Below are 230,686 nucleotides of genomic sequence, written 5' to 3'. Positions count from 1 at the left end.
ATAAACTCATCATAGTTACGAATATAGTCATCTTCATCATAATGCTCACTGGCCAGTACTAAGAGCACACAATCGTCACTAAAATCATGCATTTCTCGCCATACTAAGCCATCAATCAATAAACCTTTAGTGGGCGAATCTAACCAAGCTTCTTCACGAGTTTTGCCATCATTAAGAACCATACGGCACTTACCGGTGACACAGACAGCCACTTGCTTAAGATTGCGATGCGCATGAAAGCCACGCGCTACACCTTGCTGCGTACCGAAAATGTAGTACACTCGCTTAATTAAAAAAGGCACTGTTTTTTCTGCTTCTAAAGCGACTAATGAGCCGCGATCATCGCCTAACGGTGGGAAGTGGGTCCATTTTATTAAACTCATTATTATCCATCCACTAAAGATAATAGATACTGACCATAGCTGTTTTTGCTGAGCTGTTGACCGATACGCTGCAAGTCTTCTGCTAATAACCAACCATGATTAAAAGCAATTTCTTCTAAACAAGCAATTTTAAAACCCTGACGCTTTTCAATTGTTTCTACAAACATGCCAGCCTCTAATAGACTTTCATGGGTACCAGTATCTAACCAAGCAAAGCCCCGACCAAGTAACTCAACTTTTAAGTCACCACGCTCAAGATATTGTTGATTTATAGTGGTAATCTCTAGCTCTCCGCGCTCAGAAGGTTTAACCTGTTTGGCGATCTCTATAACATCGTTATCATAAAAATATAGACCGGTTACCGCATAATGAGATTTAGGTTTATTAGGTTTCTCTTCTATTGAAATAGCGCGCTTATTTTCATCAAATGCCACCACGCCGAAACGCTCTGGATCTTTCACTTGATAACCAAAGACGGTTGCGCCTTTTTGGCGATTGACCGCTTGACGGAGTAATGGCGTAAATCCTTGACCATAAAAAATATTATCACCGAGCACCAAGCAGACGTTACTATCACCAATGAATGCTTCACCAATAATAAATGCTTGAGCCAACCCATCTGGACTAGGCTGAACGGCATAACTGATATTGATACCAAGCTCACTACCGTCACCAAGTAAGCGTTTAAAACCATCAATATCATCAGGAGTACTAATGATAAGCACTTCACGGATACCTGCAAGCATCAATACAGATAACGGATAATAAATCATCGGTTTATCGTAGATAGGTAGCAGCTGCTTAGAGACGCCTTTAGTGATGGGATAAAGACGCGTACCTGAACCACCTGCTAAAATAATACCTTTTGTCGTCATTACTCACCTGCTCCTAGTCTTTCACGTTGGTAGCTGCCATCTTGGACGCGACTACACCATTCCATATTATTCAAATACCATTCCACTGTTTTTCTGATACCACTATCAAACGTCTCTGTCGGTGTCCAATTTAATTCATTGGCAATTTTGCTAGCATCGATTGCATAGCGCAAATCATGCCCTGGACGATCTTTTACAAACGTAATTAACGATTCGTATTGAATACCATCGGCGCGAGGTTGCAATTCATCCAATATTTGGCAGATTGTTTTGACTACTTCAATATTTTGCTTCTCGTTATGTCCACCGATATTATAAGTTTCACCAACTTCTCCTTCAGTGACCACTTTATATAGAGCACGCGCATGATCTTCGACATACAACCAATCGCGTATTTGATTGCCTTTGCCGTAAATAGGCAACGCTTTGCCATCCAATGCATTTAAGATGACTAGCGGAATAAGCTTTTCAGGAAAATGGTAAGGACCATAATTATTAGAGCAGTTGGTGACTAAGATAGGGAGGCCATAGGTACGATGCCAAGCTCGCACTAGATGGTCTGAGCTAGCCTTAGAAGCTGAATAAGGTGAGCTTGGCGCATAAGGGGTAGTTTCAGTAAATAAATCAGTCGTTCCTTCTAGATCGCCGTAAACCTCATCAGTAGAGATATGATGAAATTTAAATTTAGGTCTGTCTATATCATCAAGAGACTGCCAATATTGACGAGCTATCTCTAATAAATGGTAAGTGCCGACGATATTGGTATTAATAAATTCTGCAGGTCCATCGATGGAACGATCCACATGTGACTCTGCTGCTAAATGCATGACAAGATTAGGCTGAAAACTATCAAATGCTTGCTCTAACGCCTCTTTGTCACATATATCAATCTGTTGAAACTCATATCTCGGACTTTGATCAATTTCTTTGAGTGATTCTAAATTACCAGCATAGGTTAACTTATCAATATTTAATACTTCGTGATCAGTATGATGGATAATATGGCGAATAACAGCAGAACCAATAAAACCTGCGCCGCCAGTAACTACTATTTTCATAAAAAAACCTATACCAGATTGAACTATATTGTTATATCAACATTAATACATGCATGTTAACTTTTTACTACACATCTAATTTTTACTTTTCAAATTAATAATAATATTACGCATATATTTTCGCAATTATACCTATAATTATCTACAATGCGCATGAATCATTTAATAGGAATGATATATAAACAACCTTATAATATAATAACCCTAATATATTTAAGAGCTTATCCATACCTGCGTCTATTAAACCACAAAATATTATAAAAAAATGGCGACCATTTTTTGTATTTCTATGCTTGTATTTTATAGCTTGGAGTATATTGCCTGCATTTATTTCTAGTAGCGTACCTTTGGATGTGAGTGAAGGTATCAGTTGAGGCAGCGAATGGCAATGGGGGTATTATAAACACCCCCCACTATCGTCATGGATATTATACAGCTTTTACCAGCTATTTGGACATGTAGGCTCTTACTTGCTTAGCCAATTGCATGTGCTACTCACGTTATTTTTGGTTTATCAATTGGGTAAAAAGGTTTGGTCACAAGAAACTGCCTTACTCGGCAGTGTGCTGACTCTTACGATTCTTTACTACACCTATCCTAGTCTTGAATTTAATCATAATATTGCTCAGCTTCCTATCTGGGCAGGATTATATTTAGCGTTTTATCAATCACTGACTAAAAACCGTTTAAGAGATTGGGTCTTGCTCGGTGTGCTCAGTGGACTTGGTATGCTGACTAAGTACACGGTGATATTCTTACTGATACCAATGGCGTTATATTTAGCACTCCCAAGACAATGGCCACTTTTAAAACAGCCAAAACCGTGGATAGTGGCTTTTGTGATGCTCGCAATCTTTGTACCACATTTATATTGGTTAATAACGCATGATTGGCTACCGCTCAGTTATGCAAATGGGCGCTCACATGAGTTTGATGATGGCGTGTATAGCATCAAACGCCACTTTAGTTGGATAGGGTTTATTATCGCCCAGCTTGTCGCTCATATACTATTAATAGTGATGTTTATATTCAATCGTAAACGTTTAATAGCATACCAATCACAAAAGTCGTTATCGCGCGATCGCTGGCTTGGGTCTTTGGTAGCGATGAATAGCGGCTTTCATATCAGGAACTGCAAGTCATTCGCCCTGGATGACTATCGGGCGTCTTCAAGAGAATGGTACGTTAGTGATATGGCAAGAGGGTGAAGAAAATATCGTGCTGCCTTTACTTAACAAGGTCAATGGCAGGTTGATTGGCGTGACGACAAGGTAGAGAAGCCATTATTAATAAACTGGATGGCTTATGTTCCAAGCCGCTGCTTCCAGCATTCCAAATAATGCATTGTCTATAAATGGCTATTTAACGATCATTTATATTGAATAAAATAATTGGATTTTTTATGTCACATCATCTGTCACAATCTCGCCCTTATTTATCTATTATCATACCCGCGTATAATGATGCTGGTGCTTTACAGGCTTTTTTACCAGAAGTCTTTGCATTTACGAAGACACTACGCGCTCCTGTAATAGATACATCGTCGACAGAACAAAATAGTGAAACAACAATAGCAAATTGTGAGATTATTATTGTCGATGATGGCAGCTGCGCTCACTCCGTTGATGTGGTTACAGATTTGATGACTACTCGCCTATTAAATACAGAGCTTGCGATTGCGGCTCTGGTACATTTCTTAGTACTCGTGAGCATCGTCAATTTCACAACAATCACACCAGCGTGGGCAAACGTGGGTGCTTTCTTAATCGCTTTTGTAGTAAGTTTTTTTGGACACTTCTATCTCACTTTCAAGCAAGCAGATCACTCAACTGAGAACCCCCAACACCATAATGGTAAGAAAAATAGCAATAAATACTTATCTGCATTAGTAAAATGGTTTAGCAGCTCAGCAGCAGGTTTCATAGCCAACCAAGCTTTATTTGTTTTAGGTCTAAGTTGGTTCGGTGAACGATACTATATTTTGATTTGGTTAATCGTGACTGGCGTCGTTACAATTATGACCTTTGCATTAGGTAAGTTCTGGGCATTTAAATCATGAGTAATCCTAACTCTCAAAACTCAGCTTCTCAGCTGTCTAATGAGGCACGTGCCGTTATTATTAATGTTGATGACCTAGGGCTGTCTGGGGCGGTAAATGATGCGGTCATCCACCTTGCTGAGCTTGGGCGCATTGGTGCCAGTAGTTATATGGTAGGCGGCACAATTACGGATAGCGATATAAATCAATTAAAAAAACTCAATGTCGATGTCGGCTTGCATTTGGATTTTACAGGAATATTCCCCTCTGCTCTACGTGGTTCATTAAAATCAATTATAATCGCCTGCTACCTACGCCGTTTTAACCCTATGCAAGTAACTAAGGTGATTAAGCAACAATTGGATGCTTTTGAAGATCGCTTTGGACGTGCGCCCGTATTTATTGACGGGCATCAGCATATTCACCAATTTCCTGTTATTCGTCAATGTTTAATCAACGAGCTGAGCGCCCGCTATAGTGTTGAGATATCAAAAGGCATGCTTAGCGCACGCGTTACGACGCCATTAGTTAACGATCTAAAGTCTTGGATAATATATGGCTTGGGCGGTTACGCTTGGCGCAAATCATGTGAGTATAATCGTATTCCAACCAATGATAGATTTGGTGGTGTATATGGTTTTGATGCTGATAGTCAGCAACTAGCTACCTTGTGGGAGCAATGGTTACAGAATGCGCCGCCTAGTGCTGATTTATCATCAGGGCTGCTAACTCTAGATACGGCGCTACCTATATCATCTGCCAACTTATTGCCTACTCTAATTATGTGTCACCCTGCTTTACCTGACAATGGTAGCAATGACTGGTAAGATGAAATCAAAGCAGCTCGAGAGCTTGAGTATGAATGGTTAATAAGTACTGAGTTTGAATATTTATTGCATAAGTATCAAGTTAGATTATTGCGGTGATCAGATATAATGGCAGCTAAATAAATTTTTAATGATAGCGACTCTTATTTTAGATAGAAAAAAAGCTAAGACTATTTAAAGTCTTAGCTTTTTTATAAAATAAATTTTAACGTTTCAAAAATTAATCAATAAAGCTTAACCAATCCATATACTGTTCATTGCGACCATGTACCACATCAAAGTACAAAGTTTGTAATTTTTCAGTCAAAGGTCCACGTCCACCATTACCGATAGTACGATCATCGTATTCACGAATAGGCGTCACTTCAGCAGCCGTGCCGGTCATAAATATTTCATCCGCCAAATAAAATTCATCACGAGTAATGCGACGCTCAACGACTTTGATGCCCAAATCATCTGCGAATTGGATGATAGTACGACGAGTAATACCATCAAGCGCCCCACCACCTAGATCTGGTGTATGCAGTACACCATCTTTAACTAAAAACAGGTTCTCACCAGCACCTTGGCAAACATAGCCTTGTGGGTCCATCAAGATAGCTTCGTCATAGCCATTACGGGTCACTTCTTGATTAGCCATGATTGACACTGGATAATTGCTTGATGCCTTTGCTTTACACATGGTCACATTGGTCATGTGATGAGTGAAGGAAGATGTTTTGACACGAATGCCGTTTTTGATACCCTCTTCACCAAGGTACGCGCCCCAATGCCAAGCCGCAACCATGGCATTAATGCTATTGTCGCGTGACGACAGACCCAGTTTTTCTGCACCTACCCAAATAAGAGGACGAATATAAGCTTCTGCGAAGTTGTTTTGCTTAACCACGTCTTTGTGCGCTTGCTCAAGCGTTGCAGCATCAAAAGGCACATCCATCTGAAAAATCTTTGCTGAACCCAACAGACGCTCTGTATGTTCTTTTAGGCGAAAAATTGCCGTACGATTGTCAGCCGTTTGGTAAGCACGTACACCTTCAAAAACCGCCATACCGTAATGCAAGCTATGTGTAAGCACATGAACCTTAGCATCCGGCTGTTCAATCATCGTGCCATTCATCCAAAGCTTGCCTTCCTGTGTTGCCATATTCATCTAATAGTCCTTATGCTAGCGCTGACGTCTAACTTTTTTGTTGAGTGTTAAGTGGATACTTTAATTAAAATTGCATGCTGACACTGGGTGTCTATTTTTCAGGTGCAAATTTTTTCATGTACAAATTTAATGCGCAAATGATTATATCACCGGCACGCCACGCAAATGAAATATTTTAGTTTGTCACTGCATGGCTTTTATTTATATGCCGTTGAATACAAGCGGTATGGTTATACTCATATCGTTATTCTGCTGATTCCACACCCATAAGATGCTGCCACTGCGCTTGTACCAGTGCTCGTGTTTCTGTCCAAAGCGACTCGTCAACCAACAACGACTGCTCGGACAATGCCAATTGATGTGTTGCGGCGCGTATGCGTAAATAAGCATCGGTCAAATCTTGACAGACTGCTGATTCCCAAATCCCTAGTGCCGCGACTTCTTCAAAGATACGGACGTTGTCACTCCATTTGGTCAAAGTAGGATGTTCATGTGAATAAGCTAATACTGCAAATTGCGCCAAAAACTCAATATCTACAATACCGCCTGCATCTTGTTTTAGATGAAACTTGCCAGCTTGTTGTTGCCACTGACTGGTTCCTAGATGTTTTTGCATTTTAATACGCATACTCGTCACTTCGATACGGACTTGCTCAATCGTACGCGGTAATGCCAAAACGCTTCGGCGAATATCACAAAAACGTGCCGTGACGCGTTTATCGCCGCAGATTGCTCTTGCTCGTACTAGCGCTTGATGCTCCCACGACCAAGCTTTCTCAAGCTGATAGGTTTCAAAAGCGTGGCAAGAAACCACCATCATACCGGCATTGCCAGAGGGACGCAGACGCATGTCTACTTCATAGGCACGGCCGTCACGAGTTTGGGTATTGAGATACGTCATGAGCTTTTGCGCAAGGCGCGCTGCAAATTTCATACCACTGACTGATTTCTCACCCGTAGTCATACCCTGCTCTTTTATTTTATGCAAAAACACCAAGTCTAAATCGGATGAATAGGATAATTCAAGACCGCCAAGCTTGCCATAGCCAATAATCGCAAAGCCGCAATCGGCTTCAGTAACCGGATCACCATCTTGACTAATAGGATAACCGTAGCGCTTAACAATTTCTGCAAAAGCACGCTCTAATGCCGCCTCCAATACCACTGCTGCAATATAAGTCAGTGAATCTGATACCTTCATTATCGGGCGCTCAGCCAGCACATCACTGGCAGCGACCGCTAGGACTTGGTTCTTTTTGAACAATCGTAATACGCTCAGCAGCTCCTCTTCATCATTGGGCTCCACCCGTAATAGCTGCTGGCGCAAAATATCACGCAGCTCAGGCTTGTCTGGCAAATGCCGATAGCGCTGCTGTAAAAAAGTATCCAATAATACTGGATAATGAGCCAGCTCTTTAGCAATCCAAGGGCTGGCTGATAGCATCGGGATCAGCTCAACCGTGGCGTTGGGATTCTCAGCAATCATAACCAGATAAATAGAGCGACGGCAGATAGCTTCAAGCAAGGCAATTAAACGTGGCAATGCTATGTTGGCAAGTTGCTGCTGTTCTTGATGCGCAAGTAGCGCATGCACTATCACCGGATAAGCGTCATCCAAGCGTTCACGAGCCTCATTACTCAAATTAGCGACCATTTTTGACTGCCAAAAATCTTGTAGTTGAGCACGATTTTCTTCAGTCAACACTTGATTTAAACGGGCAATTTGTTCATCAAGTTGCGCAGGTTCAAGCTCATTATCGTCTTGAGCGGGAACTTGACGCTCAGTGACCATACGCTCAAACGGCACATTGACATTGTATCGATGATGATTGAGGGTATTGAGCAACCCTTCCCAATTGTCAAACCCAAGCGTCACAGCCAGATTGTGCTGCCAGTTTGTATCATGAGGTAAGCGCTGGGTTTGTTGATCGTTAATCGCCTGAATACCGTGCTCAAGTCGACGCAAAAAGCGATAAGCGGCTTGCAGTTCTTGATAGGTATCATGCTCTAAATACTCAAGCTCACACAGTACTTGCATTGCCTTTAAGCAAGACTTGACCTGTAGCTGCGGATGCCGACCGCCATAAATTAATTGAAACGCTTGTACGATAAACTCAATATCTCGAATACCGCCCGCGCCAAGTTTTATATTATCCAAGTCTTCGCGCTGTGCAACTTGATTTTGAATAAGAGATTTCATCTCTCTAAGTGCCGAAAAAGCACTATAATCAACGTAATAACGAAAGACAAATGGCTTAGTAAGCGCTTGTATTTCATCGTAAAACGGTGGCGCTATGTGCCCAACCACGCGCGCTTTTAGCCAAGCAAAGCGCTCCCATGCGCGCGCGTTTTGAGCAAAGTACTTTTGTAATGCCGATAAATGAATGGCCAAATCACTGCCATCACCCCACGGCCGTAGCCGCATATCGACCCGAAATACAAAACCATCAGCCGTATTGTTATCGAGCAGCTTGATAATACCCTGACCAAGCCGCGTCATAAAACGCTTATTATCAATACTGCGGGTGCCTTTTTCTTTGTCACCGTCAGTTTCACCGCGCGCCTGATGGACAAAGATAAGGTCAATATCACTCGATAAGTTCAGCTCATGCGCGCCAAGTTTACCCATCGCCATAATGGCCATATCATCAACTTGCACATTACCTTTGTCATTAATAAAGGTTGGCTGCCCGTACTGGGTAACGAGATGCTGATAGGTATAATCCTTCGCAAATAAAATACAACCATCGGCAAATTCGGACAACTCATCCGTTAATTGCTCAAGTTCAATGACTGCCAATGCATCTTGCCAAACCCAGCGCATCATCAATAGCATACGTAGATGCCGTAGACCGCTCATCACTTTGGTTTCATTCGCGAGTTGATAGTTTTCATCCAAGGTATAATCTTGAATAAGATCATCGATTTGCTGGCGAGTTAAGGTACTCTCTAAGGGATAACTACGCAAAAACGTCTGACATGCACCCGTTCGACTCTGCCAAACTTGATAAGCAAACTCACTTGCTGTTTGTAGCGCTTCTAGCTGCTCTGATGTGGGTTGATAACCTTTATCATTAAATACGGTAGATAGCATAACGATGACAACTCCTTGCAGCAGGGAACTATGAAACTACATAAACTTAGGATTTAACATGAATCTAGAGCATAGTCTTAAAGTTTTTCTGACTAAATACCTATGACAAATGATGAACATACTGAGCATAAAATAACTATTAACCATGTCGATTCCATTCGATTTGAGCGGTTTTATGGTAGCATAAATAACTTAACTATAAATGATGACTGCATTTGTGCGCAGCAAGATGCAATAAATTATTGTAGATATGGTTATTAGTAATAAAATGTGTTCATGATAGTATGTTCCGTCTATCTTAAAGCCTTAAAAAGTTTAAAATAGCCTTAAGACTTTTAAAGGTAACAAATAGGTAATCAAAAATGAAAAATACAAATACAAAAGAACAAAACCAAGAAATTGTACTGGCTAACCACCCTTCAGGTATACCGACGACAGACACGTTTAAAATTAATGACATCGATATGCCGACACTCAAAGAAGGCGAAGTGCTGCTTAAAAGTATTTACGTATCCGTTGATCCTGGCATGCGTGGCTTTATGAATAAAGGCACGGATGATGCAGCTGGCAGCAAATTTCAGCTAAATAAACCTATTACCAGTCGAACGGTCGCCCAAGTTATCGAAAGCAGTGATGATAATTTTATGGTCGGTGATATCGTGCATGGTCGATTTGCTTGGCAGAAATATCAAACGGTTAACATTGCAGATATTGAAAAAGTAGATCCGACACTTGCGCCTATCTCTACTGCAGTCAGTATGCTTGGCATTCCTGGTCTCTCTGCCTACTTTGGTATGCTAAATATTGGTCAGCCTAAAAAAGGTGAAACGGTCGTCGTCTCCGGTGCAGCTGGCTCTGTGGGTAGTATCGCTGCTCAAATTGCCAAAATAAAAGACTGTAAAGTTATTGGTATTGCCGGCTCGGCCCAAAAAATCGCGTTCTTGGAAAACGATCTGGGTTTAGATAAAGGTATTAACTATAAACAAGTCGATGATATGGAAGCAGCAATAAAAGACGCTTGCCCCAATGGTGTTGATGTCTTCTTTGATAATGTGGGTGGGGAATTGTTCGATGCCGTGTTTGCCAATATCAACGAGCATGCCCGCATTGCTGTTTGCGGTCAAATCGCAGATTACAACGAAGAAAACCCACCACAAGGACCAAGACCGATGCATACCTTAATCAAGAAAAGTGCTCGCATGGAAGGTTTTGTGGTCTATGACTTTAAAGACAACTTTGCAGAAGCTAAGCAACAGCTTGCAGACTGGTATAATAATGGCAATCTAATCTATAAAGAAAACCTCATTGAAGGCTTTGAAAATATTCCTGATGCCTTCATTGGGCTATTTTCTGGAGAAAATATAGGTAAGCAAATGGTTAAAGTTGGCGATATAGTAGATTCATTTTAAAAACGATACAGTGCTATTGACTATAAATTTTTTGCAGCCTCTGTCACGCCTGCGAACAGCAAGCAAGAAAAAATATAGTCAATAGCACGTTATTACAATCGTATCGCTTTTATTTTGAACTGACTATACCATTAACCATTAACCATTAACCATTAACCATTAACCATTAACCATTAACCATTAACCATTAACCATTAAGTGTGGCTGGTTTTTATATTGTTATAACCAATCATTAATGAGCACTATTAATACTAGATAAGCTACGATACTATAATTTGTGATACTAGGCCTATGACCATGACCACCGCTCCTACTCCCTTACTCTTGATCACCGCTGACCCCAGTCATCCGCTTGCCCATATAGCGCTACGCTATGCTCGTAGTTATCTGCAAATAGCAGTAATGAATGATAAAAGTGATAACAGTAACCGACCTGAAAACCATCAAGCACTACTGAATATTTTTTTCTATGCAGATGCAGCAAATATTGCCAATCGGTTACGCTGGCAGTCAGCTGATCAGATGAACATAACCCAAGAATGGCAAAATCTCGCTGAGCAATATCAGATATCACTGCCTGTCTGTGTCAGCACAGCGCTCAGTCGCGGTATCTCGGATAGCGACAATAGTGCGCGCCATCATTTAGATAGCGAAAATCTGGCGACAGGTTTTACATTAGCAGGACTGAGTGAGCTTGCCATGATGATGCAAGGCGACTGTCGCGTGATACAGTTCTGATAATAGCAAGCTCAATAACAGCTAGCTTAATAACAGCGGTTAGCGATAAATAAGATTAGGAATAAACCATGAAATTACTCATTCGCTTGCAGACACCTACTGAAATGGCAAGCTATGAAGGCTGCGCGCTCGCTTTGACCTTAGCCACCTTTGGGCATGATGTACAACTGTATTTGGATGCACCGGTATTTGGGTTTTTGATGCAGTCTGACGCACGTCTACATGGCATGATTCAATCGCTTGAACTATATGATATGCCGCCAGCTTGGCTACCTGATGATGTATTTAGCGGCTGGATTACTGGTATGCTGCCGACCGATGTCGCGACCCAATTAACCTTGATTCCAGAAGTTATTAACTCCCAAAACTTTGATCAAATTCTCAATTTTTAATATGAAGGCTTTAAATGTGAAAGCTTTGAATAACAGATACTAGCCAAAATTTTTACTATTAAAACAAATACAGTAAGCAATCGGACACGACTATGGCAACTTTATATCAATTACATAGCACTATGGATACGCTCAGACGCAGCACAGAACAAATGGCGTTGACGTGGCGTGCTGGTGACAGCATCCTCTTATTAGGCACAACCGTCGCTTTTATTGATTGGCTTAATGCTTATTTAGATGATATTGAGGAAATCGAAATGGAAGATATAGCTGGTATCTACGCCCTCGCTGAGGATGTGGCGCAGCTCAATCAGAATACAACAGCAAAACTCAATCTCAGCGCCAAATTAACTGGTATTTTGAGCGATAATGAATGGGTTGCGATGACGCAAGATACTAACTTAGATGATGCTAAGTTTGATAAAGTGATAACGATTGCCTTATGAGTACTTCTAGCACCTCTACCATTCCCTCTGCTACAGCAATCAACGTAGCCTTAGACCAAGATGGTCATTTATGCGACCACACTGTTTGGACGCCTGCTATTGCACAGCAGCTAGCCAATACATTGGCTCTAGATTTAGATACTGAGCATTTAGCGGTGTTGCAACAAGTACGCGCGTTTTTTGTCAAGTTTAATCACGCCCCAGCCACACGCCCGCTGATTAAGTGGCTCCAAAAAACCTTACCTGAGGACGACATCAGCAATCAAAAACTACAGCAGCTATTTAATACTGGCTTGGTCGCCCGTCACGTCAACCGTCTCGCTGGGCTGCCGAAACCCCCTAATTGTTTATAGTAAAGCAAGTTAAGACAAAGCAAGCTAAATTTTTATAGTGAACGGCTTTCTTATATCGTTTAAACATCTGATTACTAAAGCTTTAGTGCTAATAGAGCGGCTACTTTGGGTCGTAGACCGCCAGCGTCTCATAACCAATACTGCGACCTTCATCACCAGTAAAACCTTGCTGCCGCCATACCTCATACAAGCATATTGCCACGCTATTAGACAAATTCAAACTGCGCGAATCAGCCAGCATTGGCAGTCGCAACCAATTATCCGCACCAATATTCTCACGTATATCCTCTGCCAACCCGGCCGTCTCAGAACCAAAAACCAGCGCAATATTAGCTGCCGATTCCAAAACCGTATCTGAGCTGTCAGCTACTTGCCCACTAAAATCATAATCATAGAATGGTGTGCTCAATTTGGTCGTTAGCGCTGTAATGATATGACAACCAGCAGCTTGCAATGCCTGTTTGGCCATCGCCCAATCGTCGTGTACTTGCAAATGGGCGTACTCATGATAATCCAATCCTGCGCGGCGCAGCTTCTTATCGTCCAGCTCAAACCCTAATGGCCTGACTAAATGCAGTTGTGCCCCACTATTAGCGCATAAACGAATAATATTACCGGTATTGCTGGGCATCTTTGGCGCTACCAGCACGATATGAATGGTCATACTGACTCCGTAAGTGGTTAAAGTTTTATTATTTAGGCTTATATATCAAGCGTAATCAAAAGTTACAGTTTACTGCCGATAATTACATTTTGATACTGTGCACCGATTTTAACTTTGATTATGATGGCTGTAATGGATAACGAGATAATTTAAACACATTGTTATCGTATCCTATAACCCTTCAGTGAGGCTTAAGTAAACTGCTTAGCATCACTGTTGTTATTTATAATCAACCATTTATTTTTGAGGAAATTGTTATGAAAAAGCTAATCATTGCATCTTTAACGGCTATGTTTGTATTAACTGGTTGCAACACTTTTAAAGGTCTAGGTCAAGACGTATCTAGCGCTGGCGATGCTGTAACTGGCGGTGCACAAGACGTACAAAATAAAATCTAAGTACTAACTTTGTTAGACTTATTTTTAAGAGGCTTATCATTCGGTAAGCCTCTTTTTTTGTTTTAATGTTCGCTTGCTGAATTATTTTAGTCTATTCGAAGAAATCAAAGCTTTCAGTATAATATTACAAAATGATATTACAAAAACTCTCTTAAAATCTGATTGAGGTATCTTCTGCCCAATGCGGTCGGCTGTAACTGTTCAGCATCATCCATCAGTAAGCCTTGTTTTATTAATTTATTAACTTGTATCGCAATGCTGTCATAGCTAAGCCCTGTGTGAGCCTCAAATAACGACCATGCCACACCAGCATGCAAACGCAACGCATTCAGCATAAACTCACTAACCAGTTCATCACTGGCAATCGTCTGCCAGCCCACCATTTTTGGTGACTCTTCAGTTGTTTCATTGTGGTGAGGCGCGTCTTGATAGTCCATATAATCTTTCGGCATTCGTGATTTGCTAAAGCGATAAATACCCGCCTCTGCCAACTTTTCACTAGCCACTTCGCTAATGGTTATTTTTTCAGCAGCGGCGTTATTCACAGTTACTTTACCATGCGCGCCTGCACCAATCGCTAAATAGTCACCAAACTGCCAATAGTTGACGTTATGACGGCACGGCTTATCTGACGCGCCAGCCCACGCCGACACCTCATAATTGTGGTAGCCTAAATTTTGTAGTAAGGTCTGACCCGCCTGTTCAATATCAGCTAAGCTATCCTCATCGGGTAAGATTGGCTGACTGCGATAAAAGACCGTATTAGGCTCAATGGTCAGCTGATACCAAGATATATGGGTTGCTCCGGCATCATGTGCTGTCTGGATATCGTTTATTGCTTCATTCAAGGTTTGCTGCGGTAGACCATGCATCAAATCAACATTGACGCGCTCAAACCCAGCCGCACGAGCTACTTTAATCGCTGATAATGCTTGTTTGGGATCGTGAATACGCCCCAATGTTGTTAGCTGCTCGGCAGAAAAGCTTTGTACACCGATAGACAGACGATTGATGCCCACATCTAAATATTCAGCAAAGGGTGCATGCTCAAGCGTACCTGGATTGGCTTCCATGGTGATTTCAATATCATTGGCAAAATTAAAACATGCTCGCAATCCAGAAAATAAGCGCCGATACTGCGCCATAGGAAGTAGCGACGGTGTGCCACCACCGATAAATATCGAGCTGATTTCTCGCCCTTGGGTTAATGACTGCTGCGCTGCGGCATCGAGTAATAGCGCATCGACGTACTCGTCATACATGGACAACTGACTATCAATCGGTAGCTCATGCGAATTAAAATCACAGTAAGGACATTTTTTCACACACCACGGGATGTGGATATACAGCGCCAATGGAATGTCGCTTACTTCTATCGCACTCGCAGTAGAATGATTAAAAGCGCTCAGATTATTGGAAAAGTGAACAGATTTGATATTTGACATAATCGGTCTATCTATAAATGATTAACAGCTATCAGTAGCAGAAAGTATTGCTAGGATAACGGCTAAGCGTCCGAAAAAAAAGGGTATCTTAAATAAAAGCGTATCAATAACAAAACCAGTAACAAATACTCATGTTAACGGCGTTCTATTACAGGCAAAATATCTAACAACCACTATTACTACATAAAACGATAATGAATGATAAGCAATCATTAAAAGGATAAAGACAATGGCCTATTGGCTGATAAAATCCAATCCAAAATGTTTTAATATAAAAGACCTACAACACGTAGGAACAGAGATGTGGGATGGCGTACGTAACTACCGCGCCCGTAACTTTATGCGTGATGATATGAAAGCAGGCGATAAGGCCTTTTTTTATCATTCAAGTGCTAGACCTTCTGGTGTCGCTGGTATCGTGATCATCAGCAAAGCAGGCTACGCTGACACGACCCAGTTTCATCCTGAACATCGGCACTATGATCCCAAAGCGACTGAAGATGAGCCTCGCTGGTATATGGTAGATGTGACTTTTGAGCAGGCGTTTACCGATATACTGCCACTATCAGAGCTTAAATTTTTGCCTGCGCTTGAGGATTCTTTATTACTCAGAAAAGGCTGTGAGCAATTAACCATCCTTCCGCTTGAACCCAAGCATTGGCACGCGATTATGGATATGGCTGAAACGCTTGATCTGATAGCGGATGAGGTGGATTCCATTTAACTGCTAATGCGTCGATCATAAACATTAAAATGTTAGGAAAAACCATAAATGAAATCCATCAAACGCCTCTAAAACATTGACATCATACTCTTGCTTCTTTACCATTATCTCTACTTATGACCTGTTAATTCATTATTTGAATTGACGGGTTATTTTTATTTTAGCGTCATCGATTTTATTTACATACTCTGCCTGCATATTCTTGTTAAGAAGGGGCTTGCTCATATTATTTATCGGAGTATTATCGTCGGCACGACTCCTACCTTACTGTCTCGCTATTGATTTATTGATGGCAGTATTTGCTCATCAATAATAATTACCGCAAAGAATAAAAAGTTGCTCATTATGTTTTTCCCATTATCTTTTAGAGATTTTAAAAGCTACAGCTTACGCCTAGGCGTGCTCGCGCTCCCCATCTTAATTACCCAATTTTGCCAAGCTGCGCTTGGTGTCGTCGATGCCATTATGGCCGGTCAAGTCTCCGCGCTCGACTTGGCTGCTGTGGCCGTTGGCTCTGGTATTTGGCTGCCTCTGTTTTTATTAGCCACCGGTATTTTAATTGCCACCACGCCTCTTATTGGTGAGGCAATTGGTCAAAACAAACATAACCAAGTACCCCATATCACCCAGCAATCTTTATGGGCGGCTAGCGTAATTGGTATTCTTGGCTTTATTATCGTTAATTTAGCACCAAATATCCTTGGCATAATGGGCGTCCCTGAAAATATCCAACCGATAGCGACGCAGTATTTACATGGCGTATCATTTGGTTTTCCTGCTATGGCCATATATGCCGTGCTACGCAGTTATTGCGAAGCGCTTGGGCGTCCTGAACCAGTAACTGTTATTAGCATCATTGGTCTGCTCGCAGATATTCCGCTTAACTATATCTTTATCCATGGCTTGTTTGGAATGCCTGAGATGGGCGGTGCCGGCTGCGGGGTCGCAACTGCAATTGTATTGTGGATAAACGTCCTATTGCTTGCTGCTTATACCAGCTTCACTAAACGTCAGCAATTTGCCAGCACTCGCTTTTTTTATGGTTTTGCCAGCCCCAATCGTGCACAAATAAAGAAACTACTGAAACTTGGTATTCCTATTGGTATCTCTATCTTTTTTGAAGCAAGCTTATTTAGCTTAGGTGCGCTGGTTATTAGTCCATTAGGTGCGCTGGCAACAGCGTCGCATCAAGTGGCATTATCAGTGACCTCGCAGCTGTTTATGATACCCATATCGGTCGCTATGGCACTGACAATCATGATATCCAATCGCTTCGGTGAAAAAAACCTCTTGGCATTACGTCAAGTGCAAGCCACTGGTCTGATATGGACAGTAGTGATTGCCTTCGCTTGTATGCTCGGTGTCTGGTTGTTTAGACCACAATTGGCAGCAGCTTTCACCGACAATCCAATCGTAAGAGCACAAGCCATGCACTTACTGATTTTTGCACTGGCTTATCAGTTATTTGATGGCTGGCAAGTTAATGTGGCTGGTATATTGCGCGGTATGCAAGACACGACTGTACCAATGTGGGTCACGCTATTTTGTTATTGGATAGTTGCTCTGCCGCTTGGCGTTTACTTAGTACGCTTCACGGATCTTGGCCCGCAGGGTTTTTGGATGGCATTAATTACTGGGCTATTTTTATCCTCTATTTTGCTTACATTGCGTCTGCTCTATCAACAAAAGCGCTTGACGGCGATGTGGGGTTGATCATTAGATATTATTTATCCAAACCTATTATACAAACCTAGTATCTGTTAATCATGACTAGCGCTACTTAACCACATAGACTATGATAAATCATTAAGCATTTCTTACTCGAAAGAGTGCTTACGTCATAATATGTAAAAAAATTCAGTTAACAACTGTACATCGATTGCTCATTGCCGTGAATATAGGTATCATTAGCAATTATCTACACAATATTTAGTTACACTATTTTCTCGAATTTAGTACAAGGCAAAATTAAAATTATGGATATTGAAAAAATACGCACCCTAATCGCCCTCATGGAAGAAAGTGAACTGGTGAATTTAGAAATCAGCTCAGATGATGAACACATCAGTTTAACTCGTCACTATGATGCGCCAGCACCAACGATGATGGCCGCTCCTACTGCCGGCGCTGCCCCTATTGCAACTGAAGCAAAAGCAGCCGTCAAAGCTGGTAGCGTTGAGACGTCGCCGATGGTTGGTGTTTATTATTCAGCCCCTAGCCCTAACGATCCGCCATTTATCAAGGTGGGACAAAAAGTACAAGCTGGTGATACGCTTGGCATTATTGAAGCGATGAAAATCATGAATCCTCTTGAAGCGACTCAAAGTGGTGTCATTGACGAAATCTTAGTCAATAACTCTGACGTTGTGCAGTTTGGCCAACCTATCGTCCGCTATAAAGCGTAACGATATTCGCCACACTTTACTTCGTTATGATTGAGACTCGTTATCATTCATATGGCAACGTAACTTGAGTTTACTTAATTTATCGTAGCTAAATTCTATGATGCCAAAGATAGCGACTCTATCAATAAACGCCGCTTCGACAAGGATGACCCCATGATAAAAAAACTGCTCATCGCCAATAGAGGTGAGATTGCCCTACGTATCGTTCGAGCTTGCAAAGCCCTTGGTATTGAAACCGTAGGCGTTTACTCTACGGCTGATGCAAACTTGATGCACTTGCGCTTTGTTGATGAAGCCATCTGTATTGGTAAACCTAACGCCAATCAAAGCTATCTTGATATTAATACTATCTTGACGGCGGCTGAGATTTCAGGTGCGGACGCTATCCATCCAGGTTATGGGTTTTTGGCTGAAAATGCTGAATTCGCTGAGCGCGTCGAAGAAGCAGGGTTAACCTTCGTTGGACCTAACGCTGATCATATTCGTTTAATGGGTAATAAAGTCTCTGCTATTAATGCCATGAAAAAAGCAGGTGTACCAACCGTACCCGGCTCTGTAGGTGCTGTCACGCTTCATAATGCCGAAGAGCAAGCGCGCAATATTGGTTTTCCGTTATTAATTAAAGCAGCTTCTGGTGGCGGTGGTCGCGGTATGCGTGTCGTTGAGCGCTTTGAAGAAGTTATCGGTCAAGTACAAGCGGCAAAACAAGAAGCTGAGCTGTGGTTTGGCGACGATACTGTGTATATGGAACGTTATCTACAAAATCCGCGCCACGTTGAAGTGCAAGTACTTGGCGACGGTAACGGTAACGCCATTCATCTTTATGATCGCGATTGTTCATTACAACGTCGCCATCAAAAGGTATTAGAAGAAGCGCCAGCCCCTGATATCCCTGACGATGTTCGTCAGCCAATCTTGGAAGCCTGCGTCAAAGCATGTCAGCTAGTCAAGTATCGCGGTGCTGGAACGTTTGAGTTTTTATTTGAGAATAATGAATACTTCTTCATTGAGATGAATACTCGTGTTCAGGTTGAGCATCCTGTTACCGAAATGATTACGGGTATCGACGTAGTAGTCGAGCAATTAAAAATTGCTGCAGGTTACGGTCTGTCCTATCGTCAAAGTGAGATTGAGATTCAAGGTCATGCTATCGAATGCCGTATTAATGCTGAAGATCCGACCACATTTATGCCTTCACCAGGTACGGTCACGCAATTGTTTGCACCAAGTGGCGCCGGCGTGCGTTTTGACTCTCATCTTTACCCTGGTTATGAGATTCCAAGCTATTATGATTCATTGATTGGTAAGCTCATCTGTCATGGTCAGACACGCCAGCAAGCGATCTCTAAAACGCTACATGCACTTGATGAGTTGGTTATTGAAGGTATCAAAACCAATATCCCCATGCATCGTGATGTGATTTTGGCAGATAAAAACTTTATTGAAGAAGCACAAAATATTCATTATCTTGAAAGAGAAATGCTAACTGCCAATAAAGCAAAAGCAGACTCATAACTTGCTGAAATGTCTTGATTGATAAAAAACCGCTATCTGACAGATAGCGGTTTTTTAATGCGGACCAATTAAGATTGTTATAAATAGTGCCATTTAACGAAAACAATTTATTAGGGCAAAATTCTTTTGAAGTTCATAAAGCATTTTGTACCATCAGGGTCAGCACACCACTGCATCTGATTACCATCATGGTTTAAAAATGCAATCAGGGCCTCATCAGTCTGGTCTACCTGATTGCCTGAGCAATCTACCTCATTGTTATCATATACCGTCTTGATAGCAATAATGGGTAACCCTTCTTCACGGTGCGTGACTAAGTAGCGACCGTACGTACGCTCTTTGCCACTTACCGACCACATCTCATTGTCAGCAGCAAAATTATATAGCTCACGGCATTGATTTGATTTCGCTGCAGAGGCCATAAGTTTTTTACTGGTATTCGGCTGAATATTAATGATACGCTTTTCATTTTGTGTCAGTAGTCCCTCACCTGCACTTATTTTAGGCTCGTCACTTTCTATATTTTTTACGTCTTTTAATGCCGCTTGTCTAGCTTCAGCTTCTTTAGTCATCGTGATATTATTATTTAGATCGATTTCCCACTGTCCAGCAATCGCAGGACTGATATGGGTGGTAATAGTCGGCTTACTAACTACTTCGCCATTTACTGGCAGTGACGCTAAAATAGCTGCTAATGAAAATGAAGCAAATGAGATAGGTTCCATAATTAACCTTTTTATTTATAGTATTATAATAATGAGATATATGTACATTAGCGTAAGTCTTAGTCACTAAAAACACAAGTAACATTATGCTATTAAAGCTTTAACGCCTATCTGATAAGCGTCACAGTAGCACATAAATTAATGAGTCTTAAAAAATTAAACAAATAACGCCATGGCTCTGATTTGCTAATCGCAACGAGTCATGACGTTATGGAATACACTATTAAACTTTGATGCTTAAATGCTTAAATATTTAAATGTTAAGCGGCGGATGTACTGACTGCTTGAGCAAAGGCTGATAATGCCCCTTTAAGCATCGCTGATACGGTGCTGCTGCAAGTACCGATACCTGAATAAACCTCACCATCAACATTTAGCTGAATATAAGCCGCAGCGTTGGCATTGGTTTTGTTATCGCTGTTGGTATCATCATCGATGCCATCAACGCTATTGTGCTGCGGATTAATCGCGTGCTCAGCGTAGTTAATGACATGTATTGACTTACCGGTATGCTGAGCAAGTCCATCAATAAATGAAGATAGTGGACCGTTACCTGTTCCATCAATAGTAATAGCCTCTCCATTCATCTGTACTTGGCCGTTAAAGTAAACTTCACCACCTTTATTATTGACGCTGTAATCTAATAACTCAAAGCTACCTTGCTGTAAGTAAGTGTTTTCAAAGGTTTGTAAGATTTCATCATTTTGTAGTTCACGGGCAGCCGTTTCAGCTTGATGCTGTACCACACGGCTAAAGTCAATTTGCATCCAGCGCGGTAGGTTGAAACCATAATTGCGTTGAAGAATATAAGCAACACCGCCCTTGCCAGATTGGCTATTAATACGTACCACATCCTGATAACTGCGACCAATATGCGCTGGATCAATCGGTAAATAAGCAACATCCCAAACATTTTCGGTCTGCTCGATATGTTTCTCATTATAATCAAGGCATTTTTTGATAGCGTCTTGATGCGAGCCACTAAAGGCAGTAAATACCAATTCACCAACATACGGATGGCGTGGGTGTACCGGTAAGTTATTGCACTCGCTAACCACCTGCACAATCTCACTCATGTTACTAAAATCAAGCTCAGGATCGATACCTTGGCTAAACAAGTTCATCGCCATGACCATGATATCCATGTTGCCGGTACGCTCACCATTGCCTAAAAGCGTGCCTTCGATACGATCAGCGCCAGCAAGCACCCCTAGCTCAGCAGCAGCCACTGCACAGCCACGGTCATTATGAGTATGCAAACTGATCGTCACATGCTCACGCTTGGCAAGGTTACGGCAAAAATATTCAACTTGGTCAGCAAATACGTTAGGCGTTGACGCTTCAACAGTCGCTGGCAAGTTTAAAATCACCTCTTGACCATATTCAGGCTTCCAAACATCACAAACGGCATCACAGACCTCGACGGCATATTCAGTCTCAGTTTGGCTAAAGCTCTCAGGTGAATACTGGAATACCCACTCTGTTTCCGGATATTTGGCAGCATATTCAACCAATAATTTAGCACCAGTAATGGCAATCTCTTTAATCTCAGCTTTATCCTTACCGTATACTTTTTCACGTTGGATGCGGCATGTTGAGTTATAAACGTGAACGATGGCACGCTTGGCACCTTTCAATGATTCAAAAGTACGGGCAATCAAATGCTCACGAGCTTGCACCAACACTTGCAAGGTCACATCATCTGGCACATGATTTTCTTCAATCAATTTACGGGCAAAATCAAACTCAACTTGCGCAGCCGATGGAAAACCAATCTCAATTTCTTTAAAGCCTACGCCAACCAGAGTCTTAAAAAAGCGCATTTTTTGTTCAATAGTCATCGGATCAATTAAGGCTTGGTTACCGTCACGCAGATCTACACTTGCCCATATTGGCGACTTCTCAAGCGTTTTACTCGGCCATGTACGATCTGGTAGCGAAGGCGCAAACGCAAAAGGACGATACTTTTTATAATCGAACGCGGCATGTTTTGGCGTTACTGTCGCAGGTGCGGCAGGCGCAGCTTGTGTGGTGCGTGTGGCTTGTTCAGACATGATCAATCCTTAGATGAGATGGCAGTTTATACTTCTAACAAATTATATTTTTGGTAAATAAGTTTAGCAAATGAGCTAATAAATCAGATTTTATGATACGAGATAATATGAGTTTATGCCATTATAATAACAAAGTTAATAAAGTGAAAAGCTGTTTTATTTTACATATATTGCTATTATTTTAGTGATAAACGCTATCATTATGGATACAATTGTATTAATCCACTAATTATTGAATAATTTATGCTAAATAGCCATCCCAACAGCCAGTTGCCGACTGATATCGATGAAACGGACAGACAGCTATTACGCTTATTACAGACCCAAGCACGCATGAGTATTACTGAGCTTGCTGAGCGCGTTAATCTATCTGCGACACCCTGTGCGCGCCGTATTAAACGTTTGGAAGATGGCGGTGTTATTACCGGCTATCATACTCAAACCGATGCACAAAAACTGGGCTATCCCTTAGCCGTATTCATCGCCATCAGTATGGATCGACATACCGCTGATCGGTTTGAGCAGTTTGAGCGTAAAGTTCAAAGCTTCGATGAAGTGATGAGCTGTAGCATCGTCACCGGTCGTACAGAAGATTACTTAATTAAAGTACGCGTACGCGATATGGCTCATTATGAGGAGTTTTTATTACATCGGCTGAATCGTATCGAAGGCGTGGCTCAAGTGCATACCAGTTTTGAGCTACGTGAAGTGTTTAACCGCAGCGTGGTTTAAGCAGTCGTTCTTTGCTCTGGTTGGGATTGACGACGAAAGAAGCACACTAAAACCAATCCTATCAATAGTCCTATAGCAGCGACCAATAATCCAGCATTAAAATTATCATTTTTCCCAGCCAGTGCCACCGTTACCAGCGGTCCTATGAATTGCCCGAGCGCATAGGCCAAAGTCGCCAGTCCCATCAATAAGTTAGAATAAGCAGGATTGATATTTTTAATTAAAATGAGCGTCATTGACACCATACCAACAAAGGTTAATCCTAAAATAACGGCATTACCATATAAGCCAATAGCCCCATCAAACCATATAGGTAAATACATGCCAAACGCTTGTAGTAACGTTAAGCCCATTAAAGTTTTGGTCTCGCCAATTCGCTTGGCAAGTGCGCCCCAAATAGGGTTTGATAGCATTGCAAAAACACCAACAACCAGCCAAATTAGTAGTCCAGCATAGGTTTGTGTCGTCAAGCGCTGAGCTGCCATCACCGGCAAAAAAGTGGCAGAAGTAATATAACCAAAGCCTGCAAGCACATAGCTTGCCGACAATAATATAATAGGCTTGGTATGGCCAGCCGCTGCCTCGTATAGAGAGCGCTTAAAATTAAGATAGGTTTGGCGAATTGAGGATATTTGATTATTATTTGGCTGAGAAGCACTAAGACTGGTTGGACGTATGGCGTAAAGCAACCATAATAGCGGTAGACTAATAATACCTGCCACCAGCCAAATCACATCGAAATGGTAGCCAAGCGTTAATAACCACCACGTCAGTATGGCAGAAGCGCTAATACCGACGCCAATACCGGCATAATGTAAGGCTGAAAGTACGGAGCGGCGCTCGTTACTAAAGCTCTGAATCACTAACGATGAGCTCAAAATCATCGCCACACCGCTTGCGATACCAGAAAACAGCCGAATGACATACCATAGCTTTAATGACATATTCGGTACAACCAATAGCATTGTCGTGATGACACTGACTATCGTCCACACCATCAGCATTTGCCATGTCAAACGATGCGGCACAAACATCGCAATGAGCGCGCCAATAAAATAACCACTATAATTGACCGATGCCATCCAACCTGCAATAGTCGTTGATAGCGATAATTGAATCATAATATCAGGTAAGGTGGCGGTAAATAAAAACCGTCCAAACCCCATCACTACTGCTAAACAATACAGACCTATCCAAGCGATGGCCGTTTCATTAGTGATGATAATAAAAACACGACTTTTGAGAGCAGTCATCATGACGGAGCCATTTTGTGGCAATGAGCACACAATCCTTTGTGTTAAAAGCAATCAAAAGCAGTGATAAACCGCTAATTTGAAAAAGTATTAAATACGGTATTGAATCCTACGAGACATCCAGCGTTGGAGGATTTGCTTGATCAAATGTCTCTGCTTGTCCTAACATCTGTACGCGCTGATCGCTAAACATATCCATATCAGGCGCAAGCGTACGCATAAAACGATCAAAATATAACATCTGCTTGGTCAATAAGGCAAAGTCACGCGGGAAATGAATGCCATGGCGCTTGCCGACGTCGACAATCTCAAGCATCATTGTATTGAGCTCGTCAGCCTGCTCTTTGGTATTAAAAGGGATACCGCTGGTAAAGGCCTTGTCTTCTGCCATGATACTTTTCATCATACGCTGCAAATCGTTACCCAATGCCACCACATCAACCTGATTACCACCATGGGTCATTTCCATGTCAATCATATGATGCGCCATTGCTTGGTAGTTATTGTCCTGCATTGCTTGCATCATACCCATGCACGCACGCCAGCTCTCAGCCTTTAGCTTACCGACGATACCGAAATCTAAAAATCCAATGCGTCCATCGGTCAATAGCATCAAGTTACCCGCGTGCAAATCGGCATGGAAGCTATTACACAACATGAGGCTTGCAAACCAGGTATTTAGCGTATCCGCCATCACTTGTGCTGGATCAGTACAATACTGACGCATCAAAGTTTCATCCACCATTGAGACACCGTATAAGCGACTCATGGTTAGTACACGCTTGGTAGTGTGCGCTTCATATACTTTTGGCGCCACTACACGTGTATTACCTGATACTGCCAAAAACTGCTGAAAGTCGCGAATATTTTGTGCCTCAGCGACAAAGTCTGTCTCAGCAAGCATACGTAGACGAATCTCATCAATAATTGGTGCAATACTGGCAAATCTCATCGACGGCATCAGCAGTTCAACTAACTTAGTCACGCCATGCAATACGCCTAAATCCGTCTGCATGATGGTTTCAACGCCAGGCTTCTGCACCTTTAAGACAACTTCATCACCATTATGCAAACGCGCAGCATGGACTTGAGCAATAGAAGCTGACGCTAGCGGCTTTGAGTCGATATGCGCAAACGTATCTTCAAGCGTTAACCCATTAACGGCTAGCTCTTCCTTTAATACTTGTTCAATATAAGCATAGGATAGCGGCGTTGTTTGATCCAAACAGCTCTGGAACGCTTGCACGTAATCACGGGGAAATAATGACGGTGTACTGGCAATAAACTGGCCTATCTTGATATAAGTCGTGCCCAATTGCTCAAAGGTTTCTTTTAGTAGCATAGCATCAGGTTTTTCGCCCTTTGCTACTCTGAGCGCTGACAAACCGGCGACACTTGCCGTTTGACGAACACGGTTAACGACATTAAAGGTATGCTTTAATAAATGCGGACGATGAATTTTCATAAAAAACAACTATGGTCATAAAAAGGATGTTTGAGAATGGATAATAATAAGCGATAAAAGCTAAACCGTTACCAATCAATGCTGGCCGTTACAGACGGGACATTCTGCATCTTTCCGATAGCCCATCAGCCGTTGCTGCATCTGGCTACCATCCCATATTAACAGCTTATTTGTCAGTGGATTTTTGGTTAAGCCTAAATATTGCAAAGCGGCATTGGCTTGCAAATTGCCCATGATAGCAGTGGTACTGGCGAGCACCCCTGAATTGGCACAAGTACGCTCATCAGCCTCGGCATCAAGCACCACTGAACCAAACACGCAATGATAGCACCCCGTATTTAGATGCGGCTCAAACAATGCCAACTGCCCTTGCATGGCTATTGCGGATGCAGACAACAGTGGAATCTGATAACGAACGCTGATACGATTGATGACATCGCGGGTGGCAAAATTATCGGTACAATCTAACAGCAAATCTGGCTTACCAGACGCCATATCTAGAAGATCATAAGCATTATCTTCACTCAAACGAGCAACCGTACCGCGAGCAGTAATAAGTGGATTGATTTGTTGCAACATTTGCGCAGCGGTTAGTGCTTTTGGCTTGCCAATATCGTCGGGTAAGAATAGCGTTTGCCGCTGTAAATTACTCGCTTCAATCACATCATCATCAATCAGATGAACCTGCCCAAGTCCTGCTCGAACTAAAGTCTCAGAAGCAGGACAGCCTAGACCGCCTGCGCCTATCATAACAATGCGAGATGACTTCAATCGTAGTTGAGCGTCAATATCCCAGCCATCAAGTAATACCTGACGGGCATAACGCAGTAGCTCTTCATCTAATAATTGCCCTGCCTGTAACGACTGCGCCATATTCATCACCAAAACTTATTATTGAAAAACATCTTATTAGGGCGTATATATATAATCGATTCAATTTAAAAAGAATACAGTGCTGCTGGGATAGATTTTCCTAAGCCTCTGGAGTGCGAAGCGCACAGCAAGCGAGGAAAGTTTATCCCAGCATAACGCTATTTTTAACGTACCTCTTTTATATTGAACTGACTATAACATTGGGTCATCATAAGAACCAATCTCTAGATTTGACCAAGCGTCACCCTATCGTTACCACCAAAATCTTTAATTGTTTGTATGTCATCGAAGTGATAGTCAGCAAATAATTGGCGAACAGCAAGCCCTTGATCAAAACCATGCTCAATCGCTAATAAGCCGCCTGCTCGTAGATATTGCGGTGCTTCATGCACGATATGTTCGATATCAGCCAAACCATGATTGGGCGCACTCAAAGCGCTGATAGGCTCTGCTAGCAAACCTGCCAAATGCTCATCCGCTTCATCAATATATGGCGGATTTGAGACAATCACATCGAATAATTTATCATTATCAATAGGCAGCTCCTGATACCAGCTGCCGCGCACAAATTCAATATTAGCAACATCATTGATGACTGCATTATGCTGGGCAACTTTTAACGCTTCTAGCGAAAAGTCGACCGCGACCACTTGCCAGCTTGCTTTTTTTAATTCATGAGCAAGGCTAATCGCAATGCAACCAGAGCCAGTGCCCAAATCTAATAGTCGCTTAGAGGTATTACTAATCGGCTGATTTTTTATCCAAAGCAGCACTTGTTCAACCAACATCTCTGTATCCGGTCTAGGTATCAAGGTATGTTCATTAACGGTAAAATCAAGCGACCAAAACGCCTGTGTACCCGTTAAATAAGCCAATGGCGTACCCTGTTGCATCTTGATCACGCCGCTATTAAATCGCTTAACCTCACTATTACTTAGCTGATAGCCATCATCAGTTATTAAAAATAGCGCTGGCTTATCGATGACATGTAACAGCCAATCGGTTATCCAAAATTGCGGAATAGAAGCATCCGTAGATATTTTTTCGGCTTGCTGTGTGATTTGCTGTATTGTTATGTCTTGTGCTTTAGGCGCTGTCATAAATGATTCTTAATAATTATATACATTTTCTTTATTATAACGCGCACCCTATTCTGCCGCGCGCGGTGGCTCATTAGTGCTGGCTAAATTAGGATTGGCTTTGGTTAACTCAACACCTTTATTACCACCACTATTATCGTCGTCACCGTCACCATAAATATCATCGTTGTCACCAATCACGATATATTTATCAACATAATAAATCAGCGCTAAAATGGGAATACCAATTAAAAAGGTAAACATAAAAAAGAATTGATAATTGGTATTATCAACGATAGTGCCGGAATAACCGCCTAAAACCTTGGGTAACAAAGTCATCAATGAAGAAAAAATTGCATACTGGACGGCGGTAAAGCGAATCGAAGTCAGTGCTGATAAAAAGGCAATAAACACCGCACTGGCAAGACCAGCGGCCAAATTATCAAGACTCACTGCCAAATACATATAAGGCAAACTACCTGGATGATAAGTCAATAGCACAAATAGTAGGTTGGTCACGCAGGCGAGGATTGCTCCAACCATCATGGCACGCATGATGCGCATTCTTTGTGCCAATAACCCACCTAAAAAGCCACCGGCAATGGCCATAATGACCCCAAATAACTTCACCGCATTGGCAATCTCAATCTTTGTAAAGCCCATATCTAAGTAAAAAACGTTAGAGATAACCCCAGCGACAATATCAGAGACACGGTAGAGTCCAACTAACGCCAACAATAGCAGTGCTTTTTTACCATAACGCCGGAAGAAATCAGCAATGGGCTCAATCCACATCTGCATCGCCATTTGTTTTTTTACCACACCCGCTTTTACTAAACCATAACCAATAATCAAAGCAGCGGCTAAGCTCAAGGCCAGATGTACGACCTCTAATAAGAATCCAAATACTGCGCTGTCAATTTCTGGCAGTAGCGACCCAGCTGTAATGAATGCCCATACAAAACCAGAAACAGATAACACAAATACTAAAAATAAACGCGCGTAGTCTGACGTTTTGCGAGGCATTTGAAGCTGATCGCCGTCTGATGTATTGGCAGTGAGCACCTGACTAATAGCAGGCTCACGAATAATCAAGGTGGTTACCACCCCCGCTCCCATGACTGCTGCCATGACCCAATAGGTGTTACGCCACGCCTCATAGCTATATAAAGCTTCGGTGGAACCAAAATAGTCAGCCAAATACAATGCACCAGCACCTGCCACAATCATGCCGATACGATAGCCGGCGACATACATGGCAGACAGCACAGCCTGTAGACTAGGCGGTGCTAGCTCAATACGGTAAGCATCAACCACGATATCTTGCGTCGCTGATGAGAACCCAAGCAGTACCGCACCAACTGCCATCAGCGTTAAGCTATCCTCAGTAATCGGGTTAACACTCGCCATGATACAAATCGCCAAAATAATCATTAACTGTGCGACCAATATCCAAGCACGCCGACGACCCAGTAGTTTGGTCAATATCGGCAACGGCACCGCATCGACCAAAGGCGCCCAAATAAACTTAAACGAGTAGCCGAGTGCTGCCCAACTAAACATCGTCACTACGCCACGGTCAATCCCTGCTTCGCGCAGCCACAATGACAGACTGGAGAAAATCAGCATAATAGGAATGCCGGCGAAAAATCCCAAGAACAACATGATCATCGCGCGGCGGTCAAGATAGGCTTTAGCCGCCTCACCCCATGGTTTTTTGGCGACTGGAGGATTAGGCGGTATAGATTGGACAGCAGACATAATAACTCACCAAAAATTTTAGAAAAAATACGACAGTGGGCTACTTTTTAGCCAAAAATTATATCGAGTGCACTTATGATATCAATACAATTGGGATAAAAATTGCCTAAATCTGTACAAAGAAAATGACATTTGCTGCAAAATTGAATTATGGTACTTGAGAACGTCTACCTTGACTAGATATTTTTGCATTAACTTTTTGATGGTAGCGCTGATCTGTATCCTATATTTCATGATAGTAACGGCGTGTATCATAACCTTGCATTATCACCAATTCGATTAATAGTCTTTAGCCTAATGATTTTTATCACCCTAAATGATATCAAAATATCTTTCTATATTCCTAATTACTATAAATTCATAGCTATTTATTATATACAAGAATAATAGCTTTGATTTACACTAGCTGCTTATTGAATATTTGTACGTTTTTATTTTTATATACAGACAAGCTTTGTATATTTATACAATAGGGTCAAGTGATGGCAATCGACGTAGTGGTTAATCAGCGGCATCTGCAAATTCAACTCAAGCAGTTGGAGACGGTGTGGCATACAGTAATCAATGGCTATAACTTAAGTCAAGCAGCAACGGTGCTGCATACCAGTCAATCAAGTCTATCAAAGCATATTGCTGCGCTTGAAAATCAGCTCAAAACCGAAGTATTTGTTCGACAAGGCAAACGATTAACCGGACTTACGACGATGGGCACCGCGCTCATGCCACATATTGAGTCTATCTTTGCTGAAATTCGTACGATTGAAAATTTAAGCCTCGATTTTAACAATCCAAATGTTGGTACATTGACGATTGCCACGACTCATACTCAGGCACGTTATGTATTACCAGAAGTCGTTAAAGCGTTTAAAGAGCGCTTTCCTAAGGTTAATCTAATCCTACAACAGGCAGATCCTGAAACCATCGCACAGATGGTGATACGTGGACAAGCCGATATTGGTATTGCAACCGAGTCTTTGCTGCACAATAACTATCTGCGCTGCTATCGCTATTACGACTGGACACATCGGGTCATCGTACCAAGCGATCATGAGCTTGCAGGGCTAACATCTATCGACTTGCCAACCCTTGCCAGCTATCCAATCGTGACTTACCACGGCGGCTTTACAGGGCGCGGCGCTATTGACAAAACCTTTAGCGACGCAGGTCTTGAGCCTGATATTGTACTGGCCGCACTTGATGCCGATGTCATTAGCACTTATGTTGGCTTGGGTTTAGGTATTGGTATTATCGCGGAGATGGCTTTTGAGCCAAGCCATTATCAGAATCTAACGGCCATTCCAGTCGATCATTTTGGGCGCTTTACCAGTTGGATGGCGGTACGTGATGATGCAGAAATTCGTCAATATGGACGTGCCTTTATGGAGCTGTGTCAAAAGCAGTTTAGCCAATAAGACATATAACATGTAAATTTTAAGAAAGCTAAAAAGTGAGTCAAAAAAGCACCCAAGACTAAAACCTTGAGTGCTTTTTTATAGCTGTTTTCAAATACTGATAAGCTATTGTACTTGCTGAGTTATTCTTTACCAACCATGATACTACTGGCTTTGATAATAGCGACCACTTCATCTCCGATACTAAGATTCAAACTATCTGAAGATCCTGTCGTGATACTAGAAACAACTTCTACACCATTTACGTCTATAACCACTTCTGTAGACACAGGTCCCGTTTTAATTTCTTTTACCGTACCTTTAAGCTGGTTTCTTGCTGAAATATTCATGTAGTTACCTTTCACAATGAGTCATTATAATTTTTAAAAATCTAATATCAATCGTGCATTCGAAGCAAAAATTAATCAGTCTTTAATTCGAATGGATATGACTATACTCGTAGTCGTTACCTTCTGTCAAAAATAGGCAGCGTCTCAGTGCTTTTAAAATATTTAGGCGTTATTAAATGGTGAGATTTGTTACCAATATAAATATGCGCTTTATATCTCGTTCAATCACCCCATTATAGGAGATGTGAATCATTCAGCACCTGTTTCATTCTTAGTAGATTGCAAAAAAGCTCCTAACAACGAAACAGATTTCAAAATAAAAATATCCGCTAAATATTATAACCGCATGATTCTATAATAAATAATACTACCATTAACCATATGGTATCTAAAAATAGGTGATTTATGAGTAACCACATTCCCTTATCCTTCTTGGACTTAGCCCCCGTTCCTACTGGCAAAACCATCGCTGAAGGTATTGCCCAAACGGTTGAGATAGCGCAGCAGGCTGAAAAATCTGGCTTAAACCGCTATTGGATGGCAGAGCATCATAATATGCCGGGCATTGCTAGCGCAGCGACCTCGGTATTGCTGTCGCATATTGGTGCTAAGACCAAGCATATACGCATTGGCGCAGGCGGCGTGATGTTGCCAAACCATGCACCGCTTGTTATTGCTGAGCAGTTTGGTACTTTGCAAGCTTTATATGGCGACCGTGTAGATTTAGGCTTGGGACGCGCGCCTGGTACAGATGGTGCTACTTTTCAGGCTTTACGTCGGCAGATGCAAGATGCTGACCGCTTTCCACAAGATGTTCAAGAATTGATGTACTTTTTGGGGAATGGCACAGATGATAGCCCTGTACAGGCATTTCCGGGTGCAAAATCTAATATCCCAATTTGGATATTGGGTTCTTCATTATTTGGTGCGACCTTAGCGGCGCATTTGGGATTACCGTATGTGTTTGCCTCGCACTTTGCGCCGCAAATGCTTGGACAAGCCATCACAGCTTATCGCGAACGATTCAGACCATCAGCTTATTTAGAGAAGCCTTACGTCATGCTAGCGGCAAATTTATTGCTTGCGGACGATGATGCCACCGCACATTATCACTTTACTTCAGCACAGCAGAGTTTTGTGCGCTTGCGCCGTGGTGAAATGGGTCAAATGCCAAAGCCAACCCATGATATGGATAGTATCTGGAGCCCTGCTGAGAAAATGATGGTCGATAGCGCTTTGTCGGTGTCGTTTATCGGCTCTGTTGAAACCGTCAAGCCAAAGCTTGCGGCGTTTCTTGCTACCTATCAACCAGATGAGCTGATTGTCACTGCTAACGTCTATGATCAGGCAGCACGCTTGCGCTCACTTGAACTTACAGCTCAGCTAAATTTGTTTACTTTACAATAGATCATTACGCTCGCATAATTATAGATAAACTTTAATGGGATTACGGTCATGGAACCCTCTGCTGCTATTGGTTCATCAATATTTTTATATATCTTGGCTTTTATTGCAGTTATGATTATTGCCGGCTATTTTACTTATAGTATTAGTCCTCGCGGCAAAAAACGCCGTGAAGAGAAACGTGATAATCGTCGTTAGTCAATATATTATCGTTCATGTAATTTTTTATATAGTCGTAAAAGCCTCCTATTTATATAAGAATAGGAGGCTTTTTTAAAGCTGACTTTTGATAACTATCTAATGAAAGTGACTATTTATTACCAGCGCATGTTAAACATTTAGGAGAGCCAAACCTTTAAGAGAGCTCCGTATCTAAAATAGAACAGTACCAAGATTTTTCTGCTGAGCCAGTTGCGTAATGTATATGGCCACTGCGGCATCAAAGCTTGCTGCACCAACCGATTTAAATAAGGTCATTCCTTTATCAGACTTCATTGTTTGTTGTTTTAACGCGCCTGTCACCAGCGCTTGTAAATCACCGCTCAGATCATCCCATGTCCATGTACAATCAACAGCTTCATGTGCTTGGATTAGATCCCCTGCTTCATGACGACAACCTACTAAATCATCAACGACGATCATGCTGCTATTCTCAATAACATCATTACTGACTTCTTTCATCGATGGCAGATATGCTCCTACCGCATTGATATGCATATTCGGTTTGATTTGCGCGGCGCTAAACAAACCTGTATCAGAACGAGTCGCAAGATTAATAATATCCGCGTCTTTAATAGCCTCTTCAAGCTGTTCGCAAACCTTTAAATCCACATCCCATTGGTGATAATCACAAGCAAATTGAGCTTTAAAACTCTCTGCCCCTTGCATGCTTCTATTCCAAAGATAAACTGTTCTAATCTCAGGGCGCACAGTAAGCACAGCGTGTAGTTGCTCATAGGCCATGCCCCCACAACCAACCACTGCCACGCTTTGACAGTCATCGGGTGCCATATATTTGGTCGCAATGCCCGATAGTGCTGCCGTACGTACCTGCGTGATATAGATACCATCCATCACCGCTAGAATCTCGCCATTCGCATTATCCGATACCGTAATAATCGCCGTCGTGGTTGGCAGATTACGACTGGGATTGTCAGGGCAAATAGTGACCAATTTCACCGCCGTATATTCTTGCGTGCCATCATAAATAGTTGCAGGCATCGATAAATGCGAGCCTGTGCTATTTTTATCATTATCACTAAAAGTCTCAATAACCAAACGTTCTGGTGCTTTGACCCAATTAGGATGCTCAGCTTGCAAATGTAACAGCTTTTCAATCGTATCAATCGTCGCTTGCATCGTTAAGTGTTTGGTGACGGTTTCTTTATTTAACCATTGCATGATAATGACTCCATTGATTGATTGATTAATTAATTGATTTATTGTTATAAGGTTTACTTGTTGTCTAAACCACCCTACTACATCAGCCCCATTCCGCGTAGTATACCGGCTCCAATTGCCATACCAAACATTCCCACTACGGTAGTGAACCCTAAAATATTGGCCGCTAAAATATCGTTGCCACCCATTGCTTTTGCCATGACATAGCTTGCAGCGGCGGTCGGTGCGGCTGCCATTAAAAACAGTACGCCCATGTGCATACCTGTTAGTCCAAAACTAAGCCCTACCGCGATGGCTATCAGTGGCGCGATGACGATGCGACCTATACTCGCCTGCATCGATATCCCTGAAGGGCTGAGCATAGATTTCAGATCAATGCTCGCACCTGCGCAAATGAGCGCTAAGGGTAAGGCAACTGCCGCGAGCAAATCACCAGTAATATGAAGAACGCCCGTTATTGGCGGTAAGGAAAAAGCTTTATAAGCAAAAGCGGCGATCAGTGCCACCATAAGCGGATTAGTAGCCAATTTTTTGACAATTAAGACAATGCGACTAATCCAAGTATCGTTTGCATTTTTGGACACACGACTAAGGGTAATAACGGCTAAGATATTAAATAATATCGTCACAATGCCCATGTATACCGCGCCGATACTTAGCCCTATTTCCCCATAAGCATTGGCAACGGTTGCAAGACCAATAATGGCCATATTGCTGCGAAATACCCCTTGTACAAAGACGCCTTGATCCGCAGGCGCACTGATAAAGCGACTAGCATATAGCTCAGAGCCAATATATAAAATAAAAGTAACAACAATGCCAGCGGCTATCAATACGACTTGCTTAGCATAATCAACATCACTATCGACCACGCTAAAAAATAATAGACAAGGTAAACAGTAATTAAATACAAAATTTGACGCTTGATTAATAAACGCTTGGCTGGCTTCGCCGCGTCTTTGCATAAAAAAACCCAACCCCATTAAAAAAAGGTTGGGCATAACAATCGTAATCGCGAATAAAATAGCTTCGATCATGAATAGACTCAAGTCAGCAAAATGGCTAAGGCGATATTGCAAGCATCATTCTTAAGAACATGAATGATTATGAAGGCTATAACCATGAATAATATGAGTATAGCGCGTAATTATATAAGCCTTTTATGCTTCTCTATACATAGCGAGCCCTTAGCTGATTGATCTAATCAAAGATGATCAAGGCTCGCTTTTCACTGTACTTATAAGCCTAATGCTACTTGCGCTTTCTTCTGTTTTTTAACCGTCATTGCCAATAGCTGAATGGCAGCAGGCGTCACACCGCTAATACGTCCGGCCTGAGCTAAAGTTGCAGGGCGTACTTGGGTCAGTTTCTGTACAATCTCATTGGATAATCCTGATACCACACTATAATCAAAATCTATCGGTAGCGCCGTATTTTCTAGACGCTTCATCTGATCGATGTCTTCTTGCTGACGGTCAATATAGCCAGCATATTTGACCGATATTTCTATTTGCTCGCCTACTTGCGCGTCAACTTGTGACCCAGTAATAGCAGCAATATCAGTGAAATGTATTTGTGGACGTTTTAGCAAATCATAAGCAGTTGATTCTTTCGAAAGCACCTCACCGGTTTGCGCGGTTAGTTGTGCCCCTAGCGCATTAGCAGGTGTTGCCCACATATCTTTTAAGCGCGACGTTTCTTTACTGATCGCATCCATTTTTTCTTCATAGGCCTGCCAGCGCACATCATCAACCAAACCGAGCTTGCGACCTGTCTCTGTTAAGCGTTGATCAGCATTGTCTTCACGTAGTAGCAAACGGTATTCAGCGCGACTGGTAAACATCCGATAAGGTTCAGTAGTGCCATGAGTAATCAAATCATCGACCAGTACACCAAGATAGGCTTCATCGCGGCGCGGTGTCCAGATATCGAACTCACTATTATTAGTGGTCACTAATGCCGCATTCGTACCTGCTAGCAAACCTTGTACGCCTGCTTCTTCATAACCCGTCGTACCGTTGATTTGACCAGCAAAATACAAGCGGTCAATAGATTTGGTTTCAAGCGTCGGTTTTAGGTTTTGTGGGTCAAAATAATCATATTCAATGGCATAGCCGGGACGAGTAATATGCGCGTTTTCTAGTCCTTTCATACTATGAATAAATTCTAACTGCACATCAAACGGCAAGCTAGTTGAGATGCCATTTGGATATAGCTCATGCGTAGTCAGACCTTCAGGTTCGATAAATATCTGATGACTGTCTTTATCGGCAAAGCGGTGAATCTTATCCTCAATGGAAGGACAATATCGTGGACCAATACCTTCAATTTTTCCCGAGAACATCGGTGAGCGGTCTAAATTTTCACGGATGATATCATGGGTACGTGCATTGGTATGAGTGATATAGCAGTTGACTTGTTCAGGATGCATCGAAACATCACCCATATAACTCATTACTGGCAATGGCGTATCACCCGGCTGTACAGTCATCACACTAAAATCAACACTGCGTGCATCGATACGTGCTGGCGTGCCAGTTTTTAATCTTCCTACTGGAAGCTTGAGCTCACGCAAGCGATCAGCAAGTTTAATAGACGGCGGATCCCCTGCTCGTCCACCTTTTGAGTTTTCAAGACCAATATGAATGACGCCGCCTAGGAAAGTCCCTGAGGTTAAAATAACTGTCTCAGTCTTAAAGACAATGCCGGTAGCCGTCACCACCGCAGTGGCACGACCGTTTTCGACCAAAATATCATCAGCCGCTTGTTGGAATATATCAAGGTTCGGCTGATTTTCTAATGTATGGCGAATGGCCGCTTTATAAAGGATACGATCCGCTTGTGCACGTGTAGCACGAACAGCAGCGCCTTTACGGCTATTTAATACCCGAAACTGAATACCCGATTTATCCGTAGCCAATGCCATTGCACCGCCTAGCGCATCAATCTCACGTACCAGATGCGACTTACCGATACCACCAATCGCTGGATTACAGCTCATCTGTCCCAGTGTCTCGATATTATGGGTCAATAGCAAAGTCTGCGCGCCCATACGTGCAGCAGCTAAAGCTGCTTCTGTACCGGCATGACCACCACCGATGACTACCACGTCGTAATTTTTTGGGTATTGCATGTATGCCTCGCTTGACGGATTGCGACTGTGCCACTACAAGTAATTGATTTATTAGCAATAACTTGTAGCAGGGTAAATCAGCATCGGTCGTGTTTAGAAAATTAATAGCCGGTAATTATAGCAATTTTTGAGCACTTTTTCCCGATGCTTTTAAAATAATTGCATTAGAAGCTTTGCACTAGAACTATTGAAACCTATTTTTAATGATAAGTATTTCATTTGGCTTAACTTAACTGCTTTGATTTAACTGAACTGAGTTAACTAAGAGGAACGATATGATCTGACTGACCACTTGAGAGCATATGGTGGCTGCCATAACCTTCTGGATTAATCTGCAAATACGCATTCATCTGGCCAATGGCATCACCATCATTACTGGCCAAAATCTGCTCTTTAATCAACTCAACCGGTGGCAGTAGCAAGTTTTTTAGCAAGGCTAAACGCTGATCGTTATCGCCTTTATTGACGACCAGCTCGATGAGCTGACGCGCATCAATAGGTAAGTCTGGGGTGTTTTGTGCCAGTAATGCCAAATGATAAGCACCGGCCGCATCTTGATCGGCAACGATGCGCTGCTCAATGGCAATATAAGTCGCTTCAGTTGCACCGCCTGCTACGCTTAATTGATGGATACATTTGAGTGCTGAATGTGGCTCGTTACCTGCAATATCAATTAGACGTATCGATTCATTTTTTAGGTGCTCACGGCGCTTTTCGATAGCCGCTTGCTCGGCAGCTTCTGCTGCATTAACTTGTTGCTCTATTGGTTGATTAGTCATAATAATACTCTCTTATCATTAATATTTTGATCATACTGAATCTTGAGTCATATATGGGGTCAAAACTGACAAAAACAATAAAAGCCCGAGCAACCACTTAAGGACTTGCTCGGGCTTTTAGGGATAATACTCATCAGCTTAATGATAAAAAAGCTTAAGGAGTTGTTTCTATCGATTATGCCGCTGGGCTATTTTCTTCGACCAAAGGCTTTAATTCGCCTGATTGATACATTTGTAAAATAATGTCTGATCCGCCCATCAACTCGCCATCAATCCATAACTGTGGAAAGGTTGGCCAATTGGCAATTTTTGGTAACGTCGCACGGATTTCTGGGTTTTCTAAAATATTTACAAAGGCAAACGGACGACCGATTTGGGTAAGAACCTCTATCGATTTAGCAGAAAAACCACACTGCGGAAACTGCGGTGTGCCTTTCATATAAAGAATCACTTTATTGTCTTTGATTTGATCACGAATCAGCTGTTCAACATCGTTTGCAGCAGTATTGGGGGTTTGCTCAGTCATAAAAGCTCCTATTGATAAAGCAGTGTATTGAAAATAGTTATTTAATTTGCCAAATCATTAACGATAGATCATTAACTTCAGCATGTAAGGTGTTTGGTACATGGGGCGATTATTGCCAAATTACAAGCATGTTTAACATATGGCATTTCTACCAACCATGATTAATCGTTTAACGATTAAAGGTTTAACGATTAAGCATCAAACATTAGGTACCAATAATACCACGGCATTGGCCATAATGCCCTCTTGCCGACCAGTAAAGCCCAGTTTTTCAGTGGTCGTCGCCTTCACGCTAATATTACTCACATCAGTTTGCAAGTCGCTGGCAATATTATCACGCATGGCTTGATTATACGGCGCCAGTTTTGGACGCTCGCACATCACGGTGATATCCGCATTGCCCAAAGTATAACCGGCAGCTAAAACTTTGCCATACACATAACGGAGTAGTACCCGCGAATCAAGCCCTGCATGCGCCATATCGGTATCTGGAAAATGCTGACCGATATCACCAAGCGCCAGCGCACCGAGCAGCGCATCAGCAAGCGCGTGTAATACCACATCGCCATCAGAATGCGCTAGCAAACTATGGGTATGCTCTATCGGTACGCCTGCCAATATCACATATTGCTGCTGTTGACCATTATTATGAAACGCATGGACGTCAATACCTTGACCAATTTTTATCATTATTTTCCCAAATAAGTTAAGGATGATTAGAATAATTTAAAATCATTATCTGAATTTTTAAAGCTATTTTACTAGCAGTAAGATGCCATAGGTCGCCACCAGTTTCAATTAGCTGGTATAATATGACGCTTATTTTATCATAATACCAAATCCAAAAGATAAACCGACACTGTCAACTTGCCAAGCTGACCAATCATAGTCATTGCCGTAGTCTTCAGTGCCATTATAAACTTTGGACAAAGTATAAATAGTTGAGCCGCTCTATGTCAGCCATGCCAAATACCTCAAACATACCAGTTTCCGATTCTTTTAGCGTCCATCGCCCTTTAACGCTTGCCGATATTGACCATCCTAGCACTAAGCATGTGATTGTTGGTATGTCAGGCGGTGTCGATTCTTCTGTGTCTGCTGTCTTACTTCAGCAAGCGGGCTTTAAGGTAGAAGGTCTGTTTATGAAGAACTGGGAAGAAGATGACGGCACTGAATACTGTACGGCGATGGATGATTTGGCGGACGCGCAAGCGGTCTGTGACAAAATCGGCATTAAGCTGCATACGGCTAACTTTGCGATGGAATATTGGGATCGCGTTTTTGAGCATTTTTTAGCCGAATATAAAGCCGGTCGTACGCCCAATCCAGATATTTTATGCAATAAAGAGATCAAGTTCAAAGCATTTTTAGATTATGCCTTGACCCTTGGCGCTGACTATATTGCAACTGGTCATTATACCCGCCGCAGTGTTAATTATACGAATGCTAATGGCGAAACAGTGGCACAGCTCTTACGTGGACTGGATAGTAACAAAGACCAAAGTTACTTCTTGCATGCGGTTGGTGGCGACAAACTTGCTAAAACACTATTTCCTGTGGGCGAGCTTGAAAAACCAGTGGTTCGTCAAATCGCTGAAGAATATGACCTAATTACCGCCAATAAAAAAGACTCCACTGGTATTTGCTTTATTGGTGAGCGCCGCTTTAAAGACTTCTTACAACAGTACTTGCCGGCGCAAAAAGGTGACATTGTCACTGACGATGGCTTCACTATCGGTACTCACGACGGCCTGATGTATTACACCTTAGGTCAGCGCGGCGGTATCGGGATTGGCGGTGTTAAAGACCGTGTTGAGGCGCCGTGGTTTGTCTTGGCAAAAGACTTAGATAAAAACCGTCTAATCGTCGGCCAAGGTCACGAGCATCCGATGATGCTGAGCAATGAGCTGCAAGCTTACAAGCTTGACTGGGTCGATGGTTTGCCGCCTGCGGATATTTTTAGCTCAGATGGCTTACGCTGTATGGCAAAATCTCGCTATCGTCAACCAGACCAAGCCTGTCGAGTGTTTGCGATAAATGCTGATGGTAGTGAGCTGCGTGTGGTGTTTGATGAACCACAGCGTGCGGTCACTCCCGGTCAATCAGCGGTATTTTATATTGACGAGGTTTGTTTAGGCGGCGGCGTGATTGCTTCTATTGATGCGCCTTGTGGGTTTTAGTACTATTGCTTATTTTTAAAAATTGTTCTATTTCTTATTTTTTTCACTTCTGAATGTCTTTTCGTTCTTATTATTATTTAAGGTATTACTATGAATCTACTTACCGCGCTCTCCCCGATTGACGGCCGCTACGCATCTAAAGCCGATAGCTTACGCCCTTATTTATCTGAATTTGGTCTAATTAAAGCCCGTGTCACCGTTGAAATTCGCTGGTTACAATCATTGGCTGATAACAATGCGATTGGTGAGTTAGCAGCATTTGATACGGATACCAATGCTTTTTTAAATGCGATCGTTGATAATTTTAGCGAAGCCGATGCGCAAGCGATTAAAGATATCGAAGCGACCACTAACCACGATGTCAAAGCGGTTGAATACTTTATCAAAGACAAATTCCGTGGTCAGGCAGCACTTGAAGATTCGTTAGAATTCATTCATTTTGCGTGTACCAGTGAAGATATTAATAACTTATCTTATGCCTTAATGCTCAAAGACAGCCGCGAAATCGTCGTTGCTAAAATGCAGCAAGTGACCGATAGCATCGTTGATTTGGCGATTACTCATGCTGACCAGCCAATGCTGTCACGCACGCACGGTCAGACAGCAAGCCCAACGACCCTTGGTAAAGAGATGGCAAACGTCGCTTATCGCCTAGCTCGCCAAATTAAGCAAATCGGTCAAGTAGAGCTATTGGGTAAAATCAATGGCGCGGTCGGTAACTATAACGCTCACTATGCCTCGTATCCTGACGTTGATTGGCAAACCCATGCTGAGAAATTTATCGATGAAAGCCTTGAGCTAACTTTCAACCCTTATACCACGCAGATTGAGCCGCATGATTATATTGCTGAGCTGTTTGATGTGGTTAAACGTTTCAATACTATCTTAATCGATTTTAACCGTGATATTTGGCAATATATTAGCTTAGGCTATTTTAAACAACGCCTAAAAGATGGCGAAGTGGGTTCTTCTACCATGCCGCATAAAGTCAACCCGATTGATTTTGAAAACTCTGAAGGTAACTTAGGCGTTGCTAATGCCATGCTTGCTCATTTGGGTGAAAAGCTACCTATTTCACGTATGCAGCGCGATTTGTCGGACTCTACTGTTTTGCGTAATATCGGTGTTGGTCTGGCACAAAGTATGATTGCTTATGATGCTTGCTTAAAAGGTGTCGGTAAGCTTGAATTAAATGCTAAGCGTTTAAATGATGACTTAGATAATGCCCAAGAAGTATTAGCTGAGCCGATTCAAACCGTCATGCGCCGCTACCGTGTTGAAAACCCTTATGAGAAACTTAAAGCCTTGACCCGTGGAAACGCCATGACTCGTGAAGCGATGCTGACATTCGTCGAAAGTGATGAATTATCTGCCGTTAGCGATGCTGATAAAGCGCGTCTGCGTGAGATGACACCTGCAACTTATGTGGGTAATGCAGCTGAGCAAGCACGCACTATTAAAGAGTGGATTGCTAAGATTTAATCATTAGCTATTAATAACAGCTAACAAAAAAGACAAGCGCGCAACATGCTGCGAAACTTTAAATCGGTAGTTGTCAGTACTATGGCGGTGTTAATCGTTATGGTGCTGGCAAGTATTGAGCCGCTAGAATGGTCAAGCTACCTGCTACATCAATTTGGTACACTGCTTTTTCTAGCATTAATGCTGGGCGCTTATCGTTACGGGTATATTAGCTCGCGCTCCTACGCACTGGCTTCAATCTTTCTCTTTATTCACATTATAGGGGCACGTTATTTATACTCGTATGTACCTTATGATGCTTGGACGCAACAGCTATTTGGTATAAGCCTAAACGAGTTATTTGGTTGGCAGCGGAATATGTATGACAGGCTCGTTCATTTTAGCTACGGGCTTTTGCTGTTTTTTGCGATGGTTGAGAGTTCAAAATCTATATTTAACGTTCAATCAACGAAGCTATTAATAGCGATTGCACTTATGGTTAATATGTCGTCAAGCCTACTTTATGAGCTACTAGAATGGGGTATTGCGACAACTTTATCACCAGAAGCCGCGGAAGCTTATAACGGTCAACAAGGGGATGTTTGGGATGCCCACAAAGATATGGCTTTAGCACTACTCGGTGGGCTGATTGCAGCAGCTATTACTCTATTTCAAACTCGTAAACGACCTATAATCAAGTTATAAATTAATCATCTTTTTTATCACCATCACTGTCGCCCGGTATGATGGCTTTGGTAACAGCGACAGTGCCTTTGACCACGCCTTTGGTGGTTTTATAGGCAACTTTTACAGGTACGGTAACAATTTTATGTACGCAAGCTTGTAGCAAAAACACGCTGGCGATAATGACGATAAAATGCAGTTTTTTCATAAGTTTCCTAGGATTAACGAGATATTCTGACGATAAGCATCAGTTAAGCGATGGTCATCAGTTAGGTGATAATCATAAACCAATAAACTCTGCCTATAAAGCAATCCTTATTATTAATCACCTGCCCCTTTCAAAATACGGAACTATCAATGACCTCTATACCTCTTTGTTTACCCGATTCTATTACTCCAGAGCAATTTTTAGCAGAATATTGGCAAAAAAAACCACTTTTAATTAAGCAAGGTTTACCACAATTAATTGGTATGTTTGAGCCGGATGATATGCTTGGTTTGGCGTTAGAAGAAGATGCCACAGCGCGTCTGCTTACTCAAGCCACTGTTAAGCAAACAAATCAGCCGCAATGGCAACTTAAAAAAAGTCCATTGACGGAAGCAGATTTTGATAATCTGCCAGAACAATGGACAGTATTGGTACAAAATCTTGAGCAATGGTCACCTGAGCTTGGCCAATTGTGGCAAGCATTTGACTTTATACCACAATGGCAGCGCGATGATATTATGGTTTCCTATGCGCCAAAAGGCGGCTCAGTTGGCAAACACTATGATGATTACGATGTTTTTTTAGCGCAAGGTTATGGTCAGCGCCGTTGGCAACTGGGCAAGTTTTGCGATAAAGATACTGAGTTTGTCGCTGATGAGCCCATTCGATTGTTTGATGATATGGGCGAGATTATTTTTGATGAGATATTGGAGGCCGGTGATGTACTTTATGTGCCACCAAAGCTGTCACATTTTGGTGTTGCCCAAGAGGATTGTCTAACCTTCTCATTTGGCTGTCGCCGTCCGAATTTAATGCAAATTATCGATAGCTTAGCCGATATCGCCACCAACGACAGCGCTTTATTTATACCGATGTTATTGCCACAAGCTGTGCAAGCGTCAGGTGAATTAAAGACTGATAGTATTGATGCTATCAAAGCTCAGTTATTGCAAATGCTACAATCTGAGCGCGGTGATCATATTATTCGCCAAGCAGTATCTGAAGTGGTCAGTAAACGTCAATATGATGCGCTAGTACCTGAAGAAACCATGAATACTGACGAGATGATAGCTGCATTGGCAACCGGTGCTACATTACAAGCCGATTATAGCAATCGCTTGTTATATACCCAAGTGCATAATGACATCGTTTTATATGCCAATGGGCAGCGCCTAGATGATTTGCATGTAAACTCAATAGCACTACTCGTACGCTTATCTAATGGCGAGTATTTAACGCTTGATGATATGGAAGGGATTGACCCTGATGAAGTGATGGAGTGGTTAGAAAACGGTTGGGTGTGGCTGAATTACCCAGAATAATACGATAGCTATAATTACTAACTCATTCTTAATGAGTTTTATAATAGAAAAGACGATCAGCATTTATATCATTAAGACTTAAAAATCTTAGTAAATAAATGCTGATCGCTATCTGATGCTTTCTGTTCGTTGATAAAAAATCAAACTATCGCTCAAAATCTCTTATACAGTAGCCGTTTTTTTATAACGACTCACGCCAGCGATAATCGTTTCTTCAATCACCCTATCATCACCCAACATCATCAGCACAAATAACTGCTCATCAAGCGACTTAGTTTGTGTCATACGGCGCTCCATTAAATCAGTGCCACTCATATCTATCACCACAAAATCTGCTTCTTTATTAGGCATAAAGTTACCGATTTTATTGTCTAATAATAGCGACTGGGCGTTGCCTAAGGTAATCTGATACAACCCTTGATGCGCTGATAACGGATTTTTTTGTAATTGCTGCACTTTATAAGCTTCTGATAACGTGGTCAGCATCGATAGACTGGTTCCTGCGCCTACATCGGTGGCAATACTCACACCGGTATAACTCAAAGTTTTTGACAAATCAAACAAGCCACTACCTAAAAATAAATTGGACGTTGGGCAATGGGCGATTTGGGTACCAGTATCACGCAGCACTTCATACTCTGGCGTTTCAAGGTAGATACCATGCGCCAAGGTGGTACGCCGACCCAATAATCCCAAATCGTGATAAACGTCCAAATAGCCTTTATGATTGGGATAAAGCTCACGTACAAAGGCAATCTCATCGAGGTTTTCGGCCAGATGCGTTTGTAAATAAACACTGTCATAACTGCGATAGAGCTCGCCTGTCATTTGTAATTGCTTAGGGGTTGAAGTAATGGCAAATCTTGGCGTAATCGCCACATGTTGACGTCCGCGCTCATGCCATTTATCGATAATATTTTGCGTATCGCGGATACCTTGTTCGGTCGGCACACACAAATGCTCTGGCGCATTTTGGTCCATCAATACATTACCGGTAATCATACGCGTATTCAGGCGAGTGCTTTCGTTAAAGAAAGATTCTACTGACTGCGGATGACTGGTTGAGAATACCAAGGCACTGGTTGTACCGTTGGCGAGTAGCTGGTTTAAAAAGAATTTTGCCGTGTCATCAGCAATCTTTGCATCGCCAAAATTGGCTTCAGTCACAAAAGTATAGTTATTGAGCCAATCAAGTAGTTGCTCGCCAAAGGCAGCAATCATATCTATCTGCGGATAGTGTACATGGGTATCAATAAAGCCTGGCATGATGAGCTTATCTTGGTAATCATGAATTTGTACTGGCGCTTTGTTTTCTTGTCTACTGGCTTTGCCGTACTGCGACATAATTGATGTACAGTTGCCATAATCTACTACGCGACCAGTCACATCATCGACCACAAGCGCACCATTAGCAATATATTCAGGATAAACTTTCACGCCTGCAATAACAGGTAACAAGGTGATATTTTTATTAACCACTGTAAGGTCTCGGCGCTCAGCATTTGTTAAATCAGTCGTGTCCGAATTAGTGCACTGCATTCTTTCAGCCAAATTCTCTTCAGTCAGATAATGCAGCAACTGCGCTTGATAAATATGTATGGTCATAAAAAATCTCACAATAATGGATAAGTATTTCGGTTAAAAATTAATCCCTATTATCTATTCACCCTAATACGAGCACAAAGTTACTGAACGCAGCCCATAGAATATTATGGCTGACGAATCTGATAACAATGTTATAAAGGTAGGTAGACAGATAAATAGATAATTAAAAAATCTGTCGATTAGGTTTAATATTCGTTATAAATCATTATAAAGCTGCAAAACTTGCGCAGCGATAGAGACAGCGACTGCCATTGGCTCTTTGCCGCCCGTATTAAGTCCGATTGGCATGGTCAATTTATCAACTATTTGCCCATTATAATCACGCTGTAGTAGACGATCTCTAAAACGCTTGGCTTTGGTCGCTGAGCTGATACAACCAAGATAAGGTAATGAATCTAGCTTGCTGTCATCGATGCTGAGGTCATTATCAGTATCGCTATCTATGCCGATTTTTACATAGGCATCAAGCGTCGCACGCACCAAATCAAAATCAAGGCTGTGATCATGAGTCATCACTAGAATAAAATACTGGGTGTCTTTTTTCGCTGAATCACCTCTCATACTATTAGCGACAAACGGTTGGATAAAATCAACCGGATCTTCATTAATATGCGGGCGAATATGGGTAGGCAATTGATAAGTCACTTGTCCATCTGCCGTGCCAGCATCAGCGTTCAAATAACTCTTGAACATCTCAGCACGGCTATCAACCCAATCTACCTGACAAGGCAATTCAGCAAGGATAGTCATTAATGCGGCTGCTACGTGTCCCGCGCCAAAAACCAGCAATGACATAGGCGGTATCACGTTAAAACATTCAAACATAACGGTGACACTGCCGCCGCAGCATTGGGCTAATTTAGCGCCCAATGGATAGTGTTTGGTGTAGACTGCTTCACGACGTACTGCTTGTGCCTTTTCAGACTTACCTTCTTTTAATGGTTTAAAGCCTCTCGATTCGTTTGGTTCAAGCTCACCATTGAGCAGTTGCCGCGCTGTTATCGTCACATCATGCTCAAGACTACCGCCGCCCAAGGTGTCACAGCACGCATCAAGCGTGACAATCATTTTAGATTGTAGCTCTCGAGGTGCTGAGCCATTGACAGCAACGACAGTAGCCAAAACGTGCGCCATACCTTGCTGCTGATATCGCGCAAGTCCGTCATACCATTTTGTTGGTGCCATCGGCATCGGTGCGATAAGTGACTTATTCACTATGTGCCGGTCCACGAGCCGTTGAAACATTAGGATTTTCTATGGCTTCAGGTTGCTCGTCAAACAACTGACCTTCAGACTCTGGCGGATTTACATCTTTACCATGAGGCACTTGCTGCGGCTTGACTCGATCATCATCGATACCACAATCGTCATCAGTCGGCGTTAAACTTTCAACAGTTTCTGCCTCTGCTTTAGAAGCGATTTCCCATTCTTGACCTTGCAGACGCATCACTGCTTTGAGTACTGCTTCTGGCGTAGCAGGCATGGTCAAATCTGGATTTTTCTTATAATCACCCAAGCTCGCTACTGCATTATTAATCGCGCACCAAACGCTGGCTGCTAGCATAAATGGCGGCTCACCAACGGCTTTAGAGTTATAAATGGTCTGCTCTTCATTTTTACGATCGAACAGTTTGACGCTCCACTGCTTAGGCAAATCATGAGCTGTCGGAATCTTATAATTAGCCGCGCTGTTAGAAGCTAAGTTACCCTTCTTATCCCAAATCAGCTCTTCAGCGGTCAGCCAGCCCATGCCTTGTACAAAAGCACCTTCAATCTGACCAATATCCACAGCAGGGTTAATCGATTGCCCGACATCATGCAAGATATCGCAGCGCAATACCTTATATTCACCCGTTAAAGTATCAATCTCAACCTCAGAACAGGCGGCACCCAAGGCAAAATAAAAGAAAGGTCGACCCCACGCTTTTGAGCGGTCATAAAATATCTTTGGTGTTTTATAATAACCAGTCGAAGACAAACTAATACGGTGCTGATAAGCCAATAAAACAAAATCGGCAAAGGTGAGCACTTCTTTGTCGCCTATATGCACGTGATTACACTCAAACCGGATATCTTCTGCGGCTACTGTGAAATGCTCAGCAGCAAACTCAACCATACGGTCTCTGATAGTGATACAAGCATTTTGCGCCGCTTTACCGTTCATATCAGTACCCGACGAGGCAGCAGTCGGTGACGTGTTCGGTACTTTGTCCGTGCGGGTCGCTGTTGCTTTTACGGTATCTAAATCGACATCAAATTCATTGGCGACGATTTGGGCAATTTTAATATACAGCCCTTGCCCCATCTCAGTACCGCCGTGATTGACTTGAATGGTACCATCGGTATAGATAAGTACTAAAGCTCCAGCTTGATTCAACGTCTGTACGGTAAATGAAATACCGAATTTCACAGGTGTTAAGGCAAGACCCAAACGTTTATCACTACCTTCGGCTTCGGCTTTTTGATTGGCCGCTGTAATTTGCTGACGACGCTTATCGTAATCATTGTCATCTGCTAGCGTCTGCATAATAGTAGCCAAATCAAAATGCTCAATCGGTTGACCATAATGGGTGCTTTGACCGTTTTGATATAAATTTGCCAGACGCACTTGCAAAGGATCTTTTCCTAAAGTATAGGCGATATGATCCATCATATACTCAGCCGTCAGCAGACCTTGTGGACCACCAAAACCTCGATAAGCAGTATTAGATACGGTATGAGTCTTGCAGCGGTGACCGGCTATCTGCGCGGCTGGATAATAATAGGCATTATCGCAGTGGAACATCGCGCGATCGACGATAGCATCAGACAAATCGGGCGAATAACCACACAATCCTGACAGCTGCATATCGACGCCAAGCACTTGACCGGCATCATTGACACCGACATCATATCGATTAGAGAACTCATGACGCTTACCAGTCACGACCATATCATCCTGACGATCTAAGCGCATACTTACTGGCACATTTTGGCGCTTGGCAACAATACCGCACAAGCACGCCCATGCGGCTGCTTGCGTTTCTTTACCGCCAAAACCGCCACCCATTCGGCGCACAATCGTCGTAACGGCATGAAAAGGTAAATCAACCACTTCGGCGACCAGCTGCTGCACTTCACTTGGATGCTGGGATGAGGTATAAACTTCAAGACCACCATCATCACAAGGCACGACATAAGATACCTGCCCTTCAAGATAAAAATGCTCTTGCCCAAGCATATGAATATGTCCTGCAATGCGCGTCGGTGCTGCCTTCAACTCAGCTTGCGCATCTCCGCGCTCCATAAAATGACTGGGACGCACAAACTGCTCTTGCTTTAGCGCCTCATCAATCGTGAGAATCGCCGGTAATAGCTCATACTCTACAATAGCGTGAAGGGTGGCTTTCTTAGCTGCACGATGGCTAGTTGCTACAACAGCAAATAAGGTTTGACCGACATATTCTGTGATCTCATCTACCATCAATGGATCACCATCAAAAACCGGTCCGATATCAGTCTTGGCTGGCAAATCGTTAAAAGTAATGACATCAACTACCCCAGCGGCTGCCCTTACTGCACTCAAATCCATACTCAATACGCGTGCATGAGCATGAGCGCTCTTACCAATTGCTAAATGCAGGGTGCTTTCTGGCTTTAGCATGTCATCCACATAGGTGGCTGTGCCCATTACATGACTAATAGCACTGTCATGCTTGGCTCCGGTACCGATTTTATTTTTGGGTGGACGTACTCGGCGAATACTATAGCTGTCAAATAATGAAGAATGATGACTCATGGTGGCTCTCTCTTATATTTTTAGCAAAACCCATAATGTCTGCTTATAGCGTTTTGACTGTATTGTGAAAGCTATGTTGCAACTGCTTTTTAGTAAAATATTTAAAAAGCTGCGTCGCAAAATCATAACTACCATCAATAATGTTTTATGATAAATAGCAGTATTTATAGCAAATATCGGTTTTTGACTTGCCTGTACATGAAAGCGGACTTAGATGTTAAAAAACTCTATATAACGTTCATAAACGTTAAACGCTTTCAGCTTTTATATCTGCTACCAATTGCTTACCGCATTTAATAATTAGCCGCTGCACCACATGCATACGATATTCACGACTGGCTCTAACGTCAGTCATTGGCGACACATCCATCGCTAACATTTTTGATGCCGTCTCAAAACTGGCAACGTCAACAGCTTGCCCGATCAGTGCTTGCTGACATTTTGCAGCCAATAAAGGAATCGCTGCCATACCGCCAAGACCAAGTCTTACATTTTCAATCGTCAAGCCATCTGCTGACAGATCAATTCTCGCTGCCAATAAGCAGGCCGAAATATCATCTTCGTAACGCTTACTAATCTTATGAATATAGAGATGCTGATTGTCTTGCATCAGCGGAATATGCAGGGCAACCACATAACTACCAGCGCGCAGTTTGGTCTTTTTATAATCTAAGAAAAATTCTTGTAAAGGTATGATCTCGTCATTACAAGGCATTTGATTTGAAAGGGAATTATTGTCATTGGTATTGTCAGCAGCACAATCAATATCTGAACTATCAACAGCAGCGCAATGACGTATATGAATATGAGCATCTAATGCCAATAGAATGGGAGGTAAGTCACCAATTGGTGAAGCGTTAGCGACGTTACCACCAATAGTGCCCATATTACGAATTTGCGGCGAGGCGATTCGTTCAAATAAATTGGCAAAGTTGGGAAAGTATTGCTCAAGGACAGGCAGCATTTGCTTATAGCTCATGCCAGCACCCAATACTAAAGATTGTATTTCTATTTGCTCTGAAGCTTGCTTGCCTTTTAATTCTGTATCTTTTGATTGTTTGCCATTGAGAGATTTAGAATCCGTAAGCGACCAAGATTTTAGCTCATCAATCGCTGACAGTTGTACGATAACATCGTGATCAACCAAGTGTTGCGTCACACTCAAACCTAAGTCGGTCCCACCCGCCCAAATAGTCGCCTTTGGATGTGCGGCTAACACTTGATTGAGCTCATCAATGGACTGCGGAATGAACAGCTTACGCGACTCTTGAATAAGAGCAGGCGCGATAGTGTTGGTGGTATTTGAAGCGGCTGGTTTGCTACTTGCCATCGCATCTGTCGCTAGACTGATGGTTAAGTCTTTAGCTATTATCTGATCAGCATCACGTTGTCTGCCAATCTCACTCATAGCTAAGCCAGCATCAATAATAGGACGATAACCTGTACAGCGGCATAGATTTCCCGATATTGAAGCGACAATGTCATCATAACTAAGATCGTCAGTCGTCGTCCCTTCTGCTACTTGCAGACGATGATTTTCATAGGTACTTGCCAGCGTCATGACAAATCCAGGCGTACAAAAGCCGCACTGCGAGCCATGACAATCTACCATGGCTTGCTGCGCTGGATGCAATAAAGCACGATCTGGATGATTGGCAGGATTGTCCGCGATAAAAGCGGCCGTCATCAGATGATGACCATCCATCAAGGACAGTAACGTGATACAAGAGTTGAGGGTATAAAAAGGGGCATGATTAGAGTGGTCTGCATCCTGAGTAGGTAGCTTTTGTCCCATAATGGTACAAGCGCCGCAGTCACCACTACCGCAGCCTTCTTTGGTATCAGTTTGCTTTTCGTGCAAGCGCAGATACTCAAGTACCGTGGTATTCGGATTGAGGTCAGTTAACTGCTTATATTTACCGTTCAAATAAAAATGAATCATAGCAATGCTCAGCTGTCAGAATAAAAGGAAGATAAAATAATACTTTTATCTCTAATCGAATAATAAAATTTTAACAATCAGTATCTTAAAGGATAGTCGCGCACAAACGCTCTGTCCTTAAGTTAGTACTTAATTACCATGTTAATAAAATTTATACGATGACGATCATCATACCTACATCAATACTGAAAGTTATACGGGTATTGAATAAGCTGACTGCCTATCTGACTACTGACTTGCTCAGGCTTAATCTGTTTGCGGTTTGAAATTTTCAATTTACCAATCATGTATGAGCATTATTAGTAAATCTGAAAGCGGTAATAAGGGTTCGGGTATAGGCTTAACTACCCTATCGGAAAATCGGAGAATATAAGCATAAACAAATCCTTTTTCTATGGCTTAAGGTACATCAACATTCCGTGTTGAAGGCGTTCAGCAGCCATTTAGCGAATAATTGCTGACTAAACGGTTAATTTATATTATCACTATCTTTATTTAACTTACAACTTAAAAAAACATGTCATTTCGTTTAAAAACCAAAAAAACTCATAAAATAGTCGTTATCGGTTAAAAACCTTAACTATCCTTAGTCAAAAGCCACACCTTAGTCAAAAGCCATAAAATTAAATTGAGATATAAAAAAACGGTCAGCAATCATTCACCAAATCTTTAGGAATAATTACTAACCGTCATTCTTGTGATTCTATCTTTTTTTATAGCAGTTACTCTGTGCCAAGCTCCAATAAGCTAGCATTACCACCGATTGCTGTGGTATTGATCGTTCTTACGCGCTCAGTGACAAAGCGATAGAGATAATCAGGCGTCAGCATCTCTGACAAGCCTTCCATGTCAGTGACCGCAATTACTTGCGTTAAAATACCATCGGTATTGGCAAGCTCTTGGCTGATTACTTGCACTTCGCTCTGATTACCAGCGACAGCCACTTGCGCTAGACGGTCTATATACAATAGCGTAATCGTTTGCGAATCATTAGCAACGCTCAGCACATCATCACTGATACCAGACTCATAGAGGATTTTTTCTGCTTCATTACACATCTCATCTTGGCTTGGGCAATGCAATATTACTTCGTTACCGGTTAATAGCGCTGCTACCAATTGCCCAAGCACTGCCATTGCGCGGGCAGACTCGCCACCGATGACCATTGTCTTACCACGGGCGGTCACATACAAATCATTTGTTTCACCAGTAGCCCCAGTCATACGATGTACTTCATCCAGCATAGGCGCAGCACTCAATAAATGAGCAAACAAACGCTTTGCTTTATTGGCATCACCGGTAAGCAATGCCAATTTTGGAATGGCCGCTTGTATATAAATGGCACGATCTAATGCGCTAAGTAATCGCCAAGCTTCACAAACCTGGGCATGATTTTTTTTGAATTCAGTCGCCATGTTGCTACTCCTTATGCAAGTTCTGTTTGAGTGATTGATTCGGTCGTATTGTTTTTAATACCTACTTGTTCGACAGCTGCTTGCTCTGTACTTAATTGCATAAGACGGGCGACATAATGTGGACCACCCGCTTTAGGACCAGTACCGGACAGACCACAGCCACCAAATGGTTGGACGTTTACGACCGCACCGATTTGGTTGCGATTGATGTAGGTATTGCCCACAAAAGCACGGCGTTCAATATGTTCAACATTGTTTTCAATACGGCTATGAATACCCAAGGTTAAACCAAAACCTGTGCCATTGATTGCGTCAATCAACTTATTCAAGTCAGGGGCTTTATAGCGCAGCACATGCAGGATAGGGCCAAAGTGCTCACCACCAATCACATCAATGCTTTTTACTTCAATCGCAGTTGGCAATACAAAGGTCGATTGCTTTTGACTGACGACCACACTGTCGCTCATCGGTGTCTGCGCCAAAATAGTGGCGGTTGGCTCAGCGCGCATGCGCTCAATATGTGCTTCAAGTCCTCGCTTGGCATCGTTATCGATCACTGGGCCCACATCTGTGGTCGCATATAAAGGATTGCCTACGACCAATTCAGCCATATTTCCTTGGAGCAGCTCAATCAAATCATCAGCCATCTCTTCTTGCACGCACAATATACGGCAAGCAGAACAACGCTGACCTGCTGAGCCAAAAGCAGATAACACCGCATCTCTAACCACTTGTTCTGGCAGTGCTGTCGAATCAACAATCATGGCGTTCTGTCCGCCAGTCTCTGCGATAAATACGGGCAACTCGCCACTAGCTTGAGCATGACTGTTCAGGCTTTGGTTAATCCGCTGAGCCGTTTGGGTCGAGCCAGTAAATATAACACCTGCTATATTATCAGCTGCGGTCAATGCAGCACCAACGTCGCCAGCACCAATCACTAATTGCAACGCTTCTGCTGGTACGCCCGCTTGATACATCAGTTGTGCACCAAAATGAGCAATCAAGCTGGTTTGCTCAGCAGGTTTCGCGACAACCGTATTACCTGCTGCTAATGCCGCTACAATTTGACCGGTATAAATCGCCAATGGAAAGTTCCAAGGGCTAATACAAACAAAGGTGCCACGTGCTTTATAAACTTGACGAGATAGCTTGCCTGCCAAATCAGTAAACTCGTGTACTTTTGCGTCTAAACGCTCTGCTTCATCGGCATAAAAACGGCAAAAATCAACGGCTTCTTTGATTTCATCGATGCCGTCTTGCATCGTTTTACCCGCTTCAATTTGGCATAATGCCATCAATTCAGCATAGTTTTCTTCATATAAATCAGCCACTTTACGTAATATCATAGCGCGCTTAGCAGCGGGGACTTTCTGCCATGCGCATTGCCCTGCTACTGCCGCATCGATCGCTTGGCGCGCCACCTCTGCATTAGCATAGGCTACGTTACCTGCGATGACCTCATGATTCCAAGGAGCGCGTACTGTTTGAGTATTGAGCTGATGGGTTTCGCCATCCGCTTCATAGTCATTAACTGCCTTGCCATTGACAATAGAAGTCGCTGACCAAGTTTTATGCAGATGACTATCAATAGCCGCTTTGAACGGTAGCCATTGTGACTCTACAAATATATTTGGACCAAAGCTGGCACGGCGCGCCCCATAGATATCTAGTGGTAATGGAATATCTGGATTGTGCAAAGTAGCATTGGTCAGTAGCTTGTCATACGGATGCACTATCAGCTTCTCAATCGGATAAGATTTGTCTAATAGCTGATGGACAAACGAGCTGTTGGCACCGTTTTCAAGCAAGCGGCGTACCAAATACGGCAGTAAGTCTTTATGTGCGCCAACGGGAGCATAGATACGTACTGGGATTTGATAAGCTTGTAAAATGTGATCATAAAGCGCGTCGCCCATACCATGTAGACGCTGGAATTCAAAGTCTCTATGCGCACTCATGGTCATAATCGAGGCAAGCGTATGGGCATTGTGAGTAGCAAACTGTGGCCAGATGAGTCCGCGTAAATGCTCTGATAGCAAGAAGCGCGCACACGCAAGATAGGCGGTATCCGTACCTTCTTTACGCGTCCAGACAGGATAGCCTGACAAACCTTTTTGCTGCGCCAATTTAATTTCTGTATCCCAATATGCGCCTTTTACCAGACGTACTGGAATACGGTCACCTACTTCAGTTGCCAAGCGCGCTAGCCATACTAAAATAGCAATAGCACGTTTAGAGTAACCCTGTACCACGATACCTAAACCATCCCAGTCAGCCGTCAAGTTGTCCCGGTATAGAGATTCAAATAACTTTAAAGAAATCTCAAGTCGATCGGCTTCTTCCGCATCGATACTAAGATCAACGTTGACCTCACGTGCCGCTTCAATCAGTAACAAGCAGCGTTGACGTAATAACCCCATCACTTGTGCTTCTTGGGTGGCTTCATAGCGAGGATGCAATGCAGATAGCTTGATAGATACCGACGGCTTTGGCATGCCCTCTTTGACTTTAATACTGGCAGTGGCTTTAATGGCATGCAGATAATCGTTGAAGTATTTTTCGGCATCTTTATGCGTAATCGCTGCTTCGCCTAGCATATCAAATGAATAGGTATAGCCTTTATTGCGATAAGGTTGGCTGTTTTTATTAGCGCCTTCAATGGTTTCACCCAATACAAATTGATGCCCCATGATACGCATGGCTTTTTGCATCGCACTGCGAATGACCGGCTCACCCATCTTTTTGGTCATACGATCCAAAAACCCTGATGCAGTCGTATTACTATCGATACTCACGACACGGCCAGTCATCATCATGCCCCACGTCGAGGCATTGACCATAAAACCATTGTCATTTTTTATGTGCTTTTTCCAGTCAGCCACACTCATTTTGTCATGAATCAACGCATCAGCAGTGTAATTATCTGGTACTCGAATCAAAGCCTCTGCCAAGCTCATCAGCAGAATACCTTCTTGAGTATCCAAACTGTACTCAAGCAATAGTGAGTCGACCATTTTTACGGCTTTGCCATCATTGCGCACGTGCTCGACCAACTGACGAGTCTGCGTGGCAGCAGCTTCACGTTCTGCGTCACTGGGTTTGGCTAATGGCAATAAGTCCGTTAACCAGCGCTCTTCATCGACGCTATATAACGGTGAGATACGTGCATGTAGCTCCTCTGACGACTGGGTAATATATTCTGGTGATAGCAAATCGATAGGATTAAATAAAATCGGCTCTTGCGGGGTAAACTGCTCTACTGGGTTCATAACAACTCCATAACTATCGTTTAAAAACCATCATAAATGGTGCTTTCGGAAATTTGATTATCTATAACCATTATTATCTTTTAACCACTACGACTTTTAATAGCAGGTCATCAATAGTAGATAATGAATAATATTCACAGCAATAATCAAAAGACCAAACGGCGCCATTACAAAACGAGAAAATCCAGCATAGGCTGGAAGGGGTCAAGTAGGTCGTTCTAATGTTAAACGGACTACGTTAACAATATAAAGGCAACAACGTACAGTTAAGCGGCATTAGTGCCTTCTTCTTGTTAGTAGTGAAAGGAGTGCGATTGCAATATTAGCCATCAAACTTAAACGCTACTGGCTCAAATTGCAGTCTTATATGATACTAATTCACTGGTAAGAAAAACCTCTACGGCGTTGATTGAGGTGATGCGCTTAACGTTGTCATATTAACATGAAAAAAAACTTCCAACTAACGATATTACTTAATTCCAACCAATCAAAATATTGTTTAAAAACAAATATTTATTAACACCTCCATAAAAGTGACGCTTTGGTTATAAATTATTGTTTACTAAAAATATTTAATTGGTTTACGAATCAAATACTTGTATACATTTTTGATAAAATAACTTATTTTTAAGCATAAAAAACCCTTGTTATCATTCAATGATAACAAGGGTTCAGAGAATAAAACGGTCGCTTATTTAAGTTTAAGTTTAAGTTTAAGTTTAAGTTTCAGCTAAACTTAAACCTATCTTAAAATGCTATATAAATACAATTTTGGCAAGTAATACGGCGGTTAATATCCAAACTGGGATACTAATATCAGAGAACTTACCTGCTACGACTTTGATGGCAGTAAAGGTAATAAATCCAAGCGCAATACCGTCAGCGACAGAATAGCTCAAAGGTGTAAATAACAGTACTACTACCACTGGCGCTGCTTCTGTTAAATCATTCCATTTAACATCTTTTAAGGTTTCCATCATGAGTACAGCGACATAAAAGATAGCGCCAGCTGTCGCATATCCTGGAATCATACCAGCGAGCGGTGAAAAGAATATACTGAGTAAAAACAAGACCCCCACCGTCACTGCCATAAGCCCAGTACGACCACCTGCAGCAATACCAGAAACACTTTCAATATAACTGGTTGTTGATGATGTTCCCAGTAATGTACCTGCCACAGTCGCGGTTGAATCTGCTAATAGCGCTTTGCCCATATTAGGAATTTTACCGTCTTTACCAATTAAGCCTGCTTGACTGGTGGTCGCAATCAAGGTGCCTGCGGTATCGAATAAATCGACGAATAAGAAGGCAAAGATAACACTGATCATCGCCACATCGAATGCACCAGCAATATCAAGCTGCATAAGCGTTGGGGCAATAGATGGCGGCGCAGATATAATACCAGTGAACTGCGTATTACCCGTAATCAGACTGATAAGCGCCACCAGTAAAATACCAATGGTGACCGCGCCTGGTATTTTTTTATGGGACAGACCAACGATGACAATAAAACCTAATGCCGCCATCGCAGGTGCAAACGTGGTCATATCGCCAAGTCCCACCAGCGTCGCGTCATTATTGACGATAACGCCTGCGGTTTGTAGCGAGATAAAGGCCAAAAACGCACCGATACCAGCGACGACACCTTGTTTAATACTATCCGGAATAGAATTAATAATGATTTCACGGATTTTGAACAAACTTAACAGGACAAAAATACAACCGGACAAAAATACTGCGCCCAGTGCGGTTTGCCAAGCGTAGCCCATCCCTAAAACCACACCATAAGTAAAGAAGGCGTTGAGTCCCATACCTGGTGCTTGTGCAACTGGCAGGCGGGCATAAATCCCCATAATAAAACAACCAATCGCGGCAGCAAGACAAGTAGCGACGAATACCGCGCCTTTATCCATACCAGCGTCAGCAAGGACGTTAGGGTTAACAAAAATAATGTAAGCCATCGTTAAAAACGTGGTTACACCCGCTAAAATCTCCGTTTTGATCGTGGTGTTTTCACCATTGATCCCAAAATAGCGTTCGATTGCGTTCATAAGAGTCGCTTCCAAATTGCAGTAAGTAAATTATCATTATCCAACGGTATTGATAACTGTCGCTTCCAAGTTGCAACAATCAATGCTGCGTTTAAATCAAACATATAAAAATACATCCAAATTGCGACGATAAATGACGCTTCCAAATTGCGACTGTAAATGACGCTTATAAACTAAGGTTAGAGATGATGCTTTTAGTCCTTTAGCCACACATAATTTGGCAAATACAAAACTATCATGAAAAATGATAGCAACAAACGATAACATTCTAGTGAAATTATCTTACAATTTCAATGAATCTGGTCACCTTCTAGCTGCAAGAGTGCAAATTAGTTGACCATATGGACAATATGATAAAATCTATACGCTGTCATCATGTTTTTTAGAAAAAAACCATCATTGTGTAATTAGCACATTATTAGTGATATTTATCTAGTTTAACAGTACACTAGTGGGTTGAGATAAAAGCGCCACTTAGATTGACTATTATCAATTATCCATGAGTTCAATACATGCCTGAATCATTAAATATTATCGACCTTATCACCCAAGCCAGTCTACTGGTACAGATCGTGATGGCATTATTATTATTAGCCTCTTTGCTCAGTTGGGTCATTATTTTTCGAATGAGTGCGCGGCTCGGTACCGCCAAAAACTTTGACCAACAGTTTGAAACTTGGTTTTGGTCAGGTGAAGATTTAGCCAAACTATATCAAGGGATTCAGGGGTCACCTGAGCGCCAAGGGCTTGAGCAGATTTTTTATGTTGGGTTTTCTGAATACTTAAGAATGCATAAGAAACGCCAACCTAAAGACGACATCATTGATGGTGTCGAGCGCAAGCTAAGAGTTGGCTTAGGACGTCAACAACAACTCTTAGAGTCAGGACTAACGACGCTCGCAAGCATTGGTTCGGTTGCGCCATATGTTGGCTTATTTGGTACCGTTTGGGGCATCATGAATGCATTTTTGGGGCTATCACAAACTGAGCAAGCTACCTTAGCCACTGTCGCCCCTGGTATCGCTGAAGCATTGATTGCAACTGCTATGGGTTTGTTTGCCGCTATTCCTGCTGTACTGGCTTATAACCATTTTACGGCCAAATCCAGTCGCCTATATGATTCACGCGCGTTATTTTGCGATGAGATGACCGGTATGCTACAACGCGAAACCAGTATTGAAAATCCGCAACCTAGCACTCAAGTAAACCAAGTCAATCAAAGTACTCAGGTAGCTGGTCTATGAAACAAAGTCCCTATCGCCGTGAGAAAAAAGCGCTGAATGCGGAGATGAACGTTGTTCCTTATATCGACGTGATGTTGGTGCTGCTAGTGATATTTATGGTTACAGCGCCGATGCTGATTACCGGTGTCGATGTTGATTTACCAAAAGAGCAAACCAATACCATGAGTCAAAGCCAGCTGCCAGTGATTGTTTCTTTAACTGGCAATGGCGAGATTTTTATCAGTTATGAAAGCAAGGTTGATGTACCTGTTAGTGAGCCGGAGCTGATTGATACCCTAACTACTTTGCAAAGCCAAAGCAGTGATGCAGGCGCTCAGCCGGTACAAGTGATGATTAATGCCGACCAAAACAATCAATATGGCGCCATCATGACGCTAATGGCGACTTTACAACAAGCCGGTATCCAAAAGGTCGGGCTATTGACTGGCGCTCCCCTGCCTACCCCTTCATTGTAATAAATTGCATGTTTAATTTAGCTGGTTATAATAAAGTAGATAATCTGATGAAATCCTCTATTGAGTTTCGCCTTCTTGATTGCCACGTTCTTGAGTATCATTTTTTTGAGTATAGATGTCATGCATAATGCTCCTGTCGTTTATGTACCGACTGAACCCGAAGGCAATGGGCTGACCTTGCCCACGCTACTCAGTTTGCTTGCCCATAGTCTCGTGATTGGAATACTTATCTATACCTATCAAAATATGGAAGTAGAAACTGCTGGCAGCATCGAAACGGTCATGGTTTCACCTGAGCAATTGGCTGAGATGCAAGGTCAAATCCTTGCCAATCGTGCAGCGGCAGCCAGTGCAATGCAGTCTGAAAGCAGTGCAAGCGGCGCATCAAGTGCCATGCAAACAGAATCCTTTGACGGTAGCGTTAGCACTCCAAATCCTACTCAACAAAGCTCCCAGCGCGTGCCCGTTTTTACGCGCTCTGATGATCCTGCTAGTCGCCCCATGCTTATGAGTGAGGAGCAGCATCAACGCTTGCTTGAGCAAAATCAAGAGTATGAACGCGGAATGGCTGAGTGGGCAGCACAGTTAGATGAATCAGTGCTAGAAGAACATGACCAAGTTGAAAAAGAAAAAAGACAGCAACTTATCGAAGAACAAAAAAAACTTGGGGATTTTCGTAATAAACAAAACAATCCTCCTAAGATTAAACGTCCCACTGCCAACGACCGAAACATAGAAATTAATACGGGTGGCTCTGGTAGTGCAGGTCAAAAATTTAGCTTATCAGATGACGGGCAATCGACTCTATCTGGTGATACAACGACATCAAGTACCTCAAAAGGAAGTAGTCGTTCAGCATCAAGCGGTGCTCGCGGCGCAAGTAACAGCGAAATCATTAACCTAATCAAGCGTAATTACAATCCACCGATAGCAGCGAAGGGCTCAACTCAACGTGCCACGCTAACGATTACCGTCAATGCTAGCGGTAATATCGTCAACGTCACCGCTTCTGGACCTGATAGCGCCGTTAATGAAGCGGCCAAACAAGCCGTTCTGGACACGGGTAGCTTACCAATTGATGCCGATGATCCTAAATACCCCACTTTTACCATACAGTTTAAGGGTAGCAATTAATCGGTTGCTCAATCCTTATATTATTGATAACGTTACCTTAAGCGACTTGCGCGGCCAGACATATTGCCTTACTTTAATACCCAACTTAGCACTTATAAAAACAATGATTACCCTAATTTAGGAGTTCGACTTGGTCATGCGTACCCACAAAAAACTATTCCTCTCTTTACTTTCTTGCACCTCAAGCCTACTTGTTGCTCCCAGTGTATTTGCGGCACCGGTCGTTTTAGAATTGGATTATGAGATTCCAGTCCAACAAAGCCAAGTTGCGTTTGTGCCGTTTGCTGGCGACTCCGTTTTATCACCTATTATTTTCAATGATTTGAGCAAAACTGAACTAAAAGTCACCAACCAAAATCTACCACAACAACCGCGCAGTAGTAGCGAGCTGGCAGGTACATTGCCCGTATGGCAAAGTATGGGTATTCCTTATCTCGTGGTTGGTAGCACTCGTAGTAATCGCGGTAAGGTCGTGACTGATTATGAAGTGATTGAGGTTAAAACTGGTCGTGTGATAGAAGGTAAGCAAACCTTAACCGCTGAAAACAATAAAGAAAGCATGCGTTACGCCGGTCACGTCATCGCTGACAAAGTCTATGAGCTGATTACGGGTATTCCAGGTGACTTCTCAGGGCGTATTGCCTATATCGAAGAGGTTGGTGCAGGAAAAGAGAAAGTATCGCGCTTAAAGGTAATGGATGCTGACGGTGAAAACGCCAAAACTATTACTGAAGTGGCAGGCTCTATCTTCTCGCCGACATGGTCGCCAGATGGCAACCGTATCGCTTATTCGGTACAACGCGATAAATCGTATCCTGTTATCTACGTACAAAGCGTGAGCGGTGGTAGTGCGACACCATTAACGCCCTTCCCTGGTAGTAATTTAAGTCCATCATTTTCACCAGATGGCAGCAAAATACTATTTTCAAGCAGCTTTGAAGGCAGCGCTGATATTTACGAGATGAGCGCCAGTGGCGGTCAACCTAGAAGAATTACCAATTGGCCAAGCAGTGAAGTGCAACCAAGCTATGCGCCTGATGGTAAATCTTTTGTGTTCGTTAGTGATCGAGCAGGATTTAATAAACCACAGATTTATCGTTATGAGTTTGGCTCAGGACGTACGACCAAGGTGTCAAATAGTGGTTATGCCACCAGCCCACAATTCAGTAGCGATGGTTCACAAATTGCTTTTTTAAGTGGTCGCTCAGCCGCTATCATGAATAGCGGCGGTGCCGTCACTACTAATTTGGGAAATACGGGTATCGACGAAGCACCGAGCTTTTCGCCTAACGGTAAGCGCGTTGTTTATGCTTCAAAGCAAGGTGGAAAAGGTGTATTGACCATTAAATCACTGAACGGTGGTGAATCGTTTGGTAAATCTGGGCAAGGCGTCATTCGCTCACCTGTATGGTCAGCCAGTCCCAGATAAAGCTAGAACTTTACAACGTCTTAATCACAAAAAAGCGCCCAAACTATCGGGCGCTTTTTTATGGTTAAAAAAATAGTAGTTATTTAGAGTGATTCAAAACACTTACATTTATTCGCTTGGGTCACTCACTTGGATCATAGCCCGGCGGATTAGCATGTCTAAGCTTTGCCACATCTTCGGCAGTAACTGTATCGGTGAAACCATTTAAATCACTCACAACGTACTGAGTAACCGCAGCCATCTGCTCATCATTCATCATCATGTGAAATGACGGCATACCACGAAAGCCATTAATCAAAATATCAATGATGTAGTATTTTGACTGCATCTTGCTATTGTTTGCTAGTGGTGGATAATAGCCCGCTCCCTGCGCTCCTTCGCCTTTATGCATGTGACAGCCAGCACATGAGTCATGATAAAGCTTTTTGCCATCCGTAGTCACAAAAGCATTGGTGCCTTCAAACTTCGCTTCCCACTCGCTGATACTTGGATCGTTTTCCATACTAGGTAGTGAGCTGTCATCAACAACATTGATAACCGGCGCTTTTAGCTCCTCACGACTCATATAGACACCGCCCCAACTACCCGTGTTTCGACTTGCTTGGTAGTCAGGAGCTTGTGCTGCATCGTGTTTACTAGCCACAGTCTCTACGTCATCTGCTTGTTGACTACAACCTACTAGTGCAGTACTACCTATCATACTCAGCACTATAACCGTCAGCAGTTTAGGTGTCATGATTGCTTTTTTCACGATTGGATTGTCCATGATAGCCTCTGAATTTATTATCGTTATCCATATTACTTAAGCATTATTAACCTAGCATTTTTGCTTTTTTATGCAGGCGCTTAGCCGCATCCATGCCAGATAAAATAGCCCCTTCCTGCCACGCTGGAATATGCGAGCAATGCTCACCGGTCAGCACAATACGGTTATCTATACTGCATAAGGTATCGTAGTGTTGTTCGCGACTTGACTCGCTCCAAATACCGTAGCAGCCAAGCGTCCACGGGATACGATGCCAAACGACTGAGGTTCCGGCGCGGAATTCTTTTGGATACTGTGGGTGGATATATTTTCCGTAAGCAAGTGCCACATTGATACGCTCTTGCGGGGTCAAGGTATTAAACTTATATGACGTTGCACCAAAGCCATAAGCGCCTAGCAATACTCCAGAGCCATCTTTAAACATATCTTCTGAAGGATAAGAAATTTGGGTAATAGGCATATTGGTATAGGTTAAGCCGCCGTAAATCCACTCATCCTCTTCCCAAAAGCGGCGATTAAATTCTAAACCGATTTTATAAGACGTATCATAAGGTACGGCTGCCATCGCTTGTTTCATCGGTTTTGAAACGTTGATATCAAGCTGCGTCAGTACAGTTAATGGAATATTACAGATACACCAATCAGCACGAATGGTTTTGGTTGCGCCGTCTGGACTATTACTGTCTACATAGTCGACGGTTACGCCGCTTTCGTCTTGATGAATCTTGGTGACTTTGGCATTGAATTCAATCATATCGCGGCACTCACGCGTGAATGCATCACCGATTTTACCCATTCCACCGACTGGCTGGAACATCGTTGGTTGATGGACATAGACGTTGTGGTTGCTATAAATATCTGCCCACATGCCTGAATCTAATAATTCATTCATCGGTAGAACTTTTGAGGGCTTTTCATTAGGCATTAACCCGCCACCCGGTAGCACACTATAGCCACGATGTTTACTGGTTTCGTGGCTGGTTCTATAACGATAGTCTTTATCCAGCACACCCCAGCCTTTTAAGCCTTCGAGTAGCTTTTCTTTGTCTTCAGTGTTTACTGAGCGATCAAGACTGCCAACATTTACTGCCTTTGATAATAACTCTGATACATGACCTTGGATATCGTTCTTTACATCACCCAAACGCTGCGGTACACCACCAAAGTGATCGGTGCGATGCAGATAAGCCCGATCATTGGTTTGTATAAATGGCTGCATCTCAACGCCGAACTGTTTACAGTAATGAAATACAGCGTAGTGATGGCTTGGTAAACGCCATGGTCCACCATTAAAATAATTGCCTTCCTCAAAATCACAAGTGACCTCTTCGCCACCAAGCTCGGTATATTTATCACCACTATTCAGCGTCCAGCTACGACCGCCACCACGGTTTTGAAACTCAAGTACTTTGACATCATAACCCGCTTTGCGCAGCTCATACGCCGCAGTCAATCCGCCAAGACCGGCGCCAAGAATGACAATAGTAGCACCAGCAGGCGCGCCCTTTAAATCCATGGTTTCTTTGAAGCTCGATTCTGAGGCAAACCCTAAGGTAGTCATTGCCTGATACATCGCGGTTGCACCTGCTGTTTTACCAATCATCGAGAGCAGTTGACGCCGCGTGGGTGATTGAAGCATGTCTTTCATAATAATGTCCTTAAAGTAGACGTTGGTACATGACAGTAGGCGCTCTTTTTATTAATAACGACTTATTCTATTAATCTGCTTGGTTTAATTTTGCGTCTATTTACCAAGTTATAGCGCTCTACCTTGCTGCCCTTAAATCTTGTCTGATAATAAGCATGTAAAATGCGTTTATAATATCCATTGCTGTGCCGTCTTATTGAATATAAACATTCAAATTAACGACGGCGCCTATTACGTATGATGGCTCGAACAATAAATATAATGACCGCAATAGCCACAATAATGCCTAATATCGCAAGCAAGCCAGCATACTTAATTAAAAAAGGCTTATCAGCACCAGTGGTTGCGATACGATCGACATCCGCCGCACTTACGGCACTGCTAGCAAGACCACCAAAGTTCACACGTACGTAGTTGGCGATACTGGCAATCTGCTCATTATCTAGTTGATCAGAAAATGCAGGCATAATAGGTGAGGTATTGGTGCTACCTACCACTCCATGAAGAATGATGTTTACTAGCGCATCAGGTTTATCACGGCGGATACTACTTAAACCTACGATAGGAGAATATTGAGCATCGGGTTGACCATAGCCATCTACACCGTGACAGCTACCACAAGTCGCTAAATATAAAGATTTTGGTGAATTACTGCCGTTGCTTACTTCTGTTTTTGCTTGCGCCAAATAATCTTTTTGAGCAAGTAAGTCATGGGTGATAGACTCGCTAACGCGGGTTGGCAAACGTGAGACATCGACAGCAGACACCTTATCATCCGTTTGGATGGCAGGTACTGCTTTTAGATAAGAGGCAATCGCACTCAAATCTTCATTTTTTAGATACTGCGTACTGTGCGCGACCGCTTCACCCATCGGACCACCAGCATAAGCACGCTGGTCAAGCTCACCGGTACGTAGATAAGTGATAATGTCTTGCTCACTCCAGCTACCAATACCACTCGACTCGTCAGGTGTAATATTTGGTGCATGCCAATTACCAAGCTGAGCGCCCGACAAATACATTTTTTTATCAAAACCCATCGTGCTATTACGCGGTGTATGGCAAGTACCGCAATGTTCTAGATTGTTGACAATATATTCACCACGTTGCTGCGTTTCATTGAGACCGTCACGCTTTTCGGTAGAAGGGACGTTTAAAAAGTTCCAACCAAGCATGAGCGCACGAATATTAAACGGAAATGGCAAGTCGGTTTTTTGCTTGGGCGCTTCGTCGACGACTGGCACCGTTTGCAGATAGGCAAATAACGCACTGATATCTTCCTCTTTCATGCCGTTATAGGAAGGATATGGCATAGCAGGATATAGCATATGGTTCGGCGCGCGGCCTTTTTGCAAAGCGTTTTTTAAATCGGTCTCAGTATAGTTACCGATACCGTAACGCTTAGATGGGGTAATATTGGTTGAGTAGATCTCTCCCATCGGCGTTTCAATCGCCGTACCGCCCGTATAACTTTCACCATGGCATGCCATACAGTCAGCAGCACGCGCGATATAGGCACCTCGATTGACAAGCTCGCTATTGGCTGGACTTATATTAGGTAAGCTAGCATTGGGTAAGCTAGCATTAACAAGGTCAGCACCTTCAGCCATCGCGGCGCTGGAGGTAATACCAATGACAAGCATCGATAACATCACAGAAAGTGGCTTCATAATATCCTCATATAGCTGGCACCTAGGGTGTTTTAATAATTGATGGCGCATGACATTTAATATTGATCTAAATTTTTATGATTATCTGTTTTACTACTCTGTTTACCGCTCACTAAAAAATTGTATAGCTCACTAAAAGATCTAGTAAATAGTAATCAAAAACCAAATAGTTACTAAATACTGTCTGCCCACCTCACTAATGTAAGACTATTTCGCCTCTATTACTTAAATATTAACTCATTGCCCTCATTTTTTTACAAAACTTAAAGAACCTATTTATCGGTACCAATCTCTACTAAATTAATATGTTTTTATATATTATAATTATTAATAATTTAACGAATCCCTTGAAAAACAATAACTAAGGAAATATAGAATGGCGATTTTTCTTTCTATGAGAGACACATAGTTATGGATAAATCTCAAAAATTCAGCTTATTACCTCTAATTAATAGTTTTGACCGTACATAATAGATACATAGGCTCAAGTCATCATATCTTCTACATTCAACATTATCTTTCCATTGCTATGAAACAAGCGCTTGCACAACGCTCTATTTTGTTTATGATAGGCGCTATTTTAGCGTCGCCGATTCCCTGTTGAGATACCACTATGAAGTTGTTAACCCTGAGCTATTTATTTACAGCTGTCCTATTGATGACAGGTTGCCAATCATTTCAATTTGTCGAAAGTCCAATTCCTGTCAAAAATGCTCCTATCAAAAACATTTTGGTTAAAACTGTTCCAGCTGCACCTATTACCCTCCAAAATAACGCTCAATAAAATAATGCTCAATAAAATGAGCACAGCAAAAAAAAGCAGATATCGGTTTGATATCTGCTTTCTGATGTTTAATAAATAACTATGAATGATTTAGTGGCAGCTTATGCTAGCTTTCTGAAGATGTTGGCTCATGCTTGGGTTGATGCTTAATAATGGTTTTGGCCAAATGATCACCAAACCAAATAGCGGTATCAATATCGCCCACTCCTGGTGTTTCTTCAGGTGGCCCATCAAGCGACTGGGTCATCAAACCCAAAAAACTCGATAAACGGTTTAAATCATGTGCTTCATGACCTGTTGGCATCAGCGGCATACCGATCCAATTCATCCCATGCTGCATAGTGTAAAGACAAATCTGTTGGAGTACGGCAAGCTTATCACCGCTAAGTCCGCCTGAGTTGGCGAAACCGGCCGCCCACTTGCCTTCCCATTTACGATGATACCAACGCTTTGATGTTTCATCCATAAAGATCTTAAAGCCTGCCGTCACGCTACCCATATATACTGCACTACCAAACACCAATAGATCGGCCTGATCCAAAAATTCCCAATCGACATCATGCACATCGACTGCTTTGGCTTGCGCTGCTGGTAATTGCTGACGAGCGCCAGTGACTATTGCTTCGGCAACACGCTTGGTATGACCATAGTTACTATGATAAATGACGGCCATTGATACACTGGGAGGGTTATCATCATGAGGTGATACTATAGACGGTGTGACAGATGTATTCATACAAACTCTAATAATGGTGGTAAATAATGAAATAAAAAATAAGAAGATTCATCAGGCTCGTGATTCTTAATGATAAAATGATGTATTTATTATGATGCAGTCATTATGATTAAGTTACTATAATTAAGTTACTATGTTTCAATTACTGTATTTTAGCTGCCATGCTTCAGTTATTATATGGAAGCACTACGTGTAATAATCAATGCCATACGTCCTGTGGCAGGCTGCTGCAAATGAGTCTGACGCCGATAAGAATAGTAACGATCATCAGCATAGCTACAAGGTATCGATGACGAATTGCATACTGTGATACCTGCTGCTTGCAATTGATCGGCGGCAAGCCTTGGTAAGTTTATCTTAATTTTTTCTTCGTCGACTTTAGCATAACTTGATAGTTTATCAACTGTCTTATGTAATCTTTGAACATCTAGATCAGCATCAGCATCAGCATTGATCACAGCAGTCATAACGTAGCGTTCATCAAAATGATTAATACCATCTATAGTCAATGACTGATTTTTGATGCAACCTGCCAGTAGCTTATCCCGAACATCGCTACCAACTTCGTAATTATCTTGACTGATACAAACCCCTATCCAAGCCAGAATCTGCCCGCTGTCACTAAAACGCTCGGCTGTCACCTTAATAACGCCACACGCCAGCCCTTGCCAGCCAGCATGAATAGCTGCAATTTGCCCTGTTGTTGGCTGGTATAAGACAATCGGTACACAATCGGCAGTCATTATCGCCAGTCCTAAAGCAACTTGCTGACTAAGCATCACATCAGCGGCCATTGGCTCCATGCTCAGCGCTGTCGCGTCGATATCATGAATCTTCTTGCCATGGATTTGATTAACCCAGTGCAAGCTTTTAATAGGCAGGCTATTAGTAGATGAGTTTTGTTGTGGCGCTGCTAATTGCTCATTGATAGCCGTGAGCAAACGCATCCGATTGGTTAATACTTGAGCTGCATCGTCATTGACATGCAAGCCTAAATTCAGCTCGCCATAACTTGCTTGCTTTCGCTGTTGCGTCTGCTGATGTTTTTTCGATATAGCATCAGCAGCAATGCTTGAGAAAGCAGCCGTTTGAAAAACAGCCACGTCATCCAGTTGCGCGAGTAATGTTATAGGAAGCTTATTAGTCATGGCTTATTCATCATAGCTTAGTCATCCCTTATCGTTCATCGCGGCTTATTTAATAACCTTTTTAATAACCTTTGTACGATAATTTTTCTTCAGGGTCATAGCCGTCGTTTAACACGGCAATCAATTGTTCCATATCTTCAGGCATTGGCGTCATAACCTCAACATCCTCACCGGTCGTTGGATGGACAAAACCCAGCGTATAAGCATGCAATGCTTGGCGAGGAAAATTACTAATCGCTTGACGTTGCGCTTCGGTCAGACCTGAGCGCAGTTGACGACGACCACCGTAGACCCGATCACCCACTATCGGATAGGTAATATGACTCAAATGCACTCGAATTTGGTGAGTACGCCCAGTCTCAAGACCTACGTCTAATAAACAGTAATTGCCATTGAGCGCGGTCACATTTAATAAATGCGTGACTGCTTCGCGCCCTGCCGTCATCACCGTCATTTTGGTACGCTGATTACGATGGCGACCAATCGGTGCATCGATAAGGCGATGACGCAATAAGCTCGCTTGATCGCCTGCCACCACACACTGATAATGGCGATAGACAGACTTGTCTTTTAGCTGCTCCATCAATGCCAGTTGCGCAGGCTTAGTCTTGCCAATCAGCAATAGCCCCGAAGTATCTTTATCAATCCGGTGTACCAACCCTGCACGCGGTAGATGGTGCTGCTGCGGATAGTGATAGAGTAGCGCATTGACCAAGGTGCCGGTTTGATTGCCCGCGCCAGGATGTACCACCATACCCACAGGTTTATTGATGACCAATACATCGTCATCTTCATAGACCACGTCGATGTCGATATTTTCTGGCTGATCTTCACTATGCTGCTGTAATGTCGTTGATAAATGCAAGACATCGCCTGCTTTGACACGGATTTTTGGTTTTTGCACACTACCGTTATAAAGCAAGCTGCCGTCAATAACCCACCCTTGCAGCTGGGCACGCGAAAAATCGGTAAATATTTTTGATGCCAATTTATCAATACGTAAACCGGCTTCATCTTCTATCACCGTATGCGTGACATCAATAATAACGGGTATTGCCTGCCCCGCTATTGACGCTTCATCATCGCCGTGCTCATCTTCATCTAGTTCTTCATCGATATTACCATCTAGTTCTTCATCCAGCTCTTTGTCAAGGTCGCCATCTAGCACTTCGTCATCGGATAAGCTATCGTCGTACATATGCTCATCAAAAGCTGTCTGATTATCGTCAGGTAAATCACTATTATTCAAAACGTTATTTGGCATTGGTAACTCTTGTGCTGATGAATCAGTATCTGGCGATTGATTCGGTGGTAAATGGGTAGTCATAGCATCATTATTCATGGCGGATTCATATATGGCAAAGTCCCTGACGTTGTTCTGTAAGGAGACTTCATAAGAAAACTGGGTGGTGCTTACTGACTATTAAAAACTGACCATTAAAAATAGGCATGGTCAAAAAATCGGAAGTAATATCGCCATAGTGTAACATGCTGAGCGTTCAAGCCCTATAAAAGCTGAGCGTTATCTAACATTTTATAATGCTCAATTGAGCTTTTATCATCCGCCGTTAACTCTCTAAAATATAACATTGCTGTAATTTACTGTATATTTGTCGATGTCAGCGATATTGGATATCGCTCGTTACAGCGGCTCATGCTAAACTATCGAGCGCAAGAGAAATGCGTAAAGTGCTTCAAGCTCGTAGCAGATGTAAAGTGCCACTTAGTAAAATTAGTAAAAATTGTCGCTTGGTAAAAAAGTACTGCTTAATAAAAATAAGCAACGGTTGGAGCACCTAACTACAAAATAGATAACGAAAAAATAGACGAAGCAAATGTTATTCTATAAAGTAAGCCATGTTTTGCTGTATGCTATGGCACTGTATTATTATCGGACTATATTTATTGCAAGCATTGTATGAACGCTTCTGGTTTGATTGATTTAATACATACCCTATCTCATTCAGCTGTTGTAATAACGATAACAGGTATGCTCGATAATTGGCATACTTAATAACAGACCACTATTGATGCCCTGTGCATCGTTTTTTATCATCAATCTTAATATATAGTATGATAGCGTTACTGCTATTATACGTCTTGTGTCGGAGAAGAAGTATGCAAGCTGTTGGCAATACGTTTATCAAACTTTCCTCAATCACCTTACTGGCCCTAAGTGTCAACTTGGTGGGTTGTCAAACGTTTAAAAACCTGACCGGCGGCAAAGACGTGGATGCGGTTGAAACTGCTGAGAAGTCAGAGCAAGGTTACTATAACAACGCCATTGCCCAGATTGATAAAGGTCGCTATACCCAAGCCGTCGAAGATTTGACCAACTTACGTACCTTTTATCCGACTGGACAATATGCTGAACAAGCATTGCTCGATATGATGTATGCACAATATGCAAGTGGTAAATACGAAACCGCAGCTGCCAGTGCAGATCAGTTTATCCGTCTATACCCTTCTAATCCGCAGGTCAGCTATGCCTACTATGTGCGCGGTGTGGCTAACATGCAAGGCTCGTCTGAAGGCCTAAAACTATTTAAGCTCAATCAAGCTGAACGTGATACCGCATATTTGCGTATTGCCTTTGCAAATTTCCAAGAGCTTATCAATAAGTATCCGAACAGTCCTTATACGCCAGATGCTGCTCAGCGCATGACCTTTATCTATAACCAGTTTGCTGAAAGTGAGATGAGCGCTGCCAATTGGTATATTGAGCGCGAAGCTTATGTCGCGGCTGTCAATCGTGCAAAATGGGTCTTTCAATACTATCCACTCAGTGAATCCGTACCAGAAGCGATCGCTGTACTTGCTTATAGTCATGAAAAATTGGGTCTAAATGATTTGGCAAAAGAGTATAAAACACTATTGCAAATTAATTATCCAAATTTACTAACTGCTGATGGACGCGTCAAGCTCGACACCAAACGTGACCGTAATTTGTTCAATAAATTGACCTTTGGGCAGCTGAGCCGTTTTAACAAGGACACCTCAGTTGCTGAAGGCAATTACAACGGGGCGACCAAAACCCAAGTCATTCGTAATGCCAATCAATTAAGATTGCCGAGCGACAACGCTGCTGCCAATACAGCTGCGCCAACAAGCAATACTTCTCCGCTGCGTCTGACTGATGAAAATCGCCGTGTGCGCCTAGGTGCAGTTGAAAATGAAAGCATCGATATGACAGAGGGTAATTAATCCTATTTCAGCATAAGTATGCTGACAGACATCAACTAAAATAAGGTCAACGACATAGTTGGCCTTATTTTTTCTGTTTTGGTTTTTGCCTCATTGTTTTTATTCTATATTGCCTGCGTGCAATATTGGTTCTGCCTTAAAATAACGCACACCTATGGTAAACTGTTTTTCGTATGAGTATCCCAAATCATATTCTTGAACAATTAAATAGCCAAGCTGACTTAATCAGTATCATTGGGCGTCATACCACGCTTAAACGTGCTGGTGCTGAGTATAAAGGCTGCTGCCCTTTTCATGGTGAAAAGTCGCCGTCTTTTTATGTCAATCCACAAAAAAACATCTATCACTGCTTTGGTTGTAGTGTCGGTGGCAACGCCATCAGTTTTTTGCGTGATTATGAAAACTTAACGTTTATTGAAGCGGTCAATGAGCTATCAAAGCAAACGGGCATTGAGGTGCCAAAAGAAGAGCAACAAAACGTCAGTTATCAGCGTATTGCGCCTAAACCTATCGCACCACCATCAGTGCCTAGTCCAGTTGTCAGCGTAAAAAATCCAGCCCAAACCATTCACGCCCCTTCTGTCAGCTCTACTTCGACTATTCAGAATCAGCATAGCTATAACGAGCAATCGACTTATACTGGCAGCAATAGCTACGAAGAATATCCACCGCCAGACGCTTACGATTCAGTGCCTTATCCAACGGATGCTTATGGTTCAGATTATCAAGGTGATGACAGCTATCCGCCTGCATGGTTGACAGCCGGAGATGATATTGTAGGCTTGCACGGTAGTGACGCAGGTAATAGCAGTGACTTAAGTAATAACAGCGACAATGAAGACGGCAATCTGTACGAGCTTTTAGAGAAAATTCAGCAGTTTTATCAGCATAATCTCAGCATCCACCCTCATGCCAAGCATTATTTTTTATCGCGTGGTATTAGCGACGAAATCTTTGAAACCTTTGGTTTGGGCTATGCCCCCTTTGGTTGGCAGCATCTTGAGCATCAGTTTCCGCAAGATATTCAAGGTTTAAAAGCGCTCGGCCTAGTACGTCGCTCAGAGTCCGGACGTGATTATGATTTGCTCCGTGATCGGGTCATTTTTCCCATTCGAGACAATCAAGGACGCACCATTGGCTTCGGCGGTCGTGCGCTTGATGATGAAGCGAAGCCCAAGTATATCAACTCGTCCGACTCGCCGGTCTTTCATAAGCAGCATGTGTTATACGGCTATTATGAATCACGCCAGCAGCGCGCCGATAGTTGGCTGGTGGTCGAAGGCTATATGGATGTCATTGCTCTTTATCAAGCAGGTATTTATGGAGCGATTGCTTCCATGGGCACGGCGATTAATGAGAGTCAGATATCACGGCTTTTAACGCTCAACCCTACCCTAACTTTGAGTTTTGATGGTGATAGTGCTGGACAAAAAGCGGCTTGGCGCACCCTTGAAGTTGCGCTACCTGTGCTGGCGGACGATAAAGAATTAAGGTTTTTGACACTGCCCAACAATCATGATCCTGATACCTTTATAAAAAGTCAGGGCGGCGATGCCATGCGTGAACAAATCGCTAACGCCATGCCGCTGTCACAATATATTTTTGCTTATTTAAGTGAGCGTTACGACTTAACCTTGGTAGAAGGTAAAGCCAAGCTCATGTCGCAAGTACGCTCCTTGACCACTGCATTACCGAAAGGCAGTAGCTTTCGTTATCTGCTCAATAATGATATTTATCAAAAGCTTGGCGGTAAGCGTAGTCAAAATATCGAGGCCAAAGACGCGCTGCTAGATTTTGATGGCGAGATGACTATCAGTCAGCAATTGCAGCTGTGCTTTTTATTCCAGCCGCGCGCCTTGATTGATGATCCTATCGAGTCTATTTGGCAGCAAGCCGGTATTCATGAGTTGCACTTGCCTGCCCATATCAAACAAAAAGCGTCTGCCGATACATTGCGCCCACTCGCGTGGGAGGACTTACAAGATAATGCTTTGCTCGATATCGTCAGCACGATTAAGCGCTGTCTGAATTATTTACCTAAAGATGCCAACGCGGCGGCACATTTTATCTTATCAAATGTCAAACCACTGACCCAAGAGATGCTTAGCCGCGATTGGGGCAGTTTTTATAAAGCCTTGACCACACGTAATATCTTAAGTCTTGATGGTTTAGTCGAAGGATTGGTCAGTCAGCTTATCGAACGCCATATGAAGAAAAAGATACAGGATTTGGTCAAGAACCCCGATAATATAAAACTGGCGATTGTCCGTAAACAATCACAGTTATTAAATGACTGGTTACGCGCGCAGCAAGCGGAGCAATCAGCACAAATGGCGACGGTTAAATCTTAATATTTACCCTTGGTTTTTATTTATCAAGAAGCAACCCTTTAAAAGCATAGCGGTTGCCCCCACTATTAATCAATATACCCAGTAGTCAAAGCCGACCTTAAAAGAGTGTCAAACACTCAACTGATGGTAAATAATCAGTAAAAAACAGTCGGTAGATATCACTACCTCGTGCTTGATTACTACGGTCTGTGTTAAACTGTGTCGCTATATATTTATAGCACTGCTTGATGAATGACGACAAGCCCGCATTATTGAGCACAATTTTAGGTATAAGTTTTTTAACCAGCATTTTTTAATGATGAGTTTTTAGGTATTACTATTTTGAAGTCTTTTTAGCGTTACTAATTTTTTGCCGTTTTTTGGCACTGTGATTGTAGTATTTTGAGCCTTTATTCATATCCACTCATTTTTGTTATTATTGACAACCTTTACGCCATATTTTGATGAATCGATTGATTACATCAACGCACCGAGCGAGCGATAGCAAGTCACAATATAAAAATGTCCGATGCAAGTAAGCGAGTATTTATGAACGATAAGTCAGTTTCTAAGTCCACATCTCAACTGGCCACCTTAATCCAAATGGGTAAAGAGCAAGGGTACTTAACCTATGCTGAGGTGAATGACCAACTCCCCGACTCTATCACTGAAAGTGATCAGATCGAAGATATCGTACAAATGCTAACGGACGTTGGCATTAAAATTTTTGAATCTGCGCCCGACGCCGATGACATCTTGATGAACGATGAGTCAAGCGATGATGAGTCAGCAGCAGACGAGGCAGCAGCGGTATTAGCAGCGGTTGAGACCGATCCTGGTCGTACGACTGACCCTGTGCGTATGTATATGCGTGAAATGGGTACCGTTGATCTACTAACTCGTGAAGGCGAGATTGTTATTGCCAAACGTATCGAAGAAGGTATTCGTGATGTACAGCATGCGATGTCTTACTGGCCAGGTACGGTACAGTTCGTCCTTGACGAGTATCAAAAAGTACAAGATGGCGACAAGAAGCTCTCTGACGTCATCACCGGTTTCTTAGACCCTGAAACCGAAGCAGACAAAATCGCTGCCCAAGAGGCAAAAGAGGCTGCGAAAGAAGAAAGAGAACGCATCAAAGAAGAAAAAGAAAATCCGCCTGTTATCAAAGCAAAAGCCAAAGCGGCGCGCGATGATGATGACGAGGACGAAGACGAAACTGAAGAAGAAGCCGAAGAAGAAACCAGCGGTATCGATCCAGAAGAAGTACGCTTACGTCTAGAAGAAATCGAAAATCTATTTATCAAAGCCAAGCAAGCCTTACTTGATTATGGTCGTGGTAGCACAGAAGCTGATGAAGCCTACGAGCAACTTGCTGTACGCTTTATGATGCTAAAACTGAACAATCGCCTGTCAGATCAAGTAATGGCGATTATGCATGATGTCTATGATGATGTGCGTAAGCAAGAGCGTCAAATCATGCGTTTGGTCATTCGCCGTGGTCGTATGCCGCGTGAAGAGTTCCGTAAAACCTTCCCTAGTAATGAAACCAACGTCGATTGGTTGATTGAACGTATCAAAGGCAAGCCTGCATTTGCTGGCACGTTAGAAAAAGTCACCGACGACGTTATTTTATTACAGCGTAAGATTCTTGATTACGAGCAGCAGCTCGATATGAAAATCCACGACATGAAAGATGTGGCGCGCCGTATGGCTATCGGTGAAGCAAAGGCTCGCCGTGCCAAAAAAGAGATGGTCGAAGCTAACCTACGTCTGGTTATCTCTATTGCGAAAAAATATACCAACCGTGGTCTACAGTTCTTGGATCTCATTCAAGAAGGTAATATTGGTCTGATGAAAGCGGTTGATAAATTTGAATATCGCCGTGGTTACAAGTTCTCAACCTATGCCACATGGTGGATTCGTCAGGCAATTACCCGCTCTATCGCTGACCAAGCACGCACCATTCGTATTCCTGTGCATATGATTGAGACAATTAACAAAATCAACCGTGTCTCACGCCAATTGCTACAAGAAATGGGACGCGAGCCGACGCCTGAGGAATTAGGCGAACGCTTAGAGATGGACGAAGTTAAAGTCCGTAAAGTGCTAAAAATTGCCAAAGAGCCTATCTCAATGGAGACGCCAATCGGTGATGATGAAGACTCGCACCTAGGTGATTTCATCGAAGATGGTACTATCTCAAGCCCTGTTGACGATGCGACAGCTGCAGGTCTGCGTGAAGCCACTCGTGATGTGCTTAGCAACTTAACTGAACGTGAAGCGCGCGTGCTAAAAATGCGCTTCGGTATCGATATGCCAACCGATCATACTCTAGAGGAAGTCGGTAAGCAGTTTGATGTAACGCGTGAGCGTATTCGTCAGATTGAAGCAAAAGCGCTACGCAAATTACGTCATCCTTCACGTTCTGAGCATTTACGCTCTTTCCTTGAAAATGACTAATTTTAGAAATCTACTTTATAAAAACCAGCTTCTTGAAAATAGCTGACTTAGACCATATAAAGTAGACAGGACGTTATTAAGCAAAATATTATCAAAAAGCTGAGCGAGTCTCAGCTTTTTTGTGCTTTATTTAAGCGCCAATATTTGACCCTATTCAATAAAAAATAAGGACAACATCATGAGCGATGACCCAAAAGACACTACCAATCAAAACTTCAGCAATCAAAATTCAAGCAAGAAAAATAACAACCAACAAGAGCAAGTGACTAAAAAAGAGGTCAACATCGGCGAGTTGGTCAATGATACCGATAACATCAAAGGCAAAAAAACCGACGTGCAAAATCCTGAGCTTTGGGAGTTCCCAATGAACTATCCCTTGAGTATCATTGGTCATGAAGGCGAGCACGACAGCTTATTGAATGAGGTGAAGCTCATCCTTGGTAGCCAATTTCCAGAATTTGATTTGGCATCTACAGAAGTCAGGCCTTCAAAAACTGGTCGCTTTCATTCGGTTCGTGTCAACTTGTATTTGACCCATGTTGAGCAAGTAAATATCTTATATGCCGCACTTGATAGCGCAAAAACGGTACGTATGGTCGTATAATCACGCTGATATTCATTTAGAAAAAACCAGCACCTTTTTCGTCCAAATCGTCACTCATATGGGTGGCGATTTTTTGTTGTCTAGGGTACAATCATCACCCGAAATATGCATCACATGACGGCGACTCTTGCTGGTCAATTGACCAAACCATAAAAAGCAAATTCACGCCTTTTTTTACAAAACTTTTATTATTTTTATCATTGCCGTCTAACCCTTATCCCATCGTCCTTTGCCAAAATTTGAACACGTTGCAACCTCTGAGCAACATAGTTTGATACTAAAATCAATATAGCATTTTCAAAATTTTCCCGCTATATTGTGTCCACCTACTAACAAATACGCTATATGTAGTGCTCAGTGATTTAATGTATCACTCTGAGCAGAGGCAGCTTTTTGCCTAAAAAAACACTCTGCCATGACAGAGTGTTATAGCGTCATAAAGAATGCCTGCCGGTTATACGCCGTGCAGCATCACTATAAATCATTAAATAATTAACAAGCAATCAACTTACGAGGTCAGCATGACACATATCGATAAAATCCAAGTAACCAAACGTGATGGACGTTTAGAGCCTATCGAGTTAGATAAAATTCATAAGGTTATCGAGTGGGCAGCTCACGGTTTAGATAATGTGTCGGTGTCACAAGTTGAGCTAAAGTCGCATATTCAGTTTTATGAAGGTATCAAGACTCGTGATATTCACGAAACCATCATCAAGTCTGCCGCTGATCTTATCTCTGAAACCACCCCTGACTATCAGTATCTGGCTGCACGTTTGGCTATCTTCCATTTGCGTAAGATTGCTTACAATAAATTTACCCCGCCGCATCTGTTTGATCATGTGCAAAAGCTTACCGATGCGGGCAAATACGATCAGCATATCCTAGCCGATTATAGCCGTGCGGAATTTGATGAATTAGAAGAATATCTTGACCACTGGCGCGACATGAATCTTGCTTATGCTGCTGTTGAGCAAATGGCTGGTAAATACCTCGTACAAGATCGCGTCTCTAAGACTGTCTTTGAGAGCCCACAGTTCTTATACATGTTAGTTGGCATGTGTCTGTTTGCCAGCTATGACAAATCAGAACGTCTCGACTATGTGAAACGCTTTTATGATGCGACGTCACAATTCAAAATCTCGCTACCAACGCCAATCATGTCGGGCGTACGTACCCCATCACGTCAGTTCAGTTCATGCGTCCTGATTGAATGCGGTGACAACCTTGACTCTATCAACGCTACCACCAGCGCCATCGTACGTTATGTCTCTCAGCGTGCCGGTATCGGCATCAATGCGGGTCGTATTCGTGCCCTTGGTAGCCCTATCCGTGGCGGTGAAGCGCAACATACTGGCTGTGTACCGTTTTATAAATTGTTTCAGACAGCTGTTAAATGCTGCTCACAAGGTGGCGTCCGTGGCGGTGCAGCGACGTTATTTTACCCATTATGGCATTTAGAAGTTGAGTCATTATTGGTTCTGAAAAATAACCGCGGTGTCGAAGACAACCGTGTCCGTCATATGGATTATGGCGTACAGATTAACAAGACTTTATATAGCCGCCTGATTAAAGGTCAAGATATCAGCTTGTTCTCACCTTCTGATGTGCCGGGCTTATACGATGCCTTCTTTGAAGATCAAGATAAGTTTGAAGAGCTATATACTAAGTACGAGCAAGATAAATCAATCCGTAGCCGTCAAATTCCAGCCACGGAATTGTTTAGCTTAATGATGCAAGAGCGTGCCAGCACCGGTCGTATCTATATCCAAAACGTCGACCATTGCAATACCCATAGCCCATTTGACCCAAGCGTTGCGCCAATTCGCCAGTCAAATCTATGCATGGAAATTGCCCTGCCGACTAAGCCACTTGATAACATCAATGACGAAGCAGGCGAGATTGCCCTTTGTACGCTATCTGCGGTCAACTTAGGTAAAGTCGAAAACGTTGGCGATATCGAAGAGCCAGCCGAGCTTATCGTCCGTGCGCTTGATGCCCTGCTCGATTATCAAGACTATCCAGTTAAAGCCGCTGAAAATGGCAGTATGCGTCGCCGTACGCTAGGTGTTGGCGTGATTAACTACGCGTATTACTTAGCGAAAAATGGCGTACGCTATTCAGACGATAGCGCGCTTGGTCTAACTCATCAAACCTTTGAAGCGTTGCAATTCTATCTCTTAAAAGCCTCAAATAAATTGGCAAAAGAACAAGGCGCGTGCCCTGCCTTTAATGAGACTACTTATTCGCAAGGTATCTTGCCGATTGATACTTATAAAAAAGACTTGGATAAAATCTGCCAAGAGCCGCTACATCTCGATTGGGAAACGCTACGCACTGAAATCACCACTCACGGTCTGCGCAACTCTACCCTAACTGCCTTGATGCCGTCTGAAACCTCTAGTCAGATTGCCAATGCGACCAACGGTATCGAGCCACCACGCGGTCTGGTGTCTATCAAAGCGTCAAAAGATGGCATCTTAAAGCAAGTCGTGCCTGAGATTGATAAGCTCAGAAACCAATACGAGCTACTATGGCAAATGCCGAACAATGACGGTTACCTAAAGCTGGTCGCTATCATGCAGAAGTTCGTCGATCAAAGTATCTCTGCCAATACCAACTACGATCCGGTTCGTTATGAAGGCGGCCGTGTACCGATGAAGATATTACTAAAAGATCTGCTAAACGCGTATAAGCTGGGCGTGAAGACGTTGTACTACCATAACACGCGTGATGGTGCGAACGATGCGCAAGCGGATATGGAAGATGATTGTGCTGGCGGTGCTTGTAAGATCTAGGTTGATGGATAGTGGGTTTAGCTTTTGGGTTAAGCCTGCCATTCGCTAATATAGAACTCTGGTTTAACTTGGATTTAATGGAATAAGATCCAAGTTAAACCAGCTAATTTAAAATGTAAAAAGGACTTTCTATGTTGATTTCAGAGTATACAGGTACAATCAAAATTGCTGATGTCGAGCTAGAATGTGCTGTCCTTAATGATGGTAGACGCATAATAAAACATTCAGATGTTTTTAAGGCTCTGGGTAGAGAAGTAAGAGGTAATGCACGTTTACCTGACACCCCTTCTTTTATGGATGCTAAAAATTTACAGCCATTTATTTCCGATGAACTGAATGACGTAAAAGAAAAAATCTTATATCAGGATGAAAACGGTAAAAGCTTTCAAGGCTTTGATGCCATAATTATTCCATTAGTTTGTGAGCTATATATATTAGCCGATGAAGCAGGCGCAGTAACATATAAAAATCAGAAAGATACCGCTATGCAGGCATCAATCATCATCAGATCCTTAGCTAAGGTTGGTATCGTTGCATTGGTAGATGAGGCCACTGGATATCAGAACATTCGTAAAGCAGAAGCCTTACAAGAAATTCTCAATTTTTACATTACTAAAGACCTTCTTGCATGGACTAAGACATTTCCCGATGAGTTTTATGAACAAATATTTAGATTAAAAGACTGGAAATGGAGCACATTTAATAGACCTGGTGTTGTTGGAACCTATACTAACGATATAGTTTACGATCGAATGGCAGTTGGTTTAGTTAATGAGCTAAAAGCACTCAATCCAAGAGATGAAAAAGGTCTTGCTAAACATAGAGATCATCAACATTTATCAGAAAACCAAGGAAGAAAAGCACTTGAAATGCATTTACATGCTGTGATTGGCTTAATGAGAGCATCTGATAACTGGGAAGAATTCATGTATTCTGTCAACAAAGCTTACCCAAAGAAAGGCTCTATCAGTGATTTATTTCCTGAGACTTTAAATCCAAGAAAAATTCACTAGCGTAACAGACAAAGCAATCTAAACATTGAAAGTAGTGGGTTGATTTTCATCTTTATTCTATACGAGAATTTGGCACAACTAATCCTTCATAAGCTTAACTTTAGAGTCTTTTAATATGCAAAGTAATTATAATTATCCAAATATGCTTAAGCAAGCGATTGAGTTATCTGAAGAGCTCAAAATGCCTAATATTGAGTGGAATTCGAAGAAATTCAATTCTCAAGAGTCTTATGCATTTAAGGAAATTGAGAAGATAATTAAAAATGAACTACATCATATAATCGATGCAAGGTTCGGTTTAAAAAATTATCTAGGTAATAGTTGCCTTAATATTGCAGCAACATCCTTCGCTTACCTAAAAGCATTAGATTTAGATGTCGAGATGATTTATGGAGATGTAAATGTCAATGATTTTCCAGATGACGAGTTCGAAACCTCTCCTGATTTGTTAAAGTATGAATACGAAAATAGAGTTAGTGAAGGTGTACAGGATATTCATGCATGGGTGGGAATAGGAAAAAACATAATCATAGATTTTGCTCTTCCTTATAGATTATTGAAAAATAATAACTTCCCGCAGCACTACTTGTTCGAGGTTGGCACAGCTGAACATTATGAAAAACACTTAGTGAAGTATAAACCTATGATAATAGGTACTGATTTTTTTAAACAAACTAACTCTTATGATCCTTTAGTTGATACAGACAATTTTAGAAGGATTTTTGATGATGAATAGTTCTAATAAAGGGTATTTATAAGATGCCTTCTATTCACTACTTTTATAACAACCTAATTGTTACAAGTGATGAAGATACCCTGTACCTAAACTCTACGGTTAATAAAAAATCAGTAACACCCTCACAAGGTCATTTAGCCTCGACTATAGCGGCATCGGCTAGGCAGATACAAGCGGCAGGCGGGATTGGCTACTTAATATAATGACTATTAAATAAAAACACTTTGGCTTTACCGCTATAACTGAAACACATAGATAAAATAAAAATGACGGAGGTCATAGACGTGCAATATACCGCAATCATCAAAGACGGTGGTTTGTTTATCCCTAACGTATTTTCAGACCTAAACGATGGTCAATCATACATCGTACAAGTCACAGTAGACATCGAAGACGCTCGGCAGCAGTTAAGCTTGCACGAAGCACCAAAGAAAGAATCACTTAAACAAGCAGCAAAAGAACCAAAAAAACCAGTAAAGAAACCAACGAAAAAAGAAGCAATAGACGTTGATTTGGAGACACTGCGCAAGAGTGCCGTCGATGAATTAGAGGGCTTAGATGATGTCGAGCTTAGCGAGATATTTAAAGCTTATATGAATGATGGACAAGTACCAATACAAATATCTTTAGAGAACTTATAATAGAGAGCCTATAACGTATTTTTGCTGATGTTTTAAAAGCCGCATTTTTCAAACCAACATATCAAACTTTTAGATTAATAAACTGTATCACTTATAAAGGTAGAACGATGACTTACTCAATTTTTTGCCAAACACCAAACAACGCTTTAAAAGAGCCGATGTTTTTCGGTCAGCCAGTCAATGTGGCGCGCTATGACCAGCAAAAGCACCCTATCTTTGAGCAGCTGATTGAAAAACAGCTATCATTCTTTTGGCGTCCAGAAGAAGTCGATGTCTCACGCGACCGCATTGACTACGGCAATCTATCGTCACATGAGCAGCATATTTTTATTAGTAACCTGAAATATCAGACGCTACTCGACTCTATCCAAGGTCGTAGCCCAAACGTTGTCTTATTACCATTGGTGTCTATTCCTGAGCTTGAAACATGGATTGAGACGTGGACGTTCTCTGAGACCATTCACTCACGCAGCTACACCCATATCATTCGTAATATCGTCAATGATCCCGGTATTGTGTTTGATGACATCATGCAAAACGAGCACATTTTAGAGCGTGCGTCTGATATCGCTAAGTACTACGATGACTTGTACTATGATTCACAGCTTTACAATATGCACGGTGCTGGCACGCATACCATTAATGGCAAAGAAGTGACCGTTAGTTTAAAATCACTGAAAAAACAGCTGTATTTGTGCTTGATGGCGGTCAACGTGCTAGAAGCTATCCGCTTTTATGTGTCGTTTGCTTGCTCGTTTGCCTTTGCTGAACGCAAGCTGATGGAAGGTAATGCCAAGATCATTAAGCTAATTGCTCGTGATGAGGCGCTACATTTAACCGGTACCCAGCATATTCTTAACCTGATGCGTAACGGTCGCGACGATCCCGAGATGGTAGAGATTGCCAATGAGTGCTATGAGCAAAGTATCGAGATTTTCCGTAAGGCCGCCGAGCAAGAAAAAGAATGGGCAGGCTATTTATTCAAAGATGGCTCAATGATTGGTCTCAATAAAGACATCCTTTGCCAATATATCGAATATATCACCAACTTACGTATGGAAGCGGTTGGCTTACCAGTCGCCTTCCCAAATTCTAAATCAAATCCTATTCCGTGGATTAATACGTGGTTGTCTTCTGATAACGTGCAGGTTGCACCGCAAGAAACTGAAATCAGCTCGTACTTGGTCGGTCAAATTGACTCAGACTTATCAGACAGCGACTTTGATGACTTTGAACTTTAAAGCTTTACAGCTTTACAGCTTTAGAGCTTTAGAGCTTTAGAGAATGATTTTTGAAAGAACGGCGTTTAGACAGTAAAAAATGATAGGGAAATGGATAGGGTAAAAACTATGACTTGGGTAATGACGAGTAAGAAGCAATTTTACTTGCATGATGATGAAAGTCTGCTTGATGGACTGCTGCGCACCGGACACGATGTCAATTATCAATGTAAGGAAGGCTATTGTGGCAGTTGCCGGATAAAGCGTATCGCCAGCTCCCATGTCATTGATTATCCGTTTGAACCATTAGCCATGATTGAAGAAGATGAAATCCTGCCCTGCTGCTGTAGAGTACAAGGGGTGATTTATATTAGCCATGACTCTATTGAAAAGTAGTCTTTAAACCAATTAAAAATCAATAAAAAAAGCGCGCTGTCTTAAAGATAGCGCGCTTTTTTATATAGTCGATTCGATTTAAAAAGAATACGGTACTGCTGGGATAAATTTTTCGAAGCCTCTGGAGTGCGAAGCGCACAGCAAGCGAGGAAAACTTAACCCAGCATAATGCTATTTTTAACGTACCTCTTTTATATTTAACTGACTATATCGGTATTAAATATCAGATAGTAGGCAATAGACTTGCTCTATAAAGGCGCACCATCTCTTTCAAATAACTCTAAAAGCTCTTCACGCATACGGTCACGCTCTGCTTCTGACATCATCGGGACATCCTGTTCTGGACCTTGTAAGCTTGGCTGCTGAGTACCACCAAGTATCTCATCTTGGATGACAACGGGAACTGTTGTAGGTTCCTCTACTGGACGCTCCTCTAACAATATCTTCACTTGCGCATTTTTACCTTGACGTAAGATTTGAGCAAAGAGCGTGGTATTAGGTGCTTTGCGAGCGACATACTGAATTAAAGTATTGGCATCAGTCATCTCAACGCCATCAATCGTAAGGATAATATCACCAACGCGCAGACCACTCTTAGCCGCTGGACTCTTAGGAACAACGTTGAGAACCTCTACACCTGTGGAAGTTTCAAGCTGCGTAGGATCTCGCAGTTGTGACTGTATCTCGATACCGAGCCAACCACGACTGACCTTACCATCTTTAATAAGTGCATTCATCACTTGTTCAACGATAGCAGTAGGAATGGCAAAACCAATACCCATAGAGCCACCAGAGCGTGAATAAATAGCCGTATTGATACCAACCAGCTCACCGTGAGCATCAACCAGCGCTCCACCTGAGTTACCGGGATTGATAGCCGCATCGGTTTGAATAAAGTCTTCAAACTTATTCACACCGAGCCCTGTACGTCCAGTTGCTGAAATAATACCTTGAGTGACCGTTTGACCCACACCGAACGGATTACCAATCGCTAAGGCCACATCCCCAACACGAATAGGTTCTTTACGGAATCCCAATGGCGTTAGTCCTTTCATATCCACTTTAATCACCGCCAAATCACTGTCTGGATCCGTACCAATCAGTTGAGCACGGCTCTTGCGACCATCATTAAAAGCAACGGTAATCTCATCTGCCTTTTCAAGTACATGCGCATTGGTCACGATATAACCGTCTTCTGAGACAATTACGCCAGAGCCTAAGTTGGTATTGCCCTGTTCTTCTGATGGTCCACCATGGAACTCAAAAAACCGACGCAAAACCGGATCATTCATATAAGGATGTTCTGCCATCGTTTGGGTGGTATAGATGTTGACGACTGATTGCGATGCACGAGCAACACCATTATGATAAGAAGAGATAGCTGTTGCTGTATCTCCCACAGGTGCAGAGGCTTGCTGCTCAGCAGGTGTGGTCCTCGGCGGTTCCCACTCTGCCTCTGATGCCATCTTCATACTCGCAAACAACCAGACAAATGCTGCAATCATTATTAGCAACAAAATCCAAGGTAACCACTTTGACAGACCAGCCTTGTTGTTGGCATTCCGAGATGACGACATATAAAAACCTCTATAAATTTTTGTAAAAACAGTTAATGATAAACAAAGTCAAACAGCTCTTACCAATCATGTGCTATTAGCAAGATAAGATGCGTTAAACGCTATCAATCATACAGGCTCAGGTATGCGAATTATAACTGGCAAAACAGCCGAATAGTAACGCATCGTGTACCGTTTCAGTTATTGAGCTTATCTACTCTTTTATCGCATCATGTTAAAATAGCTATTATGAAAAATTATCTATGTTTTATAAATACTTGAGCTACTGAAACCGTTATAAGGGAATGCCATGAGCGCGCACGATATCTTAACCAAATCATCAAATACAACGATTACCGCACAATCCTTAAGCAAATTTTGTGACGATTACTTATCAGCAGATGCTTTTAAAGATTATGCACCCAATGGCTTACAAGTAGATGGCGGGCAACCCATTCAGCGCATCATCACTGGTGTGACTGCATGTGAAGCATTGATTGATGCCGCTATTGCCGATAATGCCAATGCCATTATGGTACATCACGGTTATTTTTGGAAAGGCGAATCTGCGCCCCTCACTGGCATGAAAGGTCAACGTATCCGTAAACTGATGCAACATGGCATCTCTTTGATTGGCTATCACTTACCGCTCGATGCCCACCCTGTCATTGGCAACAACGCTAAACTGGCTGAGTCATTAGACATGACCATCATCGGGGCACTTTATCCTGCTGAAACACACCCCGTTGGCAATATTGCCATTTGCACACCGCAGAATGCTCAAAGTCTTATCGCTCAGATTACCCAAGCATTGGGGCGTATGCCATTACATATTTCTGCGGATTATAAAATCTCGACGAACACTAAGGACGATGGGGAAAATAATAGACTGATTGAACGGGTGGGCATCTGTACGGGCGGCGCACAAGATATGATTGAGCAAGCAGCATTGATGGGCTGTGATGCATTTATTTCTGGTGAAATATCAGAGCGTACCACCCATATTGCTCGTGAGCTTGGGATTGACTATTTTGCCTGTGGACATCATGCGACAGAATGCGGTGGCATTGAAGCATTAGGCAATATCATTGCTCAGCAGTTTGGACTGCCTGTGACTTTTGTGGATATTGATAACCCTGCTTAATTACACAGATATTTATTTTATTCTGACTTGAAGGTATCAGCGCTCATGTAAATAACACCTAGAATTGTGCTGTTTTTAACCGTCTGTAGCTTGATTGTTAAGTTTTATCGCTATTCTATTAACTCCACTTGAATAATATAATAAATATCCGCATATTAGCACCTGAAGAAAGAACGTCTTGTCATGAGACTTCCCATTTATTATAGCTTCCGGTTATGGCGCTGAAATAATAGTGACTATCTAAAAACTCATTATTCTGTTGAATTGATGAGATTTTAGATGGCTGCCATTGCGAATACTATGTCTGCACAATATATTTTTAGCAGTACGGTATTCCTTTTTTAGTGTTGCAATACGCTAAAGCACCACTGATTTGATAGTGTGTTTCTAATAACTATTAAATACGGTGATTTGCTTAGCCTTATTGCTGGACAAGCGATATTGGGCGCTATTTACTCTACTACAAATTATTTAAAGAGTAGATAGTTCTTAATATCAGCGTAGCACAGGTTGATAACATTAGCACACCAACCACTTAACTACGTTTTTGTCTTAATGACTTATTCATGACCTTATCTATGTTTACTATAGTCGTTTAATACTTAGTCAACTCTATCATCGGTGAAGGAATCATCTGATTTATATCCTTCATGGTATTGTGCGTTCTGGTTTTTGAAAGCTATTTTTTAAAATGAAAGTTTTAAGAGAAATGTCTAAAAACCAGATTGATAGCACGTTAATAGATGACTGAGAGATAAAATTTACCGCTACCTTTATAAGATTTAGGTTAGCGGCGCTATATTTAAACAAGGTGATATAGCACTTATGCGTTTAATAAGGGCCTTAGCATCTAAAGTACACATACATTTATACTCAATAGATCAGCATAGAGCGACTATAAATGTATGTGCATTTTTACGATAAGCAGGATGGCTAAAATTAGGAGACATCCATGCAGCGTATTACTTATCGTGTGAAAGTATCTGCGCGAGGGGCCAAACGCCGTATCTCATATATACTGCGTCCATCTAAACGCTTACTGAGCACCAAAAGTAACATCGTTCCATTTGTTACACCTATTAAAGTAACTCGTTTTACCAAAACCAAAAAATTGGCGCAAATATCTAGTATTGCCCTTCTCTCTCTCCCTGCTGAGAGTTTGACGACGATACATACGCAGGTACCAGCCTATGATCATGTCATGCTGGAGAATACCTTAACCATTGCTGCAGTTCCAGGTGACAGCACGTATTTTGCGACTGACGGCTTCCAACATGGCTTCGGTTACGACTTAGTGCGTAACTATGCTGATCAGCTCGGAGTAAAAGTTACCCTCAAAGCTTATGCTGATGAAGAAGCGGCGCTCAGAGCATTACAATCAGGCGATGCCGATATGGCACTGACCACTGCCAGTACGCAATTAAAAAGCCAGCTTAATTTATCCTCTGTCAATGTCAGCTGTGGTTATGACGCCAGTTTGACCAAAAATGGCTTACACCCTAAAGTGAGCTGGACCTTCAATTCAGCCAACGACCCATTATCACAAAAAGCCAGTTATTTTTTATGTGATAGCATCAAGCTCGAAAATACGCAGAAGCTAGCTGCTTTTTATAATCAAGACTTGCTAAAAGATGCCTATAGTCAAGACCACTTTAAAAAGACCCTGACAGAAAAGCTGCCAGATTATCAGTCTTCATTTGAAGAACAAGCACGTACCTACAATCATGATTGGGAGTTGCTGGTGGCGATGGGCTATCAAGAATCGCATTTAAATGCCAATGCCGTCTCGCCAACAGGCGTACGCGGTATTATGATGTTGACCAATAATACGGCTAAAGCAATGGGCGTCTCAGACCGCGTTGACCCTTACCAAAGTATCGGTGGCGGCGCTCGTTACTTGGAGCAGATGAAGACTGATTTTGCTGATGTACCAAAAACAGACCGGCTTTGGTTTGCGCTAGCCGCGTATAACATGGGTCCAAATGCCGTAAAAGGCATCCAGCGTAAGTTGAGTGCTAATGGTATCAATGATAAAAGTTGGGCAAATATATATGCCTATTTATCTGAAAACAAAGCTTCGAACAGCCGCTATGGTCAAGCGATGCATTATGTGACTAATATCAGAAGTTATCTTGAGACGATTAAGACCGCCACTGTCTAATGACCGCTTTTACTTTTAGTTGAATAATTTTACTTAAAAGCAGTTAACTAAAAATCTCTAAATATAGATAGCCAAATAAAAAGCTGCTCTTTGACAAGGGCAGCTTTTTTAATGCATAACGTTTATAAAAATATAGCTAGCTTAGCGATTAGGTACCGTGAGGCGTTGACCGCGTTGCAGCATCGTATCCACTGCAATATTATTCATATCAGCAAGCTCTTTAGTTGACACGCCATATTTACGTGCCAGTCCAATCAAGCTATCTCCTGACCCAACGGTATAGCTGACCGTTACTTTCGGTACTTTAATGGTCTGCCCACGCTGTAACTGTGCACCAGTTGCCATGTTATTGGTGGCAGCTAAATCCTCTACTGAAACACCAAAACGACGGGCTAGCGCAATGAGTCCATCACCAGACTGAACTTTGTAACTCTCTGTGTTGCCAAGCTTTTTGCCGCTACTGCTATTGGCTGTCGACGTATTGGTACTGCTTTTCGTCTCTGCACTAGCAGCACTGTTACTCTTGCTGTTGTTACTGGTAGCAGCACTGCTGTTACTAGAACTACTGACGCTACCTTTAGCAGGAATAGTAATCGTACGACCAAGTATCAAATTAGAATTGGTTTTCAAATTATTCGCTGTTGCCAAATCACTCAAACCAATATTGTAGCGTTGGGCGACAGCCGTTAAGGTATCGCCTGATTTAACCTTGTAGCTGACCGCTTCATCATTGAGCTGACGATCCACCAACTCTTTAGATACTGGCACTTTAATCGTTTGTCCACGTTGCAAGCGCGCCTTTGCATCAAAGTTACTGTTTACGGCAGCAATTTCTTCGGCACTAACGCCAATGCTATTAGCAATGCCAATTAAAGTATCCCCTGATTTGACTTTATAATTGGTCGTTGGCACTGAGCTTGAACCACTGGCTTTACTGCTATTGCTAGTATTATTCGTTGTACTACTAGGCGTACTACTCACAGATGTAAAGTCAACACTGGCAGGCACTTTCAATGTTTGACCGACATACAATGAATCCGTCGTACCAATGTTATTTAAGCTGGCCAACGTCTCGGTTGATACATTAAATTGGCGGGCGAGCGCAATCAAACCATCGCCTGCTTTTACTTTATAGTTTTTGGTCGCAGTCGATGTCTTACTTGGTTTAGTCGATGGTGCAGCCGGTGTGCTGACTGGTGCGGTTACTTTACCAGGGACAAGCCATAATTTTTGACCGCGTAGCAAGTCAGCTCTACTGCTCAAGTTATTATAGGTTGCAAGCTGGGTCACTGATAAATCAAAGCGATTGGCAGTGCCTATTAAGGTATCACCGCCTTGTACCACATAGCTTTCAGGCTGGCTTGCTATGGTGCTTTTAGCCGTGCTTAACGGCTCGATAGTTTTGGCATTATATAAATATAAGGTACTGCCAGACAGCAGCTTGGCACTGGCATCCATCTGGTTCCATTCAGCAATATCGCGCCAGCTTACACCAGAGCGACTGGCAATATTAGCTAAAGTATCACCACGTTTGACCGTATAAGTGGTACGTGTGCCTTGAGGTTTTGGTTTACTGACTGAGGTTTTTGGAAAGCTCAGTTTCTTCTCTTGTCCCGTGGCTTCTAAGACAGACTGTTGCGTCTGTACTGCCGATAGATTGATATTACCATCCGCGTTAATGACATTGGTTTCAGGCGTATTAATCCGAATTTGACTGGCAATAAAATCACGCTCTGCTTTACTTAACGGCGGCTCTTGAGTGATGGTATTGTTCTGGGTAATTTGCGCCGATGTGGTCGGTAAGCTGTTACTGCTTTTTAGCTCAGCATTGATTTTATTCGTTTCTGCTGATGTTAGCGGTGGCTCAGTACGAACTGATGCATTGCCGCTATAAACAGAGCTACTCGTCGGTGATGCAGTTGGTGAGATATAGCTTGTGGTCTGCTGCGGTACACTGGCGCTGGCAGCATAATCAGCAAGGGCACTACCGGTAGAGGGTAATGATACGCCGCCATTATAAGGCTTATTGTTATAGCTTGGCGTCGTAGTTCCTGAATAGCTTGGCGTTGTGTTGCTGCTAGCGTTACTAGAAGCAATGACATTACTACTGCCATTCCCTCTTAGCGCGCTCAACTTAGCGTCAGTAGAGAGACTGATATCATTAGGAATAATAATACGCTGCGGACCTGATGAATCGATACGTGCTGAGGTCAGCGCCGTATTTAGTCTTTCTAATTCGTCGTAGCTAACACCGGTCACTTGTGATACTTCAGCCAAGCTCACGCCATAATTAACTGGCACACTACGGAAATGTTGGCGGTTAGCGATAGCCGGCAGGTAGACACCATATTGCTCAGGTTTGGCGACGATTTCGGCAACTGCCAAAAAGCGCGGCACATAGTTCATGGTCTCAGTTGGCAATCTTAGTGACCAGTAGTCGGTTGGTAAGCCTTGAGCTCTATTGGCATCAATGGCCTTTTGCACACGACCGGGCCCCGCATTATAAGCGGCCAATGCCAATTCCCAACTACCAAACTGATTGTGCAATGCCGTCAAAAAGTCATAAGCGGCGCGCGTTGATTCGATCACATCACGGCGACCATCGTAAGTACTACTTTGATTTAGACCATAAATACGTCCAGTACTGGGAATAAACTGCCATAAGCCTGCCGCTGCTGCACTACTTGTACCACTTGGATCGTAGGAGCTTTCAATAACAGGTAGCAAAGCCAGTTCAGTTGGGATATTACGGCGTTCAGCTTCTCGTACGGTGTGATAAATATAGCGACTGGCACGCGCCGTTAAACGGTTTAGATAGTCTTGTCTACTGGTAAACCAGCCTTTTTGTGCTTCAATACGCTGATTATAAACCGGTTGCCCACCGTTCATGCGATAGCCCGCACGGAGGCGATTCCACAAGTCACCATATTGTTGAATCGCAAGTTTATTGCCTTCAACCATCGTCATGTCGGTGGCTTCTAATAAATCAGCCAGCTCATCTAAGCTTTCGGCATCTAAGAACGCCGTTGAATAGTCAGCGTTAGTCGTTGGCTTAGCAGCTTGATTGGTAGGACGCTTCGTAATCACAGCTGAGCTGCCGGTCGCACCTGTATTTTTCACCGCTGTTGTATTACTACAAGCACTGATAAGTAAAGTCGACACCGCAAGCGTCAGTGGTAAAGCAATGAATGAGCGATAGTTTGATGACACAGTAGACATGATAGTGGAAGTTTCCTAACAACAAGAAGTGATAAAATAAAGTTGATTGACAGTATAGTACGCAATATCAAACAAAGACCAGCCCAATATAAAAGATAATGCACAAAATCCAATCTGCCGTATCTTTTGATGGCGAAAGCTCTTTGTTATTAACCTACTTTATTCAGTAATGATGTTTAAGCAATGATACTTAAGCAACGCGGTTCATGGTGGCCAATCAACCGTGAGTTAATAGCCATTAGTTAGTATCTATTAAGGTAATTAGTTAATAGCCACTTGTGAGACGGCGCGTAAAAGTACCGCGTTACCAGTAGATAAAGTCAATGTCACTCTCGAGGTGGTGACAAACGAGACTCTTTGACCATCTTTTACCCAGCTCTCATTGGTCGTCACATTGGCTTTTGCTTGTGAACCCGTAATTACAATATTATCAACACTGATATCGTAGCGATAATTCGAGGTATTGCTCCAACTATTCTGGAGTAATTTTAGATAAGCATCTTTATCTAAGCTAGTAGATTTGCCTTTTCTTGACATTGAAATCAATGCATCATCAGACACTAAGCGCGCTATCTGATTGATGTTTTGGCTATTGGCTGATGCTTTCATAGCGGCGGCGTAATTTTGTACTAAAGATTCCGTCATGTCTGCGGCTTGCGCACTAATACTCATCGTGCTGGCAGCGGCAACGACTGCAGCCACGCTAGCGCTTTTTATCAATAGAGGCAACAGCCCTTTCCCCAATAGTCTTTTCATGATATTCCTTAGTAGTAGTATCTTGGTTATGCTCAGGTATGGATCATTAATTTTTATTTACGATTTAATTATAGAGTGCTGTTTATATTCATCAGCACAGATAATTTATGTCCATCTGTTTATGACCATTTATTGCTTGGTAATTTTAACAATTACTTTTATTTGATATTTTTCACAGCTTATTGTTAAGATAGTTTTAGCCTATCATTCAATTCTCACAGCCATGTGACACCCTGTGTAATTATTGCGAACCGTAAAGCAAAACTATCTGTTAAAGCAAGTTTGCCCAATGACTGCCGCCATTTCTTGAGTTTTCATAGCTTGAGCGGACATGTCCTTTGAAGCTTTTTATTGCTTATTCTCAGCACTATTATCTTCATAGTGCTCATCATCACTCAGCTTCAGACCCAAGCGCTCGACGCGTCTGTCCATCATTTGCCGTGCCAATGCTTGCATATCCTCGACACGATCTATCTCATCGACAATCTCAAGACCCAACAATGTCTCAAACACATCTTCTAAGGTGACTAAGCCTTTGACTTCACCATATTCACCGACCGTAATCGCAATATGAATACGGTTTTTTAGCATCAACTCCAACACATCAAACAACTTCATCTTTGAAAATACAAAGGTGATGTCTCGTTTGAACTGTGTTAATGGTTTGTCTACCGCATTATTGACCTTTGCCAATAACATGTCTGTTTTTAATACAAAGCCAGTAATATTGTCTAAATCGCCATCATAAATCGGCAGTCGCGAAAAGGTGAGTTTTGGTCGATCAACCAATAATTCGGCGACCGTCTTATTTTCTTCAAAAGATAACATCACCGAACGCGGGGTCATAATATCTTCAACTTTAATGGCACCGAATGCCAGCAGGTTTCGAATAATGCGTGACTCTAATGGATCGATTTGTCCTGACTCTTCACCAATGCTGGCAAGCGCGGCAAACTCACGGCGACTGAACGCTTGCGGTTCTTTGCCACGCACAAGTAGCTTGGTCAATTTTTCTGAGACTAAAATCAAAGGGTACAGCAGCAATACAATCCCTCGTACAAAATAGGCGACCATGCCACCTAATTGACGCCAGTATACAGTGCCGAGTGTTTTTGGCATGATTTCGGATAAAAACAAAATAGCCAATGTCATGACTGCAGAGAATAATCCAAACCAGGCACTACCGAATACAATCGTTGCCTGCGCACCAGCGCCAATCGAGCCTAAGGTATGTGCCACTGTATTTAGTGTCAAGATAGCAGCTAAAGACTGATCGATATTATCAATCTTTAGGCGTCTTAGCATACTTGCTTTTTTTGGATTGGTTTCTTGAAGGTCAGCAATATAGGACGGTGTCATCGTCAATAGTGCTGCCTCTGCCAGTGAACAGATAAATGAGATGCCAATGGCGATTACTACAAATAGTATGAGTAGTAATACGCTGCTAGCGCTTGGGTTCGCTAAGCCATCAGCAGCCCAAACAGAGTGCGGCAATATCAAGATTATCAATAGTGATAACGTAGAAAATGGCTTGAGATTAAACCAAGTCTTGTCACCCATCGTCGGGGGAGGTTTAGCAGATGCGTCTTTACGACAAGCGCGCGGACGGTATAAACGAGGTACAGACATAAAAGAGGTGGACAAGTTAGATAACCTAGACAAATAAGAAAAAGGAAGTACCAATATATCACGACCATATCATGAGCAGATAGAAAATAATATCTGATAACATCTAATCCTGATTTGGTTTTGACAGTCATTTGCTAAAAGCCCGTCTAATACAGGCTATGGTCGATTCACTTTAAAAAAAATACAATGTTGCTGGTATGAATTTTGCGAAGCCTCTGTCTGTCGAAGCGCACAGCAAGCGAGAGAAATTCATACCAGCAGAATATTGTGATAATCGTACGTATTTTATTTTAAACTTGCTAATATTGAGCAGCACTTTTAACACTGATGACTTCTCCTTTGATAGTAGCATTGATGCTGATATTTCACAATAAATCACTGTTTGTCTCAAGGACTTCAAAGGACGTCAAAGGTTCGATAATCCTCATTATTAAAGCAGGACTTGCTTTATACTAATTTGGGTTTTTCTAGGTATTCATTGCCTTTATATACTACCCTTTTAATAGCGTAAAGCGATTGTCGCAGCAAATATTGACTGCTAGTATGCCAGTACGTTAACAAAAACGTACCCAGCTTATGATTAACAGTTACCAAGTCTGGGATTTTTTGTTACTATGCATTTAATTTTATTACTATCTATAATTTATTGAGAGAGATATGGAACAGTTCGGTCAAATCTTATTACCAGTTGCTTTTTTTGCGATTTTTTACTTTTTAGTTATTCGCCCACAATCTAAACGTACTAAAGAGCATCGTGCGATGGTCAATGCGTTGACGGTTGGTAGTGAAATCATATTTGCTGGTGGCTTGATGGGTCGCATCAAAGGCTTGGAAGGCGATTACGCCGTTGTTAGCTTAAACAACAATACCGACGTTAAGGTACAACGTGCCTCTGTTATTTCAGTATTGCCAGCTGGCACAATCGAAAGCGTTTAATCATCACCAATGACTTAGATGGTTATTAATGACTGACTATTAATGATTCGTTATCAATTAATAGTTGTAATGACTACAAAATGACCGTACATTATTTACGGTCATTTTTCGCTTTATCGTTTTATGCTTTACTATCATCGCGGATGATCACAGTGGTGCACTATCATGACTGCTATGGCTGCTCAATATAGTACCTCACCATTGTTGTCGCTAACTTCCCATCTGCTAACTTGTGGCCTGCGTCGCCAGTAGTTTATCAACTTAAAGAAGTGATTATGCAATATCCCGCTTGGAAATACTTACTCATCACCGTCGTGCTAATCATTGCCGGTCTGTATGCTGCTCCTAACCTATATCCTGATGAACCTGCCGTACAGATTACGAGTGCCGCAGCAGGCACGCAGTTGTCTGAAGGTATCTTGACTCAGTCTGAAAGCTTACTGAAAGAAGCGGGTTTGAACTACCATGACGGTACGTTTCAAGGCAACAGTGCGCTGGTACGTCTTGACACCCCAGTCGATCAGCTTAAGGCTCAGGAAGTATTGAGACGGAATTTAGGCGAAGATTATGTAGTCGCGCTTAACTTAGCCCAAACGACGCCGCAGTGGTTACGTGATATCGGCGCAAAACCAATGAAACTTGGTCTTGATTTGCGCGGTGGTGTTCGTTTTGTGCTAGAAGTTGATATGGACAAAGCGCTCGAACAACGTTTGACCAGTGCCAGTCGTGATATTCGACGTGACCTAAGAGCTGAAAGCATTGCGGTTAAAGGCATCAAAAACGATAAGCGTAGCGTGGTGTTACATTTTGCGGATACGGACGCTCGCAACCGTGCACAAAATGTTTTGCAAAGCTCGATGGGTAATACATTTACTTTACAATCCTCTATTGATGAACAAGGCCCGGCGCTGATTTTGGCGTATAACGATGCAACATTAGATGAAATCAATAGCTATGCGGTCAACCAGAACCTGACTACCCTACGCAATCGTATTGCTGAGCTTGGGGTAACAGAAGCATTAGTACAATCACAAGGTGCTAGCCGTATCGTCGTTGAGCTACCAGGTGTGCAAGATACCGCTGAGGCAAAACGTGTCCTTGGTCGTACTGCCAACCTTGAGTTCCGTATGGTCGCTGAAGGTGCCGAAAACTATACAGGCGGTATTCCACCTGCCGGTACTGAAGCGTTTCCATTTAACACCCTTGATGGTCCGCCGGTATTGCTAGAGCGCCAAGCGATTGTCACGGGTGAAAAAGTCACTAATGCTCAGACAGGTATCGATGAAAGTGGTTCGCCTGAAGTGAGTATTACCCTAGATAGTGCTGGTGGTAAGCTAATGCAAAACGCTACCCGCACCGCTGTCGGTAAACAAATGGCTGTTCTGTTTATTGAAAACAAGCAACGAATCACTTATGAAGAAGATCCAGCCACTGGCGAGACTGTAGAAGTCCGCACACCTTATGCTGAAACGAAAGTTATTAACCGCGCCAATATCCAAGCGGTGCTAGGCTCATCTTTCCGTATTACGGGGCTTGATAGTAGTGCTGAAGCGGCTGAGCTGGCGCTCTTGCTACGTTCAGGTGCATTAGCAGCGCCGATGTATTTCGTGGAAGAACGCACTATCGGTCCATCACTGGGTCAAGAAAATATCGATAAAGGGTTATTCTCTACGCAGGTTGGTTATTTGTTAGTCTTTGCGTTTATGATAATTTTCTATCGTTTATTTGGTGTGATTGCCAACGTTGCGCTGGCGGTTAACGTTATTATTATCATCTCTATCATGTCAATTTTAGGCTCATCACTGACGCTACCTGGTATTGCTGGTATCGTTTTGACCATTGGTATGGCAGTCGATGCCAACGTCCTGATTTTTGAGCGTATCCGTGAGGAGCTAGCGAACGGCGTCAGGCCAAAATCTGCTATCGTGGCAGGTTTTGATCGTGCTTATAGTAGTATTTTCGATGCCAACATCACAACATTACTGGTCGCGTTTATTCTATTTGCGATTGGTACTGGTCCGATTAAAGGATTTGCGATTACTTTAGCGATCGGTATTGTCAGCTCGCTGTTTACTGCCATTTTGGTAACGCGTGCGCTGATACAAATTGCTTACGGTAAACGTAAATCTATCAAACGTCTGAGCATCGGTTAGGAGAACACTATGGCAATCGATAAGAATAACCCTCTAGAACAACAGAATAATCCTGAACCGAACGGCTCAAGCAGTGAAGCAAGTGCGCGTGGTCGTAAAAAACCGCGCCGTGATGGCAAAGGTAGTAATACCCAAACCAATAACGCTACAGCCAAAAAAATAGCTAGTAAAACTCGCTCTAGTGCCAAAGGCGCTGATAAAGGCAGCCAAGCGCTCGCGACTACCGCTATTGATCCTAACTTAGCAGTGGGTGACGCTGCCGACGATGCCGCCGCATATGCAGAAGGCGGTATCAAAGCTATTGGCGACCAACGTATCATTCCTTTTATGAAGATAGAAAAGCCAATGGCGATTTTGTCTATTATTTTGGTGATTGGTAGTATTATTGCGATTGCGGTCAATGGTCTAAACCTAGGTCTTGACTTTACCGGCGGCGTTTCAGCAGATGTGCGTTATGAGCAGTCTGTTGAGCAAACCGATGTGGTCAACGCCTTGGCTGATAATGGCTTTGATGATGCTGTCGTACAGTATCTAGGAACGTCTCAAGAGCTACTGGTACGCCTACCACCTCAATCTGATAACGTTGATGGGCTTAGCGCTAGTCTCAGTGAAGCATTAAAACTTCCTAATAATGACGTTGAAATCAGTAATGTTAATATCATTGGTAGCCAAGTTGGTAACGAGATCTATTTAAGCTCAGTCCTGTCGATTGTATTGGCATTGGCATGTATGCTTGGATATGTCGCCCTACGCTTTCAGTTTAAATTGGCTATTGGTGCAGTATTGTCGCTATTCCATGATGCTATCGTGACCATTGGTGTCTTTGCGTTATTTGGTTTTCCGTTCGACTTAACGGTATTGGCCGCTATTTTGGCATTGATTGGTTATTCATTGAACGATACGATCGTCGTTTATGACCGTATCCGCGAAAACTTTCGCCGCGTCCGTGGTATCACGCCGCGTCAAACGATTGATTTATCATTGACAGAGACACTGCGCCGTACGATTATGACTATCTCAACCGTGCTATTAGTGGTCTTAGCAATGCTATTCTTGGGTGGCGATGGCTTATTCTGGTTCTCAGCCGCGCTCTTCATCGGTTTACTTGCTGGTACTTATTCATCCACTTACATCGCAAGCTCGATTCCTCTAGCCATGGGTCTATCACGTGATGACTTTATCGTTAAGGTAAAACCTGAGTTTGAAGAAGAAATCGTGACCTTTAATGACCCAAAGATGTTTGAACAAGATTGATAACGGCATCACTGCTCACTTATTACATTCTTTACTTTAATGAATGAGTAGATAAACATTACCCTGACAAAAGCACCTATACTCTAGGTGCTTTTGTCTATATATGGTCAAAATAAAATCGATAGCTAAATCGATACTTAAAAAGTCTAATGCTGCTATAAAATCTTATCTTTAATACTATCTATAAACATGCTTAATCTGCCTATCTAAGCGATCATTCTATGCCATCTACCCTGCCGCCAAGTGCTATACCACCTATTGATACTCGCTATGCGCGCATCATCGCTATTGCATTGCCGGTATTATTGGCAAATCTTGCGATGCCGCTACAAAGCGTCATTGATACCGCGATTGTCGGCAATATGAATGATACCGCCAAACTTGCTGGTATAGGACTCGCGATACAGTTACTGTCTTTATTGCTCGTCAGTTTCAATTTTTTGCAGTATGCTTCATCTGGACTTTCGGCTCAGGCATTAGGTCAGCTGGCTAATAGCGACACCTCAACTCATGGCACATTAAAAAAACCACATACTACACAATCACCACTGCTACCTATTTTGCAACGTGCTTTGGTATTGGCATTTATCATTGGCGCCGTTTTACTACTGGCCAAACCTTGGTTAATTGATTTTGGTCTACAAGCACTCTCAGCCAATCCTGATAGTGGTATAGCAGCCAAGACCTATTTAGATGTACGCTTTTGGGGTGTGATAGCCGAGCTAATGAACTTTGCTTTTATCGGCTGGTTTGCAGGTCAAGGCAAGACCCGTTATATGCTTTACCAACAAGGTTTTATCGCCATACTCAATATCATTCTGACGCTGTTTTTTGTCTTTGTTATGAATATGGGCTTGGTCGGCGTGGCGTTAGGAACCATGATAGCGTTTTGGTTGGGTGTGGTATTGGCATTATGGCTCAGCCGTCAGCATCTGCAAATATCTTGGCAGGCATTATTTACCGCGGATCGAGAGCACTTTACCAAAGTTAAAATGCTTAGGCTATTTTCACTAAATAAAGATATTTTCATCCGTACGCTTATTTTAACCTTAAGCTTTGCTTGGATTACTCGCCTATCTGCACAAAGTGGTGATGTCATACTCGCAGCCAATGCCATTTTATTGCAGGTATTGAGTATCTCAGCCTTTGCCCTTGATGGGGTGGCAGTCTCTGCTGAGACGTTAAGTGGACAAGCAGCAGGACGACGCGATTGGCCACGCTTTCGTATTATTGTAAAACGCACTGCGGTTGTAAGCTATGGTCTTGCCATCATGCTAAGCGCAATATGGTGGCTTGCAATGCCGACTTATTTGCAATTTATGACCAATATTGAACCGGTTTTTACCCTTGCCTACAACTATCATCTATATGCTGTGTTATTACCCCTCGTTGGGGTTGGTGCTTATTGGCTAGATGGGATATTTTTTGGTTTAACGGCAGGTAACGTCATTCGTAATGCAGCTCTTATATTAGCAGCCGTCTTTTTCCCATTAAGCTGGCTACTTTATCAACAATGGGATATGACTGGTATTTGGCTTAGCGTTTGGTGTTTATTACTCCTACGCATGATTATCCTTGGTGGCTTTTTATACCGTGCTCACCAAACGGGTAGCTATGAAAAACTCCAACTTGAGCATTAGCCGATCAGCATCAGGCTATACCGCCACTTTCCATATTTAACGATATACAGAAACAGTAAATACTAGGACGTTACGTGAATACCCAATCAAATGAGATTCATCAAAATCAAGCACAGCGCTATAACTGGGCAGAAGGCTTTAAAAAAAGCTTACCAGTAGCCATGGGTTATTTACCAGCGGGCATTGCCTTTGGTGTGCTTGCCCAAGTTGCCGGTATACCCGTATGGGCAACGATTATGCTCAGTATTGTGTTATATGCAGGTGCGGCGCAATATGCCTGCCTACCGATGTTAAGTGCCGGATTACCGATTGGTAGTATCGCCACCAATATCGCCGCTATCAATTTGCGTCATGTATTTTATGGCATGCCATTACTACAATATCTGCCCACACAAAAGCTTGCAAAGACCTATTGCTTATTTGCCCTCACCGATGAAACTTTTTCGGTGATGACCAGTTTACCGAACGAATCACGGCAAGCCTTGATACTGCCAATTAGTCTATTCAACCAAAGCTGGTGGGTACTGGCGAGTGCTATTGGCGTTTTGATTGGCAGCGCCCTCAGTGATTTGGTACCACATTTAGATTTTGCGTTGGTTTGTTTATTTGCTATTTTAGCGTATGAGCAATTTCAAAGTATCAAACGTTACTTTCCCATTGGTATTGCGGTGATTGCGCTAGCGATCGCTTCGCTGTTTACCAGCCATTGGTTGTTACTGGTGGCAATTACTATTTGTATGCTGATGATTTTGGCGCGTGGATTTTGGACACCACAAAGCGTGAATGGAGACACCAATGACCAGTAGCTACTTGATTATTGCAACCTTTGCTATGGCCGCAGTGACCTTTGTGACTCGCGCCCTACCAGCTTTAATACCCAAAAAACTGCTCGATACACCTTGGCTACACCGCTTAAACGAGAGTTTACCGCTATCAGTAATGGTATTACTAATTTTAACCAGTCTGTCTTATCAAGGTTTGTCAGAGAATACTGGCTTAAACAGTGCAGAGGTGCATTTGTTGATGGCACAAATTGGTGCTTTATTATTGGTACTATTCGTCTACCATATTAGCCGTCAGTTACTGGTCAGCATGGTGGTTGGTATCGCAGCGATTAATGGTTTTCTCTGGCTATTGACCAATTTTTCAAGCTGAAATCTATTTTTCCAAACCTAGTTTTTAAGTATAAAAAAGGCTGAATTTATTGGAAATTCAGCCTTTCTTGTTTGAGAATCGCTATTATATTTTATTATTTAATCGCTTATAGCTCTTCGACACCCATCATATCAACTGGTGTATCTGCAACGATTTGCATGCCTTTCTTACCTATTTTAGCCGTTTCACTACGCTGTTCTTGTAGATAATCAAGATAAGCCTCATCGATTTGACCAGTGATATAGCAACCATTAAATACTGCACAATCAAAGCCTTCAACCTTACTGTGCTTGGTATCTTTTACCGCATCAATTAGGTCGTCTAAATCTTGGAAAATCAAACGATCAGCGCCGATAATATCACGCACTTCTTCCACTGTATGACCTGAGGCAATCAACTCACTGCGTACTGGCATATCAATACCATAAACATTGGGATATTTAACCGGTGGCGCAGCACTGGCAAAGAATACCTTGCTTGCGCCTGCATCACGTGCCATTTGAATGATTTCATGGCAGGTAGTACCACGGACGATAGAATCATCAACCAACAAGACATTTTTGCCTTTAAACTCTAATGGTACTGGGCTAAGCTTTTGGCGAACCGACTTTTTACGCTGCTGCTGACCTGGCATGATAAAGGTACGACCGATATAACGGTTTTTCATAAACCCTTCACGGTACTTAATATTCATCTTAAGCGCCAGCTCCATCGCGGAGGTACGTGAGGTATCTGGAATAGGAATCACTACGTCAATATCGTGATCTTCGCCCCACTCTCTAAGGATTTTATCTGCTAATTTTTCGCCCATACGCAAACGTGATTTATAGACCGAAATATTATCCATAATCGAATCTGGACGTGCAAAATAAACGTATTCAAAGATACAGGGTGTATATTCTTTTGGCTCGACACATTGATAAGTATGCAATTGATGGTTTAAGTCAATAAAGATAGCTTCACCTGGTTTGACATCACGGATAATGCTAAAACCTGAACCGGTCAGTGCTACTGACTCAGAAGCCACCATATACTCTGTGCCGCCATTCGCCGCCAAACGCTCACCAAAAATTAGCGGACGAATACCATTAGGATCACGAAACGCCAATAAACCATGACCAGTAATCAGCGCCACCACGCCATAAGCGCCTTCACAGCGGCTATAAACTGCTTTTGTTGCTTCAAAAATATCATCGGCGGTCGGATGGGTTTTACCTAAATTCTGCATTTCGTGCGCTAAGACGTTTAATAGTACCTCAGAGTCTGAATCGGTATTTAAGTGGCGACGGTCATCTTGATAAAGCGATTTTGCCAAGCTTTCAGCATTAGTCAAATTACCATTGTGCGCAAGCGTAATACCATAAGGCGAGTTGACATAGAATGGTTGTGCTTCAGCACTACTTGAGCTACCAGCGGTAGGATAGCGGACGTGACCGATACCGAATTTACCTACCAAACGTTGCATATGACGATTCATAAAGACATCACGTACCATGCCGTTTTCTTTACGTAAGTATAAGCGTCCATCCTGTAAAGTCACAATACCTGCCGCATCTTGCCCGCGATGCTGCAACATGGTTAAAGCATCATAAAGAATTTGATTGACCGGCTCATGAGCTGCGACCCCAACGACTCCACACATAGTTGTATCCTATTTTGAATTTGAACCACACATTGAAAACATAATAACGGCATGATTTCTGACAAGGTGTTTTAAAGTTTCACCTATCACTCACCGCTAAGTTGATGATATTTGCTAAGATTGAAATCTTATTAATAATAGATAAAGCTGATTATCAGTAAGACAAACTATTGATGTTTGATAATTGATGGATTGTACCTTACGAATGTTAAAGGCGATTAAATAGCTTTTTATTCACAGCTTACGACTGATTGACTTGATCCCAAGCCAAACCAAACATATCTGAGACCAGTTCTTTACCCATCGGTGCGTAAGGCAGTAATTCAGGCGCGAGCACCGAGGTTTGCCATTGCGGCATCTGTACCAATAATGGCGCGCTGATACTAAGAATGACCAACACCATGAGCACATTTTTGGCAGCACCGAGCACACCGCCTGCCATTTTATCTACCACACCCAACCTCAAGGTTTTAAGCACCCCGGAGAATACAAACGCTACTAAATGCATAATGGCCAATATGGCAATCACAATAACTAAGAATGCCATTGCCATCTGTAATACAGGGTTTTGTACCAAACCTGATAGCTGCGGTGCCACTGAACCTGCCAATCTGGTCGCAGCAATGAGCGCGATAAACCAGCCGACCAAACCTACCGCTGTCTTAATCAATCCGACTTGGAAGCCACGCCACAAGCCAATTAAAACGACAACGACAATCACAATGTCTAAACCACTCATGTTTATCGCCTCATTAGCTTATGTCTGTTATATTGGGTGTCTAATTGAAATTTGCAGCATGCTCAACGAAGCTTTTTTCAATAAATCATGTATTACATTAAACCATGCATGACTTAATGAATAAGTGGCAATGAATAGGTGGTTTGGTTATTTAACCTTGCACTTAACTTTCCATGGCGTCGTAATAACCACCGATGGATTGAATGCAAGACTGTACCAATCCAGGGCCTCGATAAATAAGCCCCGTATAAAGCTGCACCATATCGGCGCCGGCTTCAATCTTTTTAACCGCTTTGGCACCGCTATCGATACCGCCCACACCAATCAACGCCACTTTACCATCCAGTTGATCGGCGAATTGTTGTAAAATTTGGGTGCTAATGTGGCTGACTGGGCGACCCGATAGGCCACCCGCTTGCTCACCATCTGGCAAGTCTTCAACGCCGACTCGGCTCAACGTGGTATTGGTCGCAATCAAACCATCAATCTCAAAATCTAATAGTTGCTGCGAGATATAGTCTACTTGTAGTGGCTCTAAATCAGGAGCAACTTTAAGCACCAAGGGTACATAAAAACCATATTCTGTTGCCAGCTGATTATGACGGTTTTTAATGGCATCCAACAGCTGGGTTAACGCTTCGCCACTTTGCAGGTCACGTAAATTCTTAGTATTCGGCGAGGAGATATTGACTGTGATATATGAGGCATGTGGATAAACACGCTCTAGGCAATAAACATAATCGTCAGCCGCTTGTTCGACCGGCGTGTTGGCATTTTTGCCAATATTAATACCGATATTACCTTTATATTTACAGCGCTTCACATTTTCAATCAGGTAATCGACACCTTCATTATTAAAGCCCATACGATTGATAATGGCATCTGCTTGTTTGATTCTAAACAGTCGCGGCTTATCATTACCTATTTGCGGTTTCGGAGTGACCGTACCCACTTCTATAAAACCAAAGCCCAACTCAGCGAGTGCATCAATATAATCGCCGTTTTTGTCTAATCCTGCGGCGAGGCCAACTGGATTGGCAAACTGCAAACCCATACAGTCTGTTGGCTGCATTGACTGACCATATACCAAGCCTAGAACACGTGCTTTATGAGCTTTATCTAATAAAGATAACGTCATCTCATGAGCGTGTTCAGGATCCATCTTAAATAAAAAAGGGCGAAGTAAGGCATAAGACATAGTAATGACAGACCCTGCTTGAAAAGCAATAATGAATGAAAAAAGCGAATGAGGTCAAGCGCAGCGATTATATCAGCTTAACAGAAATAAGACTAAAGTTTCATGAGGCAAATTCTATATAAAAGCATTAACAAATAATCATCAACGCTCGCTTAATTGGGGTTAGCAATAATTATCTATACTTCTATATTTCATGTTCTAGGGTACAGGTCGTCCATCCGTCAGAGCAATCCAACCCCTTACAATCCGGTAAAGATGCCAAATAAAGGTAAAGCCCATAATTGCCAAACCGAAACCGGCTAACAATACCGAGCCGATGGCTATATTGCCGCTATCTGCTAACATGCTAACGCCAAAGCCACCTAAGGCAAACGTTATAATGACAACACCAATAATAAACCAAAAAATACTGTACCAAAAAGTCTTAATCTGCCAATCAAAATGAGTGGCTAACCAGGAACCATCAGCATCCTGACGCTTGGCATAATTCATAAAAATAGGCACAATCCATAATAGACCTGCCGTAAAATAACTGAGTACATATAACAAGTAGGTGATGTGATTATAAGTGATTAAAGATCGGCGCTTATTATTATTCATATTGCCACTCATATTGTCGTTCGTATTGTGATTTAGATTGTTATTTATATTATCGCTCGTCATATCGTATTGTCCTTGCCCTGTAATCCCATGATCGGATGAGACACCAAAAGGCGCATAACTATCTGACACAACTGGTTCAGATTTTTTCACCGGTTGACTCAAACGCGCTTCAGTTTGGCGATTAGGAGAGTCATTCATAATAAACATCCATCACTGGCAGTGGCTAATAACTATTTAATTGTGTCAGATAAACGTTTTTTCAATGAGTGTGCTTTAAAAGCATACATATTACGGATTAATTTTAAATGGATTTAATCCTAATATGCCCATGCTAAACGCTAAGAGGTGACTGTCGCCTGTACTTGAATCGCTTTAGTGATCAAATCTTGCTGCATGGACAGCTGGGTAAATTGCCAACCTTGCTGTTCAAGTTTACCAAGTGCAGTGCTCACCACCGCTTGGCTTGCATGATTAAAACTCAGTTGCACCGCATCACCATTTGCAATCACCTGAGCATCTACAATACCTGAGTTATTTAGCAGTGTGCTGACACTGCTGGCAGGTGGCAGCGCAGCAGTGCCGTCAGCGGGATTGGCAGCATTTAGTGCATTACTATCGATATTAGCTGCTTGCGCACGCAACCAAAAATAATCCGCAACCTGCTCGTGATACTCGCTTTTGCTATTATTTGCTGCATAATGAACACTATAGCCGCCATAACCGCCAACAAATAACAGTAAAAAAGCAGACAGTAATATCAAAGCCAACTGATCGCGGGAAGACAATATCTGCCAGCGTGCAGATAACATATTTTGATAGGTAGTCATTCGCGCTGATAACACACTTGTCTGAGGCATAGAAATGTTACGTTTTGCGCGGCGCTGTAATATTTTCATTATTAACCTTTATTGCCAATAGTTAAATAGCTCGTATATAAATTATTAAAGAACAGACCCGCTGATTCTAATCGCGTATAAGATGAGTACCGTACTAAGACGTCGCCTCATTATTCGCCGCGCTATTATTTTCTATAACATTAACGGTCACTTGACCACTAAACTGACCTTGCTCATTACTATTAACCTGCTCTAATTTGGCAGTGAGCCCTTGTGACGTTAACGTATTGGTAAACTGATCAAGACTGCCACGATCAGGCGCAATCAGCGTAAAACTGAGTGCCGTTGGCTGCATCACTAATGCCTGCGCCCTTAATGAGGATTGCTTAATTAAAGGTGATATTCGCGCCAATACTGCTATGTGTGACGCTGGGGCTTGGCTATCGCTACGCAATTTTGGTTGTAATTGTACTTGCAGCTTTGTACGCGCACTGAGTGGCTCATTTGGAAACCAAGACTGATACTGCGCGGCAATCTCAGTCTTGGTCGCCTCTGTCGCCTCATTATATTGATACCACTGTACCGCATCAGTCGCCATCTGCAACACTAATGCCGATAGCGCTACCATCATCGCCACACGAAGATACGGCGATAATTGCGAATCCGTTGATTTAATAAAAAAGTTCAGCGCATGACGCTCAGGGTTATCAAGAGGCTTAGGAATAATAGGCAGTATAGTTAATAACAGTTGATGGTCAGCAATCAGTGCTGCTGTGATAGCGGTAAAGCTGGCCGTTGCTACAGGCTTTGTTAAATCAATACCATTACCAGACTCTAAACCATCAGCCACACTCTCATTAGAAGCGTGACTGGAACCATAAGACATCTCATCAATGGCTGGTAATACCAAAACCTCGCTCAAATGCGGGAAACGCTCAAAGATTAGAGGCAGGTAACTGACCGCCATGCCTTGATACAGCGATTGCCGCAATAGCATCGTCTGCTCATCTTGGTACAAGGTTATTTGCTGCCCTGCCCCTTCTTCTGGCGTTGGCAATAATAGAAAATCAGGAAGCAACGCTACGATGGTCATGCCAGCAAGCTTTGCGCTTTGCTGCCATAACTCGATATCACTTTGTGCCAATGCATATAGATAATGGCTGTCGGTATGACTCATCTGCCGAATTACCAATTGCTCAACTGGGGTCAAAGAGGTCTCTTCAAACAAATACTGCTTACCAATACTGCCCAATTGTTTGAGCTGAGCCGTATTCAGTTCAGTATCCACTTGTAAAACATGGCTTGAGGGAAAATAAAGACAAACAGCTTTTTGGCTACTTGCCTTATAGCTACTATAGATATCATATAACTGTTGCCAACCGTCGACCAATTGCCAGTGTTGACTGTCTTTATGCCAGACCGCTAATGGACTGTGCTGCGCTCTTAACCAAACGTGTAACACCAAATGTGTCCTTAATTATCTAAGCGGTAGCTTATTAAAGTTATAATTCATCAAAGCCGTTATTTATCGAAACTGTTATTTATTGAAGCTTTAATCTACAAAAAACTAATCTAGTTAGAAATATAGATAGTTTTCATGAATATTAATAGCAGCTGCGTTAATATAAACGCAGCTGCTAACACCACAGCTACTACCATCTAGTTGTTAATTATTAGTTACCAAAACAGCATATATTAATAAGGCTGATCCGGTACAAAACGATCAATCTCGCGTGCCATACCAGCCATCACAAAGTCCATTTCGAATACGCGCGCTTCTCCTAAAGAAAACGACTCGGGATAATCATTGGTCAGCAGCCCAGCAATGTTAGCAACGATAGACATGTGGCAGACTATGACAATACACTCTGCTTCGATATTGGCAATGTCTGCCAAAGCAGCACGTGCATCGTCAGAAGGGGTGATGTTCTTCTGTATTGTCGATGGCACATTAGGCATACGTGCCTGCAATGCTTTGAGTGTCTGCTGTGCCCTCTCATAAGGGCTTACGATAAAGTAATCAGGGTTATAATGAGTGGCAATATATTCTGCCGTCTGTACCGCTTGCTGCTGTCCAAAATCGGTCAACTGGCGCGCACTATCTGGACGCGTTTCATCCTCTGCTTGACCGTGACGTATTAATATAACTTTCATAACCTTCCTTGGCAAATAACTGTCGAAGCTTGAAACATGGTCGTGGTGTTTGTTTTGATATTTATCGCGTTACTTGTTGTCAACGTCACTATCCTCATTGTCATCCTCAGCTCTGTTGGTTGAGGTTTGCATATGCGCAGTGAGCGCAGCATTGCTATGGTCATGAGCCATGACAAACTCGACATCACTACGGAAACCCGCTTCCATCAAATGCAAAGCAACTCCTAGCGCCGCTTTATCTTCGTAAATGACCGCATGCAGTGCATGGGTAATGGGCATATATATGCCTTCCTTGGTAGCTTTTTCATGCACCTGCTGAATAGTATTAACCCCTTCAGCAGTTTGTCCCAGTTTTTTGACGGCGGCATCAATGTTCATACCACGACCGAGCATGTTACCGATACGATAGTTGCGACTCAATTCTGAGCTACAAGTAGCATATAAATCCCCAACACCCGATAGCCCTAAAAAAGTAAGCGGATTGGCGCCTGCATGGACACCAAAGCGACTCATCTCTGCCAAGCCACGGGTTAATATCATCGCTTTGGTATTTTCACCCACTTCATAAGCGGCTGCCATACCCATCGCAATGGCATAAATATTTTTTAGTGCCCCGCCAAGCTCAACACCGCGGATATCGTCACTGGCAAACACTCTAAAGAAGGCGCTGTGCAGTGCTGCTTGTACAGCATGGCGTAGTGGCTCAGATTCGCTGGCGATGACCGTGGCAGACGGCATATTTTTCATGATTTCTATGGCCAGATTTGGGCCTGACATCACACCAAAATTCACTTCAGGTAACTCATCTTTGATAATATCGCTCATCAAAGCAAAGGTATCTTTTTCCATACCTTTGGTCAAAGAAACAATAGATTGCCCACTAATAAAGGGAGCAATGCTTTTCAGCGTTTCACGAAAAGCTAAGCCCGGTACAGCAATAAAAATAATATCAGTATCTTTTACTGCCGCTTGTAGATCGTGGCTGTATTTGAGGCGATCATCAAGCTTATAGCCCGGCAAGTATTTTTTATTCATCTGCGACTTCGCCATCGCTTTAACGGTGCGCTTATTACGTACCCAAAGCGTGGTATCACAACCATTGCGTGCTGCTAAATTTGCCATCGCGGTGCCAAAGCTGCCACCACCTAAAAAAGCCAAACGCAGCTTGGTCGGATTGTTATGAATCTCTGCCATATTTTTTGCTACGGCAGATTCCACCGCACTAGGATTTAACTTCTTACGTCCAATGCCTGATTTGGTGGCGCGCTCAATGATGCCGGACAACAGACTATTCTGTTTCTCAATCATTTTTTTATCATCTTGGTTACTATCTATATCTGTATTTTTATCATTAGCGCTTGTCATATTTTTTTATCCAGATTGACTGACTTTATTATGAATAGAATTTATGCTGAGTATACAGTGAGACTAACATTATGTATGAACAATTATTTATAAAAATTAGCTGTATTTATTAAACAGTCAACTTAATTGAAAAAGCGTCTCAATCAAGTCAGTGTTATTATTACCCAGCTTTTGCCAAGGCAATGCTACTCCGATAAATGTATTACTCAAAGTGTACGAGTGGCTCAATATCAATCGGCTTACGTGTTGGCATATCACAAGGACTACTACCAGTATAAACAAAAGCCGTGACATAATCATCTGGACCGACGTTGAAATAATCTTTAACGGCTGGCTCGTTACACAGCAGACCTGTACGCCAAACGGTACTAAAGCCTTGTGCTTTTAGCGCTAAAATGAGGTTTTGAACCGCTGCACCCGCACTGAGCATTTGCTCAAAAGGCGGTACTTTTTTATGCGCTTGCATATGCGTGACGACAGTAATAATAACTGGCGCGCGTAACGGCATGTTATAGGTTTTCTGTCTTGCTTTCTCAGACAGCGTTTCTCCCTCTTGCGCTTCGGCTGCTGCCAAAAAAGCACGACCCAGCTCATGACGTGCATTACCCTGCGTGATAATAAAACGCCAAGGTTGCAACTTTTTATGATCCGGGGCGGTGACGGCACAGTCGATAGCCACTTTAATCTGGTTTTCTGTCGGCGCAGGGATAGTAAGATTACCGATGCTACGTCTCGATTTAATCCAATTAATCAGTTGTTCATCCGTCACTTGTGAGTTTGTCACTATTGGACTTTCGGTATTGTCTTTCTGGTTATCTTCTTGATCCTTTTTATCTTTTGAGGTACTCATGGCTCATCCTTATTTATTACTATATATGGTTGTTATTTTTGGCAGTTATTTGTGGGGTTGTTATTATAATTTTATAGAATAGGGATGGAAAAAAGCCAGCCTATAATAGCTGGCTTTATATAGTAGCTTAAATTACTCGTTTAAATCGTAGCTAACTTTAAATAAAAACTATGCTGCATCCTCATCTTCTGTACGATGCTCCATTTTCAGATAGTCTTCTGACTGCATCTCAAGCAAGCGCGAACGCGTACGCTCAATCTCAAACGCCAGCTTCTCGCCTTGATACAACTCAAGAATTGGCTGCTGCGCTCTAACTAGTAACTTAACGCGACGATCATAAAACTCATCAACCAAATAAATGAAACGGCGTGTTGGGTCACGTAGGTCATCATTTAGAGCTGGTACGGCATTGACCAATACGGTATTGAATTCCTTAGCGATGGCGATAAAATCAGACGCCGAACGTGGCTCCATACATAAATGACGGAAATCACAGAATAGAATATCTTCGGTTCGAGCATTGATTCTAATTTCGCGACCGTTAATGATGATGGGCTCGTTACTGATTTTCTGATTATTAGATAAGCTGGCAAAACGGTTGGCTAACCAATGGTGATTGGCTTTGGTCATGGGCGATTCATACAGCTCGGCTTGCTGCAACACACGCAAGCGATAATCAATACCAGAATCAATATTCATCACCATGGTGTGGCGTTCAACTTCGGCGATAGCAGGCATAAAGCGATCACGATGCAAACCATCTTTATACAGTCCTGACGGCTCAATGTTCGAAGTCGCCACCAAAGTGATACCTCGATTGAATAACATAGTGAACAAATCACCTAAAATCATGGCATCAGAAACGTTGGAGACAAAAAACTCATCAAAACAAATAATCACGGCTTCTGCATAAATGATATCAGCAACCTTCTCTAACGGATCGCTCTCACCTTGTATTTTATTTAATTCTTGATGTACACGCTGCATAAAATGGTGAAAATGTTGGCGCATTTTGCGCTCAATGGTTAATGAGTCATAAAACATGTCCATCATCCATGTTTTACCACGTCCCACCCCGCCCCACATATACAAACCTTTGGGTGCAGCAGGCTTTGACTTTAGAAAACTAAAAAAGCCTTTTTTTTGTAACGCGCTATCATTGAGCTGATGGTAAAGCTCATCTAAATAGCTCATCGCCTGATATTGCTGCTCATCTCGAGTAAACTCATCAGTGCTAATAGCTTGCTCATAACGTTGTAGGGGAGATAAACTCATAATACGACTCATCATTAGACAACATAAATACTAGAATAAAGTGTTGATACCGACAATCGCTACTAACTTATGATTTTTACACTGAGATAGTAGCAACTGATATATCAGAATGGCTCATCACAACCATTCTTTAGGTTAACACAGCTCAAGGTCGTACAAATAACCAATTAAATTATTAAAACATTTCAATACTGAGTGGCGCAAAACTAGTTTGAGTGACTAAAACTTATCAAGCGTTTGTTATACCATACTATGTATCGCCATTATAAGTATGCTGCTCTAGTAGCTTTTTCAGCTCAGACAAGCGCCCATGAAAAAAGTGACCGGCGCCATCGACGACACTGACAGCTATCCCTAATTTTTCAGCAAATGCTTGCATGTTGTCAGGGTCAATGACTTCATCAGCATTGCCATAAATCTCAAAGGTATTGTCAGCTGGCAAACTGATATCACTACTGTCATTTTTTTCAACAGAGGGCGCGATAAGGGCAATTTTTGATATCTCAAAATCGCTCAATCCCCATATATGCGGTGATACCATGACTTGCTCGGCCACGCGCGCGATCACATAACCACCAAATGAAAAACCACCAAGCCATAATTTGCGTGCATGGGTTTGCTCTGCGATCCATTGTAACACGGTCATTGCATCCACCACTTCACCTTCAGCATAATCATGCTCGCCAGTTGACTGCCCCACACCGCGAAAATTAAAGCGTACCACATGCATACCGTTGTCACGAGCGAAGCGATACATGGTGGTGACGACTTTATTGTTCATCGTACCGTCGAACAACGGATTGGGATGACAAAGCAGCGCCACCGTATCCGTATTGGGGTTATTAGGATTGTCTTGTTGCCATAACGCGTCGACTTCGAGCACGCCAGCAGGAGCGGGAATCAATTGCATAGAATACTTACTAATTAAAAATGAATAGCTCAATTATCCTAGATATGGTTTATATTTCAAGTGATTTGCTGTGTATTGCTCATGTATATCGCCTTTTTTGATTTTAATGGTACGACACAATAACCAAAACATACGAGTCAGACATAATCAGTGGCTTTTTGGCAAACTCAGCGCCGCTTTACTCATGCCAATTTTAGTATGCAATATAAGCGCAATACCAAACACAATAACCGTCTAGACACTCAACATATGAATAGGTTAGATTTATCCTGACCTTTAAACCTATTACTTGTTTCATGAAACCCGTATTTGCATCATTTATATTTAATGCGTTTATCTTTTAGGTTCAGTTTTTGATATCGATTTTTAAATTTAAGTCTTTAATTTTTTGTGCTCAATTTTTTATGCTTAATTTACTGGAATGAGGAATAACTTATGAATACTTTTAATAAAACCGCCACTTTAGCGGCAACTTTAGTCGCCGCACTCGCTTTGAGCGCCTGTCAAACCACGCCTTCATCACCAGTTATCCAGCGTGCAAACTCTCTTTATGAGACGACTGGTATCGCCCAAACCAAAGTAAAGGCTCAGCAAAACGCACTTGATAGCGCGAAGGCTACTTGCCGAGGTAAGCAGGTTATTATCGTTGATGATACGGTGAAATATAATGGCATATTAAATGAAAATACAGGTCGTATGATTGGTCAAGCTGGTGCAGTTCTCGGTACAATTCTTGGTACTGGCTCGCCAAACTTATCACGTGATGACGATTATGAATATATGATTAGTTTCCGTTGCCAATAAGCGATAACGTTAAACTGCCTTTATCTCATCAATAAGTAATATATAAAGGTAACCTAGAGCCAATAAGCTGCGATAAAGACCATATATTAATCGCAGCTTGTTGGCTTTGCTTTTTGTACAGAGGCTTTTGGGGTAAACTACCCTGTCTCATATTTTATCCTCTTACCTCGCCTAGCCGATTTCTAAGCTTTCATTACCTTTGGTCTACTATTATGCGCAAACCCAATCTTTCAAATACTAAACAAGCGAGCACTGAAAAATCAAAGGTATTAGCGCCTGCCAAAGATTTAGCGACCTTAGAAGCGGAGCTGGCTGAGCAAGAAAACAGTCTGGAAGTCAATTTAGAAGATACGGTGCTGCGGCTTAGCGATTACTTATCAGCGGTTGATATGGTTATCAAACAAACCTTTAATCACCGTGTATGGGTCAAAGCTGAGATTCGCAACTTATCTAGCAAAGGTGGGCATTATTACTTTGAATTGGCAGAAAAAGATGATGACGGTAAAGTCATCGCCAGCTGCCGTGGCAATCTTTGGCGCTTTAAAGCGGCGCGCGTTTTAGCAAAGTTTGAACGTGCAACTGGTATGCCCCTTGACCGTGATTTAACGGTTCTATTAAAAGTATCAGCAGGCTTCCATGCGCAATATGGCTTCTCGCTCACGATTGAAGATATTGATCCTAGCTACACATTAGGCGATTTGGCGCGCCAATATGCAGAGATGGTTGACCGCTTGACTGGTGAGGGTCTATTACATCTCAATCAACAGCTGCCGACTCCGTTTGATATCGAACATGTCTTAGTCATTGCCCCTGAAAAAGCAGCAGGATTAGGCGATTTCCAAGCGGATGCCGATAGACTCGCTAGCACTGGGGCTTGTCATTTTCATTATCATCACGCGACCTTTCAAGGCAATCATGCGCCAAGCGAGATTCGCCAAGCTATTGTCAGCGCCCAGCAGCAATTTCAAGATACTTATCAGCATCTACCCGACTTATTGGTTATTATTCGTGGTGGCGGCGCAGTAGGTGATTTGGCTTACCTCAATGATTATGAGCTTGCCGCCTTAGTCGCTGAGCAGCCTATACCAGTTTGGGTTGGGATTGGTCACGAGCGTGACAAAGTCATATTAGATGAAGTCGCGCACAGCAGCTTTGATACCCCGTCAAAAGTCATTGCGGCGATCAGTAGCCATTTAGCACAGCTAGTCACTCAGACGCTACAGTATCAAGCACAAATCAAGCAAGCTGCTCAGCGCCAATTGAATATTGCTGAGCAACAAACGGCACGTCAATTAAGCCAAATACAATCACAAACGATTGGTCAATTAACGGCATTACAAAAAGACAGTGACTATGCGTGGCGTAGTATTCAGCAAAGTGCAAATCGCCAAGTGAAGCAAGCAGCCAGACAAACAGGCGAGCTACGCGCACAAATACAAGCCTCTGCTTATCAGCAATTATCAATCGCCTCTACTTATAGTAAAAACCATCAAAAAACGATTATGCAAAGTACTCAGCAGCAGTTAATACAAGCACGGCGCGATAGTGAACATCTACGTGATATGGTACTCTTGCATCGACCATCTCGCGTGCTTAAACAGGGCTATAGCATGCTCACTGATGAGAAAGACCAACGCATACTGACCAGTAGCGTACAGCTTTATCCTGAACAGACTATTCATATTGTCTTAAAAGACGGTAAGGCAAAAGCACAGATTATTGACATTAAGATTGATAAGAAGCCCACAGAATCCACAGAATCCACAGAATCTTCAACCTAACACCATAATAATACTCCACGATTATTACTTACTTACTTACTTTTACTTTCACTTTGAACATTAGGAAACCTTATGACCACCCCTACTCGCAAACGCAAAAAAGCCGCCCCAAAAACCTTTAAGGCGGCTTACGATATTCTAAAAAACAATGCGGCTGAATTGCAGCAACAAGATGAGCCTGATATTGATAATTTAATGACAACGGTTGAAGAGTCGATTGCCGCTTATCGCGTTTGCGAGACTCGCATCAATGCCGTACAACAAGCATTAGATGCGGCCTTTGCCGAAGAAGATAAAGCTGAGAAAAGCGATAGCTAAGCCAACTTTTTTTACTCTGGCTCATCCATCTCAAATACTTGGCGCAAATAGGCAAGATACGTATCATTATTGATCATGGTCTTGCCTGGGCTATCAGACAGCTTCGCGACCGGCTGCCCATTACATTCAACCAATTTTAGGACGATATTTAATGGTGTTATACCCATATCATTGGTGAGATTGGTGCCAATACCAAAGCTGGTTTTGATCCGATCTTTAAAGTATTGATGTAAATCCCACGCCTTATTAAGATCTAAACCATCACTAAAGGTTAAAATCTTAGTTCTAGGATCTATTTTTAGCTTGTTATAATGGGCAATTGCTTTATCGCCCCAGATATATGGGTCGCCACTATCATGACGCAGACCATCAAAAAGCTTGGCAAAATACAAATCAAAATCACGTAAGAATGCATCCATCCCAACGACATCGGTCAGCGCAATACCCAAATCGCCGCGATATTCATGCACCCAAGCTTCAAGAGCGGCTTTTTGTGAGTCACGCAAACGCACATCCAATGCCTGAAATGCCTGCATAAATTCATGCGCCATAGTACCTATTGGCGTTATCCCGAGCTTTTTTGCTAAATAAACGTTAGAAGTACCACTAACTATTTTTGGTTCAGCATTGTGTAATGTCTCAACCACATGAGCTTGCCAATGTTTATTGAAACGCCTACGAGTACCGAAATCAGCGACAATAAATGGCGGTATATCATGACTATTTTTCGCTTGTGCCGCAGCATAACTGTGCAATAATGCGACTTTTTTATCTAACCGACGCTGCCCTTCTTCAATCACACTAGTATCTGATAAAGCATTAAAATATAGCTCATTGACAATGGCTAGTACGAATACTTCAAAGAACATCGCCTGAATCATTGGGCCTTCGATATCGATAAACAAGCGACCTTTATCATCGGTGCTGACAGTAATAAAACGCCGTTTAAGTTTAAATAACTCTAAGTAGTCAACGAAGTCTGAGCGCATAAAGCGTAAACCACGCAAATACTCTAATTCATCTTCTAAAAACCGCAATTCGCATAAACTGCCTAGTTGTTTTTCTAGTTGCTCTTTAATATCAGCCAATGGATAAACGGTGTCTTCATTGTTACGACAGCGAAAACGGTAGACACCATGGGTCTGTGGAAACTGATGCAGCATGGCTTGTAGCATCGTAAATTTGTACAAATCGTTATCAAGTAACGAGGTGATAATAGGTTCAAAAGTTGTAGTTGTAGAAGTATGGGTAACGGTCATGTTACAGCCTTAAAAGCAAAGATGAAAAATCGCTAAACGAAGCAAGCGACAAAATAGGTGCACGTAGTTATAGTAACTGGTGCACGTAGTTATAGTAACTATATAAAAGTTACTGAAAGATTAATCATAAGCGTTTGAGTATAACGAAATTTAAGTTGTTTTTCATAATTCGCAAACTATAACAGCAAAAATACTACGATAACAAACCTGTTCATCATTTTTTTATCGTATGTCATATTAAAGTATGAGCCATAAAAAAGACGCTAAGCATTGCTTAACGTCTTTTTTGCAAGATTAAGTACCAACATTAATTATTAAGGCTTCGCTGGTTTAACCAATTTGACCAATGGTGCATAGCCTGATTGCGGCATCACATCGACTGGGATAAACTGCAATGCGCCACCATTGATACAATAACGCAGGCCGCCACGGTCTTTTGGACCATCAGGGAATACATGACCCAGATGCGAATCAGCTACCCGTGAACGAATCTCAGTACGCACCATGTTAAATGCCATATCGTCATGCTGAGTAATCACTTGCATATCAATCGGCTTAGTAAAACTTGGCCAACCGCAACCAGATTGGTACTTATCAGTCGATAAGAATAATGGCTCACCGCTCACCACATCGACATACACACCAGGTGCAAATAATTCATCATATTCATGACTAAACGCTCGCTCAGTTCCGGCATCTTGGGTGATATTGTACTGGGCTTTGGTCAGTGTATTTTTCAGCGCCCCTTTGTCAAACCCAGCATAACGCTTAGGATCTAACGTCTCAGCAACGCTGTTTACAGGTGCAAGCTTAGTACGTGCTGTGCCTTCAGGCTTATCATCAGCAAGGCTTAAATCAACATGACAATAGCCATTTGGATTTTTCGCCAGATAATCTTGATGATACATCTCAGCCAAGTAGAAGTTGTCTAGTACTTCGTTTTCAACGACTACCTTTTGCTTATATTGACTTTGCACACGCTTAAGTGCGGCATCAATAACGGCTTTATCTACTTTATCGGTATAATAAACGCCTGAACGATACTGTACACCGCGATCATTACCCTGCTTATTTAAGCTGGTTGGATCAACCACGCGGAAGTAGTATTTTAAAATAGTATCAAGATCGGTTTTATCGGCATCATAAGTGACTTTGACTGCTTCGACATGTCCTGAACCACGGATCACTTGCTCGTAGCTTGGGTTGGCACTATCGCCATTCGCATAGCCTGACACGGCATCTACGACACCATCCACCCGCTCCATATAGGCTTCAACGCCCCAAAAACAGCCACCAGCCAAGTAGATTGAGCGGGTATTAATCGCTTTACCTTTGTCGTTATAATAAACGCCATCTTTTTGTTTGATGGTCTCAATCTTACTGTTGTTATCCAATGCTTGCGCGTTAGCAGGTTTAGCACTGCCGGCTTTTAACTCAGCAAAATCATTACCGGCATTTTCAGCGAGAGCATAGGCTTGCTCTGCCGACATATTACCTTTGACTAAATGCACCAAATTACCGTTTTTATCGAGTATCGCCCAGCTTGGATAAACCTGTACGCCAAGTTTGTTAATCAATTCGCCTGAGGCATCGGATAATACTGGCAATTTTGGATAATCGGCTTGCACGCCAGCATACCAAGTACTGAATTCGCCATCAGCTTTTTCATTCAAATGACCGGGGCTTACAACAGTAACAACATTCAAATCGGCAAATTTAGGGTCAGTGCGCCATTGTTCTGTTTCTGCCAGCGTCCCTAAGCATAGCGGACACCAGCTTGCCCAAAACTTAACCAAGGTTGGTTTATTAGGGTCAATCACTGCTGCCCCATTCTTACCCAAACCTTTGGTCAGCTGTGGCAATGCTTGCATCTGCTTAAGCATATCAGATGGCAACATATCACGTGAGCTAGTCACGCCGCTGTTTTGACTACCTACTTTGGCACTACTACTCGCATTATTCTCCGCACTGCTCATTTGTCCACAAGCGACTAATATTCCTGCACTCAATACCGTTGTCACGCCAAAAGCGCTGACGTTTTTTAACCAACGCGATGATGAGCGTTGTGAATTTGTCGCTAAATCATTAGCATTGCTGCGATCATTATTGCGAATTTTTTTATGTGGCATGATATGTCCTTTTTACGAAGTCTTACGGCCATGATCTAGAGATTATAAGGTCGCTCATGGTCTTCTTACGTTATTGATTAGAATGAGTGGGACGAGATTTTTGGAGAAAATAAACGTGCTGTAGAGCTACTCGCTACTTTTAAGTAAAGATAGGTAAAAAAATATGATGGTTGCACAAGAAATTTTGCAATCTGCTCATGTTATTAAAATAAAACTATGTGCTAAAACAAACCTGTCTGATAAAAAATTATCTACATTAGATTATCTTAATAGTATACATCGATAATGGAGTTTACTTTAATAGTTAAGTGGCGATTGCTACACTTTTTTAACAACGTAGTAAGAGTAGTGATATAGAGGAGGTATGCTTAATGCAATGGTTAGCATCCATATGTCATATATATAGAGATAAGGCTGAAGAAATAAAAAGATATTATCAAGACAATCAATGAATTACCAAAAGTATTCATTAGATGACTTAATATAAATTAAGATTAAACTATCTTATTAATTAATTTTTAGCACGCATGAATTGTTTGACGTAGTCATCGGCAGGATGGTGGCGCAAATCACTTGACGTCCCCGTTTGTACCAAGCGCCCACCATTTAAAATACTGATACGCTGACCTACTTTAACGGCCTCATCAATATCATGAGTAATAAAGACAATCGTTTTATTCAGACGCTCTTGTAACTCTAGCAATTGATCTTGCAATTGGGCACGAATAAGTGGATCGAGCGCAGAGAACGCTTCATCCATGAGTAATATTGGATTGTCTGTCGCCAGAGCACGAGCCAGCCCGACGCGCTGCTGCATACCACCTGACAGCTCGTCAGGATAGCTTTGCTCCAAGTTTGAAAGCCCAACTTCATTAAGCCAGTGCCGAGCAACCTCATGGCGCGCGCTCACGCTCATTTTGCGTACACGTAAACCATAAGCAACGTTCTGTATGACTGTCATATGTGGTACTAAGCCAAAGTGTTGAAATACCATACTGACCGTTTGCTGGCGATACTGCTGCAAGCCTTTATCATTGAGCTCTAAAATATTTATAGCAGATGAAGAATTTACAGTTTCTACTGCATCAGTAGAGGGTTTGGCGTTAATAGCCGTATCGACCCATATTTTTCCACTGGTTGGATCAATCAAGCGATTGATATGACGTATCAATGTCGATTTGCCAGAACCTGATAGCCCCATTATGCAATGTAACTCGCCCGCCTTAATGTTCAGATTGATATCATAAAGCCCGACCGAATAACCGGTTTGTTCCTTTACCGCAATACTATCCATACCCTCAGCTAGCAAGGCCAATGCAGACTGTGCTTGCGCGTTACTGGCATTATAGATTTTACTAATATTCTCGAGCTGGATATGATTCATGATGACTCTCGTTATTTTTATTGTTCTATTGACATAGCTTTTATTATCACTAAGGCTATTTAGGTCTCTGACTTCTATCATTAAGCAAACTACTATCCAATTGGATGTTTGCCTGCGTCAATGGTTTTTTGCCGCGCGCGCTTACCTTGCCCAAATGCTTGAGTAATACGATCGATGATAATCGCTACGATAACGATAGCGGTACCTGCCTGTAATCCCTGACCAATATTGAGCGTTTGAATAGATTGTAATACATCTTCACCAAGCCCAGGCGCACCAATCATAGAGGCAAGCACCACCATCGCAAGCGACATCATTACAGCTTGATTAATACCTGCCATGATACTGGGTAGCGCTTGCGGCAATTTAATCCAAATAAGCAGTTGCAAATGTGTACTGCCAAATGAGCGCCCTGCTTCGACCATTTCATGATTGACTTGCGTAATACCCAAAGTCGTCAGACGAATCAATGGTGGCAGTGCATAAATAACCGTCGCAAATAACGCAGGCACTTTACCAATACCAAACAGCATCAGCACCGGTATTAGATACACAAAACTTGGCATAGTCTGCATCACATCTAGTATAGGAGTGATGATCTTACGTAGCAGCTTACTGCTCGACATAGCAATACCAATTGGAATACCAATCACCACCGTGACCAACACCGAAACGATCAGCAGCGCCAACGTGTCAATCAGCGCGCCCCATAATCCAAATGCCCCAATTAAAAATAAGCCTGCACCGCACGCCAGTGCAAACCAAATCTTACGTACGCCAAACCACGCTAAGACAGTCACTAACGCAATAATCAGCCATGGAGGAATAATGGTTAATAATCGCTCGATAGGGATGAGTAAATACGTTAGCCCTATCGTACTAATGGCACGGAACACGTCACCGTAATTTTGTACGACGCTTGCTAGTGCCTTATTAAGTGGCGTCTCAAGTGACCATGAGGGGAAGAACTTTGATGATGAATCTAATGAATTCGTACTAGATGCTGCTGTATCAGTAGCGATAACAGCGCCTGTTAGACTAACACCTAACTTAGCCGCAAGATTCGTCGCCGCTTCATCGGATACCCATTCTTGCCACACATTCGGGTTTTCACGCAAAAATACCAATGCCTGCTCCTCCCCGCTACGCTTACTTTCACTCATCTCCAAGATAGCGCCATTGAGCTCATCAGAGGTAAACTGTACTTTTTTGAAAACATCCGCCAGCTCCGGATTGGCAGCGATAAACGGGGTAGATACAGCGATACCTAGAGGTGATACAGGGAATCCAGAAACACAAGCAGAAGTGCCATCAGCAAGTAGCAAGTCTTGCCAGCACTCATCTTTATAAGCTGCAAATTCTAGCACCGCAAAATCATATTTTGCCATCAAACCAGTAGGCTGCCAGTAATAAAACAATAACGGTTTGTGCTGCTCAAAAGCGGAGGCAATCTCCGCATCGAGAGCAGCACCCGTACCTGGATGCGCATTATTAAACACACTGTCCAAACCGGTATTTTTGAGAAGGCGAGTATTAAAAATCTCACATGTCCAACCAGATGGACAATTCATAAAGCGTGACTTACCAGGGTTTTCAGGGTCTTTAAAAAGCTCAGCGTATTTAGGCAGGTCTTGATAGCTGCGCAATCCAGGGTTTTCATCCAGCACATACTTAGGAACGTACCAACCTTGAGTCGCCCCGCCTTTGAGCGTATCACCGATGACAGCTACCTTGTTCTGTGCGATAGCTTGCTCCATGATTGGAGAACGTCCAACCCACTGTTCACTGATAATTTGGATATCATTTTGTGACAATGCCGTTTCAAGCGCCGGACCTGCACCGGGCACTTCTGTTACTTGACAGCCGTAACCACTCTCAGTGATATATTTGAGTACAGCCGTGGTGAACTGTCCACTCTCCCACGTTAGCGCTCCAAACTTAATCGGCGTGTCACAAGTTGGCAAGGCGGCTGACACTGGTGAAGACAGTAATAGCGAGCTTATGAGCAATAAGCTAAATGCAATCCATTGGCGCACGGCATGTCCTATTTATCATTTTTATTGTGATTAGAATGACTATCCTTTAGCTTAATAAAACTGATTTTTAACCAAGCGTTTATTGCTAGACATCCATTTAAAAGTAACGGCACTATCGTTTAGACTCACTACAAAGTGTAGCGATTTATAAGACTGATAACAAATGTTTATTTGTCAATCATTAAGACTACTCTCTACATTTTAATAGGCATAAAAGATATGGTTGTTAAGCTTTATAAAATTAAAAATTTAATTGTAGATAAAAAAATAGCACCTACCTCAGTAGATGCTATTACTTATAATATCGCTCACCATACCCTACGATTATATTAATGAATGCTTCATATCAATTGATTGTTAACACCAATTTAATCCATTGTTTTTAACGACAGCTATTTCAAAAACAGCGCCATGGCCTTTTTAAATAATCCACCATACGGCGGTAATAAGATATTCAGACCGTTAATTTTGGATTGTATAAAGATTGGCTTCATATGGCTTAAACGCTCAAAGCCCGCTTTCCCGTGGTAAGCCCCTGTACCTGAATCGCCAACACCGCCAAATGGTAAGTCGTGCTGCACCACATGCATAACAACTTCGTTAATACAGAGACCGCCTGATACTGTGTTGGTACGAACCTTGTCTATGTCACGGTTATTATCACCGAATACATATAGCGCTAACGGACGTGGACGCTCGTTGATGAAGGCAATGGCGTCATCAAGGGTGTCGTAATGTATTAACGGTAGGATGGGTGCAAAGATTTCATTTTGCATCACGTCACTATCAGGAGCAGGCTCGCTGACAATTACCGGCGGCATTAGACGAGTTTCAACATTAGAGTCAGCAGCAGTAAGCTTATGAACACCCTCACCTGACAAATTGTCTAAATATCCTTTCACCCGTTTAAATTGCTCACCATTGATAATGCGCGAGTAGTCAGGGTTGTCTTCTATATTAGGATAGTGCTTTTCCATCCACTCTCTGGCCAGACGAATAAACTCTTCATGATCTTGACGCTGGATGAGCACATAGTCCGGCGCAATACAAGTCTGACCGGCATTCAGGGTTTTACCCATCATCACACGGTTGACGGCGTTTTCTAAGTTTGCACCCTCTAAAACCACTACGGGAGACTTACCACCCAGCTCAAGCGTGACTGGCGTTAAATTAGGAGCCGCAGCCGCCATGACCTTTTTGCCAACCGCTGTAGAGCCGGTATACAGCAGATGGTCAAAAGGCAATTTACTAAATTCTTCAGCAATCTCAACTTCGCCAATCACCACACAAACCATATCTGGTGAAAAATAACGCGAAATAGTATCTGCAAAGGTTTGCGCAAATTGTGGCGCCGCTTCACTCATTTTAATCATAATGCGGTTGCCAGCAGTAAGCGCATCAATCATTGGTCCTATTGCCAAAAACAATGGGTAGTTCCAAGGCACCATAATACCAACCACGCCCAATGGTTGTGGCAGGATCTCATTGTGTGCAGGCATATAAAGCGCTGAAATCGATACACGCTGCGCTTTCATCCATCTTTTACCGTGTTTTTTAGCATGACTGATACCAGTAAAGCTAGGGAATAACTCGGCAAACTGAGTTTCTGACTCACTACGATAGCCAAAGTCTGCGCTAATAGACTTAGCAAGCAATGCTTGATTATCGCTCAGCATCACTTCTAAATTATCAAGTTGATTTGCACGAGTGGCCCAATCATTAATGGGTTGAGTCCGGCTTAATTTTTTCAAGCGTGAAAATTGCGCCTGCATATCAGCCACTGTTTTGACGGTACTAAGCGAGTCATACTCATTGTAAGTATCGTTCGTATTTTCGGCCTGATTGTTTTGGGCTTGATTGTTCTGATTGTTGTCTGTCATTTATATTCCTTTTCATATGCGTTAGAGTCGGCACGCTATATTAAGTTTAAGACTCTATATTTTTTATTAGACCCTGTGTTTATATAAATATCTTACCTACGCAGTAGTATCTAATAATGAAAGCTGATGAGATTCCATTCAATGCGTTCTATTCAATGGCATTTAATGTAGCGCATTGACCAACAAATGAACAGCACCTTTAATTGACTACTGGGTTTGTATAAGATGCGTGTCCGTTAGCTGATACGTGATTGATATTTCACGGTGTTTCTAGACTAACTAGATGAGTGAAGGCTTAAAGAGTGAGACAATTATTCTTAAAATTTAAATTTGGGCGACAATATTAAAACTGCTACACTCAATATTAGCTAGACACATCCATCTGAACAACAAAACTATAAGACAGCCACTCTCATGCAAAACGCCACCCAACAGCTTAATGATACACTTATCACAAAATCGCTCTCAACCGCCGATTATGTTCCTACCCTCGATGCCATGTTATCGCGTACATTAGCGCGTATTGCCCTCAAAAAAGAGCAAGGGCTGCGTACTCCTGATGAGTTATGGATTGTCGATCACAATGACGTCTATACACTTGGACAAGCAGGTAAAGAAGAGCATATCTTACAGCGTACTAACACGCCTATTATCAAGACAGATCGTGGTGGTCAGGTGACATGGCACGGGCATGGGCAGCTGGTTATTTATTGGTTGTTTGATTTAGACAGTTTGGGCTGGAGTGTACGCAATATGGTCTCGCATGCTGAACAAGCCATCGAAGATGTGGTCAATGACTGTGTAAAAAGCCCATCATCATCTGACCCCATTCATATTAGTGCCCGTGCTCGCCGTGATGCACCCGGTGTTTACTTATATGCTGACATCTCTGAAGAAAACAATAGAGATACAGATGTAGAAGCATCTGCTGCTGACATAGATATCGATAATACAATTATGCTTGGGAAAATTGCTTCGCTCGGCTTCAAAATTAAACATGGTTTTAGCTACCATGGTATCGCCATTAATTTAAATTGTGATTTATCAGCATTTAATGCCATTAATCCGTGCGGTTACGCTGGGATGCAAATGTTACGGCTGGCCGATTTTGTCAATATGGATGAGCAGACGAACCAAGCGCGCAATGACAAATCCGCGACCGATATTTCCACATCGCTCACTTATGAGCAAGTCACTCAAAAACTTATAGACAATATCGCTGAGCGTCATGCAGGACGCATCAAATTGCGAGCACTAGCGCCAAAGTAAAAAGTAAATTGATTGAGTCTCTTTTTGCATAATCCTTTTTTGCATAATATCGTGCGCGCTTAGACTTAAGCATTATGAGAAAATTTGATTCAAACTTGTTATAATCGTCAGCGGCACAAGTTGGGCGCAGCAACAATCCTTGTACGCCAACCTTTATCCTTTTACGACTCAAACATTCATAACAAAAGCAAATTGGAGTATTTTATGGCAGATTTTAATAAAATTTTAGACGCAGGTGACGTCGACGGTGGCATCATTAACGTGGTAATAGAAATTCCAACAGGTAGCAGCCATAAAATTGAGTGGAATCGCGAATTGGCTGTATTTGAGCTTGATCGTATTGATCCACAAATTTTTGCCAAACCTTGCAACTATGGTTTTATCCCGCAAACGCTTGATGAAGATGGCGATGAGTTGGACGCATTAATCATCACTGAATACCCATTAACGACTGGCATTTTCTTAAAAGCTAAAGTTATCGGTGTCATGAAGTTCGTTGATGATGGCGAAGTGGATGACAAAATCGTCGTCGTACCAGCGGATGACCGCAACAATGGCAATGCTTATAACAGCCTAGCTGATTTGCCTGAACAGCTTATCAAACAATTAGAATTCCATTTCAGCCATTATAAAGACCTTAAAAAAGCCGGTACAACGGTTGTCGAATCTTGGGGTGATGTTGCAGAAGCCAAAGAAGTGATTAAAGAGTCTATTCAGCGCTGGAAAGACCTATAAACGATAGCCGTTTTACTTTAAAAGTAAACCAGCCCTGATAGTTTATAAAATGAGGTTTATCATAAGTAAGATAAACTTTATAAAAAATACCGCAGACACGCTGATGACTGCGGTATTTTTTTGCTTGAATTCCGCTCGTATAAAATGGTTATAATAACCCATATCATACCTACCTATTATCACGCTCAAATAAGGACAGTCATGTTTGACTCTGATTCAGGCTCAAAGCCTACCAATGCAAAGTTGCCAAGGACAGTTATTATGATGGTCGAAAAAGGCAATCTGGTAATGGCGATTAAGACTTTAGCCGCCGATGAAAATATCAGTATGGATGCCGCTAAATCTCGGATAGATGCTTACGAGCTAAAGCTGAAGAACGAGCAACAGCAAAAGCTTAATACTATCGCCAATAAACAAGGCATACCGAGTCAAGCCTTTAGCTTTGATAGAGAGCCGGTTGAGGAAGAAACGGAGCGCTTGATTAAGAGTCGGGTCAAGTCTACCCCGCCCGAACAAGGTTTCCAAAGTCTACAAGATGGTGTCGACAGTCAACTCAATGATTTGGGCTATAAAAAGCCACTGTTGCCATATTGGGCAAAACGATTATTAATTATCGCGATCATCATGGCAGGATTGTTTTGGATATTATGGCGTGTGTTTGGCTAGTCTGTTTTAAGTGATTCCATTATAGCAGTCTATTTTAAGTGGTCTATTAATAGGTTTAGAGGACAAAATGACTGGTTCGATTGGGGTATACCCCAAGGGAACCAGTTGACTATGTTGATTCATCGTTAGGCTTGGGCCTAAACAGTCGCTAATGATTTCGGTGTATTTATAAATATACTGTGATTGCTGTAACAATATGATCTGGATATTCAGCAGAATAAGGTAATAGATAATTTGTAGTAATATACACTCCTTCTAGTATATCTTCTGATTCCAACGGATTTGGCTTTAGGTAATGAGTATCTCCATGGCCATAGTAAAAATCAAATCCAAGTTCGTATTTCAGTAGATCAAGCCTATCCCCTATTTTTAATTTTTTTAACAAATACCCTGAATATTTGCTCATTACATGTATGCCAGTTAATATGGATTCATCTCCACTGAACTCTAAAACTATATTATTATCCCAGTAGCAATAAATCTCATTTATATGTATACCACCTATAGTCATCTCATCTCTATGGAAAAAAAACCATAAATTATGAGTTGATAGCACATCACATTCTTCCTTCGTAGGTTTATAAATATGTTCTGTGCTTTTTTTAAAATAGTCAAAACTTATCCCTAACTTTATACCAGCAGCCTGAATACCTGGAACAATATCTGCGTCCATTACTGGTTCTATCTTTATCATTGAATTACCCATTGACTGTTTTGATCTCTGCTAACGATTTCGTAGTTATTAATATACATACAATACTAGCAGTTCGAAGCCTGTATAGCGCACCGATCACAGATAGAATATGTATGTTAGGTACACTACGAAGTACACTGTGACTATTTCCGTAAGTTGAAACCTTGATAACATTAGCCTACAGCCAAAGGTTCAAGTCCTTACTAGGGTACCGAACCAGTGAAGGCACCAGTATCTACGTGCTAATATCTATCTGAAAATCACAAGTTGTACCTAACCTACAAGTTATTTATTACGATTTACTGTAAATATCCATGTTCTTTAAGTTCTTCTGTCGTTAGAGGCACGGAAGTCACATAACCTTCTGGTTTACCACCTTTCAAAAATCCTGAATAACTGCAAGCAAGGCATAAGAAAGAAAGAGGACTATAGCCTTCGTATCTTGTCAATAACACTTCGCCACCACCTTCCGAACCACAGTTTGGACATATATAATCTTTCAGTTCAAAATAAAATAAATGCTCTATATCACTTCTAAGAAACATTGCGAATGTATCTATATCTTGAAAGTTTATAGATACTAGACGATTGACAAGCGATTTTACTCTTTCTTCACTAATACTAGCTTGTTCTATTGGATAACAATCTGGATCTAAATTCTTATAATTCAAAAGTTCATAATCAGAGACCGGCGTACTGCTAAAAATTTCTTCATATTCATTAAGCACATATATAATAGTCTTAGAGTATAACAAGGGAGTATTGTTTTTCATGTTAATAAAACTATTCTTGATAAGATCAAATTCTTTGTTGTATTTCATCATTAAAAGCCTTTAACTGGAAAAATTGTTAAAACTACTCAGAATCTTAAGACCTGCTTCCAACACTCTATGTAATCCATGAGGTCTAACTTTATATGAATTTAACCCAAATATTAACTTTGTCTTTTATAATCCTTTGCTTTCTAGTATTTTTCACTCCAATCCTTCCACTGTTTGCCTCTTACTTTATTTCTAGGTAAGGTGCTTGTGATTGTCTTATCCGCTGTTATGTCCTTACCCCAATTTGTTGCCCTGACTGCTATCAGAATCTGTTTTAGTCTTGACCGTACTACCAAGCTCCTTTACCAAATCTGCCATCAACTCCTTATCCGTATGTCTGCTCAAAAAATCCAACAGATTATCAGCTGTGTATTTCTTTAAACCCTCTACTGCATCATTCTCTAAAGCATCTACTAGAAAAGCACCGAGTAGTATTTTTTGTCGTGTTAGCTTCTTATCTAACTTTTGTTTTTCTCTATTGATCTTAATCTCAAGCTCATTAATCTTCTGCTGTTCCTTTAGATCATTACCGCCTAGTAAGCCCATAAGTCTTCCTTAAATTAGCAAATCTATTTATTCTTATAACAGACGTTATGACAAATGAATTTAGAACCGAAAAAGTTATCAAGTAGATAACTATAGAGATATCTCACACCATGCTATTAGTTTGCATATATAATTAATGACATCAATAGTAAGTAGAAAAAAGTCATGCCACTGCTTAAGTTTTCGGTCGTAAATAAAACAACGATTTTTTTAATAGCGGCGATGTTCTCCGCCTCGGCTATGCCAATGGATTTTAATCAACCAGAACGATTAGCCTATCAAGGCGATGCTATATCTCAATCAAACCCTGAAGTGATGTACTACAAGGGGCAAAGAGAGCGTAAGAATTATATTGAATCAGCTAAATCTTATCAAAAATTTGCCGACAAGGGTGGTGTTAGAGCTCACACCGTCTTTGCAATAAATATAACAATAGCCAAAATATGCGTCAAGATTATATCAAAGCAAGTGAGTTGTATTGAAAATTAGCCAGCTAATGGAATACTAGTGCTCAATATAGTGTTGGCAATTACTACTACAAGAGCAGAGGTGTGCGTTAAAATAAAGATAACGCAAACACACTTTCGAATATTAAATAAAAGATAGTTCGCATTTCTAACCATACACTAGCCAAAATAATACCGCTATCCTACCCTTTTATATAATTACTAATGCTTCTTAAGGTATTAAAAAAGGACGCCGCAGCATCCTTTTTTATTTTAGGTCAAAGCTAATAAAAACCCCATTCTAATGGTGCTCACCAGGTAAGATTCTAGCAAAGGCACGCTGCGCAAGGTTTGGTTTTTTATCAGTAGTTAGACCAGCGCGGGTGCTTGGGAAAATACGATAGCCTATCGATTGAATACCAACGTTGATCGCTGGTGCTAATGAATAAGTAGCAGAAGCAAATTTACCCATGTTGCTAGCGATACTGTTTGGTTTATGAACAATCGCCTTTGCAACCATCATCGCCGCTTCATCAGGCATAAGCGCAGGCATATAACGATATAGTTTAGTCGGCTCAATCATCGGCGTACGTACCAATGGCATAAAGATATTGGTGATTGTTACATTATCACCTTTTACTTCAGCGGCGAGGCAACGGCTAAAGGCGTCCAATGCCGATTTCGATGCAACATAGGCAGCAAAACGCGGACTATTTGCCAATACACCAATCGATGAGATATTAACAATTTGACCAGTCTGACGTTCAATCATCGTCGGCAAAAACCCAAGGATGATTTTGACGGCACCAAAGTAATTAATATCCATAGTGCGCTCAAAATCATGGAAACGATCAGTAGACTCGTGAACCGAACGGCGAATCGAACGACCGGCATTATTTACTAATACATCAACATGACCGAAATCAGCCAAAATTTGCGCGCTGACTGTTTCAATGGCATCCATATTGGTCAAATCACAAGGATAATAACTGGCCTTACCACCAAGCTCCTTAATACGTTCTTTAACGGCTTTTAGCTTCTCTTCAGTACGTGCCAATAAGATAACATGAGCACCGCATTCACTGAGTAAAAAGGCTGTACGCTCACCAATACCGCTTGATGCCCCTGTGATAATAATGTGCTTATCTTTGACCGCTTTAATGATTTCTTTTTTTGAGGGATTGGCCATGAAACATCCTTTTAAGAATTAGACTTCCGTTAATGTTCGCCTAAAGAATAGCAAATATAGTTGGATTAAAGGTAATAAATAAGCCGTAAAGCCCATTTATTTTGATGGTTATTAGTATTTAATAGCGTATTAACCCGTTTATTGCTCAAATTGTGAGTTTTTGCTCGTTATTCGTGAGCGTGCAAAAAGGCTTCGACTACCCGAAACTGACCAGCGGTGCTTTCTTCACCATACATGGCTTGTCGAAAAGCATTAGAGTTGGGAATGCCTGTGGTATACCAGGCAATATGCTTGCGAGCAATTCGGCAGCCTGAGTATTCACCATAAAAACCGTAAAGCTCCTCTAAATGCGCCAGTACAATTTCTTTTATCTGGCTTACGCTAGGTGCGTCAAGACTTTCGCCAGTACGTAAAAAATGTTCAATATCACGAAATATCCACGGTTGCCCTTGGGCAGCGCGTCCAATCATGACCGCATCACAGCCGGTCAACTCATAAACACGCTGCGCTTTTTGCGCACTATCAATATCGCCATTGGCGATTACTGGAATACTAATGCTTTCTTTGACCTCACGTATCAGCTCATAGCGCGCTTCACCTGTATACATATCTTCACGCGTGCGTCCATGAATGGCAATCGCCGCAATACCAGCTTGTTCAGCTCGCTTTGCTACACGCAGGATGTTCTCACGTCCATTCTCATAGCCCAATCGCGTTTTTAAAGTAACGGGTGCATCAACAGCATTGACAGCGGCGTCCAATAAACGCGCTACCAAATCCTCATCTTGTAATAATGCCGAACCTGCCAGCTTACGGCAGACTTTTTTGGCCGGACAGCCCATATTGATATCAATAATTTGCGCGCCATTATCAATCTGATAACGAGCCGCTTCTGCTAACTTATCAGGTTCAGCGCCCGCTATCTGCGCAGAAATAGGTGCTATCTCATTATCAAAGTTGGCACGGTATAGCGATTTTTTGCGCGCATACAGTGCCGTATCAGCGATAATCATCTCGCTGACTGCATGACCAGCACCAAACGATTTACACAATCTGCGGAACGGATTATCTGTCACGCCAGCCATCGGCGCGACTATCAGACGGTTTTCAATCGTCAAGCCGCCAATCACTAATGGTTGCAATAAAGGATGGTCAGAAACTGACAAAGACAAAGGTAAAACGGAAGAATCAATAGACATAAAAAACGGCTTGCATCCTAATGAAAATAAGTCAATGAAAACAAGCCGTTATTCTAAGCATTCTTAATATTATTGCAAGTTATTAAAGCAAGCTACTTATCAAACACACTACCCTGCTCTAAGGTAATATCATCATCATGCTCTTGCATACGCCAAGGTAAAATATCCGGCGAAACATTAACGAAGTGTAGATATTTTTCAAATTGATCAATAATGTCATTAATTACTGATTCAGACTCATAACCATATAAATCATAAGTCTGGCCACCACGGCGCAGATATACTTCAGCGCGATGATCATGCTGTTGTGGTAATTTATCAGCGCCCTCTTCAGTGTAATAATCCGGTGTGTCATGCTCAGACAAACGTACCTCATACCAAAACTCAACACCATCGCCGCGTTGCAGCTCTAGTACCGCACGATTATTAATTGCATCGTAATTGACATGAGTCGTCCAGCCAGTTTCTGTAAATTTCTCAGAGACTTCTACCATCGAAGGCATAATAGTCTCTTTGATATAGTTCAAGACTTTATCGCGAGTTGGCTGATCGGCCATATAGTCAATGCGCTCACGCCATGCGGATGGCTTGAGCAGATGTGGCGGAATTCTATTATCGTTATCTAGACTCTGGTTACGATGCCCTTCAATACGTAGCGCGCGCCACATACCAAATATCGAAATTAATATAATAACGGCAAACGGTAACGCGCTGACAATAGCGGCTGTTTGTAGCGCTGTAAGACCACCGGCTATAAGGAGAGCAGCTGCTACCGCCCCTTCAGTGACCACCCAAAACGTGCGCTGCCACCATGGTGTATCGCTACGTCCGCCAGCTGCTAACGAGTCAATAACCAATGAACCTGAATCCGATGAGGTTACAAAGAAGGTAATAATTAATAGCACCGTCAATGATGAGACAATCTGAGTAAAAGGTAAATTTTCTAATAGCTTAAATAAAGCAATCGCTTGGTTGTTTTGTACTTCAGTAATCAGCGATTCATAGCCATCGACCATAATCATATGTAGCGCAGTATCACCGAATACCGAAAACCAAAAGAAAGTAAACAAGGTCGGCACTAACATCACACCTAACACAAACTCCCGAATGGTACGACCACGGCTAATTTTGGCGATAAATAGACCGACAAATGGCGCCCATGCAATCGTCCATGCAAAGATAAATAGTGTCCAACTACCGATCCAATCACTCGATTGATACGCTTGCAAGCTAAAGGTACGCTCAACGATATTACCCAAATAACTGCCCGTATTTTCCATAAAGGCATTAAGAATAAATATGGTGGGGCCAACAACAAATACAAAAAGCATCAGCGCGGTTGCCAATACCATATTTAGAATAGACAGCCGCTTCACGCCTTTATCCATCCCTGCTAACACCGATACCAAAGCGGCCGCTGTAACCAACGTAATAATGATCACCTGAACCGTGTTACTAACCGGAATCATATCTGGTAGCAGATAGTTTAAGCCGGCATTAATTTGCGATACTGACAGACCTAAACTGGTCGCGATACCGAACATCGTGCCCACAATCGCAAACACATCAACGGTATGACCGATAGGTCCATAAATCTTATCACCAATTAATGGATATAATGTTGAGCGTATCGACAACGGCAGCCCATGGCGAAAAGAGAAATACGCCAATGACACGCCTACCACCCCATAAATCGCCCAAATATGAAAGCCCCAATGAAAATAAGCAATTTGCATTGCTTCTTTGGCGGCTTCAATAGTTTGCGGTGTCGATAACGGTGGACTAGCAAAGTGTATTACCGGCTCTGCTACTCCGTAGAATAGCAAGGCTATGCCATAACCTGCCGAAAACAACATAGCAAACCATTCAAGAAACTTATACTCAGCTTCGGCATGGTCAGGCCCTAACTTAATATTGCCATAAGGTGAAAATGCTAGAAAGATAATAAACATTAAAAATATGGCCACTGCCAACATATAAAACCAACCGAAAGTATCGGTGACAAAATTCAGCACGGTACTAAATAGCTCGCCAGCTGCTTCGGGATTAACCGCAGTGCCGATCACTAATAGCAGCATAATGGCTGCTGCCGGTACAAATACTGGCAATAAAATGGTGGAACGGGATGACTTACTCTTCATAAAGATGTTCTCATTAAAACGGACACCTTAAAGAAACCTCTAAAATCAGTTTCTTAAAAAGATATATCCTCAAATTATTCTTAAGGTGTTAAAAAACGATGCTTTGTTTAAAACCCTAAAATGGAATGAGCAATAATGTCAAAATAAGCGACAATGCTCAAATAGGCGATAATGCCCAAGTAGAAGTAATGTTTACCACAAACCCTTTATAAACCCCAGTATTGATGTTAGTTTGTAACATTACTTTAACGTTTATTACATGACTATTACCAAGTAATAAAAAAGGCAACTTGTTAGTTGCCCTTTTATAATTATTGAGAAAATCAATTCTTTATACTGTTTTGATTAAGAAAATTAATAGGAAACTTCAAATTCAAGCGTTAATAATAGCTGCCAACTGCTGAGCCTGCTCTGCCAATTCGTCTTGATTGGCCATCTTGATAGCATGCTTACCTAATTCATGGATACTAGAGGGAATCAGGTGCACATGGTAATGAAAAACGGTCTGTCCCGCTTCAGAACCATTTAACTGCATTTGAATAATACCTTCACGTTTAAACACTTGACGCTGGGCCTGCATAATTTTTTTACAAGTCATCAAAACAGCTGCTGCATACTCAGGTTCAAGATCAGCCAAGTCAACCGCTTTTTGCTTAGGGATGACCAATACATGCCCTTCTGCTTGCGGCATGATGTCCATAAAAGCGAGGGTTTTATCGTCTTCATAAACCTTATGATATGGAATATCACCGTTTAACATTTTGGCAAAAATATTATCGTTATTATAAGCAGTATCGTCATAGGTAGTTTGCTGATTAGCTTGGCTCATTTTTATTCCTTAATGATTTATAGGTACTGAATGATAAATAGGTCATGAAATTATGTCATAAAATATAGTGGACGAAATATAGGTTAAGCACAAGTGCCTGATAAAGCAACGACCCAAATCCATCTATATAGAAGCCAGCTTGGTTGATGATTAATTTATTGACGAGTCATACACTATAAATGTTATATTAATCCTCTATTTTAATAACCCTACGTTTATGGATTTGACAGCCTTGCCCACTCAATCATCAGATAATCATGACACTTATTCAGAACCTCACAATACAGCAACGGCATCTGTATTAGATAACGCTATGGCTGATAGCCATGGACAAGAGGCGTCTACTATCGCGAATAGTACTCAAATCACTGATCCTAACGCTATTATTTTAGCTGAAGCGGTGACCGATAAGACAATCAGTTGGCAGATACATAATTGCAAAATCAGTAAAAAGACCGTCACGCAAGATTTGCCGTTACCGTTTTTATATCACTATGATAGCTTAGAGGACAGTATCAAACAGACCCATCCGCTAATACCCGTTTTACTTGCTAAATTTAATACGCCCATGACTGCTGCTGAGGCCGCTAAGCTGATTGGTATCGACGAAGCACTCATATCCAGTCCGTGGCATGTCAAAGTGATTGGCTCATTGGTGGTATTTAGCGAGGTATTACAGTTAGCCGTTCGCCTGCATTGGACCAATACTGGCAAAGACACCCAGCAGATTTATACTCAAAACGAAGCTGACGCTATCATTACTGCTTTTAAAGAATGGCAGTTTTTTGGTCGTATTGACGTCCTCTATAAAAACGATAAGCAAACACTAGTCAGTATTGATGAGCAAGCTGAAAGTAATAAGCAGCTACTTACTATTGACGCCAGCGCTGACTATCAGTTCCTGCCAGCAACTCATGCATTGGTCGTTATCGCTAAGCTAGAAACAGATAAAACTGAGCTACCTTGGTTTGAAACCGCCATTTTAGAGCGTCTTGCATAAATTTTTGACCCTCAAGTCTTAATGATTATCGTCTAATTATTTTTAGTTACTCATATCTAATGGTATGGTAACGACCTAGTATTATTCAATAGTACTCACTCTCTATAAAAAGCACACTATTAATATAAAACCTAAAGGTGAAAAATTTAAGTCACCTCGCCTCATTGTAAGGAATATCACATGGATTATCGCTCAAAAACCTCTACCGGCGGTCGTAATATGGCAGGTGCGCGAGCACTATGGCGCGCAACTGGCATGACGGATGATGACTTTGGCAAACCTATTATTGCTATATCCAACTCATTTACCCAGTTTGTACCTGGGCATGTGCATCTGAAAGACTTAGGACAATTGGTCGCGCGCGAGATTGAAAAAGCGGGCGGCGTCGCAAAAGAATTCAATACCATTGCAGTTGATGACGGTATTGCCATGGGACACAGCGGCATGTTGTACTCATTGCCGAGTCGTGACTTGATTGCTGACTCTGTTGAATATATGGTCAATGCTCACTGTGCAGATGCATTAGTTTGTATTTCTAACTGCGATAAAATCACCCCAGGTATGTTGATGGCAGCCATGCGCCTCAATATTCCAGTGGTATTTATTTCAGGTGGCCCAATGGAAGCGGGTAAAATCATCGCCAGTACCGTGGCACACAGTCATAACAATGACGGCGGAAGTGATGCGCAAAGTGTTGACAATAAAGGTAATGCCATTCGTAAGCTTGACCTCGTTGATGCGATGATGGATGCCGCTGATGACAGCATTAGTGATGAAGATGTGTTGGCGATTGAAAGCTCAGCCTGTCCGACTTGTGGTTCGTGCTCAGGTATGTTCACCGCCAACTCTATGAACTGCTTGACCGAAGCATTAGGATTGGCTTTACCGGGTAATGGCTCACTATTGGCAACGCACTCGCTACGTCGCGAGCTATTCTTAGAAGCGGGTCGCACTATTGTTGCACTAGCCAAACGTCGCTATGAGCAAGATGATGATTCGGTGCTACCGCGCTCAATCGCCACTAAAGCGGCCTTTGAAAATGCCATGACCTTAGATATTGCAATGGGTGGCTCAACCAATACCATTTTGCATCTGCTTGCTGCTGCTAACGAAGCCGAGGTTGACTTTAAGATGCACGATGTTGACCGTTTAAGTCGCGGTGTCCCTTGCCTTGCCAAAGTTGCACCGGCTTCACAAAAGTATCATATGGAAGATGTGCATCGTGCTGGCGGTGTATTTGCGCTATTAGCCGAGCTTGATCGTGCCGGCTTGCTCAAAACTGACTTGCCGACCATTCATAGCACGACGATGAAAGAAGCGATTGATAAATGGGATATTATGAATCCTGACAATCTTGAAGCGCGTGCACGCTACATCGCAGCTCCAGGGGGCGTACGTACCACTCAGGCATTCTCACAATCAAAAGAATGGTCAAACCTTGACGTCAACCGTGAGTCAGGTTGTATTCGCAGTGCCCAGCATGCTTATTCAACAGATGGTGGCCTGGCGGTATTGTACGGTAATATTGCGGAACGCGGTTGCGTGGTCAAAACCGCTGGCGTCGATGACAGTATCTTAGTCTTTACTGGTCGTGCGCGTATCTTTGAGTCACAAGATGACGCAGTCGCCGCCGTATTAGCTGACAGCATCGTCGCCGGTGATGTAGTAATCATCCGCTACGAAGGCCCTAAAGGTGGTCCGGGTATGCAAGAAATGCTTTATCCGACTACTTATCTGAAGTCTAAAGGTTTGGGTAAAGAATGCGCACTCTTAACTGACGGTCGTTTCTCTGGTGGTACATCAGGCTTATCAATCGGTCATGCCAGCCCTGAAGCCGCTGAAGGCGGTGCGATTGGTTTGGTTGTCGAGGGCGATACTATTCATATCGACATCCCAAATCGTACGATTAACATGCAGGTGAGTGACGCAGAATTAGCTGCTCGCCGCGAAGAGATGGAAAGTCGTGGTCGTGATGCTTGGAAGCCTGTGAGCCGAGAGCGTCATGTGACACCTGCGCTACGTGCCTATGCGGCGATGACCACCAGTGCGGATACTGGCGCGGTACGTGATGTGAGTCAAGTAGAGCGCTAAACGAGCCATTCAATCACAACCTTTTTAAACAGTCGATTATTATAGAGTAATCCAAAGCCTGCGCTATGCAGGCTTTTTTTTCACCAAAAAACAACGTAGGCGTTATTCTGATAACGTTTATTTGCGGTATTGCAAGGATTTTACCGTCATTATAAACACCTATTGATAACGGCTATGTTATGACAAGCGCATGGTCTGTTATGCAAATATATTAAATATCATCCACAACAGCCTTTTATTTTGATAAATAACTGACATTGATCGTTAATTTCAAATTATTGAATAAACATAACAGTGTGCGCAAACCTTATGATTGAAAATTATAATTTATTCTTATTGGTCTGCGGCATTGCCTTCTTATCTGGCGCTCTGTTTCCTATCCTTTTTAAACGCACTCCCATCTCATTGCCTATGTTACAGGTGAGCTTTGGCTTACTAATGGGCTATTGGTGGACGAGTCTGGCGTTTCTTAACCCTATCGATAATGGTCTAATTATCGAAAAATTAACGGAAATTGTGGTATTAGTTTCTTTGGTCGGCGCTGGTATCAAAATTGATACCAAGCTATCTTGGCAACTATGGCGCCCAACGATACGCCTATTGATCATCACTATGCCGATTGGTATTTTTACGATGGCAGTCTTAGGCTACTATGCCTTTGGTATGACACTGGGCGCAGCAATCTTATTGGGCGCCGTACTTGCCCCTACCGATCCCGTGCTGGCATCAAGCATACAGGTTGGGCCACCTAACACTGGTGGCGAAGATACACCGCGTTTTACGCTAACGTCAGAAGCTGGATTGAATGATGGCTTGGCGTTTCCTTTTGTCTATCTCGCGATTAAGATAGCGGAAGCCTATAACGGAGGACAGCGTTTTACGGGTGAGATGCTTTGGTCATGGTTTACCCACGATGTGCTCTGGAAAGTTAGCGCAGGTTTGCTGGTTGGTATTATCGTTGGCAAAGTAATGGCAAAACTGGTGTTTTCGAAGTACAGCCGTGAGACGACTATTTCTCAAGGCTATGTAGTGATAGCCCTCACTCTGCTAGCATATGGACTGGCAGAATATGTTCATAGCTACGGTTTTATTGCGGTATTTATAGCAGCATTTGTATTCCGCCGCTCAGAACATGAGCATAGTTATCATCATAAACTGCATGATTTCGCTGAACAATCAGAAGGTTTGCTGATGTCGTTGGTACTCGTCATCTTTGGCATGTTCCTTGGTCAAGGTCTACAAGCTGGGGTCGAGCTGACGTGGCGCGTCTATATTGTCAGCTTCACTTTTTTATTGCTGATTCGCCCGCTTGGGGGGATTATTGCCTTATCCGGACTTAATCTACCCCGTACTGAAAAGTATGCTATTTCCGCACTGGGTATTCGCGGTATTGGCACCTTGTACTATTTGTCTTATGCACTCAACCAAGGATTTTTCAACGATGAAGATGCCCTGAAACTTTGGATAGTATGCTCAATTGTGATTTTAACGTCTATTTTTATCCATGGTTTAAGCGCAGCAAGGCTACTGAAAATGACACCAAATAAGCCGCATCAATAGCATTAACCGTACACCTCAAGACTGATATTCATAAAAATTTATGCCCATTAAATCTCAGAATCAACCAACGCTAATACTGCTTCAGTCAGTGCAAACTGACGGATATCATTGAGCATAGTCACATCAAAGTTATGGATAAAGGCAAAAGACAATTGCCGCGCAGGGTCACACCAAGCAACCGAGCCGTTATAGCCCATATGACCAAAGGCTTGCTCAGTATCATTTTCAGTATTATTGTTAGTATCTTTTATAACCTCATTAAAACCATCACTTTGGCAGATACTAAATCGACGATGATAGCCCAAACGCCAATCCATATGGGCTGGCATCACCGCATCCATGCCAGTGACTTGCGGCGTTGATAATTGTTTAAAAGTTTTCTCATCAATCAGTGTCTGCCCTTGCCACACGCCGCCATTGGCTAGCATTGCATAGATAGTCGCTAGGGCGTGCGCTGAAGCCACGCCATTCGCAGCAGGTATGATTGCCTGTAGCGTCTGTTTATCGTAATAATCAATAGGTTGTTTATTAGCCAGCACAAGGGCGGACTTATAATTTTTGAGATTGAGCTGACTGTTATTAAAGTATAATCGATTGATTTTTGCCGTATCTAAGCTTGGTATTTCATCAACAATTTCACTATCCGTTTTACCTGCTGTTATTTGATTTTTTATCGCTTTTTTCTGCCAACAAGCATAGCTTGGTAAGCTTGTATAAGTATGTAGAGTATTTTCAGAGTCCGCTCTTAAGACTGGTTTACTACGGCGAGGACGCGTTTGTGCTGACTGCTGGCGGCTCTCTTGACCGCCCTCTTGCGCTACTACATCAAAATTCTTAACCAATCGTGCAACCTTGCTTACTTTGCTGTCTGGTACGCCAAAATAGCAGCTATCTACAATGCCCAAAGGGTGCGTCAAATAATGACGTAACGCCTCAGCCAATGACATATCAGTGACTGCTTCTATCACGCCTCCTAATACCCAGCCATACACCAACGCACTATAAGCGCTGTCATATAATGCGGCATCTTCAGGTACGGTTGTTGGCATTGCTGCGACTTTTTCGAGCATTATCCCCCAATCAAGCACTGTGTCATTATCTACCTCAATACTCTGAATCGAAAATACATTGGCCTGATGAGACATAACGTTACGCAAGGTAATTTGCGCTTTTCCTTGTGCTGCAAAGGCTGGCCAATAATGAGCAATCGGCGTGTCATAATTGAGCATTTTCTGCGATACCAAGACATGAACCAGTGTCGCTAAAATGCCTTTGCCGGTAGAAAAATTAAGCGACAACGTATTAGAACTCCATGACAAGTCTGATCGTGCCATACCGACACTCGCCTGCGCGATACACTTCCCAGCTTGGTAAACCACCAGCGCGCCACCTGCTGGTGCATCATCAAGCTGTAAATCCGTTAGTAGCTGCTGTAAGCGTTGCTGAATCTTAGGATTGATATGTTTATTAGAGTCTTGTTTATTATTTTCATCATTATTTATCATGACTTCCTCGTTTTTTATCAAATATTACGTTTTTATCGAGTATCTAAATGCTCAAAAATAAAGGTTTATGATATAAGTTTGCTAATAAAAAAGGCCACCTATTGGTCGCCTCTTTGTTATTCAGTAACAATTATATTTTAGCGCGGTACTAATAAACGATTATGCACTTCTTCTGCAAGTTTGGTGAGACCATGACTGCGTCCACGCTCCATAGCCGTATCCATTTTACGCCCACGTAGCCAACCGGCTCGCAGCGCCATTACTGCTCCAGCACGATTACCAGAGCCACAATGCATGGCTATTTTTTTACCATGATGCTGACGTAATATATTATCAAATGCCAATATTTTAAGCTGCTTTAAATCTTCGACACCGCTGATAGGTAACTGCTCATAATACATACCTGCGCGCTCAACAGCTGCGCGCTCATCAAAGCTCAACTCATCATCAGGTTGTAAATTGATCACCAACTCAACCCCAGCTGCTGCCAAGGCCGCCACTTTTTCGTCATCGAGCGTACCGCATACAATGGTATTTTCATCAGGGCGAAAATAAGGCTCGAAAATAGCTGCGAGATTGATGCCGTTATCAGCAACAGTATTGTCTTTAGGCTCATTAGCAGCGCTTTGGTTTATAGCTGCTGAGTTATCAGCTTGGGTTGAATTAAGCGCATTTTCAAGTAAAGTCATAATTATAAATTTGTTCGTTAGATAGGGCTATTAGGATAGAAAAATCTTAATTTACTGGTTTGCATCCTGCAACTTAATCACACCTACAAGATGCGGCTTGTCGTTTTTAGAGCTAAATAGCCCAAACTCACAACTGTCTTCTGCGCTTTGCAACTGCGCCACCGAATCAGCGATAAGCTCTACTTCTGCTGGCAAGAAAATAGGTAGCTTAAATGATACTTCAACCGTGCAAGCATCCGGCAGCTCATCCATCATTGCCAAACATTTGGCTTTTGACCACATGCCATGAGCGATTGCTTTTGGAAAACCAAAGGCGCGCGCTGATAGCGGATGCAGATGGATAAGATTAAAGTCGCCTGAAACAAACGCATAACGACGACCGATATCTTCTGGCACTTCAAAGATACTATGCACACCCTCTTCATTGACTGTCGGTTTAACTGTCACTGGACGCGGGGTACTTTTTTTATCCTTACTACTGGCAGGTTTTTTGCTACGGGATAAATAAGTAGACGTCCCCTGCCATATGATTTCATCCTGTGATTTTACAGTGGTAACAAAATCAAACTGCTGACCTTGCGCATGATCACGTAAATTATCAAACGTCACCGCCATTGCAACCGTTTCACGCTCGCCAATAGAACGAAACTGGGTCACGCTATTATCAACGTGTACCAAACCTAACATGGCAAACGGAAATGGCTCTTTGACCATCATGTTCATCTGCAAGGTTTGTGATAACACAGAAAAATACGTAATAGGCACTTTGCCGTTGTCAGCAAAGCCACAAATCTTACGGTAATCGTTAAGATTGCTTTGATCGATATGCAAATCGTCCACATAGTAAGTCGCTTGCGGCAACTCATCGCGACTGACTTTACCATTGCCGATAGGCAATAAACTTTTTACAATATTAGCATAGGTAGTATGCGCTTTTGGCAACGCATCATAATGTTTGTCTGACATAATAAATCCTAAGTAGGGCTTGAGCAAATTTTATGGCTGCATCTAAAAAGTTATAAATTCGTTGATTGAAATGTATGGTTTAACAATAAAGTAGAGGCTATCTTTAATCAATATGATTATTTTTAATTAAAGTAATAGTGGTTTACCAGAGTGAAAAATCATTCAACTTATTATTACTGTGTTTTTATCATAAAAAAGCCACCCTTGGGCAGCTTTATTACAATTTATCAGCAATTTTTTCGTAAGCATATGTGAGGTAAATCAAAATCACACTTGATAGCATGTATTTATCGCAGGCTTATTTATCACACATAGCTATTAATCAATCGATATTATGCACCCAGTAAGCTTTGACCACAAACACGAACCGTATTGCCATTTAGACCGCCAGAAGCCGGTGATGCAAACCATGCAATGGTTTCAGCCACATCTACTGGTAAGCCGCCTTGGCTCATTGAGTTCATACGGCGACCAGCTTCACGAATGGCAAATGGAATCGCTTCCGTCATTTGCGTTTCGATAAATCCTGGGGCAACAGCGTTGATCGTCATGCCTTTTGCATTGTCTTCTAGCTGCTTAGCAGTTGCATTAACCAAGCCGATGACACCTGCTTTAGAGGTGGCATAGTTGGTTTGACCTAAGTTACCAGCAATACCTGAGATCGATGACACACAAACAATACGAGCGTTGTCTTTTAGCACATCATTATCAAGCAAGTAGCGGTTCAGCTTAGCGATACTGCCCAAGTTGATATTGATAACCATATCCCACTTCTGCTCATCCATATTGGCAAGCGTCTTATCACGAGTCACGCCAGCGTTATGAATAATGGAATCTAGTCCACCACGTTTTTTCGCCGCTTCGGCGATTTCTGCGCCAGCTTCATCACTAGTGATATCAACCATTAAGGCAGAACCACTAATCTCACTAGCGACTTTCTGCAAGTCAGCTTGCTGCTGCGGTACATCCAAACAAATCACATGTGCGCCTTCACGAGCTAAGACACGGGCGATTGCTTCACCAATACCGCGACTTGCTCCAGTCACTAGCATGGTTTTGCCGCCTAAAGGCTGCGTCCAATCAACATCAACAGCATCGCCTTTACTAACACGTACGACCTGTCCTGAGACGTAAGCTGAACGGGCTGAGGTGAAAAAGCGTAGCGTTGAATCTAGATTCTGCTCTGCGCCTTCTTCAACATAGATAAGCTGGGCAGTAATACCACGTTTAAATTCTTTACCAACAGATTTCACGAAACCTTCAAGCGCACGCTGAGCCAATGCCGTTTCGATATCAGTGATAGCTTCTGGTGGACGACCAATGACGATCACTCGACCTGATTTCTCTACACGGCGAGCAACGCTATGAAAGAACTCATAAACTTGTTTAAGATCAGCAGCATTACTGATATTACTGGCATCAAACAATAAAACTTTGAATTTATTATCACTGCCAGTATTAGCTTTTGCTTTAACGCCCGCATCAGAAAGCGCATCCTTCGCGTCATCGCCACTGTTCACAAATACTTCAGTGTGAAGTTCTGACAAAATACGCGCCACTGACTCACTGATCGTTTTATCAGCACCATCCGCACGGCCAACTAATACACTACCGCGTACCGAAGGTTGACCACTATCAAAACGATCAAGATCTACTGGCATAGGCAAGCCTAAATTTTTCGCTACTTTTTTACCAATAGAAGACTGAACAAAATCACCATAACGGTCTGACATAATATAATCCTATAGTTAACGGTTAAAATAACAGTAAACAAAAATGCAATGCGCCTATTATAGAGACTCACCTACATCATCATTCATAAAAATTATTAGTATTTAGTAAATGGGTGTAAATCTGCCTTAACTATACACTTCCATGATAAACAAGTCCAAAAGCTACTAATGTCTATAACAATCTGTAAACAAGCCAGTATACAAGATGGCAACTTTTTCTAGCTTCAAAAAGCCTTATCTTGTGCTAAAATCAGACCTATAAGTTATGGCAAACTCATTTATCGATAACAATATATTATCAAACGCACCGTTATGCAATGCCTTTAATCAATACTAGCCAGTTTATAAGGCTTATATTGATATCCATCAAAGCTTGCAACGACTGCAAATAAGCGTCACATCGTTTGCTAAAGATATACAGTAGGGCTATAAAAAGCGCCTTATGATCAGCAACGATGTTGTGTAATATGTGCCGCAATAAATGCTAATATCTGCATATGTTGTTTAAGGTGTTTTGAGCTTGCTCGAAAGGTTCTAAATATCTTTTTATTAATATCTCTCTTTTCTTCTACCCATACTTTTTAAGGATAATATTATGAGTAATAAAAACAATCACCCAGATAGCACTGTTGTTAAAAGCCCTGTTGTTGAAGCTACTGTTGTTAAAGCTACTGATGCTAAAAGTACAGATACGGCTGCTGCTGATAAAGCCGCGACTGATACGAAAAAAGCTGACACTAAGGCTACAGACTCAAAAGTAGCGAGCCCTAAAAAAGAAACGCCAGCGAAAGATAGCAAAAGTACTGCTGCTAAACAAAGCAACGATAAAGCTAATAACGACAAAGACAGCACTGATAAAAAAGATGCTGATAAAAAGGTCGAAGCGACAACTGCCAAGAAAACAACCACAGCTGCTAAAAAAGCCAGTACCACCAAGCTTAGCTCAGGTCAGCATCGTGTGGCTATATTAGGTGGTAACCGTATCCCATTTGCACGCTCAAACGGTAGCTACGCTGATGTTAGCAATACTGATATGCTAACGGCTGCATTGGATGGTCTGATTGAACGTTATAATCTACAAGATGAAAAAATTGGTGAAGTGGTTGCTGGTGCAGTCATGAAATTAAGCCGCGACATCAACTTAACTCGTGAAGCGGCCCTAAACACGGCGCTTAACCCACATACCCCAACTTATGATATCTCACAAGCTTGTGGTACTGGCTTGCAAGCAACATTTGCCTCCGCCAATAAAATCGCCCTTGGTATCATCGATTCAGCCATTACTGGCGGTGTTGATACAACCTCTGATGCTCCTATCGCGGTCGGTGATGGCTTACGTAAAGTCTTGATTAAATTGGGCGCCGCTAAAGACAACAAACAACGTCTAAAAGCATTAATGGGTCTAAATCCAAAAGATTTAATCGATTCACCACAGAATGGCGAGCCACGTACTGGTCTATCAATGGGCGATCATCAAGCGATCACCACGCTTGAATGGAACATCAGCCGTGAAGCGCAAGATGAGCTTGCCTTTAATAGCCATCAAAACCTAGCACGTGCTTATGACGAAGGTTTCTTTGATGATTTAATCACCCCATATAAAGGTTTGACTCGCGATAACAACTTGCGTCCAGACACCACTTTGGAAAAACTGGCCAAGCTAAAGCCTGTCTTTGGTAAAAAGAATGCCAAACCAACCATGACTGCTGCTAACTCTACCCCGCTGACTGATGGCGCGTCTTGTATCCTATTGGGTACTGACGAGTGGGCTGCAGCACATGGCCTAAAACCATTGGCTTATATCGTCCATCAAGAAACAGCCGCTGTTGACTTCATCGGTAAATCTGGTGATACAGAAGGTCTACTGATGGCGCCTGCTTATGCCGTACCGCGTATGCTTGAGCGTGCTGGTCTAACTTTACAAGACTTCGATTTTTATGAAATTCATGAAGCGTTTGCCTCACAAGTACTATCAACCCTTGCTGCATGGGAAGATGAGAAGTTCTGTGAAGAGCGTTTAGGTCTTGATGCGCCATTAGGCTCTATCGATCGTAGCAAACTAAACGTGAATGGTTCTTCACTTGCTGCAGGACATCCATTTGCTGCTACTGGCGGTCGTATCCTAGCAACTGCTGCCAAATTACTGGATCAAAAAGGTTCAGGTCGTGCGCTTATCTCTATCTGCGCAGCGGGCGGTCAAGGTGTTACTTGTATTCTAGAGAAGTAAGACTCGCTGTTACTTAGCTAAGCTATTGTTTAGCTAAATAGTAGCTCGTTATAAAAGCACCCTTTAATCCATAGATTAGAGGGTGCTTTTTTGTCTTAATGAAAAGATTTTTAAAACGATAAGGCTAATAGCGCTAATAACAACGTATTTAACAACCTAATATCCAACAAAATAGTGATGAAATAGTTAAATAATTAGACAGCCAAACAGTTAGACGATGAAAAATAGCCAATACATAGCTTCATCATTAGATATGTTAAAGTAAAGGTCATACCTATAATAACCATAAAAATATCTATCAGGAGCTTACTATGAACAATCCCTTCTCAGCAAGTGGCCCCAAATCCTTAACAGCGCAAGGATCTAGTGAAATGACCTTACCTGAGCAAGTGACGTTCATCGAGCGGATGGATAAAGATCTCTTAAACGACGAACTACGACGCAAGATGCATCAAGACTTAATTGATAGTTATGATGAAGAACTTGAAAACGAGATAGATGATTATGTGCGCGACTTTCGTTTTGATGGTCGCGAGATGAGTGAGCAAGAGCGCCTAGATCGACGCACTTATTTTCAAGAGCTGGTACGCTTGCAACGTGAGCTTATAAAACTGCAAGATTGGGTGGTTGATCGCGGTGAGCGCATTGTTGTGATATTTGAAGGACGTGATTCTGCGGGTAAAGGTGGCGCAATCAAACGTATTACCCAGCGATTGAATCCTCGTGTTTGTCGAGTCGCAGCTCTACCTGCACCCACTGAACGTGAGCAATCACAATGGTATTTTCAGCGTTATGTGGCGCACTTACCTGCTGCTGGTGAGATTGTTTTATTTGATCGCAGCTGGTATAACCGTGTGGGCGTCGAACGTGTCATGGGGTTTTGTACAGATACGCAGTACGAAGAATTTTTCCAATCGGTACCGGAGTTTGAGCGTATGCTGGTACGTTCGGGCATTCGCTTGGTAAAATATTGGTTTTCAATTACTGATGATGAGCAGCATTCTCGCTTTATGAGCCGGATTCATGATCCATTGAAGCAGTGGAAGCTGTCGGCGATGGACTTACAATCACGGCGGCGCTGGGAGGATTATACCAAAGCAAAAGAGACCATGTTTGAGCGTACTCACATCCCTGAAGCGCCTTGGTGGGTAGTTGAGGGCAATAATAAAAAACGCGCAAGGCTCAATTGTATTGCGCATTTACTCGAGCAGATTCCTTATAAAGAAGTGCCGCGCGATGAAGTAGAACTGCCTGAACGAAAGCGCGACGATGAGTATTACCGCGAGCCTATCCCTGATGATATGTATGTGCCGCCGCGTTATTAGCACTCACATTGTCTAAAACTATACTGCTAATAAAAAACAGCCTTATAAAAGTATAAGGCTGTTTTTATGACATTATTTTTAATGAAGCCGTCTATTTAATATCCATCTTAATCACAGCACCTAGAATTACTGATAGGCATAAATGCTACATGGTATAAGTAGATTGTAAGCTGTCAATCTTACCCGCCAATAAGCGTTCGACTTCGTTTTTGATTCTTAGTCCAGACATATCAGTGCCAATTTGTACCGCAAAACCCGCTGGTCGACCACTTTGGGCTTTGGAATTAACCCAAACTACCTTGCCATTCATGGGTAAACGCTCGCTAGAATTGGGCAAAGTCACGGCAATAAACACCTCATCACCCAGTTTTTGCGCTCGGTCAGAGGGTACAAACAATGCGCCGTTAGTAACAAAGGATAGATAGCTTGCATATAACATATCCATATTTTCAATATGACAGGTTAAAATCCCACCACGTCCTGGCATTGCCATAGTCAGCTTCCTTTATCAATGAAGTTTTCTGTATTTTTCAATACATTGTTAATGGTATTTAAGCGCAAACCATAAATCTTAAATATGAATTTGATGCCACTAATCGTATTTTTTTGGTTTGCTATCTATTATAAATTAGCCAATTCTTGCATCAGCTTATCATAGGCAAATTTTTCTTGCACATTTTGTTGTAGTGCTATTTTCGTCTCTAGTAAGCTATGTACAAAAGCCTCTAGCCCAGTATCGATAGGTTTATAATCACCTAAAGTCGTCAAAAAATTAATGTCTTTTTGCAGCGCATCAAACCCTAAACAAACACGGCGGATATCAAGCAACATTAGCTCAGACAACTGGATAAACTCTGTAATACCGAGCTGGGTTTGCCAATAATCGCTTGCTGCTACGCTACTGCGTTTCCCGCTACGCAATGCCTGCCATGTTGTCAGCCAGAGCGCACGCTTGCTATACCACGGCGCATGAGCAAGTGCTATCGCCGCTAAAGGCGCACCATTCGCTAATTGTATAAGCTGCTCAATCGCAGCCGTGCCAATCGCTTCACGATTAACTGTACTACCCAACGTCTGAGTTACATAATCCAATGAAGTAGCAGGGTCAATCGTCTGTAATGCCAGCTGCTGCACACGACTTTTGATCGTCGGTAGCAACTGCGCAGGGGCATCACTAATCAACAATAAATGGACTTGTGCTTGTGGCTCTTCCAAGGTTTTAAGTAACGCATTGGCAGCAGCAATTGTCATTTTCTCAGCATGATCGAGCACACAAATCCGCATACCTTGCCCACCTTGATAAATAAAAGGCTGTAAGGCACGGATATCATCCACTTTTATCTTTAGTGCTGCATTGCTCGCAGCTTTAGCAGACTTTTTGTCTTTGCCAGTGCTATTGGACGCTTCTTCATTATGAGCATTATCGGCACTGACCGGCATACTGACAATTGGTAATACTTGTAAACTTGGATGGGTGCCCGATCTAAGCCACTGACAGCTCTCACAATCTCCACAAGCGCCGAGTGGATTGACATCACGCTTGCGGCATAATAGCCATGCCACCAAACGCCATACAAAAGCACGCTTACCCATTCCTTGCATACCAGCAGCCAAGAGCGCATGTGGTAAGGATTGCTGCGGCATTGATACTCGCTTCGTCAGCTGTGACCATAGCTCTTTTTGCCACGGTAATAATGGTGCAAAATAAATACTATCAGTCATAGGTATCGTTGGCGTCATAGGCGTCATTGGCATTGTACTTGTCGTTTCTGTCATGTTATTTATAGCCATCGCTCAATACTTTTGAATAAGGAATAATAATTTAGCATTTAACCAAAAACCATATTATTTTTACTTAGGCTATTTAATATCAACCGTTTTGAAAAGCTGACAAACTCATGGCATTTAAGCGGTCTAAATCTTCTTGCGTATCAACGCCTGCTGGAAGCGGACACGCTGCTGTTGCGATAGCAATATGCCCGCCATTTTCTAACACACGTAGCTGCTCTAAGCTTTCTAGTATCTCGAGGGGCGTTTGTGGCCAGTGGACAAACTGCTGTAATAGACTAACGCGATAAGCATATAGCCCTAAGTGGCGAAAGGCATTTTTTGGTGGTTGTTTATTATTCTCATTTGCTAATACGACATCACGCTCACAAGGAATCGCTGCTCGACTAAAATAAAGCGCCCGCTGCTGCTGGTTAGAAGTCTGACTGACGACTTTGACGACCGATGGACGTATAAAAGTATCATAGTCTTCGATCGGTTCACATAAGGTCGCCATCACGCTATCAGCATCTTGCATCAATAATGCTTTGACTTGCTCTAACAATAACGGCGGCACCAGTGGCTCATCACCTTGCATATTGACCACAATATCATGCGCAGACCAGCCTTTAATACTAGCAACTTCAGCCAAACGGTCGGTACCTGAAGCATGCTCGCTACTGGTCATCACGACATCAAAGCCTGCATCCATACATACCTTTGCAATACGTTCATCATCAGTAGCAATACACATATCATCAGCAAAATCAGCCAATTGTGCTTTTTCAGCCACCCAAAGTATCATAGGCTTGCCATGAATACTTAATAATGGCTTGTCAGGCAATCGCGTGCTTTTGAGACGCGCAGGAATGACAATATGAGTTTTGACTGGCGTAACTGCTGGCGACATGGTCTATTCCTAAAAAATTATCCAAAGTTTTCAATTATAAGCTTTAGACGTTTGCTCTCTCAAATTTTTCATTATTCATAGCGATCTTCACAGTTCGTAATTGCTGCTGTAATTGGTCATAACAACTATCTGACAATACTGCAGTTACTGGCAATACCCATAATCTGCTGACCAACTCTTTATATTCATCGCTAAGCTTTTCACTGATAGTAGCTTGCACCAATAACGCTCTTATTTTAACCGCATCTTTACTCGTCACAATGATAGGATGCTCGGTATACTGCAACAATTCAGCTAGACTAAAATCATAATGGTCAGGATAAGGATGTGGGATGACCTCAAAATCAAGCGAGTCTAAGGTATCAAAAAAACGCTGTGGATAACCAATACCACTCACCGCGTGTACTAGACTGCCTCTCTCAGGCGCCACAATATTTACTATAGCTAAACCATCGACTTGATCATTACATGGCCATAAGAGCTCTAAATCATCCGGCTGTAGATGCATCGTTAAACGCTCAGTCAGAGAGGCATTATTGTCATATTTACTATTATGAATTGATGAGGCGTCTGTCTTTTGATGATAGACGACTTGCGCCCCTTGTAACCGCGACATGGGCTCGCGTAAAAATCCTGTTGGTAGCAGCTGCTTATTACCAAATCCACGTGCCGCATCTACCACAATCCATTCAATATCGCGTTGCAGCGCATAATGCTGTAAGCCATCGTCGGCAATAATCAATTGTAAGTCAGGATAAGACTCCAACAAAGTAGTAACCGCTTGCTGACGACTCGGACATACTGCCATTGCAGCCCCTGTCATATTGACAATCAAGCATGGCTCATCACCCACCACACTGGGTAAACTATCTGACCTGACCAATGCCGGCATCTGACTACTATCGCCACCATAACCACGACTGATGATGCCTACTTTTATGCCTTGCTGCTGCAAATGGCGCACTAAAGTAATGATCAATGGCGTCTTGCCACTACCGCCAACTGTAATATTACCGATAACCATTACCGGAATAGGCGCGCGGTAACTAGAAAAAACTCCTATTTTATAAGCTTGACGGCGTAACAGCATAAGCAGAGCATATAGCCAACTAATAGGCAACAAAAACCAAAGCCAAATGGCTTGACGATGCCATGCACGCGTCATTGTCGTTTCAATACTCATTATAATTTGCGACTTATCCTATTCATCTAGTGCTATTTATTTTATTCGGCAAAACACTATCAATTAAAATTGGCTAATAACCGCTATTCAAAATCGCGAGCATACATTTGCGCATAATGACCGTGTAATTGCATCAGCTCAGCATGCGTACCTAGCTCGACGATCCGCCCGCCATCTAGCACAGCGATACGATCAGCAGACTCAATCGTGGTTAAACGGTGAGCGATGACCAGCGTCGTGCGATCTTTCATAATATTATCAAGCGCTTTTTGAATGTAGTATTCTGATTCATTATCCAAAGCACTAGTGGCTTCATCTAATATTAAAATCGGCGCATCTTTCAATAATGCTCGTGCAATAGATATGCGCTGACGCTGACCGCCTGACAATTGTAAACCTTCAGCCCCCACTTCACTCTGATAGCCATTCGGCATTTTCATAATAAAATCATGAGCAAACGCTTCCTTCGCTGCTTTCTCCACTTCAGCTTGAGTCTTATTGGCTAAGCTGCCATAAGCAATATTATTAAAAACCGTGGTATTAAAGAGCACCACTTGCTGATTGACCATAGAAATCTGGGCGCGCAAACTCTCAAGCTTAATGTCTTCAATCGGCATGCCATCAAGTGTAATCTGCCCTGAAGAAGTCGATAAGGTGCGCGTTAGCAAATTTACTAAGGACGATTTACCAGCGCCACTACGTCCAACTAGTGCCACTGTCTCGCCTGCGCGCACATCTAAAGTAAAGTCACGCAGCGCAACGGTTGAATCTGGATAAACCAAACCAACGTGCTCCAGTTGAATACTGCCCGTTAATGAAGGTTCCAGTATACCAGTGTCGTTTTCTTCAGGCTCATCCAGTAATTCAAATATAGATTCACCGGCTGCAAGACCTCTCTGTAGTTTCTGATTAACATCGGTCAGTGAGCGTACCGGCTTACTTAACAGCCCTGCTGCAGCGATATAGGAGATGAACTCACCTGCTGAGATATTTTCGATGACCGATGGACGTAGTGCCAGCCACACTACGACCGCCATCGCCGTTGCCATCAGTAACTGTACCGCTGGGGTATTAATACTATTGGTGACAACTATTTTCATACCTTGGCGCAGATTCTTCTTTGATACATCATCAAAGCGCTGCGACTCGTAGGCTTGGCCACCATAGTTCTTAACCACTTGATAGCCACCAACGACCTCGTTGGTTATATGACTAACCGCACCCATGGTTTCTTGAACACCTTTGGAGAGTTTCATATAACGCTTGGAAGCAAAATTAACCAACCATAAGATTGGCGGTAGTACCAAAAACAAAATCAAGGTTAAACGCCAATTGGTATAGAGCAAAAACCCTAACAAAGCTATCACGGTCAAGCCATCACGCACTAGCGTCTTCATTGAATCAGTACTAGCTGCTGTCACCTGTTCTACGTCAAAAATAAGCTTAGATGAAATTGTGCCAGAAGAATTGGCTAAGTAAAACGAGCTCGGCAAACGTAGTAATTTATTAAATACCTCTACCCTTATTTTATAAACAAGATTACGGGATACTAAAGCGGAGTAATAATTACCCAAAAAGCTACCCAATCCACGCACAAAGAACAACATAATTATCAATGCAGGAAACCAAGCTTGTTTGCTTCGATCGTTTTGATTGATGGCATCGGTGATATATTGTAATAACTTAGCAATCCAAATCTCTGTTGCCGCATTAATAGCAAACCCTACTATAACTAATATCAGCGCCCACCAATACGGCTTAAGATAACTCAATAGACGCAACAATGTCTTAAGCTTAGGTATTGGCGTTGCCTGTAAAGTATCGGAGGTTTTGGTAATGTCAGGTTGGCTCATAAAAGCCTCAATTTAGGTATAATAACTAGAATGAATTGCACTAATCAAGCAGTGCTAACGATAGATATAAAGCGTCATAAAACAATCGAAGCGCTTAATAGTACTATTTAATAACACTATTTAATTCCATTATAAAAAACCATCCACAATTATTGTGGTAACGGTTGACCAAGCGGAACAACGGTACTGATGTTTATGTTTAAGAAGCCTAATTTACCAGCGACATCCATGACTCGTATCACTGATTGATGAGTGGCATTAGCATCTGCGGCAATGACAAATAGCATATCACGATTACTACCTGTCTCTTGCTGTAGCATGCTGATCAACTCAGCTTCGTTACTACTGGCAAGAGTGATACCATTGACCAGATAACTACCGTCTTCTTGCACAGCCACCTCAATACTATTTTTATCTTCTGTCAGCGCGACACCCTCAGCTTCAGGAAGAATAATATTTAAACGGCTAAAATGGTTAAACGAAGTTGCAAGCAGTAAAAATACGATCAAAAATAATAAGCAATCAATCATTGGGGTTAGATTAATTTCAAGCGGCTCAACAGTTGGTTTTCTAAAGCGCATATTACTCTCTTCAATGTACTTAGTACTAATGGGCTCAGTGTAGGATTATCATAGCTGCTGTACTACCATTATTACAAAGTAGCGGTTGCTATTTTATCTAAACCCAAGCCATCAATTGAACGCTCGGCTTCTGCCTGATCATCTGCCACTATATGTTGCGCAGGTACATTAGGCTTATGAGCATGCTCTAATAATTGATAATCATATAGCTCTTGAATCATGAGCCCTGCTTGGGTCTCAAACTGAGCATTGATATCAATAATACGGCGCTGGAAGTAACGATAGGCCACCAGTGCGGGAATAGCGACAATCATACCGGCCGCGGTAGTAATCAGCGCCTGTGACACGCCAGCAGCAAGCATTGTCGGGTCTTGCATCGCACCATCAGTAATGGCTAAAAACGATGAGATAATACCTAATACTGTGCCCAATAAGCCAAGCAATGGCGCAATCGCGCCTATGGTGCCGAGCATATTGATGTTCTTTTCTAATTGATGAACTTGTACACTGGCACGGTTTTGCATATGCATCGTCATCGACTCTAAGCCATACTGGCGATAGAGCAAACCCGTCGCTAGAATATCGCCAAGAGGGCTTTTTTCTTTGACATTCATTAACTGCGTACGGCCGATATCACCATTTTCACGTAGGCGAGTTATTAACTGTTCGCGCAATCTATTAGGTGCAATTTTATTAAACTGTAAAGTATGGCTACGCTCGATAATAATCACTAACGCCAAAATTGAGCACAACACGATAGGCGTCATCAGCCAACCACCCGCCTTTACCAACTCCCACATACGAACTCTCTTTTATATTTTTATAAAAATGGTTGTCATCAAGATAATTTGAACAGTTATTTCAAACGCATTCAATAGCTTAAGCCTGTGCTTCGATGTGCTTAATTAAGGCGGCTAACTGATCTTGGCTATGGAAGAATATCTCGACGCTACCCTGTCCATCTTTTTTATGCTTAAGCTTAACTTCCGCCCCTAGCATGTCTGTGAGCCTCTGGGTTAAACGTTCAGCATCGCGAGATTGTGCTTGTTCAGTGCGATTGGCTTTGGGCGCTGGCTGCAAGATAGATTTAACAAGCTTTTCAGCTTCACGTACAGTCATGCCACCATCGATTATTTTTTGGGCGATAATAGGCTGCTGCTCAGAGGATAAGGCTAAGAGCGTACGCGCATGACCCATATCTAGGGCGCTATTCGCTAAATGGTCTTTCACCGTGTCGTGCAGTTGATTCAGACGCAGTAGATTCGATACCGTCGTACGTGCCTTGCCGACTACTTCAGCAATCATGGCATGACTCATACCAAATTCAGTATGGAAACGCTGTAATGCTGCAGCTTGCTCAATCACTGATAAGTCTTCGCGCTGAATGTTTTCAATCAATGCGAGCGCAATCGCAAGCTCATCTGATAAGGCGCGCTCAATCGCTGGAATAACTGATTTGCCTGCCATTTTTGCGGCACGCCAGCGACGTTCACCTGCGATGATTTCATGAGTCACAAACGCTTCACTTTTGTCCTCATTCGCCAGCAATGGTCGGATAACGATAGGTTGCATGACGCCGTGCTGCTCAATAGAAGATGCCAACTCTGCAAGCGCAGTCTCACTCATGTCACGGCGTGGTTGATACTTACCCGCTTGCAATCGTGTCACATCAATTTGCACCAAACTGATTTGATCTTCAGATGCACTATTTTCTGTGCCATTCACTCGATTAATAGTAGCATTGCTTTTAGTCATCGTGCGCGGCGAACGCGCTTTACGATTAACAGTATCTTTTGACTCCGAAGTAATTGACTCGGAAGCAAGCGACTTTACACTGGCTTTTGCCTGAACCGTTTTGACAGACATTGTTGTATCTAATGTTTCAGTTGGCAAAGTCGCATCACGCGCAGCCATATCATCTTGCAAGGCAGAGGCGGTAATTTGCTTTTCTTTTTTGATTGACCCCAATAAGGCATCCAAACCTCGATTAGCAGCCAACCCTCTTTTCTTCGCCATGATTACCTATCCTCTAACGCTAAAATAAAAGCCAAATAATTGTTAATGCGGCTTACTAATAAATAATATATTAAGTGCTTTTCAGTACTTTATTGTTTGGCTGATCGTTTGCTGTTATGACGCATTAATTGTGTTCATAAGTAGCCATTTTCTCTTCTATCAATATAACTAGTTGCTTTGTTTCATGACTTCAGCGGCTAACTTTTGATAGGCGCGCGAACCTTTTGACCATCTCTCATACGCAATAACAGGCAGACCATGCGCAGGTGCTTCTGCTAAACGGATGTTTCTTGGAATATGCGTCTTATACATAATATCGCCAAAGTGCGCTTCAAGTTCGGCAGACACATCGCGAGCCAAGGTATTACGGGCATCAAACAATGTTCTCACCACGCCGCGAATATATAGCTTAGGATTCAACTCGGTTAAGCGCTCTATCGTCTGTGATAAGTCAGCCAAACCCTCTAAGGCATAATACTCACACTGCATCGGAATAATAACGCTATCAGTCGCAACCAAAGCATTAATCGTCAGTAAATTCAAGCTGGGTGCACAGTCTATGATCACATAATCATAAGCAGGTTTTTGAGCCGCTATTTGATCATTGACCAAATCTGCCATCGCTGTTTTAAATAGCTCATGACTGTTGGTCTTACTCATCAAAGTAATATCCATGCCAGCTAAATCACGATTGGCGCCGATAACATCAAACCCTGCTGGACTGCTGACAATAGCGTCAGATAGCGATACGCCATCAAGCAACACATCTGCTATGGTCAACTCTAGCTCATTTTTGTCTACGCCAGTGCCACTGGTCGCGTTGCCCTGTGGGTCTAAGTCAATCAGCAGTACGTGTTTGCGCTTGGCAGCCAAACTGGCGGTCAAATTTACCGCCGTCGTAGTTTTACCTACGCCGCCTTTTTGATTCGCAATTGCTATGATTTCCATACACTCGCTCAATTTAATTAAGATCTATTACTGGTTTTTATTTAAGCCGTTTTTTTGTAACTTATTTTATGCCGAATCTCGTTAAAGCTTATTTAACTCAAATGCTCTAATACTAAAATAGTAATAACAAGGTTTAAGCTTTATTGTCTAAATAAGATAGTAAATGATATTTCGTAATAAAACATTTGTTGTGTCATGATTGTTTGTGTGCTCATAGCTTAGACATTTTTATCAGACAATTCAATTAAATGACGACTATCATGTAAACGTGGCACATTAAGTTTAATGGTCTTAATCTCCCAGTTATCGCCCAGCGCTTGTAGCTCCTCATCGCTCGGAGCCTTACCTTTCATCGCACATAAGTAACCACCATCGGCTAGTCTTGGCTGTGCTGCGTCAACAAAATCTATCAAACTGGCAAACGCTCTGGATGTAACCACATCATAACTGGCCTCATGCGCTTCAATACGCGAGGCGATAGGCTGCATGTTACTCAAACCAAGCTCGCTGCTGATTTGCTTAATAAAACGAATCTTTTTCTGATTACTATCAAGCGCAGTACATGAGCGCTCAGGTTGGCAAATCGCAATAATAACCGCCGGTAAGCCTGCGCCCGTGCCGATATCAAGCAGCGACCCTGATGGTAAATGCGTTATAATAGCCAAGCAGTCGATGACATGTTTGATTAGCGCCTCTACTGGGTCAGTAATGGCGGTCAGATTATACGCTTTATTCCATAATAAAAGCTGGTCTAAATACAATAATAACGTGCGCTGCTGCGTCTCACTCAATGTTAGACTCAGCTCATCGATCGCTTGTGCCAAGATATGTGCTAATGTCGGTAATTGCGCGCCAAGCTTTACAAAGCCTGTCGGATCAATATGGATATTACCTGTGCTAGCAGATGATGAAGATATTTTAGTAGAGTCTGACATACAAGGAATTATCCAGTTTTGATACGTGAACCGTCTATTTTATCATGCAGGCTGCCCATTGAATAGTTGCAGATTGCGCCGATGTACGCCATCTTATACTATCTACGCCTACATTGAGTCGTTATTCTTCCTTGATAGTCTTAAAATTATCATATCGAAGTTAAGGTAAGCGCACTCTTATTAGCTAAAACATACATCTCTGTATGATACAAAATTGCGCCTAATGACTTCTCTAAAACGCGGCTATATCTTGTAAGATGTCCTATCCATTATAAAAAATTGACCATCAAGAACCCAATGTAAAAACCAAGCATTAAAAATAAATAACCATTCAACCTTATTAAACGACTGACCATACGCTTATGACCGAACAGCCAAACACCCTTATGAATCAAGACCAAAAAGACGCCAGCCATATGATAACGCCTGCCAGTACCTTAAATAATAAGCAGACACATAATAAGCAAACAGATAGTGAACCAGCAGCGCCTATCACACCTCATCCTATATTCACAGAAGTTAATCAGCGTTGTCTTATCGCTGCCGAACAGCTTAAACGCTATAGCCAGCCTAGTTTGCTGCCCACAGATACACGCACCGCACCAGATTTAGATATCGGTTTTGGGCAGCAGCGGGCGCTTAAGGCGTTGTACACTGCGCTCGACATCCACGCTAGTGGCTATCATGTGTTTGCTGCTGGTGAAAATGGCTTGGGTAAACGCACAGTGATTAGTCGCTTGCTAAGTCGCATCGCCGCCGATGCACCGACGCCTGATGATTGGGTATATGTGCATAATTTTACCGATCCACGGACGCCACTGGCTTTGCACTTACCTGCCGGTCAGGCAGCGCTATTGCAACAACAGGTCAACAACTTATGGCAGCAAGCTAAAAAGCGCCTGAGCCAACGCTTTCGTAGTGATCAATATCAAAGCAAAATCGAAGCCATCAAAAATGACACGCATCAAAAAGAAAGTCATGCTTACGAGGCGCTAAATGCTGAGGGCAAACAGTACGACTTAGCGTTGACATTCCGCTCATTTGATAATAAAGCGGTGTTTGTACACCCCAGTCAACTGCCTGCAGAAGAGAACCCTCCTCTTGCTCATAGTACAAAAATGGCGAGCAGTAATAAAAGCCCAACAGCGACAGATAAAACCAAAAATACAAAACACCATGCTGATATTCATACCGACGACGATGATAATGATAATAACGTCGACAGCAATAATAAGTATGATGATAGTGAATACAGCGGTCGAGAATATGAAGCTGAGCTGAGTAATTTTGCTCAAAAGAACCATATGCAAAAGCGGCTGAGCCAGCTGACCATTGCGTTAGAGCAATTAGAAGATGAAGCCAATGATGCGATTGAAGCGTTACATCGCAATATTGCGCGGCGAGCGCTACAGCCTTTGTTTGCGCCTGTATACGAGCTATTTACGACTCATCCGCTGGTCATCGAGTATCTAAAAGCAGTATTTGGCGACATGGTTACGCATGTCGAGCGTATCGTCAATGGCGATGATGAGGAATTTGTGACGGCGCTGCTGGCCACGACACCCAGCCGCTATGCAGTCAATGTCATTAGCAGTCATGAGCCTGATAGCGGTGCACCCGTTATCTTTGAAGATTTGCCGACTCACTTAAACTTACTGGGTCATGTGGAGCAAATTACCCAGTTAGGTACGGTTACCACTGACGTCAGTATGATTCGAGCGGGTGCCTTACACCGCGCCAATGGTGGTTACCTGCTCTTAGAAGCCAGTCATTTGCTTGAGCACCCTTATGCTTGGCAAGGTCTCAAGCGTGCTTTACAGTCACGTAAAATCAAACTCTCTAGCCTCGAGCAAATGCTAACCCTAACAGGCAGCTTGTCATTATCACCTGCGCCTATTGACCTTGATATTAAGGTAATTTTGCTAGGTGAAGCAGATTTATATTACCAATTACTTGAGCTTGAGCCTGAGTTTGATGCGGTATTCAAAGTACGCGCTGACTTTCACGATGATGTGGTTCGCACCCATGAGCATGAATTGGCGCTGGTAGGAAAGATGGCTGATATTATCGATTATGCCAAGCTTTATCCTTTTGATAGGAGCGCGCAAGCTGCTCTGCTTGAATATCTGAGCTTACAAGCAGAAGATCAAGACCGCTTGAGTCTACACAGTGATTTACTCATTAAACTCTTGCATGAATCCAACCGTCAGGCGCGTTTAAGTGGTCAAAATATCGTGAGTGCGAATCACGTCACGCAAGCCATCGAAGATATGGACGAGCGCTCAGGATACTTGCGCGACCTATATTGGGATGAGCTAAAAAACGGCCAGCAGCTTATTCAAACTCAAGGCAGTGCTGTCGGACAAGTTAACGCCCTCACTGTAGTAAGTTATGCAGATAGTGAATTCGGCATGCCAGCACGCCTGACTGCGGTCATTCAACCAAATATCGGTACTGGTGAAATCCTCGATATCGAGCGCGATGTTGATTTGGGCGGTAGCTTACACGCTAAGGGTATGCTGATTATGACCAGCTATTTACGCGCACTATTTAGTCAGCACCATGCGCTAAATTTTAGTGCCTCACTCGCTTTTGAGCAAAGCTATGCTCATATTGATGGCGATAGTGCGACGGTCAGTGAAGGCTGTGCGCTTTTATCAGCCTTAGCAAATGTACCGATCAATCAATCCTTTGCGATTACGGGTTCTATGAATCAGCTTGGTGAAGTACAAGCAGTCGGTGGTATTAACGCCAAAATTGCAGGCTTCTTTGATGCTTGCCGCGAGCAAGAACTGACCGGACAGCAAGGTGTGGTTATCCCGATGGCAAATGTCAAACAGCTCATGCTGCGTGACGACATCATTGCAGCCGTCAAAGCTGGCAGCTTCCATATATATGGCGTGCATACGCTCAATGAAGCGCTAACCTTGATGACTGGCTTGCCTATCGATACCATGAATAAAAAAGGTCGCTATCGTAAGGAAACGCTGTTTGGTAAAGTATTAAGCCGTTTGATGCTGTGGGATGAAAACCAAGATAATAATGACGACATTGATGATAAAAAATCAAAAAAGAAGGCTAATAAAAAGCGTAAAGCAAAACGTCAAAAAAAAGAAGATAAAAGGAAAGCAGTTAAGAAAGACAAAGACGTAACGACCGACGAACATCCCTAGACGTTACGATGCTTTTCTGCGATGATTATCTGTTAGTGATTCGCTATTAATAATTTGCTACTAGCCAATTATTAGCAGCTCAAAATCTGACTCGTGACTTTATAAGGTTATCTCTGAATGACTGTAGCTCATACTGACGCCGATCATCTCCAAGCTCAACACTCTGTTGATGAGCAAGCAAATGCGCTTGTGGTTTCGGACAATAAAGCCTCTGAAGATACAGCCGATAATCGTCACGGAGCAGCGACAACTGCGCGGCAGTGGCAAGTATTGTCACAGCTACAGCGCAATCGCTGGGTGGGTACTACTCATGTTTATGAGCAACTTATATTGGCAGGCTTTGATATCAGTTTACGCACGGTACAACGTGATTTAAATGCACTCGCCAAACGCTTTCCTATTGAAAAAAATAACGCTAATCCACAAGGCTGGCGCTGGTGCGATGATGCTCCACTACAAAGCTTACCGCATATGAATTTATCGCAAGCGGTTGCTTTTAATATGGTCGAAGCCAATCTGACCCAACTATTACCACCCGTTATCCTAGATGAATTATTTCCTTGGTTTGACTTAGCACGTCGACAACTCAAAAATAGTAAAGTAACTCACTCATGGATTGATAGAGTGCGTATTGAGCCTGCTACTCAGCCTTTGATTGCGCCGCATATTGATCTAGATAGTAAAGATAATATTTATCACGCCTTATTTTATCAACTACAAATCAAAGCCTGCTATACCCGTAGCAATAAATCACAAGCCAGCGAATATACCTTAAACCCTATCGCTATCATCCAGCGTGGGGTAATTATCTATCTGCTAGCGACGCGCACAGATGACCCAGAATTAATTATTCGCACCTTTGCCTTGCATCGATTTGCCAGTGTTGAGATACTCGAAAGTGCAGCGCAAACGCCAGATAATTTTCAACTGGATCACTATTTGGATGCCGGTGGCATGGGCTTTAGCCACCCTCTATTCAGTCAGCTCCCCAATCATGGTAAACAGGCTACTATTGAGCTGAAATTTACCAAACAAGCGGGAAAAAGCTTAACAGAAAGTAAACTCAGTGAGGATCAAACTGTCACGATAAATAGTGATAAAACCTTGACCATAAAGGCAACGGTTAATTTAACCTCGCAACTGGTCTGGTGGTTACGTGGCTTCGGTAATGGTTTATTAGATGCCAAACCCGCACTACTTTATCAAGCGGTATTAGACAATCCTTTAAATGATGAATAGTGGCTAATGCTTGTTAACTAAGCCAAGGACGCTATAATTTAGCAGTATTAAAAATATGATGATCAATTAAAAAATTAAGAACTAAAAAGGAATATTATGTCGACCACTACCCCATCACCATTACTTTCAGACAGTTTAAGAGGGCTGGGTTTGGATGCGGGGACTTTGTTTTTTGCGCTCAATTATGAATTTACCAAAATTGAGCAAAAGGGCGTGTTTAAAAACCTAAAAAAGCGTTTTATAAAAGATAAGAGCGCCATTGATATCGATATAGCCTGCGTATTGTATGATGATAACTGTACTATCAGCGACATCGTGTGGTTTAAGCAGCTGCGTGATAAAGCCGAATCGGTTTGCCATCAAGGCGACAGTCTTAATGGTAAAGATCGCGGCGATCAAGCAATGTATCTTGCACCGCTTGATCAAGAACAAATTAGGCTTTACTTGGATGAAATCCCAGCCCATATCACGCATATTGCCTTAATTGCTAACTCATACCACGGGCAGTCTTTTACCCGAGTCAAAAAAGGTGAGATTCACTTAAGTGATGATGAAGGCAACCGCTCGTTTGAGGTCAACTTAAAACAGCTACCGCGTGATTGCAGTACACTTTGGGTGGCACATTTGCGCCGAGAAGTAGACGACTGGCACCTGACGCTACAAAATCTACCGCTTCCCGCGACAGACTTGCCAACAGCAGCAGCACAAGTAGCGCACGAATTGGCACGCGCTTTACCTATTCCACAAGGAATATAAGCTTAACAACAAGGCAGTTAGTTAGTCAGTAACTATAAGAAAGGATGAGGCGCTAATTCATAACGTCTCACCATTTTTTGTTTTATACATTAGTAAGTTTTAATACATTAGAGAAGCTACCGTACTATTAATTTTGCACGCTATTGACTCAGCTTTATTCTAACGGCTCACCGCAGTGCGGACAAAAATTCTTTTGCCGCACTTCTTTTTCACGGCGCTCAAGCTCTCGCTCACGTAATACTTGCAGCACAATCTCCTGTGCTTGCTCCTTATCTAACCCAAGCTCTCGGCGGATTTTCTCAATCATCATCTGATTTTGTACCAAATCAAAATCACTATCGACCAACTGTTCTCGAAAGTCTTGCTCAAGCTCTTCTCGGCGCTGACTGAGCTCATTTGCCAAACCAGTGGCTAAAATACCAGCCGGTAATGCAGCAAGGCCGACACCCAATATGGTAATAACCGCACCTAATATCTTACCTGCATTGGTAATCGGCGTCACATCGCCATAGCCTACTGTCGTGAGTGTCACTACCGCCCACCACATCGCTTTCGGTATCGATTCAAATTCCTCTGGCTGTGCGTGATTTTCTACCAAATAGATACCGCTAGAGGCGGTCACAATCATAATAACTAAAATAAAAATAACGGCTTGAAATGAGCCTTTTTCTTTACTAATAACCACCAATAAAATACGTAACGAAGCAAAATAACGGGTGAGTTTAAGAATTCGAAACAGACGCAAAATACGTAAGAAACGCAAATCGATACTGACAAAGAAGTTCAAAAAGGCTGGTGCAATCGCAATAATGTCAATCAATGCAGAAGGACTTTTTAACCAGTCCCAACGCTGACGCCAAGTGGTATTGTCCGGTTTGGCGTCAGCAACACTCCATAAACGTAGCAAATATTCGATAGAAAACACCACAATTGAAAAATTTTCAAACCAAGTAAAGTATTCTTGATAAGGGTAATACCAACTATCGACAGATTCAGCGATAACTGCAGTGACATTCGCCATTATCAAAAAAATCAGAAAATAATCGAGGTAGCGACTAAAGAGCGTATCATGCTCATCGTTCTGTAAAGTATTATAAACAAAAAGACGCAAGCGCCGTATAAATTGGAGTAGCATGCCGTCCCTGTTCGGTGTAACACCGGTTTTGTATTAATAAAAAATGTAGTATTGAGAAATGCCGTTATGAGAGAGACAAAATGGTTTGACAGATACACAGCTAATTAGTTAGACATATTAGGTACTTAGTCATAAAAACATCTTGTTTCGACCACTAATTTACTGATGATTGATTGAAAAACCTATCAAAATTAAAAGCTATTTTCTTATAGTCTTTATTTTAGAACTCTTTTATATAGCAGTTTGACCGCAGTCTATTTTTATATTAAAACCAATATGGCTGTTTTATTCATCAAACGCCATTATTATACAAAATTTAGATAATAAATATGTGTCGCAGCTACCAATATAATGGCAATCACAATAAAAATGCAGCGTAAAAATCGCTCATCCGCTCGTAATTGATTGCTTAAGTTTTGAGCAGGTAGCAAAAACAAGCCACACTTTGGGCAGCAAGCGTCTATTTGGTTTAACAGCTTAATTGAGCGGGCATTTTCACAGCGAAGCGGCGAATTGCTACAGTAGCCGAGCATAATAGGTAACTAATTCCTTTATAAAATAGCGGCGAAAAACGCCACACTAAAATGATGATAATGATTTAATTAATAAACTCTAACTTAACTTATCTCAATGGCACTGATGGTAACTTAAGATAAAAATATCACTGTTTTCCATTTAAAACCTTACTATTAGTAAGGTTTTTGTACTATAATGCAACCGTAATGTTACGAGTTAATCCATAACCCTAACATTGCATATTGGTAACTAATGTCATCCCTCATTAGAAATTTACCAATAATCATCTATTACGTTGAGGAATTAAATAATGAAACTACAATCCCTAGTTTTAGCCGCTGCTACTGCACTTACTATGACCACTGCTTTTGCTGTACCTGCTGGTACTTGGACAGTTGCTGCTGGCGCACACTATGTTGATCCTAAAAGTGATAACGGTACTTTAAATAACGGTTTATCTGTTGATGTTGATGGCGATGTACGTCCAACTATCAGTGGTGAATACTTTATCGCTAATAACGTTGGTGTTGAATTACTAGCAGCGATCCCATTTCATCATGACTTTAACCTCAACAATCCTGACGGTACAACTGCTTTAACAGGTAAAACTCAGCATTTACCACCAACGCTTTCATTACAATATCACTTCGATGGCTATAACATGCCTATGAATGTGAAGCCATTTGTTGGTGTTGGTGTGAACTATACGACTTTCTTTAAAGAAAAACTTAATAATGCTGCAGGTCTTGAATTAAAACTTGATGATAGCCTTGGTGTAGCAGGTCATATCGGTCTTGATATTCCATTCGCGCCTACTGAGTCTTTCCGTATTGATGCTCGCTATATGGACATTAAAACAGACGCTACTTTAGACGGCGCTGATCTTGGCGAAATCGATATCAGCCCTTGGGTTTATGGCGTTGCGTTTGTAAAACAGTTCTAATATAGCAAAATTATAAGCTAAATATAATGAATAAAAAAAGCCAGCTTAATCGCTGGTTTTTTTGTGTCTGTCAGTTATCGATACTTTGATAAAATAGTAAACATAAAAAAGACCATCTTCTGACAGTCTTTTTATTATTTAGATAACAAGTAAGTAATGATAGAACCTATAGCAAAATGCGACGTGGATCAGCTAATAAGCTAGCAACATAACGAGTAAATACCGCCGCATCAGCACCATTAATCACACGGTGATCATATGATAATGACAATGGCAACATCAAGCGCGGCTCAAAGGTTTGCTTAGCAGCATTCCACTTCGGTTGCATAGTCGCTTCTGATGCACCTAAGATACCAACTTGTGGCCAGTTTACCAGTGGCGTAAACGCTGTGCCACCCAAGATACCTTGACTTGAGATGGTAAAGCTTGCGCCTTGCAAGTCTTTGGTACTTAGTTTTTTATCACGAGCTTTAACTGCCAACTCGCCGATTTCAATGGCGATTTGCTTGATACCTTTTTCGTGAGCATTTTTAATCACTGGCACGATCAAGCCATCATCTGTCGCTACCGCTATACCCATATTTACGCTTTTGCGTAGGATAACCTGGGTATTATCATCACTTAAATGACTGTTAAAGCGCGGATGTTGGGTCAATGCATAAGCCGTTGCTTTGACGATAAAGGCTAAAATCGTTAGCCCAATACCTTCAGCTTTCATACTACCTTTAAGCTCACTACGCAGATTTTCTGTCTCTGTAATATCAGACAAATCAAACTGCGTCACTTGCGGTAAGTAAGTATTATAATTCAGCTGCGGTATAGATACCTTCTGCAAGCGGGTCAAGTCTTGGGTTTCTGTTTCACCCCAAATCTCAACATTACTCATATCAGGCAAGCTTGGTAAGCTGGCTCTAGATGCACCGGCTCCAGTAGCTGGAGAAGCTTGTTTTGTCGTTAGGCTTTGTTTGACATGAGCAAACAAATCTTCTTTTAAGATACGCGCATTCAGTGCTGAACCTGCCACCTCACTGATATCCAAACCCAACTGACGTGCAAGCTTACGCACGGCAGGACCAGCATATACTTCAGCTAACTTCTCATTAACCTGAGTTTCTGTTAGCTTACTGCTAGCGGCAGTCGCAGCGACATTATTCGTCGCAGCTGCAGATTTAACCGCTGCTTGTTTTGGTTCACCTGTAGTCTGAGTTTGCGGTTCAGGCGTAGCAGCTTCTTGCTTACTGGTTGAAGCTTCTTTAACGTCAGGCGTACCAGCTGCATCATTACCAGCTGCAGCGTCATTACTAACAATAATGATAAAGTCTTGGCCATTGGCAACCATATCGCCCACTTGCACCAGTATTTTTTCAACTTTGCCTGCTTGTGGCGCTGGTACTTCAACCGAAGCTTTATCTGACTCAATCAGTAAAATTGACTGATCGGCGCTGACTATATCGCCGACACTGACCATAACTTCAGACACTTGCGCTTCATCAACACCTAAATCTGGTAGCGCATGGGTAGTCGCTGTTGCTGCTTGTGGAGCAGTTTGAGCGGTATTTGACTCAGCTGCTACTTTATCACTCTGCTCTTCTTTCTCCGTCTCTTCTTGCTTAGTATCACTAGACTTATCTTGATTGTCAGCGACAGGTGTCTCTTTACCTTGGCTATCATCTTGACTGTCAGCATCGCTTTCAATCTCAATCAACACCATACCTTCACTGACTTGATCTCCAACTGCAACATTAATTTTAGTTACTTTACCAGCAGCAGAGCTTGGTACTTCGACCGAGGCTTTATCAGATTCAATCAGGATAATATTATCGTCTTTTGTAATGACATCACCAACTTCAACCATAATTTCACTGACTTCGGCACTATCGACACCCAAATCGGGGGCTTTAATTTCCATGTTTTATCTCCTTGTCTTATGGTTATTTTTCTTTGACGTCATCATCATTGAGCAAGGCTGCATCGGCTTGATCTTCAGCGCGACCTTCACTGCTTATCTCTTCATCATCTTCAGCGACAAACTCAGGTACTGGGTTTGGATTGATATGATCAGGTGTTGGTGCTGGAGCATCTGGGAAGTGATCGTAATGAGGCTGTTGCTGCCATGCAGGTGGTTGATCCGCTTCGATACCGAAGCTTGAAATTGCGTCTTTTACCAAGCGCATTTCAACTTCGCCTTCATCCGCCAAGCGTTTGAGGGTTGCAACGACAATGTGAGCCGCATCGACATGGAAGAAGCTACGCAGATTCTCACGGGTATCAGAGCGACCATAACCATCGGTACCAAGCGTGGTATAAGGACGGTTATCAGGTAACCAAGCACGGATTTGTTCTGAATAATTGCGCATGTAGTCTGTTGCTGCAACGACCACACCTTCGTGCGGAGCAAGTTGCTCAGTGATCCACGAAACTTTTTCTTCTTCCATAGGATGCAGACGATTGTAATCATCACAAGCCATACCATCACGAGTCAGCTCGTTAAAGCTGGTCACGCTCCAAACGTTAGATGAGATATTGAATTCATCTTTTAATATCTGTGCCGCCTTTTGCACTTCACGTAAGATAACACCAGAACCTAATAACTGTACTTGAGTTGAGCCATTATCTTCAAGTAAATACATACCGCGCTTGATGCCTTCTTCTGCGCCTTCTGGCATCGCTGGCTGATCGTAGTTTTCATTCATTAGCGTCAAGTAATAATAAACACGTTCGCCTTCACCATACATACGGCGCAGACCATCATGCATCACGACTGCCAGCTCATACCCAAAGCATGGATCATAAGTCACACAGTTAGGCACCACGTTAAATAGAATTTGCGAATGACCATCTTGATGCTGTAAGCCTTCGCCATTTAGCGTGGTACGACCAGCCGTTGCGCCTAGTAAGAAGCCTTGCGCTTGACAATCGCCTGCTGCCCAAGCCAAATCACCAACACGTTGGAAACCGAACATTGAGTAGTAAATATACATCGGAATCATCGGTAATGCGTTGACAGAGTAGCTGGTTGCTAAGGCAATCCACGTACTCATTGCGCCAGCTTCGTTGATACCTTCTTCTAGCATATGACCATCGATGGCTTCTTTATAACCCATCAAAGCTTCGCTATCTTCTGGCGTATATTTTTGACCAACCGCCGAATAAATACCCAATTGACGGAACATACCTTCTAAACCAAAGGTGCGTGCTTCGTCAGGTACGATAGGTACCACACGATCTTGAATGTCTTTATTTTTGAGCATAGCAGCTAGCAGACGCACGAATACCATGGTGGTCGACTGCTCTTTTCCGTTGCTACCTTTTAAGACGCGATCAAAAATCGATATATCAGGAATATTTAAAGGAATATGCCCACTGCGGCGATTTGGCAGATGACCACCTAACGCTTCGCGGCGACCTTTAAGGTACTTCATCTCCGCTGAATCTTCGGCTGGACGATAAAACGGTAGCGTCTCTAATTGCTCATCGGTAAATGGCAAATCAAAGCGATCGCGGAAGTACATCAAGCCTTCTTGATCAAGCTTTTTAACCTGATGCGATTTATTAACCGCTTGGGTTTGGGTAGACAGACCATAACCTTTAACCGTTTTGACCAAAATAACGGTTGGTTGATCTTTGGTCTTCATTGCTTCACTAAATGCCGCATAGACCTTCATTGGATCATGACCACCACGGTTCAAGCGTGAGATTTCTTCATCCGTCAAGGCATCTGCCATCTCTTCCAACTCTGGATATTTACCAAAGAATTCTTTACGGGTAAATTCAGGCGTTCGCGCTTCATACAGCTGATACTCACCGTCGACCGCTTCTTCCATACGGTGTTTGAGGACACCCGTATGGTCTTTATCGAGTAATGAATCCCAATTGCCGCCCCAAACGACTTTAATCACCCGCCAGCCTGCACCGCGGAATACGGATTCTAATTCTTGAATGATCTTACCGTTACCACGAACCGGACCATCAAGGCGTTGTAAGTTACAGTTAACAACCCATATGAGGTTATCCAACTTCTCACGACCAGCAAGTGAAATAGCACCCAAGCTTTCTGGTTCGTCAGTCTCGCCATCACCTAAGAACGTCCAAATCTTGCGACCTTCTTTCTCTAACAAACCACGGTTTTCCATATAGCGATGGACGTGAGCATGATAAATCGACATGATAGGACCTAAGCCCATTGAAACGGTTGGGAACTGCCAATAATCTGGCATTAGGTACGGATGCGGATAGCTTGATAGACCCTTACCACCGACTTCACGGCGGAAGTTTTCTAGCTGCTCTTCAGTCAAGCGACCTTCTAGATAAGAGCGCGCATAGATACCAGGTGCTGAGTGACCTTGATAATAAATCATATCGCCACCGAAATGATCGCTGGCAGCACGGAAGAAATGGTTAAACCCTGTCTCATAAAGAGTCGCACTTGAAGCAAATGTCGCTAAGTGACCACCTAAGTCATCATCGTTTTTATTAGCGCGCATGACCATTGCCAAGGCATTGTAGCGAATCAAGGCACGAATTTTGCGCTCGATCGTCAAATCACCTGGATACATCGGTTCATCTTCAACTGCGATGGTATTGATATAAGCCGTATCGAGACGGTTAAATGGTAGGCCTTCTTGCACCCCCATGTTGTATAGAGCTTTTAATAAGAACTGCGCACGATCTTTATCAGCATGCTTAATCACAGACTCAAAAGCTTGGAGCCATTCCTGCGTTTCGCTGCTATCAGCATCCTTGTAATAATTCATCTTTTCCAATCCTTGTTATTAGTCATTCCTGCATGATGGCAGGATATTATTAATTAAATAGTGTGTAATGAGCAAACGCTTTACTTGATGACTTCCTTGCTGCATCTAAGCATTCCATTGCCTTATAAGATTTATATACAGCTAAGTTATACAAAATAGTGGCACTGTACATTAGCATACCTGTTGAATAAGCATAATTATAAAATAGAATATACACTTAACTGTGTCTATTCAGTCATTAAATGATTATGGCAGTCTATTATAGGCGCTTATGAGTCAATTGTTTATGGCTGTAGAGAAATGATGATATGACAAGTATTTTTAAAATAAATAGTGATTATTTTTTTGGGGTGTTGAAGAAAAATTTTTAGAGATTGCTGATAGAGAATATTGTTTAGCATAGATTGGTATTTGGTCATAATAAAACTGCCGTTCGTCTACTTTATAATACTTTTACAAGATTATTGCTTAATATAGTAAGTTACGTAATATAGACAAAATTTTAGTGAGTTTTATAGTTAGCTTTTTGGTAAACGTTTGCGGCAAGTTTCAGCTTATAGGAATAGCAATATGCGTCAAAATCAACACTTTTCAAATTCAATAGCCTCGCAAATACTCGATGGATATATATGTCGAATAGCGATTTTAATGAGTTTTATTGCTCTATTATTAGCGAGCACTTCATCTTTTGCAGCTTCAAAAAGTGACATGTGTACAGGTGTAAAAGGCAGCTTAACTAGTACCGACTATAAAAACTTACTAACTGCTTACAATAGCAATAGCGCTGCAACTATCTCAGGTAGCGACATCCCTTTGAAAATAAAAATGACTAAAGTAGAGTCTAGTTCTAGCAATACGACAAGTAACTTTTCAGATATTCTTAACGGCCAAGCATTGAATATTACTCACACGCTTGCTAATAAGAATGCTCATACAGATATTAAATTCGACTTTATTAACAGTAACAGTGACGCGCCTATATACCTTACCAATGTTGCATTGAGCGCATTTGATATAGATACATTTACTGGAACGCCAAATAGCACTAGTAACTTTGACGATCTTGTTATCGTGGCGGGTACTGGAGTGAATAACACACTTATTACTGGACAAACTCAGTTCCCCTCTATTTCAGACCTTGAAACTAGTCCATATACAGGAACAGGATTTCCAGCAACCAATGGATCTCGAATGAAATCAGAGCTTAAGGGCTGCCAAAACCAAAATTTAGATGCAAGATGCCAAGCCTCTATTAATTTCGATCAACCTGTAAGCTCAGTTACCATACGCTACGCTAGCTCTACCCGTTTAGGAACTAGAGAACCAACTGAACAGCAGATTGATATTCGTTTGGATAGCTATTGCTACGTACCACCTAAGCTCACCATAAAAAAAATATTAGACGGCTCTCGTGTTAATGATACCAATACAGATCGAGATCAGTTTGAGATTAGTGTGGCTGGCGGATCAATCGCCGCCAATTCCTTTACTACTACAGGAACAGGTAACGCCATAGCTACTGGCACTAGCGCTGTATTAGAACTAAAAGAAGCGACGACTTATACTATCACTGAAAAGGTAATCAACACCTCAGGTAAAGGAGATATCGCCGCTTATAATGCTAGCTACATTTGTACCAATAGTACTACTGTCCTACCTACAGCTAATATGATCTATAACAATAGTCAAAAAACTCGCTCCTTCACTTTAGCTGATGTTAAGTTTGGTGACTTTATTACTTGTACCATTACCAATATGCCAAAGCCATATACTTTTACAGGTTATGTGTTCAATGATAATGGCGGTATAGCTGAAAATAGCAACACTGATATAAATACCAACACTAAATCTGATATATCAAGTACATTCACAAGCAATCCAAAATACTTTAATGCTATTTTTGACCAAGGTGAATCAGGAATTTCTGCGACAGGTATGACAGTAAGTCTAACAAATTGTGATGGACTTAATATTACTGGTACTACAGCACAGGTTGTAGGGGTTGAAGGTCAGTATAAATTTACTGTTCCAGGGAACGTTATATCATCTCTAGCACCACAAAAAGTATGTTTGGTGCAGAACGAACCGAGCGGTTGGGAATTTAGTGTAGATACGACTCCAAATATTCGAGAGGTAGCATTAGTAAATAATATATTTGACTACAAAACTGAAAGTGATGGATCACGTAATCTTGATTTTGGTGAAGTAAAGGCTAATTACTCCGCACTCGTACTCATAAAATCGCAGTATGTCCATGATTGTAACGATTCACGTACTTTCATTGATATGCCTCAAAATCCTCAACCAGACCTCCCAACGAATGGATTCAGTACTAATGGTATTACTGGAATAGTTCCTGGACAATGTATTGCTTATAGAATAGAGGCCTATAATCGAGGTCATGTTGCTTTGAAAGATATTCAAATCACTGATAAATTACAAAATAAATTAGATGGTAAGCCAGTGACATCAAGCTTTACTATGCCATTACCTAAAGGCGTTCCTTCTGCTCTTTATGATACTAAGACTCTACCATCAGGCACAATTACTTCCAATATGTTCAATTTAGATAAACCTGCTGGAATAATCCCTACTAAAGCCACGCTATATTTTAACACCAAATACGGAACTACTGTGGATCCGTAATATCGATTATCTCTTGCATTATTCATAATCTTAAAAAATTCAATTTTTTCGATAAAAGCCCTATCTTCCCAGATAGGGCTTTTACCGTTCGGCTACTTAAAAACGCCATTTGTCGCTTTTATAGTGAAAGATTGTATTTACTTTGTGACAATAGCATCAAGAAACAATACTCACTCTATCACTTACTTTTATTCACTAAAAAATTTATTTTTATAGCAGTAATTGAAGTCAAATTGATAGTAACGGTTTAAGCAAGGAATACTCTATGAAAGGTTTCAATGTTTTACGCAGCACCTTATTAGCGAGCTTAGCATCGGTCATTTTATTCAGTACAGCGCATGCCGATGACGCTTTAAAAATGGATTTAACCGTCAATCAAGTTATCAAAAACACTGAAGGTAAAACCAGTTACTCTCCAGTCCGTACCGCTCCAGCTGGTACTGTTATTCAGTATAAAGCGACCTATAGCAATACGATCAATAAAGATATCCAAGATCTAGCAGTCATCCTACCTATCCCTGCCAACATGACCTTCACTGGTGAAGCAAATCCATCAAGTGCTCAAGCCAGCATCGATGGTAAGAACTATATGGATATGCCTCTGATGCGCAAAGTCGATGGCAAGATGGTCAAAATCCCATTTTCTGAATACCGTACCCTGCGTTGGAATATCAAGCTATTACCAGCACAGAAATCTGCCGCTGTCGCACTAAATACCATTGTTAACTAATTTAATTCTAATACCTTTTAGGAGACTTACCGCATGAAACCAAGTTTATTTAAGTACTCAGTATTAACTGTTGGAATCGTCACTGCAATAGGCCTAACCACTGCCAATGCTGAGGATATTAAGTATACTGCTAAAGACTCTGTCATAGTAAACAACTTTGCGACTGCTAATTATCTTGTGGCTGATAACTCTACACCCCAAACTGCAAAGTCAAACACAGTAACCGTTAAAGTCTCAGAAACAGGCTCATTTAGCTTAATTGCGACTGGCGGCCAGGAGGATAGCAATGTTAATACGAACCTTAATCTTCCGATTAACCCACAGGCTAGCTCAACAGTAGACTTCAAACACACGCTGAAAAACGATGGTAACGTTAGTGACAAATATACGATCAGGGTTAGTAATTCTACTACAGTTGATGACTTCGACTATGATTTATCTGGGTCTACTATCACTTATCAAGTTAAGGATGCTGGTGGAGCAAATGTAGGCAGTCTGATCACTGTAGCTGCAAATACTGCTCCCGAAGTAACGCTTGCACCGGGACAGTCTGCTGAGTTTGTCGTTCAAGGTAAGGCTGGTACAACAGATCGCCTCATTGATAAAAACGGCATTCTTACTGTTACCGCAACTAGTAAATTCTTAACGGATAAGAGTAAGCCAGCTGTTGCAACCAACACTGATAACGCTAAGACCACTACTCCTTTATATGCTATTAAAAAGTCGGCAACGACTAACCTTGGCAACAGAACCTTCGATATTAACAACGCTACATCTTTTGTTGACTATACCGTTACTATTACCAACCAAGGTAATGCTGATGGTACCGCGGTAACTATCATCGATACCCTACCCGCTGGTCTAGTAGCAGTGACAAGCGCGGATACTGCTATCTATCAAGCACCCGTAGTAAAGACTAGTGGTAATAGTGCACTTAAAACAGCTTCTGTATCAACCGACGGTAAAGAGATTACGATTACCGGCCAAGATATCAAGATCAATGAGATCATCACGGTTACTTTCCGTGTGAAAAAAGATGCTAGCACACCTGCTTCTGGCACGGTTATTACCAACTATGCTGTGGTAAAAGACAGCACTAAAGACGATGGTACTTTTGATTTGGTTGATAGCTCAGGCGATGCTACAGGGGGCACCACTGAGAAAAACTATGAAGATACAACAGCCGCGGCATATAAAGGTAAAGACGACAACACTAAATCACCGATTACCACCAGTAACCAGAGCCGTAGCATTATTATCAGCGACGGTACGAACAAAGAAGTAGCTTTAGTTAGTAGCAATAATATCTATGTTTATGATATTACCAACAAAGGTACAGATGTCACTGAAGGAGCAACTGCAGGCGACGTAACCTTTACCGTGAAGCCAACGACTGACAATACTAAAATTGATATCGTGAGAGTCTTTGCAGATGTCAACAAGGATGGTAAGTATGACACTGGTGATATCATATTAACTCCGGACACTAGCGGTAATTATGATCTTAAGCAAGCGGCATCTAATGGTTTAACAAAGGATCAATTTGCAAGAATCATTGTAGAAGTTTCTTCTAACGGCGGGAATGATAACAGCGTCACAAATGGTAATGACATTGACAAGTTTGAAACGATGACTATCGAAGTCAAAGCAAACACCACAATAGCTGGTACACCGACACCAGCAGTTGCAAATACCAGTTCTACCACGACCATGCGAGGTATTAATCTCTTTAAATATCAAGCGATCGCTGCTTGCGGCACTAGTGCTAGTACTATTGCTAGTAATAGCTGGGTGAAAACTGATATTAGTGGCACTACTGCAGTACCTGGTGCTTGTATCTTCTATAAGCTAGAAGCAACCAACACCTTTACTAGTACCGCTATTAGCAATGTTGCTATATCAGATACGCTAGAGTCTACTCTCGTTTATGAAAATAACTTTGAGGCAACACCTACAGCAACTAATGATACTGTAGCGCCTTTAGTTAAAGGTACATTTGCTACTTTAGCAGGTAAAGCAGTAGGTACTATCACCTTCTCAGCAAAAATTAAACAGTAAAAAGAACGCTTTATCAAATGGCAACTTATTGAATAATAGGCTGTCCCTATATCCAAACTGATTGAGGAGTTTTTCTAATACAGATTAGGAAAACTCCACTTTTACCATAACAAACTATATGTATTATGTTTTCTTTCATAAGTAGGAATAATAACTATGCATCATGCTGTTTCTTCGTCTGGTAAACCACGCTTTGGCATTAGCGCGCTTACTACGTTAGTGACCTCTATGCTACTTATGCAAGCAAATACTGCTGTTGCTGCATCGAATGATGCTTCACAGATTATTAATAATATCGCTAACGCCAGCTATAATGTTGATAATGGTACTAGTGTCGATTTAAGCAGTATATCTAACCAAGTACAAGTCAAATCCTCAGCACTTCTTGAATATGACATTACTTTAAGTCAACCATCTCTACAGACAGTAGCGCCTGGTGCCCCAGTCAGTTGGACAAACACTCTAACTAACCCTAGCTATAGTGATGAGACTATCAAGCTCAAATTTTTCCCGACTGCGGTAACTAATCTGCGTGTCTACTTCTATCAAGATTTAGATGGCGATGGTGTAAAAGAAACAAAAAAACAGATCGTATTAGACAGTAATCTTACCGCTCAAATTAAACTAGGTCAAAACTCAAGTATTGATCTTATCTTAGAAGCATTATCTGACCCTAATGGTAAAGAAGGTAATGTCGCTGATATTAAAATTGGTGCCGTAGTCTTAGAAGATCACTCAGTAATAGCATCAACAGTCACTGACAAGCTAATCATCGTCGCTCCCAGTATAAACTTTATGAATGGTGACTCTAAGATTGATACTAAAGATAGCTCTCAGATAGGTGATAGCGTCTATCTGCAAGCCAGCTACGCTCAGTGTAATGCGCAGTCAGATAAGCCTGATGAAGTTTGGGTCACTATCAAATCAGCTAATCCACCAGTGGGAAGCGGAGACACTTATTCTCTAAAAGCAAAAGAGACAGGCAATAATACCGGTAAGTACCGTTTAGAATCGCTTGTGCCTACAGAAAACAATGCCAATGCGATAGATGATCAGATTATTCAGACGCTAAAAGGTGATAACTTAGTTGCTACGTTAGATGCTTGTGTCACTCCAGAAGGTGCAAGAGAAAACATCAATGATAATATCAGCAGCAACATCGCTATCATTGATGATAATCCAGTACTACAAGTTACTAAAGAAGGCGATGTCAAAACTGCCTCACTTGGCGATTATGTCGACTACACTATTAAAGTAGAAAACAATGGTAAGTCAACTGCCTATGACGTTCAACTAAAAGATGCTTTACCGCATGGCTTTGATTATGTCAAAGGTAGTGTCCGTATCGATAAGGCTCACACTACTGAGTTCAAGACGGAAGGTAAATACCAAGTCTTGAGTTTAGGTAACATTGAAGTTGGTAAAGATAAAGCCAAAAAAATTACCTACCGCGTCCTTATTGGCTCAACTGCACTCGGTGGTGACGGTATCAACCGTGCTACAGCGATTGGTAGCAAAACAGCTGATGGTAATGGTAATAAGCTTGCTTCTAGAGAAGCCCAGTGGAAAGTAGAAGTCGATCGCGGTGTCATGAATACAGACAGCATCATCATCGGTAAGGTTTACCACGATATCAATCGTGACGGCATTCAACAAAAAGAAGATGGTGAGCTAGGTGTGGCTGGTGTGCGCATCTATATGGAGAACGGTAACTTCATCGTGACCGATCCCGAAGGTAAGTACAATTTTTATGGTATCAGTGCCAAGACTCATGTATTAAAGGTTGACCGCACGACTATCCCAAACACCACAGAATTGGTCACCCAAAGCAATCGTAATGCTGGCGATGCAGGAAGCCGCTTTGTTGACTTAAAGTATGGCGAGTTACATCGCGCAGACTTTGCTATCGTTGGTGGTATGGGCGATAGTACTGAACGATTAAACGCCGAGCTTGTCGCGCGTAGCAAAAGTATTGGCGCTAAAAACGATCGCTTAGAGCAAGCCGTTACAAGCGAGCTAATATTAGAGCCTGATTATAACCGCGACAATAAAGACAATGTTGATGCTAGCGGCTGTAAGTCTAATGATGTACTAGATGCTGGTATCCAATGCGACTCAGCCATCGTCAACGAAATGGTCAACCCATCTGCCAATCGCATTGATATGGCAGTAACCAAAGTTGCACCTCCAGTAGAAAAAGAGCTCGAAGAATACTTAAAAGAAGTCGTTACCAATGATGTGACTTTTATTAATTTAAGTGAAGGTCAGCAGCTTAGTACTTACAAACAAATGGTCCAAGTTCAAGCCCCTCTTGGCTCTATTTTCACGCTATACGCCAATGGCAAAGTAGTATCAGAGGAACAGATCGGTAAAACGGCTGAACAAGAAAAACAAAACGTTACCGCTTTTGATTATTATGCAGTCGACTTACAACGCGGTAGCAACTCTCTACGCGGTGTCGCTACTGACTTAAATGGCAAAGTTATCTCTGAGCAAACTATCAAAGTATTGACGCCAGATACCTTGCAATCTATCAGCTATCGTACTCAAGAACAGCTTGTTCCTGCCGATGGTGTTAGCGATTATCAAATCGTTATCAGTCTAAAAGACCGCGATGGTCGTCCTTATATCGCCTCCACTCCTATCACCATTGATACCAATATTGGTCGTGTCAACTTAGCAGACAGCAATAAAGACCAAGCTGGTACGCAAGTTACTGTGAATGGCGGCGAGCTATTGATCGCCGTGACTGCGCCAAGCGTACCGGGTAGAGGTGAGCTCGTTATCGATACAGGCAGCAGCAAACAAGTCATTCCGCTGCAATTCACGGCTCAGCTGCGTCCACTGATTGCCGTTGGTATCGTTGAAGGTGCTATTTCACTCAAAGACTTTGATGGCAGCAATGTTACTGATGCGCAAGGTGCTTTTGAGAAAGAACTGCGTGAAATCGCCGGTAATGATGATTACTCAGCGACAGGTCGCGCGGCAATGTTTTTGAAAGGTAAAGTACGCGGTGATTACCTACTAACGCTTGCTTATGATAGTGACAAAAAAGGCGAGCGTCTGTTCCGTGATATCGAGCCAGGCGAATACTACCCTGTCTATGGTGACTCATCAGCCAAAGGTTTTGATGCGCAATCGACTAGCAAGCTATATGTTCGTCTTGATAAAGGTCGCTCATTTGCCATGTATGGCGATTTAAAAACCCAAATCGATAATGATGAAGGTATTAAACTCGGTCAATATAACCGTACGTTAACTGGCGTTAAAGCCCAGTTTGAAGATAGCAATACACGCATCACCGCTTTTGCTGCTGAAACCAGTACATCACAGCGTGTCAATGAAACTCGCGGTCTCGGTATTTCAGGTCCTTACCCACTTGCTAACAACTTTGATGCAGTATTAGAGAACTCAGAAACTATCGAAGTGATAACACGTGACGCCAACAATCCTGGACGTATTGTTCGCCGTGAGACTTTAACACGCTTTGCTGATTATGAAATCGATCCTATTAGCCATAGCCTATATCTAAAAGCACCAATTGCTAGCCAAGATATCGATGGCAACCCTATCTACTTACGCGTCACTGTCGAAGTCGATGAAGGTGGCGAGAAATATTGGGTTGGTGGCGTCGCAGCCAAGCAAGAATTAACCGATAAGGTATCTATTGGCGGTAGCTATATCAACAGTGATGATCCACTAAATAAAGAAGAGCTTGCCAGCGTCAATACTGTGGTTAAGTTTAATGATAAGCTAAAGCTAGTAGCAGAATATGCCAAAAATAAAGCTGAGAACCCAAACTTCCAACCAAGTAATCAGATCAATGTCACAGAACTAACGGGCAATGACGTCGAAGGCAATGCACTACGTATTGAGCTTGACTATGATAATAAGAAAAACACCCGTGCAAAAGCCTATCATAACGATACTGATATCGGTTTTGTCACAGGCGCGTCCCCTCAAACTGCTGGACGTACAGAATCAGGTGTAGAAGTTACTCATACTTTAAGTAATAAAAATACTGCACTAAAGCTAGAAGGCGTACGCACTAAAGACCATACTACTGATGCCAGCATTGAAGGCGTACAAGCCAGCGTTGAACAACGTTTAAGCAAAAACATCGTTGGTGAAATTGGCGTACGTTACTACAAGCAAGAAGCAGCAGCTTCGCGTAATGTCCAAGCAGCAACCGATGTAGTGGACATAACTAGCGACACTATCTTTAATGACGACATCATTAACCAATCAGCGCTTAATGGCGTTAATAGCATAGAAAAAGATATCGAAGGTACCACGGTTCGCGGTCGTCTGACCGCCCGTCTGCCCAAGCTAAATAACTCATTAGTGTTTGCCGAATACGAGCAAGACATTGAGCATAGTAGTCGTAATGCAACTTCTATCGGTGGTGAGACAGCACTTGGTAATTTAGGTCGCCTATACGCTCGTCATGATTTAATCAATAGCTTGTCAGGCAGCTACGGATTAGACGACTCTGAGGAGCGTCAGCGTACCGTCATAGGTTTTGATGCCACTTATATGAAAGATGGCAAGGTTTATAGTGAGTATCGCATGCGTGATGCTATCAGTGCTCGCGAAGCAGAAGCTGCGATTGGTCTAAAGAATAAATGGTATGTCCAAGAAGGATTAACGCTCAACACCCTACTCGAGCGTGTTGAGTCTTTAGAAGGCGAAAAAGATAGCACCGCGACCGCAGCAGGTTTTGGGGTTGAATATATTGCTAATGAAAACTACAAGGCATCAGGTCGCTTAGAAAAACGCTGGGGCGATACCAGTGATACTTTATTAGGTAGTGCAGGTATTGCTTATCGTTATAGCGATGAGATTACTTTATTAGCCAAAGATATCTATTCAAAAGTCGATTATGATGATGGTTATCGTACGATCAATCGTTTTCAGCTTGGTGCCGCCTATCGCGATTACGATAGCAATCAGCTTGATATGCTCGCCAAGCTTGAGTATCGCTTAGATGACAATGCGACTGGTGATAATCCTTACCAAAAAGATGCACTGGTCTGGTCATGGAGCGGTAACTACCATCCGACACGCCCATTAACGTTATCAGGACATTATGCCGGTAAGTATACTGAATATGATGCTCGGGGTATCACAAGCGATAATACCGCTCACGCTGTTTATGCTCGTGGATTGTATGACATTAGCGAGCGCTGGGATGTTGGTTTGCAAGCAGGCACGTACTGGAATAAGCAAGCAAATGACTTAGCCTATTTAGTAGGGGCTGAGGTTGGCTATAGCCCCATGACCAATCTTTGGTTGTCGCTTGGTTATAACTTTATGGGTTTTGAAGATGAAGATATTGCTTATGATGATACAACCATAGAAGGCGCTTACTTTAGACTGCGCTTCAAATTCGATGAAGAGCTATTTAAGCGTGATGACCCACGTAAAAACAAGCGTCCGACCACCAATTCTACCTTATAATATCATCGCATTGCCATGTTATCAGCTGACGACAATGCGGGCGTTATTGGGCTATTCCGGGCTATCAATAGTATTAAATAATAGCTATAGCCTCTTAAAAATGAAAGAAGCATATCTATAGCAATGTGCTACTAGTATAAATTTTCCTCACTTGCTTTACCGAGGCAGACAAAGACTTCGGAAAATCTATTCCAACAATACCAAATTCCTTTAAAGTAAATTGACTATAGTGTTTAATAAGCGATAGAATCAGTCCCGCAATCAGTATCGAAAATCGCCAGCACTGACCTCTATCAGCTTACTATTCACTATAAGGTTTTTACATTATGCTCCATTCTGCTATTAAAGTAGCCACTTATAAAAACCCTATCTATGCTGCATTGTCAGCTGTGTTGTTATTATCCACTGCCTCGTGCGTATCAACCGCACCTTCTGCAACTCAAATCGGCACCATGAATACAGCTGATTATTGTCAGAGTCAGACTCTAACGCCTTCCTATAAAAACCAAACTACGCAGCAGCGTGCTATGAGCTGTATGCTGGCAGAGCTACAACATTATCAACAAACAAAAATGACAGCACATCAACAGTATTTTGCCTACAAAGCTCAAGCTTGGCTTAACTATGCCATAAATAAAGACAGCATGAATAGCCGCTCACCTGCCGGACTAGAAGCAGCACAATCTGCAGAAACCATCCTGCAAGCGTTAAAAAATGGTACGGAACAAGACCTTACTCTCATTGAAGACATACCAAAAACATCGGCGCTAATGCGACCTGATTTATGGGCGAATTTAAGCGCCCTCAAAGACAGCGGTGGTATCGTAAGCGCTCCCCGCGAAATAGCATTTAGTGAAGTGGCATTAATCTGGGCAGCGACAGACCAATGCGAGCATAGCTCACGGCAGGCAGGAAGCCATTTCCGCATGGCAGACCGCTGGCTTGAACAGGCACGTGAAGCTTTCGTCAATGCTCATGATTCTAAAATGAATGTTGCCTTACAAGATCTTGTCGTACGTTATTACGAGCAATACGCGACTTTAGATTCAAGTGGTGATCGTTGTAATGGTCAAGTGTTACCATCCCTCGACCAGATGTAGATGCATCAACCGCTGCAAATTTTTTATAAACCTAATGAATAAAATTTAGCCATAAAAAAATCCGACATTTAAATGTCGGATTTTTTATGCAATATCTATCTGCAAAATTTAATATACAGATTAACGGTTTTTACGTGGTAGTTTTTCTGGTAAATAGCAGCGTAAATAAGCGATAGATGCTGTATTCGCTTCTTGTAAATACTTATCTGTAATGCGCTCATGACGGCGATAAGATACAGTAAAGATGGCGTTAACAATGCTAAAAGTAATCAACAATACATCTTGAATATCTTCGAACTTTGGTACTTCATAACGCTCAGATAAGCGCTTATAGATCAGCTGAACGACTTGATGGTCCATATGCTCGCCAAAACTATCACCTACAAAATCAGGCGTGTTGGTACCATAAATCAATTTAGCTTTGGTCTGATCTTCATCAAAAATCTTCACACAACGATCAATTAGTCCGGTTAAATAGCCTTGCCATCTATCATAGTTATCCGTTTCGACTGTAGTTAACCCTTCTAAGATATCGATTGCATTCAAAAAGCGCAATGCTAAGAATATGGCTTCAATGTTAGGGAAGAAATGGTAAGCAGAGGCTCTTGGAATACCTGCTTCTTCACATACAGCGGCTAAAGTGATATCATTAATAGCTTTAGTTTCACTCAGTTTTTTAGCACCCATCAATAATTTTTGACGGCGTGCACGGCCTTGCTGACTGGTAAATTTAAATTTATTAGGCACCAGCTTTTTTGCCAGTTCCGAATCTACCAGTACATCTTCAATTTTGTCTTCTTTATTTTCACTCATGAGAAATCTCTTAATGTTACGCCCTATCTTTATAAATATAGTCTTCATCGGATAGCATGTGCCCTAAATCGAAGGGCCACCTCTATCAACCAGTAATTTGGGCTAATAGTACCGCCACTACACTCAACGAAGAGGCATGATAAACGCTTGTACACTCTCAAGCAAGGGGCATGAATAGGTTAAAAAACAATTAATCAACTAATTATAAAAAAAGTTAATTGTGCAGCTTTATTTTCGCTCTTATAATACCATGATCGATGACTCTATCTGCATAATCCCACTTCAAATGGTCATTAAAATAGTCAACTCGTTCAACCTGACCAAGCGAAAACTTACTATCAGGTAGAAATTCTTCCGAAACAAATAACTGATCTATTACTTCTGGCATACCTTGATAAATATGGGTATATGCCACATCTTTCATCCAGCCATAACGCGCTTGAATACGAGCAGCATCAAACAATGCAACGTCGCGCATACTTTTGTCGTAATTGACTTCACCTGTCTCCGTCATTAATTGAGTGGTGACACTATCAGTGACATCATTCATATCACCCAACAAAATCAATGGCTCACGAGTATGTCTTAAGCGCTCTATGACAGACATACGAATAGAGGCTGCTTCTGCGGCACGCATACATAAACTACGAAGCTTGGCACGGACTCGGATATTTGGATCGTCCATATCTTCTAAAAGATTGCCTGCTTCATCGCGCAAGAAAAAAGCACGTTTACTTTTTAGATGCGCGGTAATGATCGTTATCGGTTGCCCAAATGCATTGACACGTAGTATGAGCGGTGGACGATTAAAGCGCTGATAAGGACCAATATCAGGGATATCAATCACCGCCTTTGGAGCGACTTCTTCCAGCAAACTACTTTCTAATTGCTCAAATCGACTAATAATACCAACAGCAGGCGTATTTTGTGCCCCTTTACCTTGTGTATAAGCACTTGCACTATTATTACTTGCCAGCGGAATCACCACGTGTTCAGGCTTAAAACCCAATGACACTGCCAATGCTTCAAGTGCATTGCTGTCCCACACTTCCTGTACTGCAATGATATCAGCATGTGCTTTTGCTAATAAGTCTGTAATGCCACGCAGCTTATGTTCGTATTCACGATCACTATAAGCGGGGGCATTTGGATAGTAAAGTCGGTTAGGGTTGGCAAAATTGAGCAAGTTAGCAGTCGCTATGTAAAACTGCTTATGATTACTTTCAATATTATTGCTCATAAATTACCTATTATCATTATTTTCAAGCGTTATTTTTGATAATCAGCTATATTTTCACTAGGTATATTCATACATAGTAATATACAGCAAAAAAGCTTCCAAAGAAATCTTTGGAAGCTTTAAAATAGCATAAAACTGGATTATTTTGCCCTTGTACAACAGGGAACCTACAATCGAACTAAATCTAGTAATGAGATAGTAAGCTTTAGCATTGTTTACTTACTTAAATTAAATACGCTATTAGTTGTACTTAATTAATATCAGGCTATCTATCTCTGCTATTGAGTACTCTATTAATTAAATAGATGGATTATGATAAACGGTTCCATGCATCACGTGACGCTCTACGCGCATCATTCCATTCCATGCGTGACTCACCTTTTACTTCATGCCATGAGCGTTCTAGATCAGACTCATGATCTTCAAAGCGTGCATCAGCAGGATAACGGGCGCGATTGGCATAACCTACCGCATAGGCTGGATGTAAATCACGGTCAAAATCATGACCTTCTTTATAATAATCAGCATTAGCATACTCTGCACGCCAGTAAGCTTCTTCACGGGTTGGGTCAATCGCTTCTGCTGCTGCATGACCTGCACCGCCACCAACGATAGCGCCGATAGCACCACCAATCAATGTACCTAGTGGACCTGCCATTGTACCAATAGCTGCACCCGCTGCGGCACCGCCTAAACCACCAATCCCAGTACCTATTGGATGTGAACCTGGTTCACCTGTAATGATGTCAGCATTCAAATCTTTTTTTGCTTCTTTTGACATATGTTTTACTGCACTGCGGTCGATACCGTCATGATCTTCTATAATATTGTCATCTTCATGTCTAATGACTCTGTTATCTATCGTATGATCACTACCGGTTAATCTACGTTCGTTATCGTCAATGATTCGCTCTCTGTCACCTACTTCAAGATAGTCTTCATCAACTACACGGTTATTAGGATCTGTAATGCGGCCATCGTTATTCATAATATTATCCTTAAATGATTTGTTATCTATTAGATTTATTTAGTGCTAGAAAACTAGCAGTCTTTTTTATTTAATTTGCTTTCTTGTTTAACTTTTACTCAATTCATCTAAAGTATATGGATTCATAGGTAAGGACAGATAGACAGATTATGTAAACTATGTCCAGATTACGATGGTCTTGCGTTACAGCCTGTATCTTTCTAAGAGTCTTGTAGGTCAGCCTAGTGTTTTAAGTAATTTTTAACTGAGTTGTTACAGTAGTTAAACGTATTTCAATCACTTACATAACTCTCAACGCTCTATCGATTGCTTGTTGCCACTTATTAAGATGCTGCTCACGGACATCCATGGACATGGTAGGTTCGAAAATTCGATCGACTTGCCATGAGGCTGTCATCGTTGCTTCATCATATAAACCCGTTTTTAAGCCCGCTAGTAACGCTGCTCCTTTAGCAGTAATTTCTGTATCTTTAGGGCGCAATACAGGCACATCAAGTAAGTCTGCTTGGAACTGCATTAATAAGTCGTTATTCGCAGCACCGCCATCCACTCTTAGCTCAGTGAGTGGATGAGGGCTGTCTTTTTGCATCGCAATAAGCACATCATAAGTCTGATAGGCAACAGCCTCTAGTGCAGCACGGGCAATATGAGCTTTAGTCGTACCGCGACTCATACCGGTGATACTAGCGCTGATATCCGAGCGCCAGTAAGGGGCACCAAGTCCTGTAAATGCCGGCAGTAATACAACATCCTCACTGCTATCAACTTGCCGTGCTAAGTCCTCGACCTCACTGCTTTGTTTAATCATCCCCAGATTATCACGCAACCATTGAACGATTGCACCTGCCATAAATACACTACCCTCTAAGGCATAAGTCACTTCTTTTTTTGGTGGCTGTAATATACGTTTGCCTGACTGGACAATTTGATCAAACGATAAATTCTCGGGACGCGTCAGCGCAGATTTTCGTTGCCAAGCGATAGTAGTTAATAGTTTATGCTCACTGAGTTTGGGTTTCTGACCGATATTCATCAACATAAAACAACCGGTACCATAAGTATTTTTTGCCATGCCTGCATCGAGGCAGCCTTGCCCAAAAAGTGCCGCTTGTTGGTCACCCAACACTGCATGAATAGGGATTTGTTTGGCAAAGAGTCCTTTTTTGGTTTTACCAAAATCGCCGTCAGATGGCAAAACCTTAGGCAATATATTCATCGGTATCGCAAAAAGGGCACATAACTCCTCAGACCACGCCAGCTTATGGATATCATATAACAAGGTGCGAGATGCGTTGGTCACGTCAATAACATGCTCGCCGCCTGTTAGCTTATATATCAGCCAACTATCTATAGTACCAACGGCTATTTCACCTTTATTGGCGCGCACCCTCAATTTAGGATTATTTTCTAGCAACCAAGCGATTTTACTGGCGCTAAAATAGGGATCTAAACGTAAGCCTGTGATACGCTGTACTTCACTCGCTATATCACTTTGACTGCCATTTTCGCCATGAGCCATAGTAGTCGCACTCTCAGCGGAGAGCGTTTTACAGTAACTTGCGGTGCGTCTGTCTTGCCAAATGATAGCAGGTGCTAAAGGCTTACCCGTTTGCTTATCCCAAATAACAATAGACTCACGCTGATTGGTAATTGCAATACTGCTGACATCAGTGGCAAGTAGTCCCGCCTGATTAATCACATCATGAGCACAACTAATTTGGGTTTGCCAAATTTGTTGCGCATCTTGTTCGACAAAACCTGCTTTTGGGGTTTTTAAAGTTGTTGGCTGTTGTGCCATTTTAATCGGACGGGCATGATCATCGTACAATATCGCTCGACTCGATGTTGTCCCTTGATCTAAAGCCAAAACATATCCTGCCATTACTCACATCCCGTCTTATTTTATTTATTTCTAATAGTCATTATAAATTTATAAAAGCCTAAATGCAGTATAGACAATATCATTGATTTTATATCGACTACTTATAAAGCGTGCAAAATCAAAGAAAAACATATTATAAATAGTGGTATGATTTGATATAAATACAATCTCTACCATAAAATCCATGTTGATACAACGCAAAATAAGAAAATACTGAGCATTGACCCGTCACCATTGTGCCACTACAGTGTACGCTTTGTTATCAATAACAAAGTCTTAGTATCTGTGAATAGATTATAGTATTACCTCTGCCTTATCAGTGGCGAAATATAATAAACAACAGCCAATGCTACCGGCTTGATGCCAACGATAGGTATTTTGCATACTGAGCGTGGTTGATAGCGGCGATGTATTGTGCGTGATTCTAATGACTTTGTACTCTAATTAACGGCTTATGTGACTTATGAAATTTGCTTTATCGACTCTATCTACTACTGTGATGACGATTACGCTCATAGGTACAGCTGCGTCTACCGCCGCCAGCGCTAACGAGAATGATATTCGGGCACAGAATGAAGTGACACCCGTCGCTGTGACACAAATTATTGATGCTGACACTCCAATCAATATCCAAAACGTGGATAAGTTAGGGCGTGTTGAAACAGTCACTACAAATACTGAAATTGATAAAGCTGAGCATCGCAAGAGTCTGACCACTCTTATTGATCCTATTACTCATAAGAGTGTTGATAATAGCTATCCCTTAACAGTGTCTAGCCTTTTAAGCCTCGAGCAAGCGCAAAACATTTTATTACAAGTATCACCAAAAATCGCTGCTAACCAAGCGGCGATTGCCGCCAGTGAATATCAAACTGACGCTCTCAAAACCATAGATCATCCGCTGGTATTTGCTAGAGTTTCTGCCAATGCTTACAATTTGGACGCAGATATTGATTTATCGACACTCAAAAACGGTATTGTCAACGATATTAATAGTAATGTGGATAATATCATCCCCCCTATTCCGGATTTGCCAAATTTTGGTGAATTGGTTGGTGAGCGTATCCCAGACAACTACGAGTTAAAGCGTTCGGGCTCAACCACAGGCGCAGGAATTGGCGTGGTATGGCCTATTTATACCGCTGGACGCACTACGGCGCTGACAGGCGTATCTAATGCCCGTACCCAAGAGGCCGTCGCAGACAGCATCTTGGATACAAACGAGCTTTATAACACCTTGATTGAGCGTTATTTTAAGGCGCAACTGGCCATCATTGCAGCCTACTTACGCGATGATGCTTATGATACCTTGCAACAGACTGATCATATGGCGCAGCGGCTTTTTGAAGAAGGTTTCATCTCACGCGTTGATCGCTTAGAAGCACAATCTGCGCTTGCCGACGCCAAAAGCGAATCCGTCAATGCCAATAATGATGCACGGCTAGCAATGATGGCTCTACAGCGCCTATTGCGCACTGAATATCGCATCAAACCATCAACTCCGCTATTTGTTTCTAGCCGTCCTCTACCAGATGTAACCTACTTTCAGGATTTGGCACTCACCAATCATCCAGGTTTACAAAAAGTCGCCGCTAAGCGTGCGCAGGCCCAGCAACTACATGCGCTGTCAGATACCGGTTATAAGCCTACCGTTATGCTATATGGCTATGGGCAAGTGGAAAAAGATCCCAGCTGGGTAGCGGGTATATCTGCAAGCTGGAAGCTATGGGGCGGGCTCGATAAAACCGCATCATTGGCATCAAGTAATGCCAAAATACGCCAAGCCGATTTGTCTGAGATTGAAGTCAGTGACAATCTATTATTACTGGTCGAAAAAAACTGGCACGATGTTAATAATGCCCAATCACGTTATCAGGCATTACAAAGTAACGTTGAGCTGGCAGCAGAAGTACTGCGTTTGCGGCAGTTAGGGCTGCAAGAAGGACTAAATACCCCGATTGAGGTAGTCCAAGCACAAACACAGTCTCTTAAAGCGCGTACCGAACAAGCGCAAGCGGCGAACAGTTATGTACAGTCGCTCGCAGCCCTTATGCAAAGCTGCGGTACGCCCCTCGCCTTTAATGCTTATCTTAATGCCGCCGATATTCGGCTACCAACATTGTATGAGAAATAGCATATCCAATTTGCTCTCTTAACAGAGCATGGTGCTATATTAGACAACACCTTAAAAAACATTAAACAACAAACGACTTATTCTGTTTATTACCGACTTTATTGCTTTAGGAATCTCACTGTCATGACTGAATCTACAAACGAATCAGACGACTCGCGTAAATTAAACGACTCAGACCAATCAACCGAATCAAGCAATACTGATAATGAGCAGGTGCCCATTGATCCTGTGGTCGATGCAAATGACATTGAACAACAGCAAACAGTCCCGAGTTATAAGCGCGATTCAGCAAAAACCGATAAGTCTGCGATGATAAAAAAGGCAATTTTGGCGCTACTTGTGCTAATTATATTGGGCGCAATTGCTTATGGTTTGTACAAAAGCAATCAACACAATGAGCCTGAGATTATTACCTTGCAAGGGCAGATGCAAATGCAGCAAACGTCCATCGCGGCAAAAGTGCCCGGACGTATTGCAAAAATTATGGTCACAGAAGGTGATGCTGTTACGGTCGGTCAGCAGCTGATTGAGATGGACTCTCCTGAGATTAATGCGAAGATCAATCAAGCGCGTGCCGGTAAGCAAATGGCACAGAGTCAATTAGATAAAGCAGAAAATGGTGCCCGCCCGCAAGAGATCGCTCAAGCAAAAGCGGCGTGGCAAGCCAACAAAGCGGCATCTGATTTGGCCGAAAACACTTATCAGCGGGTCAATCGCCTTTATGAAGAAGGACTGATGGCACGGCAAAAACGCGATGAGGCTTATGCGCAATATTTGGCTACCCAAGATCAAACTGAAGCCGCACGCTTGCAGTATGAGTTAGCAATGGAAGGCGCTCGCAGTGAAGATAAATCAGCGGCAACAGCACAAGTCGCGCAAGTCGATGCCCAATTAGAGGAAGCTTTGGTGGCAAAAGAAGAAGCGAACTTAAAAAGCCCTATTGCTGGCGTTGTAGATACTGTCATTGTCAATGCAGGCGAAGTCATTGGTCAAGGGGTTCCTTTACTTACCTTGGTCAATACCAATGAGCAATGGGTGGTATTAAATGTCACTGAAACGTATTTGAACCAGTTTGCGATTGGTCAGCGCTTTACTGGCACTATTCCCGCTTTATCATCGCCTGAGAAACCTTATACCAAACAGTTTACTGTTTATGCCACCTCTACGTTATCTGACTTTGCAACTTGGCGCCCGACCAATAACGACGATGGTTTTGATGTCCGTACCTTTGAAGTCAAAGCGCGACCGACAGCGCCTGACAGACGGATTCGCTCGGGTATGAGCGTTGTTGTGCGCATCAATCCCGCCCTTGTTAATCAGACTCAAGAGTAAGCCATGCGCCTAACCAAGCTAAGTAGGCTAGGTAATGCTTTTTTACGCAGTGCTGCCTACGAGCGCCGTTTTTTAGCCAAAAATCCTTGGGATTTTAGTATGGTGGTATGGATACCATTGGCTACTGTGTTACTGATTTGGTGGATTTTTTCCCAAATACAAATCACAGATTTACCCATTGGCGTGATTGACAATGATCGGGGGCCTGTAGCCAATACTGCCGTACGTTATTTGGAAGCCAACCCTAATCTGACAGTGAAACAGCTTTATCATTCGCCTGCTGCGGCAGAAGCAGCCATCTTGCAACGTGATATTTATGCCGTGGTTATTATCCCTGAGGATTTCTCCCGCAATATCTCATCAAGCAAACCCGCTCCCATCATCTTGCAAGTAAATGCTCAATACGGTACCCACTCTGGCATCATTCAAACCAGTGTCCAGTCGGTAATCGGCACATTATCGGCAGGCGTTGAGATACAGCGTTTAGTGAAGCAAGGTGTGGCACCATCACAAGCGGCGATTGCTTACTCACCTATCAGTATTCAACGTATCAGCTTGTTTAATGCAGTTACCGATTATCAACAATTTTTGGCGTCAACGGTCATTCCTGCACTGTTGCATATTTTAGCAATGGTTGTCGGTGCAACGACTATCGGCCGTGAGCTGCGTGATAAGCGCATAGGACGTTGGTATCGCTTTATTGATGGCAGTCGCTCTGACTTAACGCTACCTTCTAATGATATTGAAGCTAATACCTTAGATAACGTGGCAAGTAGTCAATTACCAGCACCAAAAAACGTGAGTGTTTTAGTGTTAATATTTGGCTTATTGGGCAAGTATTTTTGGCCGATTCTCGCTTACAGCATATGGGCAATACTGGCAATATGGCTTGCAGCGCCGCAGCAATCCATCGCCGTCAGCTCTATCATTGCCACTTATCTTGGTCTGGTGCTATTGATGATGCTATCATTTTGGCTGGGGGCATTATTCACCTTGGGTTCATACTCATTACGTATGGGCTTGTCAGCTACTGGTTTTATTTCAGCGCCTTCCTATGCATTTGCGGGCGTTACCTTCCCTTATATCGCCATCAGTGACAGCGCCCAACATTGGTCAGATGCCCTACCACTTACCCACTATCTTAAGCTACACATTGCCCAACTACAGATGCAAGCGCCGGTTGCTGTGTCATTGCCAATTGTCTATGGGCTCACTCTAGCGACGCTTATCGCTATGTTCTTAACCGCTTTGTTGAGTAAACGCGCACTGGCGCATCCTGAACGTTGGGGAGCACGCTAATGTCATTATCACCAAAAAATAATTTATCTACCACAACGCCAAATTCAACAGAGAATTCATCAACAAGCTTCTTTGGCAGCTTTTTACAGACCATCAAAGACGTCTTCTCTGATAAAGGCGTGCTGTTATTATTGATGATTGCGCCTATTATTTATGGCTTCTTTTATCCTTGGCCGTATTCAACGGAAATCGTTAACCATGTACCTGTTGGTATTATTGATAAGGACAATAGTAATTTATCACAAACCATCGTCCGCTATGCCAGTGCCAGCCCGCTGCTAGATACCAAACGCTTTTTAAATGAGCAAGAAGCCATCGATGCCATGTGGACAGATGAAATCGCGGGTTATATGATTATCCCAAGAGGACTTGAACAGCAAGTGTTATCAGGAAAAGCAGCTAGTGTCAGCGTTCTGGGTAATGGTGGCTATTTTCTGTTAAATAAAAACGTACAAATGGGGTTTTTACAAGCGGTCAGTACTGTATCAGCAGGTATTGAAGTTAAGAAAAGTGTGGCGCAAGGAGCATATTTAGCTACCGCCGCTGCCAACACCCAAGCGGTGCCATTAAAGATTATCCCTTTGTACAATCAAACAGAAGGTTATGGCGCTTACGTCGTGCCTGCAGTATCCATTCTTATTTTGCAACAAACGCTCTTGATGTCAACGGCGATGCTGGTTGGAACTTGGTATGAGCGACGTCGTCATAAAACCAGTATTCGCGGCTGGCTTGGTCGTATTGCGGCGATGAGCATGTTCAGCTTCGTTATTGGCTGCTTTTATTATGGCTGGGCATTCGAGCTTCACCATTATCCGCGCGGGCAAAATATGCTTGGCAGTCTATTATTCCTACTGTTGTTTTGCCCAACTGTGGCAACACTGGGTTGCGTAGTGGGCCTTTGGTTTCGCCAGCGTGAGCGCAGTATGCAAATTTTAATTTTCAGCTCGCTACCGATGTTTTTTGTCAGCGGTTACCCGTGGCCAGCAAACCAACTTCCAGAATTTTTACAAATCATTCGCTGGTTATTACCAACCACACCGGGCATAAACACCTCTGTTCAGCTTAATCAAATGGGAGCTAGTGTCGCGCAAGTGGCGACAGGTTTTTATGCGTTGGCAGGACTGTGGTTGTTTTACTTTTTGCTTCTACTATTTATCCGTTGGTTTACGTCAGAGCGTAAAAGCGCTTATTAACGTAGAAACCTAAAAACTACATTAATATGACTTTAAAGTATTTTGAGGAGTCTAAGAAATAAGATGAAAATTAAAAAAGCATTTTTAATCGGATTTTGTATGATGTTAGTTATCGTCCTTTCTTTTTTAGCTTATGATGCGTATAAAGGCTTTCAAGTAGGAATGGGAGTATAAAAACAGTTTTGAAGACTTCATTTCATGCACTATTAAGATAAAATCTGAAAGTTCAAATATATATAACCAATAAAAAGCGCCTGCAATATTGCAGACGCTTTTTATTGACCTACTTTAACGTTTTTGACTTTTAGAACACACGGTTAAGGCCATTTAATGCCGCTACTCGATACGCTTCCGCCATCGTTGGATAGTTAAAGGTCGTATTCACGAAGTATTCAAGCGTCGCATTACACTTCATCACTGCTTGGCCAATATGAATAATCTCTGAAGCATGGTTACCGTAGCAATGAATACCTAAAATCTCTAATGTCTCACGATGGAATAAGATTTTTAAGACCCCAGAACGCTCGCCGATAATTTGTGCGCGTGCCAGATGCTTAAAGAAAGCCTGACCGACTTCATAAGGAACTTTAGCATCCGTCAGCTCTTGCTCCGTCTTACCGATAGACGAGATTTCAGGAATAGTATAGATACCTGTCGGTACGCTAGATACTGGCTCAGCATCACTATCACCGACCATAAATGCTGCAGCACAACGGCCTTGATCATAGGCAGCTGAAGCCAATGATGGCCAACCAATAACATCACCTGCCGCATAAATATTGTCGACTTCAGTACAATAGGTATCATCTACTTTTAACTGACCACGGCTATTGGCTTCAAGCCCCACCGCTTCTAAATTTAAACTTTCTGTATTACCTGAGCGACCATTTGACCATAGAATGGCATCAGACTTAATTTTTTTACCACTTTTAAGATGCAATATTACACAGTCATCATGGGTCTCAAGATGATCAATTTCTTCGTTGTTACGAATAACGACGCCAAACTGTCTAAAGTCATGGGCAAGCGCATCGCTAATCTCGCTATCCAGATAACTTAACAATTTATTTTGGTTATTAATTAAATCAACTTTATAACCCAGACCAGTGAAAATAGAGGCATACTCACAACCAATTACCCCTGCACCATAAATGATAATCTTTCTGACCACATAATCCATTTGTAATATTTTATCAGAGTCAAAAACGCGCGGATGATCGAAGTCTAAAATTTCAGGACGATAAGGGCGGCTACCAACGGTAATAATAGCTTTATTAAAAGTGATGGTTTCGAAAGTATTTTCGTCAATTTCAATTCGTAATGTATGCGCGTCAATAAAGTTTGCCCAACCTTGAATGACCTCGATACGATTACGCTCATAAAAGCGCGCGTGAGTGGTGACCTGATTGCGAATCACTTGACGCGCTTTGGCTAAAACGATATTTAGTGGGACTTGTTCATAATCCATCGCTTTGGTGAACATTGGGTCACGGCGAAAGTTAATTAAGTTAAATACTGATTGGCGCAGCGCCTTACTCGGAATCGTACCGACGTGGGTTGAGTTACCACCGACTTGCTCACGCGGATCAATAACCACTACTTTTTTACCAGATTTGGATAACTTCATCGCGGCTGCTTCACCAGCAGGACCTGCCCCTAGTACGACAGCATCGTATTCAAACTCATGTTTGTCATTTTTTAGGCGTTTTGAGTCTTTGCTGAAGCCCGATTTAATATCAATACGCGTATCATCGAGCGGATTGACCAAATCAGGATGATGCATGATATCGTCAGTGACCTGCTCATGGGTTTGTTCGATTCTCTCTTTTTTGTTTTTACCCTCAGTATGCTCAGGGTTTGGCGCGCGGCCACTCTCTTTATTAGACACCTCAGTATGAGTATCTTTACCGGTATCATTGGTCGCGTCGCTTATAGGTTTGCTTCCCATCGTATCCTCTTTATTAATTTATGAATCTGTTTTTTAGGCTATGAATGCATCAATGTATAAATGAAATCAAAGTCATGGCGCTAAAGTTTGCCTACCATACGTGGTGATAAGATTTTTTGCAATCTCAGCTACTATGATGCTAGAGCTGTCATTATTTTTTAGATAATGTAGTGAATGATTTTAATCAGCCGATGCGGCGTTTCAAACCGGTCATCTGTAAGATTCGAGTGGCAATCTCTTCAACCGACATCTCTGAGACATCAAGGCTTGGAATGCCCTGAGAAGTATAAATACCTTGTATGGCACGCTGTTCTTGCTGACATTGCTGATAACTGGAATAACGGCTACCTGCGCGGCGTTCTTGACGGATTTTCACCAAGCGATCGGTATCGATGATCAAACCAAATAGCTTGTGTTTATGCTCACGTAAGGCTTTTGGGAGCTGATTGTCGTTTAAGTCTTCTTCAGTCAAAGGATAATTGGCCGCACGAATACCAAATTGTAGCGCCAAGTATAATGACGTTGGGGTTTTACCAGAACGCGAAACTCCGATAAGAATAATATCTGCCGCATGATAATGACGGGTACGCGCCCCATCATCATTATCTAGCGCAAAATGCACCGCATCGATACGTTCTTTATAGGTTTCAGAATCGACATTATCGTGCGCATGACCTGAATGCCCATCCGGCTCTACACCGGTCTCTTCCGCTACGCGTCCGATTAGACCTTCATACATATCCAAGTTACAGCTGTGTGCTGAGTTGATTTTTTCACGAATTTCAGGGTTTACAATGGTATCGAACACCAATGGCAGTAAGCCATCTCGTTGATAAGCCATGTTGATTTGCTCAACCGCATCTTCAGCACGCTCTAAATTATCCACATAAGGTAACACTCGCGTCTCAAAAGGCACTGAGGCAAATTGACTCAAAATAGCGCGTCCAAGGGTTTCTGCGGTAATCGCAGTGCCATCAGAGATAAAAAATGCCGTTCTTATATTTTCTGCGTTATCGACCTCTAAAGCCTGCTTGTTCTGAATCGTAGAATTGGCTTGTGGGGACGAATGGTTTACGTACATAACGTTGACACCTTTATTTAAACCTTGGTTGAAAACTCAATAGCCGTTTTTGATTTTTAGCATCTAGCGCTGAATAGTTTGGTCATCTGCGTCTCACATTTATGCCTGATATTATACGCATAATAGGCGCTCAATAGTAACCAATGTTACAAGCGTACACTTAGCATTACGTAGATTCTGATATCACGACTCAAAGTAAAACCAATATTAAGTTCGCCAAATCTTATGCAGCCTTCTCATAAATATGTAGCAAATCTCACAATTTGTACCTTTTTCATCATTTTTTTGCTTTAAGCTCTCGAATTTCTCAAAATATAGGGGTATAATCGACCATTATAATCCTTACTAAATAACCTTATTTTCTGGAGTTATCATGGCGGCGAAATCTACAGCACTTGTAATCAATCTTGATCAGTTAGGAAAAGACGACATTAGCATGGTCGGCGGTAAGAATGCATCGCTTGGCGAGATGATCAGCAACCTGTCTGATTTGGGTGTTAGTGTTCCAGGCGGCTTTGCCACCACTTCAAATGCCTTTGACCGTTTTTTGACCGAAACTGGTCTTATTGACAAAATTAATAGTGAGCTGAAATCATTAGATGTTGATGACGTTAATAAGCTGGCTGAGACTGGTAAAAAAATCCGTAATTGGATTATTGAACAAGAATTGCCAAAAGATTTAGAGCAAGAAGTACGTAAATCATTCGAAGAAATGAGCGCTGGTGAAGATATTGCCGTTGCTGTACGTTCTTCTGCGACTAATGAAGATTTACCGGATGCTTCATCTGCAGGTCAGCAAGAAACTTATCTAAACATTCGTGGTATTGATAACGTTCTTATCGCTATTAAAGAAGTATTTGCGTCTCTTTATAACGACCGTGCTATCTCTTATCGTGTGCATCAAGGCTTTGAGCATTCAGGTATTTCTCTATCTGCAGCGGTTCAACGCATGGTACGTTCAGAAACTGGCGCTGCTGGTGTTATGTTCACGCTAGATACAGAAAGTGGGTTTGATCAAGTAGTATTCATTACTTCAAGCTATGGCTTGGGCGAAATGGTTGTACAGGGCGCGGTTAATCCTGATGAATTCTATGTATCAAAGCAACTACTTGCTAATGGTAAACCTGCGATTATTCGCCGTAACCTAGGCAGTAAGCATAAGAAAATGATTTACGGTGACGAAGGTAGCACCACTAAATCTGTAAAAATCATTGATGTCGAAAAAGAAGATCGCATGCAGTTCTCTTTATCGACTGAAGAATTGAATTCACTTGCCAAGCAAGCGATGACCATTGAAAAGCATTACGGCCGAGCGATGGATATCGAATGGGCGAAAGACGGTGATAGCGATAAAATCTTTATCGTTCAAGCCCGTCCAGAAACCGTTAAGAGCCGTCAAGACAGCAACGTCATGGAGCGTTATGTCATTAACACCACTGGTGCCAAAGTATTGTGCGAAGGTCGCTCAATCGGCCAACGTATTGGTGCTGGTAAAGTTCGTATCGTTAACAGCTTAAACGAGATGGATAAAGTACAGGAAGGTGATGTGCTAGTATCAGACATGACGGATCCGGATTGGGAACCGGTCATGAAGCGTGCGTCAGCTATCATCACTAACCGTGGTGGTCGTACTTGTCACGCGGCGATTATCGCTCGTGAGCTTGGCGTACCAGCGATTGTTGGTTGTGGTAATGCCACAGAATTATTGGTTGACGGTCAAGACGTGACCGCTTCTTGTGCTGAAGGTGACACAGGCTTTATTTACGAGAGTCAGATTGATTTTGAAGTAAAAACCAACTCTGTTGAGTCTATGCCAGAGCTTGCCTTCAAAGTAATGATGAACGTTGGTAACCCAGATCGTGCTTTCTCATTTACCCAAATGCCAAACGAAGGTATTGGTCTTGCCCGTCTTGAATTCATCATTAACCGTATGATTGGTGTGCATCCAAAAGCGCTGCTTAACATGAACAGCTTGCCACGTGAAATTTCACAAGCTATTAATGAGCGCATCGCCGGTTATGCTTCACCCGTTGATTTTTACGTAGATAAATTGGTTGAAGGTATCTCAACGTTAGCCGTTGCCTTTATGGATCAGCCTGTTATCGTTCGTATGTCAGATTTCAAATCAAACGAATACGCTAACTTGCTTGGTGGTAAATTATACGAGCCATCAGAAGAGAACCCAATGCTTGGTTTCCGTGGTGCTAGCCGCTACGTCTCTGATAACTTCCGTGATTGCTTCGAGCTTGAGTGTAAAGCACTAAAGCGCGTACGTGATGAGATGGGCTTGACCAACGTTGAGATTATGATTCCATTCGTCCGTACGGTTGGCGAAGCCAAACAAGTGATCGAGTTACTTGAGAAAAACGGCCTAAAACGTGGCGAAAACGGTCTACGCATTATCATGATGTGTGAGCTACCAACCAACTGCTTACTTGCAGAAGAGTTCCTAGAGCATTTCGATGGTTTCTCAATCGGATCAAACGATTTGACTCAGTTGACCCTAGGTCTTGACCGTGACTCAGGTATCGTCTCACATCTATTTGATGAGCGTGATCCTGCGGTTAAAAAACTACTATCTATGGCAATTGATGCTTGCCGTAAAGCAGACAAATATGTCGGTATTTGTGGTCAAGGTCCATCAGATCATCCAGATCTAGCTATGTGGCTCATGGAGCAAGGCATCAGTTCTGTGTCATTAAACCCTGACTCAGTACTAGACACTTGGTTCTTCTTAGCGGGTGAAGAAGTAAAGTAAGCTGCCGTCTAAAGGTTAAGTACTAAAGATTAGTAGTAACAAGCAATACTAGTACACTTTATTATTAGGGTTTGTGTGCCAATCATCATTCATTTTGATGACATGGCATACAAACCCTATGCTGTATTTAGCAGGCAAGTATATTTCTAAAGAAAACGACTTGTGAATTTTAAATACGCCCTAATATAGTGATCTAAGATATGACCAACGATGTAGGCAACTATGCAGATTTTCCTTGCTCGAAATAACGTACAAGCCGGTCCATACACCTTGGATCAGCTCAATATTATGCTCACCTCTGGTGAGGTGCAATTAGATGATTTGATTTGGCACGAAGGCCTAGATCAGTGGCAGCGCGTTGGTAACTTGACGAACAATCAAGCCTTTTATCGCCCTGCAGCTACTCATATAGCAACGCCTGAGGTCAATGACTCTATTATCAACAATGTCACTGTTTTCCCAGAAGATGATATAGCAGATGCTAATAAAGACAAACAGTCGGTATCGCTAGATCGCTTATATGGCAAACCTGAACGCTCAAAAGATACCACTAAAAACACCAAAGCAGACATGACGACCAATCGTCAATATAAGCCAACTGGCAATGTCTCGCTGAATAAATCTGGTGCGAATAAAAACGCCACTGCTAACGACAAAGTCATTGGTAATGTGGTACTTGCGCCTATTATGTCGCGCCTACTAGCCACAGCTATTGACTGGCTATTACTGATTATTGCATTTTTACCTTTATTTATGGCTATAAATAAGCTGGGTGGTTTTCCTACAGACTTAGCGAGTATGGATCAAATGCTCGCTTTCTCTCTAAACTTAGCCGAAAAAATACCGCAAAGCACACAGCTGATATCGAATGTTATGTTATTTGGCCTCGTTACTATACAACTCGTATTTATTGTTTTACGGGGACAGTCGATAGGTAAAGTTATTACAGGTATTCGGGTAGTCGATCGAACCACGCACCGTTTACCTTCTTTTTTTAGACTAGTAGGCATGCGTACTATTTTATTAGTACTTATCTATTTACCTTTTTTTACTACCTTTATAGCCGCTCTGTTGTTAGCCGTGAATTACTATATGGCTTCTAAAAGCCCTAAAAATATCGGTTGGCATGACAAACTGGCTAAAACCCTAGTGGTTAAAGCTGACAGCAGTCAATTAGTAAAAGAGCCTAAAATAAAATAACCCTTTTGTTGGTTATTAATACCTCTGATGGTTGTGATAAAAAGCAGCGTATTAGCGTTGCTTTTTTATCGATAAAAGAACAATGATTTCAATTAATAATTTTTATTAACAGCGGCGCATTGATTAACCTTTGTGTTCATCAGTGACTACTGTTATAATACGGCGCTTTATAAACTAAGCTTATTCCCTGTTATTTTTTATAATAATGGTCAGGATTTGAGCTTACCTTATAAATCTCCTTGCTATTAACATAGGGTTAATAGCTACTAATCCGTAAGGAGTCATAATGCGACATTACGAACTGGTGTTACTTGTACACCCAGACCAAAGCGACCAAGTGGTCGGCATGGTTGAACGCTATATCAAGTTAGTTCAAGACAACAACGGCACAATCCATCGTCTAGAAGATTGGGGTCGTCGTCAACTGGCTTACCCAATTAACAAGATTCACAAAGCTCATTACGTTCTTTTCAACATTGAAACTAACGGTGAGACTTTAGCTGAACTTGAAGAATTATTCCGTTATAACGACGCGATCATTCGTAGTCTAGTTATGCGCCGTGACGACGCTGTCACTGAAGAGTCGCAGTTAGCCAAGAATGCCGATGAAAAACGCGCACGCAAAGCAACTACTCGTCGTCCAGATCGTGATGATAATGACGACAACGACAACAACAGTGATGACTAATTAAAGGAGAATACTCATGGCACGTTTCTATCGCCGTCGCAAATTCTGCCGTTTCACTGCTGAAGGCATCACTCACATCGATTATAAAGATGTTGAATTGCTAAAACAGTACATCAGTGATAATGGTAAAATCGTACCAAGCCGCATTACCGGTACCTCTACTAAATATCAGCGTCAACTAGCTACTGCTATCAAGCAAGCTCGTTATTTATCGCTACTTCCGTATACTGACAACCATCAGTAATTTAACCGTTAACTAGGAATGACTCATGCAAATTATTTTGTTACAGCGTATCGTCAACCTTGGTAAACTCGGTGAAACTGTCGATGTGAAACCAGGTTACGGACGTAACTTTCTTATCCCTTTGGGTAAAGCACTACCTGCTAACGCAGCTAACATTGAAAAGTTCGAAGCACGTCGTGCTGAGCTTGAAGCTGAAGAAGCTAAAGAAGTAAGCGTTGCTCAAGAACGTGCTGATGCATTGACTGACGTTAATGTTATCATGCGCGCTAAATCAGGCGACGAAGGCAAGCTATTCGGCTCTATCGGTACTCGCGATATCGCTGAAGCATTGACTAACTCAGGTCTAGAAGTTGACCGTGCTGAAATCAAGCTTCCTGAAGGCACTTTACGTCAAGTTGGCGAATATAATGTTGATATTCAACTACATCATGACGTTACCGCTACTATTCTAGTTACCATTCTTTCTGAAGATGGCGACAAAGAAGAGCAAGCTGTAGAAGAAGATGTAGCAGACGAAAACGAAGACTATTCTGAAGAGTAATTTTTAGAATATCTGAGTTCAGTCTATATAAAAAGCCAGTAACGTCATGTTGCTGGCTTTTTTGTATTAGCAGCTATATTCACGCTCATAAGATGAGCTTGAATACCTCCTTTAAGATAGGTGGCTGAGAATGCTTACTTCCGCTAGATTTTTACCTTAATTGTTCACCGCAACCTATAATAATAAATTTTAGCAATGACAAGTAACACATCACCCATACGACTGATACTTAATAATAAAATACTACCCATAAAGTCGTCTTTAATATAATCCGCTGAATTGATATTCTGTCTATACTTAGCCACAGAATATGACAGGATAATATGATAAATACCGGTGATAAATTAAAATGTATTCAAGGTAATGATGTGTACTTAGAGGGTGAGATTTATACTGTCGGTAGAATCGTCAATAATAAGTATTTCCAGATATTGACTAGCAGTAACGATGACCATTGGTATGCTACATTAGATAATGAAGGCATATATGTCAGCTTTGACTCTAATACAGCACAAGACAATAAAGCTCGATTTGATAAGCTAGCTTAAGGATAAGCTATCTTGGGGGCTATCTCTTTGGCTAAAAATCTAGTCGATTACATAATTGATAATTTATAGAACGTGGCCATTCAGCTGCTAACTTTGGTGTATCCTGGCTAGCGGCAAGAATTTTGACCGCGTTAATCCAGCCTGCATGGCCAACCGCTAATATTGGCGTCCTGTCTCTCTCACAAGCTCGTTCAATGCTTCTCGTATTCAACCACCCTTCAATATGCTCAAATAACTGCTGCAAACTCTCGCCATTGTTTGGCGCAAAGTGGGCAAAATCATTGCACCAATCATCAATGTCTTTTTTCTCAATTTGCGCCCAAAGCCGACCATCCTAATGTTGATACATGCAAAACAAAAACCACATACTCTGATAGTATGTGGTTTTTGCCACCGCAAAGTTAAGGTGGCATATTTTTAAGTTTTAACATTATCAGCTTTTTGGTAACACTATTTTATCAAATACCACTTAATACCGTCGCTAAGGCGATCTCTAATGGCTTTGATTACTTTAATAGTATCTTGGGTTATATTGGTTTAGTTATTATATTTGGTACGATTATCAGCCTAGTCTTTGAAAAAACGGATGCCGCTATTGTGGTAGCAATACAAGCATCATCTTTATTTGGTTATTGACCTTAGTATTTATATAAAGCCTTAGTTAAGTTATTAAAAAAAGATTCAAAGAGATATTTAAAGAGAAAGCCATGAAGATTTTAATCGCCCCCGACTCGTTTAAAGAAAGCTTAGAGGCATTGGATGTTTGCCACGCTATCCAAGCTGGATTCAGTCAAGTATTTCCTGACGCTGACTATAAGCTACTGCCTATGGCAGATGGTGGCGAAGGCACTTCTGCGGTGTTGTCCTATGTATTGGGTGGGCGCTGGAAAGAAGTGCGTGTCCATGATCCCTTGATGCGACCCATTAGCGCAAAATATCTATTATTGCCTGATGAGACCGCTGTCATCGAAATCGCCCAAGCGTGCGGCTTACATCTATTGACTGTGGCAGAGCGCAATCCTGTTATTGCCAGCAGCTATGGCGTCGGTGAGCTGATTGCAGATGCTCTAGAGGAAGGCGTAAAGCGTATCATTATCGGCCTCGGTGGTAGTGCCACCAATGATGCAGGACTTGGCATGCTAATGGCATTAGGCATGACGTTTCATGATAGTGATGTAAATAAGCTATCCCAAGGTGGCGGCGAGCTTGCCAATTTACAGCGATTAGATGCGACAAGCTTTCATGTCAGCGTGTTAGAGACAGTATTTGAAGTGGCTTGTGATGTGACCAATCCTCTATGCGGCGAGTTGGGTGCCAGTGCTATCTTTGGCCCTCAGAAAGGCGCTAGCTCGCAGCAAATTAATGATTTGGATAAAGCGTTAAGTCACTTTGCTAGTGTATGCGAGCAGCATGGCTATCAGAATTATCAAGAGATAGCAGGCGCTGGAGCAGCTGGCGGTCTTGGCTATGCGTTAATGACCTTTTGCAACGCCCAGTTGAAGTCAGGCTTTGATACTGTTGCCAAGGTTGCTAACTTATCGCAGCACATTGCTAATGCGGATCTTGTTATCACTGGCGAAGGTAAACTTGACGCACAAACCGCCATGGGTAAAGTCGCTGGCGGTATCAGCCAGCTTGCCAAAGCCAGTCATACTCCAGTCATTGCTATTTGCGGCAGCGTTGATGGGCTAAAACCTGCTCAGACCAGCCAGTTCGATGTCATTATGCCCAGTATCCAAAAAATAGATACCATCGATAACGTCTTTAAAAACGCTTATCGCAATATTGAAACCACCGCTGCCAATATTGCTGCGGCAATAAGATTGGGTCAAAGCATGAGATAAGGAGCAGTCCTTTGAAGCTTTTGTTAACTATCAGCAAACCTAGCTCACTCCTAGCTATTCATTGTAATTTTATAGTCATTTTTGGGTTTCATTAAAGCATGCTATCATTCAGATGACTATTGATAGCATCTCTTAGAGATGATTTTATAATTAACCTCTTTTTATCAAGGAAGATAAATGACAGAATTTAACCCAGATAAAACCGTACTCACTTCAACGGTAGACATCAACGAGCCTTTGGTTATTAGAGAAAGTAATAAAGACTTAAGCAGCGTCGTTACCCTCACACTAAACCGCCCAAAGCAATTCAACGCCCTATCCGTTGAGTTGCTTTCTGCGATGAAAACCGAGCTGGACAGCATTGCCCAAGATAATAATATTCAAGTTGTAATCATTGCAGCAAACGGTAAGGCGTTTTGTGCTGGTCATAACCTAAAAGAGATGCGCGCCAATCCCAATGAGGCTTTTCAGCGCGCCTTATTTGAACAATGTAGCCAGATGATGCTAACCATCAATCAGATGCCGCAAGTGGTCATCGCAAAAGTGCAAGGCATCGCCACCGCTGCTGGCTGTCAACTGGTCGCAGCGTGTGATTTGGCCGTCGCCTCGGACAATGCTAAATTTGCAACCTCTGGCATAAATGTTGGGCTGTTTTGCTCCACGCCTGCTGTCGCTGTCAGTCGCAACTTACCTCGCAAGCAAGCATTTGAGATGCTGATTACCGGTGAATTTATCGATGCATATACTGCATTGCAGCAAGGATTGATCAATCGTGTGGCACCCGCTGAGCAATTAGATGCGACCCTGCAATCTTTGATAGATGCTATTACTGCCAAATCTTCGGTCGCTGTTAGAACAGGGAAAAATATGTTTTATAAGCAGTTAGATATGGAATTAGCAGATGCTTATGAATATGCTAGCGAGGTAATGACTTGCAATATGATGGCGGATGATGTAAGTGAAGGCATTGACGCCTTTATCGAAAAGCGCCATGCGGTATGGACAGGACGTTAAAGGTTATATCACCATACTAAAGCTACAAAACTAAAGTCACAAAAAGATGCCTTTAGTATGGTATTTAAGCCAATACAGTCCTTATCAATCATAAAAATAATTAGGAGGACGAACGGTAAGGTTTGAGATTTACTCGGGTACTTCAGGTACTAAGGTAGCAAGCAGCTCGTTTATTTCCACTTTAAATTCTCTATCTTCAATTTTATTGGCGCTTATTTTAGCGTTTTGTAGACTCTTAATAGCTGCATCAGTTTGACCCAATTCAAGTTGTAGTTCGGCCATAGAAAATGCAATCGATGACAGATGGTCTTTTGAATTAATCGCAGCGGCTTTGTCTAAGGCTTTTTGATAGATAACCAGCGCCTCTTCTAAATCTTCAGTGAAGTCAGCCAATGTCTCCCACTGTTCAGGGTGATCTTTATCGCTCTTCTCATTTTCAATACAAAGATCTTTTAGCTGCGCATAAAGTGAATCAAATGTCTTTTGATCGTTTTTACTGTCAGCTTCTAATAGGTTTTCTGCTAACACATAAATCGATTTATATATTTTGGTATTAATCATAACTTGTCACCCTTTTTTATTGCTCGTTAAATAACGATATCGTCAGTCCAAATAAAGCAAACACAGCTGTGAATATATTTCCTTAGCAAAAACGCCCTCTTCTAAGACTCGGAGGCGTTTATACCATTAGAACTGCATTTTTTTAAATTATATTGATTATAAACTAATTAACATGAATAGCTTACAGAAAAGGGCGTGATATCGATATCACACCCTTTTACCTTTATTCAAATATCAAATTAAGTAAGTTATTCAGCAGCTATTACTGTGATTTCTACCAGCAATTCAGGACGCGCCAATGCAGATTCACCGCAAGCACGGGCTGGTGGTTGTACGCCTTCAAACCACTTATCCCATACTTCATTCATCGCGGCAAAATCAGACATACTTTTCACCCATACTGTCGCTGACAGCAGCTTTGATTTATCACTGCCTACTTCTTGTAGTAAGCTTTCGATTTTTTCTAGGCAAGTTAGAGTTTGGGCTTTGATGTCATCCTCAGCGTTGCCAACTTGACCAGATAGATAAATGGTCTGGTTATGAACAACAATTTTACTCATACGCTGACTACTATGGAGCTTTTGCATAGATTATTCCCTTTAAACAATTAGCTAGAAAAACGTTGAGCGCTAAATGGCTCGACATCGACCAATAGAGGCTTATCATGAATCATCTCTTCAACGAGACGACCTGTCATAGGCCCTAAAGTGAAGCCTTGGTGGCTGTGACCAAATGCGAACCATAAATTATCGTGAGCAACCGCAGGACCAATGACCGGCTTCATATCAGGCATACAAGGACGTGATCCTGCCCATGCCTCACTCTCAACGGCATCTTCTAGTGGCAATATTTTTCGAGCAAGCTTTAGTACCGTTTTCAATTGCCCAAAGTTCTTTGGCGCATCCATCGTGGTCATCTCAGCACCCGTCGTAATACGGATGCCTTGCTGCATCGGTCCCATGACAAAACCTTTATCCATATCAAACATACTGTGATTGATCGTGTTCTTCTCTGTCACTTTAAAGTGCTGATGGTAGCCACGCATCGGGAATAACGGTAGATTATAGCCAAGTGGTTTGATCAAATCATTAGACCAAGGTCCGGCAGCAATAACCAACTTGTCACTATAAAAAGTGTCGGTATCGGTTATGACTTTCCAGCCGTTTTCGTCTTGCAAAACTTCCTTTACGCTACTCTCTTTAATCGTACCATCCATCTCTTGGAAGTTTTTTGCATAAGCTTTGACCAATGAGCTTGGGTTTGATACTTGCCAAGAGTTTAACCAATGAATGGCGCCAACAAAGCCTTCAAAATTGGCGCTAGGTTCTATTGCCTTTAATTCTTCTACCGTCAACACATTATGCTCGACGCCCTGATCACGGTCTTTGATGGCGGCAGCAATAGCTACTTCCAAAGTCTCTTCAGAACGATGTAGCTGCAACCAGCCTTTCCGGCTGATCAAATCTTCAGCGTTTGCGGCGGTAATCATGGTTTGGTGTTCGCTGGTGCAATGTTCAATCAGGGTTTGCCACTCGCTTTCTATTTTTTTGACTGAAGCTGGCGTAGAGTATTTCCAATACTGCAATAGCGCCTGATGGTAGCGCAAAATCGCCGGTATTCGATAGCGGATATCAGTACCTTGGTTAGGCAATACGCGTATCATTTCAGTCAGCTGGCGCGGAAACGGATGCGTATGAATCGCCTCTCGCTGAATCAATCCAGCATTACCATATGAAGTTTCTGAGCCTGGTAGTTTTTTATCTAAAAGTAAAACTTGAGCGTTGTTTTTTTGTAGATGCCAAGCAACTGATGTGCCAACCATACCTGCACCGATCACAATAACTTCATAGCGCATAACCTATCCTTTTCTTATGGTCTTAATACGAGTGTCGAATATAAGGCTTTAATAAATAAGGTAGTAATAGTAACGCATTGAGCCAAATATTAAACCCTTATCTAATAAATATTTTTGCTATTCAATACTTTTGGTTATGCACTTTTCTAAAAGGTATTTTTGCAAGGAATAGTGAGAAAAATTAGCTGAAATAGAATCATATGTTTAATAACTCATAAATCATCAATACTAAGAATAGCGATGATTAGCCTTCATTTTTAAAAAGACTAGATGCGACTTATTACTATTAATTTCTGTGCTATAGTTTGGTTTTTGTTTTTAGTTTATGAATGAGCAGTAATCTAAGTACTTTATGATTTCGGCACCTTATAAATAACACCTAAGAAGTGTCAGTAATTTCAGGGCTAACTTTGAATGATTTGGAAATTTAATAAATGAGTATTTACGTAAAAAGACTGGCCTCTCAGATTGAATTCATTAAGCAGTGCGCTTTGATGAAAAAGACTCCTACTCAGGACTTCGTTAAACATAACGATTTCAATTGTACTGAAGAGCAAGTGATAGGTTTGCCAGGTATTAGTCTCAATATCACAGATGATGAGTCTAATGAAGTTTGGCTACGTTTAGAGCGCTTACGTGAAAACTCTGCCCCACAATCTAGCAGCGCGCTATTAGCAAGCTGGTTAGATATGCCAACAAAGTTCAGTGACCAACCTTTATTGAAAGCAAAAATACATGTACAGCAGCCAGCAGGTAATAGCGTTAGGGCTTATGAAGAAGTATTTACCCCATTTGAGGTTAAGGATAGCCATCAAAATGAACAATTAGTTCTCGAAGATGACTCATTAAAAACAGAAGTTCATCTAAAAGATTTTTCTGATAGAGACATACTGCAAAATGAGCTTAAAAGTTATATCGACAACATCTGGAAACCTTGGCTAATAGAAGAAAAACTCGTACGCCAAAGTATTGCTTTATATGCAAAGCTATTTAAACTCAATCAAATGCTGCAAGGGAATTTGGCTGACGAATCGCTTGAGCTGGTTTGGGGCGTGGGTATTGCTGTACGACAAAATGCTGATAATGAACAAAACAGCGAACAAATAAAGTATCCGTTATTAACCCAGACTATCGAGATAGTATTAGATCAAAAAACAATGGCTCTACTTATAAAGCCCAACCCCTCTCCACCTACGCTGGAGACTGAACCTTTTTCTATTGATGAGAACCAAGGTTTGGCCAATCTATTAACAGACAGTAAACAATTTTATGAATCAGAGGATGTTTTATTAAACCCTTTTTTGCCCAGTAGCTATGAGCCTATCTTAAAATCAGCGGTGACGTTGCTTGATTCTTCTGGAGTGTATTGGCCTGACAATACGGTTGTAGGTGAGCGAAAAATACCTAAGGCTCAGAATAACCTTATCGTCACTGATACATGGGTGATTATGGCACGCCCTAGAAGTAATAATATATTTTTGCAAGATTTAGCTAAGTTCGCGGTCAAACTCGAAAACAGTGACGACATTCATTTACCAAGCGCTCTAACCGCCATACTGACAGAACCTGCCACAGAAAATAAAGAGGTAGTTTTACCTACTTATCGTGGCCTATCAATGGTTAATGGTAGTGATAACTATATAGGCACTCCAGCGGAGTTGTATTTCCCCAAAGCATTCAATAGTGAGCAGGTGCAAATCATACAACAACTGGGTGTCCACGATGGTGTGGTCGTTCAAGGGCCGCCCGGTACAGGTAAAACCCATACCATTGCCAATGTTATTTGTCATTACTTAGCACTGGGCAAGCGAGTTTTAGTTACTTCAATGAAAGACCCCGCTTTAAAAGTCTTGCAAGAGCAACTGCCTGAATCTATTCGACCACTAGCGGTTAGTCTATTGACCAGTGAAAATGAAGGGTTCAAGCAGTTTGAATATACCATTAAGAAAATATCGAGTGAAGTTTCTAGTATCAATCGCGAGGTCTACAAAAAAGAAATCGTCATGCTAGATAATCAAGTTGATACCGTTCATGCCCAGTTGGCCAGCACTGATAATAATATTACGGCTTGGGCACGGTTAAATCTTGATAATATCGTACTGGATAGCGAAACAATTAAACCAATAGACGCAGCAATTGAGGTTGCTCAAAACAGGCAGCTGATTGAAAGCTTCCCCGATACATTAGGCATAGAAGATACTTTTACGCCTCAATTTACTCCTGCCGATATTACTGAGCTAAAAAAAGCAAGAATAAAGCTCGGCATTGATTTGGATTATCTTAATAAAAAATTCCCTGCTGTTGCCGACATGCCGCCTATTAATACGATAAAGCAACTGCACCAAGATTTGATTTATACCAATGAATTAAAAAAAGCAGAACAGCAAGGTGAGATTCCAAGTTTAGTAGACGACAGTGCTAACACTATAAGCATTGCTCACGAAGCTGCTTCTAATACCTCCCATCTAATTGATCTTCTGCAAAAAACGGAAGCGGTTGGACAGGAATGGACAACTAATATTCAGCAGCACTTAGATGACCAGACGAAGCAAGATATCATCGCTCACCTAACTATACTTAACGATGAAATCAAAGCGCTTTTTGATGAGAGAACGGTTTATTTAACCAAACCTATCACGATAGCTGAGGGTTTTGATAAAAATTCAGAGCTCGTTGACGCGATTAAAAACTTATCTGAAGGTAAGAAACCATTCGGTATAGCTGGGATTTTTGGTAAGTCAGCCGAAAAGAAAAACCTTGAAGCTATTATGATAGTCTCAACACCACCCGCAAGCGTAGAGGATTGGCAATATATATCGAGCTTTATAGCGTTTAGAAAAAAGTCACAAGAGCTTATTGTGAGATGGAATGCATTATCAAATGATCTATCCCTACCATTATTTGATGTATCACCTGATAACTTGTCTAATTTAAACTCAGCCGTTTATTTATATGAAGACATTATTAATAGCAGAAACCTACAGCACAATATCAAACAAGCTTTAAACACTATATTTTTAGACTGGGATATTCTTTCTAAAGCGCATTACAATAAGAATGTTTTAGCTGAGATTAAAAATACTCTTGACCAACATTTAAAAAGACATAGTCTGACGAAGAGCCTGTTACTAAAAGAGTCATTACTTAACGAGCTTGCAGACTGTAATGGTGCCATTAGTGAAAAAATAATTACCTTTCTAGAGCAACAAGTTGGCAGTCAGATGTTGTCTGATGCTGCATTACAGACAACGTGGGAAAATCTGCTAAATGAGCTACAGCGAGTGAATAACCTTGCTACAGACTTAGAGATTGTCGCTGCCATCACAGAGATTATTGAAAACAATGGTGCGCCGCTCTGGGCGGAACAATTGCGTTGTCAGCCTTATATTGAATCTGAAGATAAGTTGTTATCCGATAATTTATTGCCTGATAATTGGCAGCAAATTTGGCGGCTTAATAGATTAATGAGCTTTATAGACAGCATAGATGATCGCAGAGAGTTGGTTGATCTAACCAAAACTCGTAGCCGCTTAGAGTCAGATTTAGCAAGACTCTATCAACAAGCTATCACCAAAAGAGCTTGGCTAAAAGTCGCAGAAAATGCAACGCCAAACGTTAGAGCTTCTTTAGAAAAATACCGCTCTGCTATTATGCGTATTGGTAAAGGAACAGGTAAAGGCGCCCATTATTATCGGCGAGAAGCGCGTGAGGCTTCTGCTGGCGCAAGTGCTGCCATCCCCTGTTGGATTATGCCACATTATCGTATTTCCGAGTCCTTGCCAGCAGAGTTCGGAAGCTTTGACTTAGTTATCATCGATGAAGCGTCTCAATCCGATTTGACCGCGCTACCAGCAATTATGAGAGCGAAAAAAGTTTTAATCGTTGGTGACGATAAGCAGGTTTCACCAGAAGGGGTTGGTCTCGATATCGAAAAAATCCGCAATTTGATGGCGCAATATTTGAGCAATCAAGTGCCTGTATATCGCTCACAAATGTCGCCTGATCGCTCAATATATGACTTATTTAAAGTCGTATTTGCTGGTAGCACCGTCATGTTAAAAGAACATTTTCGTAGTGTTGCGCCTATTATCGAGTTCTCAAAACGTGAATTTTATAATCACGAACTCATACCCTTACGTAAAGCGAAACCTTCAGAACGCTTAGACCCTCCGTTGATTGATATCTATGTAGTCGATGGCTATCGTAAAGCAGATATTAACCCTTCAGAAGTTAGGTTTATCGTCGATGAAATAAAAACGATTACGTCCGACCCAGCTTATAAAGATAAAACCATCGGTGTCGTTTCATTATTAGGTAATAAGCAAGCGCATAACATTATGGAGTTACTCAATAAAGAATTGGATGAGACTGTCATGACCGCTTTTGATATTGCTTGCGGTGATGCTAGAACCTTTCAAGGTAAAGAGCGCGATATCATGTTTTTGTCACTGGTCGTTGCACCAGGAGCAGCGCATGCGCAAACGAGAGATACCTTCGCCCAGCGCATGAATGTTGCCGCATCAAGAGCGCGCGATAGAATGTACTTGGTACGTAGCATCGAGCTGGACGAACTTAGCCAAGCTGATCACTACCGAGCAGAACTCATCAAACACTTTCAAGCGCCGTTTATGCAAGATGAAGAGCAAGTTGCTGATTTACGTGATAAGTGTGAATCTCCTTTTGAAGAAGAGATCTTCGACATTCTCATTGAGAGAGGCTACCGAGTCATTCCGCAAGTTAAAGCAGGTGCGTACCGAATCGATATGGTTGTCGAAGGTGAAGAGGACAATAGCTTAGCTATCGAATGTGATGGCGATAAATATCATGGACCTGATAAATGGGAAAGCGATATGCAACGCCAACATATTCTTGAGCGTGCTGGCTGGAAATTCTGGCGTTGCTTTGCCTCTACCTTTATAACCCATAAACAAGAAGTCATTCAAGATTTATTGGCAGAGCTGGAACATTTACAGATTCATCCCGTCACTACCGACCAGTCTTACCGCAGCTCATACGTCGAGTCTAGAGTGGTCAATACCGTTGAAGAACCAATGGTTAATATAGAAGCTGATGCTTAGATAAAGAATGTTAAGTTAAAACGTTGAGCTAGATGTAGTAGTAATTATTTAAGGTTATATAACTATAAATAATCACCACCACACCGGATCATCATTTTCATCTATAGCCTTTTTGCTGGTCTCGACCGTTACCTTATCAGCGGGCAACTCAGCAATAAACCGTGAGACTTTATCGAAATACCCTGAATAGCTTGAGAAGTAATCTGGCGCCGTTAAAAACAATCTATTCTTAGCGCGACTACAAGCCACATAAAACAGCTTACGCTCCTCTTCCAACTCTTCAAAATCACTCAGCGAGCGGTAATGCGGCGTCATACCATCGACCAATGAATTCACAAATACCACTGGCCATTCAAGCCCCTTGGCACTATGAATGGTAGAGATGGTTACCTTATCGTTACTTTCCTCTCCTTGCTCAGATTCGCCTGCGGTCGCCACTGAATCATTAGGCGGATCAAGAGCAAGATTTTCTAAAAACTTATCAAGGCTATCATGCTCTGTGGCTAAATTTTTAAGGACGCGAAAATCCTCACTACGCTCACGCCAATTGTCTTCATTAATTTTTAAAACTGGCATATAAAACTCAAGAACCAGCTCGATAATGATTTCGACAGATTCTGCTTCACTGGCTTTGCTCAGCATTTTATACAACGGCTCAAGCTGAGTACTTTTTTTGGCAAAATTTGCCATCATCAACGGCTCAAAAGAGTTATTATCGGCATTGATTGCTTGAGTCAATCGCGTTGCAGTGACTGCCCCCACCCCTTTAAATAAGGTTAAAATACGATGCCATGCAATGGTATCGTTGGGGTTATAAAGTATTTTAACAAACGCCAAAACGTCTTTGATATGGCGTCTTTCAATAAAGCGGATGCCGCCCACCACGATGAACGGAATATGACGTTCCATAAATTCGAGCTGGACGTAGTTGGATTGAAAAGACGTTCGACACAAGACGGCAAAGTCTTGATAATCGTAGTCAGATTTCAATTCGATGATTTTATCAGCGATATATCGTGCTTCTTTGGTTTCATCGCTTAAGCGGCGAAATACAGGCTTTAATCCGTTGATGGATACCGCAGAGTACAACTGCTTTTGATAACCTAGCGTGATTTGTGCGGACAAGGCATTGATATAATCAAGCACAGCTGGGGTACTGCGATAATTTTGCTCAAGCTTAATGAGCTTTGCTTCAGGATAACGCTCTCCAAACAATAAGATATTTTCATAATTGGCACCGCGAAACGCATAAATACTTTGGTTGTCATCACCGACGACCATTAACGACACCGATGCAGGTGCACAAATGAGGTCAATCAGCTCTTTTTGCGGGATATTGGTGTCCTGATATTCATCAACCATGATGTAACGATATTGCTTTTGTAGCAGCTGCCGAAAGGTGTCATTGCTCTTTAAATGACGTACTACTTGACTAATAATGTCATCAAAATCGTATAAATGATTGGCGCGCTTATACTGATGAAAATCAACGGCCAATTGCTCAATAATAGGAATATGCACGGCAATATCAGGATAGCTACTTTCAATCAAATCACGGATATGAATGCGCCGATTTCTAGAGGTTGAAAAGATATTCTGCAAAGTTTTTTTGCGCGGAAACGCTTGATTGGTTGTTTTTATCGGATACTTTTTTTCTTTATGAATCAAATCGATAGCATCCTCACTATCGCCCGTATCTAAAATAGTAAAGCGCGGATTGATACCAAGCAGCCCTGAATATTGGCGCAATAACATGTTGCAAAAAGAATGAAATGTACCGCTAGTGATATCGTTTAGCGCCTTATTAGTTGGCAGCTTATCCTTGGCTAAATCCTCATTAGACCATTTATCAACAGATAATGTGCTTGCCAGCAAGGTCTTGGCGCGATTTTTTATTTCATTGGCCGCCTTACGGGTAAAGGTCAGTAATAAAATCTCCTTAGGCGACACACCGTTTTCTATCAGATAGCTGGTTCTATACGTCAGAGTTTTGGTTTTACCGGAGCCTGCACCAGCAATGACCAACACCTTGCCCTCAATAGTTGTAGCGGCTAAGAGTTGGTTGGGGTTGAGCTCACTGGCATAATCAACTTGTAACCCTAAATGACTGGCAAGCCTTTGCTCTAACACCTCAGCATCAGCATCCATCAAATTGGCTTCGAGCTTCTTAATCGCCTGTTCAAGACGCGTAAGCTTTGGCTTCATCTCGATGAAATTTTGCGGATAATTATAATGGTGTGTAGCAAAAATTGTGGTAGTCATTATGAGCGATTGCCTTTGATATTGTTTGTAGCGCAGTTTATTATTAGCATACGGAATAAATGAGATAAACAGGCGTTTAATCTGTACGCATGGGTCTAGATATCGGAATGAAATGTTATGCTGTTACTCAACTATTGATGATAGCTAAACGGCTTTGATTATGATTTACAGATAGTAGCTTAGCATAATAATGAAAGCACTAAACGTGGTTGATAATGAGTGGGGAAAATCCAAGTATCTAGCATAACAACCTCACCCATATTGGGTTAAATTTGCTACAATACGCCCAATTTTGATTTCACATTTCATTAAGTTTTAAGCTAATTGATTCTATTACTATATTGAGAGACTACTATGGGTTTTAATTGCGGCATCGTCGGCCTACCAAACGTGGGTAAATCCACCCTGTTTAACGCCTTGACCAAAGCGGGTATTGCCGCTGAAAACTTTCCATTTTGTACCAAAGATCCCAATACTGGCATCGTGCCTGTTCCAGATCTACGCCTCAAAAAACTGGCTGATATCGTCAATCCTGAGCGCGTATTACCAACGACAATGGAGTTTGTTGATATCGCAGGTTTGGTCGCTGGTGCGTCAAAAGGCGAAGGCATGGGTAACCAGTTTTTAGCCAATATCCGTGAGACCGATGCGATTGCTCACGTGGTACGCTGCTTTGATGATGACAACGTTGTACACGTCGATGGTCGCGTCAGCCCGATTGATGATATCGAAACCATTAATACTGAGTTGGCATTGGCAGATTTAGAAGCGGTTGAGCGTGCGGTTTTCAACTTGACCAAAAAAGCCAAAGGCGGCGATAAAGATGCGCAGGCTATGCTTGATGTGTTCAAAAAAATAGAGCCGTTATTAGCAGAAGGTCAAGCCGCACGCGCCGCCGATCTTGATGCTGATGAGAAAAAACTGATCAGAAGCTATGGTCTCATTACCCTTAAGCCTACCATGTATATCGCCAACGTCTCTGAGGATGGCTTTGAGAATAACCCATATCTTGATGCAGTGCGTAACTATGCCACTGGTGAAGACTCTATCGTTATCGCGCTATGTAATCAAATTGAATCTGAGATTGCCCAGCTTGATGAAGATGATAAAAAAGACTTCTTGGCTGAGATGGATATGGAAGAAGCGGGTCTTGATCAAGTGATTCGCGGTGGTTATGATTTGCTTGATATGCAAACTTATTTTACCGCTGGCGTTAAAGAAGTACGCGCATGGACAGTAGCCGTTGGTGCAACAGCACCTCAGGCAGCTGGCGTGATTCATACCGATTTTGAGCGCGGCTTTATTCGTGCTGAAGTGATTGCCTATGAAGACTTTATCGAACACAATGGCGAAAAAGGCGCTGCTGCTGCCGGTAAATCGCGCTTAGAAGGTAAAACCTATATCGTGCAAGATGGCGATGTGATGCATTTCCGTTTTAACGTATAATTTTAAATACTTAAGTGCTGAAATAATTAGCTAGGTTAATGGCTTAATAGCATAATTATTTACTTACACAGTCTTAGCATATCACTACTAAAAAGCCAGCCTCGATGCTGGCTTTTTTATGCGCTTGATTTTAGTATGGTAAGCACAAACCCTTTACCTATCCAAAATTTTTAAAAGAGCTTAAATCGTTTAAAATAATAATGACGAATAGTGGACTATGATTTATGAGTACTCAATGTGATAAACCAAGCAGTCCAGCTGAGCACTGGGCACGACTATTTAGTGCGCAGCGTTTGGGCAGTCATAAAAAAGCCCCCGCTCAAGACAGCGCACGTTCCTCTTTTCATAAAGATTATGACAGACTGGTGTTTTCGCACTCCTTTCGTCAGCTGAATCAAAAAACTCAAGTACATCCACTGACCAATCAATTGGGCATTCATACACGCTTAACGCATTCACTTGAAGTCTCTTGTATCGGACGCTCTTTAGGCGTAATGGCAGCAGAAAAACTCCATGATAAATTAGAAGGTGGTTTACCTGACGGTGTCACGCCAGCTGATGTCGGTGTGATTGTCCAAGCGGCATGTCTTGCGCATGATATCGGCAATCCGCCTTTTGGTCATGCTGGAGAGTACGCCATCCGTGATTGGTTTATGCACTCTGAACGGCAAGCAGTTCTGCAAAATATGAGCAGCAATGAGCAATTAGACTTGCTGGCTTATGAGGGTAATGCCCAAGGATTTCGTATATTAACTCGTAATGAACACCACCCTGATTTGGGCGGTATGCGCTTAACTTGCGCCACTCTAGGGGCATTTATGAAATACCCTTGGCTGGCGACCCATAGCAACGAGATTCATCAAGCTAAACCTATTAGCAATGTACAAAAATTTGGCTGCTTTTATAGTGAAGCCGCGCAATTAGAAGAATTAGCAGCATGTTTAAGTCTACCACGCTCGCAGCAACACGATGGTTTTGCCCGTCATCCTCTCGCTTACTTATTAGAAGCAGCAGACGATATCTGCTATGCACTGATAGACTTGGAGGATGGCATCAATCTGAATATGCTCACCTACACTGAGGTAGCTGCTATCTTTTATGAGCTCATTGGTGAGCGGCCTAGCGCTATCAGCCTGCCTGCGCATATGTCAGTCAGGCAACATCTGGCGTCACTGCGTGCACGAGCAATGATGCGCTTAGTAAATGCGGTAACCGACGCCTTTGTGACTAATAGTGATGCGATGCTAGCGGGTACGTTACAAGGTAGTCTATTCGCGCATTGTGAGGCGACCGTCCAAAGCGGTATCACCCAAGCCAAAGAATTGGCACGTGATAAAATATTCAATCACCCAAGCAAAGTACGTATGGAACTGATGGCCAATCAATGCCTGCATCGCTTGCTAGATGCTTTTATGCCACTGACTTGGACAAATCAGCCTAGCGCGCCAATGTCGTTTGAGCAGCAGCGATTATTAATGTTGCTAAAACCACATCTTGATGAGCATCACCGAATTTTATCGGATGATATTTATCAAAATATGCTTAATGTCTTAGACTTTATAACCGGCATGAATGACCATGAAGCTTATCGATTAGCCCAAGAGCTGCAAGGACATTGGGGGACTGTTGTTTAAAAGCTACATTTAAGCGTATTTCATTCGTATTTTTGCAATGAAATGAGTATGATAGACATCTATCTGGTAATTTTGAAATATTATGAGCAGTCGCGAACAAAAAAAACTTCAAACTCGGCACGCTTTTTTTAATGCAGTGCTTGATTTATGTATGACAGGACAGTCTTTTAGCTCTATCAGCCTTAGACAGGTCACACGTGAGGTTGGCGTAGTACCGACCGCATTTTATCGCCATTTTGACGATATGGAGTCACTCGGTCGCGCCTTGGTCATTGAGGAGTTGGGCGGTACGCTAGCAACCTTAAGTGAGAGCCTACATATTGGGCGCAAACGCAGCTTCGAGCGTCAAATCGCTAAAAGCATTCAACTATTTTTATATATGGTCAGTGAGCAGCCTTGCTACTGGCAGTTTTTAGTCAGTGAGCGCTATGGCGGCTCAGACGCTGTACGTAAAGCCATCAATGAGCTTATCAAAAAGCATGGTCAAAGCTTAGCAGAAGATTTGGCGCTCCAGCCTGCTTTTACCCATATCAATACCTATGATCGTAGGCTACTGGCTGAGGCTGGGGTTAATATGTTCTTTTCTTGGATTATTGATTGGCTAGAGCTGTCTTATACTGAAGACCATGACGATGAAGTCGATTTGGCTGAGATTGAAGATAAAAAGCAGCTTATGCTACACAATTGCACGCGCCAAGCACAGATGTTGTTTTATGGCGCTTATAATTGGAAGTCTACTGAAGAAACGCATTTAAGCGATTAAGACGATATTTCCGATTGGCGCTTACTAGCTTATGTTTAGACTTCTCTATGTAGCGTTTAAACTGTAAGAATAAGCGTTAAAAAATTGGTCGAAATGCCCAAAGGCGCTGGGAAACCACTTTAACGTCTTTGGGCTTTTTATTGTCAGCACTTTTAGTATTGTTATCAGCATTGTTGGCGCTATCATTACTGCTATTGTTATTTTCCACCTCATCGTTGGCTGCAGTTTTGCTAATCATAATAGTTGCATAACGTTGCCTTGCTTGCCCAATATCTGCATTATCAGTGGCAGTGATAAGCGCCATAAAAGCTTGGCTATCAACCGCTAGCAAGGGCGTTAGTGCTTTTCGTTGCTTTTCATCTAAAGCACTCAACATTGGCAATAGCCATATATCATCGATAGATTCGAATACTTGCTTTGCTCTTAGGTCGACGACGGTTTGCATCTGTTGGCTGGTTGCGCCGTCTATCAGAGCAGCAAGCAAGACTGGACTTGCTGTATTAATATTAATAGGTAAATAATACGGCACGACTGTGGTATAAGGACGTAGCGCCGCCAATACTTCAGCATTTACACCCTTCACATTTTGCAGCTGGTCAATATTGACCAATGATTGATTGGGTAAGTTTTTATCTGCTGAGTTATTGGACTGCTGAGCATAAACCGTACTTTCATCACCGCCATCAAGATACACTTCGCTGTCCGCATCTTGATAATCAAGGACGGCAATGGCAATTTCTGGCGCCAAATTTAATTGGGTTAAAAGCCTTTGGAATACCTCTAAGGCTGCAGCATCAACCCCTCCATTATGATATAAATTATTGATATTAAAGCGACTGGCTTCGTCACGCATTTCAATGCCAATACTATGTAGACCCAACGTATAAGGAGGTATAGGCTGTGCCCAAATATCTTGCTCGCTATCGGTGTCATTCAGCTTAGCGTCAGCACGAATCATCGTAACGGCTAATTGCTGACCGGCATTGATATCTTGTAACAGCTGATTTTGATCAAACAGTAAACCGCTGCGTCTAATAGCAATTTTTTGACTGGCAAGCATTGCTCCTGCGACCACCGTAATACTGACTACTAATAACAAAATAGTGAGTAGCGCTACCCCGCGCTGAGAGTCGGCTTTCATTGGCATAACTGGCATGCTTGGCATAAATCGCCTCTATTATTGACCAAATGGCGCATTTTAAATCTTGTTCCCTGAATTATTATTGTCTACATTGTCATTGGCTGTATTATTATTGCTCGTGCCGTTACTATTATCGTTATTGGTATCATTATTGCCACTATTGCTGTTGTTATTGCTACCATTGCTATTACCGTTGCCGTTAGCATTATTAGGAGCATTATTTTTATTGGCACTGCTATTCGGTATTGGCTGAGGAGCAAGCGCCCATTGCCAAGTAATCGGCATATCTTGATAAGTAAAATTGATGGCAATACCTTTTGGTAATAGTACGATCTTAGGCTGAGCATTGGCTGAAGCTGCTCCTTGCCCAGATTGGGTATTGGCGCTGGTATTGTTACTATTGCTACTGTCTTTATTAGGGAACTTTGTACTCATTTCTGGCAAATAGGCTTGCCAGCGCCCCGCTGTCACACCTTCAAGCAAAATACTATCCAAACTGATGCTATCACTACCTCCGCCTATACTGGTATATTGACGGCGAATCAAACGCTCATCAGCAAAAATATATTCGATGTGCTGCACACTAGGACTACTTTGATAACGGGGGTCAGGATCAGCAAAACGGACAAAGCTGATATGCTCACCATCCAAACTCATAAAAGGTTCAGGCACAGGCTGTGGCGCATTTTCTTGACTGCTACCATTCGCACTATTATTTGAATTATTGATATTAGAGTTATTGATATTTGAAGCATTGGCATTTTGAGTGCTTAATGCTTGATAAGGAATGATTTGCCCCATATCTTGTTGTAGCTGCAAATAAGCATATTGTAAAACGGCTAAATTATCCGCATGAAATTGCGCACGTTCTCGAGCACGATTAACGCTATCAAATACCTGCCAGCCTGCCACTGCTAACATCGCAAATATCGCCATGGCGACCATCAGCTCAAGTAAGGTAAATCCATGCTGCGATTTCACAGGCTACCTCCATTTGGGTTTGAGTCGGTCAAATCTAAACTACCAATATCTTGCTCAGCGTTACTTAGCATAATATTGATATCGGTCACTACCGTACGCGTCTGACCATCTATAATAGGAGCAACGGCGATATTCACCTCTTTTAATGCAGGTGTAATAGCATCAGAGACTGTCATCGTTACTTGCCAATCGCGATCTTGAGCATTGACCGTTTGGGTGCGATTAGCAGTCAGCCACGTATCTTGAATCCGTAAATCAGCTGCAGCGTTTTGCGCAACAAAATGTGCAAGCGTGCGCGTCCGTAATATATCGACTGAGCTCAGATAAGCACTACTGGCACGGCTTGCAGCAACGGCAACGACCGCTAAAATCGCTAGAGCAACCATCACTTCAATCAGGGTAAATCCGTTTTCATACTTTGATAGGGTTGGCTTTCGGTTTATATAGGTAGGTTTGGCTTTCTCATTATTCATCATCAGTTATTGCCCTTGCCCTATCGACATACTGCCATCTGGCATAATCGTAATGACTTCACCCACCAAACGCGAATTATGGCGCACTTCAATGGTCACCGGCGCTGCTTGCCCCGTGCCAAACCATAATACTTGCGGTACCGTTTGATCTGTAAACCAAGGTTGCAGCGCTTGGGTTTGTCCGGCATTGGATATATTACCAGCACCTAGGCTTTGCACACTTAAGCTCACCCCAGCAGGCAATTCAGGCAAGGTAACTTCTGACTCAACCTCCCAGCTTGGCGTTGGTAATTTATCTTCAATCGCACTAGACATACTGGATAAATCCGCCGACAGCTCCATTGAATTTTTAGGTGTACTGTTTCTACTAGAAGACGTGGAAGCGTCCGTTTGATAAGCAACATAAGGATTGGATAGAGTCACAATAACAGGGGTAACTTGACCTTGCTTATTCGCTTGTAGACTCAAACCCATCGGCTGCATACGTTCCGCTGATAACAGCCTAACGTAGCTCAATGAATCAGTCAGATGCTCATAAAAAGCGCGATTTTTACGTGATTCACTGCTACCAACTGACAAGCTCATCATGCCAGCGAATATGGACAAAATAACCACTACTACTACGATTTCGACCAGTGTAAAACCAGCCTGCGTATGATGATGTGTTATTGGTGATGAGGGTTTTGACATACAGAGATCATCTAGAATGACGTCATTCTCTTAAAATGACGGTATATTTTGGGTGATATATAGAACGATAGATATGATTGACTGTGTTAAATAAAGGTTAATGTGCTGCCATATAGAATATAACAACACAGATTTTTATAAAATAGCTATTCACGGTTTTCAAGATATAGTAAAAACCTAATAATTGGCATTACGATGTTCTTCTGACTCGGTATCAATTTGCTCTACCAATTCCTGCATATCCTCATCCATTACCTCATCATCAGCGGCAGGATAATGGCTAGGCAGCTCTAATACTTGCTGGACAAAGGCATAGCGCAAAGTATCACGGCGTCCTAAGTACCGCTGATAAAAGCTTGAGTTCAACAGCCCAGCACCGCCTTGACCCATCGCCCAGATAGAAGATAAATAATCACGCGTACTCAAACTGCTGTGCTCGTCTTTTAGATAAGCACTGATAATATCGATTAAACGCTTCATACGCTGACGGCGAATATCATAAAGCTCACCAAACAAGCGATTAAGACCCGTCACTGATGCGGCTAACCGCTCTTCGATTTGATTGAGTAACATCGCTTTTTGTGGATTAAACAGTTGCTGAAAAATCATACGCGCGACACCTGCCGATGGGCAATCGTCAATGCGATTGATCTCAAACAGCTGTTCTTCGTAACGAATAATAATACGCAAATAAAGCTCATCTTTGCTAGAGAAATGCTTGTAAAGTGTGCCTTTAGCCAAATCAAGCTGATCTGCCAAGCTGTCTAAAGTGATATCACCATCGCCTGACTCAAGTAGCAATTGCTCTGCCATTGCTAAGATATTCTCTTCTCGTATCTTGAATTGATGCTGACGACTCATAATCTCTCCTAAAACTTGACAATATCATGCATATGACCACATTTTGCATTGGCGTATCGGTATCAAGAGTATGAAGTTATACAAAGGATGCGCGAAGACCACAATAGAGGAATATGCGTATGTTTGCTAAATAATCATTTATAATCATATGGTTACATTTAACGCACCATTGCATGGCGCATAAAATCGCCACAACTTATAATAAATGACTGAGTGGTCATAGCATAACCATTTTAGTGATACTGTGCTAGTAAATTCTCAAAGTTTTTTGCAGTCAGCGTACCAACCTCCTCCGCACTACAGCCATACATCTCTGCAATACAACTGGCGACGTAGGGTACATAGGCAGGCTCATTAGGTCTGCCACGTTTGGGTACAGGGGCTAAGTAGGGACTGTCGGTTTCGATCAATATTCTGTCTCTAGGCATATTTTTTGCCGCATCTTTGATGTTTTGCGCACTTTTAAAGCTAACGATACCTGAGAATGAGATATAAAACCCTAAGTCCAAGGCGCGTTTTGCCGTTTCCCAGTCTTCGGTAAAGCAATGAATAATGCCATGCTCAGCACCTTCTGCTTTTAGAATATCAATCGTATCTTCTTTGGCATCACGCATATGGACGACAAGCGGTTTTTTTAGGCTTTGGCTGGCATGTATATGACGCGCAAGGCTGGCTTGCTGCGCTTTTTTATTTTCCGTTGACCAGTAATAATCTAGCCCCGTCTCCCCTATTGCCCACACATGATCGGCATTAGCAGTTTCTATCAGACGCTCGACCGTTGTTGATTGTAAAACACTGATGTCTTCACAAGGATGGATGCCAACGCTCATACCTAGGTTGAGCGTTTCATCGCCGTAGGTGCTGACAATATTGGCAATCTCATCATATTCCGCAAAATCACACATTATCGCCATTGCACGGGTGACATTGGCGGCTTTCATCGCAGCAATCGCGCCGGACAATTGACCGTCGTACTTGGTTAAATCTAAACGGTTAAGATGACAGTGGCTATCAGTAAACATAAACAATCTCGTTATAGTCATTTTTAAAAATTATTAGGATAAAAAATTCAATTTGTATCGTATTTATTGTTTTGAAGCGTGCGCTTTTCAAGCACGGCTTAACAAACTTACTTTTAATGCAATGGCATTTTTTAATATAGCGGCACTACTAATGCAAAGGTACCACGCGCATCACCTCTTCCATGGTCGTTACCCCTTCACTAATACGCTTCGCACCCGATAGGCGTAATGGCTGTACGCCTTCGCGGTAGGCTTGCTGCTTTAATAGGTCCAAATTCGCATCAGCAGCGACCAGTTTTTTTAGCTCATTTGATAATGGCATGATCTCGTATAGACCAACGCGACCTTGATAACCGGTATGGCGGCAGTGCTCACAGCCCTGCGCTTTATATATTTGTGCGGGCACGGGCGCGCGCCATGGTTGTACCAATTCCTGCCATTGAATGGCAATCTCACTATCTGCAGTGACATCAACTGCTTGTTTGCAATGCGGGCATAATGTCCGTAACAAACGCTGCGCCATCACGCCCAATATCGTCGCTGATGTCAAAAACGGCTGAATGCCCAAATCGTGCAGACGCGTGATTGAGCTTGGCGCATCATTGGTATGCAAGGTTGAGAGCACCAAATGCCCCGTTAAGGACGCTTGCACTGCCATATTGGCGGTTTCAGCATCACGAATCTCGCCAACCATAATGATATCAGGGTCTTGGCGCATCAAAGAGCGAATGCCATCAGCGAAATGCAAATCCACTCCTGGATTGACCTGCATTTGGTTAAAGGCGGGCTCAATCATCTCAATCGGGTCTTCGATGGTACAGACGTTTACTTGCTCAGTCGCCAATTGCTTGAGGGTACTATATAAGGTGGTCGTTTTACCTGAACCCGTCGGACCTGTCACCAGAATAATACCGTTTGGATGCGCGGTCAGCTCATGCCAAGTTTCTAACTGCTTGCCTGACAAGCCAAGCTGCGCAAAGGAGCGCACCAATACTTCTGGGTCAAACACCCGCATCACCAGCTTTTCGCCAAAAGCGGTAGGCATAGTAGATAAACGTAGTTCAGTCTCCAATCCTTTTGGGGTGCGCGTTTTTAATCGTCCATCCTGCGGCTTACGTTTTTCTGCCACATTGAGCCGCCCCAAAATTTTGATACGTGCGGTCACCGCTACTATAATCGCCAGCGGCATCTCATAAACGCTATGCAACACCCCATCAATACGAAAGCGAACTTTACCTGTCTCACGGCGTGGCTCTAGATGAATATCACTGGCGCGCTGCTCAAAGGCATATTGCAACAGCCAATCGACGACTTTAACGATATGCTGGTCGTTGGCATCGGGATTGGTATTATCGCCGAGCTGCAATAGTGCTTCGACATTGGTGATATCAGACGCTGCACGTTTATGAATAGAATTAGCACCAGCAATCGCTTGCGTGACTTGATAAAACTCTTGCCGATAGCGATTGATTTGCTCAGGGTTAATAAATACCGTGCGGTAGCTTTTTGACTTAATGAGTTTTTCAATATTGGCGTGCCAGTCGGTATAAAAAGGCTGGTCGGTACCGATAACGACTTCATTAAGCGTCACTTCAATCGGCAAAATATGCTGTGAGCGTGCATATTCAAACGACATCAGCTGCGTCACTGCTGGTACATCAACCTTTAACGGGTCAATACGGACAAGCGGCATATCTGCTTTGGCGGCTAACCATTGATTGAGCCATGCCAGCGTCAATTTATCCTCAGGATTATTATCAAGCGCATGACCATTTGGTAAGCCAAACTCACTAATGGTCAGTAGCGGATGTTGCGCCTTATTGCGGCGGCTGGTAATCACTAGATTATAGCCACGTTGATCGATTACTTTATCTGCTAACAATTCATCGAGACACCAACGCAAATCAATCACTATCGAGTACTTTTGAGCAGGCATAATTTTCTTCTTTTATTATTTAAGTCGTTTCATCGCTGATAATGTTAGCTGGTATTTCTTATACTTCTATTACTGCCGTTATCTGTAACTCACCTAACGCTATCAGCTGAAAGCTCACATCAACAGACTTATAACGCATAACAAATGGCGTATTTATCTCTTTACGGCGATAGGCAGGACGTGGGTCTTGCGCAATTAATGCCTTTATAACGTCAAAATCAGATAGTAATAATTGCTTTTTTGCTTTATCAATGACTGCTGTTACGGTACGCGTATCTTTTTTACTGTCTTTCTTTTCTTCATTATTGTTTTGTTCTTCGTTATTAGCACTTTGGTCGGCTATGAATTGCAAAAACTGCTCATATGCAGGCTCAGTGATAGTCACAGTCAACAATGCTGGAGCAGATGGCGCAAAGCCACTTTTTGCATCAGGTACTGCGTCACTATAAGCCACATAGGGCTTGATATCGATAATTGGCGTACCGTCTATCATATCAGCACCGCTGATGATAAGTAACACTCGCCCTTCTACAATCTCAATAGCTTCCAGCTTAACCACAGATAGTCCGAGCGCTGAGGGGCGATACATACTGCGACTGGCAAAGACGCCTATTTTTTGATTGCCACCCAAGCGTGGCGGTCGTACTTGCGCACGAAAGCTGCTATTGGCTTTATTAAGCTGGCTGTCATTATTAGGCGGCTCGTCTTTCTTTATCTGTTTTTCTTTATTTAGATAGTTATGATGAAACTGCCAACTGATCCAAATATGACTAAAATCTGCCAAACCAATAAAGGCTGCAGGCGTATTATAAGGCGCAATCATTTCAATCACGCTGGTTAAGGCAACCAAATTTGGCTGTCTCGGTGCGCCAAATTTTTGTGAAAGCGGCGCATGATGGTAGCCGATAATCGGTGACGTATGATGACTCATAAGCGAATCAGTCTGACAATTCATAAATCAAATCCAAAAAAGCGAAACCGTTATTTATACTAAAAAATAAGGGCTATACAAACTAAATTTGGCGAATCATACAAAATAACTCGCTAACGATATTCCATTTTATCATGCTATAGAAAGGCAGCTAGACGGATTTTTATTTTAAAGTTTGTTATGATGAGCAAGAAATTTATTGAGAATGGCTTGCATTCATAAAACAATGACTTCAAATCTTGCTTTTATGGGCGTTACTATCACCTCATAATACTGAATAATAATGTTAAAATAACGGTTGACGCGATAGGCTAAGCCACTAAATAGACTCTACACGCTATTAACTTGAAGCATTTTAAATCTATCATTGAAGATTTTTATTTGATACTTATTTATTTAATAGCTATTTTAATTGACTGATACAGATTATCACTTACTAACGAGGACTTTATGTCAAAACTCCGCACCGAAACGGTTACAGAGGTTCATCATTGGAATGATGCACTATTTAGCATCAAGACCACTCGCGACGATGGTTTACGCTTTCGCAATGGCGAGTTTGCGATGATTGGTTTGGTCGTTGATGGCAAGCCGTTGTTGCGAGCTTACTCGATTGCTAGTCCTAATTATGAAGAACATCTAGAGTTTTTCTCCATTAAAGTGCAAGACGGTCCATTAACGTCGCGTTTGCAACATATCAAAGTCGGCGACGAATTATTGGTCAGTAAAAAACCAACGGGTACTCTCGTATTAGACGATCTATTACCAGGCAAAAACCTCTATATGCTGTCAACTGGTACTGGTGTTGCGCCATTTTTAGCATTAGCACGTGACCCTGAAGTCTACGAGCGTTTTGAAAAGATAATTCTGGTACATGGCGTACGCGGTGTCAGTGACTTGGCTTATCGTGATATGTTCGAAAACGAGCTGCCGAATGATGAAATCTTTGGTGAAGAGTTCCGTAAAAAATTCATTTACTATCCTACTGTCACTCGCGAAGAATTTAGAAACACCGGTCGTATTACCGACCTAATGAAATCTGGCAAATTTTTTGAAGACATTGGCTTACCACCCATTAATAAAGACGATGATCGTGTCCTCATATGCGGTAGTATGCCTTTTAATGCGGAAGTCTCAGCGATTTTGGATGGCTTTGGTCTGACCGTCTCACCACGTATGGGCGTCCAAGCGGATTATGCTGTCGAACGCGCCTTCGTTGGTTAAAAAAGAACTTTTATACAAAATATGATAAATAATTCTTGACGCTCAAAAATAGGCTGCTATAATACGCAGCCTATACAGAGTTAACCCTGTAGCCCAATTCGATAATGTTTAGCAGTACAAACTTTATCACCTAACACGCCGGTGTGATGGAATTGGTAGACATGACGGATTCAAAATCCGTTGCCTTTAAAAGCGTGTCGGTTCAAGTCCGACCACCGGTACCAATACCTAGTGCTATACTATCTTATAGAGCCGCTAAAGCCCCTGATAACAGGGGCTTTGTTGTATCTGGCGTTCTATACTGTCCTATGAATCTACCCTAATCCATGCACTTTGAGTATATTGAGTTTTGAGTGTACTTATGGAGATCTAGGCTATGGAAAGAAAAGCGATCAGTTCAGACCGAAGTATCAGTAGTCACAAGCCTGAAGATAAGAAGTACTTCGTTCCTGTCAAAAACCATCCTAAACTTTTTTAATGGTACGTCCTACTGAAACCAAGTCATGGATGTATAGATACTATCCACCTTCAAATCCTAAGCAAAGTATTATATCTATCGGTATATATCCAAGTATCTCGTATGCACGTGCTTGTGAAGTATGGCGTGAGTATGAAGACCTAGATCATAGTAAAGGTACCGATCCCAAAGTTTACCGTGAAGAAATAAAGAAAAACATTGTTAGGGCGTGTCCTCAATTCATTTTGCAATGAATAATAGTACACGCTAGGTAAAGCATAGACTTAAAATTACGAGCCAACTTCTCATAGCGAGTAGCGATGCTGCGGAAATGCTTGAGTCTTGCAAAC

Annotated in this window: 182 protein-coding genes, 1 tRNA gene and 2 pseudogenes (1 of these 185 cut by a window edge); 86 read left to right on the top strand and 99 right to left on the bottom strand. The window is 42.2% G+C overall.

The window, feature by feature from the left end:
- The 3 genes in view from EPB74_RS00920 to rfbB are tightly spaced (at most 2 nt apart) and all read right to left on the bottom strand, a layout consistent with a single transcriptional unit that may run on beyond the window.
- Nucleotides 1–383 carry the 5' end (the start) of a WxcM-like domain-containing protein gene (locus EPB74_RS00920; RefSeq protein ID WP_274902259.1) on the bottom strand. It extends 472 nt beyond the left edge of the window, so the window shows 383 of its 855 coding nt (coding positions 1–383); the start codon lies at nucleotides 381–383; the stop codon falls past the left edge of the window.
- Nucleotides 384–385: 2 nt separating this feature from the next.
- On the bottom strand, nucleotides 386–1,258 hold the full coding sequence (gene rfbA / locus EPB74_RS00915; protein ID WP_274902258.1) for a glucose-1-phosphate thymidylyltransferase RfbA: 873 nt from the start codon (nucleotides 1,256–1,258) through the stop codon (nucleotides 386–388).
- Nucleotides 1,258–2,316, bottom strand: a complete 1,059-nt coding sequence (rfbB, locus tag EPB74_RS00910) for a dTDP-glucose 4,6-dehydratase (RefSeq protein WP_274902257.1) — start codon at nucleotides 2,314–2,316, stop codon at nucleotides 1,258–1,260. The genes rfbA and rfbB overlap by 1 nt, the downstream gene beginning before the upstream one ends.
- Nucleotides 2,317–2,729: 413 nt before the next feature.
- Between rfbB and EPB74_RS00905 the strand changes: the two are divergent.
- The 3 genes and pseudogenes from EPB74_RS00905 to EPB74_RS00895 all read left to right on the top strand — a co-directional run.
- Nucleotides 2,730–3,524, top strand: a pseudogene (locus tag EPB74_RS00905) (glycosyltransferase family 39 protein); the annotation flags it as partial.
- A 194-nt stretch (nucleotides 3,525–3,718) separates the two neighbouring features.
- Entirely contained in the window at nucleotides 3,719–4,375 is a 657-nt protein-coding gene (locus EPB74_RS00900; RefSeq protein WP_079691920.1) for a GtrA family protein, read from the top strand.
- Nucleotides 4,372–5,181, top strand: a complete 810-nt coding sequence (locus EPB74_RS00895; protein WP_274902256.1) for a ChbG/HpnK family deacetylase — start codon at nucleotides 4,372–4,374, stop codon at nucleotides 5,179–5,181. Before EPB74_RS00900 ends, EPB74_RS00895 begins: the two co-directional genes overlap by 4 nt.
- Nucleotides 5,182–5,401: 220 nt before the next feature.
- On the opposite strand, the gene EPB74_RS00890 is transcribed toward EPB74_RS00895, so the two are convergent.
- The gene (locus EPB74_RS00890; RefSeq protein ID WP_274902255.1) at nucleotides 5,402–6,331 is read right to left on the bottom strand and encodes a branched-chain amino acid transaminase; all 930 of its coding nucleotides are present in this window, start codon (nucleotides 6,329–6,331) and stop codon (nucleotides 5,402–5,404) included.
- Nucleotides 6,332–6,575: 244 nt separating this feature from the next.
- A complete protein-coding gene (glnE, locus tag EPB74_RS00885; protein WP_274902254.1) occupies nucleotides 6,576–9,425 on the bottom strand; it encodes a bifunctional [glutamate--ammonia ligase]-adenylyl-L-tyrosine phosphorylase/[glutamate--ammonia-ligase] adenylyltransferase in 2,850 nt (949 codons plus the stop codon).
- Nucleotides 9,426–9,787: 362 nt separating this feature from the next.
- Between glnE and EPB74_RS00880 the strand changes: the two genes are divergently transcribed.
- The 5 genes from EPB74_RS00880 (at nucleotide 9,788) to EPB74_RS00860 (ending at nucleotide 12,763) form a co-directional block, all read left to right on the top strand.
- Nucleotides 9,788–10,834: an NADP-dependent oxidoreductase gene (locus EPB74_RS00880; protein ID WP_274902253.1), complete on the top strand. Its 1,047-nt coding sequence runs from the start codon at nucleotides 9,788–9,790 to the stop codon at nucleotides 10,832–10,834.
- Between the two features lie 297 nt (nucleotides 10,835–11,131).
- The gene (gene tusD, locus EPB74_RS00875) at nucleotides 11,132–11,572 is read left to right on the top strand and encodes a sulfurtransferase complex subunit TusD (RefSeq protein WP_274902252.1); all 441 of its coding nucleotides are present in this window, start codon (nucleotides 11,132–11,134) and stop codon (nucleotides 11,570–11,572) included.
- 68 nt (nucleotides 11,573–11,640) lie between these two features.
- A complete protein-coding gene (locus tag EPB74_RS00870; RefSeq protein WP_274902251.1) occupies nucleotides 11,641–11,964 on the top strand; it encodes a hypothetical protein in 324 nt (107 codons plus the stop codon).
- Between the two features lie 92 nt (nucleotides 11,965–12,056).
- Complete coding sequence (locus tag EPB74_RS00865) at nucleotides 12,057–12,410, top strand: hypothetical protein (RefSeq protein ID WP_274902250.1); 354 nt, start codon at nucleotides 12,057–12,059, stop codon at nucleotides 12,408–12,410.
- Nucleotides 12,407–12,763 (top strand): TusE/DsrC/DsvC family sulfur relay protein, encoded by a 357-nt coding sequence (locus tag EPB74_RS00860; protein WP_274902249.1) that lies wholly within the window; start codon nucleotides 12,407–12,409, stop codon nucleotides 12,761–12,763. The genes EPB74_RS00865 and EPB74_RS00860 overlap by 4 nt, the downstream gene beginning before the upstream one ends.
- A gap of 100 nt (nucleotides 12,764–12,863) precedes the next feature.
- On the opposite strand, the gene EPB74_RS00855 is transcribed toward EPB74_RS00860, so the two are convergent.
- Complete coding sequence (locus tag EPB74_RS00855; protein WP_274902248.1) at nucleotides 12,864–13,427, bottom strand: tRNA (cytidine(34)-2'-O)-methyltransferase; 564 nt, start codon at nucleotides 13,425–13,427, stop codon at nucleotides 12,864–12,866.
- 257 nt (nucleotides 13,428–13,684) lie between these two features.
- Here EPB74_RS00855 and EPB74_RS00850 point away from each other — a divergent pair, with 257 nt between their 5' ends.
- A complete protein-coding gene (locus EPB74_RS00850; RefSeq protein WP_037025595.1) occupies nucleotides 13,685–13,825 on the top strand; it encodes an entericidin A/B family lipoprotein in 141 nt (46 codons plus the stop codon).
- 137 nt (nucleotides 13,826–13,962) lie between these two features.
- Here EPB74_RS00850 and hemW read toward each other — a convergent pair whose 3' ends face one another.
- Nucleotides 13,963–15,270, bottom strand: a complete 1,308-nt coding sequence (hemW, locus tag EPB74_RS00845) for a radical SAM family heme chaperone HemW (protein WP_274902247.1) — start codon at nucleotides 15,268–15,270, stop codon at nucleotides 13,963–13,965.
- 229 nt (nucleotides 15,271–15,499) lie between these two features.
- On the opposite strand from hemW, the gene EPB74_RS00840 reads away from it, so the two are divergent.
- The 4 genes from EPB74_RS00840 to accC all read left to right on the top strand — a co-directional run bounded on the left by EPB74_RS00840 (nucleotide 15,500) and on the right by accC (nucleotide 19,914).
- The gene (locus EPB74_RS00840) at nucleotides 15,500–15,994 is read left to right on the top strand and encodes an EVE domain-containing protein (protein WP_274902246.1); all 495 of its coding nucleotides are present in this window, start codon (nucleotides 15,500–15,502) and stop codon (nucleotides 15,992–15,994) included.
- Nucleotides 15,995–16,339: 345 nt separating this feature from the next.
- Complete coding sequence (locus tag EPB74_RS00835; protein ID WP_089554358.1) at nucleotides 16,340–17,707, top strand: MATE family efflux transporter; 1,368 nt, start codon at nucleotides 16,340–16,342, stop codon at nucleotides 17,705–17,707.
- Between the two features lie 263 nt (nucleotides 17,708–17,970).
- The gene (gene accB / locus EPB74_RS00830; protein WP_079691933.1) at nucleotides 17,971–18,399 is read left to right on the top strand and encodes an acetyl-CoA carboxylase biotin carboxyl carrier protein; all 429 of its coding nucleotides are present in this window, start codon (nucleotides 17,971–17,973) and stop codon (nucleotides 18,397–18,399) included.
- Nucleotides 18,400–18,552: 153 nt separating this feature from the next.
- A complete protein-coding gene (gene accC / locus EPB74_RS00825) occupies nucleotides 18,553–19,914 on the top strand; it encodes an acetyl-CoA carboxylase biotin carboxylase subunit (RefSeq protein ID WP_079691934.1) in 1,362 nt (453 codons plus the stop codon).
- A 110-nt stretch (nucleotides 19,915–20,024) separates the two neighbouring features.
- On the opposite strand, the gene EPB74_RS00820 is transcribed toward accC, so the two are convergent.
- Together EPB74_RS00820 and leuA are read right to left on the bottom strand one after the other, a co-directional pair.
- Entirely contained in the window at nucleotides 20,025–20,639 is a 615-nt protein-coding gene (locus EPB74_RS00820) for a hypothetical protein (RefSeq protein WP_089554357.1), read from the bottom strand.
- A gap of 260 nt (nucleotides 20,640–20,899) precedes the next feature.
- Nucleotides 20,900–22,693 carry a 2-isopropylmalate synthase gene (gene leuA, locus EPB74_RS00815; protein WP_274902245.1) on the bottom strand — a complete coding sequence of 598 codons (1,794 nt, stop codon included), beginning with the start codon at nucleotides 22,691–22,693 and terminating at the stop codon, nucleotides 20,900–20,902.
- A 243-nt stretch (nucleotides 22,694–22,936) separates the two neighbouring features.
- On the opposite strand from leuA, the gene EPB74_RS00810 reads away from it, so the two are divergent.
- The gene (locus tag EPB74_RS00810) at nucleotides 22,937–23,425 is read left to right on the top strand and encodes an Lrp/AsnC family transcriptional regulator (RefSeq protein ID WP_274902244.1); all 489 of its coding nucleotides are present in this window, start codon (nucleotides 22,937–22,939) and stop codon (nucleotides 23,423–23,425) included.
- On the opposite strand, the gene EPB74_RS00805 is transcribed toward EPB74_RS00810, so the two are convergent.
- The 5 genes from EPB74_RS00805 to EPB74_RS00785 all read right to left on the bottom strand — a co-directional run bounded on the left by EPB74_RS00805 (nucleotide 23,422) and on the right by EPB74_RS00785 (nucleotide 29,856).
- Nucleotides 23,422–24,681 (bottom strand): YbfB/YjiJ family MFS transporter, encoded by a 1,260-nt coding sequence (locus EPB74_RS00805; RefSeq protein WP_274902243.1) that lies wholly within the window; start codon nucleotides 24,679–24,681, stop codon nucleotides 23,422–23,424. The genes EPB74_RS00810 and EPB74_RS00805 overlap by 4 nt on opposite strands.
- 106 nt (nucleotides 24,682–24,787) lie before the next feature.
- Nucleotides 24,788–26,143 (bottom strand): ABC1 kinase family protein, encoded by a 1,356-nt coding sequence (locus tag EPB74_RS00800; protein ID WP_274902242.1) that lies wholly within the window; start codon nucleotides 26,141–26,143, stop codon nucleotides 24,788–24,790.
- Between the two features lie 75 nt (nucleotides 26,144–26,218).
- Nucleotides 26,219–27,016 (bottom strand): HesA/MoeB/ThiF family protein, encoded by a 798-nt coding sequence (locus EPB74_RS00795; protein ID WP_274902241.1) that lies wholly within the window; start codon nucleotides 27,014–27,016, stop codon nucleotides 26,219–26,221.
- A gap of 224 nt (nucleotides 27,017–27,240) precedes the next feature.
- A complete protein-coding gene (prmC, locus tag EPB74_RS00790; protein WP_274902240.1) occupies nucleotides 27,241–28,116 on the bottom strand; it encodes a peptide chain release factor N(5)-glutamine methyltransferase in 876 nt (291 codons plus the stop codon).
- A 48-nt stretch (nucleotides 28,117–28,164) separates the two neighbouring features.
- A complete protein-coding gene (locus EPB74_RS00785; protein ID WP_274902239.1) occupies nucleotides 28,165–29,856 on the bottom strand; it encodes an AmpG family muropeptide MFS transporter in 1,692 nt (563 codons plus the stop codon).
- A gap of 482 nt (nucleotides 29,857–30,338) precedes the next feature.
- Between EPB74_RS00785 and EPB74_RS00780 the strand changes: the two genes are divergently transcribed.
- On the top strand, nucleotides 30,339–31,268 hold the full coding sequence (locus EPB74_RS00780; protein WP_089554350.1) for a LysR substrate-binding domain-containing protein: 930 nt from the start codon (nucleotides 30,339–30,341) through the stop codon (nucleotides 31,266–31,268).
- Between the two features lie 122 nt (nucleotides 31,269–31,390).
- Here EPB74_RS00780 and EPB74_RS00775 read toward each other — a convergent pair whose 3' ends face one another.
- Entirely contained in the window at nucleotides 31,391–31,597 is a 207-nt protein-coding gene (locus EPB74_RS00775) for a TOBE domain-containing protein (RefSeq protein ID WP_089554349.1), read from the bottom strand.
- Nucleotides 31,598–32,002: 405 nt separating this feature from the next.
- Here EPB74_RS00775 and EPB74_RS00770 point away from each other — a divergent pair, with 405 nt between their 5' ends.
- Together EPB74_RS00770 and EPB74_RS00765 are read left to right on the top strand one after the other, a co-directional pair.
- A complete protein-coding gene (locus tag EPB74_RS00770) occupies nucleotides 32,003–33,004 on the top strand; it encodes an LLM class flavin-dependent oxidoreductase (protein WP_274902238.1) in 1,002 nt (333 codons plus the stop codon).
- A gap of 48 nt (nucleotides 33,005–33,052) precedes the next feature.
- Nucleotides 33,053–33,199 (top strand): hypothetical protein, encoded by a 147-nt coding sequence (locus EPB74_RS00765; RefSeq protein ID WP_274902237.1) that lies wholly within the window; start codon nucleotides 33,053–33,055, stop codon nucleotides 33,197–33,199.
- Nucleotides 33,200–33,373: 174 nt separating this feature from the next.
- On the opposite strand, the gene EPB74_RS00760 is transcribed toward EPB74_RS00765, so the two are convergent.
- The 6 genes from EPB74_RS00760 to ispF form a co-directional block, all read right to left on the bottom strand.
- On the bottom strand, nucleotides 33,374–34,402 hold the full coding sequence (locus tag EPB74_RS00760) for an ornithine cyclodeaminase family protein (protein WP_274902236.1): 1,029 nt from the start codon (nucleotides 34,400–34,402) through the stop codon (nucleotides 33,374–33,376).
- Between the two features lie 77 nt (nucleotides 34,403–34,479).
- Nucleotides 34,480–35,439, bottom strand: coding sequence for an AEC family transporter (locus EPB74_RS00755; protein WP_274902235.1), 960 nt, complete (start codon nucleotides 35,437–35,439; stop codon nucleotides 34,480–34,482).
- 200 nt (nucleotides 35,440–35,639) lie between these two features.
- Complete coding sequence (gene mnmG, locus EPB74_RS00750) at nucleotides 35,640–37,535, bottom strand: tRNA uridine-5-carboxymethylaminomethyl(34) synthesis enzyme MnmG (protein WP_274902234.1); 1,896 nt, start codon at nucleotides 37,533–37,535, stop codon at nucleotides 35,640–35,642.
- A gap of 257 nt (nucleotides 37,536–37,792) precedes the next feature.
- Complete coding sequence (locus EPB74_RS00745) at nucleotides 37,793–38,314, bottom strand: hypothetical protein (RefSeq protein ID WP_274902233.1); 522 nt, start codon at nucleotides 38,312–38,314, stop codon at nucleotides 37,793–37,795.
- Nucleotides 38,315–38,489: 175 nt separating this feature from the next.
- Nucleotides 38,490–38,840: a Grx4 family monothiol glutaredoxin gene (grxD, locus tag EPB74_RS00740; protein WP_274902232.1), complete on the bottom strand. Its 351-nt coding sequence runs from the start codon at nucleotides 38,838–38,840 to the stop codon at nucleotides 38,490–38,492.
- Between the two features lie 198 nt (nucleotides 38,841–39,038).
- Entirely contained in the window at nucleotides 39,039–39,530 is a 492-nt protein-coding gene (ispF, locus tag EPB74_RS00735; RefSeq protein ID WP_079691950.1) for a 2-C-methyl-D-erythritol 2,4-cyclodiphosphate synthase, read from the bottom strand.
- Between the two features lie 263 nt (nucleotides 39,531–39,793).
- Here ispF and mnmA point away from each other — a divergent pair, with 263 nt between their 5' ends.
- The 3 genes from mnmA (at nucleotide 39,794) to EPB74_RS00720 (ending at nucleotide 43,186) form a co-directional block, all read left to right on the top strand.
- The gene (gene mnmA / locus EPB74_RS00730; RefSeq protein ID WP_274902231.1) at nucleotides 39,794–41,020 is read left to right on the top strand and encodes a tRNA 2-thiouridine(34) synthase MnmA; all 1,227 of its coding nucleotides are present in this window, start codon (nucleotides 39,794–39,796) and stop codon (nucleotides 41,018–41,020) included.
- Nucleotides 41,021–41,110: 90 nt separating this feature from the next.
- On the top strand, nucleotides 41,111–42,502 hold the full coding sequence (gene purB / locus EPB74_RS00725) for an adenylosuccinate lyase (RefSeq protein ID WP_274902230.1): 1,392 nt from the start codon (nucleotides 41,111–41,113) through the stop codon (nucleotides 42,500–42,502).
- A gap of 45 nt (nucleotides 42,503–42,547) precedes the next feature.
- The gene (locus tag EPB74_RS00720) at nucleotides 42,548–43,186 is read left to right on the top strand and encodes a DUF2238 domain-containing protein (protein WP_274902229.1); all 639 of its coding nucleotides are present in this window, start codon (nucleotides 42,548–42,550) and stop codon (nucleotides 43,184–43,186) included.
- A gap of 1 nt (nucleotide 43,187) precedes the next feature.
- On the opposite strand, the gene EPB74_RS00715 is transcribed toward EPB74_RS00720, so the two are convergent.
- A complete protein-coding gene (locus tag EPB74_RS00715; protein WP_274902228.1) occupies nucleotides 43,188–43,373 on the bottom strand; it encodes an NF038104 family lipoprotein in 186 nt (61 codons plus the stop codon).
- 149 nt (nucleotides 43,374–43,522) lie between these two features.
- On the opposite strand from EPB74_RS00715, the gene EPB74_RS00710 reads away from it, so the two are divergent.
- Nucleotides 43,523–44,695 (top strand): cupin domain-containing protein, encoded by a 1,173-nt coding sequence (locus EPB74_RS00710; RefSeq protein ID WP_274902227.1) that lies wholly within the window; start codon nucleotides 43,523–43,525, stop codon nucleotides 44,693–44,695.
- 162 nt (nucleotides 44,696–44,857) lie between these two features.
- Here EPB74_RS00710 and guaD read toward each other — a convergent pair whose 3' ends face one another.
- From guaD to EPB74_RS00675, 7 genes are all read right to left on the bottom strand, one after another.
- Nucleotides 44,858–46,300, bottom strand: coding sequence for a guanine deaminase (gene guaD / locus EPB74_RS00705; RefSeq protein ID WP_274902226.1), 1,443 nt, complete (start codon nucleotides 46,298–46,300; stop codon nucleotides 44,858–44,860).
- A 195-nt stretch (nucleotides 46,301–46,495) separates the two neighbouring features.
- On the bottom strand, nucleotides 46,496–47,515 hold the full coding sequence (locus EPB74_RS00700) for an XdhC family protein (protein ID WP_274902225.1): 1,020 nt from the start codon (nucleotides 47,513–47,515) through the stop codon (nucleotides 46,496–46,498).
- Nucleotides 47,508–50,078 carry a xanthine dehydrogenase molybdopterin binding subunit gene (gene xdhB, locus EPB74_RS00695; protein WP_274902224.1) on the bottom strand — a complete coding sequence of 857 codons (2,571 nt, stop codon included), beginning with the start codon at nucleotides 50,076–50,078 and terminating at the stop codon, nucleotides 47,508–47,510. Before xdhB ends, EPB74_RS00700 begins: the two co-directional genes overlap by 8 nt.
- Nucleotides 50,079–50,325: 247 nt before the next feature.
- Nucleotides 50,326–52,020, bottom strand: coding sequence for a xanthine dehydrogenase small subunit (locus EPB74_RS00690; RefSeq protein WP_274902223.1), 1,695 nt, complete (start codon nucleotides 52,018–52,020; stop codon nucleotides 50,326–50,328).
- 722 nt (nucleotides 52,021–52,742) lie between these two features.
- Complete coding sequence (locus EPB74_RS00685; RefSeq protein WP_274902222.1) at nucleotides 52,743–53,435, bottom strand: 1-pyrroline-5-carboxylate dehydrogenase; 693 nt, start codon at nucleotides 53,433–53,435, stop codon at nucleotides 52,743–52,745.
- An 11-nt stretch (nucleotides 53,436–53,446) separates the two neighbouring features.
- Nucleotides 53,447–56,704 carry a bifunctional proline dehydrogenase/L-glutamate gamma-semialdehyde dehydrogenase PutA gene (putA, locus tag EPB74_RS00680; RefSeq protein WP_274902221.1) on the bottom strand — a complete coding sequence of 1,086 codons (3,258 nt, stop codon included), beginning with the start codon at nucleotides 56,702–56,704 and terminating at the stop codon, nucleotides 53,447–53,449.
- Between the two features lie 755 nt (nucleotides 56,705–57,459).
- On the bottom strand, nucleotides 57,460–58,755 hold the full coding sequence (locus tag EPB74_RS00675; RefSeq protein ID WP_274902220.1) for an NCS2 family permease: 1,296 nt from the start codon (nucleotides 58,753–58,755) through the stop codon (nucleotides 57,460–57,462).
- A gap of 512 nt (nucleotides 58,756–59,267) precedes the next feature.
- Between EPB74_RS00675 and tolQ the strand changes: the two genes are divergently transcribed.
- From tolQ to EPB74_RS00655, 4 genes are all read left to right on the top strand, one after another.
- Complete coding sequence (gene tolQ, locus EPB74_RS00670; protein ID WP_079691965.1) at nucleotides 59,268–59,999, top strand: protein TolQ; 732 nt, start codon at nucleotides 59,268–59,270, stop codon at nucleotides 59,997–59,999.
- Nucleotides 59,996–60,454, top strand: a complete 459-nt coding sequence (tolR, locus tag EPB74_RS00665) for a protein TolR (protein ID WP_274902219.1) — start codon at nucleotides 59,996–59,998, stop codon at nucleotides 60,452–60,454. Before tolQ ends, tolR begins: the two co-directional genes overlap by 4 nt.
- 120 nt (nucleotides 60,455–60,574) lie before the next feature.
- Entirely contained in the window at nucleotides 60,575–61,588 is a 1,014-nt protein-coding gene (locus tag EPB74_RS00660; protein ID WP_274902218.1) for a cell envelope integrity protein TolA, read from the top strand.
- Nucleotides 61,589–61,724: 136 nt separating this feature from the next.
- Nucleotides 61,725–63,017: a translocation protein TolB gene (locus tag EPB74_RS00655; RefSeq protein ID WP_274902217.1), complete on the top strand. Its 1,293-nt coding sequence runs from the start codon at nucleotides 61,725–61,727 to the stop codon at nucleotides 63,015–63,017.
- 121 nt (nucleotides 63,018–63,138) lie between these two features.
- Here the strand turns inward: EPB74_RS00655 and EPB74_RS00650 are convergent, their stop codons facing one another.
- The 6 genes from EPB74_RS00650 to EPB74_RS00625 all read right to left on the bottom strand — a co-directional run bounded on the left by EPB74_RS00650 (nucleotide 63,139) and on the right by EPB74_RS00625 (nucleotide 71,111).
- The gene (locus EPB74_RS00650; protein WP_274902216.1) at nucleotides 63,139–63,783 is read right to left on the bottom strand and encodes a c-type cytochrome; all 645 of its coding nucleotides are present in this window, start codon (nucleotides 63,781–63,783) and stop codon (nucleotides 63,139–63,141) included.
- Between the two features lie 46 nt (nucleotides 63,784–63,829).
- The gene (locus EPB74_RS00645; protein ID WP_079691970.1) at nucleotides 63,830–65,431 is read right to left on the bottom strand and encodes a flavin monoamine oxidase family protein; all 1,602 of its coding nucleotides are present in this window, start codon (nucleotides 65,429–65,431) and stop codon (nucleotides 63,830–63,832) included.
- 215 nt (nucleotides 65,432–65,646) lie between these two features.
- Nucleotides 65,647–67,101: a cytochrome c gene (locus EPB74_RS00640; protein WP_274902215.1), complete on the bottom strand. Its 1,455-nt coding sequence runs from the start codon at nucleotides 67,099–67,101 to the stop codon at nucleotides 65,647–65,649.
- Between the two features lie 890 nt (nucleotides 67,102–67,991).
- Nucleotides 67,992–68,621 (bottom strand): flavodoxin family protein, encoded by a 630-nt coding sequence (locus EPB74_RS00635; protein ID WP_079691972.1) that lies wholly within the window; start codon nucleotides 68,619–68,621, stop codon nucleotides 67,992–67,994.
- A gap of 173 nt (nucleotides 68,622–68,794) precedes the next feature.
- Nucleotides 68,795–69,769 carry a polyphenol oxidase family protein gene (locus EPB74_RS00630; protein ID WP_274902214.1) on the bottom strand — a complete coding sequence of 325 codons (975 nt, stop codon included), beginning with the start codon at nucleotides 69,767–69,769 and terminating at the stop codon, nucleotides 68,795–68,797.
- Between the two features lie 61 nt (nucleotides 69,770–69,830).
- Entirely contained in the window at nucleotides 69,831–71,111 is a 1,281-nt protein-coding gene (locus EPB74_RS00625; RefSeq protein WP_446740002.1) for an RluA family pseudouridine synthase, read from the bottom strand.
- Nucleotides 71,112–71,887: 776 nt separating this feature from the next.
- On the opposite strand from EPB74_RS00625, the gene EPB74_RS00620 reads away from it, so the two are divergent.
- The 11 genes from EPB74_RS00620 (at nucleotide 71,888) to yfaE (ending at nucleotide 85,174) form a co-directional block, all read left to right on the top strand.
- The gene (locus EPB74_RS00620) at nucleotides 71,888–72,973 is read left to right on the top strand and encodes an outer membrane protein assembly factor BamD (protein ID WP_274902213.1); all 1,086 of its coding nucleotides are present in this window, start codon (nucleotides 71,888–71,890) and stop codon (nucleotides 72,971–72,973) included.
- A gap of 173 nt (nucleotides 72,974–73,146) precedes the next feature.
- The gene (locus tag EPB74_RS00615; RefSeq protein WP_274902212.1) at nucleotides 73,147–75,324 is read left to right on the top strand and encodes a DNA primase; all 2,178 of its coding nucleotides are present in this window, start codon (nucleotides 73,147–73,149) and stop codon (nucleotides 75,322–75,324) included.
- 528 nt (nucleotides 75,325–75,852) lie between these two features.
- A complete protein-coding gene (gene rpoD, locus EPB74_RS00610; RefSeq protein WP_079691976.1) occupies nucleotides 75,853–77,766 on the top strand; it encodes an RNA polymerase sigma factor RpoD in 1,914 nt (637 codons plus the stop codon).
- Between the two features lie 292 nt (nucleotides 77,767–78,058).
- Nucleotides 78,059–78,370 (top strand): YbeD family protein, encoded by a 312-nt coding sequence (locus tag EPB74_RS00605; protein WP_342462737.1) that lies wholly within the window; start codon nucleotides 78,059–78,061, stop codon nucleotides 78,368–78,370.
- A gap of 521 nt (nucleotides 78,371–78,891) precedes the next feature.
- Nucleotides 78,892–81,168 carry a class 1a ribonucleoside-diphosphate reductase subunit alpha gene (gene nrdA, locus EPB74_RS00600; protein WP_274902210.1) on the top strand — a complete coding sequence of 759 codons (2,277 nt, stop codon included), beginning with the start codon at nucleotides 78,892–78,894 and terminating at the stop codon, nucleotides 81,166–81,168.
- 131 nt (nucleotides 81,169–81,299) lie between these two features.
- The gene (locus EPB74_RS00595; RefSeq protein ID WP_274902209.1) at nucleotides 81,300–82,181 is read left to right on the top strand and encodes a P63C domain-containing protein; all 882 of its coding nucleotides are present in this window, start codon (nucleotides 81,300–81,302) and stop codon (nucleotides 82,179–82,181) included.
- A gap of 115 nt (nucleotides 82,182–82,296) precedes the next feature.
- The gene (locus EPB74_RS00590; RefSeq protein WP_274902208.1) at nucleotides 82,297–82,917 is read left to right on the top strand and encodes a hypothetical protein; all 621 of its coding nucleotides are present in this window, start codon (nucleotides 82,297–82,299) and stop codon (nucleotides 82,915–82,917) included.
- Between the two features lie 23 nt (nucleotides 82,918–82,940).
- On the top strand, nucleotides 82,941–83,120 hold the full coding sequence (locus EPB74_RS00585; protein ID WP_274902207.1) for a hypothetical protein: 180 nt from the start codon (nucleotides 82,941–82,943) through the stop codon (nucleotides 83,118–83,120).
- 81 nt (nucleotides 83,121–83,201) lie between these two features.
- Nucleotides 83,202–83,558 (top strand): hypothetical protein, encoded by a 357-nt coding sequence (locus EPB74_RS00580; RefSeq protein WP_274902206.1) that lies wholly within the window; start codon nucleotides 83,202–83,204, stop codon nucleotides 83,556–83,558.
- Between the two features lie 107 nt (nucleotides 83,559–83,665).
- On the top strand, nucleotides 83,666–84,799 hold the full coding sequence (gene nrdB, locus EPB74_RS00575; RefSeq protein WP_079691983.1) for a class Ia ribonucleoside-diphosphate reductase subunit beta: 1,134 nt from the start codon (nucleotides 83,666–83,668) through the stop codon (nucleotides 84,797–84,799).
- Between the two features lie 108 nt (nucleotides 84,800–84,907).
- On the top strand, nucleotides 84,908–85,174 hold the full coding sequence (gene yfaE, locus EPB74_RS00570; RefSeq protein ID WP_089554310.1) for a class I ribonucleotide reductase maintenance protein YfaE: 267 nt from the start codon (nucleotides 84,908–84,910) through the stop codon (nucleotides 85,172–85,174).
- Between the two features lie 248 nt (nucleotides 85,175–85,422).
- Here yfaE and EPB74_RS00565 read toward each other — a convergent pair whose 3' ends face one another.
- Complete coding sequence (locus EPB74_RS00565) at nucleotides 85,423–86,751, bottom strand: S1C family serine protease (protein ID WP_274902205.1); 1,329 nt, start codon at nucleotides 86,749–86,751, stop codon at nucleotides 85,423–85,425.
- Nucleotides 86,752–87,040: 289 nt separating this feature from the next.
- Here EPB74_RS00565 and EPB74_RS00560 point away from each other — a divergent pair, with 289 nt between their 5' ends.
- A complete protein-coding gene (locus EPB74_RS00560; protein ID WP_089554308.1) occupies nucleotides 87,041–87,874 on the top strand; it encodes a Nif3-like dinuclear metal center hexameric protein in 834 nt (277 codons plus the stop codon).
- Between the two features lie 952 nt (nucleotides 87,875–88,826).
- A complete protein-coding gene (locus EPB74_RS00555) occupies nucleotides 88,827–90,035 on the top strand; it encodes a transglycosylase SLT domain-containing protein (RefSeq protein ID WP_274902204.1) in 1,209 nt (402 codons plus the stop codon).
- Between the two features lie 141 nt (nucleotides 90,036–90,176).
- On the opposite strand, the gene EPB74_RS00550 is transcribed toward EPB74_RS00555, so the two are convergent.
- From EPB74_RS00550 to EPB74_RS00540, 3 genes are all read right to left on the bottom strand, one after another.
- Nucleotides 90,177–93,254, bottom strand: coding sequence for a LysM peptidoglycan-binding domain-containing protein (locus EPB74_RS00550; RefSeq protein ID WP_274902203.1), 3,078 nt, complete (start codon nucleotides 93,252–93,254; stop codon nucleotides 90,177–90,179).
- Nucleotides 93,255–93,515: 261 nt separating this feature from the next.
- The gene (locus EPB74_RS00545; protein ID WP_274902202.1) at nucleotides 93,516–94,010 is read right to left on the bottom strand and encodes a nuclear transport factor 2 family protein; all 495 of its coding nucleotides are present in this window, start codon (nucleotides 94,008–94,010) and stop codon (nucleotides 93,516–93,518) included.
- 348 nt (nucleotides 94,011–94,358) lie between these two features.
- Nucleotides 94,359–95,639, bottom strand: a complete 1,281-nt coding sequence (locus EPB74_RS00540) for a hemolysin family protein (protein ID WP_274902655.1) — start codon at nucleotides 95,637–95,639, stop codon at nucleotides 94,359–94,361.
- A gap of 197 nt (nucleotides 95,640–95,836) precedes the next feature.
- Here EPB74_RS00540 and EPB74_RS00535 point away from each other — a divergent pair, with 197 nt between their 5' ends.
- The 7 genes from EPB74_RS00535 (at nucleotide 95,837) to EPB74_RS00505 (ending at nucleotide 102,777) form a co-directional block, all read left to right on the top strand.
- Nucleotides 95,837–96,013 (top strand): hypothetical protein, encoded by a 177-nt coding sequence (locus EPB74_RS00535; RefSeq protein WP_274902201.1) that lies wholly within the window; start codon nucleotides 95,837–95,839, stop codon nucleotides 96,011–96,013.
- A 283-nt stretch (nucleotides 96,014–96,296) separates the two neighbouring features.
- Nucleotides 96,297–96,575, top strand: coding sequence for a preprotein translocase subunit YajC (yajC, locus tag EPB74_RS00530; protein WP_079691991.1), 279 nt, complete (start codon nucleotides 96,297–96,299; stop codon nucleotides 96,573–96,575).
- Nucleotides 96,576–96,850: 275 nt separating this feature from the next.
- The gene (gene secD / locus EPB74_RS00525; protein ID WP_079691992.1) at nucleotides 96,851–98,728 is read left to right on the top strand and encodes a protein translocase subunit SecD; all 1,878 of its coding nucleotides are present in this window, start codon (nucleotides 96,851–96,853) and stop codon (nucleotides 98,726–98,728) included.
- Between the two features lie 9 nt (nucleotides 98,729–98,737).
- A complete protein-coding gene (gene secF, locus EPB74_RS00520; protein ID WP_274902200.1) occupies nucleotides 98,738–99,982 on the top strand; it encodes a protein translocase subunit SecF in 1,245 nt (414 codons plus the stop codon).
- A gap of 221 nt (nucleotides 99,983–100,203) precedes the next feature.
- A complete protein-coding gene (locus EPB74_RS00515) occupies nucleotides 100,204–101,622 on the top strand; it encodes an MATE family efflux transporter (RefSeq protein ID WP_274902199.1) in 1,419 nt (472 codons plus the stop codon).
- Nucleotides 101,623–101,696: 74 nt separating this feature from the next.
- Nucleotides 101,697–102,428 (top strand): AzlC family ABC transporter permease, encoded by a 732-nt coding sequence (locus tag EPB74_RS00510; RefSeq protein ID WP_274902198.1) that lies wholly within the window; start codon nucleotides 101,697–101,699, stop codon nucleotides 102,426–102,428.
- Nucleotides 102,418–102,777, top strand: a complete 360-nt coding sequence (locus tag EPB74_RS00505) for an AzlD domain-containing protein (RefSeq protein ID WP_274902197.1) — start codon at nucleotides 102,418–102,420, stop codon at nucleotides 102,775–102,777. Before EPB74_RS00510 ends, EPB74_RS00505 begins: the two co-directional genes overlap by 11 nt.
- 106 nt (nucleotides 102,778–102,883) lie before the next feature.
- Here EPB74_RS00505 and purF read toward each other — a convergent pair whose 3' ends face one another.
- The 11 genes from purF to EPB74_RS00450 all read right to left on the bottom strand — a co-directional run bounded on the left by purF (nucleotide 102,884) and on the right by EPB74_RS00450 (nucleotide 114,349).
- Nucleotides 102,884–104,419: an amidophosphoribosyltransferase gene (gene purF, locus EPB74_RS00500; protein WP_089554299.1), complete on the bottom strand. Its 1,536-nt coding sequence runs from the start codon at nucleotides 104,417–104,419 to the stop codon at nucleotides 102,884–102,886.
- A gap of 241 nt (nucleotides 104,420–104,660) precedes the next feature.
- A complete protein-coding gene (locus EPB74_RS00495; protein ID WP_274902196.1) occupies nucleotides 104,661–105,158 on the bottom strand; it encodes a CvpA family protein in 498 nt (165 codons plus the stop codon).
- A 163-nt stretch (nucleotides 105,159–105,321) separates the two neighbouring features.
- The gene (locus tag EPB74_RS00490; RefSeq protein ID WP_089554297.1) at nucleotides 105,322–106,356 is read right to left on the bottom strand and encodes a quinone-dependent dihydroorotate dehydrogenase; all 1,035 of its coding nucleotides are present in this window, start codon (nucleotides 106,354–106,356) and stop codon (nucleotides 105,322–105,324) included.
- Nucleotides 106,357–106,554: 198 nt separating this feature from the next.
- On the bottom strand, nucleotides 106,555–107,157 hold the full coding sequence (locus tag EPB74_RS00485; protein WP_274902195.1) for a DUF4870 family protein: 603 nt from the start codon (nucleotides 107,155–107,157) through the stop codon (nucleotides 106,555–106,557).
- 140 nt (nucleotides 107,158–107,297) lie between these two features.
- The gene (gspM, locus tag EPB74_RS00480) at nucleotides 107,298–107,855 is read right to left on the bottom strand and encodes a type II secretion system protein GspM (RefSeq protein ID WP_274902194.1); all 558 of its coding nucleotides are present in this window, start codon (nucleotides 107,853–107,855) and stop codon (nucleotides 107,298–107,300) included.
- Nucleotides 107,856–107,949: 94 nt separating this feature from the next.
- Nucleotides 107,950–109,257, bottom strand: coding sequence for a type II secretion system protein GspL (gene gspL / locus EPB74_RS00475; RefSeq protein WP_274902653.1), 1,308 nt, complete (start codon nucleotides 109,255–109,257; stop codon nucleotides 107,950–107,952).
- 233 nt (nucleotides 109,258–109,490) lie between these two features.
- Nucleotides 109,491–109,949: a SixA phosphatase family protein gene (locus EPB74_RS00470; protein WP_274902193.1), complete on the bottom strand. Its 459-nt coding sequence runs from the start codon at nucleotides 109,947–109,949 to the stop codon at nucleotides 109,491–109,493.
- A 69-nt stretch (nucleotides 109,950–110,018) separates the two neighbouring features.
- Nucleotides 110,019–111,314 (bottom strand): NAD(P)H-dependent glycerol-3-phosphate dehydrogenase, encoded by a 1,296-nt coding sequence (locus EPB74_RS00465; RefSeq protein ID WP_274902192.1) that lies wholly within the window; start codon nucleotides 111,312–111,314, stop codon nucleotides 110,019–110,021.
- Nucleotides 111,315–111,516: 202 nt separating this feature from the next.
- Nucleotides 111,517–112,164: a nitroreductase family protein gene (locus EPB74_RS00460; protein WP_274902191.1), complete on the bottom strand. Its 648-nt coding sequence runs from the start codon at nucleotides 112,162–112,164 to the stop codon at nucleotides 111,517–111,519.
- Between the two features lie 168 nt (nucleotides 112,165–112,332).
- Nucleotides 112,333–113,439, bottom strand: a complete 1,107-nt coding sequence (zapE, locus tag EPB74_RS00455; protein WP_274902190.1) for a cell division protein ZapE — start codon at nucleotides 113,437–113,439, stop codon at nucleotides 112,333–112,335.
- A 250-nt stretch (nucleotides 113,440–113,689) separates the two neighbouring features.
- Nucleotides 113,690–114,349, bottom strand: coding sequence for an alpha/beta hydrolase (locus tag EPB74_RS00450; protein ID WP_274902189.1), 660 nt, complete (start codon nucleotides 114,347–114,349; stop codon nucleotides 113,690–113,692).
- Nucleotides 114,350–114,784: 435 nt separating this feature from the next.
- Here EPB74_RS00450 and EPB74_RS00445 point away from each other — a divergent pair, with 435 nt between their 5' ends.
- The 3 genes from EPB74_RS00445 (at nucleotide 114,785) to xseB (ending at nucleotide 117,252) form a co-directional block, all read left to right on the top strand.
- Nucleotides 114,785–115,153: a hypothetical protein gene (locus EPB74_RS00445; RefSeq protein WP_079692007.1), complete on the top strand. Its 369-nt coding sequence runs from the start codon at nucleotides 114,785–114,787 to the stop codon at nucleotides 115,151–115,153.
- Nucleotides 115,154–115,365: 212 nt separating this feature from the next.
- Entirely contained in the window at nucleotides 115,366–116,934 is a 1,569-nt protein-coding gene (gene xseA / locus EPB74_RS00440; protein ID WP_274902188.1) for an exodeoxyribonuclease VII large subunit, read from the top strand.
- Between the two features lie 72 nt (nucleotides 116,935–117,006).
- Nucleotides 117,007–117,252 (top strand): exodeoxyribonuclease VII small subunit, encoded by a 246-nt coding sequence (xseB, locus tag EPB74_RS00435; protein ID WP_089554287.1) that lies wholly within the window; start codon nucleotides 117,007–117,009, stop codon nucleotides 117,250–117,252.
- A gap of 11 nt (nucleotides 117,253–117,263) precedes the next feature.
- On the opposite strand, the gene pncB is transcribed toward xseB, so the two are convergent.
- The 5 genes from pncB to EPB74_RS00410 all read right to left on the bottom strand — a co-directional run bounded on the left by pncB (nucleotide 117,264) and on the right by EPB74_RS00410 (nucleotide 125,940).
- Nucleotides 117,264–118,511: a nicotinate phosphoribosyltransferase gene (pncB, locus tag EPB74_RS00430; protein WP_274902187.1), complete on the bottom strand. Its 1,248-nt coding sequence runs from the start codon at nucleotides 118,509–118,511 to the stop codon at nucleotides 117,264–117,266.
- Nucleotides 118,512–118,825: 314 nt separating this feature from the next.
- On the bottom strand, nucleotides 118,826–120,640 hold the full coding sequence (gene msrAB, locus EPB74_RS00425) for a bifunctional peptide-methionine (S)-S-oxide reductase MsrA/peptide-methionine (R)-S-oxide reductase MsrB (RefSeq protein ID WP_274902186.1): 1,815 nt from the start codon (nucleotides 120,638–120,640) through the stop codon (nucleotides 118,826–118,828).
- Nucleotides 120,641–121,151: 511 nt separating this feature from the next.
- Nucleotides 121,152–122,024: an ATP-binding cassette domain-containing protein gene (locus tag EPB74_RS00420; RefSeq protein ID WP_274902185.1), complete on the bottom strand. Its 873-nt coding sequence runs from the start codon at nucleotides 122,022–122,024 to the stop codon at nucleotides 121,152–121,154.
- Between the two features lie 92 nt (nucleotides 122,025–122,116).
- Nucleotides 122,117–124,060, bottom strand: a complete 1,944-nt coding sequence (locus EPB74_RS00415) for a glycine betaine ABC transporter substrate-binding protein (protein WP_274902184.1) — start codon at nucleotides 124,058–124,060, stop codon at nucleotides 122,117–122,119.
- Between the two features lie 392 nt (nucleotides 124,061–124,452).
- A complete protein-coding gene (locus tag EPB74_RS00410) occupies nucleotides 124,453–125,940 on the bottom strand; it encodes a coniferyl aldehyde dehydrogenase (RefSeq protein WP_274902183.1) in 1,488 nt (495 codons plus the stop codon).
- Nucleotides 125,941–126,354: 414 nt separating this feature from the next.
- On the opposite strand from EPB74_RS00410, the gene EPB74_RS00405 reads away from it, so the two are divergent.
- From EPB74_RS00405 to EPB74_RS00395, 3 genes are all read left to right on the top strand, one after another.
- On the top strand, nucleotides 126,355–127,209 hold the full coding sequence (locus EPB74_RS00405) for a lipoyl protein ligase domain-containing protein (RefSeq protein ID WP_274902182.1): 855 nt from the start codon (nucleotides 126,355–126,357) through the stop codon (nucleotides 127,207–127,209).
- 204 nt (nucleotides 127,210–127,413) lie between these two features.
- A complete protein-coding gene (locus EPB74_RS00400; RefSeq protein ID WP_089555257.1) occupies nucleotides 127,414–127,944 on the top strand; it encodes an inorganic diphosphatase in 531 nt (176 codons plus the stop codon).
- A gap of 201 nt (nucleotides 127,945–128,145) precedes the next feature.
- Nucleotides 128,146–128,610, top strand: coding sequence for a hypothetical protein (locus EPB74_RS00395; RefSeq protein ID WP_079692016.1), 465 nt, complete (start codon nucleotides 128,146–128,148; stop codon nucleotides 128,608–128,610).
- 166 nt (nucleotides 128,611–128,776) lie between these two features.
- Here EPB74_RS00395 and EPB74_RS00390 read toward each other — a convergent pair whose 3' ends face one another.
- From EPB74_RS00390 to EPB74_RS00380, 3 genes are all read right to left on the bottom strand, one after another.
- Nucleotides 128,777–129,304, bottom strand: coding sequence for a hypothetical protein (locus EPB74_RS00390; RefSeq protein WP_274902181.1), 528 nt, complete (start codon nucleotides 129,302–129,304; stop codon nucleotides 128,777–128,779).
- 299 nt (nucleotides 129,305–129,603) lie between these two features.
- Nucleotides 129,604–130,125 (bottom strand): hypothetical protein, encoded by a 522-nt coding sequence (locus EPB74_RS00385; RefSeq protein WP_274902180.1) that lies wholly within the window; start codon nucleotides 130,123–130,125, stop codon nucleotides 129,604–129,606.
- A gap of 234 nt (nucleotides 130,126–130,359) precedes the next feature.
- Nucleotides 130,360–130,671: a mobilization protein MobS gene (locus EPB74_RS00380; RefSeq protein ID WP_274902179.1), complete on the bottom strand. Its 312-nt coding sequence runs from the start codon at nucleotides 130,669–130,671 to the stop codon at nucleotides 130,360–130,362.
- 165 nt (nucleotides 130,672–130,836) lie between these two features.
- Here EPB74_RS00380 and EPB74_RS00375 point away from each other — a divergent pair, with 165 nt between their 5' ends.
- Entirely contained in the window at nucleotides 130,837–131,160 is a 324-nt protein-coding gene (locus EPB74_RS00375; RefSeq protein WP_274902178.1) for a hypothetical protein, read from the top strand.
- Nucleotides 131,161–131,418: 258 nt separating this feature from the next.
- Here EPB74_RS00375 and EPB74_RS00370 read toward each other — a convergent pair whose 3' ends face one another.
- The 4 genes from EPB74_RS00370 to EPB74_RS00355 form a co-directional block, all read right to left on the bottom strand.
- Nucleotides 131,419–132,306, bottom strand: coding sequence for an SDR family NAD(P)-dependent oxidoreductase (locus EPB74_RS00370; protein ID WP_274902177.1), 888 nt, complete (start codon nucleotides 132,304–132,306; stop codon nucleotides 131,419–131,421).
- 167 nt (nucleotides 132,307–132,473) lie between these two features.
- Entirely contained in the window at nucleotides 132,474–133,505 is a 1,032-nt protein-coding gene (gene dusB, locus EPB74_RS00365) for a tRNA dihydrouridine synthase DusB (RefSeq protein ID WP_274902176.1), read from the bottom strand.
- A gap of 92 nt (nucleotides 133,506–133,597) precedes the next feature.
- Nucleotides 133,598–135,646, bottom strand: a complete 2,049-nt coding sequence (locus EPB74_RS00360; RefSeq protein WP_274902175.1) for a BCCT family transporter — start codon at nucleotides 135,644–135,646, stop codon at nucleotides 133,598–133,600.
- Nucleotides 135,647–136,019: 373 nt separating this feature from the next.
- Nucleotides 136,020–136,475 (bottom strand): HIT family protein, encoded by a 456-nt coding sequence (locus EPB74_RS00355; RefSeq protein ID WP_274902174.1) that lies wholly within the window; start codon nucleotides 136,473–136,475, stop codon nucleotides 136,020–136,022.
- 232 nt (nucleotides 136,476–136,707) lie between these two features.
- Between EPB74_RS00355 and EPB74_RS00350 the strand changes: the two genes are divergently transcribed.
- The 3 genes from EPB74_RS00350 (at nucleotide 136,708) to EPB74_RS00340 (ending at nucleotide 141,126) form a co-directional block, all read left to right on the top strand.
- Nucleotides 136,708–137,475: a hypothetical protein gene (locus EPB74_RS00350; RefSeq protein ID WP_274902173.1), complete on the top strand. Its 768-nt coding sequence runs from the start codon at nucleotides 136,708–136,710 to the stop codon at nucleotides 137,473–137,475.
- 180 nt (nucleotides 137,476–137,655) lie between these two features.
- Nucleotides 137,656–139,566: a dihydroxy-acid dehydratase gene (gene ilvD / locus EPB74_RS00345; RefSeq protein ID WP_274902172.1), complete on the top strand. Its 1,911-nt coding sequence runs from the start codon at nucleotides 137,656–137,658 to the stop codon at nucleotides 139,564–139,566.
- A gap of 309 nt (nucleotides 139,567–139,875) precedes the next feature.
- Nucleotides 139,876–141,126, top strand: coding sequence for a cation:proton antiporter (locus EPB74_RS00340; protein ID WP_274902171.1), 1,251 nt, complete (start codon nucleotides 139,876–139,878; stop codon nucleotides 141,124–141,126).
- Between the two features lie 47 nt (nucleotides 141,127–141,173).
- On the opposite strand, the gene EPB74_RS00335 is transcribed toward EPB74_RS00340, so the two are convergent.
- From EPB74_RS00335 to EPB74_RS00320, 4 genes are all read right to left on the bottom strand, one after another.
- Nucleotides 141,174–142,631, bottom strand: coding sequence for a serine hydrolase domain-containing protein (locus EPB74_RS00335; RefSeq protein WP_274902170.1), 1,458 nt, complete (start codon nucleotides 142,629–142,631; stop codon nucleotides 141,174–141,176).
- Between the two features lie 137 nt (nucleotides 142,632–142,768).
- Nucleotides 142,769–143,320 carry a beta-lactamase hydrolase domain-containing protein gene (locus EPB74_RS00330; RefSeq protein ID WP_274902169.1) on the bottom strand — a complete coding sequence of 184 codons (552 nt, stop codon included), beginning with the start codon at nucleotides 143,318–143,320 and terminating at the stop codon, nucleotides 142,769–142,771.
- 51 nt (nucleotides 143,321–143,371) lie between these two features.
- The gene (locus EPB74_RS00325; RefSeq protein ID WP_274902168.1) at nucleotides 143,372–144,286 is read right to left on the bottom strand and encodes a MaoC family dehydratase; all 915 of its coding nucleotides are present in this window, start codon (nucleotides 144,284–144,286) and stop codon (nucleotides 143,372–143,374) included.
- Nucleotides 144,287–144,618: 332 nt separating this feature from the next.
- Nucleotides 144,619–146,019, bottom strand: a complete 1,401-nt coding sequence (locus EPB74_RS00320; protein WP_274902167.1) for a 3-oxoacyl-ACP reductase — start codon at nucleotides 146,017–146,019, stop codon at nucleotides 144,619–144,621.
- 595 nt (nucleotides 146,020–146,614) lie between these two features.
- Between EPB74_RS00320 and EPB74_RS00315 the strand changes: the two genes are divergently transcribed.
- Nucleotides 146,615–148,246: an acetyl-CoA C-acetyltransferase gene (locus tag EPB74_RS00315; protein ID WP_274902166.1), complete on the top strand. Its 1,632-nt coding sequence runs from the start codon at nucleotides 146,615–146,617 to the stop codon at nucleotides 148,244–148,246.
- 311 nt (nucleotides 148,247–148,557) lie between these two features.
- A complete protein-coding gene (ppk2, locus tag EPB74_RS00310; protein WP_274902165.1) occupies nucleotides 148,558–149,571 on the top strand; it encodes a polyphosphate kinase 2 in 1,014 nt (337 codons plus the stop codon).
- Between the two features lie 145 nt (nucleotides 149,572–149,716).
- Here the strand turns inward: ppk2 and EPB74_RS00305 are convergent, their stop codons facing one another.
- From EPB74_RS00305 to rsmG, 10 genes are all read right to left on the bottom strand, one after another.
- A complete protein-coding gene (locus EPB74_RS00305; RefSeq protein ID WP_089555242.1) occupies nucleotides 149,717–150,064 on the bottom strand; it encodes a PilZ domain-containing protein in 348 nt (115 codons plus the stop codon).
- A 128-nt stretch (nucleotides 150,065–150,192) separates the two neighbouring features.
- Nucleotides 150,193–151,347, bottom strand: coding sequence for a DNA polymerase III subunit delta' (locus tag EPB74_RS00300; RefSeq protein WP_446740001.1), 1,155 nt, complete (start codon nucleotides 151,345–151,347; stop codon nucleotides 150,193–150,195).
- A 94-nt stretch (nucleotides 151,348–151,441) separates the two neighbouring features.
- Nucleotides 151,442–152,248 (bottom strand): 3-deoxy-manno-octulosonate cytidylyltransferase, encoded by an 807-nt coding sequence (gene kdsB, locus EPB74_RS00295; RefSeq protein ID WP_274902164.1) that lies wholly within the window; start codon nucleotides 152,246–152,248, stop codon nucleotides 151,442–151,444.
- A 43-nt stretch (nucleotides 152,249–152,291) separates the two neighbouring features.
- Nucleotides 152,292–153,431: a tetraacyldisaccharide 4'-kinase gene (gene lpxK, locus EPB74_RS00290; RefSeq protein WP_274902163.1), complete on the bottom strand. Its 1,140-nt coding sequence runs from the start codon at nucleotides 153,429–153,431 to the stop codon at nucleotides 152,292–152,294.
- Between the two features lie 83 nt (nucleotides 153,432–153,514).
- Nucleotides 153,515–155,284, bottom strand: coding sequence for a lipid A export permease/ATP-binding protein MsbA (gene msbA / locus EPB74_RS00285; protein ID WP_274902162.1), 1,770 nt, complete (start codon nucleotides 155,282–155,284; stop codon nucleotides 153,515–153,517).
- Nucleotides 155,285–155,433: 149 nt separating this feature from the next.
- Nucleotides 155,434–155,865: an ExbD/TolR family protein gene (locus EPB74_RS00280; RefSeq protein WP_079692036.1), complete on the bottom strand. Its 432-nt coding sequence runs from the start codon at nucleotides 155,863–155,865 to the stop codon at nucleotides 155,434–155,436.
- A 71-nt stretch (nucleotides 155,866–155,936) separates the two neighbouring features.
- Nucleotides 155,937–156,665, bottom strand: coding sequence for a MotA/TolQ/ExbB proton channel family protein (locus EPB74_RS00275; RefSeq protein WP_274902161.1), 729 nt, complete (start codon nucleotides 156,663–156,665; stop codon nucleotides 155,937–155,939).
- A 79-nt stretch (nucleotides 156,666–156,744) separates the two neighbouring features.
- A complete protein-coding gene (locus tag EPB74_RS00270) occupies nucleotides 156,745–157,881 on the bottom strand; it encodes a ParB/RepB/Spo0J family partition protein (RefSeq protein WP_274902160.1) in 1,137 nt (378 codons plus the stop codon).
- 168 nt (nucleotides 157,882–158,049) lie between these two features.
- Entirely contained in the window at nucleotides 158,050–158,829 is a 780-nt protein-coding gene (locus EPB74_RS00265) for a ParA family protein (protein WP_079692039.1), read from the bottom strand.
- Between the two features lie 218 nt (nucleotides 158,830–159,047).
- Nucleotides 159,048–159,764, bottom strand: coding sequence for a 16S rRNA (guanine(527)-N(7))-methyltransferase RsmG (gene rsmG / locus EPB74_RS00260; protein WP_274902159.1), 717 nt, complete (start codon nucleotides 159,762–159,764; stop codon nucleotides 159,048–159,050).
- Nucleotides 159,765–160,126: 362 nt separating this feature from the next.
- Here rsmG and EPB74_RS00255 point away from each other — a divergent pair, with 362 nt between their 5' ends.
- The 3 genes from EPB74_RS00255 (at nucleotide 160,127) to EPB74_RS00245 (ending at nucleotide 164,932) form a co-directional block, all read left to right on the top strand.
- The gene (locus EPB74_RS00255; protein WP_274902158.1) at nucleotides 160,127–162,937 is read left to right on the top strand and encodes an ATP-binding protein; all 2,811 of its coding nucleotides are present in this window, start codon (nucleotides 160,127–160,129) and stop codon (nucleotides 162,935–162,937) included.
- Nucleotides 162,938–163,054: 117 nt separating this feature from the next.
- Nucleotides 163,055–164,176 carry a helix-turn-helix transcriptional regulator gene (locus EPB74_RS00250; protein WP_274902157.1) on the top strand — a complete coding sequence of 374 codons (1,122 nt, stop codon included), beginning with the start codon at nucleotides 163,055–163,057 and terminating at the stop codon, nucleotides 164,174–164,176.
- Between the two features lie 96 nt (nucleotides 164,177–164,272).
- Complete coding sequence (locus tag EPB74_RS00245) at nucleotides 164,273–164,932, top strand: TerD family protein (RefSeq protein WP_274902156.1); 660 nt, start codon at nucleotides 164,273–164,275, stop codon at nucleotides 164,930–164,932.
- A gap of 154 nt (nucleotides 164,933–165,086) precedes the next feature.
- On the opposite strand, the gene EPB74_RS00240 is transcribed toward EPB74_RS00245, so the two are convergent.
- A complete protein-coding gene (locus EPB74_RS00240; protein ID WP_079692044.1) occupies nucleotides 165,087–166,067 on the bottom strand; it encodes an ion transporter in 981 nt (326 codons plus the stop codon).
- A gap of 826 nt (nucleotides 166,068–166,893) precedes the next feature.
- Here EPB74_RS00240 and EPB74_RS00235 point away from each other — a divergent pair.
- Nucleotides 166,894–167,526 carry an OmpW/AlkL family protein gene (locus tag EPB74_RS00235; RefSeq protein ID WP_274902155.1) on the top strand — a complete coding sequence of 211 codons (633 nt, stop codon included), beginning with the start codon at nucleotides 166,894–166,896 and terminating at the stop codon, nucleotides 167,524–167,526.
- A gap of 166 nt (nucleotides 167,527–167,692) precedes the next feature.
- On the opposite strand, the gene EPB74_RS00230 is transcribed toward EPB74_RS00235, so the two are convergent.
- Together EPB74_RS00230 and aceE are read right to left on the bottom strand one after the other, a co-directional pair.
- Nucleotides 167,693–169,435 carry a 2-oxo acid dehydrogenase subunit E2 gene (locus tag EPB74_RS00230; RefSeq protein ID WP_274902154.1) on the bottom strand — a complete coding sequence of 581 codons (1,743 nt, stop codon included), beginning with the start codon at nucleotides 169,433–169,435 and terminating at the stop codon, nucleotides 167,693–167,695.
- 22 nt (nucleotides 169,436–169,457) lie between these two features.
- Complete coding sequence (gene aceE, locus EPB74_RS00225; protein ID WP_274902153.1) at nucleotides 169,458–172,280, bottom strand: pyruvate dehydrogenase (acetyl-transferring), homodimeric type; 2,823 nt, start codon at nucleotides 172,278–172,280, stop codon at nucleotides 169,458–169,460.
- 570 nt (nucleotides 172,281–172,850) lie between these two features.
- Here aceE and EPB74_RS00220 point away from each other — a divergent pair.
- The 5 genes from EPB74_RS00220 to EPB74_RS00200 all read left to right on the top strand — a co-directional run bounded on the left by EPB74_RS00220 (nucleotide 172,851) and on the right by EPB74_RS00200 (nucleotide 184,274).
- Nucleotides 172,851–174,926: a hypothetical protein gene (locus EPB74_RS00220; RefSeq protein WP_274902152.1), complete on the top strand. Its 2,076-nt coding sequence runs from the start codon at nucleotides 172,851–172,853 to the stop codon at nucleotides 174,924–174,926.
- Between the two features lie 265 nt (nucleotides 174,927–175,191).
- A complete protein-coding gene (locus tag EPB74_RS00215; protein ID WP_274902151.1) occupies nucleotides 175,192–175,656 on the top strand; it encodes a hypothetical protein in 465 nt (154 codons plus the stop codon).
- Nucleotides 175,657–175,689: 33 nt separating this feature from the next.
- On the top strand, nucleotides 175,690–177,714 hold the full coding sequence (locus EPB74_RS00210) for a hypothetical protein (RefSeq protein WP_274902150.1): 2,025 nt from the start codon (nucleotides 175,690–175,692) through the stop codon (nucleotides 177,712–177,714).
- Between the two features lie 156 nt (nucleotides 177,715–177,870).
- On the top strand, nucleotides 177,871–183,174 hold the full coding sequence (locus EPB74_RS00205) for an SdrD B-like domain-containing protein (RefSeq protein WP_274902149.1): 5,304 nt from the start codon (nucleotides 177,871–177,873) through the stop codon (nucleotides 183,172–183,174).
- Between the two features lie 326 nt (nucleotides 183,175–183,500).
- Nucleotides 183,501–184,274, top strand: coding sequence for a hypothetical protein (locus EPB74_RS00200; RefSeq protein ID WP_274902148.1), 774 nt, complete (start codon nucleotides 183,501–183,503; stop codon nucleotides 184,272–184,274).
- A 120-nt stretch (nucleotides 184,275–184,394) separates the two neighbouring features.
- On the opposite strand, the gene EPB74_RS00195 is transcribed toward EPB74_RS00200, so the two are convergent.
- From EPB74_RS00195 to glpK, 4 genes are all read right to left on the bottom strand, one after another.
- Nucleotides 184,395–185,087 (bottom strand): TetR/AcrR family transcriptional regulator, encoded by a 693-nt coding sequence (locus EPB74_RS00195; RefSeq protein WP_274902147.1) that lies wholly within the window; start codon nucleotides 185,085–185,087, stop codon nucleotides 184,395–184,397.
- 214 nt (nucleotides 185,088–185,301) lie between these two features.
- Complete coding sequence (locus EPB74_RS00190; RefSeq protein WP_274902146.1) at nucleotides 185,302–186,327, bottom strand: endonuclease/exonuclease/phosphatase family protein; 1,026 nt, start codon at nucleotides 186,325–186,327, stop codon at nucleotides 185,302–185,304.
- 310 nt (nucleotides 186,328–186,637) lie between these two features.
- A complete protein-coding gene (locus tag EPB74_RS00185; protein WP_227516786.1) occupies nucleotides 186,638–187,108 on the bottom strand; it encodes a hypothetical protein in 471 nt (156 codons plus the stop codon).
- Between the two features lie 487 nt (nucleotides 187,109–187,595).
- A complete protein-coding gene (gene glpK / locus EPB74_RS00180; protein WP_274902145.1) occupies nucleotides 187,596–189,197 on the bottom strand; it encodes a glycerol kinase GlpK in 1,602 nt (533 codons plus the stop codon).
- Between the two features lie 463 nt (nucleotides 189,198–189,660).
- On the opposite strand from glpK, the gene EPB74_RS00175 reads away from it, so the two are divergent.
- The 4 genes from EPB74_RS00175 to EPB74_RS00160 all read left to right on the top strand — a co-directional run bounded on the left by EPB74_RS00175 (nucleotide 189,661) and on the right by EPB74_RS00160 (nucleotide 195,155).
- Entirely contained in the window at nucleotides 189,661–191,331 is a 1,671-nt protein-coding gene (locus tag EPB74_RS00175) for a TolC family protein (protein WP_274902144.1), read from the top strand.
- Between the two features lie 123 nt (nucleotides 191,332–191,454).
- Entirely contained in the window at nucleotides 191,455–192,663 is a 1,209-nt protein-coding gene (locus tag EPB74_RS00170; RefSeq protein WP_274902143.1) for an HlyD family secretion protein, read from the top strand.
- Nucleotides 192,664–192,666: 3 nt separating this feature from the next.
- Complete coding sequence (locus EPB74_RS00165; protein ID WP_274902142.1) at nucleotides 192,667–193,962, top strand: ABC transporter permease; 1,296 nt, start codon at nucleotides 192,667–192,669, stop codon at nucleotides 193,960–193,962.
- The gene (locus tag EPB74_RS00160; RefSeq protein WP_274902141.1) at nucleotides 193,962–195,155 is read left to right on the top strand and encodes an ABC transporter permease; all 1,194 of its coding nucleotides are present in this window, start codon (nucleotides 193,962–193,964) and stop codon (nucleotides 195,153–195,155) included. Before EPB74_RS00165 ends, EPB74_RS00160 begins: the two co-directional genes overlap by 1 nt.
- Nucleotides 195,156–195,459: 304 nt before the next feature.
- Here the strand turns inward: EPB74_RS00160 and sthA are convergent, their stop codons facing one another.
- The gene (gene sthA / locus EPB74_RS00155; RefSeq protein ID WP_274902140.1) at nucleotides 195,460–197,103 is read right to left on the bottom strand and encodes a Si-specific NAD(P)(+) transhydrogenase; all 1,644 of its coding nucleotides are present in this window, start codon (nucleotides 197,101–197,103) and stop codon (nucleotides 195,460–195,462) included.
- Nucleotides 197,104–197,287: 184 nt separating this feature from the next.
- The gene (ppsR, locus tag EPB74_RS00150) at nucleotides 197,288–198,184 is read right to left on the bottom strand and encodes a posphoenolpyruvate synthetase regulatory kinase/phosphorylase PpsR (RefSeq protein ID WP_274902139.1); all 897 of its coding nucleotides are present in this window, start codon (nucleotides 198,182–198,184) and stop codon (nucleotides 197,288–197,290) included.
- Nucleotides 198,185–198,557: 373 nt separating this feature from the next.
- Between ppsR and ppsA the strand changes: the two genes are divergently transcribed.
- The 6 genes from ppsA (at nucleotide 198,558) to EPB74_RS00120 (ending at nucleotide 204,163) form a co-directional block, all read left to right on the top strand.
- Nucleotides 198,558–200,942 (top strand): phosphoenolpyruvate synthase, encoded by a 2,385-nt coding sequence (ppsA, locus tag EPB74_RS00145; protein ID WP_274902138.1) that lies wholly within the window; start codon nucleotides 198,558–198,560, stop codon nucleotides 200,940–200,942.
- A gap of 222 nt (nucleotides 200,943–201,164) precedes the next feature.
- Nucleotides 201,165–202,142, top strand: coding sequence for an RDD family protein (locus tag EPB74_RS00140; protein WP_274902137.1), 978 nt, complete (start codon nucleotides 201,165–201,167; stop codon nucleotides 202,140–202,142).
- Between the two features lie 286 nt (nucleotides 202,143–202,428).
- Entirely contained in the window at nucleotides 202,429–202,830 is a 402-nt protein-coding gene (rpsF, locus tag EPB74_RS00135) for a 30S ribosomal protein S6 (protein WP_079692063.1), read from the top strand.
- A gap of 16 nt (nucleotides 202,831–202,846) precedes the next feature.
- A complete protein-coding gene (gene rpsR, locus EPB74_RS00130) occupies nucleotides 202,847–203,074 on the top strand; it encodes a 30S ribosomal protein S18 (protein WP_058368567.1) in 228 nt (75 codons plus the stop codon).
- A 25-nt stretch (nucleotides 203,075–203,099) separates the two neighbouring features.
- Entirely contained in the window at nucleotides 203,100–203,615 is a 516-nt protein-coding gene (gene rplI, locus EPB74_RS00125; protein WP_079692064.1) for a 50S ribosomal protein L9, read from the top strand.
- A gap of 323 nt (nucleotides 203,616–203,938) precedes the next feature.
- On the top strand, nucleotides 203,939–204,163 hold the full coding sequence (locus EPB74_RS00120) for a hypothetical protein (protein WP_274902136.1): 225 nt from the start codon (nucleotides 203,939–203,941) through the stop codon (nucleotides 204,161–204,163).
- 31 nt (nucleotides 204,164–204,194) lie between these two features.
- Here EPB74_RS00120 and EPB74_RS13420 read toward each other — a convergent pair whose 3' ends face one another.
- A complete protein-coding gene (locus EPB74_RS13420; protein WP_446740005.1) occupies nucleotides 204,195–204,476 on the bottom strand; it encodes a histidine phosphatase family protein in 282 nt (93 codons plus the stop codon).
- Between the two features lie 128 nt (nucleotides 204,477–204,604).
- On the opposite strand from EPB74_RS13420, the gene EPB74_RS00115 reads away from it, so the two are divergent.
- The 3 genes from EPB74_RS00115 to EPB74_RS00105 all read left to right on the top strand — a co-directional run bounded on the left by EPB74_RS00115 (nucleotide 204,605) and on the right by EPB74_RS00105 (nucleotide 207,021).
- Complete coding sequence (locus EPB74_RS00115) at nucleotides 204,605–204,799, top strand: hypothetical protein (RefSeq protein WP_274902135.1); 195 nt, start codon at nucleotides 204,605–204,607, stop codon at nucleotides 204,797–204,799.
- A 71-nt stretch (nucleotides 204,800–204,870) separates the two neighbouring features.
- The gene (locus EPB74_RS00110; protein WP_274902134.1) at nucleotides 204,871–206,007 is read left to right on the top strand and encodes a glycerate kinase; all 1,137 of its coding nucleotides are present in this window, start codon (nucleotides 204,871–204,873) and stop codon (nucleotides 206,005–206,007) included.
- A 177-nt stretch (nucleotides 206,008–206,184) separates the two neighbouring features.
- Nucleotides 206,185–207,021, top strand: coding sequence for an enoyl-CoA hydratase (locus EPB74_RS00105; RefSeq protein WP_274902133.1), 837 nt, complete (start codon nucleotides 206,185–206,187; stop codon nucleotides 207,019–207,021).
- A 129-nt stretch (nucleotides 207,022–207,150) separates the two neighbouring features.
- Here the strand turns inward: EPB74_RS00105 and EPB74_RS00100 are convergent, their stop codons facing one another.
- The 3 genes from EPB74_RS00100 to EPB74_RS00090 all read right to left on the bottom strand — a co-directional run bounded on the left by EPB74_RS00100 (nucleotide 207,151) and on the right by EPB74_RS00090 (nucleotide 209,437).
- The gene (locus tag EPB74_RS00100; protein ID WP_079692069.1) at nucleotides 207,151–207,582 is read right to left on the bottom strand and encodes a Replicative DNA helicase; all 432 of its coding nucleotides are present in this window, start codon (nucleotides 207,580–207,582) and stop codon (nucleotides 207,151–207,153) included.
- A gap of 248 nt (nucleotides 207,583–207,830) precedes the next feature.
- Nucleotides 207,831–208,169 (bottom strand): RidA family protein, encoded by a 339-nt coding sequence (locus EPB74_RS00095; RefSeq protein WP_274902132.1) that lies wholly within the window; start codon nucleotides 208,167–208,169, stop codon nucleotides 207,831–207,833.
- Between the two features lie 20 nt (nucleotides 208,170–208,189).
- Nucleotides 208,190–209,437, bottom strand: coding sequence for an NAD(P)/FAD-dependent oxidoreductase (locus EPB74_RS00090; RefSeq protein ID WP_274902131.1), 1,248 nt, complete (start codon nucleotides 209,435–209,437; stop codon nucleotides 208,190–208,192).
- 494 nt (nucleotides 209,438–209,931) lie between these two features.
- Between EPB74_RS00090 and EPB74_RS00085 the strand changes: the two genes are divergently transcribed.
- Nucleotides 209,932–214,515, top strand: a complete 4,584-nt coding sequence (locus EPB74_RS00085) for an AAA domain-containing protein (RefSeq protein WP_274902130.1) — start codon at nucleotides 209,932–209,934, stop codon at nucleotides 214,513–214,515.
- 72 nt (nucleotides 214,516–214,587) lie between these two features.
- Here the strand turns inward: EPB74_RS00085 and EPB74_RS00080 are convergent, their stop codons facing one another.
- Nucleotides 214,588–216,777 (bottom strand): ATP-dependent helicase, encoded by a 2,190-nt coding sequence (locus EPB74_RS00080; RefSeq protein WP_274902129.1) that lies wholly within the window; start codon nucleotides 216,775–216,777, stop codon nucleotides 214,588–214,590.
- 354 nt (nucleotides 216,778–217,131) lie between these two features.
- On the opposite strand from EPB74_RS00080, the gene ychF reads away from it, so the two are divergent.
- From ychF to EPB74_RS00065, 3 genes are all read left to right on the top strand, one after another.
- Nucleotides 217,132–218,223 carry a redox-regulated ATPase YchF gene (gene ychF, locus EPB74_RS00075; protein ID WP_274902128.1) on the top strand — a complete coding sequence of 364 codons (1,092 nt, stop codon included), beginning with the start codon at nucleotides 217,132–217,134 and terminating at the stop codon, nucleotides 218,221–218,223.
- A gap of 224 nt (nucleotides 218,224–218,447) precedes the next feature.
- The gene (locus tag EPB74_RS00070) at nucleotides 218,448–219,857 is read left to right on the top strand and encodes a deoxyguanosinetriphosphate triphosphohydrolase (RefSeq protein ID WP_274902127.1); all 1,410 of its coding nucleotides are present in this window, start codon (nucleotides 218,448–218,450) and stop codon (nucleotides 219,855–219,857) included.
- 82 nt (nucleotides 219,858–219,939) lie between these two features.
- Nucleotides 219,940–220,620: a TetR family transcriptional regulator gene (locus tag EPB74_RS00065; protein WP_079692077.1), complete on the top strand. Its 681-nt coding sequence runs from the start codon at nucleotides 219,940–219,942 to the stop codon at nucleotides 220,618–220,620.
- A gap of 76 nt (nucleotides 220,621–220,696) precedes the next feature.
- On the opposite strand, the gene gspK is transcribed toward EPB74_RS00065, so the two are convergent.
- From gspK to EPB74_RS00025, 8 genes are all read right to left on the bottom strand, one after another.
- Entirely contained in the window at nucleotides 220,697–221,785 is a 1,089-nt protein-coding gene (gspK, locus tag EPB74_RS00060; RefSeq protein WP_274902126.1) for a type II secretion system minor pseudopilin GspK, read from the bottom strand.
- A 33-nt stretch (nucleotides 221,786–221,818) separates the two neighbouring features.
- The gene (gene gspJ, locus EPB74_RS00055) at nucleotides 221,819–222,742 is read right to left on the bottom strand and encodes a type II secretion system minor pseudopilin GspJ (RefSeq protein ID WP_274902125.1); all 924 of its coding nucleotides are present in this window, start codon (nucleotides 222,740–222,742) and stop codon (nucleotides 221,819–221,821) included.
- The gene (gene gspI, locus EPB74_RS00050) at nucleotides 222,739–223,218 is read right to left on the bottom strand and encodes a type II secretion system minor pseudopilin GspI (protein ID WP_274902124.1); all 480 of its coding nucleotides are present in this window, start codon (nucleotides 223,216–223,218) and stop codon (nucleotides 222,739–222,741) included. Before gspI ends, gspJ begins: the two co-directional genes overlap by 4 nt.
- Before the next feature lie 3 nt (nucleotides 223,219–223,221).
- The gene (locus EPB74_RS00045) at nucleotides 223,222–223,905 is read right to left on the bottom strand and encodes a prepilin-type N-terminal cleavage/methylation domain-containing protein (protein ID WP_274902123.1); all 684 of its coding nucleotides are present in this window, start codon (nucleotides 223,903–223,905) and stop codon (nucleotides 223,222–223,224) included.
- Nucleotides 223,906–224,082: 177 nt separating this feature from the next.
- Entirely contained in the window at nucleotides 224,083–224,766 is a 684-nt protein-coding gene (locus EPB74_RS00040; protein WP_079692082.1) for a TetR/AcrR family transcriptional regulator, read from the bottom strand.
- A 233-nt stretch (nucleotides 224,767–224,999) separates the two neighbouring features.
- A complete protein-coding gene (locus EPB74_RS00035; protein ID WP_274902122.1) occupies nucleotides 225,000–225,788 on the bottom strand; it encodes a TatD family hydrolase in 789 nt (262 codons plus the stop codon).
- A gap of 148 nt (nucleotides 225,789–225,936) precedes the next feature.
- The gene (locus EPB74_RS00030; protein ID WP_274902121.1) at nucleotides 225,937–227,724 is read right to left on the bottom strand and encodes a GspE/PulE family protein; all 1,788 of its coding nucleotides are present in this window, start codon (nucleotides 227,722–227,724) and stop codon (nucleotides 225,937–225,939) included.
- Between the two features lie 58 nt (nucleotides 227,725–227,782).
- A complete protein-coding gene (locus EPB74_RS00025) occupies nucleotides 227,783–228,679 on the bottom strand; it encodes an SAM-dependent methyltransferase (RefSeq protein WP_274902120.1) in 897 nt (298 codons plus the stop codon).
- A gap of 426 nt (nucleotides 228,680–229,105) precedes the next feature.
- Between EPB74_RS00025 and EPB74_RS00020 the strand changes: the two genes are divergently transcribed.
- The 3 genes from EPB74_RS00020 (at nucleotide 229,106) to EPB74_RS00010 (ending at nucleotide 230,590) form a co-directional block, all read left to right on the top strand.
- On the top strand, nucleotides 229,106–229,879 hold the full coding sequence (locus EPB74_RS00020; RefSeq protein ID WP_089555195.1) for a ferredoxin--NADP reductase: 774 nt from the start codon (nucleotides 229,106–229,108) through the stop codon (nucleotides 229,877–229,879).
- Between the two features lie 137 nt (nucleotides 229,880–230,016).
- Nucleotides 230,017–230,103, top strand: a tRNA-Leu gene (locus EPB74_RS00015).
- A 253-nt stretch (nucleotides 230,104–230,356) separates the two neighbouring features.
- Entirely contained in the window at nucleotides 230,357–230,590 is a 234-nt protein-coding gene (locus EPB74_RS00010; protein ID WP_342462726.1) for an Arm DNA-binding domain-containing protein, read from the top strand.
- Here EPB74_RS00010 and EPB74_RS00005 read toward each other — a convergent pair.
- Nucleotides 230,572–230,686: pseudogene (locus tag EPB74_RS00005) on the bottom strand (IS5/IS1182 family transposase); the annotation flags it as partial. The gene EPB74_RS00010 and the pseudogene EPB74_RS00005 sit on opposite strands and share 19 nt — an antisense overlap.

Source organism: Psychrobacter sp. DAB_AL62B (genome assembly GCF_028895345.1).
GTDB lineage: Bacteria > Pseudomonadota > Gammaproteobacteria > Pseudomonadales > Moraxellaceae > Psychrobacter.
The sequence above is the reverse complement of the archived record's forward strand: the minus strand, read 5'-3'. Positions and strand labels throughout refer to the sequence as shown.

Coding starts and splice junctions, on each gene's coding strand:
- EPB74_RS00280 (WP_079692036.1), bottom strand. CDS start 155,865: ATGCGCTTTAGAAAACCAACTGTTGAGCCGCTTGAAATTAATCTAACC.
- EPB74_RS00360 (WP_274902175.1), bottom strand. CDS start 135,646: ATGAAGAGTAAGTCATCCCGTTCCACCATTTTATTGCCAGTATTTGTA.
- EPB74_RS00470 (WP_274902193.1), bottom strand. CDS start 109,949: ATGAAAGTTATATTAATACGTCACGGTCAAGCAGAGGATGAAACGCGT.
- pncB (WP_274902187.1), bottom strand. CDS start 118,511: ATGACCGTTACCCATACTTCTACAACTACAACTTTTGAACCTATTATC.
- msbA (WP_274902162.1), bottom strand. CDS start 155,284: ATGAGCCAACCTGACATTACCAAAACCTCCGATACTTTACAGGCAACG.
- dusB (WP_274902176.1), bottom strand. CDS start 133,505: ATGTCTATTGATTCTTCCGTTTTACCTTTGTCTTTGTCAGTTTCTGAC.
- EPB74_RS00235 (WP_274902155.1), top strand. CDS start 166,894: ATGAAACTACAATCCCTAGTTTTAGCCGCTGCTACTGCACTTACTATG.
- glnE (WP_274902254.1), bottom strand. CDS start 9,425: ATGCTATCTACCGTATTTAATGATAAAGGTTATCAACCCACATCAGAG.
- EPB74_RS00240 (WP_079692044.1), bottom strand. CDS start 166,067: ATGCTACTCCAATTTATACGGCGCTTGCGTCTTTTTGTTTATAATACT.
- EPB74_RS00245 (WP_274902156.1), top strand. CDS start 164,273: ATGTCGACCACTACCCCATCACCATTACTTTCAGACAGTTTAAGAGGG.
- EPB74_RS00780 (WP_089554350.1), top strand. CDS start 30,339: ATGGCAATCGACGTAGTGGTTAATCAGCGGCATCTGCAAATTCAACTC.
- EPB74_RS00555 (WP_274902204.1), top strand. CDS start 88,827: ATGCAGCGTATTACTTATCGTGTGAAAGTATCTGCGCGAGGGGCCAAA.
- EPB74_RS00275 (WP_274902161.1), bottom strand. CDS start 156,665: ATGTGGGAGTTGGTAAAGGCGGGTGGTTGGCTGATGACGCCTATCGTG.
- EPB74_RS00620 (WP_274902213.1), top strand. CDS start 71,888: ATGCAAGCTGTTGGCAATACGTTTATCAAACTTTCCTCAATCACCTTA.
- leuA (WP_274902245.1), bottom strand. CDS start 22,693: ATGTCTGAACAAGCCACACGCACCACACAAGCTGCGCCTGCCGCACCT.
- EPB74_RS00410 (WP_274902183.1), bottom strand. CDS start 125,940: ATGACAGACAACAATCAGAACAATCAAGCCCAAAACAATCAGGCCGAA.
- ppsA (WP_274902138.1), top strand. CDS start 198,558: ATGGCGGCGAAATCTACAGCACTTGTAATCAATCTTGATCAGTTAGGA.
- xseB (WP_089554287.1), top strand. CDS start 117,007: ATGACCACCCCTACTCGCAAACGCAAAAAAGCCGCCCCAAAAACCTTT.
- EPB74_RS00375 (WP_274902178.1), top strand. CDS start 130,837: ATGCCACTGCTTAAGTTTTCGGTCGTAAATAAAACAACGATTTTTTTA.
- rplI (WP_079692064.1), top strand. CDS start 203,100: ATGCAAATTATTTTGTTACAGCGTATCGTCAACCTTGGTAAACTCGGT.
- EPB74_RS00540 (WP_274902655.1), bottom strand. CDS start 95,639: ATGTCTGTACCTCGTTTATACCGTCCGCGCGCTTGTCGTAAAGACGCA.
- rpoD (WP_079691976.1), top strand. CDS start 75,853: ATGAACGATAAGTCAGTTTCTAAGTCCACATCTCAACTGGCCACCTTA.
- EPB74_RS00090 (WP_274902131.1), bottom strand. CDS start 209,437: ATGCGCTATGAAGTTATTGTGATCGGTGCAGGTATGGTTGGCACATCA.
- EPB74_RS00400 (WP_089555257.1), top strand. CDS start 127,414: ATGGCAGATTTTAATAAAATTTTAGACGCAGGTGACGTCGACGGTGGC.
- accC (WP_079691934.1), top strand. CDS start 18,553: ATGATAAAAAAACTGCTCATCGCCAATAGAGGTGAGATTGCCCTACGT.
- EPB74_RS00595 (WP_274902209.1), top strand. CDS start 81,300: ATGTTGATTTCAGAGTATACAGGTACAATCAAAATTGCTGATGTCGAG.
- aceE (WP_274902153.1), bottom strand. CDS start 172,280: ATGAATTATTACAAGGATGCTGATAGCAGCGAAACGCAGGAATGGCTC.
- EPB74_RS00120 (WP_274902136.1), top strand. CDS start 203,939: ATGATAAATACCGGTGATAAATTAAAATGTATTCAAGGTAATGATGTG.
- yajC (WP_079691991.1), top strand. CDS start 96,297: ATGGAACAGTTCGGTCAAATCTTATTACCAGTTGCTTTTTTTGCGATT.
- EPB74_RS00895 (WP_274902256.1), top strand. CDS start 4,372: ATGAGTAATCCTAACTCTCAAAACTCAGCTTCTCAGCTGTCTAATGAG.
- tolQ (WP_079691965.1), top strand. CDS start 59,268: ATGCCTGAATCATTAAATATTATCGACCTTATCACCCAAGCCAGTCTA.
- EPB74_RS00165 (WP_274902142.1), top strand. CDS start 192,667: ATGCGCCTAACCAAGCTAAGTAGGCTAGGTAATGCTTTTTTACGCAGT.
- EPB74_RS00010 (WP_342462726.1), top strand. CDS start 230,357: ATGGTACGTCCTACTGAAACCAAGTCATGGATGTATAGATACTATCCA.
- EPB74_RS00085 (WP_274902130.1), top strand. CDS start 209,932: ATGAAAAAGACTCCTACTCAGGACTTCGTTAAACATAACGATTTCAAT.
- EPB74_RS00265 (WP_079692039.1), bottom strand. CDS start 158,829: ATGGAAATCATAGCAATTGCGAATCAAAAAGGCGGCGTAGGTAAAACT.
- EPB74_RS00065 (WP_079692077.1), top strand. CDS start 219,940: ATGAGCAGTCGCGAACAAAAAAAACTTCAAACTCGGCACGCTTTTTTT.
- rsmG (WP_274902159.1), bottom strand. CDS start 159,764: ATGTCAGACTCTACTAAAATATCTTCATCATCTGCTAGCACAGGTAAT.
- ispF (WP_079691950.1), bottom strand. CDS start 39,530: ATGATAAAAATTGGTCAAGGTATTGACGTCCATGCGTTTCATAATAAT.
- EPB74_RS00630 (WP_274902214.1), bottom strand. CDS start 69,769: ATGACTAATAAGCTTCCTATAACATTACTCGCGCAACTGGATGACGTG.
- secD (WP_079691992.1), top strand. CDS start 96,851: ATGCAATATCCCGCTTGGAAATACTTACTCATCACCGTCGTGCTAATC.
- EPB74_RS00320 (WP_274902167.1), bottom strand. CDS start 146,019: ATGTCAGACCGTTATGGTGATTTTGTTCAGTCTTCTATTGGTAAAAAA.
- EPB74_RS00465 (WP_274902192.1), bottom strand. CDS start 111,314: ATGACAAGCGCTAATGATAAAAATACAGATATAGATAGTAACCAAGAT.
- EPB74_RS00270 (WP_274902160.1), bottom strand. CDS start 157,881: ATGGCGAAGAAAAGAGGGTTGGCTGCTAATCGAGGTTTGGATGCCTTA.
- EPB74_RS00300 (WP_446740001.1), bottom strand. CDS start 151,347: ATGACAGAAACGACAAGTACAATGCCAATGACGCCTATGACGCCAACG.
- EPB74_RS00650 (WP_274902216.1), bottom strand. CDS start 63,783: ATGGACAATCCAATCGTGAAAAAAGCAATCATGACACCTAAACTGCTG.
- EPB74_RS00720 (WP_274902229.1), top strand. CDS start 42,548: ATGCTGCGAAACTTTAAATCGGTAGTTGTCAGTACTATGGCGGTGTTA.
- EPB74_RS00690 (WP_274902223.1), bottom strand. CDS start 52,020: ATGATTCATTTTTATTTGAACGGTAAATATAAGCAGTTAACTGACCTC.
- EPB74_RS00460 (WP_274902191.1), bottom strand. CDS start 112,164: ATGAGTACCTCAAAAGATAAAAAGGATCAAGAAGATAACCAGAAAGAC.
- xdhB (WP_274902224.1), bottom strand. CDS start 50,078: ATGAGTCATCATTCTTCATTATTTGACAGCTATAGTATTCGCCGAGTA.
- EPB74_RS00585 (WP_274902207.1), top strand. CDS start 82,941: ATGCCTTCTATTCACTACTTTTATAACAACCTAATTGTTACAAGTGAT.
- accB (WP_079691933.1), top strand. CDS start 17,971: ATGGATATTGAAAAAATACGCACCCTAATCGCCCTCATGGAAGAAAGT.
- EPB74_RS00195 (WP_274902147.1), bottom strand. CDS start 185,087: ATGAGTGAAAATAAAGAAGACAAAATTGAAGATGTACTGGTAGATTCG.
- EPB74_RS00445 (WP_079692007.1), top strand. CDS start 114,785: ATGAATACTTTTAATAAAACCGCCACTTTAGCGGCAACTTTAGTCGCC.
- EPB74_RS00550 (WP_274902203.1), bottom strand. CDS start 93,254: ATGTCTACTGTGTCATCAAACTATCGCTCATTCATTGCTTTACCACTG.
- hemW (WP_274902247.1), bottom strand. CDS start 15,270: ATGTCAAATATCAAATCTGTTCACTTTTCCAATAATCTGAGCGCTTTT.
- EPB74_RS00450 (WP_274902189.1), bottom strand. CDS start 114,349: ATGCAATTGATTCCCGCTCCTGCTGGCGTGCTCGAAGTCGACGCGTTA.
- EPB74_RS00420 (WP_274902185.1), bottom strand. CDS start 122,024: ATGAATCATATCCAGCTCGAGAATATTAGTAAAATCTATAATGCCAGT.
- EPB74_RS00230 (WP_274902154.1), bottom strand. CDS start 169,435: ATGGAAATTAAAGCCCCCGATTTGGGTGTCGATAGTGCCGAAGTCAGT.
- xseA (WP_274902188.1), top strand. CDS start 115,366: ATGCGCAAACCCAATCTTTCAAATACTAAACAAGCGAGCACTGAAAAA.
- EPB74_RS00755 (WP_274902235.1), bottom strand. CDS start 35,439: ATGATCGAAGCTATTTTATTCGCGATTACGATTGTTATGCCCAACCTT.
- EPB74_RS00205 (WP_274902149.1), top strand. CDS start 177,871: ATGCATCATGCTGTTTCTTCGTCTGGTAAACCACGCTTTGGCATTAGC.
- EPB74_RS00070 (WP_274902127.1), top strand. CDS start 218,448: ATGAGTACTCAATGTGATAAACCAAGCAGTCCAGCTGAGCACTGGGCA.
- EPB74_RS00035 (WP_274902122.1), bottom strand. CDS start 225,788: ATGTTTACTGATAGCCACTGTCATCTTAACCGTTTAGATTTAACCAAG.
- EPB74_RS00675 (WP_274902220.1), bottom strand. CDS start 58,755: ATGAACGCAATCGAACGCTATTTTGGGATCAATGGTGAAAACACCACG.
- EPB74_RS00545 (WP_274902202.1), bottom strand. CDS start 94,010: ATGAAAAGACTATTGGGGAAAGGGCTGTTGCCTCTATTGATAAAAAGC.
- EPB74_RS00775 (WP_089554349.1), bottom strand. CDS start 31,597: ATGAATATTTCAGCAAGAAACCAGCTTAAAGGTACGGTAAAAGAAATT.
- EPB74_RS00640 (WP_274902215.1), bottom strand. CDS start 67,101: ATGAAGCCACTTTCTGTGATGTTATCGATGCTTGTCATTGGTATTACC.
- EPB74_RS00820 (WP_089554357.1), bottom strand. CDS start 20,639: ATGGAACCTATCTCATTTGCTTCATTTTCATTAGCAGCTATTTTAGCG.
- EPB74_RS00535 (WP_274902201.1), top strand. CDS start 95,837: ATGAATTTTGCGAAGCCTCTGTCTGTCGAAGCGCACAGCAAGCGAGAG.
- ilvD (WP_274902172.1), top strand. CDS start 137,656: ATGGATTATCGCTCAAAAACCTCTACCGGCGGTCGTAATATGGCAGGT.
- EPB74_RS00685 (WP_274902222.1), bottom strand. CDS start 53,435: ATGGCGACTGAATTCAAAAAAAATCATGCCCAGGTTTGTGAAGCTTGG.
- EPB74_RS00385 (WP_274902180.1), bottom strand. CDS start 130,125: ATGAAATACAACAAAGAATTTGATCTTATCAAGAATAGTTTTATTAAC.
- EPB74_RS00100 (WP_079692069.1), bottom strand. CDS start 207,582: ATGATTAATACCAAAATATATAAATCGATTTATGTGTTAGCAGAAAAC.
- EPB74_RS00025 (WP_274902120.1), bottom strand. CDS start 228,679: ATGAATTGTCAGACTGATTCGCTTATGAGTCATCATACGTCACCGATT.
- EPB74_RS00625 (WP_446740002.1), bottom strand. CDS start 71,111: ATGAATAATGATGCTATGACTACCCATTTACCACCGAATCAATCGCCA.
- EPB74_RS00215 (WP_274902151.1), top strand. CDS start 175,192: ATGAAAGGTTTCAATGTTTTACGCAGCACCTTATTAGCGAGCTTAGCA.
- EPB74_RS00380 (WP_274902179.1), bottom strand. CDS start 130,671: ATGGGCTTACTAGGCGGTAATGATCTAAAGGAACAGCAGAAGATTAAT.
- EPB74_RS00335 (WP_274902170.1), bottom strand. CDS start 142,631: ATGATAAATAATGATGAAAATAATAAACAAGACTCTAATAAACATATC.
- gspK (WP_274902126.1), bottom strand. CDS start 221,785: ATGCCAAGCATGCCAGTTATGCCAATGAAAGCCGACTCTCAGCGCGGG.
- nrdA (WP_274902210.1), top strand. CDS start 78,892: ATGACACATATCGATAAAATCCAAGTAACCAAACGTGATGGACGTTTA.
- msrAB (WP_274902186.1), bottom strand. CDS start 120,640: ATGCCACATAAAAAAATTCGCAATAATGATCGCAGCAATGCTAATGAT.
- EPB74_RS00645 (WP_079691970.1), bottom strand. CDS start 65,431: ATGAAAGACATGCTTCAATCACCCACGCGGCGTCAACTGCTCTCGATG.
- EPB74_RS00105 (WP_274902133.1), top strand. CDS start 206,185: ATGACAGAATTTAACCCAGATAAAACCGTACTCACTTCAACGGTAGAC.
- putA (WP_274902221.1), bottom strand. CDS start 56,704: ATGAACCCAGTAGAGCAGTTTACCCCGCAAGAGCCGATTTTATTTAAT.
- EPB74_RS00850 (WP_037025595.1), top strand. CDS start 13,685: ATGAAAAAGCTAATCATTGCATCTTTAACGGCTATGTTTGTATTAACT.
- EPB74_RS00030 (WP_274902121.1), bottom strand. CDS start 227,724: ATGCCTGCTCAAAAGTACTCGATAGTGATTGATTTGCGTTGGTGTCTC.
- glpK (WP_274902145.1), bottom strand. CDS start 189,197: ATGGCAGGATATGTTTTGGCTTTAGATCAAGGGACAACATCGAGTCGA.
- EPB74_RS00660 (WP_274902218.1), top strand. CDS start 60,575: ATGCATAATGCTCCTGTCGTTTATGTACCGACTGAACCCGAAGGCAAT.
- ppk2 (WP_274902165.1), top strand. CDS start 148,558: ATGAACAATCCCTTCTCAGCAAGTGGCCCCAAATCCTTAACAGCGCAA.
- EPB74_RS00760 (WP_274902236.1), bottom strand. CDS start 34,402: ATGCAATGGTTAAATAAAGAAACCGTCACCAAACACTTAACGATGCAA.
- yfaE (WP_089554310.1), top strand. CDS start 84,908: ATGACTTGGGTAATGACGAGTAAGAAGCAATTTTACTTGCATGATGAT.
- grxD (WP_274902232.1), bottom strand. CDS start 38,840: ATGACTGAGCAAACCCCCAATACTGCTGCAAACGATGTTGAACAGCTG.
- EPB74_RS00395 (WP_079692016.1), top strand. CDS start 128,146: ATGTTTGACTCTGATTCAGGCTCAAAGCCTACCAATGCAAAGTTGCCA.
- purB (WP_274902230.1), top strand. CDS start 41,111: ATGAATCTACTTACCGCGCTCTCCCCGATTGACGGCCGCTACGCATCT.
- EPB74_RS00565 (WP_274902205.1), bottom strand. CDS start 86,751: ATGTCGTCATCTCGGAATGCCAACAACAAGGCTGGTCTGTCAAAGTGG.
- EPB74_RS00745 (WP_274902233.1), bottom strand. CDS start 38,314: ATGACTAATCAACCAATAGAGCAACAAGTTAATGCAGCAGAAGCTGCC.
- EPB74_RS00870 (WP_274902251.1), top strand. CDS start 11,641: ATGAAATTACTCATTCGCTTGCAGACACCTACTGAAATGGCAAGCTAT.
- EPB74_RS00080 (WP_274902129.1), bottom strand. CDS start 216,777: ATGACTACCACAATTTTTGCTACACACCATTATAATTATCCGCAAAAT.
- EPB74_RS00810 (WP_274902244.1), top strand. CDS start 22,937: ATGCTAAATAGCCATCCCAACAGCCAGTTGCCGACTGATATCGATGAA.
- EPB74_RS00020 (WP_089555195.1), top strand. CDS start 229,106: ATGTCAAAACTCCGCACCGAAACGGTTACAGAGGTTCATCATTGGAAT.
- EPB74_RS00880 (WP_274902253.1), top strand. CDS start 9,788: ATGAAAAATACAAATACAAAAGAACAAAACCAAGAAATTGTACTGGCT.
- EPB74_RS00255 (WP_274902158.1), top strand. CDS start 160,127: ATGACCGAACAGCCAAACACCCTTATGAATCAAGACCAAAAAGACGCC.
- prmC (WP_274902240.1), bottom strand. CDS start 28,116: ATGACAGCGCCTAAAGCACAAGACATAACAATACAGCAAATCACACAG.
- EPB74_RS00175 (WP_274902144.1), top strand. CDS start 189,661: ATGAAATTTGCTTTATCGACTCTATCTACTACTGTGATGACGATTACG.
- EPB74_RS00515 (WP_274902199.1), top strand. CDS start 100,204: ATGCCATCTACCCTGCCGCCAAGTGCTATACCACCTATTGATACTCGC.
- EPB74_RS00495 (WP_274902196.1), bottom strand. CDS start 105,158: ATGAGTGGTTTAGACATTGTGATTGTCGTTGTCGTTTTAATTGGCTTG.
- rfbB (WP_274902257.1), bottom strand. CDS start 2,316: ATGAAAATAGTAGTTACTGGCGGCGCAGGTTTTATTGGTTCTGCTGTT.
- ychF (WP_274902128.1), top strand. CDS start 217,132: ATGGGTTTTAATTGCGGCATCGTCGGCCTACCAAACGTGGGTAAATCC.
- EPB74_RS00710 (WP_274902227.1), top strand. CDS start 43,523: ATGACCTCTATACCTCTTTGTTTACCCGATTCTATTACTCCAGAGCAA.
- sthA (WP_274902140.1), bottom strand. CDS start 197,103: ATGGGAAGCAAACCTATAAGCGACGCGACCAATGATACCGGTAAAGAT.
- EPB74_RS00785 (WP_274902239.1), bottom strand. CDS start 29,856: ATGTCTGCTGTCCAATCTATACCGCCTAATCCTCCAGTCGCCAAAAAA.
- EPB74_RS00560 (WP_089554308.1), top strand. CDS start 87,041: ATGAGCGCGCACGATATCTTAACCAAATCATCAAATACAACGATTACC.
- EPB74_RS00490 (WP_089554297.1), bottom strand. CDS start 106,356: ATGTCTTATGCCTTACTTCGCCCTTTTTTATTTAAGATGGATCCTGAA.
- EPB74_RS00835 (WP_089554358.1), top strand. CDS start 16,340: ATGTTTTTCCCATTATCTTTTAGAGATTTTAAAAGCTACAGCTTACGC.
- EPB74_RS00890 (WP_274902255.1), bottom strand. CDS start 6,331: ATGAATATGGCAACACAGGAAGGCAAGCTTTGGATGAATGGCACGATG.
- EPB74_RS00655 (WP_274902217.1), top strand. CDS start 61,725: ATGCGTACCCACAAAAAACTATTCCTCTCTTTACTTTCTTGCACCTCA.
- EPB74_RS00765 (WP_274902237.1), top strand. CDS start 33,053: ATGGAACCCTCTGCTGCTATTGGTTCATCAATATTTTTATATATCTTG.
- EPB74_RS00170 (WP_274902143.1), top strand. CDS start 191,455: ATGACTGAATCTACAAACGAATCAGACGACTCGCGTAAATTAAACGAC.
- mnmA (WP_274902231.1), top strand. CDS start 39,794: ATGTCAGCCATGCCAAATACCTCAAACATACCAGTTTCCGATTCTTTT.
- lpxK (WP_274902163.1), bottom strand. CDS start 153,431: ATGAGTATTGAAACGACAATGACGCGTGCATGGCATCGTCAAGCCATT.
- EPB74_RS00330 (WP_274902169.1), bottom strand. CDS start 143,320: ATGACTTTACTTGAAAATGCGCTTAATTCAACCCAAGCTGATAACTCA.
- EPB74_RS00095 (WP_274902132.1), bottom strand. CDS start 208,169: ATGCAAAAGCTCCATAGTAGTCAGCGTATGAGTAAAATTGTTGTTCAT.
- purF (WP_089554299.1), bottom strand. CDS start 104,419: ATGTGTGGAGTCGTTGGGGTCGCAGCTCATGAGCCGGTCAATCAAATT.
- EPB74_RS00900 (WP_079691920.1), top strand. CDS start 3,719: ATGTCACATCATCTGTCACAATCTCGCCCTTATTTATCTATTATCATA.
- EPB74_RS00770 (WP_274902238.1), top strand. CDS start 32,003: ATGAGTAACCACATTCCCTTATCCTTCTTGGACTTAGCCCCCGTTCCT.
- gspI (WP_274902124.1), bottom strand. CDS start 223,218: ATGATGAATAATGAGAAAGCCAAACCTACCTATATAAACCGAAAGCCA.
- nrdB (WP_079691983.1), top strand. CDS start 83,666: ATGACTTACTCAATTTTTTGCCAAACACCAAACAACGCTTTAAAAGAG.
- EPB74_RS00110 (WP_274902134.1), top strand. CDS start 204,871: ATGAAGATTTTAATCGCCCCCGACTCGTTTAAAGAAAGCTTAGAGGCA.
- EPB74_RS00615 (WP_274902212.1), top strand. CDS start 73,147: ATGAGTATCCCAAATCATATTCTTGAACAATTAAATAGCCAAGCTGAC.
- EPB74_RS00795 (WP_274902241.1), bottom strand. CDS start 27,016: ATGGCGCAGTCGTTACAGGCAGGGCAATTATTAGATGAAGAGCTACTG.
- EPB74_RS00040 (WP_079692082.1), bottom strand. CDS start 224,766: ATGAGTCGTCAGCATCAATTCAAGATACGAGAAGAGAATATCTTAGCA.
- EPB74_RS00340 (WP_274902171.1), top strand. CDS start 139,876: ATGATTGAAAATTATAATTTATTCTTATTGGTCTGCGGCATTGCCTTC.
- EPB74_RS00805 (WP_274902243.1), bottom strand. CDS start 24,681: ATGATGACTGCTCTCAAAAGTCGTGTTTTTATTATCATCACTAATGAA.
- EPB74_RS00840 (WP_274902246.1), top strand. CDS start 15,500: ATGGCCTATTGGCTGATAAAATCCAATCCAAAATGTTTTAATATAAAA.
- secF (WP_274902200.1), top strand. CDS start 98,738: ATGGCAATCGATAAGAATAACCCTCTAGAACAACAGAATAATCCTGAA.
- guaD (WP_274902226.1), bottom strand. CDS start 46,300: ATGACCATACATATTTATCAAGCGCAGTTGCTGCATTATCTGACTGAA.
- gspM (WP_274902194.1), bottom strand. CDS start 107,855: ATGAAAATATTACAGCGCCGCGCAAAACGTAACATTTCTATGCCTCAG.
- EPB74_RS00210 (WP_274902150.1), top strand. CDS start 175,690: ATGAAACCAAGTTTATTTAAGTACTCAGTATTAACTGTTGGAATCGTC.
- rpsR (WP_058368567.1), top strand. CDS start 202,847: ATGGCACGTTTCTATCGCCGTCGCAAATTCTGCCGTTTCACTGCTGAA.
- EPB74_RS00315 (WP_274902166.1), top strand. CDS start 146,615: ATGAGTAATAAAAACAATCACCCAGATAGCACTGTTGTTAAAAGCCCT.
- EPB74_RS00635 (WP_079691972.1), bottom strand. CDS start 68,621: ATGAATACATCTGTCACACCGTCTATAGTATCACCTCATGATGATAAC.
- EPB74_RS00220 (WP_274902152.1), top strand. CDS start 172,851: ATGCGTCAAAATCAACACTTTTCAAATTCAATAGCCTCGCAAATACTC.
- EPB74_RS00355 (WP_274902174.1), bottom strand. CDS start 136,475: ATGAGCCAAGCTAATCAGCAAACTACCTATGACGATACTGCTTATAAT.
- mnmG (WP_274902234.1), bottom strand. CDS start 37,535: ATGCAATACCCAAAAAATTACGACGTGGTAGTCATCGGTGGTGGTCAT.
- EPB74_RS00860 (WP_274902249.1), top strand. CDS start 12,407: ATGAGTACTTCTAGCACCTCTACCATTCCCTCTGCTACAGCAATCAAC.
- rpsF (WP_079692063.1), top strand. CDS start 202,429: ATGCGACATTACGAACTGGTGTTACTTGTACACCCAGACCAAAGCGAC.
- EPB74_RS00325 (WP_274902168.1), bottom strand. CDS start 144,286: ATGTCAGACAAACATTATGATGCGTTGCCAAAAGCGCATACTACCTAT.
- kdsB (WP_274902164.1), bottom strand. CDS start 152,248: ATGTCGCCAGCAGTTACGCCAGTCAAAACTCATATTGTCATTCCTGCG.
- EPB74_RS00800 (WP_274902242.1), bottom strand. CDS start 26,143: ATGAAAATTCATCGTCCGCATTTATTAAAGCATACCTTTAATGTCGTT.
- tusD (WP_274902252.1), top strand. CDS start 11,132: ATGACCACCGCTCCTACTCCCTTACTCTTGATCACCGCTGACCCCAGT.
- zapE (WP_274902190.1), bottom strand. CDS start 113,439: ATGAGTTTATCTCCCCTACAACGTTATGAGCAAGCTATTAGCACTGAT.
- EPB74_RS00190 (WP_274902146.1), bottom strand. CDS start 186,327: ATGAGCAATAATATTGAAAGTAATCATAAGCAGTTTTACATAGCGACT.
- EPB74_RS00250 (WP_274902157.1), top strand. CDS start 163,055: ATGACTGTAGCTCATACTGACGCCGATCATCTCCAAGCTCAACACTCT.
- EPB74_RS00590 (WP_274902208.1), top strand. CDS start 82,297: ATGCAAAGTAATTATAATTATCCAAATATGCTTAAGCAAGCGATTGAG.
- EPB74_RS00200 (WP_274902148.1), top strand. CDS start 183,501: ATGCTCCATTCTGCTATTAAAGTAGCCACTTATAAAAACCCTATCTAT.
- EPB74_RS00305 (WP_089555242.1), bottom strand. CDS start 150,064: ATGGCAATGCCAGGACGTGGTGGGATTTTAACCTGTCATATTGAAAAT.
- EPB74_RS00405 (WP_274902182.1), top strand. CDS start 126,355: ATGCAAAACGCCACCCAACAGCTTAATGATACACTTATCACAAAATCG.
- tolR (WP_274902219.1), top strand. CDS start 59,996: ATGAAACAAAGTCCCTATCGCCGTGAGAAAAAAGCGCTGAATGCGGAG.
- ppsR (WP_274902139.1), bottom strand. CDS start 198,184: ATGTACGTAAACCATTCGTCCCCACAAGCCAATTCTACGATTCAGAAC.
- rfbA (WP_274902258.1), bottom strand. CDS start 1,258: ATGACGACAAAAGGTATTATTTTAGCAGGTGGTTCAGGTACGCGTCTT.
- EPB74_RS00185 (WP_227516786.1), bottom strand. CDS start 187,108: ATGTCAAAAGAAGCAAAAAAAGATTTGAATGCTGACATCATTACAGGT.
- EPB74_RS00140 (WP_274902137.1), top strand. CDS start 201,165: ATGCAGATTTTCCTTGCTCGAAATAACGTACAAGCCGGTCCATACACC.
- EPB74_RS00485 (WP_274902195.1), bottom strand. CDS start 107,157: ATGAATGACTCTCCTAATCGCCAAACTGAAGCGCGTTTGAGTCAACCG.
- EPB74_RS00370 (WP_274902177.1), bottom strand. CDS start 132,306: ATGGCCAATCCCTCAAAAAAAGAAATCATTAAAGCGGTCAAAGATAAG.
- EPB74_RS00865 (WP_274902250.1), top strand. CDS start 12,057: ATGGCAACTTTATATCAATTACATAGCACTATGGATACGCTCAGACGC.
- EPB74_RS00715 (WP_274902228.1), bottom strand. CDS start 43,373: ATGAAAAAACTGCATTTTATCGTCATTATCGCCAGCGTGTTTTTGCTA.
- EPB74_RS00160 (WP_274902141.1), top strand. CDS start 193,962: ATGTCATTATCACCAAAAAATAATTTATCTACCACAACGCCAAATTCA.
- EPB74_RS00390 (WP_274902181.1), bottom strand. CDS start 129,304: ATGATAAAGATAGAACCAGTAATGGACGCAGATATTGTTCCAGGTATT.
- EPB74_RS00505 (WP_274902197.1), top strand. CDS start 102,418: ATGACCAGTAGCTACTTGATTATTGCAACCTTTGCTATGGCCGCAGTG.
- EPB74_RS00855 (WP_274902248.1), bottom strand. CDS start 13,427: ATGACCATTCATATCGTGCTGGTAGCGCCAAAGATGCCCAGCAATACC.
- EPB74_RS00045 (WP_274902123.1), bottom strand. CDS start 223,905: ATGTCAAAACCCTCATCACCAATAACACATCATCATACGCAGGCTGGT.